Raw genomic sequence first — 229,076 nt, 5'->3', positions numbered from 1 at the left:
GTGCGCGACACCGACGACGCCGGTGTCGGGGAGCGGTCCGAAATATCGGCCGTCGAGACTGTCGGGCGCGGGGTTGAGGAGGAACAGTTCGCCGACGCGCAGGCGGTAGCATCCGAACCAGCGCGGCAGCGGCCGGCCAAGGCGGTCGGCGTCCCGCGCGCGCGCTGCCGGCGCGCCGTCGATCGTCACGAAGGTGCCGCTGCGGCAGACGAGCGCGCCTTCGCCGGCAGCGACATGCTTCAGGAGCGGCACGCCGCGCGGCACATAGCCGCGCACGGCGAGACGCGCCGCGACCGCCTCGGGCGGGTGGAAGAGGATGAGGTCGCCGACCGCGGGCTTGGCGCCGACATCGACGCGGTAGAAGCCGATCGGGACGCTCGGGCTCGCGTTCCAGATGAGGCGCGGTTGCGGCGCGAGCGCAGTCGCGGCGACGAACAGCGCCGCGAAGAGCGTAGCGCTCGCCGCGGTCGCGCGGAGCCAGCGGCGGTTCATGGCGCGATCGCCTGGCGCTGGAGCCAGGCCCGGTGCCGCTCCGGACCATAGGGCCGGAACGGCAGGCCGGCGGCGATGTGGCTGCCGATGTGGCGCCAATGATCCGGCGCCGTCTCGCACGGATCGAGCCCGGCGGCCTCGATCGCATCGATCGCCGAGAGCACCTGCTGGACCCTCGGCCAACCGTCGACTCGGAGCAGGATGTCGCCGCCGGGGCGCACGTATGGATGCGTCGCGAAGGGCGCGCGCGGCGCGGGCGCGGCGATGACCGAGATGCTCGAGAAGATGGTGCCGAAGTCGTTCGCGCCCCAGCGGACGAAACCGAAGACGGCCTCGGGCCGGAAGGAGACGATGCGCGTCCGGCGGCTGACGATGCGCTCGGCGGCGACGCGGCCGAAGCGCAGCCAATGCTCGAGCCGCTGCTCGATCCAGGTCAGCTCGAGGTCGGTGAGACCGCTCGCGGTCGCCTCGACCGGCTGTACGCCGGCAGCGGGCGGGATGTTCTGGGCCGGGCGCATCAGCGGCGGACCGGGCGCGCGGGATGGACGACGCCCTTGCCGGGATCGGACGTCGACCTCTTGCGGCCGATCTCGGCCCAAGCGTCGAGATCAGCGATCGCGTAGACGATCCGCCCGCCGAGTTTGCGGTATTCGGGACCCGTTCCGAAGCAGCGATGCTTTTCGAGCGTCCGGCTCGACAGGCCGAGGTGCAGCGCAGCGTCGGGCGTCTTGAGGTAGCGCGGCGAAATGGGGGTATGCATGTCGCTCAAAAGGGGCCTCCGTTCGCAGCGCCGGGTCCCGTGGCGGGCTCCGGCGGAGAGGCGGCGACATTCGGAAATCGGGATGCGATTTAGGAACGGACAAAGTGACGACGCGCGGAATGTCCCGATCAGGCGGCGCCGAGCAGCTCCTGATAGCCGCCGTCACGCATCGCGACTGCGGCGCGGTGCCAGCGCGCGATGCGGCGGCGCTCGCTCGATCCGTCCCAGTCGGCGGCGGAGAAATCCTGGGCATCGTCAAGGATGAGGGCGGCCGCGATGTCGCGCGCCGAACGCCCCTCGGCGGAGGCGTCGAGTAGCCGCAGCCACTGGATGAGACGCCAGCGCTCGGATGGTCCGGGGGCGCCTCCCCGCAGGAAGCGGTGCGTCGTGACGCCCGCCGAGAGACGGCGCTGTACGGCGAGGCTCACGGCCATCCGCAGCTCGCTGTGCGGATCGGCCGGGTTTACATAGGCGAGCCGTTCATCGGCGAGGAAGCGGCGAAGCCAGAGGCGGAAGCGCCGTCCGTCGGCCACGAACACGAGATGCCACTCCCCCGGCAGGATGATCTCGGAGGCGATATCTGCGGAGGCGATGAGCTCGGCGAGCCGCGGCGCGGCAAAGCCGTCGGGTGCCGGTTCGGCGATGGCGACATGCGCGCAGGCCTCGGGCTGCCAGAGCGCGGGGGATTCGGTGACGGATCGGTCAGGGTCCAGGGCGAAAGACCAACCCCCATTGTCGCGCCAGCCCAGCGAGGCGCGCGGTGCGCCGCCGCGTCGGCGCCAACGCGGCCGAACGATAGGCGCGGCGATAGGCCGGGCTTCGGCGCAGGAACTCCTGCGCGAAATCGGCGCGATCATATGTTTCGAATATTCTCGGAAAATATGGCGATTGCCAATCGACGACCTGATCCATTCGCACCTCCGGCTGATCTTCAGGAATGAAAGCAAAGCCTATCAGCAGCTTGCCCGCATCGGCTGGAACATGGTTAGCGGCATGCAAGGGATCATCGTAACGCATTGCGGCGGAGAATCCCCGCGCGAAAAGCCTCAAAATGAGAGTATCGCCGCCCGGCTTGCGGCCGGGCGGCGTGCTCGATCAGTCCCGCCGCTGGGGACGGGTCCAGACGAGGTCATAATCACCGTCGCTTCCTTCGAAGAGCTGCGCGAAGAAGGGCGCGGTGAAGCTCGGGTCGTCGAACTTGGTCGAAAGATAGGTGCGGTCGTCCTGGCTGGTCTTTTCCCAGGCTGCGCCCACCTCGACGTCGCCGACATAGATGCGGTGGGTCGGAGCGCTGGGTTTGGGATTGTCCTCGGGGACGATGCGAACCGCGTCGACCGAGAGGGCGAGGCTCGCGATTACGCCCCGATATTCGCCCTTCGCTTTCTTGAAGGTTCCGATCTTGGCCATGTTGAAGTCCTTTCCTTGCTTTCGAGCCGCAGGATCGCGGTCTCGATGCGCATCGGTGGCCGGAAAGGAGGCCGCGCCGCAGCCGCAGGCCTGGAGCGAAGCGGAGGACGGCAGCGCAGCGATTTTCTTGGTCCGCGAGGAACGGCGGCACGCCGGGGGAAGAAAATCGGGGAGCGCCGTTGCGGCCAGCGGGCTCAGCGCAGCGGCTTGCCGGCAGATCGCGCAGGGAAGAGACCGTGTTCCTGCGGCGGGAGCGAGGGACTCAGAGGCGGTCGGAAGCGGGCGAAGCGGACGCCGGGATCGCGGGGGCGCGATCGTCGCATTCCCGGTCGCCGACGCCAATTGCATCCACCGAAGACCCGTCAAGTCCCCGGACCGCCGCCACGGCGGCGACGACGGCAGCGAGCAGAGGCAGCATCGTTACCAGCATGCCCTCCGTAGCAAAGAGCCGCACGATCCCGGTCATGCCATAATAGCCTGCGACCCCCGCCGGGAGGAGGAAGAGCATAGCGACACAGGCTCGCAGCAATGTCGATCCGCCGTGCGCGTAGAGGTGCCGTCCAGCAAGATGGAGCAGGAGCCCCGCCAGAAATGCCATCGCAAGGGCAGCGCCAATGCCATAGCCGCGGTCCTGAAGTTCGAAGGCGAGAGCAATGCCGGTGCCAAGCGGCAGAGCGAGGGCCGCCAGCCGGAACAGAAGCCAGATGAGATAGAGGCCTGCGGCAGCGCCGAGGATAAGCATGAAAGTCACGAGCGTCCTCCTTGGGGACGCGCTCTCCACCACCACCACAGCGCGGTCTGCACCGTCAATTTAGCAGACGGCCGCCCGCGACGGAACCGGAACTGGAACCATCGCGGGGCAAGTTTTGCCGGCTCAGCGGTTGAACGGGTCATATTCGCACACGATGTGTTCGGGGTCGCCGTCGAACTCGTCGATGGGCATCACCGCATAGCCTTTTGTCGTTTCGATAAGGACGATGATCGTCATCATCGTGCGGGCGAGGCTCCAGCCGAGCGATTGAGCGGTGGAAAGCGGCATGGGTTTGGCTCCTGTCCTTTCGGAGCGGGACCGTTCCCGCTCGACAGTCGCCCCGCCGGCCGGGGGCGGGCCGCAATCACCGCAGCAAGGCTGCGGCCGCACGCGAAGCGTAGCGGACCCTTTACGGGTTGATTGAAGGAGGCCCGGCTCCGAGCCCAGGGACCAGCGGCTATCGAGAGCGGGTACGGTTTCGCGGGGGGAGAGGCCCTCATGCCTTCCTCCCGGACCATAATCTGCGTGCGCCGTCGTCCCGGCGTGCGCGAAGAACAGGGAGAATGACGCAATGGCGGGTCAGCGCAGTGAGTTCGGATATTATCCGCGGCCGCTCGATATCACGGTCGGACCGGTGTCCATCGCGACCCTTGCCGGTCTCCCGGAGACGGTGGCGGATATCGAGGCCGATCCTGGCCGCGAGGGGAAATGGATCTACGCCCCGCTACAGCCGGTTGCCCATCTCGGTGGCGGCACCAGCGTTCGGCCCTATCCCGCGCGCATCTTCGGCCTGCCGAAGACGCACGCCATCGTCCATGCGACGGCGTCGGAGATTGATCAGGTCGACTTCCATGTCTGGAGCCTGTCCTTTTTCAGCGGCATGCGCTTCACGATCACCGAGGCCGGCTTCCTCGATTCGACACCGATCGAGCCCGGGGTTCTCGTCGACTTCGTGCTGATGGGCGGCAGCCTGCCGAAGTCGATCGAACTCGCCGAAGCCTTCTGGATCGATAATCGCGCAGTTCCGGAGCGAGCGCGCATCTGGGTGGCCGCAGTACACGCCCTCTTCATGAGCCAGAATCCGCAACATCTTCAGTTTGAGCGGTTCACGCTGCTCTACACGGCGCTCGATGCCTGCTTTGCCCTCGCAAAGTCCATAAACCCGCCTCCCAAAAGCCTCACGCATTCCCAGCGCATCGCGTGGATGTGCGACTGGCTGGGAATGCCGGTTCCCGCATGGGCCGATCCCGCGGGCGGTGGCGGTGCGCAAGTCGCCGGTACGCGCAATCCGGCGGTGCATGAAGCGCTCTATATGGGCGAACCGCTCGGCTTTGCGCTGCACGGCGTCGGCGGGGGACCAAACCTCACGCTCGAGATGTCCGGCCTCGTGTCGCGTCTGCTCGTCGCCCTCCTCGGCGCACGAAACAATCGTTACATAAGCTCATCCACAGGCACACGCCAAAGACAGGGACTCGATCTTGGCTGAACGCAGACCGCAGAATTTCGCTATCCGGCCACGCTCGGCGATGTGGGGAAGACGATCGTGACGGAGCCGCAAGGCGTCGCGGGTAGCGACGACAAGGCGGCGGTGCCGAGCGCCAAGGCTGCTCCGGCGGTGCCTGAACGCCAGCATCCATCCATCTTCCACTATCCGATCGACGCCTGCGACGTCAGCGACAAGGCCTCGCTCGAGGCGTTTCGCGATAAACTCCAGCATTGGTCCGAGCTGTTCGAGCGCGATCCCGACGCATCGCTCGCCGGGCAGTTCGCCGACATGATGTGGTTCGACATAGCCTGGCGCACGGCGAACGAGGCGCGGCAATTCGCTGATGACGACGGCACCCGCGGCTCGACCGCGCCACTGATCGCCATGATGCTCGACCGCGGCTATCTTGCCGGACAGGTCATCGCCATCACCCGGCTGCTCGAGAAACCGCCGGCGAACCAGCCGAAGAAGGCCGTGATCTCACTCCCACGGATCGTCGACGAGATGCGCGCGGCGCGCGAGCTCATCACGCGCGAGAATTTCGTGTGCCGCGACGCGCTGCCTTATGATTATGAAGCGTTGCAGGCGGCGGAGCGGGAGCGGCTTGCCGCCGAAATGGCCGCCAATCCAAACAAGGCGCGGCGCGTAAACCTCAGCCTGTCGGGGCCCGAAGGGTTCGACCAGGCGCGTATGGAGCATGAGCTGTTTGACCAGTTATCGGGTGTCGCCCCCGAAGACCGGGCGCGCGGCGACCTGATTGGCGAGGCCTTTTTCGACCGGCTCGACGAGCTGCTGGCAAGCACGCCACTTCCCGAGATCAAGGCGCTGCGCAACAAGAGCATAGCCCATGCGGCCGATGCCTTTTCGCGCGCGCAAGCGGCCGGGCTTCGGTCGGGTCTCACCATCCACGATCTCGACCGAGCCCATTTTCTGCTGTTCGCAGTGTTCCAGACGCTTTCCGTTGTGCTGTTTGGCCTATCGCGCGCGTCGCCGGTCCCGATACCGCAGCATAATATTTTCGAGCATCTCACCGAGCCCTTTCTTGCCGAGAAGAGGCTCGAGGCGATGCGCGGTTTCTGGGACAAGCACATCGGCGAGCGCGAAGGCTGGATGAACGACGGTTTCCACGAGGTCTTGCCCGATAAGAAAGCGGCGAAAAAGGCCCCGCCCGAAGGCGGGGCCTGATCGATCCGTCAGCTCGGCGGGTTCCAGATAAGCACCTTCTTCATCGGGTCGTCGCCGGGCGCGTTCGCGATATTCGCGTAGATCGTGCCGAATTCGGGGGCCGAGAGGGTGACCGAGACATATTCGGTGCCGTTCGACTGCGACGTGCGGGTCCAGCCGGCGCCGACCTCGTAGCCGTTCTTGCGCGCGATCACGCGGAAGTCGGGCTCATTGTCCTTCACCTTGCGGCCGTTCGGGACGATCGCGATCGGCGCGGTGACCAGAAGGGTCGTCAGCGTGCCTTCGAAGCTGCCGTCGGCCTTGACGGTGAGATTTGCGATGGTGGCCATGTCGTGTCTCCTTGGGTTGCTCGGGACCATCCCCGATGGCGCCAACCGAAGGGCCCGCGAGCCGCCGTCACCGAGCGGCACGCGAGGGCGAACCCCCGCAGGGGGTTGACGGCATGAGGCGAGCCGAGGCCCGCAGTCAGGCAGCCAAGGAGGGAGTGGTCCTGCAACCGGAGCATTTGGCCACCATCAGTGAAAGTCATGGCTCCGGACGCGCAGCGCAGGCTCACGGCTATCGGGCCCGCCCCCGTTCCGCGCCCCGTCCCCGCGTCCCGGCGCAATGGGAAGATTGCTCCGCCCGACCTGCCGCAGCATCGCGTCATGATCGGTTATCCGGTCGCAGATGATATGGATGATCTCGCCTTCCTTCTGAACGCGGCCGCGCATCGCGATCATCGACGCCGCCATGACCTGGCGCCGATAGATGTCGAAGCGATCGGGCCAGAGGATGCCGTTGGCGATGCCGGTTTCATCCTCGATCGTGATGAACAGCACGCCCTTCGCCGAGCCGGGGCGTTGCCGGACGAGGATCACGCCGGCGACCTCGATATTTCGGCCATCGCGGATCGAGCCAAGATCCGCGCAGCGGACGATCCCCATCGCGTCCAGCTCCTCGCGCAGGAAACTTAAGGGATGCGCGCGCAAACTCAGTTGAAGCGTGCGATAATCCTCCACCACCTCGCGCCCTTCGGTCATCGGCCGAAGCGCGGTCGGCGGTTCGAGCCCTTCGGGCGAGAAGTTCGCCTCGCGCGCGTCGGCGGCCGCGAACAGCGGCAGCGGCGCCTCGCCGAGGCCGCGGACCTTCCACAGCCCCTGCCGCCGGTCCTCGGACAGACAGGCAAATCCATCCGCTTCGGCGATCCGTTCGATCGCGGCGCGCGGCACGCCGGCGCGCCGCCATACATCCTCGACGCAGTCGTAGGGCACATCGCCGCGCGCGCCGACGATCGCCGCGCCATGGATGTTCGCGAGCGAGCGCACCTGGCGGAAACCGAGGCGCACCGCGAGATAGCGCCCGTCGCTCCTTTCCAGTGTACAGTCCCAATGGCTGTCGTTGATCGAGACCGGACGCACCTCGACGCCATGCTTTTGCGCGTCGCGCACGATCTGCGCGGGCGCGTAGAAGCCCATCGGCTGGGCGTTCAGCAAGGCCGCGCAAAAGACGTCGGGATGATGATGCTTCATCCAGCAGGACGCATAGGCGATTTTCGCGAAGCTCGCGGCGTGGCTCTCGGGAAAGCCATAGCTCCCGAAGCCCTCGATCTGCTTGAAGGTGCGCTCGGCGAAATCCTTGGGATAGCCCCGCTCGACCATGCCGCCGACAAGCTTGTCGTAGAAATGCGATACGCCCCCGGTGAGCTTGAAGGTCGCCATCGCGCGGCGCAGCTGGTCGGCCTCGACTGGCGTGAAGCCGGCGCCGACGATCGCGACCTTCATCGCCTGCTCCTGAAAGAGCGGCACGCCGAGCGTCTTCTCGAGCACGGCGCGAAGCTCGGGCTTGGGGTATTCGGGCTTTTCCTTGCCTTCGCGGCGGCGAAGATAGGGATGGACCATGTCGCCCTGGATCGGACCGGGGCGCACGATCGCGACCTCGATCACGAGGTCGTAGAAGCATTTGGGCTTGATCCGCGGCAACATCGACATCTGCGCGCGGCTCTCGATCTGGAAGACGCCGAGCGTGTCGGCCTTCTGGATCATGCCATAGACCGCCGGGTCGTCGTCCTGCAGGTCGGCCATACCCACATCCACCGCCTTATGCTCGCGGAGCAGGTTGAACGCCCGGTTCATGCAGCCGAGCATCCCCAAGCCCAGCACGTCGACCTTCATGAATTTGAGGAGGTCGATATCGTCCTTGTCCCATTCGATGATCTGGCGGTCCTCCATCCGCGCCGGCTCGATCGGCACGAGATCGTCGAGCCGCTCTTCGGTCAGCACGAAGCCGCCGGGATGCTGGGAGAGATGCCGCGGCGTCCCGATCAGCTGCCGCGCGAGATCGAGGGTAAGGCGGAGCCGATAATCTCCGGCGTTGAGGTTGAGCTCGGCAATGCGCTCCTCGGGGATGCCGTCGACCGACCAGCCCCAGACGAGGCCGGTCAGCATCTTGGTGAGGTCGCGCGGCAGGCCGAGCGCCTTGCCGACCTCGGCGACCGCGCCGCGCGTCCGGTAGCGCGTCACGACCGCGGTCAGCGCGCTGCGGTGACGGCCGTAGGTGTCGTAGATCCACTGGATGATTTCTTCGCGCCGCTCATGTTCGAAGTCGACGTCGATATCGGGCGGCTCCTTGCGTTCGCCCGACACGAAGCGCTCGAAGAGCAGCTCGTGCTTGATCGGGTCGATCGAGGTCACGCCGAGCAGGAAGCAGACGCAGCTGTTCGCGGCCGACCCGCGGCCCTGGCACAATATGCCGCGGCGCCGGCTCTCGGCGACGATCGAATTGACGGTCAGGAAATAGGGCGCGTAACCGAGCTCGCCGATCAGGCGCAGCTCATGCGCGATCTGTTTCCGAAAGGCAGGCGGCACGCCGCCCGGAAACATCCGGTTCGCACCTTCCTCGGTCAACGCCGCCAACGCTTCCTGCGCGGTGCGGCCCTCCATCACCTGCTCATAGGGATATTGGTAGCGGATCTCGGCAAGGTCGAAGCGACAGGCTGCCGCGATGTCGGCGGTCGCCGCGATCGCGTCGGGGAACAGCGCGAAGCGCCTTTCCATCTCGGCCGGGCTCTTCAAGGCCCGGTCCATGAAGCGTTCGCGCTTGAACCCGAGCGCATCGACCGTCGTCTTCTCGCGGATCGCGGTCAGCACGTCCTGCAGCGGGCGCCGTTCGGGCGCATGGTAGAGGATGTCGCCGAGCGCGACGCTCCGCACCGCCACTTCCTGCGCCAGCGCATCGAGCGCGCGAAGCCGCGCGAAATCGCCGGGCCGGCGGCGCAGCGCGAGCGCGAGAAAGGCGCGCGGGCCGAAGGCGCCGCTGAGCTCGGCGAGATCGAGCCGCGCCCGTTCGTCGGCTTCACCGGGCAGGAGGATCGCGACGAGGCCCTCGGCCGAGGCCGCGACGTCGGGCCAGTCGAGCCAGCAATTGCCCTTGCCGCCGCGCCCCTTGCCCAAGGAGAGCAGCCGGGTCAGCCGCGACCAGGCCGCGCGGTCCGTCGGATAGAGGAGGATCGAGCGACCGTCGCGAAGGTCGACGCGCGTCCCCGCGATCAGCCGGACGCCGGTTGCTTCCTGTCCCGACAGACCGCGCACCATGCCGGCGACGCTGCCCCGGTCGCAAAGCCCGAGGGCCGAATGGCCGAGGGCAGCGGCGGCCGCGAACAATTCCTCGGGCGAAGAGGCCCCCCGCAGAAAGGAAAAATGGCTCGTGGCGTAGAGTTCGACATAGGTCGTAACGGGGTCCGTCATCCGAACACGCCGTGCATGTACCAGCTGAGGTCACCCGTCTTGTCGGTGATCGCGTCGCCGCGGCGGAAGAGCCAGAAGCGCTCGCCGCTTGTCGCCTCGACCCGGAAATAGTCGCGAACCGCCCACATCTCGCCCGGGCGGCGCCACCATTCGCCATGGATGCGCTCGGGGCCATCGCCTGCGACCACCGCATAGCTCCGCCCGCGCCACGCGAAGCGGCGCGGCGGATGGTCGGGAAGCAAGGCGACGACGCCCGACAGCGCCTCGGGCCGCGCGAGCATCCGGATCGGCCGCGGCCAGACGGGCCAGCCGGCAGGCTGGGCCAAAGGCCCGGCGCGCACGATCGCGCGCTCGGGGACATCGCTTTCGATCGCGGACAGGCGGAACAGCGCGGCATCGCCGGCGCGGCCGGCCAGCGCATCGACGAGCGGAGCGAGGTCGGGCGCCTGGCGTGCCGTGTTGAGCACGGCGGCGATCGCCTCGGGCGCCAGCGCTTCGACCTGCGGCGCCGCGAGAACCATCGTCTCGATCCCGAGCCCCGGCTCGATCCGGTCGATCCGGAGCCTGAACAGGCGCAGCAGATGTTTCGCATCGCGCGTCGCGCGCGCCGTGCCGACGGTGACGAACTGCGCGCCCATGTCGAGCCGGTCGCAGCGCAAGACGAGGCTCCGCACGCCGAGACTGCGCTCGCGCAGCGCGAGCACGAGATCGCCGAGCAGGTCGGCGATGACCTGCTCGATCGCCTCGGCGGTCCCGATCGGCTCGAGCAAGGAACGGCGCGCCTCGGGCATGTCGAACGGGACGACGGGCACGATCGGCTCGGGTACGAACCCTCGCGCCTGGTCGAGCCGCTCGACCGCGCCGCGCCCGAGCCGCCGGGCCAATGGCCCGCGCGGCATCGGATAAAGATCGGCGATCCGCTCGATCCCGAAGCGCGCCGCCGCGGCGAGCGCCTCCGGCGCCAGCCGGAGCGCCGCCAGCGGCAAAGGCGCCAGCGCCTCGCTCTCGCCTCCTTCCGGCAAGATCCGCACGCCCGCGCCGCCATCGCGTGCGAGCGCGTGAGCGGCGCCGGGCGTGCCGGCGATCGCGACACGCGCGGTGAAGCCGAGGCGCCGTAGAAAACCGAGCAGACGCGCCGCGAAACGCTCTTCGCCGCCGAAGAGATGCGTCGTGCCCGACAGGTCGAGCCACAGCCCGTCGATGCCCGACACTGCCGCCGTCGGCGTCCAGCAGCGGGCGGCGTGGAGCGCAAGGCGATCGAGCCACGCGCGATCGGCGTCGGGTGCGGCATCGAGTATGTCGAGATCGGAGACCAGCGCGCGGGCATGGGCGGCCGCCATGCCGGGCACGAGGCCGAGATCGAGCGCCGCCGGACAGGCGGCGGTCACGACGTCGCGCTGGCCGGTTCGCGCGACGACGATCGTCGGACGGAGGCCCCAGAGCGGCGGCAGCGGCGCAGCGATCCCGCCCGACGTCCCGTCGTCCGAGCGCAACGCCCGGAACACCGGTGCGGCAGCTTCGCTCCGCCGTCCGAGCTCGCGCATCGTCGGTCGCTGGTGCGCCGGGAGGGCGTCGAGCGACGGCTCGCCGGAGTGCGTGCCTTGCGCCCAGCGCGCGCCCGGACGCCAGCCGCCGCCGCGCGGCACCGAACAGGTGCCGGGATTGTCGTCGACAGGCTCGGGGAAGCGCGGACCCGCCCGCGCCCGATCAGGCGGCGTGCCCGAATGCGACGGTGTCCGTTCTGCCCGGCGCAACCGCTCGATCGGCAGTTGCGGCAGGAAGAGCGAGGCGACCCTGGTCATCGCACGCCTCCAGTTCGAGGGAAAAAGGCGGCCCGCCGCGCTGCCGGACCAGCTCGACATTCCAGCGCCCGCGCCCGACGCCGGGCGAGGCGAGGCGGCCCGACGACAAGGTGCCGATGCGCCAGCGGGTCATTGCGAGCGACGGATCGGCGAGCGGGCATTGGCCATAACGCCGGTACCGGCGATAGAGGATCATCGGCGTGTTGCCCTCGGATGCTGCCAGTTGCAGCCGGCGCGTCGCGGTCTGATCGGCCGCTTTCACTTCGGCAACGACGCAGGCGAGCGAACCGTCGCGCAGCGCGTCCTCGCACAGCGCCAGCAGTTCCTTGTCGGTCCTGCCTTGAGCATAGAGCACGCGGTCCGGACCGAGCCCCGCCTGTTCGAGACCGGGGGCATAGAGATCGAACCGCGTCAGCGCCCAGAGCGCCGACACGTCGGGCGCCGCCGCGAAGCGCGACGCGATTCCAGCCGCGAAGAGCGTTGCCGCAGCGTCATCGCTCCAGCTTGCCGAGGCGCCCGTGACCTCGTGCAGGCCTGCGCCATCGAGCCCGCCGCCAGCGAGAAGATGATCGACCGGCCCGACGCCGAACGGCAAGACCGGCCCGCGCGAGGCGGCTACACGCGCCACCGCCGCGCGAAGCACGTCGATATCTCTGGCACTTGGCCGAGGTGCAGATTGGGGCGTCGTGCTCATGGGAAATATCGACTCAAATGTTCCCTTTATGTTCCACCGAGTCAAAGGGCGCGTCAAGCGGGCCGCGACGAACCGCCGGGAATCGGTGCGCGCCTTCCGCCCGGCCTCTGTAAAAGCGAAACAAATTGGGCTCATGATCGTGACGGCTGCGTCCTGCTGACGGAACGAGGATCGCCGCCAAAGCATTGGAAGACCGGTGACGGACCTATTGCGAGGCGAATCATGCGTGAGAATCACAGCCGCTATTCCACCGTCTCGATCGTCCTGCACTGGACGATCGCCATCCTGATCATCGCCAATGCCACCTTTGGCGGCTGGATGGAGGACGCCTCGGACAGCGAGAAACTTGGCTATTATCATCTGCACAAATCGGTCGGGATCACGATCCTCGCGCTCAGCATTATCCGGCTCGGTTGGCGCTTCGGCCATCCCTGGCCGGCCTTCCCCGGCGGCATGCCGTCATGGGAACGGATGCTCGCGCGCACGACCCATGTCCTCTTCTATGTGCTGATGATCGGCGCCCCGCTTCTCGGCTGGGCCGCAGCGTCGGCGGGCGGGGCGCCTGAAGTGCCGCTTTACGGCGCCGTGCCCGCGCCCAATCTTCCGCTACCGCTGAACGAGGATCTCGCCGAAGAGCTCGGCGACATACACAAGCTGATGGTGAAGGCCATTTACGTCGTGCTCGCGCTGCATGTTCTCGGCGCGCTCAAGCATCATTTTTTCGACAAGGACGAAGTGCTCCACCGGATGCTGCCGCTGTTTCGCAATCCGCGCGGCTGACACGCGTCGGCGTCACGGCATGCTGTCGTCGCGGCTGAGCAGGCCGAGGGTGCGCTCATCGCGCTCGCCGCCGAACCAGCGGATGAGCGCGGCGGAGAAGAGCGGCCGCCGGCTCACGGCCTCGAACAATGTCAGCGATGAACGCAGCTTGACGGCGTCGACCTCGCCGAAGACCGCCACCGGGTCGCTTGCCGGCAGGTCCTGGATCGCTTCGACGCATTCGGCATAGCGCGCGCCGAGAAGCGGATGGGCCAGATAGGCCCGCGCCTCATCGGCTCCCGCGAGACCGTAGAGCTTCGACGTCGCGCTTCGGCCAAGGCCTGCCAGCTGCGGGAATATGAACCACATCCAGTGCGAGCACTTCTTGCCGCGGCGAATCTCGCCGAGCGCGCGCGGGTAGATTTGCTCTTGCGCGGTCACGAACAGATCGAGTCCCTCTTCGTTCGTCATAAGGCAAGAGCGCCTTGTGCAGGCGGCTTACCATATACCTGCGTCACCTCGAGGCTGCCTTCGGGAAGCCATTTCAATATGTCCTCGGCCGGAACGCGCGGATCGAGCCAAGCGGCCCATTGATCGCGTGGCAGCGGAATGATCTGGCGATGGTGATAGGGTGCGATGTCGGGACCTGCGTCCATGGTCAGGAGGCTGAAGGCTTCGCCGACATGGCTGTCGCGCCAGACGCCGGCCATGCAGAACCAGCGATGGTCCTTCAGCGTGAACAGCCACTTGTCGAGCCGCTTCTGCGCAGGGTCGGTGGGATCGGTGAACTCATAGAAACCGTCGCAGAGGACGAGGCATCGCTGCATGCCGAGATCGCGGCGCTCCGAGCGCACATTATAGACCGGTTTGCCGCCCTGTCCGGGCCAGCTCCAGCGCCGGTTGACGAGCGATCCGGCGGCGGCGCCGTCGCTGCTCTTCACGATCGGCGCTGTATCGGTGATGCGGACATCCTCGCGCGCCGGCACGTTCGGTGCGCCCTCGGGCATGTCGATCTTGATCTGGAGGTTGTCGAAGTCCTCGGCGATCGACGCGATGTCAATTTCGAGCCGATAATCATTGCACATGCGCGTCGGCCCCCTCGCCCTTGCGACTCAACATCGTTCCCATTATGTTCCACATATGGGTATCGCGCCAACCCCTTTCGATCCCGACGCCCCGAGCGGAGGCGTGCAAGCGCTCGTCCGGCGCAATCCCGACAATATGACCGAGATCGAAATGGTCAAAGCGGTTTGGGGTTCCGACCCGCGGTTTAGCGACGGGATCAATTATCGTTTCGTGCGCGCCGAGGGCCGCGCCTTCCCGGCGCGCCGCTGCCTGATCCCGGCGTCCGAGTTTCGCATGGGAACCGGCGATCACCGCTACCGGGTGACGCTCGACAGCGGCAATTTCTTCTATCTCGCCGCAGTGTGGGACCCGCCACTCGCCGACTGGCCGCTGTCCTACCGCATCCTCACCATCCCGGCGGGCGCCGATGTCATTCCCTATCAGTCGCGCCACGGCGTGATCATCCAGCGGCGCGACGCGAACCATTGGCTCGACGGCAGCCTGCCGAACGAGCTGCTGTTCGAGGAACCGCCGCGTCGCACGCTGTTCGTTGAGCCTTTGCGCAAACAGGCGGAACTTCCGCTCTAGGTCATGATGTCGCCGGCCCGCAGGGCCCGAACAACCGCACTCTTGGCGAGCCCGCAGCGGGGCGGCGTGCGATGCGCTCCCGTGCCTAGCCGCCGCCCCGCAAGGATAGCGAGCCGAGTGTGCCGCGCGGCCAAAACAAAAGTGCGACCCCTGGCCGAGCCTGCGAGGCCAGAGCGCGCTCATCAGATGCCGCGCCCGACATGCCGCCGCGCGGCCGTCCCGCCGGGCACGCCGGCGGGACGTACCGGCTCAGCCGTTCAGACGATCCTTGACGGCCTTCGCGGCGCCGAAGGTCAGCTTCTTCGAAGCCGCAATCTGGATGGTTTCGCCAGTCGAGGGATTGCGGCCTTCACGCGCGGCCGATTCCTTGACCTTGAACTTGCCGAAGCCGTTCACCGAGACTTCGTCGCCCTTGGCGGCGGCGTCGGTGATCGCAGCGAAAACGGCATCGACAGCCTTCTTCGCATCGGCCTTGCTCAGACCAAGTGCGGTTGCGACGCTGTCCGACAGTTCGGCGTGGTTCATAAAATCATCTCCTTGAGCGGCCGGAAGGATCCCGGCCGGGCGGGCGCTATAGCGCCGCGGACGGATCGGCGCCATCTGCGCCGCGCCAAGGCGCGGCACGGCGAGTTGCACTCGGTGGCGGCGTGCGGCAGTAGCGGCGGATGCTTCCCCACCGCCTCATCGCATCCGCCCTGCTCCTGCTGGCTGCCGCCTGCTCGCCCGCGACCTCCGCACCCGCGAACCCGTCTGCTCCATCGAAACCGCTCAAGCTTGCGAGCTGGAACCTGGAATTTCTCGCCGCGAGGAACGGCGAAGGCTGCAACCCCAGGGATGACAGCGATTATGCCGCGATGCGCCGCATCGTCGACGACCTCGACGCCGATGTGATCGCCTTTCAGGAGGCCGAGAATGAGACCGCCGCGGCGCGGGTCTTCGACCCCGCCAAATATGTCGTGATCATGGAAGCGCGGAAGGGCGCGCCGGGCGGCACCTGCGGCGGCAAGTTCCCGTCGCAGACGGTGATCCGCCAAGCGGTCGGTTTTGCGATCCGCAAGGATATGGCCTTCGATCGCCATGCCGATGTGACGTCGCTGATGCGCGGCAACGAACAGCTTCGCTCGGGCGTCGACATCACGCTCCGCCCCGAGGGCCGCACACCGATCCGCCTTCTCGGCATCCACCTCAAGTCAGGCTGCTTCTCCGGGAACGAGGCGAAGGCCTGCCCCATATTCCAGGACCAGACTCCGGCGCTCGAAGCCTGGATCGACGCGGCCGCCGCCGGGCCCGAGCGCTTCGCGGTGCTGGGCGACTGGAACCGGCGGCTCGCGCTTCCCGGCGACGCGATCTGGACTAAAATCGACGATGGCGATCCGGCCAACGCCGATTTGATGCTCGCCGACGCGGGCCAGCCGCCGGCCTGCGATCCGCGTTACGACAGTTTCATCGATCATATCGTGCTCGACCGGCGCGCCGCCGCCGACCGGACGGGGTTCAGCGAAACGCTCTATGCGCCCGGCGAGAAGCATTATTCGGACCACTGCCCGATCGCGGTCACGCTGCGGCGATAGAAAAATTCCGGGCCTCGAAGTAGCCCACGGAACCATCGCGCGCCCGGCACGTTTCACTTACCTGTCCAGACGAAAGAATGGCAGAATTTGATCGCATCTTCGGATGCAATCTAGGGAAGCCCCGCTGCAGCGATGTAGCGGGGCTTACCATTTCCGCTCCGCAGATATGCGGGCGCCATGCCGCAGGCGAGAAGCCAAGCGGCCCGACGATCATTCTGCGTCAGGCACGTCCTCGACACTTTCCCGACCGTCGTCATCAGGAAGGGGAACCTGCTCCGGAACTTGCTCGGGGCCGGTCGGGGGAGAATCGGGATGCGGGTCGGGCGGTGCGCTTGCCATGACAGCTCCTATGGACGTTGCCACTGGGAAACGGCCGGCAAGTCCTGCGGTTCCGGCGAGCCCGAGCCGCCCTGCGATCAGGCCGCAGGCCCCGGCACAAAATAGATCCAAAATGGTTTGATCTGGCGGCGGCACTTCCGTTTCCCCCCTGTTGACGATAGCGTGCCGCGCCATGACCGTGGGGGAAGAGGAATCGATCGGACCGGGATCGTTGTGGCTGCGATGGGATCCGCACGTCCACGCCCCGGGCACGATCTTCAACGACCAGTTCAAGGGCGATTGGGAAGCCTATCTTGCCGCGATCGAGGGTGCGACGCCGGCGATCCGTGCGCTCGGTATTACCGACTATTACGGGCTTGAACTCTACAAGGAGGTTCGCGCGCGCAAGGAGCAAGGTCGCCTCAAGGACTGCGACCTGATCTTTCCGAATATCGAGCTTCGGTTCAGCGTGGGAACCGCGCGGTCGTGGATCAACGCCCATCTGCTCGTCTGCCCCGACGATCCCGATCATATCGAGCAGCTCACGCGCTTCCTTCAGCGCCTGACCTTCAAGACCACGACCGACACCTTCGCCTGTAATCCTTCGGAGCTGATCCGCCTGGGACGTTCGCTCAATTCCGAGCTGACCGATGATCGTTCAGCGCTTCGCCACGGCTCCGAACAATTCAAGGTAAGCTTCGATCAGCTCCGTGAAGAATATAAGGGGATGAGCTGGGCGCAGGAGAATATCCTGATCGCGGTCGCCGGCGCGAAGGGCGATGGGACATCGGGACTTCAAGATGGCGCAGACCAAGCTTTGCGCCAGCAGATTGAACATTTTGCTCACATCATGTTCGCGTCGAGCCCGGCGCAACGTGAATTTTGGCTCGGCCGAAAAACCAGTCGCGAGCATATCTGCGAGACCTACGGCGGGCTCAAGCCCTGCATGCACGGCAGCGACGGGCATTCTGTGGAACGAACGGGCGCGCCCGATGGCGACCGCTATACCTGGATCAAAGGTGCGGCGACATTCGACGGACTGAAGCAGGCCTGCATCGATCCCGAGGGCCGCGCTTACGTCGGGACCGAGGCGCCGCCCGCAGCTGCGCCGTCTGAGACGATCCACCGTGTGACCCTGACGAATGCGCCGTGGGCCCCCAATTCGGTGATCGATCTCAACCCGGGCCTCGTCGCGATCATTGGTGCGCGCGGGTCCGGCAAGACCGCGCTGGCCGACATGATCGCAGCGGGCTGCGATGCCCATGCCGACCAGCTCCCTATGCAGTCTTTCCTGGTTCGGGCGAGCGAATATCTCGACGATGCGACGGTGAAGCTCGATTGGGGCAATGGCGTTGTCACCGAACGCGGCCTCGATAATGCCGCGGCGGCATGGGACGGCTACGCCCGCGCTCGATACCTGACACAGCAGTTCGTGGAATCGCTCTGCTCACCGGAGGGAATGACCGATGGCCTGCTGTCGGAAGTCGAGCGCGTGGTCTTTGACGCCCACAGCCCGACCGAGCGAGAGGGCGCGGTCGATTTTGCGGACCTTCGCGACCTCAAGGCAGCCCGGTTCCGCGAGGCGCGACGCCGCGAAGAACAGAAGCTCGAGGAATTGTCCGACCGGATCAACATCGAGCTCGAGAAGCAATCTCAGATCGTGGCCATTCGGAAGCAGGTCGACGAGAAGAAGCTCAAGATCACCCAGCTCACCGAGGACCGCGGCAAGCTTGTCCGCAAAGGCAGCGAGGACCGGATCAAGCGCCTCGAGGCCCTGACCGAGGCGGCAAACGAAGTGCGCGCACGGGTTAGGCGCCTGACCAATCGCGAGCAGAAGTTGCTACTCGTCCAGGACGAGGTTTCGGACTTCCGGACCCATCAGGCGCCCGAAAATCTGCGCGATGCGCAAGAGCGCCACAAGGATGCCGGCATAGCCGGAGAGGCGTGGGACCCGTTTCTGACGCAGTACAGCGGCAATGTGGACGGCATCATCAACGACAACCTGTCCTCCACCCGGAAGAACCGTGACGGGTGGCGCGGGATCGATATCGCAATCACCGATCCAGCGACCCCGCTCATCGCCGACGATGCCGATCTGACGAGACTTCCCCTTGGCCGGCTCGATGCGGAAATCCGGCGGCTCGGCGATATCATAAACGTCGACAAGGAAACACGCGAACGGTTCAATTCCCTGTCGACGAAAATCACGACCGAGACCGAATTGCTCTCGGTCCTGCAGGACAAGCTGAAGGACTATGAGGGCGCAGAGGAGCGCGCCAAGGGCCTGCCTACGGAAAGGCAGTCAAGCTACCGGCGGATCTTCGAAGCGGTGTTTTCGGAACAGCAGGTCCTCAACGACCTTTACGCACCCATCCGGGCGCGAATGGACGAGACGGGCGGGACGCTCGGGAAGCTTGCATTCACCGTCACCCGCCGAGCAGACATGGCGGAGTGGGCAAAGCGCGGCGAGGATCTGCTGGACCTTCGCCGACAGGGCCCGTTCCGCGGCGAGGGCAAATTGCTCGAGGCCGCGAATGACGAGCTTCGCGGCGTTTGGGAGAGTGGGACCGCCGAAGAAGTGACCGAGGCGCTCAAAGACTTTCGCCAAAAATATCAGAAGAGCTTCTTCGAACATGCTCTCGCACAGCGCAGCGATGCCGCCGCATTCCGCGGCTGGCTCAAGCTGTTCGCGCGCTGGCTCTATGGCACCGATCATATCGAAGTCCGGTACAGCGTCGATTATGATGGGGTCGACATCCGCAAACTTTCGCCGGGCACGCGCGGCATCGTACTCCTGCTGCTGTACCTCGCGCTCGACAACGCAGATGAGCGGCCGCTGATCATCGATCAGCCCGAGGAAAATCTCGATCCCAAGTCGATCTATGATGAACTCGTCGGCCTGTTCCTCAAGGCCAAGGCGAAGCGCCAGGTCATCATCGTCACGCATAACGCCAATCTGGTGATCAACACCGACGCCGATCAGGTCATCGTTGCATCGGCCGGCCCGCATCCGGGGGATGGCTTGCCCGAGATCGCCTATGCGAGCGGCGGCCTCGAAGATGCACCGATCCGCAAGATGGTCTGCGACATTCTCGAGGGCGGGGAACATGCGTTTCGCGAGCGCGCACGGCGCCTGCGCGTTCGCCTGGAGCGTTAGTCTCGATATTTTGCACGGGCTCAAGGGGGAGCAAAACCAATGAGGAAAATCATTCTGGCTGCGGCGCTGATCTGCGCGCCGGGACTGGCGCAGGCGCAATCGGGCTGTGCAGCCTATACGGGCACCATGGTGCAGCCCCAGACCTTCGACCAGGCTATCGCGTCCATCAAGCCCGTCGCGCCGAAGGACGAATTCGAGACCAGCGATGCATACCGCGCCCGGCTCGCAGCAGCGGGCGGCTCCGGCCCCCTCATCATCTCGAAGAAGATCGAAGGCGCGGAATATCTGGCCTATAATGCCGATCTCGGAGCCTTCGAGGTGAAGTCCTACCTGTTCGACAATACGAACTTCAGCGCTTGGGACACCTTCTATTATGCAAAAGTCGAAAGTCCGAAGGCCAGCACCCTCAGCAACCTCGACGTGACGATTTCGAGCAGCGAGGTCACGACCGGCACCTATTCCGCGCAGAATGGCTTCGGGGCGAAGGCCACCATCAGCAAGATTACCCGGACCGAGAACGCGATCTTCGAGGGTGAACCGGCGCGCTATGGCGAAGAGCTTTTCATCGCCAACAAGGGTGGGGTCATCGGGACCATCCCCATGAGCGTCGCCGAAGCGCAAGCCTTCAAACCCCAAGCCAAGATTGCCTTTGTTGTCGTGCCGAAGCTCCCGAATGTCGTTCGCGCCACCTACCCCTATGGCAAGACGACGATCAGCAATCCGACCGATATCACGGTGAATTCGACGGTCCTGGTCGCCGACATTCAGTGCGGCCTGCTCATGGACGGGACGAACAAGGTCGTCGCAGCCTTCACGACGCGATGACCGCGTCAGAAGATCCCGGAGACAATTCCGGTCATAATGCGGCCGATCACCGCGCGGAGGATGAGGCAGAACGCCCACAGCCGCCGGTCGACGAACTCCTCGTTCTCGACGAGCGCCAACTCATCCGGATCGAGGCCGTACACAGGGGTTTCCTCTACCAGCATCTTTTCGCGGCAGCGTGCCTTCTCCTCGCGGGAAAGGCGGGAGCCGAACATATCATCGTCGAGCGGGACGAGGACATTGAAGTCCAGCTTCCGGACGCCCGTATCTATGCGCAGGTCAAAACGCGGCAGGACGTCCTCAATCCCAGTGATATTTCAGGAGCACTAGAGCGTTTCGAGGACATACGTGCGGATCATCAGAACGGCCTGCGAGCTGGCGACGCGAGATTCGTGATCGCGACGAATGCGCCTCCGTCGCCAGCCCTGCTCAAGAAGATTGCCGCGGATGACTGGCCTGACGATGTCGAGCTGCATTGGCCAGGCGGTCCTGAGCCCTCCGACAATTGCCTGCCTCGACCTGCCGACAATGTTGCCGGTATGGCTGCATATTGCTCGGATCTCGCGGCGCAGCTGCCATTCGGGTTGCTCAGGCCGGAGACGCTGACCTGGAAGCTGGCCGCCATGGTCATGCTCGCATCCGCTGGCACGCCTCCGCGCGAGGATCACAGTTTTTCCCGCGAGGAATTGCCGGACCTGTTCGAGCAGCTCGTGGTCCAGATGCAGCAGCTTCCGGCGCCGCCCCCGGTGTACCGCGCCCAGGTCGACGAACCCGCCCTGCTAAGTGACCAGCCCGTCCGCATCATAGCGGGACTTTCGGGCTCGGGGAAAACCGCCTGGATGGCCGAGGCCGCGGTCCATGCTGCGCTCCCGGTCACCTATCTCGACGTTGGGGACACGCCGGGACCCGCGCTCGCGTCAGCGGTAGCGCGCGAAGTGGCGGCGAAGATGTTCGGTCGCTCCAACGACAAGCTCGGCGAAATTCTTCTGCCGGGCGCGAGCGGATTGGACATGGTGAGCGCGCTGAGCATCAAGCTCGGCGAAGACGGCCTTCACGCGGCTGTCGTCATCGATAACAGCCACCGCATTCCCGCGGCCGATATAGAGGCGCTGGTAGCACGGGGCCCCAATCTCCGATTTGTCCTGCTGAGCCAACCGGGTCGGCACATCGCCGAACTCGAAGCAGGACTAGATATTCAAGCCGAGACTCTGAACGGCTGGGACGAAGACACTATCGCGGCGGCAGTTCAAGATGCTGGTTGCCGTGCCGATTTCGGCGATTGCGAGCGGCTATCCAGAATTACCGGAGGCCTGCCATTTTATGTACTCAATGCGGCGACGATCGCGGCGCGCGAATATGGCGGCGACATTAGGGCCTTTTGTACGGATATCGAGCAGCAGACCAATATCGTCGAGACGGCTCAAGAGATTATCCTGAGGCGCGCGTTCGAAGGCTTGCCGCCGGTCGACAGAGAAACGATCGCGGTCCTGAGCCTCGCCGATGTCGCGCTCTCACGGGACGAAGCCAGTGCCTTGCTTCAAGCCGCATGCGACATCGACGCGAAGGCGGCCACGGCCCGGTTGCGCGCGCTTCCCGCAACGGGTGCGCTGGAATTATTCGGGAATAGCGGCCTAAAAATTCACGACGCGGTGAGGATACTCGGCAAAGCGGACGTCTCGGCAAAGGGTCAGGACTTCGAGCAGAAAGCCTTGGGCTCGCTGCAGCGGGTCATCGTAAGCTCGATCCGGACCAACTGGAGCCTCGCGAAGTTAGGACTGCTCATCCGTCTGTTCGGGCTTCTCGGTCAGGCGAGAATATTGGTGCAGTTTGCCACAGACGAATTGTTCCACGAACTCGGGGTCTGGCCGGAAATCGAACCCTATCTGCTGACGATCGCGGCCGATCCGAACGGAGATGCCGAGACAAGGCTGTGGGCGCTCGACGGCCTGGTCTTCAATGATCTGCGCGAGGGAGATTATGAGGCCGGCCGGGAGCGGGTCGACGAGATGGAATCGCTGCTGAGGGCGAACGAGCTCGGCGACGAGGAGTGGATGGCCTGGGGCATGAAGCGGATGTTGCTCTTGTCCGAGCTTGGCGACATTGATGGCGTCCGGGCCATGCTTGACGAAGTTTCGGATCGACTTCCCGACCAGCCCGAACATCTGCGCGTGTTTCGCTACAATCGCGCCCTCGCCCTCTTCAAGCTCGGCGACAACGATACAGCGGTAAGTGAGGCACTCGCCCTCATCGGCGAATATTATCGGGAGCTCGGGATCAGGCCCGACGATGTGATAGGACGGAACGCCCCCGAACTTCGGGAGCTTCTTCCCAAAGACGAAGATCTCACCGATCGGCTGAAACATCTGGCAGACAGTCACGATCTTTTCGCGCAGGCCTTGGGCCGGAAGAGCCAGCGATCTACTCTCGCACGCATCCATGCGATGAAATTCTACGAACTGTCGCAATCCTACCAGTCATTCGTCCGGGTTGGTCTCGATCTTGTCGAAGAACTGGTCTGGGTGAACGACTTCATAAGCGCCCGCGAGGCCTTCGAACGGAACATCTTCCCCATCTTGCAAGGCGCGGGCCTCGCGGGGCCCGTTCTCGAAGCTCGCGCTCTATATGCGGTGGTTCTTGCGTACTGCGGCGACCATGATGCGGCGGCGAACGAGGTCGAGCGGCTGCTGCCGTTCGAGGATGCGATGGATCCGAACCATCGCGCGGCATTCCAGGAGCAGAAGGCCATCATTCGCGAGGTTCGGCGCAAAGGCGGTCCCCCGCAGCGACAGGTTGTGATTCCTGCCCCTTTGCAGGCGCTGTTCGATCAGCGTCGCGGTGCCCCCAGGGAGGTTGAGCCGAGGAAAAAGGTCGGCCGCAACGAAAAATGTCCCTGCGGTTCTGGCAAGAAATACAAAATCTGCCACGGGCGATGATCGCGAGCGGCTAGAGTCGGTCGTAGATGGCGTTCGGCAGAAGTTTCATCAGGCCAGCGACGAGCCACCAGCGTTTGGTGACATAGGCATGAGACTTACGGGCGCGGATGGCGCCGTAGATCTGCTTCGCCGCCTTTTCAGGCGAAGCAACCCAGAAGAGTCCGTCACCCTTCGCCATCGCGGTGTCGACGAAGCCGGGCCGCACGTCGGTCGTTGCAATCGGCAGGCCCCGGCGCGCCATGTTCTGGCGTAGCGCCTCCATATAGTTGGAGACGAAGGCCTTGGACGCATTGTAGGCAGGCGCGTCGCCGCTTCCCCGCAATCCCGCGATCGACGAAATGGCCACCAGATGCCCCGTGCCTTGGGCGATGAAGTGCTGCATGCCGATATTGGCCGCGGCCGCGAAACCTTCGACATTCACCGCGATGGTCTCGCGTTCCGCCTCCCAGACAAGATCGGCATTTATGTGGCCGACCCCGGCACTGATCACCAGCAAGTCGAGCCCGCCAAGCCGCTCGATCAGGGCGGCGAGTCCGCGTTGCATCGCGGTCGTGTCGGCCACGTCGAACGCCTCGTAGATTATCGAACCGGAAGAATTGCCAGCGAGATTGGCGAGCAGGTCGCGGCGCCGACTGGTGACGCCAACCGAATAGCCATGATGCGAGAGCAGCATCGCCAGCTCTCGGCCGATCCCTGAACTCGCGCCGACTATGATCGCTTTGTTCACGGGCAAGCTCTTGGAATGCGCCGGAACGAAACTGCGATCACAGCCTTCGTCATCAGATTTCGAATGCCTTGAGGAAGTCGGCCATAATTTCCGCGGCATGTCGCTGCCGCAAGATCCGGGCGTTCAGCAGATCGGGGTCGGCCGAGACATCGGCTTCGTCGTCTTCGAAACTTGCCACGGCGACGGGCCCGTCGCGCAAATAGCTCTCGTCGGGATTGGGATCGCGGAAGCGAGCCGCCATGCGAGTAAGAGCCTCGCGTATCGCCTCGGCATGCGGACCGGTCAGTGCAGCCGCGAATGCGGATTGCGCCGCGCCGACGCCACCTTCCAGATTCTCGATGCAGTAGATCAGGTCGTGCGCATCCTTGCGCTCGAACCTCTGATCGAAAGCAAAGGCCTTGAGACAGGTGAAGGTGACGATATCAGCGTAGCGCACGACCTCGGTGGCACGGCCCTTACCGTTCAGCAGGTCCGCCGTGATTTCGACGGTCCCGTGATGGTCGAACACCATGGAAGCGTGGGGGATGTTCAACGCCGAGACATTTCCGTCCGAAGGAAGTTCCTTTACCTTGCCGCCTCCAAGTTCCGGCGAGTCCGCCAGAAACTCGAGGATCATCGTCGTGCCGTCCTCGATCTCGGCGCGCCACCGCCAGGATTGCTTCGCACCCTTTTCATTCTCGGCGCGCTCGAAGTTCATCGCCTTTAGATTTTCTTCTAGCGTACTGTAGGCTTCGGTCGTCGTGAGGATTCCGACGTCGACGACGATATCGACGTCACCCGTGCCCGCATGTTTCGGGACTTTCGGCGGCCTGGCGGTCACGAGATAGCGCGGCGCGAGTCCGCCGACGAGAAAGACCGAATCCTTCCATGGTCCAAGCCCGCGCAGGAGCGTGACCAGTACGCGCTCGCACGCGTCGGTGACCATGTCCTCATAGCCGCTGATCGTCTGTGGTTTGGGCATTATTTATCCAGACATTCGCTACGGAGGTGCATCGCCAATTCACGGGAACGGCCGGACGCCTGGAGCAGGTCGAGATAGACCTGCAGCGGCGGCGCATAGCAGACGCCATCGATCCGTTGGCCGACCGCGACATCGCGCCGGCTCTTCGCCTCGATGATACCGAGATTCCACCCCTCCGCCACGGGCCGGGCGTCGAGATTGAGCAGCGCCTCGATCAGCTTCTGCCCGGGCTCGATCCGGCAACGAAGCTGCGAGATGGAAGAAAGATAGGGGGCATAGATTTGAGCGGCTACCTCGCCGGTGACCGCATAGGCGGCTTTCGCCTCGTCGCACGCCTGATCAAGGCGCAGCGCCAGCGCCAGTGCGTCACTCCCTTTCGGGACATAGTAACGCCGCACTGTCGGCGCCTTCTGATCGCTCGCATAGCTGGTCCAAGCTTCGAGAAGGGGCCGTGCGGCGCGCAATCGACGCTGTTTCGACGGACCCGCCCCCTGCACATCCACCCACTCGCGCCGTTCGAGTTCCGTGAGGGTCTCGGAAGCCGTAGCGGGCGATACGCCGCTCGCATCGGCGAGATCCTTCACGCCCAGCCAGTCCTGCCGCCTCTCATAAATTTCATGGAGTGCGCGCGCCTTTTGCCCCTGAAAAATGGAATCGAATTTCTTCGTCCCTTTTTTCGGAGCCGGTTTATCGAGAAATATGAATGCCTTTTTCCCCGGAATATAAAGCGAGCCTCCGAGGTCGTAATATCCGACGCGCTCTTCCCGAAAAATCTCTCGAGCGCCCGGCGAGATCGCACGGGCGACAAAAAAAGGAATGATTTCCCGGTCGTCACCGGAATTGCTGAGATGGGCCTGATTATTCCGAAGCTGCCAGATTGCTTCGCGCACATCGCGCGGAAAAAGCTGCGCCTTGATTTCGACAAGCAATAAGAGCGGCTGGCGGCCGATATATGCGCCGATCAGGGCGTCGGCGCGGCCGCGAGGCCCGATTTCGACCTCATATCGCTCGATTTGCGCGTGCGACTGCGGCAGCGCCAAAAGCGCCTCCAAAAGCGCATCGAGCAATTCGCGCTGAGAATTTTCAAATTCGGCCATATTTTGTGCCCAGCAAAAATCACCCTAAAAGTGAATATTCGGAAAAACCTTGATATTTGCTGCGCAGAAAATTTGCATTAAAAAAATGGAAAAAATTTCATCTGAAATCTGGAAAGCGTCGAAACTGGCAACGCTCCGGTGGCGTCAACGAAGGATTTTGGCGTCACCGCGCCTCGAGGGTGATTTCACGCCTGCTGAACTGAGATGGCAATTTGATCTCGATATCGCCCGATGTGATAGCCCAATCGGTCGTCACCAAGGCTGGCTCTTCGCCACTATCGTCCTCGGACACCAGCACCTCAACATAAATAGCCGCGCTGGAAGTTGGACGAGCATGGTAAGTCCGAATATCCAAATCAGGCTCTCCCCGCCGCGAGATGACATACTCATGACCCGTCTCACGAACGTCGGCTTCGACCTCAGCCAAGACTTCGACCTCAAGGACAAAATCCTGTCCCTCCTCGGATTCGTCGACGAGAAACACGCTCGAAATCTCAAGATCGAAGAACTCGACATCTTCAACCTCGATATCGACACGGCGCGGACGATAGGAGTTAAGGCGTGCCCTCAGCCTTTCGAGCAGGGACGCGTCTCCACGGACATGCGCTTCAAGACGCTTCACCAACTGGGCTGACGCCAGAGCCAGCGAGAGAAGCTGGGCAACGGAGTCCAATTGGATCAGATCGTCCCGTCCCTCGCAGAATTTCACCAGGTCCGGATCCTTGCCAACCACATATATTCTGGGTCGACCGGGCCGGATCCAGGCGAGGAGGCTCGACAGCACAAAGGCGTCCGGAAACTCGCTCTTTTTTTTGCCCTCCCCAAAGGGCGCAGCACCAGCAAAATAATCGTCAAAAATCGCTTTGTGATCGGCAACAACGGGGATTTCGGTAAATTTTGCTGTCGCTAGGAATTCTCGAAAGCGCGCGTGAAGCAGTGCCTTCCGATCGGCTGGATCGGTATCACCAAAGGGACCGCTTTCTCCAAGCTGGCCAAAAATCGCGCCGTGCTTCTTCGCTGCTGCTTCCGCCTCCGCCAGCGCTTCCGAAAGTCTCGCTTCAACCTCCCGCGTGGTGATGGAAGTCGTGATCGGCTCGAGCGTGCTCTTCGACGCTAGATCGATCAGGCTGGACCAAGTTCGCGATTGCCAGTCGAGACCCGCCGCACGAAAAGCCTCGGTATCGATGAAAGCATATGGTGTGACGAGGCGCTGTCCGCGCGGTGCTGGTGGTTCGCTCATCGTTGCAAACTAGCTTTTGCGACGGATTTCCTCAATCGTTCCCTTGAGCCTCGCCGCCCAATGCGACGCTTGAGAGAGAGCTAAGAATGGCGCAAAACTGGCTCACATAGGCCGATGGACGGAGAACTAGCCTCAATTTGGTTCTAAATCTCAAATCGCCACTGCATGGACCGGGTCGCCGACGCTAGAGTTGATCGTCGGAGGTGACGATGATCATTTTCAAGATGCTGGCGATCGCCAGCCTGACGATCCTGACAGCATGTGCTCCGCCGGAGCCACGCAGCGTTCAATATTTCGAGGCCAATCTCGATGAGGCACGCGACGTCGTCCAAAGCTGCACGGCGGGCGACAAGCGCGGCGATGAATGCAGCAATGCCAATGTCGCGGTCGAGACTGCCGAGGGAAAGGCCAAATTCGAGCGGTTCCGCGGGAAAAAGTAGCGGGTCTCAACCTGCCTGACGCGCTGTTGTCTCAAGCTCAGCGATGCGGTCACGGCAAATAGTCTCGACGATACCGGCGAGATGCTGAACCCGCGCGCCGAGCCATTCCAGTTCGTCGGCGGTGATCGCGTAATGCTTCGAATAGCGCGCCTTGATGTACGCTTCCTTCAACTTTTCGAACCGCGACCGGTCGGCCTTAACTTCTCGCGGCCATGCCTCGATCAATCGATCATCGATCCGCTCGGCTTGGGTGCGCAGGAAAACAAGATTATGGATGTGCGGCGTGTGGAAAGTGCATACCAATAAGATGCAGTGGTAATATCGTTCCGTCGCCTGATGAAGCTGAAAGGCCGCATTGTTCAACCAACCTGCAGCGACAGCGCTTCGATAGTGATGAAGAAACTGCGCTCCGCTAGGATACCACTCATCAAAATACTCGCGCGCCATCTCGAGCGCCGCATGCGGCGTCATCGGCTTGGGTTCTGCGAGCTCCTTCCCGTCGGCCTCGTACAGCGCGATCCCGTCACGAGCGACGTCGATGAAGAAATAGCGACCCTGCGTCAGTCCGGCATTCACCTCGTCGAGACTGTGAACGATGAAATTCACCGGCGTGCGGAGCCGCTTCGTTACCGACAGCTCACGAATGAGCCGGTCGTCGAGCTTCGACCAATAGTCCGCCCGATCGGTCAGCCGCTTGTCGTTGACGATGATCAGCAGGTCATAGTCCGACTGATAGCCCTTCGCCGTGTGCGGCTCGTCGACCCACCCACCCCGTGCATAGCTGCCGTAGAGGATGATCTTGGAAATCCGGCCCTTGCGCTTCCAGTCCTGCGTCGCGAGCGCCAGCGCATCCTCGAATTCCTCGAAGATGATCTCGACGACGCGCTCGATCTCGCGTTGCTTGTGCGGGGGAAGATGTTCGAGGCTGCTCTGCATTGGGGTCACCCTAACAAGGTGGCGGCACCCTTGCACCCGGAAGATTGTTCCGATGCGCAAGGATGCCGCAAGATGGCCGCCGCTCAGTCGGCGGGTGTCCAGATGATCGCGAAAACATCGTCGCGATCCTGCCCCGCGGCCCGCCCGAGATTGGCGTAGATGCGCCGCGGCCCGAACTCGGGGGTCGCGAGCGAGAGCGAGACATAGGGACGCCCCGATTGCTCGGCGACGCGAATCCAGCCGGCTCCGATCTCGACGCCATCGGACCAAACGCGATAGTCGGGCTGCACATCGCTCGCCTTGCCGCGGTTGGGGCGTATCTCGATCGGTGCCTTGATCGACAGCGTGATGAGCTGGCCCACAAAGCCCTTCTCGATGCTGCCGCTGACGATGCCGATGCTCGCCATGTCGATACTCCTGCTGATTTGCCCGGGACCATCCCGGGCGTGCAGCCGGGCGGGTCGGCGGCTTGAGGCGCTTGCGCACCCGAAGGGCCGAAGCGCAGCGGAGGAGTGAGGCTACGCCTCGCTTGCGCGGGCGCCGCCGCCGACCAGATTGGCGGAGCGCTCTTGGGTGGGACCGGTCGAACTTCGAAAATGGAAGAGCGATCAGGGCGAGCGATCGCGCCAAGGATATGACGAAGCCGAAAAGGGAGCTGCATCGATACGGATGCTTCCCGGCCTCGTCGCGGCGATATATAGGCCTGCTCTATCGGGCGTGGTTCTTCTGAAGGCACGCGCTCGACGGTCGTAACTCTGCTGAACAGGATCGTGTCGATGCCGTGGCCCAAAGGTACGCGCGCCCTCGTGCTGCACAATGCAAAGGCGCGGCAGGGCGAGCAGGCGCTCGTTCCCGTTCGCGAGCGCCTCGCTGCCGGCGGCCTTCTGGTGACGGTCGAGCCGTTCGAGAGCTTGCCCGAAATTGCACGCGACGTGACACGCTTGCATCAGACCGCCGATATCATTGTCGTGTGCGGCGGCGACGGTTCGATCTCATCCGCCGCGCCCGCGGTGATCGAGAGCGGCCTGCCGCTGGGAATCATTCCCGCCGGAACCGCGAATGACTTGGCGCGCACCCTGTCGATCCCGCTCGACTTCGCGGCGGCGGCCGACGTCATTGTCGAGAGTCACAGCCGACGGATCGATGTCGGCATGGTCAATGGCCATGCCTTCTTCAATGTCGCGAGCATCGGGATCAGCAGCGAACTTGCGCAGAAGCTCGACCCGGCGATCAAGAAAAGGTTCGGCCGCCTCGGCTATGCCGTCGCCGCGCTGCGGGTCATCCTGGCTGCCCAGCGGTTCCGGGCGAGGATCAGGGAGAAGGGCGAGTCGAGGACCGTCAGCACCTATCAGGTCGCGATCGGCAACGGGCGTCTCTACGGGGGAGGTAATGTCGTAGAAGAGAATGCCGCGATCGACGACGGCACGCTCGATCTTTATAGTCTCGAGGTCAAAAACCTCTGGAAGCTCGCCCTCATGCTTCGCGCCTTCCGGTCCGGCACGCATGGCGCGTGGAAGGAAGTGCGCACCGCCAAATGCGTCGAGTTCGATATCGAGACGCGGCGGCCGATGCCGGTGAACACCGACGGTGAGATCGTCACCGCGACGCCTGCGCATTTCCGCGTCTTGCCTCGAGCGATATCGGTGCTCGCCCCGTGCGAATGCCCGACCACCGCACGGCAATTCCCGCTCTACCATCACTGACCGAGCGAAGGCCCAGCGCAGTTGCGGCTGCAGCGTGCGGCGACGATTTTCAGTCGTTCGAAATGGCTCTGTGACATCGCGCCGCGCGGACGTCCAAAAATCGTCTCGTTAAGTATTTGAAAAATTTGAGTTCATATCGAAGGTTGAAAAACGAGGAGGCACAGGGTAGTTAAATTAATAAATTAAGCAGTGTGACATCGACCATGACCACCATCGCGCAATATCTTTCAGAGCATGGCCCATCGCGCTCGTCGCTGATTGTCGAGGCGCTCGTCGCTGCCGGAGCGAGCCCAGAGGCAGCGCGCCAGCGCGTCGCTCGGGTCGCAAAACCGATACGCCGCTTTCCAGTCCCGATGCTGCCCAAGCGCGAAGCCTTTCTCTATCTCGACAAGGATCGGAACAGCGAACGCTTCTGGCAGAATTTCATTCGCGACATGCGCGCGACCAATTCGGTCTTCGCTGCATCGGTCGATGGCATGATCGCACGCGGCGGCCTCATCCGTGCCGACCAATTCGCGTCGATCAGCGGCGCGACGGTCATCCCGCAGCGCGGACAGCTGCCGGTCGAGACGGTCGCGCAACGCCTGATCGCCGCAGGGTTCATCAAGGAAATACATAATATCGACCACGGCCGATGTTTCGAGCTCGCGCCGTCGCTGGCTTTCGGCACGCCTGCCGGACTAAGGGCCCGCGACCTCACAGAGGGGATTCTGCTCGACGGAATGCGCGAATGGGCGAGGAAGATCGGATTTGCGAGCTACAATCTGATCCGCATCCGCGGCGACGAAGAACTCCAGCCCATCGGCCCCTTCGCCTTCGATTTCGCCGGCCCGAGCTACCTGCTTCCGCTCCAGGGTCCCGGCGGCAAGCCCGGCTTCATTGTCGCCGACGTGTTCGCTGAGGGGCGGCTTACCGCCGACGAAATCCAGTTCTTCATCCGCAAGGCGAGGATGCTCAAGGCGACCCTCAAGAATATCGGGGTGTTGTCGATCATTGTCGCGGAAGAATTTACCGGCGAAGCAATGAAGGCTGGCCATGCCGCGGGCGTGATGCTCGCCACGCCGAAAGATCTGTTCGGCAAACGGGTTGGGGTGGCGATTGCGTCACTATGCGAAGTCCTAAAAAATGCCGCCAAATATGCATCGTCCAGTCCTGAGCGGCTCACATACCTCCTCGACAATTTGCTCGACATCGAGGGACGCAGCCTCAACCTGCGCGGCATCCTATTCGAGTTAGTGGTCGGCTACCTCGCCCGGCGAAGCGCTATCTCTATCGATATGGGGGTTACCGCGCGAAATCCTGCGACCGGCCAGACCGCGGACATAGACGTTCAGGCCATCACCCAGCAGTCGAGCGCGGTGACAGCGATCGAATGTAAAGGCAAAGAGCCCGGCGGATCACTGTCGCGCGCTGAGGTCGAAATCTGGCTCAAAAAGATTCCGATCTTTCGTGCGCACTATGCGAACCATGCCGCCCTACGAGAAGCCGAACATCGCTTCGAGATATGGACGAGCGGAACGATCGATGCCGACGCTCTCTATCTTCTCAAGGAAGAAAAGGCCAAGCGGTCCAAGGCGCCGATCGACTGGAAGGACGGGGATGCGGTTCTTGCGTTGGCGCGTGCCGGAAAGGAAAAGGGTATCGCCGACGCGCTCAACCAACATTTTTTCAAACACCCGTTCGCCGAGGTCGGCAAGACGCTCGCGGCCGAAAATCCTCCAGAGTTCAATTTCCCGTCGTTCATGATGCCTGCTTTCAAGCCAGACACGGGACCCGGCCCCTCGGGGCTGCCCGCCCTTCCCGACCTTTCGGGGATGGTCACCGAATGCTCACTCGACGACGAACTAAAGGGCGCGAAATAGCCTCGCGGTCCGCAGGAATTTGACTCGATCTGGACCTATCTCCGCACAGCCGGCTTGCAAGCGACAGGGGCAAAGCTATGCTTTGAGGTGCATCGGGCAAGGCGCACGGTGCCAGGCGTGAGAACCTGCTTAGCTTAGTTTTCCTATTCCATCCTGCCGGGTGGCCGCTGCGCATGTCCAAGCCCTCGGGCTAAAGGCGGCGGCGCTTGTTCGCTAAGCAAGTTCTCAACGCCCGGCTTGCCGCCTTCGTCCCGAACGGGAAGGCGGCAGGTATGGACTTCGAGGACAAGGACAGCGAGCGACCGGGTATTGCCGGCGGCGACCCCTTGCCGCCAGAGGATTGGGAGCGCTTCGGCCGATCGGCGCGCATCGAGGCGATCTACTCCGAACACCGCCCCCAAATAACCCGCTTCTTCAAGAGCCGCGCGCCGACCCAAGATGTCGGCGACCTTGTGCAGGAAGTCTTCAGCCGCTTTGCGAGCGCGCGCGGCGGCCTCGCTGCGCTGGTCGAAGGCCCCGGAGCCTATCTCGTGAAGAGCGCCCGGATGCTCCTCGCCGAATATGGTCGCGCCGACGGGCGCCGTCACCGGTCGCAGCACGACAGTTTCAGTGACGAGCATGAGGGAGCGAGCGACCCGCACGCCGCGCTCGAAGCGCGCGACGTCCTTCGCCGGGCAGAAAGAGCCATTTCGAGGCTATCTCCGCTCACGCGCGAGATTTTCCTGATGCATCGCTTCGAAGGACTACGCTATCCCGAGATCGCTCGAATCAAGGGAATCAGCGTGAAGACGGTCGAAAGCCACATGACCAAAGCCCTTGCCGCCATCAAGCGCGCGCGGGGTAAGCAGTGAGCCGCGCCGAAAGCGAAGCCACCGCCTGGCTCGACAAGATGATGGGCCCCGATGCCGACCAGCACCGGGCGGCGTTCGACGAATGGCTGGCCAAGCCGGACAACGCCAAGGCCTATGACGAAGCGCGCGACAATTGGAACTGGTCTGCGGCGATGTCGCCGTCCCGGATCGAGGCCGATGTTCGGGCCGATGCCCGGGAGCGTGAACCCGGCGGGCGGCGATGGGCTTTTGCCACAATTCTCGCTGCGGTGATCGCGGTCGGGTTCGCCTGGTATCTGGTCGGCCGCGACAGCGATCAGCCGATCATCGCCACCAATTCGGCGCAAGGCGAGAGCCAGCTCGCCGACGGGACGCGCGTGACGCTGATGGACGGCGCCCGCATCGAGACGCGCTTCTCGGACGGCGAACGCCGCGTCATTCTGTATGACGGCCGAGCCAGGTTCGAGGTCGCACACGACGCGTCGCGTCCCTTTCTCGTCGAGGCCGGAGATTCGGTCACGCGCGCGCTCGGCACCATCTTCGAGGTCGATCTCCGCGCGGATGTTCCGCGCATCGCGCTGGTCGAAGGCTCGGTCGAAGTGCGGCGCCTCGAAGGCGGAAAGGCACTTCGCCTCCGCCCCGGCGAACGCGCCGAGGTCAGGTCGACCGGCCCCCAGACGATCAAGAGCGAGGAGGCGAACGCCCCGGCCAAATCACTGTGGGCCGACAATCTCCCGCTTGGCGCGATCCTCGACCGCGCTGGCCGCGAGAATGGCGTCAAGATCAGCTTGGCCGATCCGGCGCTGGCATCGCTGCAGGTGACGGGACGCTTCGACATGACCGATGCCCGGAAACTTGCGCTGAAGCTCGGCGCCGCGCTCGATCTCAAGGTCGAGTTCGGTGCGAACGGACCGATTCTCGGCGCGAAATCCGAGTAGGACACCCAAGAAAAACCCATAGGGTGTTCGGAGCCCCCGTCATTTTTTCCCTTCAGACGGCCAAAATCGGCCGCACGGGAGGGATGAATGACGATGAAATTTTTCGCGGCCGTTCTGGCTTCGGGCGTCTCGGCGACCGCACTCTATGCACCCAGCGCGTGTGCGCAGACGGGCGAGCAGACCTACAATATCGAGGGTCAGCGCCTTAGCGACGCACTTCGCAAATATTCGGACATTTCCGGCCGCGAGGTCATCGCGGCTTCGAGCCTGCTCGAAGGCCGACGCAGCAACCGTGTCCGCGGGCGACTCTCTCCCGACGCCGCCCTTTCCCGACTCCTCACCGGCACGGGCCTGACGATCGAACTCGTCGAAGGCGCATGGGTCCTTCGCTCGGGAAACGTCGATGCCGGGGAGACTGGATCGACTGAGACGAACGGCGAAGCGATCATCGTTACAGGCTCGCGCATTCGCGGTGCAGGACCGACCGGTTCTCCGGTCGTCACCATCGACCGCGAAGCCATCGAAAAGAGCGGCTATGGCACTGTTCAGCAGATGCTCCAATCACTGCCACAGGCATTTGGCGGCGGCCCCAACGAGGCAGTCTCGACGACCACGACCCGGAACGGCGGGGGTTCGGATTCGACTTTCGGCTCGAGCATCAACCTGCGCGGCCTCGGGACCTCGTCGACCCTCGTCCTCATCGACAATGCGCGCCCAGCGCTTGGCGGGATCGGCGGCGTCTTCGCCGACATCTCGCTCATCCCGGTAGGCGCGGTCGAACGGATCGAAGTGCTGATCGACGGCGCATCGGCGATCTACGGCGCCGACGCGGTCGCCGGGGTGGTGAACGTGCGGATGCGGAGTCGCTTCGAGGGAGCCGAGACAATGCTGCGCGCGGGCACCGCCGATGGCGATACGACCGAGTTGCAGTTCGGCCAAATCTTTGGTCGTGACTTCGGCGGCGCACGGCTGGTGCTTGCTTACCAATACTCGCAGCGCGGTGCGCTCGCGGGCGCCTCCCGCGATTTCGCGCGCGAGGATCTGCGGGCCTTCGGAGGCCCCGACTATCGGACCAACTTCGCGGTGCCCGGGACGATTACGGCCGCGAATGGACAGCGGTTTGGCATCCCGGCCGGACAAGACGGCCGCGCATTGACTGCCGCTCAGCTGATTCCAGGTGTCCAGAACCGCTACGACGGTCGCGTGAACAGCGACATTTTGCCGAGAACGCGCATTCACAGCCTTTATGCCGCTGCCGAATTCGACCTTACCGACACGTTGACCTTTCGCGCAAGCGCGCTCGCGGCGCAGCGCCGCTACAGCCGCGTCAGTACCGGAGACTTCATCCAGGCCGCGCGGGTGCCGGTTACCAATCCTTTCTACGTTGATCCGATCGGCACGAACCAGCCGGTCAGCGTCGCCTATCGCTTCGTGAACGACTTGGGACCGCAGATCGACAGCGGCCGGGCGCGCGGCCTCACCGCCTCAGCGGGCTTCGACCAGGAAATTGGCCGCTGGCGCGTGCAGGTCGGCGGCGCCTATGGCCATCAGCGCGGCATCGCGAACAAGGCCAATCTCGTCAATCGCCCGCGCCTTGCTGCGGCGCTTGCCGACACCAACCGAGCAACCGCATTCAACGTCTTCGGAAACGGCACCGCAAACAATCCGGTCACCATCGACAGCATTCGCGGCACATTCCAGTCGGTCAATGATTTCGAAAGCTGGTCGGCGGCGCTCCGCGGTGACGGCCCGCTCTTCCGCCTGCCCGGCGGCGAGGTCCGGCTCGCGATCGGCGCGGAGTATCGCCGCGAGAATTTCGACTATTACACCGTCAACGGATTCAGCCTCGCGACGCCCTTCACCGACCCATTCGACATCATTCCGAGCGTGCGGAAGGTTCGCGCAGCCTATGCTGAACTGCTCGTGCCGGTCTTCGGGCCGGATAACGGGATGCCGGGTTTCCGCAGGCTCGACATTTCGTTGGCCGGGCGCGCCGAGAAATACAGCGACGTCGGCCGAAGCGAAAATCCCAAGGTCGGCGTCCGATGGGAACCGTTCCAGGGCATTGCGCTGCGCGGGTCCTACGGAAAATCCTTCCGCGCGCCCGCCTTCGACGAGCTCATCGGCGAGGCGATTTCGCTGTTTCAGACCGAAGCGGTCCCCGACCCCGCTTCGCCGACGGGCACGACCAACATACTCGGCCTGTTCGGCTATGCACCGGACGTAGGTCCCGAAAGAGCGACGACCTGGACCGCGGGCATCGACGTCGCCCCCTCGTCGCTTGCCGGTTTCAAGGCGTCGGTCACCTATTATGACGTCGACTATCGCGACCGCATCGGGACGGCGAGCGAGGATTACACCCGCTTTCTTGTCGACCGGGCGCGCTTCGGCGGGCTGATCACCGACAATCCGTCGCTGGCACTGGTAGAGGGATATTTCGCACGTCCCAGCTTCGTGAACGCAGCAAACATCGCGCCGGGCCAGGTCGCCGCGATCCTGGACGGTCGCATCCGCAACCTCGCCGCCGAACGCCAGCGCGGGATCGATTTCGATGTCGGCTATTCCCCCGCATTCGCGGGCGGAACGCTCGACCTCGGCATCGCGGGCACGCATATCTTCTCGATAAAACAGCAACTGACTCCGGGCGGGCCGCAGGTCGATGTCGTCGGCACCTATGCCAAGCCGGTCAAATGGCGCCTTCGCGGTCGCTTCGGTTGGGCGACGGGCGGCTTCTCGGCCAATGCCTTCGTCAACTACATCGACGGCTATCTCAACCAGGTCGTGACGCCGATGGAGCGGGTCGGTTCTTGGACCACGTTCGACCTCAGCATCTCGCAGCGCATCGGGGGCGGCGATGGCGTGGAAGGGCGGGGCCTGCGGCTCAGCCTTGGAATCACCAACCTGTTCGACAAGGATCCGCCCTATGTGAACAACCGCAGCGTGTCGTCCGCGCTCGGCTACGACCCCGAGAAGGCGAGCCCGCTCGGCCGCATGATGTCGCTCCAGGCCACCATCCGATGGTGAGCAAAGCCGCGATCCTCGGCTGTCTCCTGGCCGCGGCATCGCCCGCGGCCAGCCAGACGACCCCGCGCGAAATCGCCGAGATTGCCGACCTGTCGGGGCTCGCGGTCTCTCCTGACGGAAATTGGATCGCCTATCGGGTCGAGCGCCCATCCACCGTCACCAACCGGATCGATATCGACTGGTATCTAGCGCCCACGGACGCCACCGCCCCTCCCCGCGCGCTCGGACGACTCGGCACCGCGATGTGGAACGACGCCGGGAGCGTCCTGCCCGGCGAAGCCACATGGATGCCCGACGGCAAGGCAGTCGTTGTCCGTGCCCTTGTCGACGGACGAATCGGCCTGTGGGTGAGTCCCATCGACGGGTCGGGATTCCACGAGATCGGGCCAAGCGAAGGCGAAATCGAGGCCTTTGCCATCGCCGCTGACGGTACCGTCATCTCGCGCGAAGGACCTCCGCGCGATGCGATCGCGCGGGCAGAGGAGGCCGAGCGCGACACCGGTATCTTGTTCGACGCGCGCGTCGATCTTGCCCAACCCCTCTATCGCGGCGCCTCAATCAATGGACGTCCTTCGACGCAGCGCTTCTCTGGTGACTGGTTCGACCGCGTGCCGCTGCTCGAAGATACACCGCGCGCTGTCGTTGCCCGAGACGCATCCGGCACCAGCGAGCGCCCGGCGAACGACGCTGAACGCGCCCTGCTCAAGCCGGCGCCCGGGCCGGACATCCCCGAAAGCCTCCGCGGCATTCTTCGGCAGCGCGGCGTCTGCGTCGCGGCGAGCGGCTGCCCGAACGATGCGGAGCGTATCGCATGGCGGAGCGGGCTTGCCGACGGCCGCGTCCTGATCGCACTCCGCGCCCAATCGGGCCAAACGACCCTGCATGTGTGGACGCCCGCGTCGGCGAAGTTCAAGATGATCGCGGTCTCGGCAGGACAGCTCTCGAGTGGGCGGAGCGACAGCAAGCCCTGCGCTGCAGGCGAAAAAGCAATCTTTTGCGTCGAGGCGGCCGCGTCGGTCTCACCCCGCCTCGTCCGGATCGAGGCCTCTGGCCGCAAGAAGATCATCGATTCCCCAAATTCATTTCCTGGCCGCGACGGGCTCCTTGTCGAAACGATCGCGTGGCAGGTGAGCGGCAGCCGTGCGTCGGGCATACTCATCCGCCCGAAGATCCCCGGGCGGCTGCCGCTCTTCGTCACCTACTATCGCTGCAATGGATATCTGCGCGGCGGAACAGGCGACGAATGGCCTCTGCGCGCGCTTGCCGCGGGCGGCATCGCATCGCTCTGCATCGACGTCCTCCCAGGCGGCGAGATCGCGCAGGATCGCTACCAGATCGGCATGGAAGCCGTGCGGGCCGCGATCGACACCCTCGACCGGCGCGGAACGATAGATCGCAGCCGCGTCGGCATGGGCGGTCTCAGCTTCGGAAGCGAGGTTGCGGTATGGACTGCCATGCACAGCGATCTTCTCAAGGCGGTTTCGATCGCCTCGGTCCAGATCGAACCCACGTATTACTGGTACAATGCTCGCCCGGGCCGCGAGACATTCGCCCGCAATATCCGGCAGAACTGGAAGCTCGGCCCGCCGGATACCGAACCTGCCGAGTGGCAGGCGCTTTCGGCCGCGCTCAATATTGATATGATCACGGCGCCGATGCTGCTGCAACTTCCCGAGAGCGAAGCGCGCCAGTCGGCCGAACTGATGAGCAAGCTTGCTACCAACGGTCTCGGCGAGACCCACCTCTTCCCCCTCGCCCCGCATCTGAAGGTCGAACCCCGCCAGAAGCTCGCGGCCTATGAGCGCAATCTCGACTGGTTCCGCTTCTGGCTCAAAGGCGAGATCGACCCCGATCCAGCGAAGGCCGATCAGTATCGTCGCTGGCGGCTGCTCGGCCCCATCAAGGGCGAGGCTTCTACCGACCGCACCCAACGTTCGACATCGGCGATTTCGAGCAGCCGGAAATAGGCGAAGTCGCCCTCGACGAGATCGTGCGCGAGGTAGGTCTCGATCGCAGGCTTGTCCAGCAGCCCGCGTTCCGCCAGCCGCCCGCCGAGCAGGAGGTCGGCGAGCGCACCGCGCTGGCGAAGATAGCTTGCGGTACAGAGGGAATCGAGCCGCCCTTTGCCGCGCCTCCAAACGACCTCCGGCGGAAGTCGCGACGCGAATGCGGCGCGGGCAACCGCGCGGTCGCGACCGCCCCTCACCCACGCCCAGCTCGGAACAGTAAGGCAAAATTCTACCACCGGCTGTGAAAGCAGCGGCGCTACGACATCGCGGTCCCGCCAGCGGCGCGGCCGGTCGACGAAGTCGAGGATGCGCCGAAGCGCGCGCACATGGTTGCGCTTGCCGCGCGGCGCATCCTCCTCGCCCGCATCCCAGGGATGAGCCGGCGGCGAGGCCGGCACCTGGTCCGCGACGCAGAAGCCGGTCTCACGGCGCCAGCCGCTCGGGCCGTCCCGCACCGCCCGATACGCCAAGCGAGCGGCCTGCCAGACCGTTGCATCGCCCGCGCGCGCGACGTCGCGCATCGTCTCGAATGCAGGGCGCCGCGGCCCGAAATGACGAAAGGCGTCGAGGATCGGCGCGACGCTCGTGTCGAAATCGAAGATATTGTCCCCACCGATGCCCCCGAAGATCGCGGCATCGGAAACGGGGAACGCCGATTCGAAGGCATCGTCGATCCCGCCGAGCACGCCATAGGCGGAGGGCCGCGCGTGAAGGACAGGCGGTAGCGATACCAGATCGATGCCGGTATCCGCGTGGGGCATTTCGAGAAGCTCAGCACCGCAATGCGCCGCGACGGCGCGCGCGTAGGGACGCTCGTCGCCGTCGGCACCGGACGAAACGAAAGTGACGGCAGAGAAATTGGCTTGCGCCGATGACAGGCCTGCCGCGACGATCGAAGAGTCGAGTCCGCCCGACAGCTCGAGCAGGATGTCGCTCCGATTCCCACACCAGCCTCGCAAGCACCCAAGGAACCGACGTTCGAGGTCTAGCGCAAGTTCAGCGACTGGTCGAAGATCGGGCTGCGAGACAGCCTTCCAAGGCGTCCACAAAGTCTGGACAGCTGACTCCTCGGCCAAAAACTTGGCACAGCTGCCGGGCAATAGCTCGCTCACACCTTCAAGCCCGGTCCGTTCGGTCCGCAGATTGGCGTACGCCAAAGTCCCGGCGATGAACTGCCAATCGAATGACCCGATGCCAAGCATTGGCGCGACCAGCTCGAGATCGTTCCAAAGCAGAAAGCCGTCTTCAAACCGGGTCCAGTAGATCGGCATGCCGATGAGCGCGGCGCGCGCGATCTCGACCGATGCATCGTCGACGGTGAAGGCCAGATAGCTTCCCCAGCCGTCGCCGGGCGCGTGGCAGGTAGCGCCCGAAAGCGAATAAATGTCCCCGAGCAATAGGGCACCGCTTTCCATCACTTGGTCAGCAATGCCGGCGCCTGCATAGACGGTCAGTGCGCCCGCATTCTGAACGCATCGCAATGCGTGGCGCTCGGCAGCTGCCGCAAGCGCCAGCCCCCCGGACGTGGTTCCCACAAGTGCGAGAATGCCGCGTTTCATCCGATCGCCAATATTGGTGTGAAGTTGCGGGCCTCGGCCGAGGTTCCGGTCAACACCGCGCCGGGACTCTGTAACCAGCAATGTGCGGCAAAGGGGCTGAGACGCACCCCAAAAACCAGCCGCGCGCCTAGGCCGTGCGACAGGAGGATGTGGTCGAGCGCTAGCGCGTCGATCAAACATCGTGGCGGGGTCCGCGCCATCCAGCGCGATGCTGCATAGGATGAAGCGATGCCCCGAACCGCCGCTTCGGCGCCCGGCACGCCGAGCCGAAGCTTTGCGTTCCGCATGGCTTCCACCGTTGACGCGATCCGGTTTGGCCGCATCGAACGTCTTGCCCAGCGCAGCGCGCGGGACGCTGCGAAACCCATGCGGAGCGATGTCGGTCCGTCGGCGACCGCCGACAAATCGTTGGCCGGAATGTGAGGCGAGGCCGGATCGAGCTTCGTCGGCTCGCTCGACCGTGCGAGGAATCCTGTCGCCACAAGACGCCCCATCGCCTCGCTGTCGTTCGGCTCGCCTGCCCGAAGCCGCTCGAAGGCCGCGCGGTCTTGCCCGCGCAGCGCGAAATATTTGTCCCGGACAAGGTCGAGGAAGACGAGATCTCCGTCGACTTCGCAATAGCCCGTTCCGGTTGCCAGTTTCCAGCCGGTCGTCATGGCGCCGCGCGAGACCCGGGAGCCGCTCGATGCTGGACGGCTCCCGGATACACCAGTCAGTCCTGGACGAGACCGGGCGTCGGCATACGGCCGCCGGCTTCGACATACAGGCCCCAGTCGCCGGCGGTGTCACCGGAGACCGAGCCGAGTTCGACGAGCGTGTCGTTATCGCGTTCCATGTTGCTTCCCTTCTCAGACACAAGGAAACGACCGGGGGCCGGCCTCGGGCCGGTCCCCGGAGCGCTGGTCAGTCCTGGCTGAGTCCGAGCGGCTTGAACTTGCCGTTCGTTTCGATGCCGACGTCTTCGCTGCCCGCGGTGTCGCCGGTAACGCTGCCGAGTTCGATCAACTCATTGAGTTCGCGGTCCATGATCGCTTCCTTCCATGATTGCCGCGGAATTGCGGCCCTCTCGAAGCTAGGGAGGCCGCGCCGTATAGGAATTTAATACGACTCATATTCTCCGAATATTATCCAGCGGCTCGGACCGGCGCCGGATTTCGGCCGCGACGCGGCCGGCATATGACGCGCGGCGGCGATGGAAGCGCGTGATTTTACTGCGTAAAGCGCTCCATCGACCGAACCGGTAATCGTCCGCCATCGCCGTGAGCGCGTCGCCCACAGACCCATCGACACGAACCTCCAATGTGCGGATTGTCATGCTTCGCTCGACACAATTGATGATGGTAGCGCGAAGTTCGCCGTTGCTGCTGCCGATTGCGATGGTCCGGAAGAGGCCATTGAGCCCCTCAGGATAGGCCTGGTGATTCGCGAGCGAGATCAGTCCGCCTGGCAAATCGGGCCTCGGCGTCCTCCCCTTCAACGCCAGCGAGAGAAGGGCGCCGGTCCACCAATAGAGTTCGACCAAATCCGCCTCATTAAGAAGGGGCTGCCGAAACCCCTCCTGATGCCAGCTCTCGATGATCCGCTCGCCCGACAGGCGATACAGGGCATCGCGAACGGGGGTAGCGCTGGCCGCCAGCGACTTTGCGAGCTGCGCCGCCTCGAGGCGCGTACCGGGCGGATAGGTGCCCGACAGGATACGCGCCTTGAGGTCCAGATAGACCCGCTCCATCGTGGTGCCCGGGCTCATGCCGCGAGCGTCCCGTCTCCGCCCGCCGATCTTTGGTCGCCGATATAGTCGGCAAGAAGCGCCTGCTGGTCGGGCCGGAGCGCATCAACGGCTGCGATCGGGTCGGGGGGATAGCCGCGGAACAGGATCGAGGGACACTGGCCCTCGAAGTTGCCGAGGTTTGGGCGATGCTGTACATAGCCGGTCAAGGCCGCCAGCTCCGGCGGAAAGTCCTTCGCGACGTCGGGTGGATAGGCGAGCCACTGGTTCTCATATGGTTTCAGCCAGCCAAGGCAGTAGCTGATGATGATCCCGCGCCGCACCGACGCGCTGCAATTGCCGCCGGCTCCGTGGAGCGTCGAACCCAGGAAGACGATGGCATCGCCCGGCATGGTCTCGGCAATGATCGGCTCCTCCGCCGGTTCCTCGATGAGCGCCTCGAGCCCATGGCTTTTCGGCCAGATGATCGTGGCGCCATTCTCGGTGGTGAAGGGCGTCAGCGGCCACATCACATTCACGAGATATTCGACCTCACCGAGTGTGCCCTGCCACATATCTTGATCGCGGTGCGGGAATTGCGGAAGCGCTCCCGGATGCAGCTCAATCGCTTGGGCGAGATTGAGCTGGATGCGCTCACACCAGTCGCCGAGCGCGGCCTCGGCGAGGGCGAGGATCGCCGGGTTCATGACCAATGCGCCAACATGCGGCGAGCGGATGAGCAGGCGGCCGAAGCGCTTGGTGCGTGTCCCATAGAAGCCGCCCTCGCAAAAGGGCGTCGCGGCGTATCGCGGATCGAGGTCGCGATCGATCGCCGCGATCAGCTCGGCGGGAACGGCTTCGCGAACGATCGCGTAGCCGTTTTCCTTGAGCGCCCGCATCGAAGCAGAGGGCGGCTGGTGGCTATCGACTGGAGCGATATCGGTAATCATGGTCCCGCTCCTTTCACGCTGCATTGGCCGCGACCGGCGTCGCAGCGCTGCCCGAAACAATCCCCGCCGACTTGAGCCTTGCGGGGGTGTCGGCGTCGATCTCGATCCGCAGCGAGGTCAGCGCGCGGCCGTCGTAAATGCCGGCTTCGCCGAGCGCCTTGCAGTCCCAGCCAAAGGTCCGGATCTGAGCGAACCAGTCGAGCTCTGCGACGCCGGTGTAGGAGCGGATGCCGTTGGCGAGCGCATAGTCTACCAGCCCGACAAGAAGCGTGTCGCGCGCGGTGCGGCGCTGGCGCGCACCGATCCCCGGCGACAGGCAGAAGCGCGTGATCTCGAAGATGTCGGGGCCGGACGGCGGGATGCCGTCGACGAGGCCGGGGAAGAGACCATCGAGAAGAGCCGGGCGCGTGGTGGGAAGGAGGCGCGCCGAGGCGAGATGCCCGCCCTCCTGATCGCCGACGATCAGATAGGTCGCATGGGGATCGTCGAAATGATCGATCTCGAACCGGTCGGCGAGCACCGGCAGGTCCCATTTCAGAAGATCGATGAAGACGCGCTTACGCGCCTCGAACATCGCGCGGAGCAATTGATGCTCGTGCGCGCGGTTGGAATGGTCGATTACCGAAAGCATGGATGTGTCTCCTTTTCGAAAGAGACCATCCAATTGAACGGCTTTTTGCCACTCCACCATAGCACGATCGGGGGGTGTCGGCGAAAAAAGTTCAGCGCTTGGCGATATCCTCGTAGCTGAGGTCGCCGGCATAAAGCGCGCGCACCGTCAGCGTGATCCCACCATTCGCGTCGTAACGCTGCCGCGCGTTGCGAAGATGCTCGCGAACCGTGTCGGGACTGAGATCGAGGATGCGTCCAACCTTCGGGGCACTGTTGCCTTTGGCGGACAAGATCAGACATTCGCGCTGGCGGTCCGTCAGCCGCGGCCCGACCTGCGCGAGTTCGGGATTGGCGAGCAGCCGCGCGGCTTCGAAGGCTGGCCCACCGATCATTCGGGCAAAGAGGAGCGCCATATCATTCGCGGCGATCCCCGGCGTCCAGGCGAAGGACACCGAACCATGCGCCTCGCCAGGAATATGCGCCGGTATGGTAAGCCCGTCTCCTATTCCGTGCCGCTGCGCCTCACTGAGAACCAGTTCGTCCTCGGGGCGTTCGCCCGAAAGCGGCTTCATGTTGCGCCAGAAGAAACCCTCGAGACTGCGGTGACTGGCGCGATGCACCGGATCGGTAAGCCCTAGGCCGCGCTCGTCAAACCAGCGGGCCCAATCCTCGGGATAGTTGTGGACGCGAACACCCCTGTCGGGAGCCGCGAGGAAATCGACATGGTGGCTCAGCGCGAACCAGGAACAGCCCATGCGCGCGCAGGCCTCCGCCAGCAGATCGGCCAGACCCGCCGCATCCTTCACCCGCGTGACGTCGAGCGCAAAAGCATGCGCAGCGTCCATCGTCGGCATTGCGACCCATGGCAGCGGACGGCAGTCGTCGCCAAGTCGGCCGACCGTCCCTGCTCCTCGTCATGGCCTGCGAGCGGTGCCCTCTCAATGGGCCGTCCCGCCGGCGACGGGTGATCGCCGCTGGTCATAGCGATCTACAATGATGTAAATTTGCGGATGTTACGAATATATTTCAATTATATTCGGGAGATAGAACCAGATTGGGGCCATTTTGCCGAAAGCGTCCGAATGCCCGACGGCTGTCATCGGCCCCGCTTGCGAAAATCCCAGACCGGAAGGCCGATCTTCGCAGCCTTGTCGGCGAGATTGTCCTGGATGCCGGTGCCGGGGAAGATGATGACCCCGACCGGCAGTGCTTCGAGCATCCGGTCGTTGCGCTTGAACGGCGCGGACTTGCCATGCCGGCTCCAGTCGGGACGGAAGGCCACCTGCGTCACCTTGCGGGTTTCGGCCCAGCAGGCGGCGATGCGTTCGGCCCCCGTCGGCGTTGCCCCATGGAGCAGGATCATATCGGGATGGCGGTCGCGTGCGCGATCGAGAGCATCCCAGATCGCCCTATGATCGTCGACATCAGCGCCGCCGGTGAACAGGATGCGCGTGCCCTCGGGAAGAAGTGCAGCCGCTTTCTGGCGCAACCGCGCGTCGAGAAAGTCACGGCTGTCGATCATCGCCGCGGTCATCGACCGGTGATGCGCGCGCGATCCGGTGCGCGGTGACCAGGCCTTGCGGCAGTGGGTCCGAAATTGTTCGGCGGCGCTTTCGCGGAAGAATTCCATCGCATCGCGCCGTTCGATCAGGCTGATCCCCTGCTGCACGAGGCGTTCGAGCTCGACCGACCGGATCTCGCTCCCGTCCTGTTCGCGCTGGGCTCGGCGTTGCGCCTGTTCATTGTCGTCGAGGCTGCGTTCGACCCGCTCCCCCGCGCGGTGGAAGAGGTTGACGACGTTCCAGAGGAGCTCTTCGAGATCGGGCTCGATCCGCGTATCGTCGAGACAGCCGACAAGGGCATCGAATATGTCGGCGACAGCGCCGGCCGCCAGGCGGGCATCGGGCAGCGGGCGCGGGTCGGGTTCGTCTTCGAAGGGGCGATGTCCGAAGAGTTGCATCTCCTGAAGGAGGAGATGGGTGGCGCCGGCTTCGGCAGGATCGTCGGCGGGTTCGGTGGGGCTCAACATGATCGTCTCCAGTCGGGTTTTGCCGCGCTCGCGCGGCCTTCGCGGCGACCCCTCGCGGCGCGCCGTACCGAACTGCACCGCGGCCCCGGCCGCGGCCGAAGCCGAAGGCGGAGGATGGCGGGCGAAGGCTATTTTGTTTCGCGATGCAAAGGGGCGCCGCGCGCCCCGGCGGAAAATAGCCGCCCGCCCGCCATTGCGGGCCCGGTACGGTTCGCCGCAGTCGCCCTCTTGCGAAGGCCGGAGCGCGGCCACCCCGTGGTGCTGCATCAGCACCGGTCCATCCCTCGCCCGCCCTCCTTCCGGCCGATGCTGAGGCGTCAGAGCAGGAGTGAACGATCCGCAGTCCGGAGCTGGGATCGAAGCGAGCCGATCATTCGCTGTCGGCCGAGTGTCATGAGATCGGCATTGAAGTCGCCGCGATCCGCTTCGAGCGCGATGACCTCGATGCCGAGCGGCCGGGCTCGGTCGCAAAGCGTCCCGAAGGCGGCCGCACCCGCCGGGTCGTCGTCACGCGCGACATACAGTCGCTGCAGTCCGCGCGGGAAGGTCAACGCTCCCAGATGGGCCGCCGAAAGGGCGGCGATCATCGGCAGGGCTGGTGTGATCTGACGCAAAGACAGGATGGTTTCGATGCCTTCGCCCGCCGCCATGACCGCAGCCGACGTGCCGAACCGAACGCCATGACCGAGCAATTGGCCCATGGCGCGCCGCGGATAGGCAACCGGCGCCTTGTCGCAGGCGGCCGAGTCGAGCCAGGTGCGATGGACTCCGGTGACATTGCCCGCCTCGTCAGTGATCGCCGCGATCAGGGCGGGCCATGCCCGGCGGACATCGGGGGCGTCGTCCTCGGATGGATGATAGAAGCAATGGGGATGGAAACGAAGCCATTCGGCATCGCGAAGGTCGCCGATCGCGCGGGCAGACAGATAGGCGCGGGCAAGGGTGCCGCTGAGCGGCTTCGATCCGGCCCATAGCCTGCGGGCGGCCTCGGGGGTGCCGCGCGGTGCTTTACGCGGAGCCGGATTTCGGTCGCCGGGCATGACGGCAGGCAGGCTCAGAAAGCGGCGCGCCTCGTCGAGCGTGTCGCGGAAGGATGTATGGCCGCAGCTCGCGGCGATGACATCGAGAAGATCGCCATGATCGCCGCTGGCGGCATCGGTCCATTTGCCAGCGGACCGAAGACCGTCGGCGGTGCCAGAAAGGCGAACGTAAAGGCTGCGGCCCGGCGAATTACGGACGTCACCGACCATCCAATAATGTCCCTCGCGGCGTCCATGGGAGAGATATCGGCGGCAAACCGCCTCGGCATCGTCGGCGAGGCGTCGCGCGACCTCGGCTGCAGGACTCGACATGGGGGCCTCCTTCACAAGACAGGCTGCGCGCGATCCCGCCCGGTGGAGCGGGTCAGGAAGGCATGCGGCGGTCTGGCAGCCCCTGCCGGACACCTCCGATGTTCGCGCGGAGCGTCCTGATTTCAAGGGCCAGCGAAAAAATGGGGAGCCCGGCACAGCGCCGAACTCCCCGAATGATAGTCGGTGGCGTTATTCGGCGGCAATCGCTTCGATGTCGTCGTCGCCCAGCTCGTCATGGCCCGCTTCGATTGCAGGGCCATCGTCATTGGCCGCAGCCAGCTCCCCATCACCGTCGGGCTCGTCGATGACGGGCGTGCGCAGCGGATGTGCAAGCCAGCCGGTGCCTTTGAGCAGGTCCTCGGCGGCGCTCGCCATCTCGGGCTTCTTCAGTCCCGCAATCCGCGCCGCCGCTTCGGCCCCGCAAGCCTCTTCGACGGCATCGAGGATCCCCGGCTTGGTCACCCGTCCGAGGTAATTGGCCGTGGTAGCAACCCAGCCCGCCTGGACCATGTCGAGGCCCGACGCCCGCGCGAGGATGTGCGAATGGTCGATCCGGCTCGCCACCGCGCGGGCCGACACCCGGCCTTCATTATAGCGGGTCGCCGGCTCCCACACCGCATTGACGCCGAAGGAGACGCAGTGCGCGAACAGTGCTGCCTGGTCATCAGCGTCGAGACCGGCAAGCACGTCCCACAGATCGGCGGTCGCATCGGGCAGCCGCTCGGACCAGCCTTCGTGCCGTTCGCGAATGGCCCGCGCGGACGGCGTATCGTTGAGCCCCGCATCATAGCCGACCATCGAATGATTGCGCAGCGCGATGCCGACGCAACTCGCCGAGGAGGCATAGGTGTAGAAGCATTCGAGAACGATGGCGTGGAGCATCGCCGCAAACGCCACCAGCGGGCTTGCGGCCAGCGCGTCGCGCAGCGCAAGGGTGCGGTGCGCGGTGAGGTCGGTCACGAGCTTGTCCGGAAGCGGGCGGACGAGATCATCCGGATCTTCGCCCTCGCCGGTGCCGCCTTCTTCCGGAGATGTCACGCCGACCGCATCTTCCTGCATTTCGTCGCCGATCACGCCGCCGGCCGCTTCCTCGCCGCCCGCAGCTTCCTCGTCAACGGGCTCTTGCGGCTCGTCCTCGGGACGAACGAAGCCGCGTTCGATATGCAGCGACCCGTCGACATCGATGCTCACGAAGGTGCCGGCGATCGCCACTTCCTCCGGGTCGTAGATCAGCGGCTTCGAGACGAGCGGCGCGATCTCCTCGTCGATCGCATCGATCCGGGCACTGATTTCATCGGGGATGTCCTCGGCGCCCGCCCATTCGTCTTCGAGCCGGTCGGCTTCCTCGCGCAGCGCTTCGATCCGCGCCTCATCGTCGGCGCTCGTCTCGGCCGCCACGCCATCGAGCGGGCGGTGGCCGAAGGTGTGGCCATAGGGGAAGTCGACCGCCGTCTCGATCCACTTCCAGCCTTCCGCCGCGACACGCGCAACCTCGGCTTCGAACTTCTCGGCCTGCAGCCGGTCGAGCAGCGCGACGTCCTCGAGCCAGCCGCCGTCATCGCTTTCGAAGAGATCGCGAAGAATATGTCCGCCTGCCTCGCGATAGGCGTCGAGGGTGACGAACTGGACGCGCTTGTCCGATGCCCGAACCTTGTCCTCGGTCAGCCGCGCGCGGATATACCAGGGCTGCTGGGTGTGGCTCGAGGCGAGCATATCCCAGACCTGTTCCTGCCGCGCGTGATCGCTCGACACCGAAAAGGACATCAGCTGTTCGAGCGTCATGCCGTCATCGGCGTAGATGTCGTGGAGCTTGGGCGAGACCTCGGCGAGCTTGAGGCGCTGTTTCACGACCGCGGGCGTGACCATGAAGGTCGCCGCGATCGTTTCGATGTCGGTGCCCTGTTCGACGAGCTTCTGCATCGACCGGAACTGGTCGAGCGGATGCAGCGGTTCGCGATGGACATTTTCGGCGAGCGAATCCTCTTCGGCCGACACGGCATCATCCTCGCGGACGATGCAGGGCACGGGCTCGGTCTTCGCCAGGCGCCGCTGTTTCACCAGCATCTGGAGCGCGCGGAAGCGGCGACCGCCGGCCGGGACTTCGAAGCGACCGGTTTCCTGGCCCGCCTCGTCGCGCTGGGCGCGAACAGTCAGGCTCTGGAGGAGGCCGCGCCGCGCGATGTCCGCGGCAAGGCTGTCGATCGACACCCCGGCCTTCACGCGCCGCACATTGGCCTGGCTCAGCACGAGCGCGCTGAAGGGAATTTCCCGCGCGCCGCTGAGGGTGATTTTTGCCTGTTTCGTCATGATGCTTCTCCATGACAGGCCGCCGCGAGACTCTCTCCCGGCTCTCAGCCCGTCATGGCTCCGGCGCAGCCCTCTCCCTCTGAAGGGAAAGGACCACGCCGCCGGCGAACGCGAGATTTGCTCAGTGGACCGAGGCCAGAAGCTTGGCACCCTTGGCTTCCAGCTCGAGCCGTCCATCCTGATGCGGACGCTCGCGGGCCAGCGCGGTGATCCCCTGCACGAAGTCGAAGATCGATGCGGGCGGGTGCCCCTCTTCCTGCAGCACGCTGCGGATGATCCGCTCGCTCTCGCCCTTCGAGAAGCCGCGTTTGCGCAGGAAGGTCTGCCGATCGTCATCGTCGCGCGCGACGATCGCGGCCCGAGCGGCCTTGATGCCGTTCATAAAGGAGACCGGCGAGGAAGAGGCGAAGCGTTCGAGCGCGGGCGCCGCTTCCTGCGCGAAGCGACCGGCCGCGAACTTGCTGTGCCGGATGCTGATCTCTTCGAAGCCCTCGGCGCCCCAGATGTTCCGGTTCATGCAGACGGCGCGAAGATAGAAGGTCGCCATGCCGAGGGCTTTCGACCCGACCTCGCTGTTCCAGCAGTAGAAGCCGCGGAAGAAGAGGTCGGGATCGCCGTTGGGCAGACGACCGGCCTCGATCGGATTGGCGTCGTCGACAAGGAAGAGGAAGACGTCGCGGTCGCTGGCGTAGAGCGTCGTCGTATCTTTCATGACCTCGACGAAGGGATTGTGGCGCATCGTCGACCAGTCGAGGAGCCCCGGCACCTTCCACCGCGTGTCGCCAGTGCCATTGCCCGCGATCTTCATGACCGCGGCGACAAGCTCATGATCCCAGATGCGGCCATAATCGGGGCCGGTCACGGCACGCAGCTCGGTGCGCCCGTCGCCGGTCTCGAGCGTCTTCACCAATTCCCCGCGATGCGCGAGCAGACCGTGCTGCATGTTGATGCCCGCCAATGCGGCGGGAAGCTGGCGCAGATAGGCCGACGGCGCCCCGACGAGACTGCACATTTGCCCGAAAGACCAGTGCGTGGGTGCAACCGGCGCTTCGCGGTCGGGAAGGAGCAGGCTCAGTCGCTCGGGTTCGTCGGGCGCGGCGATGACGCGAATGGCGCGGGTTTCGACAGTCCGCGCAGTCGCGGTCTCGGCCCGCGCGCGCACTGCATCATAAAGGTCGGAGAGCGACAGGTAGCGCTCGTCGTCGGGCCGGGAGAACCATTCGGACGAGACGCGGCCGATGCGCCGGCCTCGCGAGATATCGACCTTGTAGCCCGGGGACGAATCGCGGGCGAGGGTGCTGGGTAGAAGTGTCATGGCGTGTCTCCGCGACGGGTCCGGAAGACTCTCTCCCGGTTTCAACCCGTCACCTGGCCCCTCTCTCCTCTCCCTCTGCGGCCGCCGAAGGGGGCCGCGCTTCGCGGCGGGACATCGCACCACCGACGCAGGTGCCGGCCGAGACCGCTTGCTGCTATCGCAATCGGGTGCGCGCCAGGTCCGGCTGGATGGGCCTGCTTCGGCGGTTATCCGTCGGTCAGATCGTAGAGGCTGCGATCATCCTGTGGGTGCGGCTCGAACTTCGGCAATAAAGTCGAGAAGAGCGGGCGCGATGAACCGACCGAAATCGCGGCTTGTTTTCACGTTCGATGACAGCGAAGCCGCCGCCAATCGGCCACGGGGAATGATGCTCGCAAGCTCTTCGGCCAGCGACTGCGGGTGTCTCGCGTCGTCACCCGCGAACAAGATGACCGGAACGGAAATGACGGCAAGCTCTTCGGGATCTTTAAAGGATCGGTCGCGACCGATCGCCGCAGCCGCGGCAATGCTCTCCGCATCGGAACGCGGGATCGCCTCGCAAACCATCGCGCCGATGATCGGAGATAGATGCGGCAAGAGGGGCTCCCATCCGGCCAGAATGCCGTCACGCTGTACTCGCAAGGCGAACGCCTCCATCATCCGGATTTCAGCCTCCTTTGCCTTATCGTCCTCGATATCCTCGATCCCGATCGCGATGACAGCCAGAACATAGGTCGGAAGATCCACCGCGAAGCGGAGTGCTATCGTCGATCCAAGTCCGGCGCCTCCGATGATGGCGCGCGAGAAACCAAGGGCGTCAAGCAACGCGACTGCATCGGATACATATTGGGCCCAAGTGTGGCGCGCCGTGTCGCGACATCGCGATCGGCCATAGCCGCGCACATCGGGAAGTATTACCGCATATTCGTCCGGGATTGTCTCGATCAGGGGCAGGAACATTGCGTGATCGGGTCCGCCACCGTGGCATAGCAGGATCGGCGTTGGATTCTCGATCCCTGGAGCCGCCGCCGACACCCAGGCAGACAACTCACATCGATCATCGCCCAGAAACCGGATCTCGGCCAGAGCCGCTTGCCTCGACATGATCGCCTCTCCTTCATTCTCGGGCCTAGGCGGTGTCTGCAGCTTCGCCGTCGCGAAGAAAGCGAGCGACGATGCAGCCATCATCGCTTATTCCGTCGCGGCGGGCATCGTCTAGAATGCCCTCCAGTTCCAGCCTCCCGATCGGGTCGTCGTCATTTTCCAGGAGACCGCGGGCCGATCGTTCGACTTCGGCGACGTCGAGCGGCGAAAGGATAAGGCGGCAAAAATAGTCGATCGAAAATTCTTCGGCTGCAAACATAGAGATTAGTTCGATCGCCGTGGGGCAGGCGTTGTGCACATATCCGCTCTTGCGGTCGCGCCTCTTCAGCCAGTTGTCATAGCGTCGTGCGACGCGCTGGGAAGCAAGGGTGTCGTCGAACCAGCAATCCAGGATGAGCACGGCGCAGCGCGCGACGCGCGACGCCTCGCGCAATGCTCTCGGCAAATTCTCCGTATGATGTGCGACATAATCGAGCGTCACGACGTCGAAACTGCGGTCTTCGAATGGCAGCGCTTCGGCACGACATGAAATGACGTCCAAACCCCGGGATCGCGCGCGGACGCAAGCTTGGGTTTCCGGCTCGATCCCGACAGTGCGGGCGATGCCCGCTTCGCGCGCTGCGACGAGAAGATCGCCCGTGCCGCATCCGACGTCGAGTAAGGTTGCCGGCTTGAGAGCGACAATTTCGTCGAGCAATTGGCGCTTATATTCCCCATGGGGACGGGCGGCGGACGAACGCTTCGTGGACTGGATCATCATGGGTAGGCGCATAAGGTCTCCGTCGATTGCGAAGACGATGCTGAGCGTTGGAGACTATGTCCGATAGATGATATCAGGACATAATGAATTCACTATCCGACAAGAATGCTCCTTCGGTCTCGATCGAGGTGGAACGAGCCACATTCCATGCACGAAGCATCGGGGAGTGGCACCGGCACCCAGTAGTCCAACTGATATACCCGAGCAGGGGGGTCATGATATTGCACACCCGTGAGGGACAATGGGTCGTTCCGCCCCAGCAGGGCGTTTGGCTGCCCGCGGACCATGAGCATCGCGTCGAGACCTCGGGCGGTTTCGAGATGTACAGCATATATTGTTTCGGCAGCATTCTACGGAGGCTGCCGAAAGAAGCCGGGCTAACTTCCGTGAGCCCCTTGATGCGCGAGATCATTTTTGCGGCCGCAGGCACGGGCGCAGGGGCGCGTCAGCGGCATCTGGCCTTCCTCTTCGCCGACGAGATGGCGTTGAAAATATCGCCTGCCCTGACGATCCCGTCGGTCACAGCGCCCCGTATCGCGCAAATCGCCGCGGCACTCGATCGCAATCCCGGCGACCGGAGGAGCCTCGAAGCCTGGTCGGAGCAACTCCATATCTCGAGCCGAAGCCTTGCGCGGCTGTTCCAACGCGATACCGGAACAGGCTTTACCGCGTTTCGGAACCAGATTCGGCTCAAGGCCGCGCTCTTGCGGCTGGCGCAGGGCGAGGCGGTCACATCGATCGCGCTCGAACTCGGTTTTGGGACGGCGAGTAACTTTATCCGCTCGTTTCGCGAACTGACCGGTGTAACGCCGGCACGCTACTTTCCCGATCGCAAGCGGAATCGAGACAATTAGTCTCCCGCTCTCACCGAGAGTGGCTTGGCGCGCAAGTTTTTGCGCAATCGGCGCGTGACATTCTGTTTTACCTAGCTGGGAGTCGGCGAAGTTGTATAGACGACTTATGAACCCTTCGCTCACTCGAAAATCCCCCGCTTCAGAATCTCGGCCCCGCGAGGCAACCCGGCCGCCCGAAGAGACGGGAGGCGAGGTGATGCCCCGGTACGTCGCCATCAAGCAAAGCATTTGCGATGCAGTGCGGGACGGCCGCCTCAACCCAGGAGACCGGGTGCCGTCGGAAGCGGAGCTGGTTCAGCAGTTCGACGTTTCGCGGATGACCGCGAACCGCGCTCTACGCGAGTTGCAGGCGGCGGGCGTCGTCGTGCGGCGCGCCGGCAGCGGATCGTTCATCGCAGAGCCAAAGCCGATCGGCCAGATGATTGAAATCCGCAACATCGCCGAGGAAATCCGGGAGCGCGGTCATGCGTACCGCGCCCGCGTGATCCAGAACCGCGAAGAGCGCGCCAATGTAGAGACGGCGCCGCTGCTCGAGGTGTCCGTGGGCACGAAATTGTTCCATTCGATCATCGTCCATCACGAAGCCGAATTTCCGATACAGATAGAAGAGAGGTTCGTTCTCGCGTCGATCGCCCCCGACTATGGCACGCTCGACTTCACGCGGATGACACCAAATGAATATCTGACGCGCATTGCACCGCTCGAACGGGTCGAGCATCGCGTTTGCTCGACGATGCCCGACGAGCGGATGCGCGGCATGCTGGGATTGTCCGACGGCGAACCGGTGCTCCAGATGACGCGCCGGACTTGGAGCCGCTCGCGCCTTGTGTCGCATGCCTGGCTGACACACCCCGGAACACGCTTCGAGCTGTCAGCCGCCTTTTCGATCGACGATTGAGGCCGGTCAGCCGGTGCGGGTGACCACGACCGGCTTGCGGCGCCGGCGCAGCCAACGGAAGTCGGCTTTGCTGAAGCTTTTGAACAGCAGGTAGAAGCCGGTTCCCGACAGCCATAGTACACCGAAGGCGACGAAGATGATCAGCGGGTGGTTGAAGCTCGACCGGTTGATATAGTCCATATTGTGGAGCATCCAGAAGAAGTCCCATGTGCGCCAGGTATCGCCGCGCATCACGAGAAAGCGGGCGGTATCGAGCGAGACATAGGCGCTGCTGTTCTCGTCGTCCGCGAAATCGACGCGCCACATCGCCCCCTCATGATCGCGCGATTCGAGGTTCGGCTTGGCGATTACGCTCACCTCTCGGATCGGCGCCTCGTTCATCATGGAGGCGACTTCGCGCGCCATGGCCTCGTCGACCCGGATGTGCTCGCCGCTTGTCGCGTCGACGAGACGGACGCCTTTTGCGGAGCGCACTTCATAGACCGGCCGGGTTCCGAGATCGCGAAGGATCACGCCCGTGACAGGTTCGCCGCGCGGCAGGGCCGCCACGTCGAAATATTCCCCCGGTGGCAGTGGATGCGCATGCGACATCCCGCCGCCGTGCCCGCCGACCTTATCCTTGTCGAGCAGCGCCATCACCGATCCGCTGAGCGCCCAGAGCAGGAACTGGAGACCCAGGATCAGCCCGACCCATTTGTGGATGCGCCGGAAGAAGAGCGGCGTCAGTCGGATGCGTTTCATGCCTGCTTCCTCTTGCGGCGTTTGAAGGACCAGATCAGCAACCACGCCCCGCTGATCGCCATCGCGAAGACGCTCCAGGTCGCGACGCGGAGCAACGGGTTGTTGACGTCGGTCCGCTCATCATAGTCCATGATGTGGAGCATCCACGCGAAGTCGAACACGCGCCACAATGCGTGCCGGCGCGAGATAAGCTCACCGGTCGTCGGCGACAGATAGAGCGTCGGGCGGTTCCAGCCCTCGAACTCGACCTGCCAATAGGGCGGCTTGCGCGACTGCATTTCCTGTGGCGCTTCGGTCAACAGCCGCACCGACACGATCTTGCCGTCGCCGGTGTAGATGCGCCGCGCCTGCTCGCGGACCTGGGACTCGGTAAGCGCAGGCAGCGGCGCACCCGAGCGGGCATCGAACAGCCGCGCCCCTTCGGGAGTTTCAGCGCGCCAGACGGGGCGATCGAAGAACCGCTGCAAGCGAACCTCGGACGCACCGGGCGCGGCCGCAACGATCCGCGACGGCGGCGCGAGGCCCGCGAGGTCGAAGGGCTGAACCATCGGCGCGCGCACGAGATGGTCGCCATGGATGGTGTCGATATGCACGACCACCATGTAGAAGCCGGTCAGCGTCCAGAGCAGCGCCTGGACGCCGACCACCAAGGCCAGCCATTTATGCGTTCGCCGGACGAGCAGCGGCCAACGGATCGCCATATCGATTACCCTCAGAACGCGGTGCGGAAGCCGACGTAGAAACGCCGTCCGAGCAGGTCATAGGTCATCGTGTCGGTGTTCGCATCGGTGAAGCTCTGGATATAGGGCGCCTTGCGATCGAAAAGATTGTCGACACCGACCTGGAACCGGGTCTTCTCGTCGATTTCGAAAGCGACCTGGAGATTGTGGTAGAAGACATTCGGCGTGCTGTAGCCGATGTCGCCGGGGGCCGCATTGAAGTCGGTCGCCTTGCCGATCCACTGGGTCGACCAGGTCGCGCTGACCCCGTCCTTTTCAGCGGTCAGCACGCCATAGCCGCGCCATTTCGGATAGCCGCCATTGCCGCCGCCGATAAAGCCGTCGAAGTCGATCGGCGCGCCGCCGGGGAAAGGCAGGACCACATATTTGTTGAGATAGGTCACGTTGACGTCGAGCGAGACGTTCACGCTGCCGATGTCATTGTTGTAAACGAGACCCAGATCGAGGCCGTTCATTTCTTCGCGGCCCGTGTTGATCGGTTGCGCGGAGAGGAAGGTAACCTCGCCGGTCAACGGGCTGCGGGTAAAATCTTCGCAGAAGGGATGCGAAAGATTCTGGCTCGCATAACAAATGCTGAGCTTTGTCGAGCCCGGAATAGCACGGATCGCATCCTTGATCTTGATGTCGAACCAGTCGGCAGTGAGCGAGAGTCCCGGAACCAGTCCCTTCGGTGAAATCACCGTCCCGACGGTCCAGGTCGTCGAGCTTTCGGGTTTCAGATTCTCGTTGCCGCCGACCGTTGTCAGGATCGTTGTACCGAGCTGAACATAATTGGCCGGCACGCCCGACGCCTGACAATTGGCGATCAGTGTCGCATTGCCGCTGGTCGAATAGCGCGAGCAGGGGTCGGTGGTCGTCAGATTGCCCTCGGAGACGCCGCCGAACAATTCGGGGACGTTCGGAATGCGAAAGCCGGTGCCGTAGGTGCCGCGCAGGCGGAAGCTGTCATTGATGACCCAGTCGACGCTCCCCTTGTAGTTCCAGTCGCTGCCGAACAGGTCGTAGTTCGAGTAGCGAACCGCGCCGTCGAGGGTAAGCGACTGGAAGAAGGGTGTGTCGGCCAGAACGGGCACCGACAGTTCGAGATAGGCTTCCTTCGCCGTGCTCGTTCCGGAGATCGGATCCTGCTGGTTGGTGTTGGCAATACCGAGCACCGTCAGCGGATCGGGATCGCGCCAACCCTTTTCCTTGCGATAGACGACACCCGCCGCGAAGGAGACGGGGCCTGCGGGCAGCTTGAAGAGATCGCCGTTGATATCGGCGGTGACCGTCGCAAGCTCGTTGCCGCCGCGGTCGCGCGACGTGAACAGGATATAGTCGAGAACCTCCGGGGTCAGGTCGCCGAACCCGAGATAGTCGGCGCAGGGGATCGTGGCACCGGCAGCAAGACTGCACTTGGTCGTATCGAGGGAATTCGCCACTCGCTCGAGATTGGCGATGTTGGTCGAACCATCGACCGCGGTGTTGCGGCCGAAGGCGCCCGCGATTTCCCATCCCCAATCGTTAGAGAGCTTGCCGCGGAGGCCAAACGTACCCTGCCAGGTATCGGTTTCCTGGAAGAATTGGCGCGGGCCGGGCTCGGCGAGGCGGCGCTGGATGAGGACGATATTCTGCCCCGTCGGATTGGTGGGATTGCTCGCCGCGATCGAGAGGTTGCGCAGCGTTCCGGGCGTCGCGATCTGATTCGACTTGCGGAAGGTGTAAAGGAATTCGCCGAACGCCTCGATATTGTCAGTGATGTCATAGTCGGCGAAAAACGCCGTGCTCACGCGCTCGACCGGGCTCACCGCGTTGAGGAACGGGTTCGAGTTGAAGTTGTGCTTGGCAGCGCTGTACGGCTCGAAGAAGTTGCCGTTACCGCCCAGCACCTGATTGAAGTTGATCTGCTGGCCGTTCGGCAGCACCGCGCGGCCGCCGATCGTCGAGGCGCTGTTCACGCAGCTCAGCATGCCGGGCGTGGTTTCGGCAAGCGAGCAAGGCGCGCGCGTTGCCATATTGACCGCGCTCGTCTTCTGATAGGTGACCGCCGCCATGAAACCGCCGCGATCGTTGCGGACGCCCCACAGGAGGTCGGCGGTGAAGTCCGAGCCATCGCCCTTTTCGGTGATGCCTTGGCGCACGCTGAGGCCGAGGCCTTCATAGTCAGTGCGGGTCACGAGGTTGACCACGCCCGCCATCGCGTCGGCGCCATAGATCGCCGAGGCGCCGTCCTTGAGCACATCGGTGCGCGCGAGCGCCGCGACCGGGATCATGTTAAGATCGGGCGAGGAGTTCGCGCCGGTGCCGCCCGCGACGAGGCGGCGGCCGTTGAGCAGAACAAGCGTGCGCTTGATGCCGAGACCGCGCAGGTTCACCTGCGCCGTGCCATATCCATTGTTCGCCCAATAGGCGGAGGTCTGGTTGCCTGCGAAGCCGGCGTTGGCGGGAAGGCGCTGCAGCACCGTCTCGATATTGACGACGCCGGTGTTCTCGATCTGCTCGGCCGACACGACGGTCGCGGGGCCGACGCCCGCGAGATCCTGGCGACGAATGCGCGAGCCGGTCACGACGATGTCCGATCCGTTCGGAGCATCCTCCGCGGCGGGTGACTGCGTCGCAGCATCGCTCTGCGCGAGCGCTGGCGTTGCAAAGGTCGCGACCGCTGCGGCGCTGGCGAGCAAAATTGTCCTGGTCATCATAGCGAAACCCCCTGATGGTTGGCTGATTCCCCTCAGAGAGCATCAAATGTATATACAGGTCAATAGGAATTTATTGAATCATATCAATTGGTTATGAAGTAAATTCCGGGCGCACGATACCTACTAGATACGCACCCCAAAGCTCTACCCCTCATCAATTTTGAAATTTTTTCCGGCCTGAGCCTTTTCGCGCAAGGAGCCGGCGGGCCCCTCCCTCGGCTTGCTTATGAAATGACATGATTAAGTGGGTCGGCACAGCTTGGGGGCGCGACCGACTTGAGCCGCTCAATGCGAAAGTATCTGTTCGAGAAAGGTCCGTGCGCGTTCGCTTTTCGGCGCGGCGAAAAAATCTGCCGGCCTTGCGTCTTCGATGATCTGGCCCTGATCCATGAAAAGCATGCGATCGGCCGCCTCGCGCGCGAATCCCATTTCGTGCGTCACGCACACCATCGTCCGTCCTTCGCCGGCAAGGGACGTCATCACATCGAGTACCTCCTTGATCATCTCGGGATCGAGCGCCGATGTCGGCTCGTCGAAGAGAAGAATCCGGGGCTCCATCGCCAGAGCGCGGGCTATCGCGGCCCGCTGTTGCTGCCCTCCCGAGAGCTGCCCCGGATATTTGCCCGCCTGGTCGCCAATCCTCACCTTGTCCAAATAGGATATGGCGCGCGCCTCCGCCTCCGGAAGAGACAAGCCGCCGAGCAGGACGGGCGCGAGGGTGCAATTCTCCAGCACCGTCTTGTGCGGGAACAGATTGAACTGCTGAAAAACCATGCCAATGGCGCGGAGCGCCGCAACGGCCTCTCGCGACGCGTCGGTTATCCTGGTTCCCTCGATCAGGACGGCACCGGAGTCGGGCACCTCGAGCCTGTTCATGCAGCGAATGAGCGTCGATTTGCCGGAGCCTGAAGGGCCGCAAATCACGATCCGCTCGCGCGGGGCGATTTCGAGGTCGATCGAGCGGAGGGCATGATAGGCGCCATAATATTTGTCGACCTGCCGCAAGCTGACGGCCGCGTGGCCCGAGGCATCGGTCATGACGCCTGCCCCCGGCCGCGTATCGCCCGTACCCGCGCGAAGGCTGCGGCGAGGTCGGCGATCAGATCCTGCGGCGCTTCGAGGCCGGCGTGAATACGGATCAGCGCCCCATCTGCCTCGCCATTGGGAAAATCGCGGATCGGAGCGGGCCACGCCGGAACCGCGAGGCTTTCGAAGCCGCCCCAACTCGAACCGAGCTGGAACAGCGAGAATTCGTTGAAAAAGGCGCTGGTTTCCGGAGGGGTAAGACCATCGAGCTGAACACCGAACAATCCGGACGCTCCGGTGAAATCCCGCTTCCAGATCGCATGGCCGGGATCGGAAGGATGGGCCGGATAGCGGACCGCGACCACTTCGGGTTGCTGGGCGAACCATTCGATCAGCGTCGCCGCGGTACGCTGGTGGCGTTCAAGGCGGGCATCGAGCGTCCTGATGCCCCGGTGGACGAGATAGCAATTGTCGGGACTCGCGCAGTTGCCCCAGCGCGCCGCCGCATCCTTGAGCTGGCGGTAGACGGCATCGCTGGCGGCGGTCATCGTGCCGAGCAGACAGTCGGAGTGCCCCGAGAGATATTTGGTTGCCGAAGCAAGCGAGATGTCGACCCCATGGGCCAACGGTTTGAAGAAAAGCGGCGTCGCCCAGGTGTTGTCGAGAGCGGTCAATATGCCCCGGCTGCGTGCAACCGCCGTGATCGCGGGGACGTCGATCATATCGAATGTCTGCGAGCCCGGGGTCTCCATGTAGATGAGCCGGGTGTTGCTGCGGCACAGCCCGGCAATCTCCGCTCCGATATCGGGCCGGAAATATTCCACCTCGACCCCGAAGCGCGCGAGAACGTCGGTCAGAAACTTGCGGGTCGGCCCATAGACGCAATCCGCAACGAGCAGATGATCGCCCCCGGCCACGAAAGCCGTGAGGGCTAGCGCGATCGCGCTGGTTCCAGACGAGGTGATGACGGTGGCGCAGCCGCCTTCGAGTTCGCTGACGGCCTCGGCGAGCGCAAAGGTCGTTCGCGTTCCGTACAGGCCATAGATGACCTCATCGTAGAGACCCTGGTGCCGGTCCATATAGGCCTCGACGCTGCCGTAGATAATGGTGGAGGCTCGATCGACGGGCGGATTGATGAGGCCCCGCTGATCGCGCGGGCGGGGACCGCCGTGAACGGCACGCGTCGGGTCCTGCCAGGCGTGCCCTTTCGGGCTTGCCGGCTCCCCGGGCCATTTTCTGTCGTGATTATCCTGCATAGTTTAGTTTCCGTTCGATCTTCATGCTGAGCCGGGACAGGGAGAAACAGAGGAGGAAAAAGATTGTCCCGGTAAAAAGATAGGCTTCGGCGAAATAGGGTCGCCATTGCGCCTCGACGTAGGAGAGGCGGGTCGTCTGCAACAAATCGAAGACGCCGACGATGAGGACGAGCGTCGTGTTCTTGACCTCGCTGATCGAAGTGTTGACCAGCCCCGGCACGCTGACTTTCAGCGCCTGCGGCAACAGGATATGGCGCCGCGCCTGCCATTTGGTGAGGCCAAGAGCATGCGCGGCCTCGGCTTGCCCGACGGGAACCGCCAGCAGGCCGCCCCGGATGACCTCGGCCATATAGGCGGCAGTGAAGAATATGAGCGCGAGCTGGACGCGCGGCAGGCTGTCGATCGAGAGATAGGAGGGCACGAACAGCGGGAACAGGACCGCAGCGAGGAAGAGCACTCCGATCAGCGGCGTTCCGCGAACCAGCTCGATGAAGGCGACGCTCGGCCAGCGAATGCCGCGCCGCGCCGACCTGCGGCCGAACGCGAGGAGTATAGCCAATGGAAAAGCGCCGACCACCGCAAGGCTCGCGAGCAGCAATGTGACCGGCAGGCCGCTCCACTTCTCCATCGGGACATAGGAAAGGCCCGCGAATCCTCCTCGTAGCAGAAGTACCGCCACGGCGATTGCGCCGAGCCAGACAAGCCCGAGGCGGCTGCGCCAGAATCGCGGGACGAAGGAGAAGGCAAGGCATGAAAGCAGCGCGGCCGCCGCTGCTGCGGACCGCCACTGCTCGGCTTCGGGATAGGTGCCAAACAATATCAGCCGCGCATTTTCGCGGAGGAATGGCCAGCAAGCACCGCTGGCCAAACGGCAATCGGCCGCGCCCCCGGCGAAGGTCGCGTCGAACAGCAGCCACGAGAGCCCCTTGCCGGCGAAAGCCGCGGTCATGGCGAGGATCGCGATGGTGAGTATCGACTGGCGTCCTCCTCTGAACAGATTGCGCCGTATCCACGACGGCCAGGCGGTCGCCGAGCGCAGCGGAAAGGGTTCGAGGGGCGCCGACTGGATGCTCCGGCCGGGCTGCCCGGCGACGCTCCAGCCCAACTGGCGGGCATAGAGGCCGGTGACGAACGACAAGGATAGCGAAAGCAGCAGGAAGGTCGCGACGATCAGGCCGACGCCCTCGATCGCCTGCCCTGTCTGACTGATGACGGTATCGACCACCGAGACAAATTCGGGATATCCGATCGCGACCCCCAGGGAGCTGTTCTTGATCGTGTTGAGATGCCAGCTCGTCATCGGCGGTATGGCGATGCGCAGCGCTTGCGGCATCACGATCCGTCCCATTGTTTGCGCGGGCGACAGGCCGAGCGCTTTGGCGGCCTCGCTCTGCCCTGCGGGAACGGCGAGGATCGCGCCGCGGAATATCTCGGCCAGATAGGCCGAGGCATAGACCGAAAGGCTGGCGACCAGCGTCAGAAACTCCGTGGAGAGCGACAATCCGCCGACGGTTCCGAAGCGCCCCGCCCGCGGCAGATCGATCCCGCCCCACAGCAAGAGCGGCACCAGGGAGATGCCGGCGAAGGCCAGCGCAGTGCGCGTGCGAACGGCTCCTCGCCGCACGGCACCCAGCAGGATCGCACAGGCGACGATCGCGATGAGAAAGACCGGCCGTCCCGGATCGGCCAAGGAGAGCGCGGGGAGGTGCAATCCCCGATTATCGAGGTCGAACGGTCCGACGGCGCCCGGGCCGGGTCCGGGCAGACCGAACAGCAGCGCGGCGTACCAGACGAACATCTGGAGCAGCAGCGGAATATTGCGAACCAGCTCGATATAAAGGCCGGAGAGCCTCGCAAGCAGCCAGTTGGACGACAGGCGCGCCATGCAGACCGCGAGGCCGAGCAAGGTCGAGAAGATGATGCCGAGCGCCGATATCAGGAGCGTGTTGAGAAGACCCACCGCCAGCGCCGCGGCATAGGAATCGCCCGGCGCGTAAGCAATCAGCGTTTCGCCAATCGCGAAACCCGCCCGGTCGAACAGGAAACCGAACCCCGTCCGGATGTTTCGGTCCGCGAGATTGTCCGCCAATGTCGCAAACAGGCCGTAGGCGACCACAAGCCCGCCCGCGATCAGCAGCCAGGGTAACGCAGCGATGGCAAGCCGCCTGTGTTTATGAGTCATCGCATCGGCAACGGGTAGATCAGCCCGCCGTCCCGATAGAGCTTATTCTGTCCGCGTTCGACGCCGAGCGGCGTAATGTGCCGGTCGAAGATTTCGCCATAATTGCCGGTCGCCTCGATTGCCCGGTACGCCCAGTCATCGTCAAGGCCGAGCGACTTGCCGAATCCGGGCAAGCCGCCGAGCATCTTGCGCACTTCAGGGTCGCGCGAGGCCATCCGCATGCGCGCGGCATTCGCGCGGGTGACCCCCATTTCCTCGGCAGCGAAGAGCGCGTTCAGCACCCATTTGTTGATCTCGTACCATTGCTCGTCGTCGCTGCGCACGACTGGGCCGACCGGTTCTTTGGTGAGCCGCTCGGGCAGCACCACATAATCGTCGGGATGCGCGGTGTCGGCCAGGCGGATCACCGTCAGCGTGAAGGCATCGGTGGTCATTGCGTCGCACCGCCCGGCAAAGAAGGCGAGCTTGGCTTCCTCGGGATTCTCGAACACGACGGACTGGAAACGCAGCCCCTTGCGCTCGAAATATTCGGCGGTGTTGAGTTCGGAGGTCGTCCCCTTGGTGATGCAGATCGATGCGCCATCGAGATCCGTCGGAAGCCGCACACCCGATCGCCGGGGCACCAGGAAGCTCTGCCCGTCATAATACATGGTGCCGACGAAATTCACCCCGAGGTCGGTGTCGCGCGTCAGCGTCCATGTCGTCGTCCGCGACAGGACGTCGGCCTCGCCCGTCTGCACGATCGTGAAGCGCTTGTTCGAGGCGACCGGCATGAACCGGACCTTGCGGGCATCGCCGAGGACCGCAGCGGCGAGCGCCCGGCAGTAATCGACGAAGAAGCCCTGCCAGCGTCCGCGTTTGTCGAGATAGGACATGCCGAGCTGCCCCGTATGAATTGCGCAATTGAGCGTTCCGCGCGCGCGAATCCGCGCAAGCGTCGATCCCTTCGCCGCGGCGATTTCATGCCCACCGGTGCCGGCGGGCTCGCGGCCGCAGCCGCCGAGTAACAGGGCGCCTGCGGCGAGCAGCGCCGGTAACCAGCGGCGCGATGCGTGCGACCTATTCATAAACGAGGCTTTCAATGCTAGCGCCATAAGAAATAGCTATAGGGAGCGATGTCCGATGAACCTGCGTCACCTCGAAGCCTTCAGGGCCGTGATGCTCTCGGGATCGGTCACCCAGGCCGCGCAGTCGCTCAACCTGTCGCAACCCGCGGTGAGCAAGATGCTTGCCGAGCTCGAGCATCAGCTGGGCTTTCAGCTCTTCCTGCGTTCGCGCGGCAGCGCGCTCACCGTGACGCCCGAAGCCGACGCCTTTTTCTACGAAGTCGAGCGGAGCTTCTCGGGCATTGCGGCCCTGAAGCGGGTAGCGGAAGACATCCGCAACATGGCGACCGGCACGCTCCGGATCGCCGCCCTTCCGGCGCTCGCGGTCAGTTTCCTGCCGCGTGTGATCGCGGCCTTTCGCGAGACACATCCCGGCGTCACCGTTCAGCTCCAGACCCGCAGTTCCTCGACGGTGCGGCAATGGATGGCGAACCAGCAGTTCGACATCGGGCTCGCGACGCCGGCGCGCGAATTGCCCGGCATAAGGATGGAGCGCTTCCTGCGCTGCCCCGGCGCCTGCGTTCTCCCTGCCGGCCACCGCTTGGCCGTCAAGGACGTCATCCGGCCGGCCGATCTCGAGGGCGAGCCCTTCATTTCGCTCGCGCTCGAGGACGGCGTGCGTCACCGCATCGACCGCATTTTCGAGGACGCGGGCGTCCACCGCGAGATGGTCATCGAAACCCAATATGCGATGACCATCTGCGCGCTTGTCATGCAGGGGGTCGGATGTTCGATTCTCAACCCCGTGACCGCAGCGGATTATGCCGAGCGGGGCCTTACGGTCCGTGATTTCGCGCCGGAGGTCCATTTCGAATATATGCTCTTCACGCCGAAGTTGAGGCCGATGTCCCAAGTCGCTGCGGCCTTTATCGCGGTGCTCGAATCCCACCGCGACGCGATGTTCGGCTCCGACGCCAGCTGAAGACACAAGACGCCGCACGGCCCTCACGGCCACCGATCAGAAGGAGGCGGTCGCGCGGACGTACCAGAAGCCCCCGTTGAACCCCGTCGGCGCGAAGCGGAGATATCGGATCCCGTTGTTGATCTGGGATTGCCGCGCCTCGACGTCGGGGTAATTGTCGAAGATATTCTCGCCGCCGACCGCGAGCTTGAGCATGTCGCTAACCTTGTAGGACAGCTCGAGATCGACCAGCAGTTCGGCGCCGCCCGTCTGGTCGGCAGCCGGTGCGGCGCCATAGTCGGTCCATTTGCCATAATAGTTCGCGCGCGCGACGAAGCCGAAGCGCTCGCCCGCATAAGTGAAGGACGCATTGCCCTTCCACTTCGGAACGAAGCCCTCGAGTTCGAGCAGCCGCTCGCGGTCCGCAGTGATCACCGGCGAGGCCTTGATGACATCGGTTTTGGTATAGTTGCCGTTGAGGCCGAGCGTGGCCTTGCCGTCGCCGAGGTCGAAGCCCACGGTGAGCACCGCATCGACGCCCTGGGTGCGGCTGTCGAAGGAATTGGTGAAGAAGCTCACCTGCTGGAAGGAATCCCCACCGGGAATGCCAAGCGCCGCGAGCTGCGCACGCTGCGCCGGGGTGAGATTGAAATTGCCCGATACGGCGATCCGGTCTTCGACCTTGATGTTGAAATAGTCGAGCGTGAAGGTGATGCGATTGGAGGGCTTCACCACGATGCCGCCGGCGACGTTGAACGAATTCTCGGGCCGAAGCGGCGTCGCGCCGAAGAATTGCGCCACCGGATTGTTGGGCGCGATAATGCCTGCGGTCAGCGGCGCCCCGGTTATCGAGTCGATGTTGGTCTGGACCTGCGAGGCGTTCGACTGGCCCGGCGTCGGCGCCCGAAAGCCGGTGTTGACCGATCCGCGCACCGCGAAGACGTCCGAGAAATCATATCGCCCGTTGATCTTCCAGGTGAATTTCGAGCCGAAGTCCGAGTAATTCTCGTAGCGGCCGGCAAGGCCGAACTGGAGCGCGTCGGTGAGATTGCCTTCGAGCGACGTATAGGCGGCCCAGTTGCTGCGCGCGAACTCGCCCGCCTGGATGGGACTGAAGCCCGGGAAGCCGTTCGAGCCGACCGGCAGTCCGACGCGGTTTCCGGTATCGGGATCGATGACCGACGCGAAAGGACCAACCTGCCATGATGCGATGTCGCCGGCCGTGATCTCATATGTCTCGCGCCGATACTCGAGACCGCCTGCAAGCGTCAGCGGATCGGAGGTGCCGATCGCGATGGGGTAAGTGAGATCGAGATTGAAAGCGAGTTCGCGCTGCTCGAGCTGCCCCGGCTTGAAGGAGGTCGGCGACGCGAGGCCAAGCGACGGATTGACCGTATTTTCGATCCGGTAGGAAGCATGGTTCTGACCATAGGAAGCGCTGAGGTCATAGGTCAGGCCCGAGGAGAATTCGCCCTTGAGGCCGGCCGCCAGCGCCGCATCGGTCACCGTGGCACCGAAATCCGGGGTGAAACCGCCGGGAAAGAGCTGGCGGAAGCTGAACCGCTGTCCTCCGGGCGTATTGGTGAGCGGAATCGAGGTGGAAATGAAGCTGGCATCGGGGTTGCGGTAAAAGAAGGCCGTCGTGCCGCGGCTCCAGCTATAGTTGCCGAAGGTGTAGAATTCCATCTCGTCCGACAGTTCGATGCCGGCATTGACGAAGATGCGCGCCGCCTCGGATTCGGGATTTCCCCAGCGCTGCGCCGGGACCGGGACATCCTGAACGCCGGCATCGATGAGCGCCTGCGCGTCGGGACGCTGAATGCCGCGCGACGTCGTGCTGGCGTTCACATATTCGCCGCTGATGTTGACGAAACCGGCGTCGGTGAAGGGAAGCCCGACATTGCCCTGGACGAGGAAATCCTCGCCGTCGCCCTTATAGAATTGGCCATAGCGGGCGATCAGCAATCCGCCTTCGCGGTCGCGGCGCAGACCGAAATTGAGGACGCCGGCGATCGCATCCGATCCATAGAGCGCCGACGCGCCGTCACGCAGAACCTCGAGCTGGCCGATCGCGATCGACGGGATCGCCGAAAGATCGGGTCCCTGCGATCCCCGGATATAGGGAACATTGGTGAACTGGACCGTCGCGCCGCGATGGCGCCGCTTGCCATTCACGAGCACCAGCGTCTGGTCCGGCGGCAGGCCGCGCAGCGAGAAAGGCCGGGTAAAAACGGCGCCGTCGTTGCTGACGAGGCGCTGGACATTGAGCGACGGGACCTCGGTGCGCAGGAGATCATTCATGTCGGCCGTGCCCTTTTCGAGCAGTTCGGCACCGGTGATGATGTCGATCGGCTGAGCGGAATCGGCCGCCTTGAGATCGTTCCGCCGCGTACCCGTCACGACGATTTCGCCCTGCGACGCGCCTGGCCCCGGCGCCTCTTTGGCGTTATCCTGCGCGAAGGCGGCGGCGGCCGACATGCCTGCCAGGACGGCGATAATCGAGCCACTCGTGCGAAGCAATTTTCTCATGGTCCCCTCCCATTTGCGAAAGCTCTCGGCTTCGCCACCGAGCTATCTTCGCGGCCTTGGCATGACCAGAAATAATCACCACTCATCGCTATAAACGAGATGGTTATTCCATATGGTTATATCTCTCGCTGCGGCATCGAGCAGCGCCCGACCGCGCGGCATGCCGGGCGCGGCGATGCCGGACACTTCGCGCAGCTTGTCCTCGACCGCCCGGGCGACATGCCGCGTCGGCACATGCTCCTTATTTTTTGTCCATATCGTGCCCGGCATGAGGATCGGGTTCGGGTTCGACAGGTTTCGGCGCTTCCGGCGCGGCCTTTGCCCGCGGCGGCACAGCGGCCTTCGCGGCGGGTTCTTGCTTGGGGCGGGATTTCTCCGGAGGCATCGCTTCTTCGGTCGGCGCCGCCGGGGCAGACGCGGCGGGCGGCTCGTCCGCTACGGGCATGGTCTCGACCATTGCGGGCGGCTCACCGGCAGTGACCTCACTCTGTTCCGGTGTGACGTCGCTCTGCTGCGCGGGCTCAGTGCCGCATCCTGCCAGAGCAAATATCAGCGCGGCGGCGCTCGCTAGGGGAATGAATCTCGTCATATCTGTCTCCTCTTCGTGTCGGCAGGTCATGCGCGGAATTCAGAAACCTTGCCGTCGCTGCCGAATGCCATCACTTCGAATGCGTCCGCGCTTCCGTCCGGCATTTCCATTCCCGGAGAACCGCGCGGCATGCCGGGCACGGCGATTCCGCGAATGTCGCGTGGCTTGTCGTGGAGGAGTCTCGCAACATGCCGCATCGGCACATGACCCTCGATCGCATAGCCGCCGATCACGGCCGTGTGGCACGACGCCAGCTGGCCAGGCACACCATATCGCGTCTTTACGGCGGCCATGTCAGCGCGGTTCTCGACAGTCACATCATAACCGGCCTTGCGTGCGATATCCGCCCAAGCTTCGCAGCAGCCGCATTCGGGATCGCGATAAACGAGCATTCGCTTGGGGCTGGACGTCTCGGCGCCCGGCGCGGGCGCCGCGCCATTCTTATCGCTGGTCGCCGCCGGGCCCGAGGCAGAATTGCATGCCGCAAGCGCCATCCCCGATCCGACCGCAATCAGGCCGAAAAGATGACGGCGCGTCATCAGATTTTTCATGTCATTTCCTCGCGAGAATGGATTTCATCTGTTCGATTTCGGCCGCCTGCCCCGCGATGATGCCGCGGCAGAGTTCGCGTATCTCGGCATCTTTGAGAGAAGCCTGTTCACACATGAGGATCGCGCCCGAGTGATGCGGGATCATCGAACGCAAGAAGGCCGTGTCGCCGATCGTCGTCTGTGTCCGGATGAGCCCGAAGCTCCCGAAGAAGGCAACTGCCGATCCCAGCAGCAGGAACGTATTGAGACGTTTCGACGGGAACATGCCCGGCATTGCGACGATCATCAGCACGACCATCGGCGAGACCATCATCAGCGTCATGTAGAGCATGTTGAGATTATTGTAGAAGCTCGAGAGGCGGTCGATCATGACGAACATCACCAGATACATGATGACGCCGCTGACGATCGTCTGCAGCGCGAGGCTGCGATAGGCTGGTTTCACGGCATTTCTCCTCGACGTGTCGCCACCCCGCGAAACTTCTAGAACCAGGCCCGCACCCCCATCACGAAGCTGACGCCGCTCGCATCCTCGCCCGCGGCGCGGGCAAAACGCGCGGTATCGCCGACCTTGCGCGCCCATTCGACGCCGACATAAGGCGCGAATTCCTTCACGACCTCGTAACGCAGGCGAAGCCCGAGCTCGAAATCCGAAAGCCCCGAACCAACGCCGGTCTCGGGGACATCCTGGAGCGCAAAATTGACCTCCGCCATCGGCTGGAGGATCAGTTTCTGGGTGATGCGCTGGTCGTAATAGCCTTCGAGCCGGGCGAGCAGATCACCCTTGTTCGAAAGAAACAGCGCGCCCTCGACTTCGAACCAATAGGGGGCGAGCCCCTCGAAGCCGATCGTCGCATAGGTGCGGTCGGGGCCGGGCCCAAGATCCTGCCTGATACCCGCCTGCGCGTTGAAATAGGGTCCGATCGCCCGGCTGTAGAGCGCCTGTACCTCGGCGCTCTCGATGCCTTCGCCGAACACGCCCTCGCCTTCGCTCTTGATCGTCAGCCGGTTAATGTCGCCGCCGTACCAAGCCTCACCGTCCCAGCGGAACCCGTCGCGGCCCTTGCGCGCCTGATATTCGGCAAGGTTGAAGCTGATGAAAGCGATGGTCTGCGCACCATTCTCTTTCATCATGTCGTGGCGCGAATGCTCCATTTCGGCTTGGGGATAAATGCGATCGGCATACCAGTCGCCGGGAGGCGCAGGCGCGGTAGCATCGCCCGGCGGCAAATCGGTGCCGCTAGCGCTGCTCGTGGTCGCCATGCCTTCCATTCCCGCCATCGCGTCCGCAGATCCGCCCTTCGGGGTGCAATGGCCCATTTTGGCATGTTCGGGCGGGCAATCGGGATCGGACGGCTGCGGTGCGCCATGATCCATCGCACCCATGTCCGAAGCGCCCTTGCCTGGAGCTTCCGCCTCAGGCGTACAATGACCCATCGCCGCATGTTCGGGCGGGCAGCTTGAAGCCTCGGGTTCCATGTCCATGCCCTGCATGTTCCCATGGTCCATCTGCTCCATCGACCCTTCGGCGGGCGCTTCGGGCGCGGACTGCGCTACGGGTGCTGGCGTTGGCGAGGGAGCGGGTGTCGGCGCGGGCGCCGCACCATGCATCGAATGATCCATCGACTGCGCCGCGGCGGGCACAGCAAAGGCCAGCGGGGCGATACCCGCGAGGAGAAGCGCGACCCGGGTCATTCGCCGTCTCCCTTCGGACGGACGCTGACGACGCGCATCATCCCCGCGTGCATGTGATAGAGAAGGTGGCAATGGAACGCCCAGTCGCCGAGCGCGTCGGCGGTGAAATCGAAGCTCGCGATGCCGCCCGGCTGGACAAGCACCGTATGCTTGCGCGGCGACCGGTCGCCCTTGCCCGTCACCAGTTCGAAAAAATGGCCGTGGAGGTGGATGGGGTGGCTCATCATCGAATCGTTGATGAGGTTGATCCGCACGCGCTCTCCCTCGATGAAGGGGATGGGCTCGTGATAGTCGGACATCTTGATGCCGTCGAACGACCACATGAAGCGTTCCATATTGCCGGTCAGATGGATGTCGAGCGAGCGCGAGGCGGCGCGGGTATCGGGGTTGCGCTCGAGCGCGACAAGGTCATGGTAGGTCAGCACCTTGTGCCCGACATTCTCCAGTCCCTGCCCCGGCTCGCCCATGCGATCCATCGGCATCGGCGAGATCGTCTGAACGCTGGGATCGCGCTTGACCTGCGGCGCGACACTGAAGTCGCGCATGCTGTGCTGCATGCCTCCGCCAGATCCATGATCCATGCCCGCCATCGCGCCGCTTTCCCCCGCTGGCGTACAATGGCCCATCTTGGCATGTTCGGGAGGACAAGAAGGGTCGCTCGCCGGCATGGGCATGGCGCCCATATCGCCGCCCGAATGGTCCATACCCGCCATCGCGCCGCCCGACATGTCGCCCATGCCCATGTCCTTCATGGTCGCGAGCGGCCGTTCGCGGAGCGGCGGCACCTCGGCGACCATGCCAGCGCGCGGTGCGAGCGTCGCGCGTCCCATGCCCGAGCGGTCATTGGCCTCGGCAACGAGCGTATAAGCACGGTCCTCGACCGGGGTCACGATGACGTCATAGGTTTCGGCGACCGCGATCTGGAACTCGTCGATTTCGGTCGGCACGACATTGAGCCCATCAGCCTGGACGACGGTCATCCTGAGGCCCGGGATACGGACGTTGAAGATCGTCATCGCCGACGCATTGACGATGCGCAGGCGTACCCGCTCGCCGGGGCTGAAGAGCGCGGTCCAGTTGTCGCGCGGACCATGGCCGTTGACGAGGAAGGTGTAGGTCGAACCATTGACGTCGGCGACGTCGGTCGGGTCCATCCGCATCTTGCCCCAATCGATCCGCTCCTTGAGCGGTTGATCCTTGCCGGCAAGCAGGCCCGCCAGCGTCTGGCGCTGCATGTTGAAATGGCCGGGATTGACCTTGAGCTTGCGGAAGATCGCCTCGGGCGACAATTGACTGTGGTCGGACAGGACGACGACATGCTCGCGGTCGTAGCCGATCGGGTCGGCGCCCGCGGGATCGATGACGATCGGGCCATAATGGCCGAGCTGTTCCTGAAGCCCCGAATGGCTGTGATACCAATAGGTCCCCGATTGAACGACCGGGAATTCATAGACAAACTTCGAGCGCGGCTTGATCCCGGGGAAGCTGACGCCGGGCACGCCGTCCATCTGGAACGGCAGGATCAGGCCGTGCCAGTGAATCGAGCTGTCCTCGTCGAGATCGTTGACGACGGTGAGGCGCGCGTTTTGTCCCTCCTTCAGCCGGACGAGCGGCGCGGGCACGGTGCCGTTGATCCCGATCGCGCGACTGACCTTGCCGTCGATGCGCATCGTCTGGCGCGCGATGCGCAGCGTTATGTCATTGCCGGATACGGTCGGAAGCGGCGCGGTGATGCCGGACGACACCGGCTGGGCCCAGGCCGGGAACCATGCGGCCATCGCCGCAGCAGCCCCTCCACCCAAAGCTCCACTGACGAACCGACGCCTTTCCATCTGCATATTCTTTCCGACCGTTACTGACTGTTCCTAAAGCTATACGCAGGCGGCACGCCTGCCCCTCAATAAAAATGCCGGACGATGAGGAGATGCCGCCTGAACGAGCGGTCGAACCCTCAACCCTCGGCGCTCGCAGATGTTCCCGCGAGCAATTCCCGGAGCCTGGTCCGCGCTCGATAGAGGCGCGTTTCGACTGTTTTCTCGCTGACCCGCAAAATGACCGCTGTTTCGGCCTGGCTGACCTCGTCGACACCGCGGAGGAGCAACACTTCGCGCAAATTCTGCGGCAGCTGATCGATCGCCCCGCGAACCCTGGCGAGCTCTCGCCTGTCGGTCGCCGCGGAATCGGGCCCAGGACCATCGCTTGCTACGTGATGCGCATTTTCGAGCGGGAGCGCGCGGGAGAAAAAGGCGCGCACCTTTCGCCGTCGTGCCCAGTCGCGACATTTGTTGAGCGCGATACGGGCGATCCATGTGCGGAAGGGGCGTTCGCCATCATAGCGATCGAGCGCCGAAAAGCCGGAGACGAACGTCTCCTGCGTCAAATCCATCGCCTCGTCGGCATCGCCGATCTGCTTTACGATGAGCCGGTAGACGCCCGTTTTGTAACGGCGCAGCAACTCGCGATAGGCGTCTTCGCGGTGCGCGCGCGCAAAGGCCGCCAGATCCTGGTCGCTACATTGCGATAGGTCGGCGCTCACCGCGCATCGGCGGTCAGCGCCTTGACCACGCTTTTGTCGAACATTTCCGCTTGATCGGGGTTGAGAACCCCGCGCATCGCGAAGAGATGCTGGAGCGTTTCCTTCTGCAATGTCCCCATCACCTCATGCGTCTCGTCGATCGCCTCGGTGACGCGCGGTCCATAGCCATGCTCGGCTTCGATCGCCTGCGCGAGCCGGACATTGGCGGCGCGCATCTCGAGTTCGAGCGCCTGGCGGCGACCGGCGAAGTCGGCTTCGATCCGCTCGAGTTTCTTTTCCTGCTCCGGGGTCAGGTCGAGTTGGCCGTGGAGAAGCGCATGAAGTTCGGTTTCGCTGGCTTTGGGCGCATCGGCTACCAGACGGCCGATGAACACGCCGGCAATCGCCGCGGCGAAGGCAATGAGCCCCAAGAGAAGAAGACGGCGCGACGGCATCGCTACTGTACATCCAGCAAGGTGGAAGGCACCAATGCGCTAGGCGGGCCGAATGGGGTCAGGGGGCTTGCCGCGACCGCCGGCTGGGAAATCGCACTCCCCGCAAAGACACCGCCGCCGAGCGAGACAAAGGCCGCGAGCGCCATCAGGCGGCGCATCGCTACCGCTTCGCGCCGGCGGATCGCCAATGCGCCCATGATGCGATCATCGAGCGCATCGAGCGCTGCGGGCAGATCGATCCTGTTCAAAATGCGAAGCTCCTTATCCATCGATCGTCTCTTCAAACCTTTCCATCATTGTACATACGCGCCGAAGCGCCTCACCCCTCACACCAGAATATTATTCCGGAATATTTGAGGGCCATGCCGATATCCTGCGTATTAGCAGGACAGACACGCATTTGGAGGTGTTCATGTTCAAGTCTCTTCTCCCCTCTGCAGCGGCGGCTTTCGCTCTGCTTCTCATGCCGGCCACGGCAAGCGCGCACACCAAGCTCGTCAGCTCGACGCCCGCCGCCAATTCGACCGTTTCGAAGGTCACGTCGGTCAATCTTCAGTTCAACGAAAAGATCGTCGCCTCGACCCTCAAGACCGAGCTGGTCATGACCGGCATGCCCGGCATGGCCAATCATGCCCCGATGAAGGTGCCTTACTCGTCGATGATGGGCAAAGAGGGCAAGTCGGCGATGCTGATGCTCAAGCGGCCGCTGACAGCCGGAACCTACAAGGTCACATGGTCGGCGGCGGGCGCTGATACCCACCGCATGGGCAGCGAATTCAGCTTCACCGTAAAGTAAAAGACGGTGGGGGACCCCGTTCTGATCGGCATCAGGTTCGCACTTTATGCGGACCTGATGCTCATCGCCGGCCTTGCTGCGTTCCCGCTTTTTGCGCTGACACGGAGCGAACGCCTTGCGCCGCAGTCGATGATGGCCTCGATCTGGCGCGCAGAGCGATGGCTCTGCGCCGCCGGACTGCTTCTCTCCATCTTGGGGATGGGCGTGCTCGCGGCTTCGATGCAGGGTGTGGGGCTCCTCTCCCTGGAACTCCAGCCTTTTTGGGACCTTGTTCGCGAGACCGAGGTCGGCACAGCCTGGGTCTACCGGAGCGCAGCGCTGCTGCTCGCGCTGGGAGTCGCGATCTGGATGGTCCGCTGGCCGACAACTTCGGCCGCCGTACTCGCGGCCGCGGGCTCGGTGGCCGTCGCGAGTCTGGTCTGGTCCGGCCACGCCGGCGCGACCGAAGGCGCCGCAGGCACCGTGCACCGGATCAGCGACATCTTGCACCTGATTGCAGCGGCGGTCTGGATCGGCGCGATCGGCGCCTTCCTGATCCTGATCTCACCACGTCGTGTCCGCGAATGGCCGGGCGGACTCCAAATTGCGGCGCGGAGCCTCGATCAATTCTCGCGCGTCGGTACGATCTGCGTCCTCGTCATCGCCGCCACCGGCCTCGTCAACAGCCAGATGATCGTCGGCGCCGAGAATCTCGGCCGTTCCCTCGGCTCGCCCTATGGACAATTGCTTCTCGCCAAGCTTGCGCTGTTCGGACTGATGCTGGCGCTCGCGGCGGCGAACCGCTGGCGGCTGACCCCGGCGCTCGCGGCCGCCGTCCCGGGGACCGATACCGACAATGTCGACGCCGACCCCGACCTCGCGATTGCAGCCATGCGCAGAAGCCTCATCATCGAAGCGTCGGCCGCGCTCGCCATACTCGCGCTGGTTGCCTGGTTCGGTACGCTCGAACCCTTCGTCACCGCCGATCCGGTTTGACCCCAAGCACCGCCTCTTGGTCGGGTTCGATCATGCTCGGGACCGGCTGGGCGCTCATTGACGCGCGCATCGGGAGCAGCCGTCCCCATAACCATGTGGCGCACCAGATCAGCCTCGCCATCGAACGCGACCTCGAAATTTCCGGTGATGCCGACCTGATAGTTCCCGCCGGACACGCCATTGCGATAGCGTCGCATGTCCGGCACCGCCTCGGGCCGCCGGGCGCCCTCGTGCGGTCATTTTATCTCGACCCGCTTTTTCGTGCCGGCACCCGGCTGTCCGCCGGATCGGCGCCTGTCCTGTTGACGCCGATAGAGACAGCCGGACTAGGTGACATCGCAAGCGGCGCGGACGCGAAGCGCTGGGCGTCCGACTATCTCGACCGCTCGCAGGCGCGTCCGGTGGATGCCCGCCTGTCCGAAGTGCTCGCGGCCCCTGACGATTTGTCGACCGCGCGCGCCTTGGCCGACGTCGCCTGCCTTTCGCCCTCGCGCCTCCGCGAAATCGTCAGCCGCGACTTCGGCGTGCCTCCGGCCAAATTGCTGCAATGGCTCCAGCTTCAACGCGCCGTGCGGACGCTGGTCGGCGGCGGAGGTCTTGCCGACGCCGCGGCGGCGGGAGGCTTCGCCGATCAGTCGCACTTCACGCGCCGCTGCGCTCAATGGCTAGGCGTGACGCCTTCGGCCGGCCTTAGTGCCTTCGCGTTCGAAATCGTGCCCTGAGCCGGATGCGCCTCGCACCGCGTCGCCCCGGCGAAACATTCAAGACTGCCGCGCCTGTTTGCCCTTAAGCGTCTCGTCGAGACCGGCGATTGCGGCCGCAATCCGGCGGCAAGCCAAAGCGTCGAAAGGAGACGGCCATGCCCGACCCGAAACCCGTAGCAAGATCCTACACGCCAGCGGCAGGATATCACTTCCTGACGCCCTTTTATGATTTCGGCGTCGCGGTGACAACGCGCGAGCGCGTGTGGCGCGACCGTCTCGTTCGCCATATGGCGCTCGGCGAGGGTGACGTCATTCTCGATATCGGCTCGGGTACGGGAAATCTTGCGCTGGCGATCGCTCGCCATAGCCGGGACGTCCGCTATCTTGGTTTCGACCCCGACGAGGCAGCGACGCGAATTGCCCGAACGAAGACCGCGCAGATTGTTCCACCGCCGGAGTTTCGAGTTGGCTTTTTCGCGGCTTCGGCGATCGATGACTGGCCCCCGCCTGCCAAGATTGCGATCTGCCTCGTCCTTCATCAGGTCGGGCTTGAGGAAAAGGCACGTCTGCTACGCGAGGCCCGGCAGGTGCTCGCGCCGGGCGGCAAACTCTATGTTGCCGACTATGGGGAACAGCGCAGCCGCCTCATGCGGTTGTTGTTCCGCCTCACGATCCAGCAGCTCGACGGCGTCCAGGACACCCAGCCCAACGCCGATGGATTGCTCCCGGTGCTGATGAGAGAGGCAGGCTTTTGCGATGTTCGCGAGCTTGAGACGTTCCGCACGCCAACCGGTGCGATCGGGATCATCGAGGCCCGAAAGCCCGGGACCTGACGGCACGGGGCAAAGAAAATCCAAGGGATAACCGCTCTTCTTGCGTATCGATAGAAGCGGCTCCATTCTGGAACCGCCAGGAACGACGCCAACGGCGAACTCGACCGGTGGCGTTTGGACCGCCCCGCCGCGAGGCGGGCATCCGACACATACGGGAGCGGCGGCGATGCACGATCATCAGGGCGCAGAAAAAGGCAGCGGGAGCACGACTGATCCGGTCTGCGGCATGATGGTCGATCCGGCCACCACACCTCATATCGCGACGCATAGCGGCAAGCATCACTATTTCTGCAGCGCAGGCTGCCTCGCCAAATTCGAGGCCGATCCCGATCTTTATGCCGCAAAACGCGAGCCGGCCGCAGCCGATGCACCCGAAGGCGCCATCTGGACCTGCCCGATGCATCCCGAGATCCAGCGCGCCGGCCCCGGAAGCTGCCCGATCTGCGGCATGGCACTCGAGCCCGTCATGCCGACAGCATCGGGCGGCCCCAGCGAAGAATATCGCGATATGCGGCGGCGCTTCTGGATCGGGCTCCTTCTCGCACTCCCGGTGGTTGCGCTCGAAATGGGCGGCCATCTGACAGGCCTCCACCAATATGTCGGCCGCCAGACGAACAACTGGGTCCAGATGCTGCTCGCGACCCCCGTCGTTCTATGGGCGGGCTGGCCCTTCTTCGAGCGCGCCTGGCTCTCGATCCGCAACAAGAGCCTCAACATGTTCACCCTCATTGCGATGGGGACGGGCGTTGCCTGGGGCTACAGCATGATCGCGGCGATTCTCCCGCAAATCTTCCCGGCAGCCTTCCGCGCCGCCGATGGCTCGGTCGCGGTCTATTTCGAGGCCGCCGCGGTCATCACGGTGCTGGTGCTACTCGGGCAGGTGCTCGAACTCAGGGCCCGCGAGACGACGAGCGGCGCGATCCGCGCGCTCCTTGACCTGACACCGAAGCTCGCCCGGCGCGTCCGCAGCGATGGAAGCGACGAGGAGGTAGCGCTCGAGGAAGTCGCGGTCGGCGACATGCTGCGCATCCGTCCGGGCGAAAAAGTCCCCGTCGATGGCATCGTCGTAGAAGGCCGCGGCACGGTCGACGAATCGATGGTCACGGGCGAATCGATGCCGGTGACCAAGGCGGCCGGCGCGGCGCTGATCGGCGGAACGATCAACCAGACGGGCGGCCTGCTCATGCGCAGCGAGAAGGTCGGGCGCGACACGATGCTCGCGCGGATCGTACAAATGGTCGCCGACGCGCAGCGCAGCCGGGCGCCGATCCAGCGTCTCGCCGATACCGTTTCGGGCTGGTTCGTGCCCGGCGTCATCGTCGTCGCCATTGTCGCTTTCGTTGTTTGGTCGCTTCTGGGGCCCGCGCCCGCCATGGCCTATGGCCTTATCGCCGCCGTCTCGGTGCTCATCATCGCCTGTCCCTGCGCGCTCGGCCTCGCGACGCCAATGTCAATCATGGTCGGCGTGGGGCGCGGCGCCGAAGCCGGCGTGCTGATCAAAAATGCCGAGGCGCTTGAGCGGATGGAGAAGGTCGACACGCTCGTCGTCGATAAGACCGGGACGCTGACCGAAGGCAGACCCTCGGTCGTCGCCATCGAAGTCGCCGGCGGCTTCGAGGAGCAGGATCTGCTCCGGATTGCCGCGAGCCTCGAGCGCAGCAGCGAACATCCATTGGCGGCCGCGATCGTCAAGGCCGCCGAGGACCGGGGCCTCGCGCTGGTCGAGCCATCGGGGGTCGACCAGCCGGTCGGCAAGGGTATCGTCGGGGTCGTCGACGACAAGGCGATAGTCCTCGGCAATGCGAGCTTTCTTGAAGAATATGACGTCGATCTGGGCGCGCTCACCGAGGCAGCCGACCGCCTTCGCACAGACGGCGCGACGGCGATTTACATCGCGGTCAATGGCAAGGCGGCCGGGGTCATCGCCATCGCCGACCCCGTCAAGGAAACGACGGGCGACGCGCTCGCTGCGCTGCGCGAAGCCGGAATCAAGGTCATCATGCTCACCGGCGACAATCGCGTCACCGCCGAGGCGATCGCGCGGCGCCTCGGCATCGACGACGTCGAGGCCGATGTCCTCCCCGACCAGAAGAGCGCGGTCGTGCAGCGGCTGCGCGAAGAGGGCCGGATCGTCGCCATGGCCGGCGACGGGGTCAACGACGCCCCCGCGCTCGCCGCCGCCGACGTCGGCATCGCGATGGGCTCGGGAACCGATGTCGCCATCGAAAGCGCGGGTGTGACGCTACTGCGCGGCGACCTTCTGGGCATCGTGCGGGCGCGGCATCTCAGCCATGCGACGATGGCGAACATCCGTCAGAATCTCTTCTTCGCTTTCGCCTATAATGTCGCCGGGATTCCCGTCGCTGCGGGCGTGCTCTATCCGATTTTCGGACTATTGCTCTCGCCGGTCATTGCCGCCGCTGCAATGGCACTCTCGTCCGTCAGCGTCATTGCCAATTCTTTGCGGCTGCGCTTTGCCAGAATCTGATCGAAACCACGGGAGGCACTCGTGAAGTGTCGGCACAACAAGGGGAAATGATATGAGACGACTGACGATTACAGCAATCGCATTGGCCATGCTGGTGGCCGTCCCGGCTCAGGCGACCGAGCCTGCGGATTTTCAGGGCGCGGCGGCAGCGCTCGCGCAGTATAAATCGGCGATGGAGAAACTGGACCTGACCGGCGTCGAGGCCCTCTTTTCGCCAGACGCCCAGATATTCGAATCCGGCGGCGTTGAAGGGAATTTCGCCCACTATCGCGACCATCACCTGGGTCCCGAACTCAAGGAATTCAAATCCTTCACCTTCCGCAATTACAAGATTTCGGTTCGCGGCGAAGGAAATATCGCGATCGCAACCGAGACCTACAGCTTCTCGATTGTGCTCGCGAGCGGCGAGACCATCGAACGGGATGGCGTCGCTACGAGTGTCCTCAAACAGGACAACGGAAAGTGGCAGATCTTCAATCTCCACAGCTCCTCACGCAAGCCGAAGGTGCGACCGGCGGGTGGCAGCTGAGCGGGCAAAAAAGGGGCTAGTCCTCACGATCTCTCCGAACCCACACCTAGCAGGACGCATGAGCCCGAGCGGGTGTGGGCACCCTGAAATGGCTCGTCGCGGCAAGTACGGAAACGCCTGCCTCGTCTGTGACAAGGGCAAAGCTGTTGGGGTGCGTATCATCTGTTGAACAGCCGCCGCATTGCGTTCGGCTGCAAAGCTCAAGGCCTGTTATGCGGGAGATAGATAATGGAGCGATTTCGAACTTTCGATTTCCGAAAGCATATGCCGAGCGTGACGTTCACGCTGCTGGCGGTGGCCCTGATAGCGGGCGCGGGTGCGATCACCGTCTATCTCGGCCTATATAATATAGCGGCCGATGCCCCCCATAACCGGCTGACTTACAGCGTCATCGAAACATTCAGGGAGAAGTCCATCGCAGCGCGATCCGGATCGATCGCGGTGCCGGCAGATTTGGCGGCTCCGGCGCGGATCGCGTCGGGCGCAGGTCTCTATACCGAGATGTGCAGCGGCTGCCATCTCGCGCCCGGGATGGAAAAGACCGAAATGAGTCAAGGGCTGTATCCGCAAGCGCCCGTCTTGTTCAAAGGTTCGGAACGTTCGGCTGCGGAGCAATTCTGGATCATCAAGCATGGCATCAAGATGACCGCCATGCCGGCCTGGGGGAAAACGCATGATGATCGTCTCATCTGGGATATGGTCGCGTTTGTCCGAAAACTCCCTGGCCTGTCGCCGGCACAATATCAGGCTATTACGCAGAATGCGCCAATGGACCATGACGCGATGATGAAGGGCATGACAGAGGCGGAAGGCGCGAGTCAGAAACCAAGCGGAGCGGGCGAACACGCAGGGCACTGAGGTCGTCGACAATTATGCAGCGCCGGGCGTGAACGGGCTCGTTTCGACCTTCCATTCCCGCCCACCTTGCCGGTGGGACGGAAGGTTTCGCCTTTCGCTAAGGGCCGAATCGAGCGAACTGTCTTGGCCGGCAAGCCGCAGGTGGAAAACAGCAATTCGGAATGGATCAAGCGGGGGCTATAAACATGAAGCGCGACCTTGTTCGCGAACTGATCGAGCGCTGGCGCGGCGATTCCGGCTCGACCTATCAAAGCTGGTTCCTGTGGGAGGAGCGACTGAAGAATTTTCGGTCGATCAGAAGAGGCATCTCGCAGGTCGTCGCCGAAATTGAGGCCGGCACCTTCGGAGCGGCATATCGGGGCTCGTCATTGGAGATCATTGTTCATTCAATCGCCGAGCAACGACAGATTTTCAAAGGTGCGGATCATGCTTTCTTGTGGAAGCCCAAACTCCGAATCCCGGACATCTACGAGAACGCCGACAATCAACGAGCTTTTGGCAGACTTCTTCACCATTGCTCCTGTTGCGATACCGCCGAGGAGGTCGTCGCCGGGATCCTCGCAATCGATAGACAGAAGATCAAGGGGTTGGGTCCTGCGGTGGCCAACATTCTCTATTTTCTGCATCCCACTCTTGTGCCTCCGTTCAATACGGCAATCGTAAAGGGCTACAACGCGCTAACGGGTGCGAATGTGAAGCTTGGCAGTTGGGAGCATTTTCTCGCGATGCGCGCGGGCATTCTGGATCTCAACGATCGCTACCGGGATCTTCTTTCCAACGATTTGGGGGCGATAGGAGGGCTGCTGTTCGATATCGGATCGGGACGGTTTCCAGCCCCACCGCTCAGCGGTTCGAGCGAAAATGCGCGCGATTGGATGGCCTTGCTGAATGAAACGCGCTCACAGTCCGACAAGTTCGATAAGGGGCTTGCAAATCAGAAAGAGACCGACCGGACGCATAGCGAAGTCCAATCCTGGCTTCGGGACCTCGGGCTTGCACTTGGATATGACGTCTGGGTAGCGGCAAATGACCGGGGGCGCCTTCATGAGGGTGTGCCGCTCGGGTCTCGATGCCTCGATAGCTTGCCGCATGCCATCGCAACCGCTCAAGGAAGCGATGCCATAAGACTGATCGACATCTTATGGCTCGAGCAATCGACGGCTACGGTCGCGGCGGCATTCGAAGTGGAGCATTCGACATCCATTTATTCCGGAATTGTCCGCATGCTTGATCTCGCGCTGAGCAGCGAGAATCTTCATTTGTCGACGCCACTTTTCCTGGTTGCACCCGATGCGCGAGAAGCCGATGTCCGCGCTCAGCTCCGACGCCCGGCTTTCAGCCGGATCGGTGATCTCGACATTTCCTACCTGCCCTACGCCGAGCTCGAACAGAACAGGGTCGCCATTGCCCGCTTCGGTACGGGCCTGAAGGCGATCAAGGCGATCTCCCATCCATTGCCGTGAGGCAGCCGACGACGCGTAGGCCTCCGAAAGCAGTTGGTCTTTGCATCCTCGCGGCGTCACAGGGAAAGCCGGGCATCGAAATCGCGCGCGCTACCGACGTTCAGGATGGGACTAGCCCGTATCTGTTCGTGCCATCTTACTGCCCGGCTCATCGTGCCATCAGCAGGGCCGTTCAAGTAACGGCGCCGGTGAGAACAGGGACATATCATGTCCTGCGTTCAGAGGAAGTATTCCCCCCGGGCGCAAGCGCCCAGGGGGACCGACGACCGTAGGGGAGTCGCCGGGGGACCTCGCAGGACGAGGAACCTCAGAAAAAGTAGCGCAGCTGCAGTCCATACTGGCGCGGCTCGCCGTAGATGTAGAGCGGAAGAGTAGGGTTCGAGACACCCGTCGCGTCCGTCCCGATCGTACTATAGCTCACATAGCGCTCGTTGGTGAGATTTCGGCCATAAAGCGCAATTTCCCACGCTTCGCTCGCCGGCTGCCATGTGACACGCCCATTTATAAGGGTCGTGGCGTTTCCGGAAAAAAGCGGATTGTTGCTGGGCTTGAAAAAGACGCTGTCGCGCCAGGAGATATCGGTCCGTAATGTCAGCATTCCGCCGCCCAGGGAGGCCTTATATTCTCCGCCGAAAGTGATGTTCCACTTCGGCGCGTTCGGCAGCCGCTTGCCCTTGAGGCTTGCGCCGACGTCGTCAAAATAGACATCGTAGCGCGCATCGAGATAAGCGATCGTGGATGTAAGCGTCAGGCGATCGAACGGCCGTGCCATCAGTTCCGCTTCAACGCCCTTGATCGTCGCCTTGCCGGCGTTGGTGGTACTGGCAACGCCATTATTATACTCGACCACCTGAAGATTGGTGTAATCATAATAGAAGGCGGAAAAATTAGCTCGAAGCCGGCGATCGAGGAGCGTCGACTTCAGGCCGACTTCGTAGCTCCAGACATACTCCGGGAGGAAAGGCCGCCCGTCTCCCAGCTGGAATCCACCCGATTTGAACCCGCGGGTTGCCGACGCATAAGCCATGACGTCATCGGCAAGGTCGTAATCGATCCCAATTTTCGGAGTCCAGGCGGTCCAGGATGATTTGGGCTGACCGGCATCGACCTGATTTCCGTTCAGCAGGACACGATATCCGAAATCCTTTTTTTCGTATGAGTATCGAAGCCCTCCGGTCAATCGCAGGCGGTCGATGAGTTCGTAGCTTGCTTGTCCGAAGAGCGCGAATGCATTCGTCGTATTGTTTTCCGGGATCGCGAGCCGACGACCCGGTTCGATGATCCGTATTTCGTCGTTGCCCTTTTCATTCAGATAGAATGCTCCGACGATCCAGCGCAGCTTGTCCGCATCGTTGTTGAGAAGTTGGAACTCTTGCGTGAAACTGCGGGAACGTTCGTAAAATTCGATATCGCGGAGGAAGAGGTCAGTCGAGTCAACGTCGAGCGCCTGGACGACCTTGCTCTTGCGCAGCGCCGTAATCGAGCGGAGCGTGACCGGGCCGCCGTCCCAGTTCATGGTCGAGGACACGCCCCAGGCATCGACATCGTAACGCGGCAGGCGGTCGAGTGCGGCCTCTTTGTCATTGGCCGGGATCGTCGCCCCCGCATCGACGAAGCCTTGCGGATAAAAGGGCCGAACAGACCGCGCGCCGGTCTCGCGATCACGGCTGGCATCCGCCCGCAACACGATCTCAAGACGGTCGCTCGCGTCAATCGCAAGCGTCAGTCGTCCAGCGAGATTATCTTCGTTTTGGTATCGCCGTCCCGAGACGACGTCGCGGTAGATGCCGTCGCGCTGGTTGGCAAGCAAGGTGAGGCGGCCTCGGACGCCCGCTCCAAGCGGTCCAGAAATCGTGCCGCTCAGCGAGCGCTTCTCGTAATTTCCGACGGTGAGCCCCAGCGCGCCAGTCAAATCCTCCGTAGGCATTTTGGAAATGATGTTGAGTGTGCCGCCGGCGGAGTTGCGACCGAAGAGAACGCCTTGCGGTCCGCGCAGCACCTCGATGCGTTCGACGTCGAACAAATCCTGATAGCTTGTGGTCGGGCGCGAGATGTAGACGCCGTCATAATGGACTGTCGTGCTGGGGTCGGTCGCAACGCCGAACGCCGAGGTGCCAATTCCACGAATATTGATGATCGCCATGGAATCGTTGGTGATCGACACGCCCGGCACAAAAAATTGGAGGTCTTCGACGTTTGATATGCCCGTTGCCGTAAGCGCCTCGCCGGTCATCGCTGTCACCGAGACGGGAACGGACTGCAGATTTTCCTCGCGCTTCTCCGCCGTTACGATGATCTCGGCGAGGCCGTCCGACTGGGCTTCCTGAGCCTGCGCGGGAAACGCGACCGCCACCGCAATCGCCGCCATCGAGCTTCGCTGCATTGCGCGCTTCGTCGACGAATAACAGTATAATTTGTTCATTATGCTTCCCCTGTTTCGAAGAACTGCCCTTTCGCGCAGCCCAAATGAGTTTCGGGGAAGTCGAGGACAAAAACATGCATGCCCGGAAACCGCTGCTTACGGCTTCCGAGTTCAAGCACCCAACATCCCCTACTGACATTGATTACGCACCAGAACGACTCATCCCTCAAAAATGGTTCGGGCGACGTAAAACCATTGGAATTGGGCTCCCCGATTTGTTCAGATCGCCAGGATGAAGTTGATCCGGAACGCCCAAAGGCTCCTACCTTCATCCAGAAGCGGCGCTTTTCGCTTCTGCCCCTCGTCGGAGCCTTGGTCGGCGCCGTGCACGTGACGCAATCGCTCGCTTGACCCTATGGTCAGGTCTTCCCCGTGGAAGCCTATTTGTTCGCTCTGATGCCGGTCCTAGCCGCGGAGATTCGATGGCGCCTGACCCAGGCACTTCGGACGGCCGTCGCAACTCCGGACGCGGCAGCGGCGAGACCTGCGGCTGCGATCCGCGCTAGCCTTCTGCTCGATGTCGCAGCCGGAATTACCATCCCATCGCTTGTAGCCGGGATGCTGGAACCATTTGCGACCGATTGACACCAGTTGGGAGGTGAGACCGGCCGTCAGCACCATCCGCCGCCAAGGCCAGTCGGGCTAGACCTGCTCGAACGCCGCTATGATCGGGCAGTGGAGCGTGTCGGCGGCAGCGCATTGGCGCGACAGGCCCATGAGCGCGCGCCGCGCCGCATCGAGTTCGGCGATCGTCTTTTCGATCGCCGCGATGCGCGCATCGGCCAGTTCGCGCGCTCGCGCGCGATCGCTCGACGCGTCGAGTTCGAGCAGTTCGGCGATCTCGGTGAGCGTAAATCCCGCTGCTTGTGCCGATTTGATGAAGCGCAGACGGCGCAGAACCGCCTCGTCGTAACGCCGGACTCGGCCTTCCGACGGGGCGCTGGCCGACTGAGGCGGAACGGGCAACAGGCCGCGGCGTTGGTAATAGCGGATCGTCTCGACATTGACGCCGCCCTGCCGGGCAAGCTGGCCGATGGTCATGTCACGCAAGGCCTTGACTCCGTACTATGGTACGGAGCCTATATAGCGGGAAGCGATCGGGAATCAAGAAAGGCGAATCGATGAATATGCAGGTTCAGCGCGCGAACGAAAGCGCGCCAGCGCACACTGGTGCGGCGGTTTCGGGCAAGCCGCGGGCGACCATCTATCGCATGGTGATGGAGCAGCATATCTGCCCCTATGGCCTGAAGGCGCTGCATCTGTTGCGCAGCCGCGGCTATGACGTCGAGGATGTCTGGCTGACGACCCGCGAGGAAACCGACGCATTCAAGGCGAAACATGGCGTCGCGACGACGCCGCAGACCTTCATCGAAGGCGAGCGGATCGGCGGTCTTGACGATCTGAGGCGCCATCTCGGTCTGAAAGTCCGCGATCCTAAGGCGCTTACCTATAAGCCCGTCATCGCGCTCTTCTCTATCACCGCGCTGATGGCGCTGGCCGCCAGCCAAGCGGTGTCGGGCACGCCCTTCACAATCCGTGCCGCCGAATGGTTTATCGGGTTCAGCATGGCGTTGCTTGCCTTCCTCAAGCTCCGCGACATCGAGAGCTTCTCGAGCATGTTCCTGAACTATGACTTGCTCGCCAAACGCTGGGTACCCTATGCTACCATCTATCCCTTTGCGGAGGGTCTTGCCGGCATCCTGATGATTTCTGGCGCGCTGAACTGGATATCGATTCCGGTGGCGCTGTTCATCGGGATCATCGGCGCCGTGTCGGTGTTCAAGGCGGTGTATATCGACAAGCGCGAACTCAAATGCGCCTGCGTCGGCGGCGACAGCAATGTGCCGCTGGGTTTCATCTCACTGACCGAAAATCTGATGATGATCGCCATGGCGCTGTGGATGCTGGTCGCGCCCGCCGCCATGACAATGGGCCATTCTTAACGGGTCCGGCGTAACCACGACGGGACAGTCGGCGAACAAGTGAGCGGGATCTCCACCCCGGTTTAGATTGACGCCAAGTTTGACAAGGATCATGCTTCGACCGTGAAACGCTGGCTCACCTTTCTACTTCTTGTCGGAGCCTTACTCGGCCTTCTGGCGCAGGAGACCGCATTCGCCTCGGCGCCCGCGCTCCCGTCGGCCGAGACGGCGTTCGCGGCGGCGATGAGCGACGAATGCGCGGAGATGATGGGGATTAAAAAATCCCAGAAGAGCGCTCCGTGCAAGGGCCTCACGCTCGACTGCATCGCCAAGATGGGCTGCGCGCTACCGCCCGCCGTCGTCTCTCCGGCTACCCCCCTTGCCGAAAAGACATTTGTCGCCGGCTCTTTCGATCCGCTTCCTGTCCGGCGCCTCGCCGGAAGAACATTCGGCCCCGAACCCGACCCGCCCCTATTTCTTGCCTGAATTGCCGACGCGCACCGGCTCGTCCCGGCGCGCGGTTTCACGCTTTTCAATCAAGGAATTCAACATGAAACCGTTTTTTGCCGTTGCCGCGCTCGCGGCAGCAACGCTTGCCGCTCCCGTCCTCGCCCAAGAACCGTCCGGCGGCCATCATGAATGGCAGACCCGCCAGGTGCCAGGGCCGAACAAGTCCAATACCACCTCGCGAGTCCGCGTCTGGGTCAAGGACAAGCCGGGACAGATGGCGCATTGCGACTGCGACATGATGAAGGTGAGTCCGGCGGACTGCATGAAGAATATGTCCGGCGACCAAAGGATGCCCCCGCAAGGGTAACGGTCTTTCTTCCCCGGCGTACAGACGCCGGGGAGGCTTTCGCCCAGTCCACAGCAGGGGGACATCATGCGCCCATATTTTACGGCAGCCTTGCTTGCGCTGCCCTCGGCTCTTCACGCCGAGCCGATGACGCTCGATTCGGCGCTCAGCCGAGCAGCATCGGAGGCACCCGAACTGCAAAGCCGCGAAGCGGGCGTCGACGCCGCCCAATCGGCGGCGATCGCCGCCGACCGGCTGCCCGACCCGAAACTCAATATCGTCCTCCAGGATTTCCCGGTGACCGGACCCGACGCGGGCCGGTTCAATCGCGACGATTTCACGATGCAGGTCATCGGCGTCAGCCAGGATTTTCCGAACCCCGCCAAACGCCGCGCGCGCGCGACCCGCGCGCAGGCCGACATTGGAATCGCCCGCGCCGACGAAGCGGTCACCGCGCAGGACATCAGGCTCGCGACCGCGCTCGCCTGGGTCGATCTCTATTATGCCAAGAAGGAGCTGAAGGAACTCGACCTGCTCGATAGCGGCCTCGAGGACCTTCAATCGACCGTGACGGCGCGGCTTGCCAGCGGTGCGGCGCGCCCGGCGCAGGCGCTCGAACCCGATCAGCTTCGCGCCGCGATCAACGATCGCCGCAGCGCGCTCGCCGCCGAGATCGCCCGCGCCCGCGCGCAGCTCGCCCGCTTCACCGGCGACCCCGCCGCCGACACGCTCGGCGACTTGCCGCCGCAGTCGATCGACGAACAAGGATTGCGCGCCGGCATCGACGCCCTGCCAAAGCTCAGAGCACTCGATGCCCGCGCCCTCGCCGCCGACGCCGAGACCGGTCTCGCACGCGCCGACAAGCGACCCGACTGGAGCGTCAACGCGGCCTATGGGCGCCGCGAGCCCAATTACGGTGATCTCGTCACGGTCGGGGTCACCGTCGACCTGCCCTTCTTCTCGAAAAAGCGGCAGGACCCCAAGATCGCCGCGCGCGCCAGCGAGGCGATGCGCGCCCGGCTCGACCGCGAGGCTGCCAAGCGCGACATCGCGGCAGCGCTCGACGCCGATCTCGCCGATCACCGCATGCATCATGAGCAGCTCGCCAATGCACGTACGCGGCTCGTGCCGCTCGCGAAGAAGCGCGCCGAGCTCGATCTTGCAAGCTACGCCGCCGGAAAGCTCGACCTCGGGACCGCGCTCCTGTCGACTCTCGCGCTTGCCGAGGCCGAAGTCGATGCGCTGGCGCGCGAAGCCGAGGTCGCGCGCGACGCGATCCGGATCAATTATATTTATGGGGAGGCAGGTCGATGACCGATGCAACATCAGCGGCGCGCTGGCGCGTCGCAATCCTGGCCACGGTGCTGATCGCGGGCGGCGGCGGTTATTGGTTGGGACAGAGCGGCAAGAGCGATGCACCAACCGAGACGGCAAGCGGCGGGCGCAAGATCCTCTACTATTATGATCCGATGTTCCCGAACCAGAAGTTCGACAAGCCCGGCAAGTCGCCCTTCATGGACATGCAGCTCGAGCCCAAATATGCCGACGAGGGTGGCGGCGCGGCGCCCGGCGTGTCGATTGACCCGTCGGCGCGTCAGAGCCTCGGCATAAGAGTGGTCGCGGCCGAAATGGGGAGCCTTGCCGCAACCTTCGACGTCAACGGCAGTATCGATTTCAACCAGCGCGATGTCGCGATCGTCCAGGCGCGCTCGGGCGGCTTCGTCGAACGCGTCTATCGCCTCGCGCCTGGCGATGTCATCGGCGCCGGTGCGCCGATCGCCGAATTGCAATTGCCTGAATGGGGCAGCGCCCAGACCGAATATCTGAGCGTCAAGAAGCTCGGCAAACCTGAACTCACGGCGGCCGCGCGGCAGCGGCTGCGGCTGATGGGCATGCCCGAAGGCGTGATCGCCGAGGTCGACCGGAGCGGACGGACCGGCGGCAGACTGACGGTGCGCGCGCCGATCGGCGGCGTGGTCCAGACGCTCAATGCCCGTGCAGGCGTGACTCTCGCCTCGGGGCAGACACTTGCCGAAATCTCGGGACTTGGAACGGTGTGGCTCAATGCCGCGCTCCCCGAAGCGCAGGCCGGACTGGTGAAGATCGGCCAACCTGCCACCGCGAACCTCACCGCCTTTCCCGGCGAGGCTTTTACCGGGCGGGTCGTCGCGATCCTGCCGACCGCAGCGGCGGACAGCCGGACGCTGACAGTGCGCATCGAGCTCGCCAACCGCGGCGGTCGCCTACGCCCCGGCATGTTCGCCGTCGTCGCGCTCGGCGGGGACGCCAAGCCAACGCTGCTGGTGCCAAGCGAAGCGGTGATCCGCACCGGCACGCGCAGCATCGTGATGCTCGAGAAGGGCGACGGACGCTACCATCCCGCCGAAGTGGTCGCCGGACGCGAAGGCGGCGGCAAGACCGAGATATTGCGAGGGCTCGCCCCCGGCGAGAAGGTCGTCGCGTCGGGCCAGTTCCTGCTCGATTCCGAGGCGAGCCTGACCGGTCTCACGGTTCGTCCGCTGGAGCCAGCGCAATGATCGCACGCATTATTCGCGCCTCGGTCGCGGCGCGCGGGCTTGTCGTCGCTTCGGCGCTGATCCTGACCTTGCTCGGGATCGCCGCGGTGCGCACGACTCCGGTCGACGCCCTGCCCGACCTGTCGGACGTCCAGGTCATCGTCCGCACCAGCTATGCGGGACAGGCACCGCGGATCGTCGAGGACCAGGTCACCTATCCGATCACGACGACGATGCTCTCGGTGCCGGGCGCGCGCGTGGTGCGCGGCTACAGCTTCGTCGGCGACAGCTTCGTCTATGTCCTGTTCGACGACGGCACCGATCCCTATTGGGCGCGCAGCCGCGTGCTCGAATATCTGAGCCAGGTGCAAAGCCGTCTCCCCGAGGGCGCGCGCGCGAGCATCGGTCCCGACGCGACCGGGGTTGGCTGGATCTATGAATATGCGCTCGTCGACAAAAGCGGCCGCCACGATCTTGCCGAACTCCGCAGTCTTCAGGACTGGTTCCTCCGCTTCGAGCTTAAATCGGTTCCCGGCGTCGCCGAGGTCGCGAGCATCGGCGGCATGGTGCGCCAGTATCAGATCATCGTCGATCCGCAGAAGCTCGCCGCGTTCGGGGTGACTGCAACCGACGTCGCCGACGCCCTCAAGCGCGCCAACCAGGAAAGCGGCGGCGGCTCCCTAGAACTCGCTGAGGCTGAATATATCGTCCGCGCGAGCGGCTATCTGGAGTCGCTCGACGACTTCCGCGCCGTCCCGATCCGCACCGCCGCGGGCGGACTCCCGGTAACGGTCGGCGATGTCGCGACGGTGCAGATCGGTCCCGACACAAGGCGGGGCATCGCCGAACTCAACGGCGAGGGCGAAGTCGCGGGCGGCGTGATCGTCATGCGCGAGGGCAAGAATGCCCGCGAAGTCATCGACGGCGTGCGCACCAAGCTCGCCGAGCTCAAGCGCAGCCTGCCGCCCGGGGTCGAGATCATCACCACTTATGACCGCTCGGGGTTGATCGACCGCGCGGTCGACAATCTTACCTCGAAGCTCGTCGAAGAGTTCATCATCGTCGGGCTCGTCTGCGCGCTCTTCCTCTGGCACGCGCGCTCGGCACTGGTCGCGATCCTGACGCTGCCGCTCGGCATCCTCATCGCCTTCATCGTGATGCGGCTGCAGGGACTCAACGCCAATATATTGTCGCTCGGCGGCATCGCCATCGCGGTCGGTGCGATGGTCGACGCTGCGGTGGTGATGATCGAAAATGCCCATAAGCATCTCGAACATTGGGAGCGCGATCATCCGGGCGAGGAACTGAAAGGCGCCGAACGCTGGCGCGTCATCACCGACGCCGCCGCCGAGGTTGGGCCCGCCCTCTTCCTCAGCCTCCTCATCATCACCTTCTCCTTCCTCCCCATCTTCACGCTCGAAGGCCAGGAGGGACGGCTCTTCTCGCCGCTCGCCTTCACCAAAACCTATGCGATGGCGGCCGCCGCGATCCTCTCGATCACGCTCATCCCGGTGCTGATGGGCTGGCTGATCCGCGGTAAGATACCCGCCGAACAGAGTAATCCGGTCAACCGCTGGCTGACCCGCATCTATCGCCCGGCACTCGACTGGGTGCTCGAACGGCCGAAAAAAGCGCTCGTGATCGCCGGCCTCGTCTTCGCCACCAGCCTGTGGCCGATGACCCAGATCGGCGGCGAGTTCATGCCGCAGATGCACGAAGGCGACCTCCTTTACATGCCCTCGGCGCTACCCGGCATCTCGGCCGCAAGGGCATCGAGCCTGCTCCAGCAGACGGACCGACTGATCAAGACCGTGCCCGAGGTCGAGAGCGTGTTCGGCAAGGCGGGGCGGGCCGACAGCGCGACCGACCCCGCGCCGCTCGAGATGTTCGAGACGACGATCCGCTTCAAGCCGAAGGACCGTTGGCGCCCCGGCATGACCGAGGAGAAATTGATCGAGGAGCTCGACGCGCGGGTCCGGGTTCCGGGGCTCGCCAATTTCTGGATTCCCCCGATCCGCAATCGCATCGACATGCTTGCGACCGGGATCAAGAGCCCGGTCGGCATCAAGGTCGCGGGCTCGGATCTTGCCGGGATCGATCGCACCGCCAAGCGCATCGAAGCGGTCGTCAAGACCGTACCCGGCGTAGCGTCGGCGCTGGCCGAGCGGCTGACTGGTGGGCGCTATATCGATGTCGACATCGATCGCGCCGCCGCAGCACGCTACGGCCTCAATGTCGCCGACGTGCAAGCGATCGTCTCGGGCGCGATCGGCGGCGAGACGATCGGCCAGACGGTCGAGGGGCTCGCCCGCTATCCGATCAGCGTCCGCTACCCGCGCGAGCTGCGCGACAGTATCGGCGAGCTCGCGAGCCTTCCGGTCCTGACGCCGTCGCGCCAGCAGATCACGCTCGGCACGGTGGCCAGAGTCAAGGTCAGCGACGGGCCGCCGATGCTGCGCAGCGAGAATGGCCGCCCGGTGACCTGGATCTACGTCGACAGCCGCGGCCGCGATTTGCAGGGCCTCGTGCAGGACATCCAGCGGGCGATCGCGCGCGATGTCGATCTGCCGCCCGGCGTCAGCGTTTCCTACACCGGGCAGTTCGAGTTCCTCGTTCGTGCGACCGAGCGGATGAAGGTCGTCGTGCCGGTCACGCTCGCGATCATCTTCCTGCTGCTCTACCTGACCTTCCGCCGCTGGGACGAGGCGCTGCTCATCATGGCGACCCTGCCCTTTGCGCTCACCGGCGGGCTCTGGCTCCTCTATCTGCTTGGCTATAACCAGTCGGTCGCGAGCGCGGTCGGGTTCATCGCGCTTGCGGGCGTTGCCGCCGAGTTCGGGGTCGTCATGCTCATCTATCTCAAGCATGCGCTCGCCGATCGCAGCGACGGCCACATATTGGCCGCGGTTCGCGAAGGCGCGCTGCTCCGCGTCCGCCCGAAGGCGATGACCGTTGCGGTTATCCTCGCGGGCCTGTTCCCGATCCTCGTCGGGACCGGCACCGGCTCCGAAGTGATGAGCCGCATCGCCGCGCCGATGATCGGCGGCATGCTCACCGCGCCGCTGCTGTCGATGCTTATCATTCCCGCCGCCTATCTGCTGATGCGAAGGCGTGCGGCTCATCCCGTCCAACCCGAAGGAGAAACGACATGAATAAACTCACTGCGATTACGCTCAGCCTTGCGCTCGGCGCTGGACTTGTCGCCTGCGGCAAGCAAGGCGAAGCACCGAAGACGGAAGAAAAGGCCGCGATGGCCGATGACACAGGGACCATGGCGGCCCCGGCCGAAACGAAGCATGGCAAGGGCACGGCGACCGTGACCGCGATCGATACGGCAAAAGGCCAGGTCACGCTCGATCATGGCGCGATCGCCGAACTCGAATGGCCGCCGATGACGATGGGTTTTGCGGCGAAACCCGAGCTGCTGAAGGACATCAAGGTCGGCGACAAGGTCGCGTTCGAGCTCAATTGGGACGGCAAGGCCGGGACGATCACCAAGCTCGACAAGGCGCCGTAACGCGCCGCCATTGCGCGCGGTGGCCCTAGTTGCCGCGCGCAATGGCTGCTTTGGGGCGCTGGCGGAAGACGGCTGTACTCGAACCTAGTCGGACAGCGCCTCCAGAAGCGGGCAGCCCCCGGCATCGCCGGCGCCGCACGCCTCGACAAGATCGCCCAAGACAGCGGCCATCCGGTCGAGGTCGGCGCGCTTGGCGAGGACGTCGGCAAGCTGGCTCTCGGCCATATGGCGCGCCTGATCGCAGCTATGGCCGCCGCCTTCGGCAAGAAGGAGCAAAGTCCGGACCGTATCGAGGGGAAACCCCAGTTCGCGCGCGCGGCGCACAAATGCAAGGCGCCGCACACCAGCTGAATCATAACGGCGAAATCGCCCGTACCGGACCGGCGCGGGCAGAATGCCGATGCGCTCATAATAGCGGATCGTCTCGATATTGCAGCCGGTAAGCCGAGAAAGCTCGCCGATGGGGATGGTGCTTGAGGGGGCCATTGCGATTCCGCTTGCATCTGTAGTCACTACAGATGGTAGACTTGCCGCTACCGCGAAACAAGGAGTTTGAATTTGGCTGGAGATGCAAGGCGTCCAAAAGGATTTGGGGCCATTTCGCTGGCGCTTGGCGGGATCGCATCGGGCTTTCTCGCAGCCACCTGCTGCGCCCTCCCCATGCTGCTGGCCTCGGCGGGGCTCGGGTCCGCCTGGCTCGTCGGCATAGCGGTCCCGGCCGCGCCCTACCGGCTCTGGTTCGTCGCATTCGGCGCAATTTCGCTCGTCGCCGGTGGCGTCCTGCTGGCGCGCCAGCAGATGCGCGCGGCGCGCTGCGGCGCCGATGGCCTGTGCGTGCCCGCGTCGCTGCGCTTTGTGACCCTGATCGGACTGCTCCTCGCCGCCGTCCTCCTCTGGCTCGGCTATCGCTATGCTTGATCCCTCGCCGGTCCTGCAATCGACGCTGACGTGTCCGCTCTGCGGTCAAATCGCCGACGAAATCATGCCCACCGATGCGTGTCAGTATTTCTACGACTGCAAGGGATGCGGCGCGCTGCTCAAGCCGCTGCCAGGAGACTGCTGTGTCTTCTGTTCCTATGGCACGGTACCCTGCCCGCCAATACAGGTTGACGGCGGCAAGGGCAGTTGCTGCGGCTGAGCCGCAAGCCGCCGACAGTCCCGATAGCGCGGCGGCTAGGCATTTCCGGCGGCGATGGCCTCGATGACCCGGCAATCCGACACCGGCCCGCCATCGCAGAGCTGGACGATACGGGCAAGTTCAGCACGGAGCCGCGCCATCCGTTCCAGCTTTTCATCGACATCGAGCAGGTGACGCGCCGCAACTGCGCGGATTTCGGCGCAGTCCTGCCCCGGCCCCAAGGCCAGCGCCGTCAACGACCGGATTTCATCGATCGAAAAGCCGAGGCCGCGGGCATTGCGGATGAATGCGAGGCGCCCGACATCCTCATCCCCGTAGGTGCGCCGGCCAGAGGCTGTGCGCGCTGCGCAAGGCAGCAATCCGATATCCTCATAGAAGCGGATCGTGTTTACCTTGGTGCCGGTGCGTTTCGCCAGGCCGCCGATCGGCAGCCGCGTGTCGCGCGCCATCTCCCTTCCTCTCAGTCTCGTTTCGATTTCAGCTTGCTTCTACAGTTACTGTAGAATGTAGAACAGGGGAATGAGCAACGACAGCAATTGCGGCTGCACGGGCGACACCGTCAGGGCCGAACGCGATCCCGCCTATCGAAGGGCCTTGTGGATCGTCGTAATTCTCAATCTCGGCTTCGGCGCGATCGAGATCGTCGGCGGGTTCATCGCCAACAGCCAGGCGCTGAAAGCCGACTCGCTCGACTTTATCGGCGACGGCACGATCACGTTGGCCGGCCTCGTCGCGATAGGCTGGACTGCGCTCGCCCGCACGCGTATCGCCTTAACCCAAGGCCTGTTCCTGCTGTCGCTTGGCATAGGGGTCATCGGCGTCGCGCTGTGGCGTGCCCTGACCGCGGTTCCGCCCGAAGCCGAGCTGATGGGCGGCATCGGCGCCGCCGCCCTCCTCGTCAACCTCACCTCGGCCGCGGTCCTCTCGCGGTTCCGCGAAGGCGACGCCAATGTCCGGGCGGTGTGGCTGTTCAGCCGCAACGACGCGATCGCCAATGTGGCGGTGATCATCGCCGCCGGCCTCGTCGCATGGACCGGGCAAGCCTGGCCCGACCTTGCAGTCGCCGCCATCATTGCCACGCTTTTCCTGCATTCGGCCTATGAGATTCTACGCAGCGCGCGGACCGAATTGCGCGAACTGTCGACTGTGCCCGGACAATAGGGCCAATGCCCCCCGCCCGCCGCTTTCTCTCTCTGCTGATCGCGCTCGCTGCAATCTGCGGCCTCGTCGTGCCGACGGCACAGGCCCGCACTGATGCCGGCGAAGTCCAGACCATCTGGCGCCTGCTGGACTATGTTGCGGTCGACTATGGTGGAGCGGTCTCGAATGGCGCGGTGACGAGCACGGTCGAATATGCCGAGATGACCGAGTTTTCCGCCACCGTTCGCAAGGGGATCGAAGCGCTTCCGGTATCCCCGGCGCGGGCTCGCCTTGTCAGTGAAGCGGGACAACTCCAGACGGCGATCGCATCGAAGGCGGACCCCGGCAAGGTGGCTGGCCAGGCGCGCGGACTCGCGGCGGACCTCCTCGCCGCCTACCCTGTGCCCCTCGCGCCGCGCAACGCTCCAGATCCCCGGCGCGGAGCCCAAGTCTATCTGGAAAATTGCGCCAGCTGTCACGGCGCGCGCGGCGATGGCAATGGACCTCAGGCCAAGGGGCTCGACCCGGCACCTATCGATTTCACCGACGCCGGACGCGCTCGCAAGCGCAGTCTGTTCGCGCTCTATCAGGTGATAGGACAGGGGCTCGAAGGCACGTCCATGCCCAGTTTTGCCCATTTGCCCTCCGACGACCGCTGGGCGGTAGCAGCCTATGCCGGTGGATTTGCCTTTCGCGACGTCGCAGCCGGCCGGCGTGTCTGGAACCAGACCCCTGCGGCGCGCGAACTGGTCCCCGACCTGCAAGCCTTCACGAGTCTCAGCCCGGAAGTGCTTGGTCGTGGGCTGGGATCGGAGCAGGCCGACGCGCTTACCGCCTATTTGCGCTCAGATCCCCAAGCATTGACAACCGCTTCGCCCGCGACGCTTGCGGTTGCCCGTGACAAATTGGCGCAAAGCCTTGCCGCGTACCGCAAGGGAAATCGGAGCGAGGCAGAGCGTCTCGCGCTGTCCGCCTATCTCGACGGTTTCGAACCGATTGAGCCGATCCTGACGACGCGCGATTCCGCCCTTATGGCGCAAATCGAATCCGCGATGTCCGATTATCGCGTGTCCATCGCGCGAGGTGTGCCGGTCGATGCGGTCGCGGGTAAAGCCGCCGCAGTCGAAACCCTTTTCGCCGATGCCGAAGCTGCACTGTCTCCCGATGCAGCCAGCGACGCATCGACCTTTGTCGGGGCGCTTACCATCTTGCTGCGCGAGGGTCTCGAAGCGCTTCTGATCATCGTGGCGATGATCGCTTTCTTACGAAAGGCCGAACGGCCTGAGGTCCTACCCTATGTCCATGGCGGCTGGATCGCAGCCCTGGCAGCCGGCGGCGCAACCTGGGCAGTCGCGACCTATGCAATCTCGATCAGCGGAGCGAACCGCGAGTTGACAGAGGGATTTGGCTCGCTTTTCGCCGCAGTCGTTCTCGTCTGGGTCGGCATCTGGATGCACGGAAAGTCACATGCGGAGAGCTGGCAGCGCTATATTCGCGAAGCGATGGGCAAAGCGCTTTCACGTCGCTCGGCCTGGTTCCTGTTCGGGCTCGCTTTCCTCGTGGTCTATCGGGAAGTCTTTGAGACCATCCTGTTTTTCGCAGCTCTCGCCGCGCAAGGAAGCCGCAGCGCGATCGCCGCCGGAGCCGGAACCGCAGTGGTGATCCTGGCAGCAATCGCATGGGTCATGCTTCGTTACAGCCGGGTCCTGCCGATCGGAAGATTTTTCGCTTACAGCTCTTCGCTCATCGCTATCCTCGCGGTTGTCCTGGCCGGCAAGGGCGCGGGCGCGCTACAGGAAGCCGGCCTCCTCGGCATCACCCCGCTAGCTCATTTTCCCCGCTTCCCGGCGATGGGGATATTTCCTTCGCTCGAACCGTTGTTGCTCCAGCTTCTCGCGCTTGCAATCCTCTGGATCGGCTATCGTTACAACAGTCGGCAACATCGCCGCATCGAGACAGCGCCCGGTCGATGAGGGGAATCATCACGGGGTCGGCGCACTCCTCCTTGGCCGTAAGACGGCTTCCGAAAAGAGCCTCCGAGCCAGAGTGCTTACCCGGCGCCCGTTACGCACACGAGTTAGGCCTGCTATTGCGACCCGATGCCCGAAACGTCCAACTGGAACGGCCGACTTAGCCTCGGCGACTATCATGCTCTCTGGTCGGGTTCGGTTGGCGATGCCGCCGCGCACCGCCATTTTGCGGCGCAGGCAGTGTTTTGTGCCGAGCCGCTTACCGTGGTCGATGCTGATGGCGCGCGCCTGTCGGGGCGTTGCTTGCTCATCGAACCCGATACCGTGCACCGGCTGCTCCCCGCGCCCACGGCTGAATTATGGTTCGTCGAGCCGACAGTGGTCTTCGGTCCGCCGGTAGATCTGAAAGACCGGCTGATCTGCTCCGATCCGATTCATGTCGCGCTGCCGGGACAGCGGTCCTTCTGGAAAAACTGGCTCACGCGAGGCGCCCGACCCCCGCTCGATCCGCGCATCACCCGCGCCGCCGCCTCGATTGACCGCCTGATCCCCATGGGCTCTGTCCGTCTCGCGGCTGTGGCGGAGGAGAGCCGCCTTTCGCTCGGCCGCTTCCGGCATCTCTTTGCCGCCGAGATCGGCATGCCCTTCCAGCGCTTTGTGCTCTGGCGAAGGTTGATTATCGCCTTCGACGAATTGGGAATGCGCCGCAGCGCGACCGAGGCCGCACACATGGCAGGGTTCAGCGACAGCGCGCATTTCGCCCGCACGATCAAGGCGATGTTCGGTATCCGGGCAAGCGACCTTTTCATCGAATCATAGCCTCTCCGTTCAAGCCGGTGCGTGATCGCGCCTGGTAGAGGCGCATCATGTCAGACGCACACAGAGACTTCGTCCCGGCACTCGGCAAGAGCGGATCGCTCGACCGCTACGATGCCGCCATAGCCCTCATGACCAGAGAGAAAAGATGGCGAAGCGACTTGCTGCGCTTCGCCGAACCGCGGCCGGGCGAGCGGATCGTCGATATCGGGTGCGGCACGGGAACCTTTGCGATCGCCCTCAAGCAGGCGGCGCCGGAGAGCATCGTTCTGGCGGTCGATCCCGACCCCGCCGTGCTGGAAATCGCGCGCGCCAAGGCTGAGGTTGCCGATGCCGAGATTCGATGGTTCGAGGCTATGGGCGACGAGCTGGACGGCATCGACGCACTCCGGCAATGCGACAAGATCGTATCGAGCCTGGTCCTTCACCAGTGCCCGATGGCCGTTAAGGAAGCGATTGCCGCGCAGATGTTCAGGCTCCTGAGGCCGGGCGGGACCCTTTTCATAGCCGACTATGGCGAGCAGCGCTCGCTGCTGATGCGCATGCTTTTTCGACAGATCCAGCTGCTCGACGGGTTCGAATATACCGAACCCAACGCTAAGGGCTGCGTCCCGGTGATCCTTAAAGCCGCGGGTTTCGAGGCGGTCGAAGAGATGAGAGTCATCCCGACGCCGACCGGCTCGATTTCAATCTATGGGGCGAAGCGGTAGTTTCTCGCCCGGCCCGCGCGGTCGCGGCTAGCCGCGCCAGTGACGCCCGCGGTGATGGTGGTGCATCCGGCGCTTCTGATAGCGCCGCTCGTAGCGGTCCCGCCGTTCATAGCGGCGATCATGGCCGCGGTAGTAGGGATCGTAGCCACGATAGCCACGATCATAGCCATAATTGGGCACGCCGTGGCGTGAGGAACGATAGTCGCGGTCATGACCACGTGGCGCGTCATGTCCGCGGCTATATCCCCCGCGATCGCCATGGTGCTGGGCAAGCGCTGTTCCGGGGAGCGCGAAGGCGAGCATCGCGGCCGCGATCGTCATCAGTTTTCGCATGTCAGTCTCTCCTTTTCGTGGCGTTCAAAATCCCCCTTCATGTTTGAATGCGCTGTGAATATTGGCTCCGATGCTGCCGATCGGACGGTGACCCGGCGTCTCCATGCGACAGGCCGATGGCGGGAGAGACAGTATCGCGCCGCATGGTGGGCACCCGTCCCGCGTGGACGAAGCGGGACGGGTGCGGGCCCTCATTTGCCCTTTGCCGCTACCGCGGCCTGGACTCGGGCCTCGACCTGTTCGGGGCTCGGCTGGACGAGCATCTCGCCATTGACGAAGAAGGTCGGCGTGCCCCGGACGCCGACCGCACGCGCGTCGGCGATGTCCTGCTCCATCCAGGCCATCGCATCGGTTGTCGGCATCGCGCGCGCCTTCGCGACATTGAGGCCGGCCTTCTCGGCGGCCGCCCAGGCACCGTCCATCTTGCCGTCGTGCCATTCGGGCTGCGCTTCGAGCAGGGCGGCCGTCACCGGCTCGAGCTTGCCCTGGACGCGGGCGGCTTCGAGGATCACGATCGCCTCGGCCGAGCCGGGGTGCAGCGGCAGGTAGCGCATAACGAGACGCACATCCTTGGGATATTTGGCAACGATGCCCTTCACCGTGGGATAGAAGGCGCGGCAGGCCTCGCACGACGGGTCGAAAAATTCGACGATGGTGACCGGGGCATTTTTCGGTCCGATGATCGGCGAATGCGGGCGAATGAGGCTGTCGACGGGCCCCGCCACGACCTTCTTCGTGGGTTCGCCCTCGGCGGTTCCGCTGTAGAGCATCGCGCCGCCGGTGAAAGCGAGTGCGGAAACGACAAGCGTGGCCACCACTCCGATGCGTTTGTTCATGATTTCAGTCTCCTTTGGAAGTTGAGCAAGAGGGTGAGGATGAGCGCGAACGCGGTCAGCGACGGGAGGGGCAGCGGCACGCCTCCGATTGCCATGCTCTCTCCCGAGCATGATGGACCGCCGGTGCAGGGGACGATCGGGGCCGGAATGACGCCGACGTAGAGCAGGCTATGATAGAAAGCGACGAGACCACCGCCCGCAGCCAGCGCCAGCCCATAAGGAACGATGGCGCGGTCCGACCTGAACGCCGCGATGCCGAGAATGATCGCAAGCGGGAACATGAAGCTACGCTGGAACCAGCAGAGGTCGCACGGCGCCTGGCCCATGACCTCGCCGACGAAGAGGACGGCCAGGCTCGACAGGAGGGCGATTGCCCAGGCCGCGCCGAGCGGACGCCATTTGTGCGGCGCGAGCAGCGGAAAGCTCGTCATCGCCGGCCACCTTTGAACTTGGACTTGGGCCGTCGCGGCGGCGGTGGCGGCTTGCTGTATTTGGACTTGAGGTAGCTGAGCAGGATGCCGTCGATCGACGCGATCATTCGCTGGAAGCTGGTCTTGATGCCGGGAAGCCGGAGCCAGGCAAAGGGCCCGCGGCAACGATAGCGGTGAACGAACTTCGTCCCGCTCGCCGTCGGCGTCAGGATATAACTCTCCTCGAACTGGAGGATGAAGCTCGGCTTGACGTCGAGTATCAGCTCCTCGCCCGGGCGCGCGGAGAGCACCGCCGCGGAGACTTCGAGAAACTTGGGCTTGTGCGGATCCATGCGCATCGAATAGCGGATCGCGATCGGGTCCTCGGCAAGCTGCTCGATCCGGACATAGGGATTCCAGATCCGGTGGTTCTCGAAATCGCCGAGGACCGCCCATATCTGCTCCGGACTATAGGGGAGGTCATGCTCCCGCTCGAACTCCATCAGCTTAACTCCTCTATCGATCGGCCGCCGGGCTTTGCCCCGCGCCGATGTCGGTGACGCCCGCAGGCGATGGGTCGGCGTGCGCGCCGCCCGTCGTGAACCAGCGGCGCAAGCGCGGGACCATCCGGCGTTCGAAGCCCGCCGCGAGGCTGAAGGACGCCGGCACGATCAGCAGTGTCAGCATCGTCGACAGGATGAGCCCGCCGATCACCGTGACCGCCATCGGCGCGCGCCATGCGCCGTCGCCGGTGAGCGACAGCGCGGTCGGGATCATGCCCGCGACCATCGCGACCGTGGTCATCAGGATCGGCTGCGCGCGCTTGTGTCCGGCGTCGACAATCGCCTCGTCGCGCGGCACCCCCGACGCCATTTCCTCGATCGCGAAGTCGACGAGAAGGATGCTGTTCTTGCCGACGATACCGAGCAGCATCAGCACGCCGATGAACACGGGAAGCGAGAGCGGATAGCCCGTCAGCAGCAACGCGACCGCCCCGCCGAGCGGGGCGAGCAGAAGCGAGCCCATGTTGACGAAGGGCGGGATGATCTTGCGATAGAGTAGGATCAGCACAGCGAGCACGAGAAAAATCCCCGATACGACCGCGATCGCGAAGTTGCGCAGCATCTCGGCCTGCCACTTGGCGCTCCCGAGTACCAGCCGCGTGACCCCGGCGGGCAGCGCCTTGAGCGCCGGCAGCGCCTCGACCTTGTCCATCGCCTGACCGGTCACGAGACCCGGAGCCAGGTCGGCCCCGATGGTGAGCTGGCGCACCTGGTTGGTCCGATTGATCTGGGTCGGGCCGGCGCCGAAGCCGATCTCGGCCACAACCGAGAGCGGCACCGTTCCCCCGTTCCGGGTCGGAACAGGCATATTGCGCAGCGTATCGAGCCGCTCGCGCGCGGTTTCCGCAAGCGCGACGCGAACGGGGATTTGCCGGTCGGACAGCGAGAATTTCGCGCTATTCTGGTCGATCTCGCCCAATGTCGCGACGCGGATCGACTGGCTGAGCGCCTGCGTCGTCACGCCGAGCTGCGCCGCGAGCGCGAAGCGCGGGCGAATGACGATCTCGGGGCGCTGAAGATTGCCCTCGACACGCGGCGACCGGATTTCCTTCACGCGGGCCATCTCGGCAAGCAGCCGGTTGCCGACATCTTCGAGCTTCTTCGGGTCGTCGCTGCCGAGCGTGATCGAGATGTCGCGGCTGCTGCCGCCGCCGCCGCCATGCTGCGACTGGAAGTTGATTCGGGCATCGGGAACCTGCGCTAGCCGCGGCGCGCGGTCCTTTTCGAACTCGGTCGAGGTCAGCTCGCGGTCCTTGCGCAATTTCAGATAGACCGTCGCCGTGCCGACATCGATCCGCGACAGGGCGGATTCGACGAGCGGGTCGCGCTTCATGAGATCGGTCACCTCGTCGGCCACTGCCTCGGTCTGTTCGAGCGTTGCGCCCGGGGCGAGCTGGATGGCCACGCGGCTCGTGTCGGAATCGATCGACGGCTGGAAGGTCATCGGGAGCAGCGAGAAGCTGAAAATGGTCGCAAAGAGCGCCAGCACACCGATGCCGACCACCCAGACGCGATGGTCCTTGATGTAACCGAGCCATTTCCAGCGCCCGCCGCGCGCACGCGCGGCAGCGGCCCCGCTGGTGTCGAGGCTCCAGCGCAAGATGCGCATATAGGTGTCGATCAGCGGGCCCTCGCCATGCTTTTGCGGACCCTGCGCAGAGAGAAAATAGGCGGCGAGCATGGGTGTGATCATGCGCGCGACCGCGAGGCTCATCAGCACCGCGGCCACGACCGTCAGTCCGAAATTCTTGAAATATTGCCCGGCGACGCCCGGCATCAGCCCGACCGGCAGGAACACCGCGACGATCGTCATGGTTGTCGCGAGCACCGCGAGGCCGATCTCGTCGGCCGCATCGATCGAGGCCTGATAGGCCGATTTGCCCATCCGCATGTGGCGCACGATATTCTCGATCTCGACGATCGCATCGTCGACCAGCACGCCGGCAACGAGGCTGAGCGCGAGCAAGGTCATCATGTTGAGCGAGAAGCCCATGAGGTCCATGAACAGGAAGGTCGGGACCGCCGACAGCGGGATGGCGAGCGCCGAGATCAACGTCGCCCGCCAGTCGCGCAAGAAAAGGAAGACGACGACGACCGCGAGGATCGCGCCCTCGACCATCGCATTGATCGCCGAATGATATTGGCCTTTGGTATATTCGATATCGCTGAACAGCTCGGTGAATTTGACCTTGGGGTTTTCCTTCTCGAGTTTTCGCAGCTCCTCGACCGCAGCGTCATAGACGGTCACATCCGAGGCGCCCTTGGCGCGCTCGAAGCCGAAGGTCAGCACCTGCCGCCCGTCCTGCTTCGAGACCGAGCGCTGCTCGGCGTAGAGATCCTTGACCTCGGCGATATCGGCGAGGCGCACGGTCCGGTTCGTCCCGACCGAGATTAGCGTCTCGCCGAGCGCGTTGGCGCTGCTCGCGTTCCCGAGGATACGCACCGCCTGCTCGGAGCCCGCGACCTCCATCCGGCCGCCGGCCGCATTGACATTGAGCTGGACGAGCTGGGTGTTCACCGCGGCGGCGGTAAGGCCGTAGGCGCGCATGCGTTCGGGGTTGAGGATGACGCGGATTTCGCGGCTGACGCCGCCCCGGCGATAGGCGTCGCCCATGCCGGGGACCGCGATCAGCCGCTTCGCGACGACATTGTCGACATACCAGCTCAATTCCTCGAGCGTCATATCGGTGGCCGAAGCCGACCAATAGGCAAGCGTGTTGCCCGAGGTAGAGAGGCGGATAACCTGCGGTTCGAGGATGCCGTTCGGCAGGTTGCTGCGGATCTGGGTGATCTTGTCGCGAATGTCAGTCACCGCCCGGTCGATCGGCGTGCCGATCGCGAACTGGACGAAGGTCTGCGACTGGCCTTCGGTAACCGTCGAATTGAGCTCGTCGATCCCCTCGATCGTCCGCACCGCCGCCTCGACACGCTGCGTGACCTGCGTTTCGAGTTCGGTGGGCGCGGCGCCCGGCTGGGCGATGATGACGATGGCGCCCGGAAAATCGATGTCGGGATCGCTCTGGACCCCCATCATGAGGAAGGAGACGATGCCCGCCACCGTCAGACCGAAGAACATGACGAGCGGCGGGATCGGGTTCCGGATGGACCAGGCCGAGATATTCTTGAAGTTCATCCTCTCTCCCCCTTCCGGTTCGATCCCACCGCGACTGTGCGCCCTCAGCCCATGCTGCGATCGCGATAGGCGAGCAGGCGAAGCGCGTTGGCGACGACGACGAGGGTCGAGCCTTCGTGCGCCGCGACCGCCGCACCGATTCCGAGTCCGAAGATCGTCGCCGGCACGAGGACCACGACGACGCCGAGGCTGACCACCAGATTCTGGCGGATGATGCGGCGCGTCTGGCGGCTAAGTCCGATCGCGAACGGCAGATGAGCGAGGTCATCGGCCATCAGCGCGACGTCGGCGGTTTCGAGGGCAACATCGGACCCCGCGGCGCCCATCGCGATCCCGACGGTGGCGCTCGCCATCGCCGGTGCGTCATTGACGCCGTCACCGACCATGGCGACCGGCTGCTGCGCCTTGAGGTCGCGAATGGCGTCGACCTTCTGATCGGGCATCAGGTCGCCCCAGGCCTCGTCGATCCCGACCTCGGCGGCAATCGATTCCGCGACCTTCTGGTGATCGCCCGAAATCATGATCATCCGGCCGATGCCGAGCTCGCGCAGTTTGGCGATCGCGGTGCGCGCCGCTTCGCGCGGCGTGTCCATCAGACCGATCGCGCCAAGATCGCGGTCGCCCATACGAACGACCATCGTCGTGCGGCCCTGCTCGCGGAGGCCGGCGATCGCAGCCGCCACTTCGCCGCCGATCGGCGCGATGCCGTCGGCACCGAACATTTCGGCCTTGCCGATCAGGACGGTTTCGCCCTCGACCTTTGCCGTGACGCCGCGACCCGTCAGGCTGTTAAGGTCGTCCGCCACCGGTACGCGCGTCGACGTCAGCATGGCCTCGCCATCGCGCGCGATGGCAGCGGCAAGCGGATGATCGCTCAGCCGCTCGACCGCCACCGCGATCCGCAGCAGTTCCTCCTTCGGCACGCCGCTGGCCGGCAGGACGTCGGTGATGCGCGGCTTTCCTTCGGTGAGCGTTCCCGTCTTGTCGAACGCCAGCGCGGTCAGCGAGCCGAGATTTTCGAGCGGGCCACCGCCTTTGACCAGCACGCCGCCGCGCGCCGCACGCGCAACGCCCGACAGGACGGCACTCGGCGTCGCGATCGCGAGCGCGCACGGGCTTGCCGCGACAAGGACCGCCATGGCGCGATAGAAGCTGTCGCGGAACGGCTCGTCGACAACGACCCAGGCGAAGAGCAGGACGAACACAAGCGCGAGCACGCTCGGCACGAAGATGCGCTCGAACTTGTCGGTGAAGCGCTGGGTCGGCGATTTCTGCGTTTCCGCCTCGCTCACCATCTTCACGACCTTAGCGAGCGTGGTATCGGCCGCAAGACGGGTTACCGCGATCTCGATCGCGCCATAGCCGTTGATGGTGCCCGCGAAGACGCGATATTTTGCGTCGAGTGCATCGGGCTTTGCCGCGGCCTGCGCACGATCGGCCACCGGTTCCTTGTCGACGGGGACGCTCTCGCCGGTCACCGGAGCCTGATCTATCGCCGTGCGGCCAACGACGACGAAGCCGTCGGCGGCAAGACGCTCGTTGGGCTTGACGATGACGGTGTCGCCAATCGCCAGCTGCTCGACCGGGACTTCGCGAGCCGTCCCGTCGGCATCCTTCACCGTCGCGGTCTGCGGCGCCAGCTCCGCAAGCGCCTCGATTGCGCGCTTGGCGCGGCCCATGGCATAATGTTCGAGCGCATGGCCGAGGCTGAAGAGGAAGAGGAGCAGCGCGCCTTCGGCCCACGCACCAAGCGCGGCAGCGCCGGCCGCGGCGACGAGCATCAGCGTGTCGATCTCGAAGCGCTTGAGCTTCAGATTCTCGATGGCCTCGCGGACAGTGAACCAGCCACCGAAGCCATAAGCGGCAATATAGAATGCGAGCGGCACCCACTCCGGCGCCGCGGCGAGCTTCTCGATCGCAAAGCCGATGCCGAGGACGAGACCGCACAGCAGCGCGAAGATCAGCTCGGTCCGCTCGCCGAAGATGCCGCCATGATCATGGCCATGGTCGTGGCTATCCTCGCCCGTATGGCCATGTTTGTGATCTGGCCCATGCGCGTGATCCGGACCATGGTCATGGCCATCATCGCCATGTTGGTGGGCGGCTTGTGCCGGGGCAGCCGCGGCGACGGCAGTCGATTTCTGAGTGACGCCCATATCCGAGAGTGTCTTTCTGATCATTTCGATGGAGGTCTCCGAGCGCTGGAACTCGGCGCGTAGCGTACCGGCGGCGCCGACTTCGGCCTCGATCACGCCCGGCATTTCGCGAAGCTTCAGTCCGATCGTCCGCGCGCGACGGGCGTGGCCGACGCCTTCGAGGTCATCCCAGAAGAGATGCTGATACTGGCCGGTGAGCTCGGCACCGGCGCTGCGCGCGAGCTGCCGCACGCGTTCGAGCGGGAGAATATCCGGACGGTAATGGATGCAGAGCTGTGGCGGCGAACCGTCGCTTGAGCGGACAACATGGACCTTGTCGACGCCTTCGCGTCCTTCGAGTTCGCTCGTCAGGCGCGCGACGCAGCGGTCGGCGGTATCGGCGACTTCGGGGAGGAGAAGCGGAATATCGAGCCGCAACTGGTCACTCATGATGCCATCCTTTTCTGTTGGCGGTCGGCAATGCGATCCGGGCGCATGTTAAACGCGCGGCAGGATGAGGTGCGGGAGCCATTGCGGGATGCGACCCGGCTCCCGCACCTCCCTGACAGCCGGAAATCCCTGCCCGTGGTGAGGGGGGCGATTGAGAGGGGCCTCCGACGGCCAGGTTTCGAATTCAAGATCATGCGCGGCGCCCGCTTGGCCGCGCGTAGCGGGACTGAACTGTCGTGCGACGGAGTTGCTGTTCGAGCGCCATGTTCGAGCGCTTGAGAAAAACGCTGCAAACCCGCCGCAGAATGGGATAGCCGAGCCATGAGAAGAGACCCGCGCATTCCAGGCGATGGGTAACCTCCACCCCTTGGCCGAGCTTTTCGAGCCGGTAGCTCTCCTCGATGACGAGCAGCCCGCGCGTGCCTGTCCGCCAGGAGAAGCCCGTCAGCCAGTCGAGGCCGGTTATCCGCCCCTCGGATGCAAATTCCGGACCCCGCTTCCCGCGCGGAGAATAGACATAGCCTACGCGCTCATCATCTCCCGGACGATCGGTGAAACGGAGCGTCGGATGCCAGTCGTCGTACCGCTCGATATCGACGAGCAGTCGCCAGACCCGCCCGATCGGGACCGGCAAGCGGAGCGAGGTGCCTACCGAGAACATCGGAGACCTCCTCGCTCGCACGAGCTGGTCCGCGACGCAGGCCGGGGACCTGCGCCGCGGTGTAGACCGGCAAGATGCCGGTCAGCTCTGAACATCGGGGGGCTCCGCGGCGGATTTCCCGCCGAGGATTTCGACCGCTTCGAGCGTGATGAGCCCGATGTCCGGTATTTCGGTCAGCTGCGCCGCAAAGTCGCGGAGCCGCTGCTCCTCGTCGATGATCTCGATCACGACCGCCCGGTCATTCTCCAGCGCATGCTTGCGGTGGAGATGCGCCGAGCGACCGAAACCGAGAACCGCTTCGAGCACCGTAACGCCTGCCAGCTTTTGCTGGCGAGCGAGTTCGGAAATGAACTCGAAGACCCGCTGATCACCGAAGAAGGCGGATTCATCGGTGTAGATGCGCAAGAGCTTGGATGCTTTTGTCATGACAGTCTCTCCCTATTCCGTGACCGGCTGGACCGCCGACTCCGCTTTTCGCTTGAGGAACTTCGGCTGCCAGTTCGCCCCGAGGACGACTTTTGCGATCGCGGGGAGAACGAGCAGCGTCAGGATGGTCGCCGCGATGAGACCGCCGATGACGGTCGTCGCGAGAGGCTTCTGCACCTCGGCACCCGTGCCGGTCGCGATCGCCATCGGCACGAAGCCGATCGCGGGCACGAAGCCGGTCATGATCACCGCACGCATCTTCTCGGTCATGCCCTCGCGGATTGCCTCCGTGAGCGGGACATCATTCTCGAGCCGTTCGCGGATCGCCGTCATGACGACGAGACCGTTGAGCACCGCGACGCCGGCAAGGCAGATGAAGCCCACCGCCGCCGACACCGAGAAGTTGATGCCCGTAAGCGCGAGAGTGAACACCCCGCCCGCGAGCCCAAGCGGCACGGCGAGGAACACGGCGGTCGCGCGCCCGAACGTGCCGAGCGCCATGTAAAGCAGGATGAAGATGCCCGCGAAGCAGAGCGGCACCACGATCGAGAGCCGCTGCGATGCGGCCTGCAGACTTTCGAACTGCCCGCCCCATTCGAGGTAATAGCCCGCCGGAAGCTTCACATTGGCGATCTTCGCCTGCGCTTCGGCCACGAAGGATCCCGCATCGCGGCCTTCGAGGTTCACCTGCACGACGACGCGCCGCTTGCCATTTTCGCGGCTGATCTGGTTGAGCCCTTCGGTCAGCCGGATCTGCGCCACCTGGGCGAGCGGTATCTGTCCGCGATTGCCGCCCTCGGAGGGCAGCAACACGGGCAGCGCGCGGATGTCGTCGAGATTGACCCGGGTCGCGTCGGGGACGCGAACCGTGATGTCGAAGCGCCTGTCGCCCTCATAGAGCAGGCCGGATTCCCGCCCGCCGAGCGCCGCCGACACCGTATCGGCAACCTCCTGTACCGAGAGACCGTAGCGCGCGATCGCATTGCGATCGAGCTTCACGTCGAGCGTCGGAGCGCCGCCCACTTGGTCGGCCTTGACGCTGCCCGCACCCGGTATGCCCTGGAGCACGCGCACCATCTCGTTCGCCGCGAGCGACATCTTGTCGAGGTCGTCCCCGTAGAGCTTGATGGCCACGTCGCCGCGAACGCCCGCGATCAGTTCGTTGAAACGAAGCTGGATCGGCTGGCTGACTTCATAAAGCTGGCCGAGCTGGCCGCCAGCGGCTTTCTCGATACGCTCGACGACATCGGCCTTCGAATCGACACCTGCCGGCCACTGATCCTGGGGTTTCAGGATCACGAAACCGTCGGAGATGTTCGGCGGCATCGGGTCGGTCGCCACCTCGGCCGTACCCGTCTTCGAAAACATCAGCTCGACTTCGGGCAGGCTCGAGATCGCCGTCTCGACGTTGCGCTGCATGACCAGAGACTGTTCGAGGCTCACCGAAGGCACGCGCGTCGAGGCAAGCGCCATATTCTTCTCGTCGAGCTGCGGAATGAATTCCGAGCCGAGCAGTCCGAACGCCGGGATCGCAAGGACGAAGAAGGCAAAGCCGCCGGCGATGAAAGCCCACGGCTTGGCGAGCGCCTTGTCGAGCAAGGGCAGGTAGCGCTCCTTCGACTTGCGGATCGCCCAGACTTCCTTCTCGGCAACCTTGCCGCGAATCATCAGCGCGACAAGCGCCGGAACCAGGGTGATCGCGAGAATGAAGGCCGCAACGAGCGCGAGCATGATGGTGATGGCCATCGGCGAGAAGGTCTTCCCCTCGACGCCCGTAAACATCAGCAACGGCGCGAAGGCCAGTAGGATGATCGCCTGGCCGAAGACGGTCGGTTTGATCATCTCCTGGCTCGCGCGCATCGTCTCCTCGAGACGTTCGCGAAGGTTGAGCAATCTCCCTTCATGCTCCTGCCGGTGCGCCAGTCTGGCGAGGCAGTTTTCGATGATGATCACCGCCCCGTCGACGATCAGACCGAAGTCGAGCGCGCCGAGGCTCATCAGGTTACCGGGGACCCGGAAGGCGTTCATGCCCATCGCCATCATCAGGAAGGAGAAGGGAATGACGAGCACCGCGATGATCGCGGCGCGCCAGTTGCCGAGCAGGAAGAAGAGCGCGGCCGCTACGAGCAGCGCGCCTTCGGTGAGGTTCTTTTCAACCGTGCCGACGGTTGCGTTCACGAGCTTGGCGCGGTCGAGTACCACCTTCACTTCGACGCCGGGCGGCAGGGTCTTCGACACCTGCGCGATCTTCGCCGAAACATCCTCCGCAACAGTGCGGCTATTCTGCCCGATCAGCATGAGCACGGTCCCGATGACCGCCTCCTTGCCGTTCATGCTGCCCGCACCGGTTCTGAGGTCGCCGCCGATCTTCACATTGGCGAGCTGTCCAACCGTCACGGGCACGCCGCCGCGCGTCGCGACGACGGCGTTGCGGATTTCGTCGACCGAGCGGACGCGTGCATCGACGCGCACGAGATAGGCCTCGCCTGCCCGGTTATAGTAGTTGGCACCGACCGCGAGGTTGGCGCGTTCAAGGGCTTCGCCCAGTTCGCTATAGGAAATGCCGTAGCTGGTGAGGCGGGTCGGATCGGGTTCGACCACGAAGGTCTTGGCATAGCCGCCGATCGAGTCGACGCCGGCGACGCCGCCGACCGACTTCAATTGCGGGCTGACGATCCAGTCCTGGACCGTGCGAAGATAGCCCGATTTGGCGATCTCGTCGGTGAGGATATCGCCCTCGGGGGTCAGATAGCTGCCGTCGGGTTGCCAACCTGGTTGGCCCGCGACCTTCTTGGCGCCCTTCCCGTCGGGATTTTTGTAGCCGACGGTGTACATGACGACCTCGCCGAGACCCGTCGTGACGGGACCGATCTGCGGCTGGGCCCCGTCGGGAAGATTCTCGCCCGCCTGGAGAAGCCGTTCGCCCACCTGCTGGCGCGCGAAATAGAGGTCGGTTTCATCGGTGAAGATTGCCGTCACCTGGCTGAAGCCGTTGCGCGAGATCGAGCGTGTCGTCTCGAGCCCCGGAATGCCGGCGAGCGAGATTTCGATCGGATAGGTTACGAGCTTCTCGATTTCGACCGGCGAGAGACGCGGATCGATCGTGTTGATTTGCACCTGCTTGTTGGTGATGTCGGGAACCGCGTCGATCGGCAGCTTGGTGAGCTGCCATACGCCGAGTCCCGCGATCACGAGGAAGAGAAAGAGTACCGCCCAGCGCGCGCGGACGGATAGCGCCATCAGTTTCGCGATCACGGTTTATTCCTCCTCGCCCGCGCCCTTGCCGAGTTCGGCCTTGAGCAGGAATGCGTTCTTGGTCGCGACGATCTGGCCCGGCTTCAGCCCGGCGAGGATTTCGACACGGCCCGCGCTGCGCTGGCCGACGGTCACCTGCTGCGCGCGGAAGCCGTCCTTCGTGCGGACGAACACCACGTCGCGGCCTTCGAGCGTCTGGAGGGCTTCGTCCGCGATCACGATACGGGCCGGCCCACCGGTTTCGGCGCCGCGGCTCGGAAGCAGCCGCACCCGGACCGCCAAGCCCGGCTGGAGCGCCCCGGGTACGTCGAGCACGGCGGTTGCCGAGCGCGTGTCGCCCGACAGGCCGGGCGTGACGGCGCGCACGCGGGCATCGATCGTCCGTCCGTCGGGAAGTTCGATGATCGCACGGTCTCCGGGCGAGAGCCGCTGGGCATCGGCCGGACCGACGGCGGCCTCGATCTGCACCTTGCTGGGATCGGCAACGCGGAACAATTCGGTTTCGGGCTGAACGAAGGCGCCAAGGCTGGCGTTCTCGGCCGTGATCCGTCCCGAGATCGGGCTTGCCACGATGACGCTGCTGCCATCGCGCGTGACCTGCGCGGCGCTCGCTGCGGCACGCGCGCGCTGCGCTTCGGCCGCGGCGGCCGCGGCTTCGGCTTGCGCCTGCTCATAGTCGACGCGCGCCGACACCTTCTGGTCGAACAGGGTCTTCTCGCGGTGGAGATTTTTCTGCGCGAGCGTCGAGCGCGCATCGGCGGCAATCCGTTCGGCCGCAATCTGGGCGGCGTCGCGGCTTTGCACGATCGCGATCGTCTCACCGGCGCTGACCGGATCGCCGAGCCGCTTGAAGAGACGGGTGACCGCGCCGCCCGCGCGGGCGGTGACGATCGCCTCGCCGCTCGGCGCGGCGGTAACGGTCGCTTGCGAGATGATTTCCGAACCGAGTCCGCCGGCGCCGATCGTCTCGACGCCGATCTCGGCGGCCTTGATCGCTTCGGGCGTGATGGCGAGGCTGCTCGGAAGGGCTTCGCTCGCCGCTTCCTTTTCGCCTTCGGCAGCCGGCGCGGCGGCCGGGTCGGCGGTGCAGCGTGCAACGCCGAAGCCCGTGACGGCAGCGAGTATCATGGCGCCCGCGACAGTGCCGAGGAGACGCTTGTCCTTGGTGATCATATTCTATCTCCGCTGTTGATGCGGTTCGCGCGCCGACCGGCGGCGCACCCCTGTTGACTTGGAAGGACGATGGCGAAGGCGCCTCCGTCCACTGGAAGGCTCGGCGCGCTCATGGCTGATGATCCGCATCGCCGTCGGCGGCTGCCTGGCGCGATAGGATGGCGCGGGCTTCGGCCCGGGCCTGGCGCGCCGCGATCAGTTCGGCCTGCGTTGCCGCATAGGCCTGCTGCGCGTCGATATATTCGACGAGCGAGGACTTGCCGGCGCGGTAGCTGAGTTCGGCGAGCCGGACACCTTCGCGCGCCTGCTCGATGCCGCTACCCTCAAGCGCCGCGAGGCGGGCCTCTGCGGCTTCGAGTTCGGCCTGCGCATTGGCGATCTCCGCCTGAGCATTGACCACTGCATTCTCGCGCCGCGCAATGGCGGCGGCGACATCGGATTTGGCTGCCGAGATGTTGCCGCGGTTGCGGTCGAAGACGGGGAGCGGCACGGAAACATTGGCGATCAATGCGCGATCGCCGGTGTCGCGAAGCTGACGCACCCCGAAGCCGACCGACGGATCGAGCCGGCCATCGGCGCGCTGCCCCTGGAGCCGCGCTTCAGCAATCAGCTTCTCGGTTTCTGCCAAGCGAACGTCGAGCGTCGCGAGCGAGTCCACCGTCTCCGGTGCCACCCACATATCGCCTTCCATCAACTCGGCAGGCGGGACCGAGCTTCCAAGGAGCGCCGCGAGCGAACGCCGGGCGGTCCTTTCTTCGGCCTCGGCCGTGCGTAGCTCGGCGGTGGCCTGAACGAGAGCCGCATTGGCGCGGAACGCACGGAGCGGCGGCTCGTTGCCGGTATCGACCATGGCCTGTGCCACGCGGACGAGTTCGCGGGCACGCGCTTCATTTTCGCGTGCGAGCGCGAGGCTATCGCGGGCCGCGAGAGCGGTCGCGAACTGGTTGCGGACATCGAGCGCAAGATCTGCGCGTGCAATCTCCAACTTGTACTTCGCGGCCAGAAACTCGGCGTCGGCGAGCGTCATGCGCGACCGGCGCCGGCCCCCGATATCGAGACGCTGATTGACCGACACGGTCGTTTCGAGACCGTTCAGGCCCGAGTAGGGGCCGGTGCCTGCGAAATTCTCGACATCGACATTGAGCGTCGGATTGTAGCGATAGCCCGCCTGACGCTGGCGACCGCGAGCGGCCTCCACTTCGGCTTCGGCGGCAACCACGCGCGGCGAGCGCGCGTCGGCTTCCTCCATCGCCTGCGCGAGGGACAATCGAGCGGGAAGCGGGCCGGTACGCACGGCCTCGCCTGCGGAAGAAGGCGGTCCCACCAGCTCCGTCGCTGCCGACTGGGCAGCGGCGGGCGCGGAATTTGAGCCTGCAACGAGCGCCACGAGACTCGCGGCGACAACTATGGATTTCATGAAAAGGAGACTCCTGACGTTTCCAGGGAGAAGCGCACGCGAAGGGCACGCGCAGACCTAGAGCGTCAGGCGATTGGAGGGCGGAACGTCCCGATATAGGCGACGGGCGGCAAGGCGGCCGTCAGGATGCGCGTATGCGCTTCAGGGGCAGGCGTTTCGGTCGCTGCCGACAGCGATTCCGCCGGGACGCCCGAATGGTGACCGTGGCAGCCATGAGCGGCGGCAGGCACCTGCTGCTTTTCGCCGGGAGAGGATTTTTTCTTGTCGACTTCGGCGCCTTCGATCGCCGGTGCGGGAACGCAGCCGGCTTCGATCACAGCAACGAAAAGGCTCGCCTCGGCCCGATCCTCGGTCGCATGTGCGAGCGACCCCGCAACCGTTCCGGATGCAAGGAGAAGGGTCAGGAGGAAGAGGATCACCCGTCGCATTGAAACCGGCCCCTAGCATCGAAACGGCGCGGTGAAAAGTAGAAGATTTTCAATCAACTTCGGCGGCACTCTTCGAACCCCCGAACCGGCTCCGTAATTTTATCTCATGGAGGTAAGAGAGCAGTGCACCTTGCCCCTCTATAGTTGCAGATGCGCCTCAAGAAACAGGATATCGGCCGAACAATCACGCGTTAAGCACAATAATTCTACAATTGTCTTTCACTCTTATTTCTATCGCTTCGCTATTGGCTCCCGCCTCCTTTGTTCGGGACGACATTCGAGCGATATGCTTCCCGTGAGACGAGGGGGTAAATCGGACGCAGAGCGGCACAGCGTCCTGCCGGAACATCAGGGCTTGACCCTGTATCTACTACAGGGTGCAAGAGCCTGCCCTGCACAAAAAAGGGGGAAAGAGGATGGTGCCGCCGACAGTAAATCCCGTGAGCATGGCCGTCATCGAGCCGCTGCTGCGCGAGCAATATCGCCTGTTTTGCGAATCACGCCGAATCGGAGATGAAGCCGCTGCGTGGCAGGCGCTGGAATGGGAACATATATTGAGCCAGCCCTATATGGGCGCGCATCTCGCCTCCCACTGGCACATGTTTCGCTATGCGATCGAGCTCGGCGATGCCCGTGAAGCTACCGGTCAGGCAATGCGGTTCCTGCTCGTCCCGCTCGGTTCGCTGACCGGCCGCCTCCCCGCAGGGAATAATGGTCGCGCGCGGGTGAGCGCCTTCGAGCCGATGCCGATGCCGCAGGCCCTCGAAGCGCTGATCGAAACGGCCCGGTCGACGGAGAGCCGCGCTGCGCGAACCGATTGATCCGGTTTTGGACTTCCGGAACGGGTCATTCGCTGTTAGGGGCGCGACCATGTCCGGCGCTACCCTTCGCCTGTTGCTTGTGTTCATCCTGCTGCTCAGCGGGCTCCACAATGCTGCGCCGGCGATGGCGGGCATGACGCACCATGCGACGGATTCGCATCTTTCGCACCATGTCGAGCCGGGCCATGCGTCGGACAAGGACACGCAAAAAGGTCAGCAGGACGCCGACCTCCACGGCAGTCACCATAATTGCCCGGTCGCATCCGATCAGGCCCTTTCGGGTCATGACGATCTGTCCTGTTTTTCCGGCGGCCTGCACTTTGCGTTGCCCGCGACGCGCCTCGCTTCGCGCGCGCTCGCACCGCCCCTGAACCCTCCCCTCGCCTGAACGCCGCCTGCCGCGCGGCCCCTTTTCGGCCTGCGCTCAGTCGAATCGTTCAGGAGTGATCATTCATGCATATCCATATGCGCGCCGCCCTGTTGGCCGGGGCTGCGCTGCTGGCGGGGTCCGTTTGGGCCCAGCCGCTAACGCTCGACCAGGCGGTCGAGCGGGCCATCGCTGCATCGCCCGAGCTTAGAGCGGGCGAAGCGGGGGTCGACGCCGCGCGCGCCGACCAGCTGCAAGCCCGCGTCCGTCCCAATCCGACCGTGTCGGTCGACATGGACAATGGCGTCGGGACGGGCGGCTATGGCCTGTTCCGGCAATCGGAACTCACCGTCACCTATTCGCAGCCGCTCGAACGCGGGGGCAAGCGCGAGGCGCGAATGGCGCTTGCCGAGCGCGGTGTCGTTCTCGCCGAGGCGCAGTGGCGGCTCGTCCGGCTCGACATCGCCCAGGAAGTGCAGCGCGCCTATATCGACGTCCAGATCGCCGAGCAGATGGTCTGGATCGCAGAGGATCGCGTCAAACTTGAAAAGGAGATGCGGACCGAAGCGATCAGGCGCGTGCGCGGCTACAAGGATCCGCTCTTCGTCGAGACGCGCGCCGATGCCCGCATTCTCGAAGCCGAACTGGCCCTGAAGGAAGCCCAGGCGAAGCGGCAGTCCGCACGCGCATTGCTCACCTCCTTCTGGGGCGGCACGCCTGACAGCCTCGTTATCGCCGAGGGGATCGAGAAACCCGATCCGCGCGATCCGCCGCTCGCCGAAGCCGACGCGGCGGTCTTCGACGCCGCCGTCGACCGGGCCCGCGCGCAGGTCGTCGTCGAGCAGAGCCGTGCGCACCAAGACTATACGGTCTCGGGCGGCACGCGCTTTCTTCGCGAGACCAATGATGTCGCCGTTCTTGGCGGCATCTCGATCCCGCTCGGACGGTTCGACCGCAACCAGGGCAATATCGCCCGGGCGCAGGCCGAACGGCGGCAGCTCGAGTTCCAATCCGAAGCGAGCCGGCTCGAGCGGCTGCGGCGCCTCGCGTCGCTGCGCGCCGATGCCGACGCCGCACGCGTCCGGGCCGAGGGCATCATGAACGACGTCTATCCCAAGGCGGTGAAGACGCTCGGCCAGGTGCGCGAAGGCTATGCCCGCGGCGGGTTCCTGTTCGCCGACGTACAGGATGCCGCCGACGTCATCATCCAGATCCAGGGTCAGTGGGCCGAGGCCATGACACGCTACCGCGATTTGCTCGCGGAGATCGATCGCCTGACCGGCCGCTTCGATGCGGCTCCCCTTGCGGAGAATATTCCATGAAGAAGTTTCCATTTCCCGCCGCGGCTGCGGCGCTGTTCCTTGCTGTGCCTCTCGCTGCCTGCGGTGGCGGAGCCGAGGGCGAAGACAAGCATGAAGAAGGCGAAAGCCACGCTGAGGGCGAAGGCGAGGAAGATGCCAAAGGCCCGAACGGTGGCAAATTGCTCAAGAATGGCGATTTCGCGGTCGAGGTCATAATCTTCGAGAATGGCACCGAGCCGCAATTCCGCGTTTTCGCAACGCGGGACGGCAAACCGGTCGACCCGAAGGATGTCCAGCTCGCCATCACCCTCACGCGGCTTGGCGGCGACGTCGATCGCTTCACCTTCCGCCCGCAGGGCAAATTCCTCGCAGGGCAAGGTGTCGTCACCGAACCGCACAGCTTCGACGTCGAGGTTGTCGCGGTGACGGGCGGCAAGCGGCACGTTTGGAAATATGCGAACCCCGAAGGGCGCACGCGGATCGGGGCTGACGCCGCCAAGGCCGGAGGCATCGAAACCGCGGTCGTCGGACCGGCGACGGTGGGCGAAATGCGCGAACTCTACGGCACCGTCCAACTGTCGCCGACCGCCCGCTCCGAAATTCGCGGCCAGTTCCCCGGCCGCGTCGTCTCGGTGACCAAGGCGGTGGGCGACAGCGTCCGCCGTGGGGAACTGCTCGCGCGCATCGAGTCGAGCGAGAGCCTCCAGGTCTATCCGGTATATGCGACGGTCGGCGGCGTGATCGCCGAGCGCAACGCCAACCCCGGCGACGTCACCGACGGGCGCGCACTCTATGTGGTCACCGACCCGGCGCAGACCACGGTCGTCTTCAACATCTTCCCCCGCGACCTCGCGATCATACGTCCGGGCATGCGGGTGACGGTGGAGACGCAGGACGGCGCCGAAATCGCGACCGCGCCGCTCGGGCAGTTCCTGCCCGACGGCAATGTCGAGGCGGGCACTGCGCTCATCCGCGCGACCATCCCGAACCGCTCGGGAACGCTCCGCCCTGGCATGGCCTTGCGCGGCCGCGTGATGGTCAACCCCGTCACCGTGCCGCTTGCCGTGCGCACCGAGGCGATCCAGCCCTTCCGCGACTTCAAGGTGGTCTATGCCAATTTCGGGCAGGACTATGAGGTCCGGATGCTGAAGCTCGGCCGTTCGTCGCCCGAATGGACCGAGGTCCTGTCGGGCATCAAGCCCGGCACCGCCTATGTCACCAAGGGCAGTTTCCTCGTTCGCGCCGACATCGAAAAGTCCGGCGCGGGCCACGACCATTGATCGGGGAGCAGGATAACATGCTAGCCAGAACCATAGGCTTTTCGATCCGGCAACGATGGCTCGTCCTCGCGGTGGTCGCGCTCCTCTGCGCGATCGGCGCGTGGAGCGCGACCAAATTGCCCATCGACGCCGTTCCCGACATCACCAACGTCCAGGTCCAGATCAACACCAAGGCGGAAGGCTATTCGCCGCTCGAGTCCGAGCAGCGCATCACCTATCCGATCGAGACCGCGATCGCGGGCATCCCGAACCTCAACTATACCAGGTCGATCTCGCGCTATGGCCTGAGCCAGGTCACTGTCGTCTTCGAGGACGGGACCGACATCTATTTCGCGCGCCAGCAGGTCAACGAGCGGCTCCAGGCCGCGCGCGGCCAGCTTCCGCCCGGGATGGAGCCCGAAATGGGCCCGATCTCGACGGGCCTCGGCGAAATCTTCATGTTCTCGATCGAGGCCGAACCGGGCGCGCGAAAACCCGACGGCACGCCTTATACGGCGGAAGACCTCCGGACGATGTCCGATTGGGTCATCCGGCCGCAGATGCGCACGATTCCGGGGGTCGCCGAGATCAACACGATCGGCGGCTATGCCCGCCAATATCATGTGACACCCAACCCGGCCTCGCTCGCCTCGCTCAATCTCTCGCTCAACGATGTCGTCACCGCACTCGAGGCCAATAATGCCAACCGCGGGGCCGGTTATGTCGAGCGCAGCGGCGAACAGATTCTGATCCGCGTGCCGGGTCAGGCCAATAATGAGCGTGACCTGTCGCAGATCATCGTCACCACCCGCGGCGGGGTTCCGATCCGGATCGCCGACGTCGCCGATGTCGCGATCGGCTCGGGGCTCCGCACAGGCGCCGCAACCGAAAATGGCAAGGAAGTCGTCCTCGCGACGGTCTCGATGCTGATCGGCGAGAATCCGCGCGTGGTGGCGCAGGCCTCGGCCGAACGCCTCGTCGAAGCCTCGCGTGCGTTGCCGAAGGGTGTCGTTGCCAAGCCGCTCTACGATCGCACCGCGCTCGTCGAGCGGACGATTTCGACGGTGCAGAAGAATCTCGCCGAGGGCGCGCTGCTCGTCATCGTGATCCTGTTCCTGCTGCTCGGCAATTTCCGGGCCGCGCTGATCACGGCGGCGGTCATTCCGGTCGCGATGCTGATGACGCTGACGGGCATGCTCCAGACGCGGACATCGGCAAACCTCATGAGCCTCGGGGCGCTCGACTTCGGCCTCATCGTCGACGGGGCCGTCATCATCGTCGAGAACTGCCTCCGCCGGCTCGGCGAGGCTCAGCACAGGCTCGGACGCCTGCTCGACCGCGACGAGCGCTTCGGCCTAGTCGCTTCCGCAAGCGCAGAAGTGATCAAGCCGAGCATCTTCGGCATTATTATCATCACCGCAGTCTATCTGCCGATCTTCGCGCTCGAGGGCGTCGAGGGCAAAACCTTCCATCCGATGGCGATCACCGTCGTCCTCGCGCTTACCGCCGCTCTGCTGCTGTCGCTCACCCTGGTTCCGGCCGCGGTGGCGCTGTTCGTGACCGGCAAGGTCGAAGAAAAGGAAAATTGGCTGATGCGCGGGCTCGGCAAGGGCTACCGCCCGATGCTCGACCGCGTCCTCAATTGGCCGAAGGCTGCGCTGGCTGGTGCTTTGGCGCTTGTCGCGCTGAGCGGCGTGGCGGCGACCAGTCTCGGGTCCGAGTTCATCCCGGACCTCGACGAAGGCGATATCGCGATGCACGCGATGCGCATTCCGGGGACGAGCCTCACCCAGTCGATCGCGATGCAGGAGGCGCTGGAGAAGAGGATCAGGCAGTTCCCCGAAGTCGAGCGGGTGTTCGCGAAGATCGGCACTCCCGAGGTAGCGACCGATCCGATGCCCCCGTCGGTCGCCGATAATTTCATCATGCTCAAGGACCGGAAGGAATGGCCCAATCCGAGAAAGACGCGCGACCAGCTCGTTGCCGAACTCAACAAGGCGGCGAACGAGGTGCCAGGGAACAATTATGAGTTCACCCAGCCGGTGAAGATGCGCATGAACGAGCTGATCGCCGGCGTTCGCGCCGACGTGGCGATCAAGTTGTTCGGCGACGACCTCGATCAATTGCTCGAATCGGGGCAGGCGATCGAGGAAGTCGCGGGCGGGATTGCGGGCGCGCAGGACGTGAAGCTCGAACAGGTCACCGGCCTGCCGATGCTCTCGGTCACGCCCGATCGCGACAAGCTCGCGCGCTACGGTGTCAGCATGGAAACGGTGCAGGATGCGGTTTCGACAGCGACCGGCGGCCGTCAGGCCGGCGAGCTTTTCGAGGGTGACCGCCGCTTCGACGTCATCGTCCGGCTTCCCGAGGCCATTCGCACCGATCTCGCGTCGCTCGGCAATCTCCCCGTTGCACTTCCGGCCGGCGGCTTCGTGCCGCTTTCGGAGCTGGCGGAGATATCGCTCGCGGCGGGGCCGAACCAGATCAGCCGCGAAAATGGCAAGCGCCGCGCGGTGATCACGGCGAATGTTCGTGGGCGCGATCTGGGCTCGTTCATCGACGAGCTCACGCAAAAGGTCGAAGCTGAGGTCGTGCTGCCCGATGGTTACTACATCGAATATGGCGGCACATTCGAGCAGCTTCAGTCCGCGACCGAGCGCCTCCAGATCGTCGTGCCGCTGGTGCTGCTGCTGATCTTCGGGCTGCTGTTCATGCTGTTCGGCACGGTGCGCGATGCTGCGATCGTCTTCTCGGGCGTGCCTCTGGCGCTGACGGGCGGGGTCGCGGCGCTGGCGCTGCGCGACATTCCGTTATCGATCTCGGCGGGCGTCGGCTTCATCGCTTTGTCCGGGGTCGCGGTGCTGAACGGCGTGGTGATGCTATCCTTCATCAAGGATCTGCGCGAACGCGGAAAAGCGCTCGTCGAGGCGATCCGCGAAGGCGCGCTGACCCGCCTCAGACCGGTGATGATGACGGCGCTGGTGGCGTCGCTCGGGTTCGTACCGATGGCGCTCAATGTCGGGGCTGGGTCCGAGGTGCAGCGGCCGCTGGCAACTGTCGTCATCGGCGGGATCATCTCGTCGACGATCCTGACTTTGCTCGTGCTGCCGGCCCTGTACCTCCTGGTCCATCGACGGACCGCGAAGGCCGAAGAGGAAGAGCTGGCGCGCCCGAGCAGCGTCCCCAGCCCCGAAGGCTGAGACACTCCCGGATGGCCGCCATTCCCCCCTGTCGGCGGCAACCGAGAGTGCTGACTGGGGCGGAACCCAAGCGGGTTCCGCCTCCTTTTAGGGATGGTGAGGATTGAGGAGCTTGCAATGAATGAAAAAGCATCCGGGAGCGAACGCGAAAAGCGAACGCTCCAGATCGTTCTCGTCCTGAACTCGGCTATCGCGATCGCCTTCCTCGTAACCGGCGGGCTCGGCGATTCGAGCGCGCTCATCGCCAATGGGCTCGACAATCTGTCCGACGCCGCGGTCTATGCCTTGAGCCTCGTTGCGCTCAGCCACGGCCTGAAATGGAAAACCCGTGCTGCCACGGCATCGGGTGTCATGCTGCTGGTCTTCGCGGCCGGCGTCCTGTTCGATGTAGGACGGCGCTATTTCGAAGGCAGCGAACCGATCGGTCCGACAATGATGATCATGTCGGCCGTCGCTGCGGTGGTGAACTATGCTTGTCTGAAGCTCTTGCAGCGCATTCAGGATCCGGACGTCAACCTCAGAGCCGCGACAACCTTCAGCTACAACGACTTCATCTCGAACGGCGGCATCCTGATCGCGGGTGTCCTCGTCTGGTGGCTCGGTACGAACTGGCCGGACCTTCTGGTTGGATTTGCGACTGCGCTGATCGCGATCAAGGGCGGCATCGAAATCCTTCGCGACGCCCGCCAAGAGGCCAAACAGCAGAAAGATTAGAGCATGTGAGGCGTGTCGGATCGGCGGAAGAATGTTCGGACCTCTGCGAACAACGTCGCCGATCCTGCCCTAGAGGCACCCGACAGCTCGCTCCCATCATATTACGTCCTTATTACGCGAGGCAAAAATCGAGCCCACGTAACGACGCGTATTACGCCGCCATTCGGCGTAAGTGTCTGAAATTGTTAGGAAAACTGGAGCGGGCGAAGGGATTCGAACCCTCGACCCCAACCTTGGCAAGGTAAAGCCTATTAGGATTGGGTAGTCTCTCTACATATCTCGAAGCGTGACCTATCCCCGTAAAAACCTAGCTTTCTGAGGCATTTGGAGCTATCGGTAGCCTCGGTTGGGTTCGGTTAGGGTCGCGACGTAACTCTCGCGACGGTAACCCTAGTCGTAACCCCGGGAGCTAGCAGGAGACTTTGCATGGCATCGGTGGAGAACCTTGACAGGGTGCAGCACCAATCGAGAAATACGCGTTTGAGCGCGCAGACGGTCGAGGCCTTTCGAGCGCCGCCGAAGGGGACCCGGCTAGAGGTCTCTGACTCGGGCTGTCCGGGTCTCCGTCTCCGTGTCAGCCCTCATGGCGACAAGGCGTGGTCAGTTGTTTATCGGGTCCGTGGCGAGGCACCCGATGGGCGAGGGCGGGGCAACCCTCGTCGCGCCTCTCTCGGCAGTTTCCCGCACATCGACCTTGCCGCCGCCCGCGATCTGGCACGCGCCGCACTGGACGAGGCTGATCGCGGTGTCGACTACGCGAAGCGGCTGGCCGCGGAAGCCGAGCGACAGCGAGCGCTGGCGACGACCGGGGGGAAGAGCCCGAGCTGCGTAGAGGTGGTTGTAGACAGCTATATCGAGACCCACCTCAAAGATGCTTGGTCGAGCTGGCAGAACGCCGACCGCTGGCTGCGTAACGTCGTCGCCGTGGAGTGGGCCGGGCGCGAGATTACCAGCATCCGGCGGCGCGACGTCGTCGACCTCCTCGACAAGGTCTCGAGGGAACGCACGGCGGCGGCCGTGATCGAGGTTCGGAAGCATTTGAACGGGCTGATCAATTGGGCAATCGCCAGCGACAAGTACGACCTCGGTGCCAGTCCGATGTTCGGCATCAAGCGCAAGGAGAAGTACGTCCCGCGCGACAACACCCTCACCCGGCCCGAACTCCGCAGGGTGTGGGACGCGGCGGGGGAAATGGGTTACCCGTTTCGGGAGATGTTCCGCCTGCTCATCCTGACCGGTCAGCGCCGATCCGAAGTTGCCGAGCTTCAGGCCAGTTGGCTGTTCACCCGAGAAGACGGCGCCGGGAGCGGTGTGCGCGTTCCGGCCGCGGCCTACAAAACCGGAAAGATGCACGAGTACCCGTTGTCGAAACCAGCGGTCGCCATCGTGGATACCCTGCCCAAAAGGGAGGACGTCGAGCGGCCCTATCTCCTCAGCGGGACACACACAAAGTCGCCGGTGGGGAAGGCGCCGGTGAGCGGCTTCTCGAAGGCCAAGGCGCGGTTGGACCGCATCATATCAGAACAGACCGAGAAGGCGCGGAAGAAGGGCATCGACCTTCCGCCAATGCCCGCGTTCACCGTCCACGACATACGGCGTTCGGTCGCCACCGGCATGGCTGAACTCGGGGTGTCCGTCGAGCACATCGAACGCGTTCTTGGGCACGAACTCGGTGGCGTGGCCAGCATCTACAACCGCCACGACTACTTCGCGGAGAAGTTGGCAGCGCTGGAACTGTGGGGTGAGCAATGGAAATGACACATGCCGAGCGGGCCGACCTGCTTGCTATAGTGAACAGGCACGTTGGCGAGGTTTACGCCCGAGAGTCCCGGGCCGCCGGAGACACTGGTGATGCAGCGAAAGCAGCCCGCAGGCAAAAACGTGAACAATTGAAAGCGTTGCGCAGGGCCTGGGACAACTTGGACGCGGAGTTGCAGCAAGATGTAATCGGGCATGTGCTCAGGATGTGGGAAGAGTATGATCACGAAAGCCAACTCCCCGATGTGGGTCGCATTGCGGACGATCTCGCAGCAGCGATGAAACGCGCGCCTCACCGCGAAGAGACATATCCGGGGTTCAAAGAAGCGACCCTTTTTCTCTGGCGGGCGTTTTACTCGACGTGGGGCGGGCCGGCAGTGTTTGATGAGGACGCCCGGACTGCGATTGGCGGGGAGCTGGCGGAGTTGTTCGGCTTACCGCAAAAAGAAGCTGAGCGCCGCGCCAAGGACGATATTGACGAGGCACGAAAGAAGGGCTTGATCGGCGGGTAAGGCGCGCGATCTAGGTTCCTTCCCCCTACCCAGTTCCTCTAGACCTCATCCGATACGAAAACGCTCCCGAGCCCCCGCGATCCATCGGGGAGGAAGGAGCAAGTATCGTGCCTGAGCCCAGCCAATCGGTCGAGTTCATCCCCATCCGCGAGGTCGTCCGCATGACGTCGCTGAGCAAGCCCGTCGTCTACCGCATGATCAGCCGCAATGAGTTTCCCCGGCAGGTGACGCTTTCGCCGCGCCGTGTGGCGTGGGTGCGCTCGGACGTCGAGCGTTGGCAGCGGCAGCGGATGGGGGGCGAGGCGCCCCGCGAAGCCGCCTGAAGAGTCCCGCCCCCGGAGAAAAGGGGCGGGACAGGTCAATCAGGCGCTTGGACAGGAAACGCCGGGGACAGATATAGCTGTCCCCGTTCGAGGAGCAGAGCTCCTTCCGTTGATCGTTTCGCCCGGCATTTGATCCGTCCCGCTCCGGCATGATTGCTGAGAGTGAGGAATATTATGGCCGAAGATGCCATGCCGAAGACGAATGCCGAGGAGGCAGTCCGCTTTCTCGAATGGCTGCGCCCGGGCGGCCCTTGGCCCATCACGACAATTGCACCGGACACCGGCCGGACGCCGACGACTTGGCTGCGCACGGCCGCCGACATTCGCGCCTTCGTTGCGGCAAAGTCAGGCCAAACGAACGTGTATTATACTGTCGGTGTCGTTCGCGAGGGCGTCACAAAGAAGCCTTCAAAGGCTGAAATCGTCTCCACGCGCCATCTCCATGCGGATGTTGACCCGCCGAAGGACCTACCGCTTCCCGAGACAGAAAAGTGGATTGCCGATGCGCTCGCGCGGATTGAGGGTTGCCGGTCAGTGCCACCGGCGAGCTACGTCGGTCGATCAGGCAACGGGCTGCACCTCCTTTGGAAGCTCGATGAAGAATTTCACGTCGGAGGAGCCGCCGCGCAAATTGATGCCATAGAGACCTTCACGAGGGGGGTCATGCTCGCGCTGGATGCCGACAAGTCGACGATAAACGTCGACCGGCTTCTCCGCCTCCCCGGTACCATCAACCTTCCCGACAAGAAAAAGCGCGAGCGCGGGCGGCAACCGCGGCTGGCCACAATTGTTGAACTCACCGACCGGGTCTACGCGCTGGCTGAGTTCCCGTCGGCTGACGCGAAGGATGCGAGCAGCCCACCGCGCGCCGGATCGCCGCGCACAAAGCAGGACCGGGATCGCGCGGTGCCCCTCGACAAGCCCGCCGACCTCGACAAGTGGGAGGTGCCGGTTTGGATCCATGCCGTGATCGTCACCGGCGCGGACCCGGCTAACCCCGAACGATGGGGTGGCGATCGCTCGGCGGCGGTCTGGGCAGTTACGTGCGAACTCGCCCGGCGGCGCGTCCCACCCGGGCTGATCGCGGGCATTTTGACAGATAGCAAATGGAGAATCTCGGCGCACGTTTTCGATCAAAGGCGCCCGGCGGATTATGCATGGCGCCAAGTCGAGAAGGCATATGCTGCGGCGGAAGCAGAGGGCGAGCCCTTCCAGACCGACAAGGACGGCAAGCCATACGCCAACCAGCACAACATCCGGCTGGCTCTGTCGAAGATGGGTGTTGCCGTGCGGCACGACAAATTCGCTGACCGGATGCTGGTCGAGGGACTGGACGGATGCGGACCCCACCTCGACGATGCGGCACTGGATCGGATTTACCTCGATATAGATGATCGGTTTCGATTTCGCCCGGCGTGGGAGTTCTTCGTCAAGGTCGTGGCCGTCACCGCGCGACGGTCGCCCTTCCACCCGGTCTGCGACTATCTCGACGCGTTGCAATGGGACAGGACGCCGAGGCTGGACAGCTGGCTCCCTACCTATGGCGGAGCCCCCGACACTCCCTATTCGCGCGCCGTCGGCGCCCTTATGCTTGTCGCGGCCGTCCGCCGCGTCAGACGGCCCGGGGTCAAGTTTGACGAAATGCTGGTGCTGGAGAGTAAGCAGGGGACGAACAAATCGTCAGCGTTGCGCGTGCTGGCGACGCGTGATGAATGGTTCATCGACGACCTCCCCCTGAATGCCGAGAGCAAGGTCGTGATTGAGCGGCTCGCCGGGCGATGGATAGCCGAGGCGGCCGAGCTCAAGGGAATGCGAAAGGGCGAGGTCGAACATCTCAAGGGCTTCCTGTCCCGCCAGCAAGATACCGCGCGCATGTCGTATGCCCGGCTTCCCGCCATCGTGCCGCGTCAGTGCGTCATATTCGGGACGACCAACAGCGAACGCTATCTGCGTGACCTCACCGGCAACCGTCGCTTCTGGCCGGTGAAGGTGGAGGGCTTCGACCTCGACCGACTACGCGCCGACGTCGACCAGCTATGGGCGGAGGCGGCAGCGCGGGAAGCCAGCGGCGAGAGCATCCGGCTCGACCCGGCGCTTTGGGCGGCGGCCGAAGAGGAACAGGACGCGCGGCGGATTGAAGACCCGTTCGTTTCCTCATTGTCAGCGGCCATCGGTGAACAATCAGGCAAGATCAGTTCGGAGGCGGTCTGGCAAATATTGCGCATCGTCGCCGGTCGTCGGACGCAGGACGATCATGCCCGGCTCGGCGACGCGATGCGCGAGCTCGGGTTCGAGCGAAAGCGCCTCCGTTTCGGTGGCGCGCCAGAATATGGCTATGTACGCGGCACCGAGGAGGAACAGCGCCAACCTATCATCATCGACGACGGCCGCGAGGGCGAGGGCCATGGCGATCCATATTGAGGCGTTCCTCCCCTCGCTGGAGAGGGAACGGCAGAGGGGGAACGGCGCGCGTCCAAGGATTGCTGGCGTTTCCGCTCGGCGTTCCCCCCCGTCCCCCCCGTTCCCCCCAGCCGCATAGACCCTGCACCTCCTGCGCCCAGAGCGGAGCCCTTCCCAACCGCTCTCTTACCCCTCTTACGAAAAAAGGGGGGAACGGGGGGGAACGGTAGACGGGGCTGGCGTTTTCCTGGGCGATTGCCGTCCCCCCTCGGGGGAACGGAGAGGGGGAACGGGGAGGAACGCTCCGTCGGGCAAATGGCGCCAATCCGGCCGTTCCGGCTGTTCCTCCGCGCGCGGGACGCGACATCCCCGGGCGACCCTAACCTTCGGGAGGCGGACGTCGTCAGCCGATAGGGCCATGAAATGTTGGACTCGCTGCCCCATGCCCCGCCTCGGGGTTACGGCGAGGGTCGCTGGAAGGGTAAAGAATGGAGCCCCCTTCCACCATGGCCATCCCCCGAGGTCGGTCGATCTGCCACCGCCTTCGTGCTGACCGACTGGCGGCGAGAAGGAGTATCGAAATGGACTTTAACAAGATCGCGGCCGAGTGGGGCACTTACGAAAGCTGGAACCTCACGCGCCCCCTCGCCATCTACTTGATGGAGGAACTTGCTCGGGCGCACCGGGATGACGAGGGCGAACGTCTGGGAGGTTTCGAGGTCGCAGCCTGTGGCTTGCAAATCGGGGTGATCAGTGACGAAGGTCGGTCGGACACCGAACTGATCGCGGGCGTACTGCGCTCCGTCGGGCAGCTCGCGGTTCTTCTGGCCTCGAAAGCCACCACCGAAGAGCAAGGCGAGGCGCTGGGCGCCATCCTGCGGGCTACGAAGGCAAGGGAGGACGGAGCTTAGCCCTTCGGTCGACGCCGACGCACCCAACCTGCCTTAGCCCGGGCGGCGTGACCGATGCTTCGGCTAATCGCGATCCGCCGCCCGGGAATGAACCCCTGATCCTTGGCCTCCATGTGGAAGTGGGACGCGAACGCCGGGTCGATACCCTTCAACGTGTATTTGGCGACGCCACCGGCTCGCTCGACGTCCATAAAGTGAATCGCACGACCGAGGCAGTCCAGCGCCGTGAGCTTTTGGAGGCGATTGCGGACAATACGCTCCAGCGCGTCGCGGCCACCCTCAGGCGCGCGAACGAAGACGTGGACGTTGCGAGACCCGCCCTCGGGATGCTCGTGCACAACATAATAGTCGAACGGCCCGAACGGGCGGTCCTTCTTCCGCTGGTTCAGCCACCAGCGACCGACGCGCGACCATAGGTTCTGAAAGAACGCTGTGGCGCCGTCTGGTTCGATGCCGAGGATGTCGAAATTGATACTGATCAGAAGGTTGAGCGGTCGGCCATTGTCGTTGGCGAACCTGACCGCGTGGAAGGCTCTCGCCGCCTGCTTCGGGCCTATCGCCCGCGTCCCCTGTTTTGTAGCCATTGCACCCACCTTATACTGGTGAGGCAAGGTTGGCATCATGTATTCTCTTTGTTCGCCCTATGTCTGGCACGCCCTGCCGCGCGGACTGGATTGACAATCGCCTGTTGTAGGCGAACACTGGTCCTGCCGCACTGATTGCCAGATAAGGATGTGTGTTATGGCTGTATATGGGTTTGGGGCCGCTTATGGCGGCTCCGATGATATGACTGATACCTTCATCAAGCGCGGCGGAGCTTTCGTCGGGTGGAAAAGCGCAGAAGCGCCCTTTGCCCATGCGATGCTGCGCCAAATCGAGGTTGGTGACCTCGTTTTCTTAAAATCGTTCCCCCCTTCAATGGGTTTGATCATCAAGGCGGCCGGTATCGTAACCGAGACCGCCGACCCAATGATGGACTATGATCTCGGCCTCGGCGTCGCGGTCAATTGGACCTTCTACGGCCCGAAGAAGAATGGCCACCGTTTGATCGGCAAGATTGGTGACAAGGCCGATTTCATGCGCGGGGGTACATTATACCGCGAATACAATCCTGACCTGCAGCGGAAGATTATCCAGCTGATATTGGGCGAGTAGCAACGTTCCCGCCGGGCGCATTTCGCGGCGCGCGCGTTGGCGGGGATAGCTCAACCCTTAACCGTCCGCTTTCGGCCGGTCGCCAGCTATCGTCGGCGGCATGTCGAACGGTATTCCCCTGACCCCGGATCGCAAGGCCGCCTTCATTGTCGAGCTCGGCCGCCACGGTATCGCAGCGCGTGCCGCGCGCGCCGCGTCCCCGCAGAGCAGCAACGGCGCGTTGTCGACCTTCAAGGATGAGCGGCAGCGCGATCCCACGTTCGCGGCTGCGTGGGAGGAGGCGCTGGAAAACGCACGGGCTGAGATCGAGCACGAAATCTACCGCCGGTCGACCGAGGGCGTCGAAGAGCCTGTGTATGGCGGCAAATACAAGGAGACAGTCGTCGGCACTGTCCGGCGGTATAGCGACCGCCTCCTCGAACTCCGTGCGCGGGCGATGCTGCCGGCCTATCGCGATGCCGCCTCGCTCAACGTCAACAAGCGCGTGACCCATGACGTCGACGTCGGCCTGCTAGGCGATGCGGTGACCTCGGTGGCGCTTCGTCTCGCCAACACATTCCGCCCGCCCATGAAGGTGATCGAGGGAGGCGTGAGCGATGACGCCTGACGCTGCGCTCGATCAGCTCGCGTTCTTCGTTGGGCTCCGCCTGATGGGCCCCGACGCGCGGCGACGTCTGCGCATCACCCTGTTGCGACACAAGGACGTCGCCGTCACCGCGCACGGCCCTGTCGAGCGCTTAGAGCGGCTCGACGCGCTGCTCGACGGTCGGCAGTCACCCGAGACCCTGCAAGACCACCTCGACGTTGCCCTAGCCCAGCGGGAGCGCTCCGCTGAGCCTTTCGACGCCTGCTTCTGGACCGCGCGTTCGGCGGAGCTGGTGAATGCCGGTTTCTCGACTCCGCAGGCCGCGCAAATTGTCGACCAAGTTCGCGCCCGGATCGCCCCCGGGGGCGACCCGATACCCACACAGACCGAAATGGAGGAGGAATCACATGCTGGTTAGCTTGAAACGGAAGCGCATTATGCGCGGCCGGGAAGAGGCCGTCGTCGAGCGTCATCAAGCGGCGCGCGACTTCGTCGCCGCGATCCGCGAAGCGGAGGGTGCCCTCGAAGCGATCAAGGCCGCCAACGACAAGCTTTACCGGTCGGACTTCATCGCCGAGCAGTCGGCGCTGAGCCAGCTTCGCTCGGGCCGCGAGCGCACCTTCGCGTTCCACGTGTCAAAGGAAGTCGACGAGATTGCCCCGCTGCTCGCCCGCGCGTTGGGCCTCCGCGTTGCCCGGGTGCAGGCCCCGTCCTTCGCCGACTTCATCGCCGCAACGTCGGCCGCCGACTTCGATGCGATCGTCAACAACTGAGGAGCCGTCATGACCATCCCCCAAAAGCGCTTTCGCATCACCAACCTCAAGCTCAAGGAGATTAGCACCGTGGATAATCCCGCACAGGTCGGCGCCGTCGCCGTGCTCATGAAGCGCGCCGAGACCGAAATCACCGCCATCTACAAGAGCGCCGTCGCGGTCGCGTCGGGCGAGAAGCCGACGTTCAGCGTCACCGACTATGAAGACGGCATGTTCGCGCGGGCCGCCGAGCTCGCCCGCGACATGCAATGCACGCCGGAACAGGCGCTGGCAAAATGCCTGACGACCGATCCGGCGCTGCGCTACTTCGCCTATGCTTCCGAAGTCGCCCGGGCGAACGCCTATGGCGCCGAGGTCCGCAAGCGTCACGCGGCGGCGTGATGCTGACCGCGGAGAATGCCGCGGCCGGTTACGCAGCGCTGTTCGACCCGCTGACCCGGGCGGCGCACCGGGCTTGCCTCGAACACGCCGCGGTGACCCAGCCTGACGGCTGGCCGACCCTACGTGACTGCCTCGCCTTCGCGCAGTTCTATGGCGTGGAGGCGGCGCCGTTTGCTGCATTCTTCGGCTATTTGGGCTGGGCCTTGGGCAAGCAGACGAAGTGGGTCGACGCCGTACACGGCGACGCATCGACTTGGGAGGCGCAGCAACTGGCGACAGAGGATCAGGCCCGGGCGTTCGGCTTCCTCCTCGCGTTCGCCGACATCGTCGCCGGAAAGGCGCCGGGGTGACGATCCGGGCCATAGGTCCCTATGGACGGATCGCCCGCGACCTCGACGGCGATCAGGCGACAACGCGACAGCGTCCGTGCCTTCGGTGCCGCAAGCCGTTCGATAGCTTTGGCCCAGGCAATCGCCTCTGCACGGCGTGTCGGGCGAACGCGTCGGCTCTCAGTCCTTACGCCGTGTGATTTCTTTTGCCACATATAGACGGATACAGATTGACTCATTGACGTGAATTTGTGAGTCGTGCGTACGAAGGGGGATGAAACTGCATGCATCGGCGCGTGGGCCTGTATCATGTTGGCGTTTCACCCCTGTCGCTAACGGACTCATTTATGACTCAATCTTGCGCTACGCGACGCGTTGGCGCACCCGTTTGTTCTCCGTTCGTTCAGGGAACATTAACGGGCAATATACGTTTTTGAGGCATGGTGTAAACGGACGAGGAGATGAACATGGCCATCGAAATTCCGTCTGACGATCAAGTCGTCGAAGCCCTTCGCTTGCTGGGGGGCGGGGTCTCCGCACGCTCGCTATGCGTCGCGCTTATCAATGCCGGGCACCCATTGCGACAGAGTCAGGTTGCAATTCAGCGTGCTGCTGAAAGAGGCAAGATTACGGTGCACGATGATTGGACTCTAAGCTTACCAGAAGCGGCTCTTGCGGCTTAGACGCATTGACGTGGGGGAAGGCCGACCGATCAGAGCGGCGGTACAAAAAATCAAGCAAAGACCAGCGTTCAGAATTTGAACGTGACCGGGATAGGGTGTTGTACTCGTCGGCCTTTCACAGGTTGGCGGGTATAACCCAAATCGTGCGAGCGGGCGAAGCCGACGTATTTCATACGAGGCAACAGCATACGATCAAAGTGGCGCAGGTAGGTCGTCGCGTAGCCCAAATGCTACTTGCGGAGCAGAAAGACGCGGCCGAGGCGCGTGGCCTCGACCCCGAGGTTGTCGAGGCGGCTTGCCTTGCGCACGATCTTGGGCATCCACCGTTTGGTCACATCGGTGAGCACACCTTGGATGAGTTGGTCCGAGAACATGATGACGAAGGATTCGAGGGTAATGCCCAGTCATTTCGGATCATCACAAAGCTGTCTGTTCGTTTCCCCGACTCTCCCGGCATAAACCTTACCCGAGCGACGCTAGCGGCATGTTTGAAATATCCTTGGACTCGCGCCAAAAAGGGCAAGAAGGCCAAAAAATGGTCTGCGTATTCCTCTGAGAAGGAAGATTTCGATTTCGCTCGCGAATTTCATTCGCACGATGAGAAGACGCTTGAGGCCGAGCTTATGGATTGGGCTGATGACGTCGCCTATTCCGTCCACGATCTTGAAGATTTTCACCGATGCAACGCGTTGCCTTGGCAACGCGTGTTCGATGAAAAAGAACGAATAATTGAAGGTGCCGCTGGCTCGCACCCGACCAAAGACGAAAAGATCAAGCTCACCGCGGCGTATGACCGCCTAAGAGGCTTTTTCGATGGATTTTACAGCGGCCTGCTTAGCGATCCCTACGATGGAACGCGCCTTCAACGCGAGCAGTTGCGCCGAATGACCTCAACCTTGATTGGTCAGTACATCGGCGGGATCAAGATCAATGAGCAAATCTCTTCGGACAAGGCGGTCACGTTCAAGGAAGAATGGCAGAACGAAATTCGCATTTTGAAGCAGATTACCCGCGACTATATCATCGGTAGCCCTACACTCGCGGCGCAGCAGCATGGACAAAAACGGATCATCACTGATCTGTTCGAAGCTTTGTGGAAGGGGTACGATTCAGAGCTGGGCTACCCGCCGTTCCTTCCTATCCGACTTCAATACCTCGCCACCGTAGAAGGAACGACCAAGCCGCGGTTCGTCGCCGATTGCATCGCAAGCCTATCCGAATCGGAAGCAGTGCGGCTGCATGCCCGGCTATGCGGAACGGCAACCGGCTCCGTGCTCGACCCCATCGTCCGCTAAGAAGCGCGTAGGGACCCGCAGGGTCCGCGTAACCCTACGCGTAACCCTAACAACAAACAGAAGATTAGAAACTGGAGCGGGCGAAGGGATTCGAACCCTCGACCCCAACCTTGGCAAGGTTGTGCTCTACCCCTGAGCTACGCCCGCTCTGGCGGCTGAAACCGGTCGGTTCCAGCGGGTGAGGCGGGCGCTTAGCATCGGCTTTTGGAGTCGGCAACCCCCTTCATGCTTTTCCTGCACGATTGGCCCCGAAGGGTTGGCATATCGGGCACAAATCCCACATAAGAACGACAGGCATTCAACAGGAGCAATAACCCCGTGGCCACTTTGGGTCTGAACCCGCAAGAAAAGGACGCCGTTGAAGCGTTCCGCCGCGACGTCGTCGAGCCGTCGATGTCGAACCTCGTCATCCTCGATTTCTGGGCCGAATGGTGCGGGCCGTGCAAGCAGCTGACCCCGATCCTCGAAAAGGTCGCCGCCGACTATGCGGACAAGGGCGTTTTGCTCGCCAAGATCGATGTCGATGCGAATCGATTCATCGCCGGCCAGTTCCAGGTCCAGTCGATCCCGACCGTCTATGCGATCTTCCAGGGCCAACCGGTCGCCAACCTGACCAACGCCCGCACCGAAAGCCAGATCAAGGCGATGCTCGACCAGTTGCTCGCGCAATTGCCGATCGAAAGCGCCGCAAGCGCCCGCGCCGTCGAGATCGCCCCGCTGATCGAAATGGGCGAGGGCGTGCTTGCCGAGGGCGACTGCGAACGCGCCGCCTCGATCTTCGGCCAGATCCTCGAGATGGCACCCGACAATGCGGCGGCGCATGGCGGGCTGATTCGCGCGCTGGTCCTCGCGGGCGACCTGACGAGTGCGCAGGGCTTGCTTGACATGATCCCCGCCGAGATCGCCGACGATCCCGCGATCGCGCAGGCGAAGAGTGCCTATGCGCTCGCCGCCGATGCCCCCGACGCTGGCGAACTGGCGGCGCTCGAAGCCGCGGTCGCGGCCGATCCGGGCAACCATCAGGCGCGATTCGACCTTGCCGCCGCGCAGATCGGCGCCGGCCGCCGCGACGCCGCCGCCGACAATCTGCTCCACATCGTCGCGGCGGATCGCGAATGGCAGGAAGATGCCGCGCGCGCGAAATTGCTGTCGCTGTTCGAAGCCGTCGGGCTTGAAGATCCGTGGGTCGCGGCGCAGCGTCGCCGGCTGTCGCTGATCCTGTTCGGCTGATGGGCGATACCGCGCCCCTGACCATCCAGCGGATCGCGATCTTTCCGCTGCCCGGCGCGGTGCTGTTTCCCGGGCTGCACCTGCCGCTGCACATCTTCGAGCCGCGCTATCGCGCGATGGTGCAGGAGGTGCTGGTGCGCGACCGGCGGATCGGGATGATCCAGCCGCGCGTGCTGCCCGGCGAGGAGGATCGCGAGCCCCCCGCACTCTACGACGTCGGCTGCGTCGGCAAGATCATCGACGTCGAGGCGCTCGACGACGGGCGCTTTAACCTGGTGCTCGAGGGCGTGGCGCGGTTCCGCGTCCGCCGCGAACTCGACGTCACGACACCGTTCCGGCAGGTCGAGGCCGAAATCGAGAGCGAGGTCGAGGAGGATGCGGTGCTCGCGAGCATCGAGCGTGCCAGCCTCGAACGCGAGGCGAAGCGGTTTGCCGAACGCCAGGGCTATGTCGTCGACTGGAACGCGGTCGGCCAGCTCGACGATGCGACGCTCGTCAACGGCATCGCGCAGGTCGCGCCCTTCGATGCCGCGGCGAAGCAGGCGCTGCTCGAAACGACCTCGATCGATGAACGCGCCGAATTAGTCGTCCAGCTGATGCAATTCTTCGGCCGCTTCGACGGCGAAGACGGGCGTTCGACGCTGCAGTAAAATCAGGCGCGACCCGCCGGCACGAGATGCTGCGCCATATCGGTGAAGGCGGCGCGGACGATATGACGATGGCTTTCGGACAGGCGACTCGCAGGTTGGACTGCGGTCAGATGCCGACGCACGAGGGTGTGGTGCGCCGCGAGCTTTGTCTTTCCTCTTTGCCATTCGGCGTCGCGGCGCCGCGCCCAGTCGTCGGTGAGGCAATCGGCAAGCCGGCCCGCGAGATAGTCGGCGGCCCGTCCTTCCGCGGCGGCTTCGGCACCGGGATCGACGAGCAGCTCGCAGATGCCGGGATCGTCCAGCGGCAGCGTTGCGGCGGCAAACCGGTGCGGCGCGCGGCGTTGGTCGCCGTGGAGGCGGTGTCGCAGCGCCTGTAGTTCGGCGCGGATCTGCCAGTTCATATGGGTGGCAAAGGCCGCGCGGCGCGGGTCGTAGCTTTGCGCGGCGCGGTGGAGCGCGATCGCACACGCCTGTTCGGCATCGTCGGCGACCGATGACAGTCCGTAGCGGCGGATGAAATAGCGGACGCGTGGAGAAGCTGCGGCGGCGAGGCGCGCGAAGGCGCGGTCGGCCTGGACGCGGCGGCGCGGCGAGGGCTCGGCATCGAGGGCAGCGCGCGCGGCGATCCAATCCGTCACCGCCGCTTCGAGGGCGTGGCTGCTCACCGACATGGTCCCGGCTCCTGCTGCGCGGCGGGTCGTTACCGCATGGGACAGGCTATGGGATCATGGTTAGCGGGGGTGTGCCCGGGACGTAGGTGGAAATACGTAAGGATGGGCAAGATGCCCGTTTGCATCGCGCGACGTCGAGATGCCCATCGGTTGCACACGCCATCGAGGTGCCTCGACGTCGCGCGACACGAACGGAAAAATGGGGTGGGCTTAAACCTTCGCCCCCGCGAGCAGGCGGGGCAGGTCACCGGCTTCGCCGCGCGCCTCGTCCATGAAGAAGCGTTTGAACATCGGCAATCGCTGCACCGCACCGAGGCCGGCGCGCCGGACCGCCGCGGCGGTGCGGCCGGGAATGCCGAAGAGACGCGTGAGGCCATCGGTCGCGAGGCTGACCATCAGGCTGTCGAGCCCGCGCCAGCGCTGGTACCGCGCGAGCAAAGCCGCGTCGCCGAGGTCGAGGCCGAGCCGCGCGCCCTCGACGAGGACTTCGGTGAGCGCCGCGACGTCGCGCAGGCCGAGGTTGAGTCCCTGCCCGGCGATCGGATGGATGCCATGCGCGGCGTCGCCGACGAGCACGACCCGGTCGGCGACGATCGTCGCGCTATGGTGGAAGCCGAGCGGATAGGTCATGCGCGGCGCGACCAGTTCCATTTTGCCGAGCAGGTCGCCCGCGCGCTTTTCGAGTTCGGCGACAAAGCCCCTCTCGCCCAATTTGGCGAAGCCCGGCCCGTCCTTTTCGGCGACGGTCCACACGAAGGCCGAACGGTGGCGGCCCTGTGCGTCGTCGACAAGCGGCAGCAGCGCGAAGGGCCCTGAAGGAAAGAAGATTTCGTGCGCGACGCGATTGTGCGGTTTGCTGTGCACGACCGCGCCGATCATCGCATGATGGTGGTACGACCAGTTGGCGATGCTGAACCCCGCGGCGTCGCGCGTCGGCGAGCGGCGGCCCTCGGCGACGATCAGCAGCGGCGCCTGCAGTCTCGCGCCGTCGGCAAGGGTCAGGGTGACGCCGTGTGGGCCGATCTCGCGGTCGACCACCAGCGCGGGCATGATGAGGCGTGCGAGCGGGGCTTCGGCGAGCGCGTCGCGGAGCGCAAGACGAAGCTGGCGGTTTTCGACCATCGTGCCGAGCGCGGGATCGTCGGCCCCGGTTTCGAAATCCAGTTCGCCCGAACGCCCGTTTTCTTTTGGCACGCCGTCGCTGACCTTGATCGCGCGGATCGGGCAGCCATGACCGGCGAGCCGATCGGCGAGGCCGAGCACTTCGAACATCTGCCAAGTCGCGCTGGCGATCGCCGAGGCGCGGCCGTCGAAACCGGGCGCGATCGTTGCCAGTGGATCGGCGGGATCGACGACCTGGCTTGAGAGGCCATGATGTGCGAGCGCGAGGGCCAGGGCCTGGCCGACAAGGCCGCCGCCGGAGATGATCACGTCGCTGCGCTGTACGTCGCCCATGCCCTCGCCCTAGACCGCAATGATGCGCTTGAAAAGTGGCGTGGCGCGGAACGCAAAGCTGGCTCCATTTGTTTAGCGCAAAGACACAAAGACTCGAAGATGTCGTGCCAGCCGCGAAGCAGCGCGCCATCCGAACGCCGCGACCACTGCACGTCTATGGGATGAGGGGCCTGTCGGCCCGAACCTGCTTCTTCGTGCCTTTGCGTCTTTGCACGAAACTCCTTCATAACCCACAGCTCGGTTGGGGGCCGCGCTTGACGCCGAGTCCGGCGCATGTGCATATCGCCGTGGTTAATTCCAGTGGGGACCGATTTCAGCATGGCCAGCCGCAAGCCCGTCGCCGCAAAGGCCGATTGGCGCACCGTTTTCCGGGCGAGTATCGCGCGATCTTTGGTGATCGGCGCGGCGTTGGCGCTTGGCGCTTTCACGCTGTTCCTGACGCTGGCGCTGATCACCCATGACGGCACCGATGCTGCGATCCACACCGCGGCGGGGGGCAATCCGTCGAACTGGATGGGCAGCGCGGGGGCGTGGTTCGCCGACTTGCTGCTGTTCGTCGGCGGGGTCGCGATCACCCTGCTGCTGCCCTTGCTCGGCGTGATCGCCTGGCGGCTGTGGATCGGCGAGGCGCAGCCCTATTGGAAACGCCAGCTCGCTTTCGTCTTCATCGCGATCTTGCTCGTCGGCCTCGGCGCACAGCTGTGGACCCCCGACAGCAATGCCCCGCTGCCCGCGGGCTGGGGGGGGATCATCGCGTTGATCGTCGGCGGCGCGGTCGATCCGTGGTTCGACCGCATCGGCGAACCCGGCGCGGCGCTGGTCCGCTTCGCCGCGATCCTGCTGTTGATCGGCGTCGGCCTGTGGCTCGCGTGGCGCGCGCTGCGGCTCGAACCCGGCTGGTGGACGCGGCTTCGGCTGCCCGCCGTCGAGGGTGGTCGCGTCGTCGCGCCGGCCCCCGCGCTTGCCGCCGATACGAAAGCGCCGTCGCTGATGGGCCGCGTGATCCGCCCGCGCGCCCGCGCCGAGCCGAGCGAGCGGGCACCGCCCGAGATTGCCGACCCGGCGCAGCGCACCCAGCCGTCGAAGCCGCGCGCCAAGCCGCAGACCGAGCTGTTCACCAATTACCAGATGCCGTCGCTCGACCTGCTCGCCGAGCCGCCGCCGGCGCCCACCGGGCAGATCGACAAGGCGGGGCTCGAACGCAACGCGCGGCTGCTCGAATCGGTGCTCGAGGATTTCCAGGTCAAGGGCGTGATCACCGCGGTGCGCCCCGGTCCCGTCGTCACCATGTACGAACTCGAACCCGCGCCCGGCACCAAGGCGAGCCGGGTGTCTAACCTCGCCGACGATATCGCGCGCAATATGTCGGCGCTGTCGGCGCGCATCGCGCCGATCCCCGGGCGCACGGTTATCGGCATCGAGCTGCCCAACGCCGTCCGCGAATCGGTGGTGCTGTCCGAAATGATCGGCAGTGCGCTGTTCCAGGAACAGACCGGAGCGCTCCCGATCATCCTCGGCAAGAATATCAGCGGCGACCCGGTCATCGCCGACCTCGCGCCGATGCCGCACCTGCTGATCGCGGGCACCACCGGGTCGGGCAAGTCGGTCGGTTTGAACGCGATGATCCTGTCGCTGCTCTACCGGCTCGGCCCCGATCAGGTGAAGCTGATCATGATCGACCCCAAGATGCTCGAACTCAGCGTCTATGACGGCATCCCGCACCTGCTCGCTCCGGTGGTGACCGAACCCAAGAAGGCGATCCGCGCGCTCAAATGGGCGGTCGAGCAAATGGAAGACCGCTACCGGATGATGTCGTCGCTGTCGGTGCGCAATCTCGCGAGCTACAACGACAAGGTCCGCACCGCGCTGTCGAAGGGCAAGTCACTCGGGCGGCGGGTCCAGGTCGGTTACGATCCCGAAACCGGCCAGCCGCTCTACGAGGAAGAGACGCTCGATTACGCGCCGCTGCCGCAGATCGTGGTGGTGGTCGACGAGCTGGCCGATCTGATGATGACCGCGGGCAAGGAGGTCGAATTCCTGATCCAGCGGCTCGCGCAGAAAGCGCGCGCCGCGGGCATCCACCTGATCCTCGCGACCCAGCGCCCGTCGGTCGACGTCATCACCGGCGTCATCAAGGCGAATTTGCCGACACGCATCAGCTTCAACGTCACGTCGAAAATCGACAGCCGCACGATTTTGGGCGAGGCGGGCGCCGAGCAGCTGCTCGGCAAGGGCGATATGCTCTATGTCCCCGGTGGCAAGCAGATCACCCGCATCCACGGCCCGTTCGTGTCGGACGACGAGGTGCGGGCGGTCGCCGACCATTGGCGCGGCCAGGGCCAGCCCGACTATGTCGAGAGCGTCACCGAGGATCCCGAGGACGGCGGCTTCGCGATGGAGGGCGCCCCTGCGGGCGGCGACAGCGCCGAGGATCGTATGTATGCCAAGGCGTGCCAGATCGTCGTCGAGAGCCAGAAGGCCTCGACGAGCTGGCTGCAACGCCAGCTGCGCATCGGGTATAACAGTGCGGCGCGGATGATCGAGCGCATGGAGGAGGAGGGCCTCGTCAGTCCCCCCAACCATGTCGGCCGGCGCGACGTGCTGACCGATCAATATGGACAACAACGCTAGGCGGCAGGGGAACCAAAGCCGATGCTCGCGACTTGAACAGCCTCCAACGCCGGGTTCACGGCGGGTTCAACGCCGGATCGGCATATCCCGGCCGTCCTTATGGCAGAATGAGAACATCATGACCCTGAATTTTCCCCGCCTGACCCTGACACGCGCCGCCGCGCTGGCGCTCGTTCCCGCCGCCGCCACGGCGCTGGCGTTCGGCGCGCCGGCGATCGCGCAGTCGGCAAATACGCTGACCTCGGTCCAGTCGCACCTGCGCGCGACGAGTTCGATGACCGCCGATTTCGTCCAGACCGACCGCAACGGCCAGCGGCTGAATGGACAATTGACCTTGAAACGCCCCGGCAAGATCCGGTTCCAGTATCAGAAGGGCGTGCCCCTGTTGATCGTCGGCGACGGCAGTTCGCTGACGATGATCGATTATGAGGTGAAGCAGGTCCAGCGCTGGCCGGTGAAGAATTCGCCGCTCGGCGCGCTGCTCGATCCCGACCGCGACCTCACCAAATATGCCAAGGTCCTGCCGACAAGCAGCGACGATGTCGTGAGTGTCGAGGTCAAGGATCCCAAGCGCCCCGAATATGGCACGATCACCATGGTGTTCGTGCGCGACGGCGCCGCGCCCGCCGGATTGCGCCTGCGCGGCTGGGTCGCGCTCGATTCGCAAAACAACCGCACGCGCATCGACCTGACGAACCAGAAGTTCAACGTTGCGGTCGCCGATTCGGCGTTCAAATGGACCGACCCCCGCCCGCGCTCGCGCGGTCGCGGAAGCTGACGCGAACTTATCCACAGCCGAATATGAACGGCGCCGAATCCCACGAAGCGGATTCGGCGCCGTTTTTTCGGACCAACCGCCGCCCACCATCGACGAACTGCAAAACCGCCCATATCCGCCAGATTTTCGTTCAGCTTGGCGACAGGGAAGGGGCAGTATTCCAGCTCTTGAAGGCGCCAACACGGCCCCCGGTTCTGGGTTTCCCCCTGTTGCCCCAACCGAGTGCCAGGCACCTTCATTCAAGAGCGTGACGAACGCTGACCTTGAACCCCCGTTCCACCGCCCCTGGAACGGGGGTTTAATTTTGGGTTTGGCGCCGGTCGCCGCCCTGCCCGCAATCGCATTGCACCGCGCGCGCCGCGCCGATAGAGCCACGCCATGACAACCAGCATCGCTTCGTGGAACATCAACAGCGTCCGCGCCCGCATCGGCATCGTCGAGAAATTCCTGCGCGAGGAAGCGCCCGACGTCCTGTGCCTGCAGGAAACCAAGGTCGAATGCGTGTCCTTCCCGCCCGACATGTTTCGCAGCCTCGGCTACACCCATATCGTCACCCACGGCCAGCGCATGCACCATGGCGTCGCGATCGTCAGCAAAGTCCCGCTGGCCGACGTCCGCAAATATGACTGGCAGGCCAATGGCGAGGCGCGCCACGTCGGGGTCACGCTGCCCGGCGGCGTGCGGCTCGACAATGTCTATATCCCAGCCGGGGGCGACGTCGCCGACCGCGAGATCAATCCGAAATTCGGGCAGAAGCTCGATTTCTACGCGCGGATGACCGAATGGTCGGGGGCGCTCGACCAGCCCACGGTCCTGACCGGCGATTTCAACGTCGCGCCACTCGAAAGCGACGTATGGAATCATAAGGCGTTGCTGGACGTCGTGAGCCACACGCCGATCGAGGTCGAGACGCTGGCGAAGCTGCAGGCGGCGTCGCAATGGGTCGACCTTGGCCGTCATTTCATCGCGGCGCCGACACCGCTCTTCACCTGGTGGAGCTACCGCGCCAAGGATTGGGAATTGTCCAATCGCGGCCGCCGGCTCGACCATATGTGGGTGACTCCCGACTTGCTGGCAAAGGCGGTGTCGCACCGCATCGTCCGGCCGGCGCGCAGCTGGGAACGGCCGTCGGACCATATCCCGTTGATTACCGAGTTCGATTTTTGAGTGACGCCGCGCGCATGGATGGCGGTGCCCGCCGGGCGGCGCGCGCGGTCGATGCGCTGCGCCGCGGCTGGCCGGTGCGCGTGACCGGCGACGACGGCGTTCTGGATTTGCTGGCGATCGAGAGCGCGAGCGACGCCGCGCTGGCGGATTTTAGCGATGGTGTCGCCGACGTGCTGCTGTCGGGCGAGCGCGCGGTGACGCTGAAGCTCACCAACCAGCGTGCCGCCGCCGCGCCGGGACCGGTGCGGCTGACCGGTGCCGCGACCAGCGTCGCGGCGGGACTGGCGATCGCCGACCCGGCACTCGACCTTGCCAATCCGCTCAAAGGCCCGTTCCGTACCCAGGCGACCGGCGGCGAGGCCGCCGCGATGGCCGCGATGCTGATGGCACGCCACGCCGGCCTGCTCCCCGCCTTTTTCGTGCGCGAAGCGGCGGGCGGCGCCGAAACCGCCTGCAACGCCGCCGATGTCGACGCGTTGCTCGACCCCACGCGCCTCCATATCGCCGCCCGCGCCCGCCTCCCGGTCGAGGCCAGCGAAGGCGCCGAGATCGTCGCCTTTCGGACTCCCGAAGAGGCGTCGGACCATGTCGCGCTCGTTATCGGCAAGCGCGACGCGAGCCCGCCGGTGGTGCGGCTGCACAGCGAATGCCTGACCGGCGACGTGCTCGGCAGCCTGAAATGCGACTGCGGACCGCAGCTTCACGCGGCGCTGCACGCGATGGCCGATGCGCCTTGGGGGGTGCTGCTTTACCTGCGGCAGGAAGGGCGCGGGATCGGGCTGGTCAACAAGCTGCGCGCCTATGCGTTGCAGGATCAGGGCTATGACACCGTCGATGCGAACCTGCGGCTGGGCTTCCCGGTCGAGGCGCGCGATTTCGCGATCGCGGGGCGGATGCTCGAGTTGCTCAACATTCCGCGCATCCGGTTGATGACCAACAATCCGGAAAAGGTCGCGCGGCTGGAGCGCGAGGGCGTCGAGGTGGTCGAGCGCATTCCGCTCGCGCTGCCGACGAACAAATATAATGAGCAATATCTGGCGACGAAGCGCGACCGGACCGGGCATCAGCTCTAAAAACACGTCGCCCCCGCGAAGGCGGGGGCCGCTATCGGCGTTGCGCTAGGCTGTCTGCGGCCCCCGCCTTCGCGGGGGCGACGATAATCAGTGTACGAACCGCGCCACCACGTCGCGATAGCTGCGGCTGACCTTCACCTGCGCGCCGGAGCCGAGGACCAGGAAGCATTCGCCGTTGGTGTGCGGCTTGACCTGCTTGACCTGGCTGAGGTTGACGATCGTCGAGCGATGCACGCGCTGGAAGTTGCGCGGGTCGAGCCGCTTTTCGAGGTCCTTCATCGTCTCGCGCAGGATCAGGCTGTTGTCGGCGGTGTAGATGCACATATAGTCGCCCGCAGCATCGATGCGTTCGATGCTGTCGACGTCGACGCGGAAGATCTGGCCGCGATCCTTGATATTGATCATCTTTTCATAGCGGTCGGCGGCATGCGCATCGGGGGCGATTTCGGCGTCATAATCGTCGGCCGCGTCGGGCGCGACCTCGGCGAGCACGGTCTTGAGGCGTTCGACCTCGGCCGCGCCGCGCTTTTCGGTCAGGCGCTGGCGCACGCGGTCAAGCGCGTCGGCGAGGCGTTCGGGTTCGACCGGCTTGACCAGATAATCGACCGCCTGCGCCTCGAAGGCGCGGATCGCATGGTCCGAATAAGCGGTGACGAACACCACCAGCGGCGGTTCGACTTCCATCAGCCCCTGGATCACCGAAAAGCCGTCGAAGCCCGGCATCTGGATGTCGAGGAAGACGAGGTCGGGCTTGTGGGTCTTGATCTTGCGGATGGCCTCGCGGCCATTTTGGGCGGTGTCGACGATTTCGACGTCGCTGTGCGGTTCGAGCCGCAATTGCAGGCCCTGGGTGGCCAGTTTTTCGTCATCCACCAGGATGGTTCTGATCGTCATGTTCTCTCGGTTCCAATCGTCATTTGCCCGTCGGGCTGAAACGGAAACTCGACAACCACCGTGAATCCGCCGTCAGCGCCCGATTGGGCATCGAACCGGTGCTGATCGCCGAAAGCCTGCGCCAGCCGGTCTCTGATATTGGCTAAACCCACACCGGTTGATTCCGTTGCAATGACGCCAGTGGTGGGGTCCGCGCCATCGGCTGACAATCCCGACCCGGTGTCCGACACGGTAATCCGAACATTTTGACCGGCAAGCTGAGCCGAAATCGTGATGTCGGCGCCATCCTCCTGCGGGGTGACCGCATATTTTATCGCATTTTCGATCAGCGGCTGGAGCAACAGCGAGGGCAGACGGGCGCGCGAAACGGCGGGATCGATCGCGAAATGCGGGCGCAGCCGTTCCTCGAAGCGCATTTTTTCGATGTCGAGATACAGCTTCAGCGTCTCGATCTCCTGCGCCAGCGTCACCTGCGCGGTCGGTTCGTTGGCAAGCGTGTAGCGCAGGAACGCCGACAGCCGCGACAGCATCGCATTGGCGGGTTCGGATTGCTTGAGCAGCACCAGCGTCGAGATGCTGTTGAGCGTGTTGAACAGGAAATGCGGGTTGAGCTGGTAGCGCAGCATTGCTAGCTGCGCCGAGGCCGCCTGCGCCTCGAGCCGCAGCACACGGTCATTCTGTTCCTCGAGCTGGAGGAAATAGTTGATCGCGAAATAGAGCGCCGACCAGGCGGCGAGCGAGGTCGCGTCGATATAGACCGCGCCGAGCAGCAGGCTGGTGAAGCCGGCGTCGCTGTTCGGGTTCTGGATCTGAGCGACCCAAGCGTCGATGAACGCCCAGAGCGCGGTGGCGATACCCGCCAAGCCGAAGCTGACCCCCCACATCAATAGCGGGCGGCGGCTGATCAGGGTGCGATAGCAGACCGACAGGATCAGCGAGAGCGAGAAGCCGGTGATCGCCGACACTGTCTGTGGAATCAGGAAGGCGAGCGCCTGCCCGTTGGCGAGGCCCGACACGCCGCGCAGCCCGAGCCAGGCGAACCAGCCGAGGATCTGGAGATTCCAGAAGGCGCGCACCTTATTGCCGAAAAAAGGTCCCGGCGAGGATAGTCCGAACAGCGGCATCGGATGTTGGGTTGCGGTCAGCGGCAGGCGGGGCGGCTGGACGGTCCCGCGTCCGTCACTCGGCGGCAACCGGCGCCATCCGCTCATCTGCGCGCGTCCGGGCCTGGCCCAGCGGCTGCAGTTCCGACCGATGTTTCCACACCAGTTCCTTATAGCCGAGCGAGCGTCCGTCGTGCGCGGTCATGGTGACGGGGCCGATCGGCTGTTCGTCGCGAACATCGACCAGCACCGGGGTCGAGGGCACGCCGGCCCCCCATTTTTCGCCCCATTGGCGCAGCGCGATCATTGCGGGCAGCAGCTCGAGGCCCTTTTCGGTGAGTTCGTAGCGTACCTTGCGGCGATCCTCGGCCATCACTTCGCGCGCCATGATGCCATGGTCGACGAGCCGCGACAGCCGGTTCGACAGGATGTTGCGCGCGATACTGAGTTCCTGCTGAAACTCCTCGAAATGATGGACGCCGTTGAAGGCCGCGCGCAGGATCATGAACGACCAGCGCTCGCCCATCGCCTCGAGCGCGAGCGGCAATGCACAATTGTCACCGTAGAGGATGTTCAGCGGTTCGCGTAATTTTCCCATAGGCCCAGCCCTAACGTAAAATCGGCCCCCGCACAAAAAAATATGTAGGCTTGGTTGCATTTTGCAACCCACGTACTAAATTTCCTTTTGCAACCTAAATAGGTGCTCAAAAAGGAAGGGCCTCCCCATGTTCAAATTCTCTTTCGCGGCGCCTGTCGTGCCGATGTTCGCCGTCGCGTTGGCCGGCGGTGCTGCCGCCCTGCCCGTGACCGCCCAGGCCGCGGGCGGCGCCTATTACCGCGCCGAACTGGCGAGCCCGGCCCCGAAGGGCAAGTTCGTCGCGCGCGGTATCGTCTGGTCGTGCGAAGGCACCAATTGCGTCGGCGCGCGCGGCACCAGCCGCCCGCAGATGATGTGCGCCGGGCTCGCCAAGGAAGCCGGCGAAGTGAAGGGCTTCATTGCCGACGGCAAGGCGCTCGAAGCCGAAGATCTGGCGCGCTGCAACGGCGCCGCCTGATCGGCCGGCCGGACGGCGCTCCCCTCCCGCTCCGCCGTTCGACCCTGGCCGCATAGAGAGCCGCCGCGACCTCCCATAGCCCCGGGGAGGCACGGCGGCTTTTTCTATGCCCGGATGATCAGGCCGTAAGGCGATTGCGCGCGACGACGAGCGTCCAGCGCGCGAGCGCGGGTAGCCGCGCGAGGACCGTCGGGGGATGCGCGCGCAAGGCGCGGCTCACGAGGTCGAAGCGCCAGCGGCGCTGGCTCTTGAGCGCGAGGCCGAGCAGGATTTCGCCGCGGCTGCGCGCCGGCAACTGGTCGGGCATCGCGCGTTCGACGATGACAGCGGTCAACGCGTAGATCTGATCGGCACGCTGACTGGTCAGGCTGCCGCCATGCTTGCGGTAGACATAGAGATCTTCGTGCAGTTCGACGAAGGTGAACCGCTGCGCCGCGCGCAACCAGAAATCATAATCCTCGACCCCGAACAATCCGACGTCATAGCCGCCGAGCGCGTCGGTCACGCCGCGGCGATACAGGAAGGCGGCGCCGATGTTGTTGCCGTGGAGCAAGCGTTCGACCGGTCCGACCCGCGAACGGCCGAGATCGTTTCCGGCATCGTCGATCAGCGAGAAATCGGCATAGGCGACCCCCGCATCGGGATGCGCGTCGAGTGTCGCGACAAGGCGGTCGAGCATCTGCGGGCGGAGGAGGTTGTCGTCCGACGTCCAGCTGTGCAATTCGCCCCGCGCCTGCGCAAAGCCGTGGTTGAGCGCCGCGGGCAGGCCGACATTGGTGTCGAGGCGAAAATGACGGACGCGCGGGTCGCGCGCCGCTGCGGCGGCCATGATCGCGGGGCTTTCGTCACGCGAAGCATCGTCGACGAGGATCAGTTCGAAGTCGAGGAAGCCTTGCGCGAGGACCGAATCGATCGCCTCGTCGAGCCAGCGCGCACCATTGTGCACGGGCATCACCACCGACACGCGCGGGCTTGCCGTGGTCGAATCGAAAGCTTCGGTCCCTGTCATTGCCTCCCGCCATAGCCCGCACGCACGATGCTTCCAAAGCCGTTTACCAAAATTGCGAGTTCCCGGCGGCGGTGCGCAGCAAAGTTTCGCATTGCATTTGGGCGCGCATGAACGACATTGGGACAGGATGCTGCGTCAATATGAACTTGTCGAGCGCGTGCGCGCTTATGATCCCGACGTCGACGAGGCGTTGCTCAACCGCGCCTATGTCTTCACCGTCCAGAAACACGGCAGCCAGAAACGCGCGTCGGGCGACCCCTATTTCAGCCATCCGGTCGAGGTTGCGGGCATTTTGACCGAGTTGCATCTCGACAGCGAAACGATCGTCACCGCGCTGCTCCACGACACGCTCGAGGACACGCTGACCACCCCTGAAGAAATCGAACGGTTGTTCGGGGCAGATGTCGGGCGGCTGGTCGATGGGGTGACCAAGCTTTCGAAGATCGAGGCGCAGACCGAGAATGAGCGCGCGGCGGAAAACCTGCGCAAATTCCTGCTCGCCATGTCCGACGACATCCGGGTGCTGCTGGTCAAGCTCGCCGACCGGCTGCACAATATGCGCACGCTGCATTTCATCCAGAATCCCGACAAGCGGCGTCGCATCGCCAAGGAGACGATGGACATCTATGCCCCGCTCGCCGAGCGGATCGGCATGTATGAATATATGCGCGAGATGCAGCTGCTCGCGTTCCGCGAACTTGAGCCCGAGGCCTATGCGACGATCACCGGGCGGCTGGCGAAGTTGGCCGCCGGCGGCAAGGACAAGGTCGCGAAGATCACGTCGGATTTCAAGGAGCTGCTGGCGAAGAACGGCATCGAGGCCGATGTGTCGGGGCGCGAGAAGCATCCCTATTCGATCTGGCGCAAGATGCAGGAGCGACACGTCAGCTTCGAACAGGTGACCGACATCATCGCCTTCCGCATCATCACCCCGACCGATGCCGATTGTTACGCCGCGCTCGGGCTGCTCCATCGCAAGTGGAAAATGGTGCCGGGGCGCTTCAAGGACTATATCTCGACGCCGAAGCGCAACGGCTACAAGTCGCTGCACACGACGATCATGCACCAGCAGAATATGCGAATCGAGATCCAGCTCCGCAGCGTCGGCATGCACCAGCAGTCCGAATTCGGCTTCGCCGCGCATTGGGCATACAAGCAGGGCGGGACCGCCCCCGACGGGCAGGCGGGGTGGATTCGCGACCTGCTCGAAATCCTCGAACAGACGCACGATCCCGAAGAGTTCCTCGAAAACACGCGCATCGCGATGTATCAGGACCGCATCTTCGCCTTCACCCCCAAAGGCAGCCTGCACCAGTTGCCCAAGGGCGCGACCCCAGTCGATTTCGCCTATGCCGTCCACACCGGGCTCGGCGACCGGACGGTCGGCGCCAAGGTCAACGGCCGGCTGGTGCCGCTGCGCACCCAGCTCGCCAATGGCGATACGGTCGAGATATTGTCGTCGGACAAACAGACGCCGCAGCCCGCCTGGCTCGGCTTCGCGGTCACCGGCAAAGCGCGCGCCGCGATCCGCCGCCATGTCCGTTCGAAGGAAAAGGTCGAACTCGCATCGCTTGGCCGCAAGCTGTACGACGAGATCGTCGCGCGGCTGCCCGGCCGGGTCGGCGACAAGGCGCGCGCCGCGGCGCTGACCCGGCTCAAGCTCGAAGACGACACCGCGCTCTATGTCGCGATCGGCAAGCGGCGCCTGTCCGACAATGCGGTGCTCGAGGCACTCGTCCCCGGCATCACCGCCGAGATGAAATCGAAACCCGGCAAGCTGGCGCAGGGCTCCGCGGTGTCGATCGAGGGACTCACCCCCGGGGTCGCCTATCAGCTCGCCGATTGCTGCCACCCGGTACCCGGCGACCGCATTGTCGGGCTGGCGCGTCCGGGTGAGGGCATCGAGGTGCATGTCATCGACTGCCCGAGCCTCGCCGACGGGGTCGATGCCGACTGGATCGACCTGCGCTGGCAGGAAGACAGCGAGGGCGGCAATGCGCGGCTGTGCATCGTCATCCTCAACGAGCCTGGCACGCTCGCCGAAATGTCGGGCATCCTTGCCGCCAATATGGCGAACATCACCAATTTGCGGCTGTCGAACCGCGAGGGCGGGTTCCACACCTATGACGTCGTCGTCGAGGTGCGCGACGTCCATCATCTGATGCGGATATTGTCGGCGCTGCGCGCGTCCGACACGGTGGTGCAGGCCGAACGGCTCTAGCCGCCGGGTTTTACCGATCCGTCCGCAAAGTCAGCGAGGCTGCATTCACCGATCGGCGTCGCCGGATTGCCGCCGACAATGATATTGCGATCGACATCCTTGACCACCACCGCGCGCGCCGCCGCCACGGCGCCGTCGGCGAGGGTCACGCCCGGGCCGACAAAGGCGTCGGCGGCGACCCACGCATTGCGGCGGATCGCGATCGGCGCCGCGGTGAGCGCGAAGCCGGGGGCGTGGATGTCGTGGCTGGCGGTGCAGAGATAAGCGCGCTGACTGACCACCGACCAGGGGCCGAGCGTGACGCGTGCCACCGAATAAATCTCGCTGCGCGGGCCGAGCGTGCTGCCCTCCCCCATTTCGAAATTCCACGGCGCCCAGATTCGCGCGCTGGGATAGGGCCGCGTTTGCGACCCGATTTTTGCACCGAACGCGCGGAGCAGGAGGCGGCGCCAACCGTGGAGTGGGATCGGGCTGGTGCGATAGAGGATGAGCCAGACGGCGTTCCACAGCGCACGGCGCACTTTGTCGCCAAAACTGGGATGGGGGATCACGACCGGGCGCATCGGCTAACGTCTCATAACAGAAAGGCGGCGGGACGGTCCGCCGGTGCGGGGCTGTCGCACAGGCGGACGCGATTGACTAGCCGCCGAACTTGTCGGGGCCGCGCCACGCCGCCGCCTGCTCGGCGTCCTTCGGATCGGAATCGCGGACCTTGTAGACATTGCCCCGGCTGTTCAGGAACAATTTCTCCATCTCGGGCCGGGTGAAGGGGCGCGAGCCGAGGCGGCCGAACACCGCCATCTGGCCGCCGGTCTCATCGACCGCGCGGTCGCGGTCGAGCCCCTTCGACAGCGCGAGCGCCGGCGCCGGGGTCCTAGCCCAAGCGATCAGTTCGGGGGTGGGTTTGGGCGAAAAGCCGTAGAGGCCAGCGTTGTCGGGGCTGGTCAGCTGTATCACCTTGATGCCCGCGCGCCCGTCGGCGACATAGGCGAAGAGCGAAGCGTTGGTCGACGCGACGATCACATCCTCGGCATCGACGAGCGCGCCGCCGAAGGTCCGCCCCGGCCAGACCAGCGGCGCCGCGGGCTTGGTGACGTCGACGATGACGAGGCCGTCCGCCTTGGCCGCGACATACATATAGGTGCGCGCGACATAGATTTTACGCGCATTGGTCAGGCGCACCGTGCCCGAGGGCACCGGCACCGGCTGCGCCAGATTGGTGACGTCGAACAGCTTCACCCCCTCGGCATCGGTGATCCAGAGGTAGCGGAACTGAACCGCGCTGGCGCGCGCATCGGTCAGCGGCAGTTGTGCCGTCACCTTGGGTGCGAGCGGGTTAGTCAGGTCGAGCACGACGAGGCCCGCGTCGGTGGTAACATAGGCGATACTCCCCGCGAGCGTGACGTGCCGCGCTCCGGCGAGGACATTGCCCTCGTTCCAAGTCAGCGCCCGGGTCAGCTTGTTGTTGCGGAACTCGCCGTCGGCCATCGTGTCGATGTCGACCAGGATCAGCCCTTCGACGCTGTCGGTGATCACCGCATAGCGATAGATGGGGTGCATCGCCTGTTCGTGGTTCTGCGGGAAATCCTTCACGATATGGTCGTTGCGCGACACGCTGACCGGCTGGGTCGTCGCGATCGCCATGCAGGTGGCGTTCTTCGTCTTCACATGGGTGTCGTGACCCAGCGACGAGAAGGGTGCGCGAATGATGCGTTCGGAGAAGCCCTTGTTGCCGATCGACGCGACGTCATAGACGCGGAAACCGCCCTTGCCCTCTGCGACGAACATATATTCGCCACGCTGTTGCAGGCAGTTCACGCGGCCGCTGGTGCCCTGGACGATATTGGCGAATTCCTCGAGCGCGTATTTTTCGCCCGACACCTTCTTGTCGAAGGTCTTGCCGCGCACCCAGTTCTTGAGCTCGCGCCCGTTCTGCTCGACGTGCAGCTTCCAATAATCGGGATAGGCATATTTCTGGAGGTAGCTGCCGATCACGGCCTGCGGCTCGTCCCATTCGGTGACGCGCGTCGCCTGGAAGCCGTCTTCCATGCCCGACCAGACGTTGAGGCCGACGAAGTTGACGAAGTTGGTCCCCAGCAGGTTGAGCTGCGCCATGATCGCGTTGTTGTCGTCATTTTCGGACAGGTGGCAGTCCGAGCATTGCTTGGTTTCCTGGCGGCGCACCGTGTGCGGGAAATGCGGTGCGAAGGCCTGGCTCGAATAGCCCGCCGACGAGATCGGCGGCTGTTGCACATAGATGCGCTCGCGGTTGATGTTGGTCGAGGAGAGCACGAGCGCCGAGGTCGATCGGACCGGCGTGATGATCCCCCGGACCTCGCCGTTCGGGCCGGGTTCGCCGGGCTTGGTGAGCTGGTGCCGGCCGAGCTGGAACATCTCGTCGCGCGCGACCTGCGGGTTGTAAGTCGCGAAGTTGCGCGTCTCCTCGCCCTCGAAATGGTGCATGCTGGTTTTCCAGTTCGCCTCGATCGGCAAATGGCAGCCGCCGCAACTCGTCGTCCACGACAGGTGGCAGGTGAAACAGGTCATCTTGTCTTCGCCGTGCGCGCGATCTTCCTTCGCGACCTCGGGTCCCCAGGCGAAGCTGCCGTCGTCGGCGCCGCTGCGTGCCATCAGCTTGGCGCGCGCCGCCTTGGCATTGAAATGCGGCCCCGGGGTCACCGCCTGCTTGACCAGGCTGACCTGCCATTCGAGTTTTGGATCGACGATCGAGCGCTGGATCAGCCCGGTGACGTCGCCATTGTCATTATACTGGAATTCGAAGCGGCGGCGCCCGTCGGGGTTGCGCAGCAGCGCGAGATTGGTGCCCTGCGGCCGCGCCGCGACGTTCGAGGTGAGCAAATTGGGCAGCGCGTCGGCGGTGCCGTGGCAATCCTTGCATCCGATCTCGACCGCGTTGGCGACTTCACCCTGGATATAGCCGTTGCCATGGCTGTCCTGCGCGAAGTGGCAGTCGGCGCATTGCATGCCCTTTTCGGCGTGGATGTCCATCATATGGACCGCCTTGCCGGGGTTGATGCCGGGCGGCACAAACTTGCCCTCGACACCCGGGCGGCCGGGATCGGCGCTCGACAGGCAGAGGTCGCGTTCTTTGACGTCGGTGTAATGGCTGCAGCTCTTGCGCCATTTCTCCGGGTCCTTGGGGTCGATGATGTTCGGATCGGTGCCGTAGGTCGCCATGTTCCCGTCGGCTGTCAGCAGATTGCCGTTGCGGTCGCGCTTGAAGATGCCGCGGAAGTTCCAGCCATGGCCGTGATAGTCGGCGAACTGGGTGTCCTTGTTGGTGTCGTTGACGTCATAGACGTCGCGCAGGAATTCGACGTCGGACCACAGCCCGCGCGTCGCCGCGGCCTCGGGGTTGCGTTCGAGGGTCTTATGCACCTCGGCCGCGGTCGGATAATGCTGCCGCTTGTATTTCTTCTGATAGTCCGCGTCGCTCATCCCCGGCGGGCGCGGTGCGGTGTTGTTCGGACCCGGCCACATTTGCGGCGCGTCGGATTCATAGTCCCACATCGTATAGCCGAGATAGGAATTCAGGAAGATGTTCGGCTGGTGCATGTGGCAGGACATGCACTGCGAGGTCGGGATCGAGCGGGTGAACGTGTGCTTGATCGGGTGCCCCGCTTCGAGACGCTCCTTTTTCGCGAACACCTGCGGACCGGCTGCGGCGTCGGCGGGGTTGATCAGCCCGCCGTGCTGGTCGGGATCGGGCGCGTGCTTGGCGGGATCGCCATGCTCGGTGCCCCCGGCGCCGTGACTGTCGCCGTGGCCGTCGTCGGCCTTGTATTTGCGGTCGCGGATCGTCGGGTCGATCGTCGCAGTCTCACCGTCGCGGCCGAACTGCGAATAGGTCAGGCTGTGGCGTGGTTCGCGGTCGTTGGCATAGATGACGTGACAGCCCGAACAGCCTGAGTGGCGATAATCGCCTGGCTGGTCGTTGGTACCCATGAACCACATCAAAGGATCGTTGAGGCGGGTCTTGTGGATGTTGAGCACGGGGATCGACACGCGCAGCCCGGTGCCGGGGCCGCGGTTCGATTGCTTGAGGTCGGGGCGCCCCGGCTCCTCGAGCCGCTGGATGCTGCCGGTCGGGTTGGGCAGGCCGATTTCGGGGAATTGCGTGTTGATGTTGCGCCCGCCGCGTTCGAACACGCGGAAGACGTCGCCCGGCGGGAGCACGCTCCAGCGCGGCAGCGGATACATTTTGGCGAGCGCGCCGCGCGCGCGTTCCTTGTCGGTCAGGATCTTGTCGAACGCGACCTTGGGGTCGCAGGCGTTCTTATATTCCTCGGGCGTCATCGAGGTGGTCGGCGACAATATGCAGGCGGCCTCGCCCTTGCGGGTATAGGCCTCGCCGAAGACGTAGTTCTTATAGGGTACGATGCCGTTGTTATAGGCCGCACCGCCCCACAGCATCGCCCCCGTCGACATCATCGAGCGTTCGGTCGCCTCGATCACCTCGAGGTGGCACGCCCCGCAGGCCTCGCGTGCGACGCGATAGTCGCTGGGATTGATGAAGCGGATGAACTCGGGCGCTTCCTTGTTGAGCAAGGTGTAGCTGCGTTTCGGGTTCGCCGGGCTGTGACCCCAGCTGTTCGGCAGCGTCGGCTGCGGATGCGCGACCTTCATTGCCGCGAGATTGTACGGATTGTCGTAACCGAGCTTGGCGTTGCCGAAGGCCGCAGGCGATTCGGCGTCACCGCCGTGGCAGTCGACGCAGCCGAGTTGCACCGCGGGTGTCGCGTGCATCGACGGCGCATCGGTCTGGGTGTGGCAGCTGTAGCAGCCTTTCGATTTTGCGAGCACCGCAGCCTCGCGCTCGGCGAAGGTCGCCCCGGGCTGTTCCTTGGGCGCCGGAGGGCTGAAGCGATATTCGACCTTCACCGGCTTTTCGCCCTCGGCCGCGCGCACCATCGAGACGGCGAGGCTCGCGCCCATCAGGACGAAGGCAAGGAGGGCGAGGAGCTTGCGGGCCATGATCTAGAAACTCACAATCACATTGGCGAGGATCGAGAGATAGGCGTCGTCACCCTCTTTGTTGTCGAACAGGTCTTTGAACCCCTTGCCTGGCAACAGCACCGCGGCGCTGAGGCGTCCGACGATATTCTGCGTCGCCTTGGGTCGCCAGATCCCAGCGACCGAGAGGTCGAAGCCGATATCCTTGGGGATCGTTCCCTCGCTGCGCAGCACTTGCAGGCTGGAGGTGTCGGCGAACCAGAGGTGGTTGAAATTGGTGCTGACGCGCACTTCGGGCGACAGGTCGAAATCGCCGCCGACACCGACGAAGACGGTGCCGGGGTTGTTGAAGTTCGACTGCCCCTCTTCCTTCGACGAGCGCAGCGAATTCAGGATGCCGTTGCGGCCCGAGATCGCGATGACGCGACCGCCGCCGGCGAAGGGGATTGTCTGGCGGATCCAGTAGCTGGTGTCGGCGCCGCCGAAGATCGGATTTTCGAAGATCGCGTCGAAGCCGCCTTCGGTGTTGTTATACGGGTCGCGGTCGCCGGTGGCGTAGAGGCCCGACAGACGGAAGCGCATCCAGTCGTGATCGTAGCTGAGTTCGACCGCACCAAAGCCTGCGCGGATCTTGGCGGGCTTGCTGGTGAAGAAGCTGTTCCGGTCCTCACCCAGCGCGGCGTAGAAGCTCGCGGTCAGGTTGATCCGCCCGATGCGGCCATCGGCGCTGTACCCCAGATAGACGACATCATATTCACGCCCGCGCAGGTCGCCGAGCAGCGCCGGGCGCACCGGGAAACCATTATGGTCGATCTGAACGTCGTTCTTTTCGCGGTTCATATTATAGGTCACGCTGACCTGGCTGGTCAGCCCGACGAACGGGAAATCCTGGCGATAGAGATTGCCGGTGAAGACGAAATCGTCGCGCGGGGTCTGGGTGATGTCGTTGAGGCCGCTGTTGGTGTCCTTCTCCAGCCGCCAGAAGGCCGCGAGATTATATTGGAAGCGGTTGTTGTCGCGGTTGCCGAAAAAGCGGACGCCGAGCTGCGAATCCTGGAACAGGAAGCCGCGAAAATCGCTCTGGAACGGCTGGATACCGACGCGGATCGAGTGGAAGTCAAAGCGGTCGCTGTCGTTGCCGAGATGCTTGTCGACGAACAATTCCTGCACGCCGATGAAATGGTCGAAACGGTGGCTTTTCTTCGATGGGCGCACGTCGAGCACGCGCCGTTCGGGCACGTCGACATAGTTCGCCTGATAGGCCAGCGTGACGCGATATTCGATGTCGGGCGGCTTGAACGCGGTCGACCCCTTGATCAACGCCGCGCCGACAATGAAGGTCTGCGCCGCGACGAAGCTGCGGTTCTTGCCGAACACGTCGAGGCTGCCGGGGCGCGACGTGGTCTGGACGCCGACCGGGATCGGAAAGGTGCGCGGTTCGAACACCGTGTCCGAAATGGCGTTGACGACGAAAAACCAGTCGTCGCCCTTCAGTCCCAGGAATTTTGGCGTCTTGCAGCGCACTTCGCCGGCCCGCGCGCGCAGTTCCTGCTCCTCTTCGGTCGGGATGCAGATCGGCCGGTCGCCCTTGTAGGTGTTCTGGTGATAGGGATCGAACCAGCGTTCCTTGACGACGCCAAGGCTCTCGATCAGTCGCCAGCGATCGGGGACCGGCAGCTGGTTTTCCATGCCCGGAAAAGCCTCGGGCGGTGGCGGGCGCAGCGCCCCGATATTGTCTTGGGTAAGCTGGTCGGGCAAGTCGGGGCGGTATCCCGGACGGCGACGACCGTCGATGATCTGGGTCATCAGATCGTCGCTCATCATCTGCTGCCAGTCGACCGGCGGTGGCGGCGGGGTGAGGTCGTCGAGCGACGGTTCTGCGGTCGGGCTTTCGGTCGTTACGACCGGGGGATCGGCGGGCACCGGTTCGGCCACGTCGCCCGGGGCGCTTTGCGCCGCCAGGCTGGCGATGATCGGCCAAAGGCTGCTTCCCGCGAGGCTCATATCCTATAGCCCATCGCAGACATTTTGCTGCGCCGTGTCGAGGAAGGGCGCGAACGGACAGCCGATATAGCGCAGCCGCACCGAGGCGCCGCCGGCGAGATTGACGATGATGCGGTCCGAGCGGATCGCGGGCGGCGCATTGCCGATGCCGCCGACACGCGCGCCGCCATTATGCGCGCCAAGGAAGCTGATCATGTCATCCTGATCGATGCCGTCGCCCGACACGCCGATGCCGCCGACGAGCTGGTTGCCACGATAGATGGGAACCGAGCCGGGGAAGATCTGGATGCCGTTCTGCAGCCGGTTGGTGCCCGACGGTGTGTCGGGCAGCGTCGTGCAGCGCTGCGGCGTGTCGGTCGCGCTGGCGCCGGTGACGAATCCCAGATGCTGCCCGATATTGCCGATGATCAGCGCCGATTGCAGCCCGGTCGAGAAGGGATTGAACTGCGCGATCGGGCGCGACAGCGGGCCGTTCGGGCGCCCGACCTCGCCATCGGGGAAATAGGGGCGCGACAGATTGCCGTTCGCGCGATCGGAGAAGGCATGGGTGCCGGTCAGCGCCGCCGGATCGTTCAGAAAGCTGCGCGTTGCGGTGACGAACTGGCGCACGTCGGCGCTGGCATTGGCGCTCAAGTCGGCGCCGGCGATAGCGTTCGAGAAAAAGGTCGCGGTGCGCGCCTTCTGCAACGAAACGTCGGTGCCGAAAATCGGCGCGTCGGGCGAGCGAACGATGCCGAGCACCGCGCCATGCGTATCGACGACGCTGACCGACACCTGCGCGCGGCTGTCGAGCGGGCGGCGGATCTGGCCGCGCGCGCGGCTAATGATCGTGAAAGCCTCTTCCATTACCGCGCGCACTTCGGCCTGGGTCAGTGGCGCGCTGTTGCTGGCGGCGTCGGTGGCGGCGCGGACCGGATAGCGGTTGGTGCCGCTGCCGTCGGTGAGCACATAGGCGTCACGGTTGCTGAACTCGGCGGCGGTCGAGGGGCGCATGCCCGATGCCTCGGTGCCATAGACGGTACCCGCGATGATCGCGGCATTGGCATAGCCGATCACCGCGACCAGATTGCCCGCAACGCCGTTGAAGCTCGCGAAACTCGCGCCGGTCGATGATTTCAGGCCGCCATAGGTGGCGTCGGAAAAGCGCAGGGTGGTGCCGTCGACGGTGATCTTGTCGGCGGTGATGCTCGTCGGCGCCTCGAAGCCGCGCGTTCCGGCGAGTGCGATGAACTCCTCGGCATCATTGTCGATGTCGAGCGTGTTGGCGTCGCTGCCGTAAACGCCGTCGCCCATCACCCCGATGCCGCCGACCAGCTTGCCATTCTTGTAGAGCGGCAGGCCGCCGGGGTCGGCCGACAGGCCGAGCGGCGAGCGTTTGGGTCCGATCAGCGCCGCGCCGCCGGGCGCGCCGAAGCGCGCGCTGAGGTCGCTGCACGGCAGCTGGCTGAACTGCACGCCGAACAAAGGCCCGCTTTCGAGACCGACGGTGGTCGGCGCGGGCGGGAAATGTTGCTGGACGATCTGGCTCGCGGTGCGTGACGAAAAGGCGTTGCCCGCGCTCGACAGATAGGCGCCGGTCACCGCCTTTGCGATCGCGCCGGCTTCGGCCGGGACGGTGACATTCTGCGCGTCCATGTTGACGCCATTGGGCGCCGCACCGGTCGTCGCGTTGGCGCGCGCGCCGTTCATGCGGAAAATGCCGAGGACGTTGCCGACGCGGTCGGTCACCGCGATCACCGACGGCAGGCCCTGCGCCTGCGCCTCGGCGATGGCGCCAGCCATCACCGCCTGAACGTCGGCGACGCTCAGCGATTCGCTGCCCGGCTGGGTGAAGACGCTGCCGGTCGGGGTCGGGGTTGGCGTGGGGGTCGGTGTCGGGGTGGGCGTGGGGGTGCCACCACCACCGCCCCCCCCGCACGAGGACAGGAGCAGGGTGGCCATCGCGGCCAAGGCGGTCGAGCGGAAAAGGCGACTATGGTTCGGCATGACGATCAGCGCAGCGCCCGGATGGCGCGCACCGCGCTGCCGAGCGAGGCCTGGAATTCGGCGGGTTTATAGGCATTGGGGTCCTTCACCGCGGCATAGGCGCGATCGATGTCTCCGCGGATTCCCGCTGCGGCACCGACGGTGATCCGCCCCGACGAGACCATCGAATTGAGCAGCGTATCGACCCCCATTACCGCCTGTTGCGATCCCGAATAATCGGTGAGGCGATCATTGATCGCCTTGGCCGAAATCGCGTCGACGAGCGCGAAGGCGTCGGCGCCCGAGAAATTGCGCGAGGCGAAGGCCGATTTGAGCGCCGCGACGGTCTGGCCGAGCTGCGCCGCCGCCGCCTTGGCGCTGTCGCGGTCGATCGTCATCGCGCGGTGGAAGGCGGCGGTGCGCGCCGTAAGCTGGTCGGCGAGGGCGGGGGCGGCGATACGCGCGGCGGCGGCGAGCATGATCAGATTCTCGTCATTATAGGGCGGCATGCCCTCGGGGATGTTGCGGCCGGCATTGTCCATGCTGGTCTTCACCGGCTTGGCCTGGTCATAGATGCGGCGGTGGCAGCTGTGGCAGTCGAGGAAGTAGAATTCGGGGAACATGCCTTCGGTCCCGCGCTTCGACTGGAACAGCTGAAGGCTGCGTTCGAGAGCCGTCGCCTGTCCGATCGCCCACATCTGGACATGGTCGGTGCGCGCGTTCGCGGCGCCGAATTTGCGCCAGCCATAATCGGCGTCTTCCTGGTGATGCGCCTGGAGCGAGGAGAAGAGGTCGAGTTCGAAGCTGATTCGCGGGTGACCGGCCGCCATGATCCGGTGGGTAACGAACTGCCCCTCGCCCGCCGAACCGAAATGGCAGTCGACGCACACGCCCGCGCGCACCACCGGATCCTCGAGCTTTTTCAGGCCCGCCGACAGGTTGGCGAGATGTTTTTCGCGGCTCTCGCGGTCGGGGTCGGCGTTGGTACCGATCCCGGCATAGTGGCTGGCGATCCAGCCGCCGGCGGGGCCGTGGCACGATTCGCAGCCGACGCCGTCTTCGAGCGGCACGGTGCCGCGCTGCGCGCCGCCGGCCGCGTCGATCGCGCCCTTGCTGCTGTGACAGCCGAGGCACATCGGCGCGGTCGCGGCATCCTTCAGCCCCAGATTGCGCGCGATGAACTGGCTGCGGCTGTTGCTCAGCACCGCCCAGGCGCGGCTGTGCGCGCCGCCGGAGGTCGAGGGTTCCTGCCATTTCATCAGCTCGTCCTGGCGGACGACGGCGCCGTCACCCTCCATCCGTCCGTGACAGGTCGACCCGGCGCACGAGGCGACCCCGGTATAGCGCCCGCCGGCCTCGCCCTGCGAGCGGGCGGGCGGGGCGGCGATGACGGCCGCGACGGCGAGCGCCGTCAGCAACAGCACGAGCGCGGCAAAGGCCGCGAGTCCGGGCCGGACGACGGCGAACGCCGCCGAAGGCCGATCGCGGCGCTCCTTTCCAGCGTGCGTCGTCATCGCAGAACCCCTTGTTACCCGAACCGGACGTTTGCGTCCTGGCCCGAAACTCAAACCACCCCGAACGCCAGCATCGCATCGGCGACTTTCTTGAAGCCGGCGATATTGGCACCCTTCACATAATCGATATAGCCGTCGCCCTGGTCGCCATGGGTCAGGCAGCTTTTGTGGATGCCGTCCATGATGTCCTTGAGCATCTGCTGCAGTTCACCCTCGCTCCAGCTGCGACGACCGCTGTTCTGGCTCATTTCGAGACCCGACACCGCGACGCCGCCGGCATTGGCCGCCTTGCCCGGCGCGAACATGATTTTAGCATGTTTGAACGCATGCACGCCTTCGAGGTTGGTCGGCATGTTAGCGCCTTCGCTGACCGCGATGCAGCCATTCTTCACCAGCTCCTTGGCATCGTCGCCGAGCAGCTCGTTCTGCGTCGCGCAGGGCAGCGCGACATCGCACTTGACACCCCACGGCGTCTTGCCCGCGGTGAAGCTCGCGCCCTTGAACTCGGTGCAATAATCCTCGATCCGGCCGCGACGGTGCGTCTTGTGCGCTTTCACCCAGTCGATCTTTTCCTGCGTGATGCCGTCGGGATCGTGGATGAAGCCGCCCGAATCGGACAGCGTCAGTACCTTGCCGCCCAGCTGGACGATCTTTTCGGCGGCGTGGGTCGCGACATTGCCCGATCCCGAGATCACCGCCGTCTTGCCGACAAGGTCTTGCCCCTTGGCCGCGAGCATGTTGGCGAGGAAATAGACCGCGCCATAACCCGTCGCTTCGGTGCGGATCAGCGAGCCGCCCCATTCGAGGCCCTTGCCGGTGAGCACCCCGGTGAATTCGTTGGTGATGCGCTTATACTGGCCGAACATGAAGCCGATCTCGCGCCCGCCAACGCCGATGTCGCCCGCAGGCACGTCGATGTCGGCGCCGATGTGACGGTACAGCTCGGTCATGAAGCTCTGGCAGAAGCGCATGATCTCACGCACGCTCTTGCCCTTGGGGTTGAAGTTCGACCCGCCCTTGCCACCGCCCATCGGCAGCCCGGTCAGTGCGTTCTTGAACGTCTGTTCGAAGGCGAGGAATTTGAGCACCGATTCGGTGACCGAGGGGTGGAAACGGATGCCGCCCTTGTACGGACCGATGGCGTTGTTGTTCTGGACCCGCCAGCCACGCTGGACGCGGATATTGCCGTTATCGTCTTCCCAGCAGACGCGGAAGGACACGACCCGGTCGGGTTCGGCAATGCGCCGCAATATCTGCTGCGCGTGATATTCTTCCTTGTCCTTGATGAAGTCGAAGATGTCCTCGGCGACTTCCTGAACCGCCTGGACGAACTCCAGCTGGCCCGGGTTGCGCTTCGACACACCCTCCATGAACGTCTTGAAATCGACGTGATCTGTAACTGCCATGCACCCCTCCCCTGTTGGCTGGGAAAATCGGTGCGACCCCTTTACGATTTTGTCGTTGACCGACCTCGCCCTTCAAAGGCTACACCATCGTCCGGCAAAGGCAAGTCGCGAGCGCGCATCGCGCCGATTTTTTCGCACGCGCACAAGAGGGGCAAAAATGAGCGAGAGCAAGAAGATGGCGGGTGGTATGACGCGGGCTAACGGCGCAATCCTGATCGCGGCCGTCCTGCTGCTGGCGGGGGCGATCGGCTACGCGATCTGGCGCGATTCGGCGCCCGGAAGCGACGGTGCGGCGGCACAGCCGACCGCGGCGCCGTCGGACCTGCTCGCCGCACTCGAGGCGCGAACGCGCAGCGAACCGAACAGCGCCGACGCGTGGATGCAACTCGGCGCGGCGCGATTCGACCTCGGCAATTTCGGCGGCGCGGCAACAGCTTATGAAAAGGCGGTAGGGCTTTCGCCCGAATCGGCGGGGCTGTGGTCGGCGCTCGGCGAGGCGCGGGTGATGGCGAGCCAGAGCGACCCTATGCCTCCGGCGGCTTTGCGGGCGTTCGACAAGGCGATCGCGCTCGACCCCAGGGACCCGCGCGCGCGCTATTTCCGCGCGGTGAAAAAGGACGTAGGCGGCGATCACCAAGGCGCGATCGCCGACTGGTTCGCGCTGCTCGAGGACACGCCGCAGGGCGCGCCGTGGGAAGCCGACCTGCGCCGAACGATCGAACAGGTCGGCGCGATCCACAAGATCGAGGTCGCCGGCCGGCTCGCGAAAACGCAGGCGCGGCCGTTGACCCCCAATGAAATTCCGGTTGCGGCGCGCGCCATTCCGGGGCCAAGTCGGTCCGACATGGAGGCGGCGTCACAGCTGCCCAAGGGCCAGCAGGACGCGATGATCCAGGGCATGGTCGACGGGCTGGAGACGAAGTTGAAGGCCAATCCCGCCGACGTCGACCGCTGGATCATGCTGATGCGCAGCCGTATGACGCTGGGCGAGACGGCGAAAGCGGCGCAGGCCTTGAAGGATGGTATCGCAGCCAATCCGGGCGCGGCGGGACGATTGAAGGCGCAGGCGCAGATGCTTGGCGTGCCAGGGGCTTGAGGGGGATGGGGCCGATGATGAAATGGGCTTTGGTGGCGGGTACGATGATGGTGCCGGGTGCCGCAGAGGCGGCCGACGTGACCTTCACGGTCCATGACGTCACGCTGACCGCGACGATTCCGGCGGGCTATTGCGTGCCGGTGAACAAGGACAAGTTGATCGCCGATACACTGGCGACGGGCGACAAGGAAAATATCACGCTTGCGACGCTGATCCGCTGCGACAAGGCCGGGCGTGCTGAGGGACCGGGCAATGACTATATGCTGATCAAGACGCCCCAGAACGCGCTGGCGACGCGCATTCCGCGCGCCGAGCTGCTCACCGCGCTCGGCGCCGAATTCGGCAAGGCCGAATGGCAATCGGGCGCGACGGGCAAGGCGGCGACCGCCGACGCCGCCAAGGGTCTTTCGGACGCGTTCAGCACGCCGGTCGATATCCAGGGCGATATCGCACCGCGCGGCACCGACGGCGATTGCGCCTATCTGGGCGGCACGTTGAACGTCAACGGCGGCGGGGTCAGCTATCCGATCATCCTTGGCGGCTGCATCACCAGCGCCGCGAATAAGGTCGTCGCGGTCTATACCTATGACGATCCCGGCAAGGGCGGCGGCGTCGCGGGCAAGATGCGCGCCGCGCGCAACGTCGCGATGTCGATCAAGGCGGCGCCCTAGCCTGCCATCAGCGCCGCATTGCCGCCCGCGGCGGTGATGTCGGTCGAGATCGATTTTTCCTCGGCGAAGCGGAACAGATAGTGGGGGCCGCCGGCCTTGGGGCCCGTGCCCGACAGGCCGCGGCCGCCGAACGGTTGCGAGCCGACGATCGCGCCTATCTGGTTGCGGTTCACATAGACATTGCCCACCGCCGCGCGCGCCGCGACGTGCGCCGCGACGCCGTCGATGCGGGTATGGATGCCCAAGGTCAAACCATAGCCCGAGGCGTTGATCGCATCGATCAGCGCGTCGAGCTCGCCGCCCTTCCATGTCGCGACATGCAGCACGGGGCCGAAGATTTCGCGCTTCAGGTCGGTGACATGGTCGAGGCGGATCAACGCGGGGCGGACGAAATGGCCGCCGGGGGGCAGGTCACCGCCCGCCTCGGCGATCACGCGGCCCTCAGTTCGCGCCTCGGCCACATAAGTCGCGATATTGGCCTGCGCTTCCTCGTCGATGATCGGGCCGGTGTCGGTCGCGAGCAGCGCGGGATCGCCGACGTCGAGTTCGGCCATCGCGCCTGCGACCATCTCGATCATCGTATCGGCGACATCCTCCTGCACGCAGAGCAGGCGCAGCGCCGAACAGCGCTGGCCCGCCGACTGGAAGGCCGACGCGACGGCGTCGCGCGTGACCTGTTCGGGGAGCGCGGTCGAATCGACGATCATCGCGTTGGCGCCGCCGGTCTCGGCGATCAGCGTCGCGATCGGGCCGTCGCGCATCGCAAGGCTGCGGTTGATCAGGCGCGCGACCTCGGTCGAGCCGGTGAAGGCGACCCCAATGACGTCGTCATGTCCCGTCACCGCCGCGCCGACGGTCTCGCCGCGGCCGGGGAGAAAATGGAGAATTTCGGCGGGAATGCCCGCTTCGTGGAGCAGTTCGACCGCGGCGTGCGCGATCAGCGGGGTCTGTTCGGCGGGCTTCGCGAGGACGGCATTGCCCGCGGCGAGCGCCGCCGACACCTGGCCGAGGAAGATCGCGAGCGGGAAATTCCACGGGCTGATGCACGCGAAAATGCCCTTGCCCTCGAGCATCAGCTCGTTGCGTTCGCCGGTCGGGCCGGGGAGCGGCAGCGGGTGGGTGAAATGCGCGCGCGTCTGGCCCGCATAATAGCGCAGGAAATCGACCGCCTCGCGGACCTCGGCGACCGCGTCGACGAGCGTCTTGCCGGCTTCGTCGATCGCGAGGCCGAGGAACAGCGCGTCGCGCTCCTCGAGCAGGTCGGCGGCGCGTTCGAGCCGCTCGGCGCGGAAGGCGCCGCCGGCGAGACTCCAATGCTCCTGCACCTGACGCGATGCGGCGACGGCGGTATCGACCGCCGCGGCGTCGGCCTCGACCACCGAGCCGATGACGACGCCGGTCGCGGGGTTGTGGACGGGCTCGGACTTGCCGTCGAGGCTGCGGCCCGCGACGATCGGGGCGGCAACCGGGTTCGCGCGGCGCGCCTGGGCGATCGCCGCCATCAGCGCTTCGGGCACGCCGGGCTCGCCGAGGTCGTAGCCGCGCGAATTGCGGCGCTCGGGGTCGAGCAGGGTGCGGCCGGTCGCGATCGTCGAGGGCTTGCTCGCGATGCTGCGCGGATCGACCGCAAGCTGTTCGGCGGTCACGTCGGGGTCCGAGAATTGGTGGACGAAGCTGGAGTTCGCGCCATTTTCGAGCAGGCGGCGGACGAGATAGGCGAGCAGGTCGCGGTGGGTGCCGACGGGGGCATAGACGCGCACCGGGCGCGGCGGCGGGAAGAGGCCGACGATGGCGTCATGCGCGCCCTCGCCCATGCCGTGGAGCCGCTGCAGTTCGTAATCGGCGCCTGTGAACAGCTCGGCAACGAAGGCGAGCGTCATTGCATTATGGCTGGCAAAGGCGGGGAAGATCGCGTCCTGCGCCTCGCGCAATATCTGCGCGCAATGCATGTAATTGAGGTCGGTGTGATTTTTCGCGGTGAAGACGGGGAAGTCGGCGAGGCCCATCGTCTGTGCGCGCTTGATCTCGGTATCCCAATAGGCGCCTTTCACCAGCCGCATCGACAGTTTAACCCCGCGCGTACGCGCCTTTGCCGCGACCCAGCGGATCACCTCGGGCGCGCGCTTCTGATAGGCCTGGATCACGATGCCGAGTCCGGTCCAGTCATCGGCCAATCCCGCGTCGATCAGCGCGCCAAACACATCCATATGCGGTTCGAGCCGGTCGCTTTCCTCGGCATCGATCATCAGCGGAATATTCACCGCGCGCGCGGCGCGGACGAGGGTGATGACGCGCGGAATGAGTTCCTCGCGGACGCGCGCGCCTTGCAGATATTCATAGCGCGGGTGGAGCGCCGAAAGCTTGATCGAAATACCATGATTGGCGTGCGGGTCGCCCGCCTTGGCATTCTTGCCGATGCGCGTGATGGCATTCGCATAGCTGTCGTAATAGCGTTGCGCATCCTCGGCGGTGCGGGCGGCCTCGCCGAGCATGTCGAAGCTGGCTAGCTCCGATTTCTCCTTGTCGGCGCGCTTGACCGCGGCGTCGATCGTCTCGCCCATCACGAACTGCTGGCCGAGCATCTTCATCGCCGCGAGCGACGCCTGGCGGATCACCGGCTCGCCCGAGCGTCGGATCATCGATTTGAGTAGCGCGAGCGGGTTCGCCTTGCTGCCCATCGCGCCGAGCATCAGCGTCGCCGAACCGAGCGAAAGCCCGCGCGCCGACAGCGCGACGATCAGCGGGCTGTCTTCGTTGTCCCCCTCGTTCCAGTGCCGGCCGGCGATCTTGTCGCGGATCAACGCGTTGGCGGTCGCGCTGTCGGGCACGCGCAGCAACGCCTCGGCAAGACACATCAGCACGACGCCTTCCTCGGTCGACAGGCGATAGCGGTTCATCAGCTGGGCGACGAGCGTCTCGCGCTCGCCCTCGGCCTTCGCCTTGCGGATCAGCGCCAGCCCGCGCGCGGTGGTCGCCTCGACGGTGGCGGGCGATCGGGCGAGGTCGGCGCGCAGGTCGGCGACGATATCGGTTTCGGGGCGGCGGGCGAGGGCGCGGATGGCGGCGCGGTCGGTGGGCTGGGTCATGGCGACTTCATAGCAGATTGGATGAAGTCGATTCGACTTCATTTAGCTCACATTATATATGTTTTGACCAAATATTGGTATCAGCGTAGTCTGATTACATGAAAAATACCGCATCCTTGGTCGATCTGGACGAGTTCGACCGCAAGATTCTGGCCATTCTCGGCCGCGACGGGCGGATCACCTACACCGACCTCGCGGCGCAGGTGGGGCTGTCGAAGACGCCCTGCCAGGCGCGCGTCAAGCGGCTGGTCGACAGCGGGCTGATCACCGGCTTTCGCGCGATAGTCGATCCCGCCAAGGTCGGTCTCGACCATGTCGCCTTTACCGAGGTCAAATTGTCCGACACGCGCGAGGATGCGCTGCGCCGGTTCAATACGGCGGTGCGGCAAATCCCCGAGGTCGAGGAATGCCACATGATCGCGAGCAGCTTCGACTATCTGCTCAAGGTCCGCACCCCCGACATCCGCCGCTATCGCATCGTGCTGGGCGAGAAGATTTCGAGCCTGCCGCATGTCGCGAGCACCTCGACCTTCGTCGCGATGGAGACGATCCTCGAATCGGCGCGCTAGGCGAAAGCCTCGCGCACATAGTCGACCGACCGGCCGGCATCGCCCAGCCGCGCGGCGCCGAGCAGGCGGTTCCAATAGGTCTCCGACCCGTCGGCGAGGCGCCATTCGTGGAGGCGGCGGGTGAAGAGCTGGAGGTCGTGCTCCTCGCTGATCCCGATCGCGCCATGTACCGCATGCGCGGTGGCAGCGACGCGCGCGGCGGCGCGGCTCGCGACCGACTTGGCGGTGGCGGCGGCCACGAGCGGCGGCGGGAAGGTGCCCGCGCAGCCGAGCTGCGACGCGACGCGCGCGGCGACCATTTCCTCGGCCATCACCGCCATCTGCTGCTGCAACGCTTGCTGGCGGCCGATCGGCTTGCCGAACTGGACGCGCTCATTGGCATAGGTAGCGGTCATCGCGGTGAGCCGCTCGGCGGCGCCGGCGATCAGCGCCGCGCGTAGGATCGCAGCGAGGCCACGAAGGCCGCCTTCGGGCGCGGGCACGACCGGCGCGGGCAGCGCGCCGAGATCGAACCGCGCGGCGAGGCTCGCGGGTACGCCGGTTGCTTCGCCCTTCGCTTCGATCAGATGGAGACCATCACCGGTTTCGACCAGAAGATGCGCCGCGACCAGTCCGCATGGCACGACGACGGCCGCACCTTCGGCGACCGCCAGCGCGACCGGAGCTTCGGGCGCATCGGCGAGCAGCGCCCGCGCGATCATCGTTTCGCCGACCGGCAATGGTACCGCATGGCGGCCGAGCGCCATCCACAGCGGCTGCACCTCGGAAAGTGGCAGGCCTGAGCCGCCGCGCTCCTCGGGCACCAGCGCATCGAGGAAGCCTGACTCGGCGAAGGCTCTCCACATCGCGTCGATGCTGCTGCCCTGTTCGATCGCGCGCACCGCGGCGGGGTGCGCGATATCCTCGAGCATCCGCTCGAACGGTTCGAGAAATTCGCTCATCAGCGTAGCCCCATTCCGCGCGCGATGATCCCGCGCAACACCTCGCGCGTGCCGCCGCGCAGCGAGAAGCTGGGCGCCACGTGCGTGACAAACATCAAAGTACGATAGAGTTCGGCATCGACCGCTTCCTCGGGATGCGCGGCGAGATCGTCGCCGATCGCCACCGGCAGTTCCTGTTCGAACGCGGTGCCGAGGTCCTTGACCAAAGACGCCTCGGTCACCGGGCTTTCGCCCAGCGCCAGCCGCGCGGTGCAGGCGATCGACATCGCGCGCAAGGTTGCGAGGCGCGCGGTGAAGTCGCCGACGAGCGACAGCGTCGCCGCATCGTCACGCCTCATGCCGCGCAGATGCGCGATCCATGCGTCGAGTAGCACGACGCTCGAATAGATGCGCTCGGGCCCGCTGCGCTCGAACGCGAGTTCGGCGGTGACCTGCTTCCATCCCTCACCCTCATGGCCGATCAACGCATCGGCGGGCAGATCGACATTGTCGAAGAAGACTTCGGCGAAATGGGCATCGCCCGCGAGGTCGGTGATCGGGCGGACGGTGACGCCCGGCGCCTTCAGGTCGATGATCAGCTGCGACAGGCCGCCGTGGCGATCCTCGCTGGTGCCCGAGGTGCGGAGCAGTGCGATCATATAATCGCCGTGCATCGCATTGGTGGTCCAGATCTTCTGCCCGTTGACGCGCCAGCCGCTTTTGGTGCGGTCGGCGCGGGTGCGGACGCTCGCAAGGTCGGACCCCGACCCCGGCTCGCTCATCCCGATGCAGAAAACGAGTTCGCCGCGGCAGATGCGCGGGATGTAGAAGCTGCGCTGCGCCTCGCTGCCATAGTTGAGGATCAGCGGCGCGCTCTGGCGGTCGGCGATCCAATGCGCCGCGACGGGGGCGCCCGCCGACAACAGCTCCTCGACGACGACGAAGCGCGCGAAGGGGCCGCGCTCCTGCCCGCCATAGGCCTTGGGCAGGGTCAGGCCGAGGAAGCCCGCCGCGCCGAGGCGGCGGCTGAAAGCGGGGTCGAAGCCCGACCAAGAGCGCGCACGGACATCGGCGGAGGCCTGCGCCGCCGCCTCATCGGCGAGCGCGCGGATCGCCGGGCGCAACGCCTCGTCCGCGGCGGGCAGGCTGGCGAGGGTGAGCGTATCGAACACCGGCATCCTTCCATTTCTTGTCGTTGGAATGCCGCCTATTGCCCGCGCCGCGATGCCACAACCCGTTTTTCCGTCAGCGCCGTCCTTGCATCCGATATTGACCGGCGGCGCGGATGGCGGCAAAGGCCGCACATCGGCACGCGTCGACGGCGCGCGGGTGTAGCTCAATGGTAGAGCTTTTGCTTCCCAAGCAAGTGACGAGGGTTCGATTCCCTTCACCCGCTCCATTCCTTGAAATACAAAAAGTTGCGGCGGGTGGCCCTGAGGTCCGTCGGAACAGGCCTGCCGGGAGCGATCGGTGATCGGCCGTGCCGCGGGGCCTAGAAACCCGCGACGGCAAAACTCGCCTCGGCGCGAAGCCCGATGACGAGCGCATCGGCAATCGTGCGATCGGCGGACGGTCTGCGGATGTAGTGGAGGCTGGGCTGGAGCGTGAGCCAGGGCGCGATCGGCGCGCGATAGCTCACCTCGATCGCCATCTCCGACGCGGTCGCACCGGTTGCCGCGCGATGGCTGTCGGATGTGAAGGCGGCCGCGAAAGCGATGCCGAACTCGTCCTTGTCGCGTCCCGGCACCCAGCCGCTGAATTTCAATCCGCCGCTGACAAAAGCATCGAACATGTTGAAACGGCCGGCCGCCTTGCCGAGCCGGAAAAAGGCATCGAGCTTTCGGTCGGCCTTTTCGATCAGCGGAAACTCACCGCGGACATAGGTCCCGGCATTGCCTTTGCCGGTTCCGCCGCCGTCGTTCAGGTCGAAGCGCGCCGTATAGTGCCAGTGCCCGAGGAGAAGCTTCCCGCCCCCGAGCGGCGCCTGGACCTCGCCGACGAGCAGCGTGCCGTCGCCCTGTCCCAGCCGGATCGCGGTGCGGCCCGGATGATCGGGATTGCCGGGCACGCCGTCGAGGACTGCGGCACGGATCGCCCAGCCGTCGGCGGGCTCCCAATGCAACCGCGCCGCCAGCGAAGTCGAGGGAAAGATCGAGGGACCGTTGCGGCCGCTCTGCGCAAAATCGGTGCCGATGCCGTGCGGGCTGCTGACGAAGAGCCCCGCCGTGTGGAGCGCGTCGAACTCTGAATTGAGGTCGTAGAGACCGGCCTTGAGCGACAGCGTTTCTCCAAATTTCTGGTCGATCCAGGCTTCATAGAGCTGCAGCGCACGCGTGCCGGCCTCGATATTGCTCACCGCCTGCGTGTCGCCGACCAGGTCGCTGATCGACCGACCATTGTTGTACAGGCCATAGATGTGAACCTGCGCGCCGGTCCAGCCGGCGAGCTTTTCCATATCGGCCTCGAACACGATGTCGAGATTGTCGAGATAGCGGGTGCCGCGCCGCAGCCCGCCCGAAGCATTGCCCATGACCTCGCCGGTATAGGTGACCTGCAGCAAGATCGGGCCATGCTCTTCGTCGATCTCGGCCGGGGCATGGGTGTGGCTGTGCGGCAGGTGGTCATGGTGGGTCGGGTGTGGTGCGGTCTCGACCGCGGACCCCGCCGAGGCGACAAGCGCGATCGCGGACACCAGCATCAGAAGCTGACCATGAAGGCGAGGCGGATGCGATCGAGCCAGTCGCTTGACGACAGGCCGCCCGCATAAGCCGGATCGAGCGGGCGATAATGATACCAGAGCAGATCGAGCTGCAGATGCGGCGCCGGGACATAGCCGATGCCGACCCCGTGGAGCTTATAGTTGGTCGACAGGTCGATATTGTCGTGGCTGAAGGCCGCGAGCACCGAATCGACCTGAACTTCCGAATAATTATAGGCGATGCGCCAGTCGCCGGGCTGCGCGGTACGCCCCGCGGCAAGTTCGAGGTTGAAGGCGGTGTCTCCCGACACCGCCGCGCCCAGATTGTGGACATAGTCGGCGGTGAAGCTCAGCGGCCAACGCGGCGACGGCCCGGCCCAGCCTAGCGTGCCGATGCCTTCGAGCAGGTGAAAGTCGGACAGATAGCGCCCGCCCGAGATCAGATTGCCGCGAAAATCGCCGGCATCGGCCCCCGCGACCGAACCGAGGCGATAATGATAATAGCTGCCGGTCAACCCCGCCTTGAAATCGCTGGCGAGCGGCGCCGAAAGCGCCAGCTGGCCGCCGAGCATGTCGCTGTCGCGGGCGACCGAGGCCTCGTCGATGACGAACCACAGCCCGCGCGCATCGACGCGCGCCGTGCCGATATTCCCGCCATAGGCCGCGGCGACGCCCTGCGGCGAAACGTCGCCGTCCCACAGCATGTCGGTCCGCTGGAACTGCTGCGGGAATTTGCCGGCATAGGTCGTGAAGCCGCCGTTCGCATAGCGGATCCACGCCTGATCGAGCGACACCTGGAAATCATCGACGAAATTGCCGAGCGTCAGGTCGGTCGAATTGGGGTCGTCGGGATCGCCGGTTGCGATCTGCGTCCCCACCGAAAAATGGTCCGACACGGCATAGGATGCGCGCACCCGCGCACGCACCGCGGTTCGCGACCGGTCGCGGCCGTCGACGAAATTCCATTCCTGACGGACGCGCATGTCGCCGGCGACGTCGAGGCCGGGAATGCGGAACAGGCCGTCGGGCGCCGCGTTTGCGGTGGCGGGTGCCGCAAGGACCGGAGCAGGTGCGGGGGGCGAGGCGACCGGAGCCGGTGCGCTTGTCCGCTGCAGCAGATCCGCTTGCCGGGTGACCAGCGCCTCAAGGTCCGCGATCCGCCGGTCCTGTTCGGCGATACGGCGTTCGAGCGCATCGAGACGGCTGTCCTGCGCCTGCGCGGGCATGGCAAGGCTGAGCGCCGTTGCGGCAAGAAAAAGGGGGCGCAGTTGCATATTGGGTTCTCCCGGAATTGACGGAGCCGCGTCGCGGCGGCGTGCGTTCGCGATGTCGGCGTCTGTCACTGACGCGAGGCTGACGCCCGACCCCGCGGCTTTCGGCGTTTCAGCCACAGCAACAGCCCGGCGACGATCATCGTAATGAGCCACAGGCCGACGGCGATCGACAGGACGCGGCCGATGATCCCGCCGGCTTCGCCCGTATGGATCGGGAACAGCGCGCTCATGAAGGCGCGCGCCGGTTCGGCCTCGGCGATCGGGAAGACCCCGCGCACCGCGCCGGTGTTGGCGTCGATCAGCACCCGCGTGTCGCCATAGGCGCGACGGATTTCGCCCGGGGCGTTGACGCGGACATAGTAGGTCGCGTCGCCGTCCCTGGGCCAGGCGACCTGCGTCAGGCTGCTGCCGGGCACCGCGTCGATCGCCGCTTGCGCCGCTTGCGCAAATCCGATCGAGGGTCCCGTGGTGGGCACGGCCGGCAACGCGACGCTCTTCGCGCCGATCAGATCGCCGACGCCATCCTCGAATTTCATCAGCGTGCCCGTTGCCGCGATGACGAGCGCGGGAAGCGCGACCCATAGCCCGAGCGCGCGGTGCCAGCCGTACAGGCGCGCCGCGGGCGGCCCCTTTTGCGCGGGCGTCAGCGCCCGCCGCCAGGTTCCGCGCTTCGGCCAGGCGGCGACCAGGCCGAGAAGGAGGTTCGAGCAGAGGAGGAGGCCGCTGATCGCGACGATCCAGCTTCCCCAGCTGCCGAGCAGATCGTGATGAAAATCGACCAGGAACCCCATCAGCCGGGTTTCCTCAGCGCGCGGGCGGTCGATGACCGTCCCGTCGCCGAGGATACGGACCGATGTGCTTTCGCCATCCTTGTCCTGCAGATAGATGTTGAACCGGTCGGTGCCGCTGCCGGTCGTCCACACGGTCATGGCGCGAGAGCCGGCGTCCTCGGCGACCAGCGCGTCGATGCGGCGTTCGATGGCGACAAGGTCGGTCGCGCGGTGCGCGCTCGAAAGCTGTGCGTCGGTGATTTCCCAATGGAAGACGATCGCGATGCCGGTCAGCGCCTGCAGCAGCCAGAAGATCGCGGCGCCGATGCTCAGCCAGCGATGGATGGTCAGGATCGACCGGCGGAAGGGCTTGCGCCCGCTGGAAACAGCCTCGCTCATCCTGCCCTTCTGGCCTCGGGATTGGGTCCCCTAAACATCCACTTTGGGATAATGGATGGGGCCAAGGGCGATTTTCGGATCGAGCATTGCGCAGGAAAAAGGCCCGGCTGTTGCCAGCCGGGCCGTGAGAGCGTCTGGATTTGGATCGCCGATCAGAATTCGACGGTCACCGAGGTCTTGAACGTCCGCGGCTGGCCCTGGACCAGATAGCCGCCGAGCGACGAGGACCAATAGGCATTGTTCGCCACGTTATCGACGTTGAAGCGGAAGGTGATCGGGGTCTCGCCCGCCGCGACGACATAGCGCGCGCCGAGGTCGAAGCGGGTCCACTCGCCCAGTTCCATCGTGTTGGTCAGGTTGAACGCCTGCTTGCCCGTCTGGATGACGCGGCCGGTCAGCGTGACACCGGGCAGGAAGCCAAGGTCCCATTCGACGTTCGCGTTCGCGGTGTATTTGGGCACGCCGATCGCGTCGCGGCCGTCGGTCGCGCCGCCCGTCGTCTTCTTCTGCGTCGCGTCGGTGATCGACACGCCGGCGATGATGCGCAGGCCCTTGGTCGGCTCGCCGTCGAAGCTCAGCTCGAAGCCCTGGTTGCGCTGCAAGCCGTCGACCGTGAAGACCGGCAGCAGCGGACCCGCGCCGTCGGGGTCGGGACTGACGAACGACTGCGGCCGATCGGTCGTAAACAGCGCCGCCGACGCGTTCCAGTTGCCGAACGACACCTTGCCACCGATTTCATATTGCACGCTCTTGAAGGGCGGGAAAATCTCGCCGACGTTCGAGGTGCCGGCAGGCGCCGCCGGACCCTGCGCCAGACCCTCGATGCGGTTGCCATAGATCGAGAAATTCTCGCTCGGTTTGACGACGATCCCGACGACCGGGGTGGTCGCGCTTTCTTTATAGCCGCCGGTCTTTGCGCCATTGGCATAGGAATAGCTGCTGGTCTCGATCTTCTGGCGGCGCAGGCCGACGGTCACGAGCAGCTTGTCGTCGAAGGCGCCGATCGTGTCCGACGCGAAGAAGCTGGTCAGGCGAGTACGGCTGATCGGGAAGGGATCGGCGATATTGCCGCCTAAGAAGAAATTGAACGCCGGCTGCGCCACATCGACGGGGTCATAAAGGTTGGTGCCGTTGGTGGGCCCGCGCGAAAAGATCCCGAACTGATAGGCGTTGCGATTGACGTAGCGGCTATGCGAGCCGCCGACGTTGATCTGGTGCGTGATCGGCCCGGTCGCGAAATGGCCGCGCAGCCCGACCTGTCCGGCCTCGTTATTATCGTTGCGCGGAATGTTCGAACCGGTGGCGTAACCGTCGCCGGGGTTGACCAGATTGTCGATCGTCAGGCTCTGGTAGCGGCCCCGCTCGGCGGCGTCACGTGCGCCGACGGCAGCGTAGAAGGTGAAGTTGTCGGCGATATCATATTCGAGCTTTGCGATGCCGAAGATGTCGCGGAGCGTCGTATAATTCCACTCTTGGCCATAGTTGCCGCTCGCGCTCGGCACGTCGGGAATGGTCGTGACGCCGAAGGCGAGCTGAACCATCGGGCGCATATGTTGGACCTTGGCGCGCTGATAGGCGAGGTCGAGCGACACGCGCAGCGGCCCCGAACGATAATCGAATGCCGCGCCGAGCACAGTCGAGCTGCGATATTCGTCGTCGATGGCGATATCGCCCCAGCGGCCCGCGCCGTTGATCCGGACGCCGAATTCGCCTTCACCGCCAAAGCGGCGACCGAAGTCGAAAGCGCCGCCAAAATGCGCATCGGACAGGTAATTGGCGGTGACGCGGTTGGTGTCCTTGTCCTTCGCGCGCTTAGGCGAGAGGTTGACGGTGCCGCCGAGCGCGGTGCCGCCCGGCGCGGCGCCGAACAGGAAGGAACTGGCGCCGTTCAGAATCTGGACCTGGTCATAGAGTTCGGGCGAAACGAGCTGGCGCGGCGTGACGCCGTACAGACCGTCGATCGCGATATCCTCGCCGAACAGCGGAAAACCACGGATCACGAACTGTTCGGACGCGTTGGCGAAACCGAGTGAGGTGCGGACCGAAGGATCGTTTTCCAGCACCGCGCCGAGCGACAGCGACTGCTGGTTGAGGATCAGCGTTTCGTTATAGGACTTGACCGCAAAGGGGGCGTCCATGGCGTCGATGTTGCCCAGCGCGCCGAGCGATCCCTCGCGGGAAACCTGCGTCTGGTTGTTGCGCTGTGCGGTGACGACGATGCTCTCGCTGTCTTCGGCGCTGTCCTGTGCAAAGGCCGGCGCGGTCGAAAGGAGCGCCACGCCCAGAACGGTAAGCGCGCTTCCCCGATAGATGTTGCGATAGGCAACCATGTTCATTCCCCCCTGTTGGTGTCCAGTATCCCTCCCGAGTGGGCAGAGCACGGGGCCAAGCCTCTTATCGGTATTGCGACCTTAGATCGTCGATTGGGCCATTAAACATCCAGTTCGTTGCGCCGACTGGGGACCAACTTTGCATTTATGTTACAAACGGCTGAAGTTTTCAGCCGTAACGCTGCATTCCTCCGACGATCGTCTGGAGCACTTTTGCTTCTACAAGCAAATGCGAGTCGATAGCAAATAGATCGCGGTCCCACACCACAAAGTCGGCAAGCAAGCCTGGCACGATCGCGCCCATCTTCTTCTCGTTGAAGCCGGCATAGGCGCCTTCCTGGGTGTAGCTGTGCATCGCTTGGGCCAGCGTGACGCGCTGTTCGGGAAACCAGCCGTTCGGGTTCAGCCCGTCGAGCGTTTCGCGGTCGACCGCGGCTTCGAGTCCGGTCAGCGGGTCGATCGGCGCGACCGGCCAGTCGGACCCCATGCAGACATGCGCGCCCGAGCGGACGAGCGAGCCGAAGGCGAAGCTGGTCTTGAGCCGCTCCTCGCCGATCCGGCGCACCGCCCAGCGGCCGTCGTCGATCGCATGATAGGGCTGGACCGAGGCGATGACGCCCTGTTTCTTGAATCGCGCGATCGCGTGCGGCTTCATATGCTGGACATGCTCGACGCGGAAACGCCGGTCGCGCGGACCATTGGCCTTGGCGACCGCGGCGAGGGTGTCGAGCACGATGTCGTTCGCCTCGTCGCCGATCGCGTGGGTGGTCACCTGCAGCCCGGCCTTGTCGGCGCCGGTGATCCAGGCCTTGAGGTCGGCCGGGTCGGTGACGACGATGCCGCGCGTCGCCGGATCGTCGGCATAGGGTTCGTAAAAGCGCGCGGTGCGTGACCCGAGCGAGCCGTCGAACACGACCTTGCACGCCCCCCACTGCACCCAGTCGTCGCCGCGCCCCTCGCGCTTGATCAGTTCGACCTGCGCTTCCCAATCCTTGAGCGGCAGATAGTGGCGGAAACGCAGCCCGGTTTCGCCCTTCGCGCGCAGGCGGCGGGTGGAATCGAAGCTGCTCGTTTCGAGTTCGGTCGGGTGGACCTGCGTCACGCCCTTGCTCAGCGCGATCGCGATGCCGCGCTCGACCGTCGCGTCGATCTGCGCCGGCGTTGGCGTGCCGATCGCGCGGTTCACCAATTCTTTCGCCGCATCCTTGATGATGCCGGTCGGTTCGCCTTTCGCATCGCGTTCGATCACCCCGCCGGGCACGTCGGGGGTGTTGCGGTCGATGCCTGCCAGCTTGAGCGCCAGCGAGTTGAGGAACAACATGTGGAGGTCGTAACGGATGACCGCGACCGGCGTGTCGGGGGTGACCGCGTCGATCCAGTCCTTGTGCGGCATCTCGCCGCCCCAGCGGTCCTGGTCCCAATTGCCGCCCTGCAGCCATTCGCCCCTGGGCAGCGCTTTCGCCGCCGCGGCGATGCGGTCGACGAATGCTTTGGGGTTTTCGGCGTCGCGCAGCGACGGCTGCGACAGCATCGTCGATGCGATTACGAAATGGACGTGCGGGTCGATGAAGCCCGGGGTGACGAAGGCGCCCTTCAGGTCGATGACCTGCGTGGCCTTGCCGGTGCGCGAGCGAACCGCGTCGGCGCCGATCGCGGCGATGCGGTCGCCCTTGACGCCGATCGCGTCGCTGAAGGTCGCCGGGCCGGCTCCGGTCCAGATGCGGCCGTTGATATAGGCCGTGTCGAGCGTGTCGCCGCCCTTGGCAAAGGCGGCGCGGGAGACGGCCGCCGCAGCGGTTCCGCCGGCGACGGCGAGGAGCGTGCGGCGGCCGATCATCACTTGGTCGCCACCGATTTGCGCGGCGGGTTCTCGGCACGCCATGTGTCGAGGCGTCCGAGCCATGTCGCCGCCGAGAGCGGGCCATAGGTCTTGGAATCGGTATGTTCGGCGACCAGTTCGCGGATGTTGACGAAATAGGCGGGGCCGCTCGGCAGACCGAGCTCCTTGCGCTTCTTGTCCATCGCCGCTTCCTGCGCGGGGGTCGGCTCGATACCGGTCACCGGCTTGAACAGGATGACGTCGAAATCGGCGCCATTTTCATGGAAGAACAGCTGGGTCGGCGGAAAACCGCCGGCGGCAGCGACCTCGTCGGCCTGCGCGATGCGGCGGATGAACTCTTCCTGCTTGCCGGGGGCGAGCTTGAAGATTTCGAACCAGGCCTCGGGCCAGGCCGCTTTTTCGGCGGCCGGAGCGGGCGCCGGGGCCTGCTGGGCCGCTGCGGGCGTGAACGGCAGCAAGGCTGCGGCGAAAACCAACGCGACATTATGTTTCATGAATTTCCCTCCTGGATCGTTGCAGATTTCCCCATCGCCGTGGATCGTAAAACCTCCAACAATGGTGCCATCGATGGGACCAAGGCGTCAGCCTGCGGCCGCCTTGCGCAGCGCGGCGAGCGCGGTGCGCGCTTCATAGCTGTTCAGGCTGGCAAAACCGATCCGCAGCCCGCGCGGGGCATCGGGATGCGTCATGAACGAGCGCGACGAGGCGAAGCGCAGGCCCATCGCCGACGCCCGCGCCTCCATCTGGTCGAGGTCGATATCCCCGAACCGCAGCCAGAAGGCGAGCCCGCCATCGGGCATCTTGTACCGGACGATATCGCCGAGCGTCTTGTCGAGTTCGGCGGCGAAATTCTCGCGCCGTTCGGAATAGACCTGCCACACTTTGCGCGCGTGGCGGCGCAACTCGCCATTCTCGATCAGCTCCGCCGCGGCATCCTCGGTTAGCGCATTGCCCATGCCGTCGGTCAGCGAGACGCGGTGCGCGATCGCATCGACGATGGCGGGGGGCGCCGCGACATAGCCGATGCGCAGCGCCGGCAGCAGCAGCTTCGACATCGATCCGACATAGATGACCTGACCTGGACCATAGCTCGCGAGCGGCAGCAGCGGCTGCGAATGGAAATGAAACTCGTGATCATAGTCATCCTCGATGATCGCGAAGCCGAACTGGCGCGCGAGTTCGAGCAGGCGGAGCCGCCGTTCGGGGCGCAGCGAGACCGTCGTCGGAAACTGGTGGTGCGGGGTAACGAAAACCGCGCGGACCGCGTTGCGGCGGCACGCATGCTCCACCGCGTCGATGTCGATCCCGTCCTCGTCGAGCCCGACCGGCACGATATTGGCGCCGAAAGCGCGAAACGCCGCGACCGCCGGCTCATAGGTCAGCGCTTCGACGACCACCGAATCGCCGGGGCGAAGGAGCACCTGCGAGGCGAGGAATATCCCGTTCTGGCTGCCGCGCGTGATGCAGATATTTTCGGCGGTCACCGAAAGCCCGCGCTGGCCGCGCAGCATCGACGCGATGCCCTCGCGCAGTGCGGGGGACCCGCGCGGGTCGCCATATTGGAAGCCGTTGATCTCGGCCGCCCGGTTCGTCGCGCCGCGATAGGCGCGCGCCAACAATTCGGTGGGAAAAAGCCGCCCGTCGGGGGCGCCTTCGTCGATCTTCAGCCCCGATCCGCCGGGCAGCGCGATCGGCCGCGCCGGCGGCTCGGAATAGCGATAGTCGACCCGCACGCTGCTCATCGTCAGTTCGACATCGCCCTGCTGACGCTTGACCGGGTCGGGCAGCGCTGCCGCGACCATCGTGCCGCGCGTGCCGGCGGAATCGAGCCAGCCCTGCGCGATGAGATCCTCATAGGCGAAAACGACGGTCTTGCGGTTGACCCCCAATATCTTCGCCATTTCGCGGCTGCTGGGCAGATAGGTCCCCGATGTCAGCTTGCCGCGCTCGATGTCGCGAATCAGCGCCTGGATGATCTGCATATAGATGGGGGTCTCGCGCGACGGATCGATCCGTTCGCTGAGGCTCACCTGCCAGGGTCGGAGCATTGGACCAGTCCTTTCCGAAGAAATCCTTCGAGTCGGGAGCCAAGGGTAACGAGGGCAGGGCGGCGCGGCAAGTGCCCGCTGGTCCCCCCAGCTTTCTTTTTTTGGTGCTTGTCGGAGAGCCAAGGCTGCTCGACAAGAACGGTACGACGGGGTGCGTGCCGGGCCGGCGATGAGTCGCGGGGCGGAGCACGAAAGGCTTTTCTCAGGGGGCGGCGTGACGCTTTTCGAACGATTTGACGGGGCCGATGTACGCAAGCTGGTGGAGGATTATCCGCTCGCCTGGGTTTGCGGCGGCGGCGCGGCCGACATCGAGGCGAGCCTGTTGCCGCTGATCGGCCGCTTCGACGCGCAAGGGGATCTGGTCGAACTGATCGGCCACCTCATGCGGACCAACCCGCTTCATGCCGCACTCCTGTCCGATCCGCGCGCGACGATCCTCTTTCAGGGTCCGGACAGCTATGTCAGTCCCGAACATGCGGGGCTTCGCGACTGGGCGCCGACCTGGAACTATGCGCAGATCAAGGTCCGCGCCGAGGTCCGCTTCGACGAGGCCTTGACCGAACCCTCGCTCGACCTGCTCATCGACGCGATGGAAAAGGGGCGGCTCCAGCCCTGGTCGAAGGAAGAGCTTGGCGAGCGCTACCATGGCATGCTCGGCCGCATCATCGGATTTCGTGCGACGGTCACCGGGCTGACGGGTAAGTTCAAGCTCGGGCAGGACGAAAGCAAGGAGGCGCTGGCATCGATCCTCGGGACGCTTCCCGACGCGGCGATGACGGACTGGATGCGGCGGTTCAACGGGGGGCGATCATGAGCATGAAGCGGATCGGACTGCTTGCCGCGATCGGCGCGATCCTGTGCACGGCCGGCCCGGCGGGGGCGCAGCGCCAGGCGTCATGGCCGTGGCAGCAGGACCCTTTCCCGAGCCGCTATCACGCGCCGCCGGCGGACGACATGCTGCTGCGCGGTGCCACCATCCTCGATGGCGCCGGCGGGCGGATCGACGGCGGCGACATCCTCCTTCGCGGCGGCAAGATCGTCGCGCTGGGCCGGAATCTCGCAAACCCCGGCGTCCGCGAGGTCGATGCGCGCGGGCGCTGGATCACCCCCGGGGTGATCGACGTCCACACGCACAACGGCACCTTCGTACTGCCGCTCACCGCGATCGACCGCGAAGCCTCCGACGTGTCGGAGGTCAGCACCCCCAATGCGGCCGACACCTGGATTGAAACCGCGGTCAACGCGCAGGATATGGCGTTCGACCGGGCGCTCGCGAACGGCGTGACCACGACCCAGATATTGCCCGGCTCGACCCCGATCTTCGCCGGCCGCTCGGTGGTGGTGAAACCGGTTCGCGGCGCGACTGTGTGGGACATGAAGGTGACCGGAGGGGTGCAGGGCTTCAAGATGGCGTGCGGCGAAAATCCCAAGAGCTGGGGCGCCGACGACGACAATGAAGGGCCGACGAGCCGGCAGGGTGTGATCAGCTATATGCGGCAGGAGTTCCTCGACGCGCAGCGCTACAAGCGCGCGGTTGAACAGGCGCGCGCCGGGGCCGGCACCATGCCGCCGCGCGACCTGAAGCTGGAAGCGGTCGCCGGCATCCTCGCGGGTGATGTCCGCGTCAATCTCCACTGCTACCGCGCGGGCGATATCGCGGCGGTGCTGTCGGTCGCGAAGGAGTTCGGTTTCCGCATCGGCGCGGTCCATCACGCGACCGAGGCGTACAAGATCCCCGGCCTGCTGCGCGAGGCGGGGACCTGCGCCGCGGTGTGGGCCGATTGGTGGGGCTTCAAGGTCGAGGCGCAGGACGCGATCCGCGCCGAGGCGCCGTTGCTCGAACGCGCCGGGGTCTGCGTGATGATGCATTCGGATTCGGCGAACGACGGCCAGCGGCTCAATATCGCGGCGGCGAAGGCGGCGGCGGCGGGACGGCGCATCGGCATCGACACGCCGCCCGAGACAATGATCAAATGGACGACGAGCAACCCGGCGAAGCTGCTCGGGCTCGAAAAACGCATCGGCACGCTCGCCCCGGGTTTCGAGGCGGACATCGTCCTCTGGTCGGGCGATCCGTTCAGCATCTACAGCCGCGCCGACCTTGTCCTCATCGGCGGCGCGATCGCCTGGGACCGTTCCAAACCGCGCACGGAGCCGGTATCCGACTTTGAACTCGGGCGCGGGGGGATTGGCCAGTGAGAGCGCTCGTCAGCCTGCTCGCGCTTGCGCTCGCCGCCCCCGCCGCGGCGCAGACGATCGCGGTGATCCACGCCGACGCCTGGACGCTGGACGCCGATACGCCGGTCCGCGACGCGACGATCGTCATCGCGAACGGGCGCATCGTCTCGGTCGCCGCGGGCGGCGGCGTGCCCGAAGGCGCCAGCGTCATCGACGCGCGCGGTAAACCCGTGACGCCGGGCCTCGTCAACGGCGCGACCCAGATCGGCCTCGTCGAAATATCGGGATCGCCCGACACCAGCGACACCGGCTCGGCCGACGAACGCAATCCGGGCAATGACGTCAGCCGGGCGCTCAACGGCAACTCGACGCTCGTCAGCCTTGCGCGCGCCGACGGGATCACGCGCGCGCTCATCTTTCCGTCGCCCTCGCGACACGCCCCTTTCAGCGGCGAGCCGGCGCTGGCGCGGCTGCGCGACGGGGTCGACATCCTCGATAAACCCAATGTCGGCGTCTACGCCGTCATCGGCGGCGGTGCGTGGGACCGGCTCGGATCGCGCGGCGTGCAATGGGCGGCGCTGCGCAAGGCGCTCGACGAAGGCAAGCGCAGCCTCGCACCGCCGCCTCCGGTCGATAAAAAGAAGGACCGCAAGGGCGACGCCCCGGCGGGCGGCCCGCCCGGTGGGCGGCCGGGCGAGGAATTGATCCGCGGCGTGCTGCAAGGCAATGTGCCGCTGGCGATCCAGACCAACCGCGAATCCGATATCCGGCAGGCGGCGGTGCTGGCATCGGATTTCGGGATCAGGGTGATCATCGTTGGCGGGGCTGAAGCGTGGCGCGCAGCCGACCTTCTTGCCGCGGCGAAGGTCGACGTGATCCTCGATCCGGTCGCGAACCTGCCGTTCAGTTTCGACCAGCTCGGCGCGCGGCAGGACAATGCCGCGATCCTGACCAAAGCCGGCGTGCGCGTCGCGGTCGGACAGGCGGGCGGCGCAATCCATGCGACCTATAATGCGGGCATGGGGCTGCGCGAAGGCGCCGGGCTCGCGGTCGCGAACGGCCTGCCCTATGTCGATGCGCTGCGCGCGGTGACGATCAATCCGCTGGCGATCTGGGGCCGCGGCGGCGGGACGCTGGTGCCCGGCGCCGATGCCGACCTCGTCGTCTGGGACGGCGATCCGCTCGAACCCTCCTCTATCGCGCTGCATGTCATCGTCGAAGGCCGCGAGACCGAGAGCCGCTCGCGGCAGGACAGGCTGGCCGAACGCTACAGGGACGCGCGCTGATGCCTGTGCTCCTCGTCGGTTGCGGACGCATGGGCGGCGCGATGGCGCGCGGCTGGGCGGGCAGCGAAGCGATATTCGTCCACGATCCGCTCGCCGAAGCGCTCCCCGATGGCGTCACGCGCGTCGACCGGCTCGACACGATCGCGCCCGCCGATCTCGTGGTCGTGCTCGCGGTCAAGCCGCAGGTCTTCGCATCGCTGGCGCCGTCGCTCGGGCCGCTTGCCGCCGGCGGCGCGCTGTTCGTCTCGATCATGGCGGGGATCACGCTGGCAGGACTGAGCGGCGCGCTTTCGGGTTCGCGGCGGATCGTTCGCGCGATGCCCAACACCCCCGCCGCGATCGGCCGCGGTATCACCGCCGCCGCTGCGGGCGAAGCGATCGACGCCACAGACCGCGCCCGCGTCGAAACCCTGCTCGCCCCGACCGGCGCGCTGCTCTGGCTCGACGACGAGGCGCAGATGGACGCGGTGACCGCGGTGTCGGGGAGCGGCCCGGCCTATTTTTTTCGCTTCACCGAGGCGCTGGCGCTGGCGGGCGAAAAAGCGGGCCTGCCGCCGCCGCTCGCGATGCAACTCGCTCGCACGACCTTTACCGGCGCCGCCGCGCTGGCCGAACAGGACGCCGCTGAACTGGCAGAGCTTCGGCGCCAGGTGACGAGCCCCGGCGGCACCACGGCGGCGGGGCTTGGCGAGATGGACCGCGACGATGCGATCGACCGGCTCGCCGCGGCGGTGGTCGGGGCCGCGGCGGCGCGTTCGCGCGCGCTTGCCGATTGACCCGAACGGACCGGCGCCGATGCCGGCAGGGAGACGATGATGTCCGATAGGTCCGGCCTGGCCGGCGTAACGGCCGATCCCGACGCCGCGCCCGCCCCGCGCCCGGCGGCGCCGGACGCGCTCGATCGCCGGACGCGCGCGCGCGCGGCGGTGGCCGGGTCGGCGGGCAATCTGATCGAATGGTATGATTTTTACGCCTATGCCTACACTGCGCTCTATTTCGCCTCTGCTTTCTTTCCCGAAGGCGACCGCACCGCGCAGTTGATCAATGTCGCCGCCATCTATGCGGCGGGGTTCCTGATCCGTCCGCTCGGGGGCTGGTATTTCGGGCGCTATGCCGACCGCCACGGGCGCCGCGCCGCGATGATCGCCTCGGTGCTGCTGATGGGCGCGGGCTCGCTGCTCGTCGCGATCCTGCCGACCTATGCGACGATCGGCGCCGCGGCGCCCGCGCTGCTGCTGGTGGCGCGATTGATGCAGGGCTTTTCGACCGGCGGCCAATATGGCGCGGCGGCGACCTATCTCAGCGAGATCGCCGAGCCGGGCAAGCGCGGCTTTTACGCCTCGTTCCAGTTCGTGACGCTGATCGGCGGACAATTGTTCGCGCTGCTGACGGTCTTCCTGCTGCAGACGGCGATGAGCGACGCGGCGATCCGCGAATGGGGCTGGCGCATCCCCTTTTTCCTCGGGGCGGTGCTGGCCGGGGTGTTCATCCTGTTCCGCGATGCGATGCACGAGACGGCGGAACCAGCGGGCAAGGGCGAGGAGGCGGGATCGCTGCGGACGCTGATGCGGCATCCGCGCGCGATGCTGACGGTGGTGGCGCTCAGCGCGGCGGGGGCGGTGACGCTCTACACCTTCACCACCTATATGCAGAAATATCTGGTCAACACCGCGGGCATGGACGTGACGACCGCCAGCCGGACGATGCTGATCGTCACCTTCGCCTTTCTGCTGCTCCAGCCGGTGCTCGGCATCTTGTCGGACCGGATCGGGCGGCGAACCAACCTCCTGATCTTCAGCGGCGGGATGACGCTGTTCGCGGTGCCGCTGCTCGGTGCGATCGGCAAGGCGCAGACGATGGGCAGCGCGCTGCTGCTGATATTCGCGGCGCTCGCGATCATGAGCTTCTACACCTCGGTCTCGGGGCTGTTCAAAGCCGAGCTGTTCCCCGCCAATGTTCGCGCCCTCGGCGTCGGGCTCGGCCATGCGATCGCGTCGGCGATTTTCGGCGGCACCGCCGAATATGCCGCGCTGACGCTCAAGCAGATGGGGCATGAACAGGTCTTCGCCTGGTATGTCTCGGCGGTCTGCGCGGTCGCGTTCGTCGTCGCGCTGCGCATGCGCGAACCGCGCGCGCACGGCCATCTTCATTGACCCATTCCTCGAAACCGGAGTTCTCCCGATGAAACCGATCTCGCTTCTCTGGGCCGCCGCGCTGTTGTGCGGCGCCCCGGCCCTCGCGCAGGAGGCGGCGCCCGATCTGCCTTATGCGATGACGAACAGCGTGACCCTGCCGAGCGGCGATACCGGCTGGGATTATGTGAAGTTCGAACCCGGCACCTCGCGGCTGTTCATGGCGCGGCTGCACGACGGGCTGACCGTCTATGACGTCGATCGCGGGCAAGCCGTCGCGACGATCGAAAATTCGGTCGGTGCCAACGGCCCGATCCTGCTTCCCCGATATAATCGCGGCTATGTCGCGATGGCCGACGGTTCGCTGCTGAGCTTCGATCTCAAGACGCTGAAAGTCATCGCTCGGACGCCGCTCGCCAGCGATGGCGGGCTCAACAGCGGCTCGCTCGATCCCGCGACGGGGCAGCTTCATATCATCACCGGCACCCGGCCCAGCGAGGCGACCTGGTTCAGCCTCGACGCCGCGACGGGCAAGCTACTGCGGACGACGCGCTTTCCCTTTCGCAAGATGGACGATCCCGCCGCCGACGGCAAAGGCCATCTCTATGCGCCGGCCCGGCTCGACGGCCTCGTCCTCCGGCTCGATTCGGCGACGCTCAAGGAGCAGGCGCGCTGGGACGTCGGCTGCAATGTGTCGAAGATGAAATATCTCGCCGCGACCGACCGCCTGCTCGGCGCGTGCGGCGGCGACAAACCCTCGGTGTTCCTGATGGACCCGGCAAGCGGCGCCATCCTGTCGCGCGTGACGATCGGCAAGGGGCTCGACGCGCTCGCCTATGACGAAGAGCGCGAGCGGATCGTCAGCAGCAATTACGAAGGGTCGATGACGGTCATCCAGCGCGACGGGCCCGACAGCCTGCGTGTCGTCGCCACGATCCGCACCGCGTTCGGCGCCCGCATGATGGACATCGATCATCGCACCGGCCGTCTCTATCTGGTCAATGCGGACTCGACCGATTTTCCCGGCAAGGATGGCGGCGAAGAAGTGACGCGCTACCATCCCGACAGCTTCCGGGTCGAGACATGGCAACCATATTGAAGGGGGCAGCGATATGAAACGCGCGATATGGGGACTGGTGTCGGCATGGGCGCTGGCGATGCCGGTGGCGACCTTCGCCGCCGACGAAACCGCGCTGCCGATGAAGCCCGCAAGAACGCTCGACTATCAGGTGTCGAGCGGCACCTTCATGTCGCTGGCGATCTCGCCCGACGGCAAGACGATCCTCTTCGACATGCTCGGCGAAATCTATGCGTTGCCCGCTGCCGGCGGCAAGGCGGTGCCGATCGCGACGGGCATGGCGTTCGAGGTGCAGCCGACCTTTTCGCCCGACGGGCAATGGATCGCCTATGTCAGCGATCGCTCGGGCGGCGACAATGTCTGGATCGCGCGCACCGATGGCAGCGGCGCGCGGCGGATCAGCGACGAAGACGAGGGCGCGGTGCGCACCTCGCCCGAATGGAGTGCCGACGGAAAGTCGATCTATGTCAGCCGCTACCGTATCCGCATCGATCGCTATGAATTGTGGCGCCATCCGGTCGATGGCGGGCCGGGCGAACTGGTTGCGCCGGCCAAGCCGTCCGCCGATGCACCGCGCGATGCCTGGCAAAGCACGCTTGGCGCCGCGGCGTCGCGCGACGGCAAATATCTCTATTTCGCTCGCCGCGTCGGTGACAATGATTTTGCCGAACCGGTGGCATGGACGATCGTCCGCCGCGATCTGGCCACCGGCGCCGAACAGACCGTCGTCGGCAATTCGGGCGGGCGCGAGGCGGGGAAGGAGACTTTTTTCCGACCGGCGATTTCGCCCGACGGCAGCAAACTCGCCTATGCGACGCGGCGGTTAGCGGAGACGCGGCTGCGGTTGCGCGACCTCGCGACCGGCGACGACCGCGATCTGGGCCCCGCGCCCGCCGACCTGATGAACGGCGCGGCCTCGCTCGACCTGATCCCGCGCTATGCCTTCACGCCTGATGGGCAGGCGATCCTGATCGCCTGGCAGGGGCGGATCGAGCGGCGGCCGATCGACGGGGCGGCGGCGACGTCGGTGCCCTTCACCGCGCGGCTGAAGCTGGCGGTCGGCCCGAGCACCCGGATCGGTTTTCGCGAAGACACCGGCCCGGTGCGCGCCAAATTGTTGCAGGGGACGTCGCCGTCGCCCGACGGCCAGCGCGTCGCCTATGCCGCGCTCGGCAGCGTCTATGTCCAGCCGGTCGATGGCGGCAACGCGCTGCGCCTGCCGATCAGCGGCGAACCCGCCTCGCTGCCGGGCTGGAGTCCGGACGGGTCGCGCATCGCCTATGTCACCTGGAGCGAGCGCGCGGGCGGTGCGGTGTGGAGCATCGCCGCCGACGGGTCGGGGGCGCCGGTGAAGGTCAGCGATGTTTCGGCCTTTTACACCCACCCGGCTTACACGCCCGATGGTGCGAATATCCTCGCGGTCCGCTCGCCGGCGGCGGCGCGGCAACAGACCAGCTTCGAATTCGGCACGGTGCGCCCCGCCGACCTCGTGGCATTGCCTGCGGCGGGTGGGCCGGCGCGGGTCGTTACCAGCGGCGCGCTCGGCCAGCGGCCGCATTTCGTACGCGGCGAACCGGGTACGACCTATCTGCTCGGCAGCGACGGGCTGGTCGCCGTCGATCTGGCACGCGGTACGCAGCGTGTCGTCGCGTCGGTGAAGGCGCAGGATTATTATTTTACCGAGCGGCTCGCCGACGCCGACGACTTGCGGATCAGTCCCGACGGCCAATGGATCGCGGCGCAGACGAGCGAACAGCTGTATGTGCTGCCCATGCCCGCCGATCCCAAGGCGATGGTCGACCTGACTGCCGCCGACACGACGGGGCGGAAGGTCACGCGCATGGGTGCCGACTTCTTCGACTGGCGCGCCGACGGCAGCCTGATCTGGACGGTTGGCAACTATTTGCAGGTCCTGCCTGACGCCAAGGCGGCCCCGCCCGCGAAACATGTCGAACTCGTCGCCGAAATGCCGCGCGCCCGGCCGAAGGGCAGCCTGTTGCTGCGCGGTGGGCGGGCGCTGACGATGGCGGGCGGCGACAAGATCGTCGAGGATGCCGACATCTTGATCACCGGCGACCGGATCGTGGCGATCGGGCCGCGCGGCAGCTTTGCGGTGCCGAGCGGCACGCCCGAGCGTGAACTGGGCGGCAAGACCGTCGTCCCGGGCTTCATCGACGATCATGACCATATCGGCGGGGTGCGCCGCAACGTCATCGGTTACGACGAATGGGACCTGCCGGCGCGGCTTGCCTTCGGCGTGACGACCTCCTTCGACCCCTCGACGCTGGGCATCGACCAGATCGCCTATCAGGACCTGATCGATGCGGGGCTGGTGATCGGGCCGCGGCTCCGCTCGACCGGCCCGGCGCTCTTCTCCAAGGAACGCTTCACCTCGCTCGACCAGGTGCGCGACGTGCTGCGCCGTTATCGCGACGCCTGGGGGCTGCGCAACATCAAGCAATATCGCGGAGAGAGCCGAACCGTGCGGCAATGGATCGCGATGGCGGCGCGCGAACAGGGCATCGTCCCGACGACCGAGGGCAGCCATAATCCCAAGCTGATGCTGACCCAGATCATCGACGGCTATGCCGGCAACGAACATGCGTTGCCGATCACGCCGTTCGGCGAGGATGTCGTCGGCCTCTATCAGCGCATGCGCACCAGCTATGTTGCGACGCTGCTCATCAACACCAGCGGTCCGTCGGGGCGGCATTATTATGTGTCGATGCACGATCCCGCGCTTGATCCCAAGGTGCGACATTTCTGGTCGCCGTCGGCGATCGCGCACAAGCTCGGTTTCCGGCCCTGGGGTTCGCTCGCGGCGTCGCGCATGCCCGCGCTGGCCGCCGATGCGGCCAAGCTCGCCGAAAGCGGCGCGCTGGTCGGCATGGGATCGCACGGCGACGAGCCGGGGATCGGCTTTCACTACGAAATGGAGGGCCATGCGCTCGGCGGGATGAAGCCGATGGCGGTGCTGCACGCGGCGACCGCGGGGGCGGCGGAGACGATCGGGCGCCTTGCCGACATGGGCACCATCGAACCGGGCAAATATGCCGACCTCGTGGTGTTCGACGAAGACCCGCTGACCGACATCCGCAAGACGATGTCGGTCAAACTGGTGATGCGCGGCGGGCAATTGTTCGACGCCGCGACGCTCGACGAATTGTGGCCGACCGCGCGCAAGATGCCCGCGTCGCCCTACATCGACGCTGAGAGGGACGCGCAATGGCTGCCGGTAAAATGATGATCGACCCCGAAATCGCGGAATTTCTGGCGATCATGAAGCAGCGCTGGGCGGCGCATCCGCCGTTCGACACGCTGGACTTCCCCGAACAGCGCGCGGTGTCGGAGGCGGTGCGCGCGCACTGGACGGCGGGCGGTCCGGTCATGGCGGAGACGTTCGAACGCCGCTTCGACGCCGGTGCGGGGGAATTGCGCGTCCGCGTCTACCGGCCCGAAGGGGTGGCGGTGCCCGCGCCGGCGCTCGTCTATCTCCACGGCGGCGGCTTCACCCTGTTCTCGATCGACACGCACGACCGGCTGATGCGCGAATATGCCGCGGCGGGCGGCTTCGTGGTGATCGGCGTCGATTATCCGCTGTCGCCCGAACATAAATATCCTGTCGCGCTCGACCGGATCGAGGCGCTGATGCTGGGGCTCGTGGCGCATGGCGCGACGCTGGGGATCGATCCGGCGCGGATCGCGATGGGCGGCGATTCGGCGGGCGCCAATCTCTGCTTCGCGACCGCGCTGCGGCTGCGCGCGCGAGGCGAGGGCGGCCTCGTCCGTGCGATCCTTTCCAACTATGGCTATTTCACGCCCGCGGTCTCCGACCGTGCCGAGGCACTTTTCGGCGGGCCGGGGTCGATCATGGACCGCGCTGAGGCGCAGGGCTATTATGCCAATTATCTCGTCGACAGCGCGGCGGGCGCGCAAGATCCCTTCGCCTGTCCGATCCACGCCGAACTCGCCGGCCTGCCGCCCGTGCTGCTGGTGATCCCCGAATGCGACCTGCTGACCGAGCAGTCGATCGCGATGGAAGCGCGGCTCGAAGCCGCGGGGGTCGATACCGAGGCGCGCATCTATGCCGGGGCGACGCACAGCTTTCTGGAGGCGATGTCGATCGCCGAGGTCGCGCGCCGTGCGATCCGCGACGGTGCCGCCTTCATCCGCCGCCGTATCGGCTGATCAGGCCGCGCCGACGACGCCGCTGTCGATGAGCGTGTCGATCTCGCCTTCGTCGAGCCCCGCCTCGCGCAGGATCGCACGGCTGTCGGCGCCCAGCGCGCGCGGCGCGACGTCGGGAAGCGGCGCGACGCCGTCGAACAGCACTGGCTGCGGCAGCGTGCGCCTGATGCCGTCGGGATAGTCCGCCGGCACGTCGAAAAAGCCGATCTCGGCCAGATGCGGGTCGTCGAGCAGGCCGGGCAGGTCGGGGACACGCGAGCAGGGAATGTCGCGCGCCGAAAGCGCGTCGAGCCATGCGGCGGTCGTCCGCGCCGGCAGGCTCTCGGCGACGATCGCATAGAGGGTGTCGATATGCGCGGGACGTTGGCGCGGGTCGGCGAACCACGGCTGCGCGATGACTTCGTCGCGGCCGACCTCGGTCAGGAAGGACCGCCACTGCCGGTCGGTATAGGGCAGCACCGCGATCCAGCCGTCCGCCGTGCGGAACGGCCGGCGATTGGGCGACAGGATGCGCGGATAGCCGGGTTCGCCGTCGGTCGCGAAGGTCGCGCCCGCGAGATGCTCGTTGAGCAGGAAGGCGGCGAGCGCCTCGAACATCGGAACCTCGACCTTGATCGCGCCGCTCCGCCCGTTCGCGCGCGCGACCAGCGCCGCCATGATGCCATAGACGGCATGCAGCGCCGCGACCTTGTCGGCGAGCACCGTCGGCACGAAGCGCGGATCGGCGCCGGTCGCCGCTTCGAGTCCCGCCAGCCCGCTTGCCGCCTGGATGATGTCGTCGAACGCCGGGCGGTCGCGATAGAGCCCGCGCTGCCCGAAACCGATCGCGGCGCAATGGATGATGCCGGGGTTGATCGCCGCGACCGCATCGAAACCCAGTCCCAGCCGCTCGGCGGCATCGACACGCATATTGTGGAAGAGAACATCGGCGGTGCCGATCAGCCGGTCGAGAGCGGCTTTGCCTTCGGGTTTCTTGAGGTCGATCGCGAGCATCCGTTTGTTGCGGTTGTTGTTGAGGAACAGGGCGCCGCCGCCGGGACCGGCGGGATGGGCGTGGCGCGCGATGTCGCCCTCGAGAGCTTCGACCTTGATCACCTCGGCGCCAAGGTCGGCGAGGATCTGGCCGGCATAGGGGCCGAGCACGACCGCGCCGACCTCGATGATCCGGACCCCTTGCAACAGCGGCAGCATGTCTCTCTCCCTTGGTGATTTTGTTCCCATATAGAGACTAGAATTATCACAAATAGAGATAAAATCTTGCCTTCTGGCAATATGTGCTACCCGGTTCCGGGGGCGTTCGGGTCGCGATGACCGCCGCATTATCCGCAGTTAGCCGCGGGTAAGCGCGTATCGGGAAGCAAAATCCACCCATCAAAGTCGGCTTTTACCCGAATCCGGACAACCACAGAATTTCAGGCGATCTACACTGGCGTGACAAATTCAAGACGACCGGGGAATTTTTGGCTTAGACCGACAGAAAGAAAAGGGGGCGTAAGATGCGCGTTTGTCTAGATCGTATGGCTGTGATGCGGGGATCGTTCGGGGTGTCATTGCTGGCGCTGGCCTGCGCGCAGCCGGCCTATGCCCAGTCCGAACCGACCGATGAATCCGATATCGTGGTGACCGCGACCGCGTCCACGGCGACCAAGACCGACACCCCCATATTGCGCATTCCGCAGGCGATCGAGGTCGTGACGGTCGAGGAGATGCAGGACCGCGGTGCGCAGAACATTCGCGAAGCGCTGAAGTACACGGCGGGCGTCTACAACGGCGGCGACGATTCGCGCGGCGATTTCAACATCGTCCGCGGCTTTGAATCGGTGCTCTATGTCGACGGGCTGAAGCGCAACTATGGCTTCGTCTATATGCCGCGCCCCGAAATCGCGACGCTCGAACGCGTCGAGGTCCTCGTCGGCCCGGCCTCGGTGCTCTACGGCGCGGGCAGCTCGGGCGGCCTCACCAACATGCAGAGCAAGCGTCCGCAGTTCGACTTCGGCGGCAGCGCCAGCGTCAGCTATGGCACCTTCGATCGCAAGGAAGCGACCGTCGACGTCACCGGGCCGCTGAGCGATACGCTCGCCGCGCGCTTCGTCGGCGTGGTGCGCGATTCGGACTCGCGCATGGACTTCACGCGCAACGACCGCATCGTCGCGCAGGGCGCGCTGACCTGGCGGCCGGGCGACCGCACCGACATCACCGCGATCGGCATCTATCAGGAAGATCACAACCCGCCGAACTATAATGTCATGCCGATCGTCGGATCGCTTTTCGCGCTTCCGGGACAGCGCATCCGGAACTCGAGTTTCTTCGGCGAGCCGGGAATCAACCGCGGTGACAAGGAATATACCGCGGTCTCGCTGCTCGCGACCCACGAATTTTCGGATGCGTTCAGCTTCCGCAGCTCGAGCCGCTATACCTGGGCCAATACCAAGCAGGCCGAATATTATCTGGCCACCTATCTCAGCCCGGGTGGCCCATTGGACCCCTTCCTTCCCGGCACCACGATGGTTCCGCGCAACCTGTTCGCGATCAACATCAAATATCGGACGTTCAACACCGACAATGGCGTGGCGTTCAAGTTCGACACCGGTCCGGTCTCTCACCAGCTGCTCGCCGGCGTCGACTATTCATACTTCAAGCAGGTATCGGGACAGGCGTTCATCGAGAACGCCGGCGCGATCGACGTCTATAATCCGGTTTATGGCAACGCCCCCACGCCGGTCTTCAACTTCTTCAACACCCAGATTCTGAAGCAGACCGGCTTCTATCTGCAGGACCAGGTGGATTTCGGTGAAGTGGCGTCGCTCGTCCTCGGCATCCGGCGCGACCGCTACTCGAAGGTGGATGTTGGTCAGCCGGTGGAAATCACCAAAAAGACGACCAAGCGTGCCGGCTTGACCATCAATGCCACGTCGACGCTGGCGCCCTATATCAGCTATTCGGAATCCTTCCTGCCGATCTCGGGCCTCAACCAGTTCGGTAGCACCTACCAGCCGCTGTCGGGTAAGCAGAAGGAAATCGGGATCAAGTGGCAGCCGCTCCGCACAACGATGCTGCGCGTGTCGCTATACGATCTGAAGGAAAACAATGCGCTCCGCACCGATCCGGCCAATCCGCTGAATCAGATCCAGACCGGCTCGGTCAAGTCGAAGGGCGTTGAGTTTCAGGCCAACCACAATGTCGCCGACGACTTTTCGCTCACCGCGGCCTTCTCCTATGGCAAGGTCCGGCTTTCGGGTGAGGGGCGTCAACGCGACGATACCCCGAAATATCTCGCCAGCATCTTCGGCACCAAGACGGTCGAACTCACCGGCGACATCGACATGCGCCTTGGTGGCGGTGTGCGCTATCAGGGCAAGCAGACGTCGGACCCCTTCGGTGGCGCCTTCGTCGTCGAAACGCCCAGCTACACGCTGGTCGATGCGCTGGTCGCCTTCGACTACAAGGCTTGGACGCTGCAGTTCAACGCGATCAACCTGTTCGACGACGTCTATTATCCGAGCTGCTCGGCCTTCGGGTCGTGCGCCAATGGCGAACCGCGCACGGTGCAGGGGACGCTGAGCTTCCGGTTCTGAACCGAGCATAGCCAAGGTCTTCATGGGGCGGCGGCCGGGGCATCCCCGGCCGCCGTTTTTCTTGGGGCGGACGTGACGCCGAGGAGAGGCAAGACGATGAGCGGACAAAGGTCGGACGAATTGCTGGGCATGGGCAGCCGCATCACGCGGCGCGATTTCTTCAACGGCGCGATGGTGGCGAGCGGCGCGGCGCTGGTTGCGGGTTGCGGTGGCGGACAGGGCGCCGCCGCCGACGGCCCATGGGCGCCCTCGGGTTCGTCCTGGACCGGCTATGGCGGGGTCGGCGACTATGCCTGGTCGAACGGCAATACGCAGGCAGTGGTCGATGCCGCGCACGGCATCCGCGATCGCCTTTACCCCGATCCCGCGACGAAGCCGATCGACGAGGATTTCGATCTGGTGATCGTCGGCGGCGGCTTCTCCGGCATGACCGCAGCCTATGAATTTTCAAAGCGCGCCGGCGAGGGCGCGACCTGCCTGCTCCTCGACAATCATCCGGTGGTCGGCGGCGAGGCGAAGCAGAATGAATTCGACGTCGATGGCCACCGCCTGGTCGCGCCGCAGGGATCGAACGGCGCGATCGTTCCGCACGACAATTATGTGCGCGGCAGCTTTGGCGAAGGCACTTATGACATCTTCACCGACTATTATCGCGAGTTCGGCCTGCCGACGAAATATGACCTCGAACCGCTCGGCGGCGGCGCCGAGAAATATGAACTGACCGACTATCATTTCGGTCCGATGGCCCCGGCGTGGGAAAAGGCTTACGCCACCGGCTATCATTTCCCGGGCACCGGCTGGGTCGCCAATCCGACGACCGATGGCTTTGCAAAGACGCCCTGGCCGGGATCGGCGCAGAAGCAGCTCGACGATTTCGTCGCCGACCGCCGCGATGTCCTGTCAGGGGTGGCGAATCCGGAAGCCTGGCTCGATACGCTCACCTATTACCAGCTGCTCGACAAGCTCGGCTATGGCACCGAGGTCCGCAATTATATCGATCCCGGCATCGCGGTCGGCAATTACGGCGTCTGCGGCAGCGGCATTTCGGCCTTCGCGGCGCACCGGTTGCGGCTGCCCGGCACGACGATCAAGGACAAGGTGATTTCCTCGTCCGACATCGGCCTCGTCTCCTTTCCGGGCGGCAACACCGCCTTCATGCGGATCATGCTGCAACGGATGATTCCCGGTGCGATCCGGACGCAGGAACAAGGGCCGCTGGCCCCGGTCGGCGGCACGATCGACCCCGCGAAGCTCGACCGCGCGGGCAACAAGATCCGCATCCGCTCGGGCTCGACCGCGATCGACGTGCGCCATCCGGGCGATCCGGCCAAGGCCGATCATGCGATCGTCAGCTATGTGCGCGATGGCAAGGTTCGCCGCGTTCGTGCCAGGGCGGTCGTCATGGCGTCGGGCGGCTGGGTGAACCGCAATATCGTTTCCGACATGCCGAACGATCACCGCAAGGCCTATGGCGAATTCCAATATGGGCCGGTGATGGTCGCCAATGTCGCGCTCCGCAACTGGCGCTTTTTCGACAAGCTCGGCTTCACCAACACGCGCTGGTTCGATGCGCTCGGTTGGCAGACATCGATCCGGCGCAATGTCGATATGGGCGGGGCGCAGGCCTTCACCCCCGACAGCCCGACGGTGCTGACCTTCTACATCCCCTTCCTGCATCCCGATCTGCCCGGTCCGCAGCAGGGGCCGGCGGCGCGCGCGCGGCTGTTCGCGACCAGCTATGCCGATTTCGAACGCCAGCTGCGCGAGCAATTGACCGCCGGTTTCGCCGCCGCGGGTTTCGACGCGAAGCGCGACATCGCCGGGATCATCCTCAACCGCTGGGGCCACGCCTATGTCGCGCCGCAGCCGGGGTTCTACTTCGGCCGCGACGGCGCGCCGCCGCCTTCGGACGTGATCCGCAAACCGCACGGGCGCATCGTCTTCGCGCACTCCGAACTGCTCGGCGAAATGGCGATGGCGCACGCGATGCACGAGGCGCATCGCGCGGCGGGGCAGGTCATGGCGATGCTGTAGGGATCAGGTTTCGGCCCACATCCGCCACAGGTCGCTGGTGTTGCGCGTCAGCGTATCGAACGCCGCGCTCTTGCCGCTCTCGGCGAACATCGTCGCGCGCAGATTTTCCAGCTCGAACAATATGCGGCGCTTGTCGGCCTCGCGCACCAGGCTCTGGATCCAGCCGACCGCGACGTCGCGCTGGCCTGAGACGACTTTGGCGACCTGGTGCACCGAATTGGCGGGATAGAGGATCGCGGCCCCGGCGGGCAGCTTGAACGATCGCGTACCGGCGGGCTCGTCGATCTCCAGCTCGCCACCCTCGTAACTGTTGGGATCGGAGAGGAAGAGCGTATAGGCGAGATCGATGCGCGTCTGCGGCGCTTCGCCCATCAGGGCGTTGTCGACGTGCGGGCCGTAACCCATGCCCTCGGTATAGCGGCTGAACAGCACCGGCCGCATCGTGCGCGGCATCGCCGCCATCGCGAAAAAGCGATTGGCCGCCAGCGCTTCGGTGACCGCCGCCTGCATTGCGGCATAGTCCTTCGAATCGCCCGCGACCTGCTTGTTTTCCTTCACCCCCGACGCAGCCCAGCCGGCGGTTTCGCGTCCGTCGATGAAGCGCTGCCTGTCCATCATGGCGACCAGCTTGTTCAGCTGGTCGCCAGTCAGGATATCGGGGATGCAAATCAGCAAGATGCCGTTCCCTACATGTCGGGCGCGGCGCCTTTCTTCAGCGCGTGCGCCTTGCCCGAAACGGTGCCGTCGGGCTTCACCATCGCGACGCTATCCATCACGAAGAACATTGTATAGCAGCCCGTGATCTGGGTCTTGCCGGCCCAGGCGATATCGACGCACAGCTTGTTGTCCTCGGCCTTCCAACTGCCGGTTACCGGCTCGTTGACCTGTGCACTGCACACGCCCTCGTACAGGAGCAGGCCGTCGCCGGGGATTTCCGTCTTGGGGCATTTCTTCACATCGACCGCATCGTAACGGATGTTGTAGCCGCCCACCTTGCCGTTGGCGCTGTACTGGTGCGCATAATGATAGGGGATGGCGAGGGTGTTGCCGGTCAGCGCCTTGCCGATCTGCTCGGTGGTCAGCGCCGGAAAGGACAAAGTCGGCCAGACGCGGTGCGAGCCGATGCCATTCTCGCCGCCTTCGCCGGCCAGCATCAGCGACAGCGCCTTGTCGAAACCGGTCGGATAGACCAGCTCGCTCGGCTGCGGTGCCTGCGGCGCGTTGGGATCGGCCGCCGTCGCCGGCACCGCCATCGTCGTCGCGGCCGCGGCGCCCGCCGCCACCGTCCATAGCTTCATCGTGAACTTCTGCATGTCAAAGACCTCCCTATCGACGACCCAGCCGGCGCCCGATGCGCCGAATCCGCCCTTTGCGAACTCAGCACATCGGGACGGGGTGGTCAGCAGGGTCTTTGGGTAAGCGGGGGGTTCGAAGGGTAATGGGTCAGCCGCGCGCGCGCCGGCGCCACCAGAGCAGCACGCCGAGGACGATGGTGACCGCCAGCCACAGCCCGGTCGCGAGCGACAGGATACGGCCGGCGAGGCCGAGGCCTTCTCCGGTGTGGAGTGGATAGAAGGAAGCGACGACGATCTGGCTCATGCTCGCGTCGGTGATCGGCCAGGCGCCGCGGATGCTGCCGTCATTCGCGTCGACGATGACCAGGCTGCCGCCATAGCCGCCGCGATACAGCTCGCCCGGCGCCCGCACCCAGGCATGATAGCTGGCGTCCCCGGCTGAGGGCATGGTGGTGCCGACGAAGCGGCTGCCCGGGATCGCGGCGACCGCTGCGCGCGACGCGGCGGCGAAACCGACCGGCTGGCCGGTGGCGCGATTGGGGGGCAGGCTGACCTCCTCGGCACCGACGAGGTCGCGCACCTGTTCCTCGAACATCACCAGCGTGCCGGACGCTATGATGATCAGGGCGGGGATACCGGCCCACAGGCCCAGCGCCTTGTGCCAGCTATAATAGCCGGCGGTCGAACCCCGCCGCCCGCGCGGGCGCAGCGCCTGGCGCCATTGGCCGCGTTTCGGCCAGGCGACGATCAGGCCGAAGATCAGGTTGGTCAGCAGCAACACCCCGCTGACCGCGAGAATCCAATGACCGGCGGTCCCGGCGACGAGCGTCAGATGGACCTCGCGCATCAGCCCGAGGAAGCTGTAATCGTCGGCGGGGGCGTTGCGGAGCATCGTTCCGGCGCCGTCGATATAGGCCTTGCGGCTGACGCCCGCCGAATCATCGTGCAGGATGATATAGCGATCGGACAGCCCGGCGGTGGTCCAGATCCAGTCGACCCTCGCCTTGCCGCCCGCCTCCGCCAGCGTCTCGATCCGCCGCTCGATCGCCGCCGGATCGGTGGGCACGTGCCGCGTCGACAGCATCGCGTCCTCGGCCTCGAAGTGAAAGGTCAGCAGGATTCCCGTCACCGCCTGGACAAGCCAGATCGCAGCGGCGGCAAGCCCCAGCCAGCGGTGCAATTTCACTAGGGTCCGGCGTGTCGTTCCGCTGGCCGGCAAAATATCGGTCATCCCTGGTCTTTCTTTTGAGGCTCTAAAGAAGCGCCGGGCGCAGCGGACGCAAGCCGGAAAGCTGCCCGGTCTCGTCGAGGCTTGCGAAAGCGATAGCCGACCCCGCAGGTGCCCGCATCGGGCGGTGGCGTCGTCGCCGATACCCGGGGCAGCCCCGCTGCAACCGCCGTGCCGCTGGTGCCGAGGCTCGCAAGCCAACCCTGCGCAATCAGATATGCATAGGCCGACACCACCGTTTTCCGGTTGAGGCCCAGGGTCTCCGCCAAATAGCGGCTGCTCGGCAGCCAGGCGCCCGGCATCAGCCGTCCGGCCTCGATGTCGTGGATGATCGCGCTCGCGATCTGGCAATGGAGCGCCTCGCGACGCCTGCGGTCGATGCGGTCGCGCAGGCCGACGTGCCAGTTTTGCAGCATTGCTTCCTCCGCCCGCTGTGCCGAGCGGCCACTATCCGGTGCGCGGCGGGACCGCGAAAGCGACGCGACGGGTAAGGCCGGTCAATATTGGGGAAGGGGCGCCGCGGGGGCGGCAAAGGCTTACCCGTCTTCGCCCGCGACTACCCCGGATTTGGATTCGATCCGCAGACGGCTTGCTGGTCATATCGTCGAAGCGCCGCGCCGCTTCGCACGCGCAAATTGATGTCCATCGAAAGCCGGACCTGCAACAAGGTCCATCCAGCGTCCTCGGGAGTGAACATGTCGAAACCTGCCGTCTCCGCCGCTCTCGCCCTCGCGCTGGCCCTGTCCGCCGGCACCGCCGCCGCCCGCGACAAGGCGCCGGCCGACCTGATCCTGACCAATGCACGGGTCTACACGGTCGAGGACAAGCAGCCCTGGGCGGAGGCCGTGGCGATCCGGGACGGCAAGATCGTTGCGGTCGGCAGCATCGCCGCGGTCGGCAAGCTGCGCGGCGCGGCGACGCGCACCGTCGACCTTGGCGGCAAGCTGGTCCTGCCCGCCTTCGGCGACGCGCATGTCCATCCGCTGTTCGGCGCGCTCAGCCGCTCGCGCTGTCCGCTCCAGGACGGCAAGACGATCGCCGATTATCAGGCGCTGATCGCCAAATGCGTCGCGGCGGTGCCGGGCGACGGGGCGATCTATGGCATCGGCTGGAGCGACGCGCTGTTTCCACCGAGCGGCATTCCGAACAAGGCCCTGCTCGACGCGGTGTCGACGACACGCCCGCTGATCTTCGAATCGACGGGCGGCCATACCTATTGGCTCAATTCGAAAGCGCTCGCGGTCGCCGGGATCACCCGCGATACCAAGGATCCGGCAAACGGGACGATCGACCGCGACCCCGCCACCGGCGAACCCGTCGGCAGCCTCCAGGAAGCGGCGATGGATCTGGTCAAACATATGATCCCGCCGCCGTCGGCGGCCGAAATCCAGAATTCGATCCTTTATGTCGCCGACCATTTCAACAGCCTCGGCATCGTCAGCTGGAACGACGCCGGGGTCGAATATGATGCCGATGGCGGCAGCGCGATGGTCGACGCCTATAAGGCGGTGCTCGACGCGGGGAAACTGACCAGCCATGTCGCGGTGTCGCTCAAGTGGAAGAATGAACAGGGCATGGAACAATTGCCCGGCCTGCTGCGCGCCGCCGAGCGCGCGAACCGCCTCGGCATTTCAACGCATACGGTCAAATTCTACGTCGACGGCGTGATCCCGCAAAAGACCGCCTTCATGCTCGCGCCCTATGAGAATAGCGGCGACGAGCGCGGCACGCCGCAGATCGCGCCCGACCTCCTGAAACAGGCGGTCACCGCCGTCGATGGCAAGGGCATGCACGCCTTCCTCCACGCGATCGGCGACGGCGGGGTGCATATCTCGCTCGACGCGATCGAGGCGGCGCGCAAGGCGAACGGCGCCAGGCCGACGCACCATATGATCACCCATATGAATGTCGTCGATCCCGCCGACCAGCCGCGCTTCGGCAAGCTGTCGACCTTCGCGCAGTTCCAGCCGACCTGGGCGTCCTGGTACGACTATATGGAGCTGACCGTGGCCGCGATCGGGCCGAAGCGCGCGACCTATATCTACCCCGCCGGCAGCATCGTCCGCGCCGGCGGCAAGCTCGCTTATGGGGCCGACTGGCCGGTCGGCGGCGCCAACCCGCTCGAAGGCATCGAGGTCGCGATGACCCGCCGCACCGCGGGCGACCCGAACGCCAAACCGCTTCTGCCTGACGAAGGCGTCAGCCTGAAGGAAGCCATCGCCAGCCACACGATCAACGTCGCTTATGTCAACGGCTTCGACGCCGTCACGGGTTCGATCAAGACCGGCAAGAGCGCCGACCTCGTCGTGCTCGACAAGGACATCTTCAACCTGCCGACCTATGAAATCTCGAAGACGAAGGTGCTGGTCACCCTTTTCGAAGGCAAGCCGGTGTTCGGCGACTGGAACGACGCGGCAAGTCCCGCCGCCCGCTAGGGCGGGACCGCGCGGTCAGGGCCAGCGCATCGCCGCGCGCATCACCGCGGTGATCGACCGGTGCGGCACGCTGATGTGCGTTTCGCCATCGAGCATCAGCAGTTCGCTGCGCAATCCCACCCCCGATAACGGTGCCAGGCGTGCCGCCAGCGCGGCGGTGTCCGGCGCGATCGAGGCGTCGCTTTCGAGCGCCCCGGCGATGAGCAACAGACGCGTGCGCCGCGCCCATGCGCCATCCTTGCCCACCCGCGCTCGCCAGGCAGCTTCTTCGGTGAGGATCGCCTGATCGTCCCACCAGATCGACGGGCTCGCGGCGACGATTGTGTCGAAGGCGCCGGGGTGGGTGTAGAAGAGGTGGAGCGCGAACAGCCCGCCCAGCGAATGGCCGAACAGCGCCTGGCGCCCGGGATGGACGGCAAAGCGCCGTTCGATCGCGGGTTTGAGTTCGCCGAGCAGGAAGGCGCGAAACGCGTCGCGACCGCCCGATGGATAGGCCGCGTACAGCTGCTTCAGCGCCGGGGTTGCGATCGGCGCGGTGAAGTCCTGCATCCGGCGCGGATCGTAAATCTGGTCGCCGGGATGGCCCACCCCGACGACGATCATCTTGTCGAGTCCGCGGCCCCCGAAGCCCTGAACGCGCCGCGTCTCGGCGAAGCCCGCGAACATCGCATTGCCGTCGAGGACATAGAGGACCGGATAGCCGCCCTCGGGCGCCGGGCCCGCCGGACGCGAGACGAAGATGCGGTAGGTCCGGCCGGTGGCCGAGACCATGTCCCATGTCTCGGTTTCGGGCATCGCATAGGACGCGGCCGGCGGCAGCGCGGCGGTGACGGATGCGGAGGAAAGCGCGAGCGCGAGACCGGCGGCGATGGCTTTCATGTCTGTCCTCCTTCGGGCCGCCGGGCGTTCAGCGGCGCAGGCGCAGCACCGCGAGATAGGCCCCTGCGGCGAGGATGGTGGCGTCGAGCGCGGGAACCGTCGTCAGCGACCAGCCGAAATGCATCGCGGGAAGGGTGACGACGAGACTGCCGAGCCATACGCCGATCGCCTCCCAGCGCACTGTTACCGACGCGACGTCGTCGCGGTCGCGAAAGGTCAGGAAGGCATCGATGACATAGATCGCCGCGATCGGCGGGATGATCAGGCCGAGCGCGATCAGGAAGGGAATGAAGCTGTTGATGATGCCGAGGAGCGCAAAAAGACATCCGATCGCGCCGCCGATGACGATGATCGTGCCTTGCCTGAGCCGCGGAAAGGTCGCCGCCATCGACAGTCCGGCCGAATAGAGGTTGAGCGCGTTGATCGTCCACACCGACAGCACGAGCATCGCGAGCGCCGGGATGCCGAAGCCCATCGCGACGACGAGCTGCATGATGTCGGTCTGCCCGGTGGCGAGGGCGATCAGCGCCGAGACGAGCATGATCACCGGCGCGCAGAAGGGGAAGGAGAGCAGCATCCCCGTCACCGCGCCGCGCTCGGTGCGGATGAAGCGCGACAGGTCGGGCATCGCCGCGACGGTCAGCAGGTTGCCGCCGACGAGCGACGAAAGCGCGATGCCGAAACTCATCGGAACCGGCGGCCGTGCGACGGGGCCGAGATCGGGAGCCGAATTGCTGCCGAGCGCCGAGACGCAGACCGCGATCAGGATCACCCCGACAAAGGGCACCGCGATCATCGCCAGCCGGTCGAGGGTGCGAAAGCCCCAGATCGTCGACAGGGTGATGATGATGCTCCCGGCGACGACGAAGAGGTTGAAATTGCCGGGGATACCGTATCCCTGCCGCACGGCTGCGACCATCGCGTCGCCGAAGAACGACACATTGACCCCGAACCAGCAGAAATGGACGATCGCGATGACGATATTGACGAGCGCGGCGCCCCAGATGCCGAACGAGCGCTGGACGAGCACATAGGTGGTGAGGCGGGTGCGCACGCTGACCACCGAGGTCAGGCACGCGCCGGCGCACAGGATCAGCCCGGCGAGCAGCGAAGCCAGCACCGCCTGGTGCAGTCCGAGCGCCATGCCGGCCTGGGCGTTGTTGAGGAATCCCGGCAACGAAAAGGTGAAGCTCGCAATGATCAGCGCGACGCGCCAGCCAGGGACCGTCAGCTCTTCGGGCAGGCGCCCGCTCGCATAGTTCCCGCCTGCCTCTGCGCTCATGCCGTCTCCGTCTCGTTCAACTGTTCCACCGGGGCAAAGTCATGGCCCATACCGAAGGCGCGCGGCCCTACAAAGGACAGCGCATGGTCGTCGCGCAAAATGTCTGGCGCAGCTGCGGCGATCACCTTGACCCGCTGTCCATATTTGAGCTTCTCGGTGGTGATCGTGTCGGCCGTGTCGCGGTCCATCACCGTAATGATGTCGGGGACCATCGCCAGAATTTTTCCGCCGCTTGTCGCGACGAGATTCTCGTTCTGGAACGTGATTTCCATCCGCCCGCTCGCCGCGAAGCCGTCGATCGTCACCTTGCCGACCGAAAAGCCGCCGCGCGTCTCGCGCTCGACATCGACGATCTTGCCGTCGAACAGCGTCAGGCAATGCGGGTAGAGCCCGGTCGCCTCCAGCGCCCCTGCCAGCGCATCGAAGGGATCGGCGCCGGCCGCCCGCGCCTCGCGGATCGCGCGACCGATGGCGATCGCCGCGCTGATGCTGCCGGGTATCGCATGCGCCTTGGCTTCGGCGCCGCTGAGCGGATATTCGACCATATGCGCGATCCCGCCGAGCGATACCGCCAGCGCGCGCGCGATGCGTTCGTGGGTGACATTGTCCCCGGTCTCGATGACGCTCAGCGAACCGTCGGCGGCGGTCAACACCGACGGGCAGGCGGACAGGCCGCGGATGTTGAAGATCGCCATCTGCGATTCGGGAAAGGCGCGCCCCATGCCGTCGCAATCGACCACCGGAATGCCGAGTTCGGCCGCCGCGATGAAGGGCGCGAGGCCGTTGCCCCCCCCGATCTCGATCGGCAGCACGGCATCGATACGCCGCCCCATGATCTCTTCGAGCCGGCGCAGTCCGGCCACCGCTTCGCCGCCGTTGGGCAGCTTTTCGACCGATACGGTCGGCGCGCCGATCCATCCGCAGGGCGCGAGCAGCGCGTCGTCGGCAACCTCGGCGAGCGGCACGAGGTCGAAGCCGCCGCAACGGGCCAGCGCCGCCTCGGCAAGCAACAGGCTGTAATAGGGGTCGCCGCCGCCGCCCGAACCCAGAAAGGCGGCGCCGCCGGCCAGATCGACGAGTTGTGCCGCGCGTTCAATGCGCATGACGCGCCTCCGCGACCGGCAGGGCGACGGCGCCCGCTTCGTCGGCGAGGCTGCCGACCGCCTTCATCCGCAGCTGCGCCGAACGGCCGGGCAGGTAAGACAGAAACACCTCGTCCATATCGACAATCTCTACGCTTTCGGGGGTGGCGCCGGCGGCGGTGACGCGCGCGAGCAGGTCCGCGCGCATCGCCTCGATCGCGGCGGCGCGGGGTTCGGCGTCATAATCGACGATGCGCTCGGCCTGCGCGCCGACCTGCGCGATCGCGGCGCCGACGGCATTGGCGACCGCGGCATGGTCGGGACGGACGACGCGCGCTGCGCCCTTGAGGTCGTCGTCGATCAGGAAATGGCCGCCGCCGACCGCGATGATCGTCGCGTCGCCGGGCTGGGTCTTCATCCGGTCGATCCCGTCGGCCAGCATCGCCGCCATCTTGTCGAGGATTGCCCTATGGAGCGCGGGGGTGAGCGCGGGAATCCGGCTCGCGTTGCCGAAACTCGCCTTGCCGGCCGCGACGGCGATGTCGCTGGTGGTCAGCGTCGCCCCCCCGAACAGCCAGGCATCCTCGGTCAGACGGAAGCCGACCGAGTCCGGGCCGATGGTGACATCGTCCGTCGCTGCTCCCGCTGCGGGCAGATGAATCCGCGTGCCGCCGCCCAGTCCGATCGCGAGGATGTCGGGCATGCGGAAATTGGTGCGGACCCCGCCGATGTCGACCGCGATCGAGGATTCGCGCGGATAGCCGCCCGCGAGCACCCCGATGTCGCAGGTCGTGCCGCCGACATCCATCACGATGCCATTGTCGACGCCGGTTAAGAAGGCGGCGCCGCGCATGCTGTTCGTCGGGCCCGACCCGATGGTCAGCACCGGGTAGCGTGCGGCATCGGCGGCTGAAATCAGCGTCCCGTCGTTCTGCGAAATATAGAGCGGTGCGGCGATGCCGAGGTCCGCGAGCGCACGTTCGAGCGAGGCTACGACATGCCGGGCGAGGCTGGCAAGCGCGGCGTTCAGGATCGTCCCGTTTTCGCGCTCGATCAGGCCCAGCCGGCCGATATTGTGCGACAGGCTGATATTCGCGTCGGGACAGGTGTCGGCGACGATCGCCCCCGCGCGGTCTTCCATCGCGGCATTGATCGGCGCGAAGGCGCAGCTGATCGCGATGCTGTCGATGCCCCGGTCGCGGCAGTCGCGTGCGGCGGCGCGGACGGCGGCTTCGTCGAGCGGCGCGATTTCGCGTCCGTCGACCTCGTAACCGCCGGGAAGCAGGAAGATGCTCCCGCCGAGCTGGCCCGCAAGCGCCTCGGGCCAGCCGGTGAGCGGCGGCAGCGCTTCGCCCGACGGGCTGGCGAGCCGGATGATGCCGACGCGGTCGAGGCGCTCGCGTTCGACCAGCGCGTTGGTGAAATGGGTGGTGCCGACCATCACCGCGCTCACATCGGCGGCGGGAACGCCCGCGTCGGCGAGGATGGCGCGGATCGCGGCGGTCACGCCCGAACTGACATCGGCGCTGGTCGGCTGCTTGGTCGATGCGACCACGCGGCGGCCCGCGATCAGGACCGCGTCGGTGTTGGTTCCCCCGACATCGACACCAATTCGCACTGACGCATCCTCCCGCAACCTCTTGCGGGGCCGATTACACTGGAGGGCATGGGGGCGCGCAACGCGTAAAACGGGTGCTTCGGGGCCGCGAACGGGTAAGCGCTTCGGCGAAGACGGGTAAGGCTTTACGGGCGGTTGTCAGGCCTGTCATCGATCCGTAACCTGCCGGTCCGGAAACCGACGACGATGCGTGCGAGGTTATACCGAATGCAGGACTTGATAGCCGCCAAGTTCGACCCGCCGATGTGGATGGGCGACCAGATCCGCCGGGACGCGCTCCTCGGCAGGCTGCAGGGCGTCCTGCGTCACCGCCTGACCCTCGTTCATGCCCCCGCCGGTTATGGCAAGACCAGCCTGCTGTCGCAGTGGCGCGACAGCATCGACGCGGGGACGGCGCATGTCGCCTGGCTCACGCTCGATCGCGACGACCGCGACCTCAAGCGTTTCGTCAAATATCTGCTTCTCGCGCTTCGGCAGGATCGCGGCGACGGCGAGGCCAGGGGCGCGCCGAGCGACATCCCGCCGCGCGCGGCGCTGTCGGCGATCGTCAATGAACTCGGCGATGCGGCGGTCCCGGTGGTGTTGATCCTCGACGACCTGCACCATGCTTTCAGCGAACCCGTCGGCCAGTTCCTCGAATCGCTGGTCCGCCTCGCGCCGCCCGATTGCCATTTCCTCTTCTCCTCGCGCGACTATCCCTGGGTCGGCCAATCGATCCTTGCTGCCGAGGAACAGTTGCTCGAAATCGGTCCGGCCGACCTGCGTTTTTCGGCGCAGGAAACCGAATGCCTGCTGACGCGGACCGACCGGCCGCTCGAAACGCTCGACATCGACACGCTGCTCGACCGGACCGAGGGGTGGCCGATCGCGGTCCAGCTCGCCTCGCTGTCGATCAAGCGCGGGATGGGCGCCGAGCGCGTCATCGACGAATATTGCGGCACCAGCAGCGACCTTGCGCGCTACCTGTCCGAACAGGTGCTGATGACGCTGCCGCAGGAAACGCGCGATATTGTGGCGCGCACCGCGCTGGTCGACCGGCTGACCGGCGAAATGGTTGACCTGCTGTGCGACCGGCAGGATGGTTGGATGGTGCTCGAACGGCTGGAGCAGCAGGGCGTGTTCCTGTCGCCGGTGAGCTGGGAACGGCGCGAATATCGCTATCACCAGCTGTTCGCCGAATATCTGCGCGATCGCTTCGAGCGTTCGGACCGCGCGCAATTCGCCGCGCTCCAGCGGCGGATCGCGAGCTGGCTCGCCGAGCGCGGACAGGTCGCCGAGGCGATCGACCATGCCATATTGTCGGGCGACGACCTGCTCATGGCCGCGATCCTCGAGAACGCCGGCGGCTGGCGCCTGATCCCGCAGGGGTTGCAGGGCGTCGTCGTGCGCGGCCTCGCCAAGCTGCCGGTCGCGCTGATCCGGGCGCGGCCGCGGCTCGCGCTCGCGCAGGTCTATCTGCAGATCAAGCTCGGCGAACTCGGCTCCGCCCGCGCCGAATTCGACCGCTTTCTGACGCAGGTCGAGGGCGCCGATCTGTCGGTCGACCTCCGGACCGAGGTTCGCGTCGTCGGCGACACGCTTACCGATTACGAAAACCAGCCGGTGACCTTCGACGACCTGCTCGCGCGCGAAGCGCTGCTGCGCAAGCTTCCCGCGAACGACCATCTGGTGCTCGCCAACATCAGCGAGACGCTGGGCGCCAAATATTTCGAGGGCGGCTGGCTCGAGCGCGCGCTGCAGCCGACGCTCGCGGCGCGCGATCATTATCTGGCGATCGGGTCGCTCTACAGCGATCTCTTCACCCGCTTCCTCGAAGCGCGCATCAAGCGCGCGCAGGGGCGTTCGCGCGAGGCGGAGGCGATCCTGCAATCGGCCTGCGCCGACATCACCGCCAATTATGGCGACCGGTCCGACCTCGCCGCCAATTGCGCGGCCTTCAAGGCCGAACTGCTGTTCGAACAGGATCTGGTCGCCGAGGCGCGCGAGCTGCTGGTCTGGGCGCTGCCGCACATGGAACAGTCGGACGGCTGGGTCGATGTCTATGCCGCCGCCTATCTGACCGAGGCGCGGGCGCTCGCCGGCGAAGGCGCGTTCGAGGAAGCGTGCGACATCATCGCCCGCGCGCGGCGCGTCGCGGCGCGGCGGCGGCTGCGCCAGCTCGAAATGCTCGCCGACATTTGCAGCATCGAACTGCAGATCTCGCAGGGCGCGCCGACGCATGCCGTGCTCGCCGCGGCGGCGGTCGTCGGGCTCGATCCGATGGCCGACATGATGCACGAACAATCGCCGCCCTATCGGCCGGTCGCGATAGCCGCCAGCCTGTGCCGGACCCGGCTGCGGCTGTTGATCGGCGAGGTCGAGCCGGCACTCGAGGAGCTTCGCAAACTTCGCGAATGGGCCGAACAGCATGGCGCGGGGCGCCTGCTGGTCGACGTCAACATCCTCGCCGCCGCCGGCCTCCGCATGCGGGGCGATACCGCATCGTCGCGCGCCTGTTTCGACGAGGCGGTCGGGATCGCGATGTTCCAGAACATCGTCCGTCCCTTTGTCGAGGCGCGGCAGTTCGTCCAGGCCTGCCTCGACGACGCGCTCGAAACCGACGGACAGGTCGACAGGTTCCGGGCGCAGTTCATGAAGTCGCTCGCGAAGTCGCTGGCCGTCTATCGCAACAATGTCACGGTGCTCGGCGTGTTCAGCGAAGCCGAGGCCGAGGTGCTGCTTTATCTGAGCCAGGGCCATTCGAACAAGGAAATCGCCCGGCTGATCGGCATGTCGCCCGACACGGTGAAATACCGGCTGAAGTCGGTGTTCCGCAAGATCGGCGTCAGCAAGCGCCGTGATGCGGTGCGCATTTCCGCCGAGCGAGGCCTCATCCCCGCCGGGATGTAACAGCGAGCCGCCCTTTTGTTCCTGGTCAAGCCGCGGCGCGTCGCCGCGGCGCCTTACCCGTTTCGCCTTGTTGACATTTATCTCTATATAGGGACAAATATGTCCAGTATAAGAAATATGATGGAAGAGGGTGATGGGCGAATTCCGATTTGATCGTTTGTTCATCGGCGGCGCGTGGGTCGCGCCGATTGATGGCGGGGTGCGTCCCAGCATCGATCCTTCGACGGGCGAACCATGGGGCGACGTCGCCTATGGCGGACGCGCCGACATCGACCGTGCGGTGGCGGCGGCGAAGGCGGCGTTCGAAGGGCCGTGGCGCAAGATGCCGCCGTGGGAACGCGCCGCGCTGCTGCGCAGATTCGCCGATCTCTACGCGACGCAGGTCGATGCGCTCGCCGAAATCGAGACACGCGACAATGGCCGCGCGGTGCGCGAATCGCGCGGCGACATCGGGCTGCATGCGCAATATTATCACTGGTTCTCCTCGCTCGCCGACAAGCTCGGCGGGCGGACGATCCCGATGGACGACAGCGTCCATGCCTTTACCACCCGCCATCCGGTCGGCGTCGTCGGCGCGATCACGCCGTGGAACGTGCCGATGATGGCGGCGGCGTGGAAGCTCGGCGCGGCACTCGCGGCGGGCTGCACCGTGGTCCTGAAACCCGCCGAACAGACCCCGGCCTCGTCGCTGGCGCTCGCGAAACTGTTCGAGGACGCGGGCTTTCCGCCGGGCGTGGTCAATGTCGTGCCCGGCGACGGTCCGGTCGCCGGCGCGCGGCTGGTCGAACATCCCGACGTCGCCAAGATCAGCTTCACCGGCGAAGGCACGACCGCCAAGACGATATTGAAGGCGGGTGCCGACACGCTGACCCGCTGTACCTTCGAACTCGGCGGCAAGGCGCCGCACATCATCTTCGCCGACGCCGACATCGACAATGCGCTCAACGCCGCGACGGGGTCGGCATGGGCGCTGTGCGGGCAGAGTTGCGCGCTCGGCAGCCGCGTGCTGGTCGAGCGGCCGGTCTATGACCGCGTCGTCGAGGCGTTTCGTGATCGCGCGGCGCGGGTGCGGGTTGGCATGCCGCTCGACCCCGCGACCCACATGGGACCGCAGGCGCACCGCGAGCAGCTCGACAAGACCCTGTCCTATGTCGCGATCGGACAGGCCGAGGGCGCCGAGCTCGTGGCCGGCGGCGCGCGGATCGAGCGTGACGGCCTCGCCAAGGGTTTTTTCGTCGAGCCGACCGTCTTCGCCGGGGTCGCCGCCGACATGCGGATCGCGCAGGAAGAGATTTTCGGGCCGGTCGCGGCGCTCATCCCCTTCGACGGCGAAGAGGAGGCGATCGGAATCGCCAATTCGACGCCCTATGGTCTCGCCGCCGGCCTGTGGTCGGGCGATACCGGCCGCGCCCACCGCGTCGCGGCGCGGATCGAGGCGGGCATGGTGTGGGTCAACACCTATCGCTACATCCGCTGGTCGACCCCCTATGGCGGGGTCAAGGCCAGCGGCTGGGGCCGCGAAAACGGCATCGAGGGGCTCGATCCCTTCCTCGAAACCAAGACCACGATCATTTCTACCACCGGCAAATTCGCCGATCCCTTCGCCGCGTAAGGAAGACATCATGCGCCTCAAAGGCAAACTCGCCATCGTCACCGCCGCCGCATCGGGCATGGGCCGCGCCGGGGTCGAGCGTTTCGTGCGCGAAGGCGCGCGCGTCGCCGCGATCGACATCAGCCCCGACGCGCTCGATGCGCTCGTCGCCGATTTCGGCGCCGACAGGGTGACCGGCATCGTCGCCGACCTGTCGACGCCCGCGGGCGCGACGGGCAGCATCGACGAAGCGGTCGCGGCGCTCGGCGGCGCTGACATATTGTGGGCGCACGCCGGCATGCCCGGACCGGCATCGGTCGAAAATCTCGACATGGCCGCCTATGACAAGGCGATCGCGCTCAACGTCACCGCGGCGGCGCTCGGCGCCGGACAGGTCGCGCCGCATATGCGCCAGCGCGGCGGCGGCGCGATCGTCTTCACCGCATCGGTGTCGGGGCTCGTCGGCTCGATGATGAGCCCGATCTATTCGGCCGCCAAATGGGGCGTCGTCGGGCTGACCAAAAGCCTCGCGCTCGCGCTGGCTGGCGACAAGATCCGCGTCAACGTCGTCTGCCCCGGCCTCGCCGATACGCCGATGAAGATCGGCTTCACCGGGCGCAGCGGCGACCCGGCGGAGGCGGCGGCGAACGAGGCGAAGCTGATGGCCAATGTGCCGATGGGGCGGCTCGTTCAGGCGGGCGAGGTCGCCGATGCGGTGCTGTGGATGGTGTCGGACGAGGCGAGTTTCGTCACCGGCGTCGCGCTGCCCGTCGACGGCGGCTTCACGGCGCGTTGACGATGGGCGCGCACCCGGAAATGCTGACGGCTTTTCGGGGCGCCGCACTTCGGCCATATGGGATGTCACGACCCTTTTCAGGCGAATATCATCATGATCGTGCGGCAGGCCGCGAATGTGCTCGAAATCCTCGAATATTTCGCGAAACGGCTGCGGCCCGCGACCGCCGCCGAAATGGCGGAGGACCTCGGCTGGCCGCGGTCGAGCACCTTCAAGCTCGTCGCGACGCTGGCATCGAAGGGCTATCTCTACGAACCGCGCGGGCGCGGCGGCTATTACCCCAGCCCGCGCTGGCTGGTGCTGGCCGAGGCGGTGACGCAGGCCGAACCGCTGCCCGATCGGGTCCAGCGGCTGGCGCGCGACCTGATGCAGGCGACGGGCGAGACGGTCGCCATCGCCGCGCCGGCAGGAACCTTCGCGACCTTCGTCGACGTCGCCGAATCGCCGCAGCCGGTGCGCTATTTTGCTCAGGTCGGCGATCGGGTGCCGATCCACGCGACCTCGGTGGGGCGTGCGCTGCTGGCGCAGATGTCCCGCGACGAGCGCGAGCGGCTCTACCGCAAGATCGATTTCGTCCGCTATTCGCCGACCACCCCCGTGAGTGCGGCGGCGGTAGAGGCGCGGCTCGACGAGGCCGTGGCGCTCGGCTGGCATCAGAGCAACACCGAATATACCCCCGATCTCGCCGGCATCGCGCTGCCGCTGCCCGGCGGCGATCGGCTGTTGTCGGTGGTCGTGGTCGGACCGGTGTCGCGCTGTCTCGAGCGGCGGCCCGAGATGGCGGCGATCGCCGCCAAACATCTCGCCCGGCTGAAATAACGCACAATCCGGAACAACGAAGGACCGGCGCGGCCGCTCGGCACGCGACCGGCGGGAGAGTCACGCCATGAATCAGGACCCCAGGGCGACGATCGCCGCGGCGCCGATGCGCACGCTCCAGATCGTCGTCGTCGCACTGTGTATCGCGCTCAACGCGCTCGACGGCTTCGATGTGCTCGCGATCAGCTTCGCCGCACCGGGGATCGCGGACGAATGGGGGGTCGACAAAGCCACCCTCGGCATCGTGTTGTCGATGGAATTGCTTGGCATGGCGGCGGGATCGGTGCTGATCGGCAATGTCGCCGACCGCGTCGGGCGGCGTCCGACGATCCTCTGCTGCCTCGTCGTCATGGCGCTCGGCATGTATGCCGCGATGCATGCGCAAGGGGTGACGAGCCTGTCGGCCGTGCGCTTCCTAACCGGCATCGGCATCGGCGGCATGCTGTCGTCGACCAGTGCGATGGTCGCGGAATTCTCGAACGATACGCGGCGTGGACTCAATGTCGCGCTCAACATCGCGGGCTATTCGACCGGGGCGATCCTCGGCGGGCTGCTGGCGTCGCGCCTGCTAGCGGAAACGGGCGACTGGCGATCGGTCTTCATGCTCGGCGCGATCGCGTCGGCGGCGATGATCCCGCTCGCCTATTTCTTCCTGCCCGAATCGATCGAATCGCTGATCGCAAGGCGTCCGGCGGGGGCGATCGACGGCGTGAACCGTACGCTGGTCCGTATCGGCCATGCCCCGGTAGAGGCACTGCCGCCGCCGCCCGCCCAGGCGCTCAAACCCTCGATCGCGACGCTGTTCGGATCGGGATTCGCGCGGATCACCATCCTGCTGACGGTTGCCTATTTCGCCCAGATTCTCTTCTTCTATTATATCCAGAAATGGGTGCCCAAGATCGTCGTCGACATGGGCTTCGATGCCGCTCAGGCGGGCGGCGTGCTGGTCGCTGCGAATGTCGGCAATCTGGCCGGGGCCGTCCTGATCGGACTCGCCAGCCAGCGTTTCGCGCTCCGTCCGCTGGTGGCGGGGGCGATGCTCGCAGGGTTCGTGGCGATCGGCCTGTTCGGCGTGGCGGGCGCCGACCTGACGCGGCTGTCGATCACCGTCGCGATCGCCGCCTTCTTCATCAACGCGGGTGTCGTCGGCATGTACCCGCTGCTCGCACAGGCCTATCCCGCCGCCTTGCGCGCGAGCGGGACGGGTTTCGTGATCGGCATTGGTCGCGGCGGGTCGGCGCTGGGACCGGTCGTCGCGGGCGCGCTCTTCGCCAGCGGAGGCAGCCTGCTCCTCGTTTCGCTGGTGATGGGGCTGGGTGGTCTGGTCGCCGCGACGATGATCCTGTTGCTGCCGCGCGAAACTTCGGCAAACATCGGTTAGCGGGTGACTTTGGGGGGGCAGAATGGCGGAGCTAGGCAAGAGCGGCACATGGCGCGGCATCATCGTCGGGCTGATCCTGCTCGCGCTGTGGACGCTGCGCCCCTTTGGCGTCGATGCGCCCTCCTCGGTGTCGACGCCCTTCGACGCCGACCGCGCGGTCGCGCGCCTGACCACGATCCTCGGCGACGAGCGCGCGCATCCGACCGACAGCGACGCCAATGACGCGGTCGAGGCGCGGCTGCTCGCCGAAATCCGCAAGGAAGGATTCTCCCCGCAGATCGACGAGCGCTTCCACTGCAACGACATTCGCGAGGGCGCGGCGATCTGCGCCCGCCCGCGCAACATCGCCTTCTGGGTGACGCCGCCCGGCGACGACGCGGTGATGATCGCCGCCCATTATGACTCGGTCCCCGCCGGGCCGGGCGCCGCCGACGACGGTATCGGCGTCGCGGTCGCGCTGGAGATTGCCCACCAACTCAAGAGGCGGACGCTGACACGGCCCGTGCTCGTCGTGCTGACCGATGCCGAGGAAGCGGGCCTCGTCGGCGCCGCCGCCTTTGCCGCGCATGATCCGCTGGCGAAGCGCGTCGGCGCGGTGGTCAATATGGAGGCGCGGGGCACGACCGGCGGCGTCAACATGTTCCAGACGAGCGGCCCGAACGCGCGCGACGCTGCGGCGTTCGGCGGCAGTCCGCTCCCCTCGGCCAATTCGCTCGCGACCGATTTCTACGAACTGCTGCCCAACGATACCGACCTCACGATGCTGCTGCCGCTCGGCGTCGATGCCGGCAATTATTCGATCATCGGTGGCGGCAAGCGTTACCACACCCCGCTCGACAATCTCGCGCATCTCGACCGCAATTCGGTACGCCATATGGGCGCGACGACGCTGTCGGCGGTCGAGCGTTTTGCGTCCGAGCGCGGGGAGGGCGCCGAGGGCCAACGTGTGTACACCGACGTTGCGCGGGAATTTTTGCTCGAACTGCCGCAGATCGTCGCGGTGGTCGTCGTGGGGCTGGGGCTGATCGCGGCGATTGTCCTTTACCGGCGCGGCGGCCCATCGCGCCGCGTCCGCAGCGCCTTCATCCCGTTGCTGGCGCTCGTCGCCGGAACGGCTCTCGCGATCGGTGTCGCGATGCTCGTCGCGGCGCTGCGCCCCGAAGCCGCCTTCGGCACCGCCCATCCGATCGTGTTCCGCTTGCTCTATGCTTCGGCGGCGCTGGCGGGCGCCTCCGCCGTGCTGGCCCTGTCGCGCGAGGAGAATCCGGTGCGCGGCACGGCGGCCGCCTGGGGCTGGCTCGCCATCCTCATCCTCGCCGCCTTCGCCTTTGTCCCCGGCCTGACGATCCTCGCCGCCTGGTCGATGCCGTTCGTGATCGCGGCGGCGGCTGCGGCATTCGTCCCGGCGGCGCGGCGCGCGGTGCCGTGGTTGCTCGTCGGCGCGGCGATCGTCTATCTGCTTATCGCGCTGCCGCTCGGCGGCGGGCTGGAGGAAGGGCTGTTCGTCGAACATGCCGCTCCCGCGACGCTGCTGCTGGTCTTCCTGTTCCTCTTTTTTCTCCCCGGTGCGGGCCGGGCGGCGCGCCCGGCACCAGCGATCTTTGCGGCCATCATGCTGGGCGCGTTCGTCGCCGCCCTCATGGTCCCGGCCTATACGCGCGAGGCGCCGCGCCACCTGACGATCGTCCACGAGGATGATGCCGGAAAGGCGGCCTTCCTGATCGACGACAATGGACCGGTCCCGGCGGCCATCGCCGCGCGGGCGAAGTTCGCGGCGAAACCCGACGACAAGGGCTATTGGCGCGCCCCCGCGCCCGCGATCGCCGACGATGGCAGCATCGAAATCCTTTCCTATACCGTCGCCGGCAACCGCCGCACCATCCGCCTCGCCCTGGTCGCACCCTCGGCCGACCGGCAGGAACTGCTGATCGAGGATGGCGATGCGATGCGGAACATCCGCGTCAACGGCGCACGCCCGGCGATCCGGGGCAAACCGGTCTATATCGGTTGCACCGGGCGCACCTGCCGCCGGCTCGAAGTCACATTCGAGCTGGCGGCCAAGGCGAAGCTGCCCGAGATCAGCTGGCGGCGAACGCGCTATGGGCTGGACGCGGCCGGTCGGACGCTGGCGGCGAAGCGCCCGGCGACCGCGCAGCCGGTGCATGTCGGCGACCGCCAGGTCTGGATCCGTCCACTGCGGCTGCCCGCAGTTCTGGCGAACTAGGCCGACCGGTCGATATAGGTCAGGAAGACCTTGAGATTGTTCTTCGCGTCGCTGTTGGCGATGCCGCGCCAGCTGTCGAGCGGCGCGAAGACATGGTCGCCCGCCGTGACCGGAAAGGCTTCGCCGTCGACGGTCATCGTCCCCCGCCCCGATACGATATAGTAATATTCCTCATAGGGCCCGAGCGCCGGATCGCTGAGATTGTGCAAATGCACCCCCTCGCTGGCGCCGGGTGGAATGTCATAGATCATGAAGTGCGCGGGCGCCGATGCCCCGCCGAAATCAAACAGGCGAACGCCGAGTTCGCCCAGCCCTTCGTGCACCGCCTTGAATTTGTTGAAGCCCTCCGATGCGCGTTCGAGCCTGAATCGGGATGAGCCGGCGGCGGCAGCGGCCGGTGCGACCACCGCGCCCATGGCGGCAACGGCGAGAAGCGCGCGGCGGCTGATATCGTCCATTGTCTTTGCCTTTCCGCCAAGGTTCGCAACCGGGGGTCCCGCGACAATCTAAAGGGGCCGGATTGGACGCGGAACGGCGGCAAACGGGTAATCGCTTCCGATAAGGGTAAGATCGAAGATCGGCCTTACCCGTTTGTCGAATGCGCCACCCGCCTCGGGCCTTGCCGCCGCGCCGGGTGCGAGGCAGGCTGGCGCATCACAAATGGAGGGACCCGATGCTGCGTAGCCTGACTTTTGCCCTGTTCGCGCTCAGCCTCGCCGCGCCGGTCGCGGCGAAGGAAAAGGCCGCCGATCCCGCAGCGGTCGAAATGACCGCGCCGGTGTTCGAGATGTTCCGCCTCGTGCCCGGCAAGACCGAGGAGTTCATCCGCGACATGGCGAAATGGGATCAGGTCAGCATCGCCGGTGGCCAGCTGCCGACCCAGCTGTTCCTCCACGCCGGCGGCGAAGGCTGGGACGTCCTCCTCTACAAACCCGCGCGCCCGAAACCGACGCCCGAACAAGAGGCGGCGATGGCGGCGAAGGCGAAGCAAATGGGCCTGCCGACCGGCGCGCTCTATTATGTCGATGTGCGTGAGAAGATGGCCGACCATGTCCATTTCGAAGGCACCGGGCCGCTGACCGCCGAGCAGTGGGTGGCGCAGATCGACCGCGAACGTGCCGACCGGAAACGCGGCAAATAGCTGGTCCCCCCGGGCTGCACGATCTGGCCGTTGCGGCGGGGTCGCCCGCACAGCACGATGCGCCGATGGCGGAGGACCGATGACTTTTCACCCGACACGCCGCGCCGTGCTCGCCGGCCTGGGGCTCGCCCCGCTCGCGGCCGCCTCGGCGGCTGATGCGCCGCCCGCGACGATCCTGATCCGCAACGTCCAGCTGTTCGACGGCACCGGCAGCGGCCGCCAGCCGCGCAACATACGGATCACCGGCAATCGCATCGACGCGGTGTCGGCGGGCGATATTCCCGTCCCGCCCGGCGCGACGCTGATCGACGGCGCCGGGCAGACGCTGATGCCGGGGCTGACCGACGCGCATTGGCACATGGCGGCGGTCCGCGGCGTCCCGTGGATGGGGTCGGACGACGCCACCCACATCGCGATGATCTTCAAGGATGCCGAATTCCAGCTGATGCGCGGCTTCACCACGGTGCGCGACACCGCGGGCGCGATCTTCGGGATTAAGAACGCGATCGACCGCGGTATCATGCCCGGGCCGCGCTGCTATCCCAGCGGCGCCGCGATCTCGCAGACCTCGGGGCATGGCGATCCCGAACCGGTCGGCGAGCTTCCGACCGCGCTCGGCGGCCAGCCGTCGCCGCGCCAGCAAAAGGGCATGACCGCGGTCGCCAACGGCGTCCCCGAGGTGCTCGCCGCGACGCGCGAACAGCTCAAGCGCGGCGCTTCGCAGATCAAGATCATGGCGGGTGGCGGCGTGACGTCGGATCATGACCCGATCGACACGGTGCAATATACGCTCGAGGAGATGCGCGCGATCGTGCAGGCGGCGACCGACTGGGACACCTATGGCTGCGCCCATGCCTATACCCCGGCGGGGGTGCGCCGCTGCCTCGATGCCGGTGTGATCTCGATCGAGCACGGCCATGCCATCGACGACCCGACCGCGGCGCTGATCGCCGAAAAAGGAGCGTGGCTCTCGATCCAGCCGTTCGAGAATGGCGACAATATCCTCACCGACGAACAACAGGCGAAGGCGGCCGAATCGCTTGGCGGCGCAGGCTGGCAGGCGGGGGTCCGGCTGGCGAAGAAACATGGGGTGAAGGTCGCGTTCGGCACCGACCTCTTTTCACGCACCCGCACCTCGCGCACCGAAAACGCCATGCTCCCGCGCTTCGGGGCGATCTATTCGAATGCCGAGGTGCTGCGCATCGCGACCTCGGGAAATTGCGAGCTCTTCGCGCGCAGCGGCCGCCGCAACCCCTATCGGCAGGCGCCGCTCGGGGTGATCCGCGAGGGCGCCTGGGCCGACATGCTGCTGGTGCGCGGCAATCCGCTCGACGACCTGCGCCTGCTCGAGGATTATGCGCGCAACCTGCTGCTGATCGTCAAGGACGGGGTCATCCACAAGAATCTGATGCCGGCCTGACCGGCCCCCGGTTCAACGCATGGCAAAGGCGAACCGCAGCACGTCGGTCACCGCGCGCGCGGGCACCGTCATATGCCCTTCCTCCTCATAGCGCTTGAACCGCACGCGCAGGCCATGGCCCGACAGGCGATCGAACCGGTCGGCCATCGCGCGCGCCGGTTCGGGATCGTCGTCGATATCGCGTCCGCCGACGATGACCATCACCCGGCTCGTCTTGCCGACCTTGCCCGCCTCCAGTCGGTCGACGAAATCGCGCTCGTCGCGCAGCACCCCCGCGTCGAGTTCGAGCGAAGGGCTGGCGACGACGATCGAATGAAACGCCTGCGGCTTGCTATAGAGCGTATGGAGCGCGAACAGGCCGCCGAACGAATGGCCGAACAGCGCCTGGCGATCGGGATCGATCTTGAACCGGCTGCCGATCTCGGTGCGCAGCTTGCCGGTCAGGAAATCGAGAAACTCGTCGCGGCCGCTTTTGCCCTTGCTGCGGCCCAGCCGCTTTCCGGGCGGCGGGTCGTCCATGACGATGAAATCCTCGTTGCGCTCCTCGGCATAGGGCATGTCGGTCTGATAGCCGACGCCGACGACGATCACCTTGCCGATCGCGTCATATTCCTGGATCCGCCGCGCCTCGGCAAAGCTGGCGAAGCTCGCATTGCCGTCGAGGACATAGAGCACCGGATAGCCGCCTGCTGGCGGTTCGCCCTGACCGGGGTAGGAGACGAAGATACGGTATTTGCGGCCGACGTCCGACGTCATGTCCCACATCTGCGTCGACGGCATCGCGTAAGGCGTCGCGATAGGCTCGGCGGCGGGCTGTGCCGAAACACCCCCCGATCCCGCGACGAGCAACAGCGCCGCGACGCTCGATGCAAAGGCCTTGCCGGTTCTGCTCATCCCTGTCCCCCTCGCTTCAACCATGGACCTTGTGCGCTGCCAGCGCGAAATCGGGTTCCGCCCTGCCGGTGCCGAGCACCAGATCGGCGACATGGCGGCCCACCATCGGTCCGTGCTTGAACCCATGCCCGCTGCCCCCGCCGACGATCCAGCAATTCGCCCATTGCGGATGCCGGTCGATCAGCAAATGGCCGTTGTCGCTATTCTCATACTGGCAAACCCGCTCTTCGGCGAGCGGCCGCTGCGCGAGGGCGGGAAAGCGCCGCGCCAGATAGGCGCGGACATCGGCGAGTGCCGCGTCCGATATCCGGCGGTCGCCGGTGTCGGGATCATATTTTGGGCCATGGCCATCGAGCGCGATCTTGAACCCGCGCGATTCGATGTCGGGAAAGCCATAGTGCAGGTCCTTGCTGCTGACATCGACCCAGGCGGGGAAATGCGGCGCCTCGAAACGGGTGTCGCCCGCGCCGGGTGCGAAGAAAAAGACATCCTGCCGCGTCGGGACGATGCGGCCGCCGACGACCTCGGGGAACAGCTTGGGAAGCCAGGGGCCGCAGGCGAAGACGAAGCGGTCGGCGCTCAATGTCTCCCCGCCGCCGCCGCCAATCGACGCCAGCGTCGATGCGTCCGATCGCGGCGGATCGACCGCGAGTTTGCGATAGGTCCCTCCCGCCGCGATAAATTCCGCGACCAGGTTCTGGACGCTCCGGCGCGCCATCAGCGCCCCCATCGTTGGCTGCATGACGCCCACCGCGATGCCGTCGAAATCGATCTGCGGCCACCGCTGGTCCAACTGGACGCGCGTCAGCTTGTCGATCGGGATGCCGAGGCCGCGTTGCAGCGCGATGCTTTCGTCGATCTTCGCGCCGTCCTCGGGATAGATGTAGAGCGCGCCGGTCGGGTGGAATATCGGCGTTTCATGCCGGCGCGACAGCGCCTGCCATTCGGCGAGCGACGCCCAGGCCCAGCGCGTGTAAAGTTCGTTGCCGGCATATTCGGTCCGGATCAGCCGCGTCTCGCCGCCCGACGAGGCCCGGTTGTGCGCGGCGCCCCACGCATCGAGCAACAGCACTCGGTTGCCGCGGCGTTGCAGGTTCCACGCGGTCCAGGCGCCGAACACCCCGGCACCAACTACGATGAAATCCGCGCGGGCGCCTTGCGCGGCGATCGCGGGCGCGGCGCTGGCGAGGCCGCTTGCCACGCCCGCCACCGCCAGCGAACCCAGGACGCTGCGCCGGCGCAGCAACATGGGGGAGGCTGTCGACCGGCCCGCTTCTTTCTCATCCGCCACGCGCCGCCTCCCTGTCGTCCTCGCTCTGTCGGTGACCAGAACATCCCGGTGGTGGTATCGCCAGACCGGCGGCAGGTAAGCGGCGGTGCATTTCGGGTAACGCCTATGGTCCGGGGGCTCAGCCCTCGCAGGCGCCGCCGCCATATCGCTCCTGATATGCGGCGACGATCTCGGCGACGAGCGACAGCGCCAGCGTCGCCGGGTCGCGAGTCGCGGGAATCAGACCGGCGGGCTCCTCGAACCGGCCTATGATGGCGTCGTCGAAACCCGCGCGGCGCAGCATGTCGCGGCGGTTGGCCCGGCTTTGCCATCCGCCGATCGCGCCGACGAACAGATACGGGCCACGAAGCGCCCATGGCAGCAGCGCATCTTCCCACTCATGATCGTGGAACAGAAAGGCGAACGCCGTCCATGGATCGGTGGCCAGCGCCGGGGGACTGGTCCGCGTTTCGAGCAGCGCCACCGTGATCCCGTCCCCCGATGCCGCCGTGACATCGTCCGCCAGCGGAGAAAAGGCGAAGGTTTCGGCGCCAAAAAAACGGGCCAGCCGCGCGGTCGCGACCAGCGCCTCGCCATGGCCGATCGCGGCGATGCGCAGGCGCGGAACATAGCGCACGCAAAAGGCGTCGTCCGACCACCCCGCCGGCACCGTTCCGGGTTCCGCGATGGCGATGCCGTCGCCCTTTATCCACAAGCCCGCCGGTTCGCGGGCGTCGAGCCGCGCCAGAATATCATCGACTATGTGCGGGTCGGGGCGCGGTGTGAACAACAGGTCGATGCCGCCGCCGCACGGCAGGCGAATGTCGATATAGGGCGACCCCGCGCCGAAGCGGACAAGGCGGCTTTTGCCCGCCGCGAGGACCGACAGCGCCTCGCCGACGATCGCCGCCTCGATGCAGCCGCCGGAGAATGAACCGCGATAGCCGCCGTCGGACGCCACCGCCATCTGCGCGCCGATCGCGCGCGGCGACGATCCGGCGATTCCGGTCAGGGTCACCAGCACGACGCCCCGCGCGCTGTGGTCGTGCGCGAAGCGGAGAATGTCGGCGGGGGTGATTGCCAGCGGGGTCATTATGCGGGACAGGATGTCCGGCGCGCGGCGGGAGGCGAGACGATGATCGATCGGGATGCGGTGGCCGCGATCTTCCTCGCCGCGGGGCGCTCGACCCGCTTCGGAGCCGACGACAAATTGCTGGCGCCGCTGGACGGCATGTCGCTGCTGCTCCACGCCGCGCAGGCGATCGTCGACCTCGCGCCCGCGCGCCGGATCGCGGTCTGCCCTGACCGGAACGGCCCGGTCGCGGCGCTGCTCGCGGACCGGGGGTTCGACATCGTCGCCAATCCCTGTCCCGAGCGCGGGCTGTCGCAATCGCTGCGGCTGGGCATCGGCGCGGTATCGCCGGGGGTGGAGCGCGCCGCGCTGCTGTGCCTTGCCGACATGCCCTTCGTGCGCGCCGGCCATCTCGCGGCGCTGCTCGCCCGCTTCGACCCCGACGCCGCGCCGGTCGTCGCGTCGGGCCGCGACGGCGTGCCGATGCCGCCCGCGCTGTTCGCGCGGTCGCGGTTCGCGGCGCTTGAGGAGGCAAGCGGCGACCAGGGGGGGCGCTCCATGCTGGCCTCGGCTGCGCTCGTCGCCGCACCCGCCGGACAGCTGAACGATATCGACCGACCGGCCGACCTGCCGCGCGCCTGAACCCCGCCTTCCGGCGTCATGCGATCTCCGGCAACCGGCCGATGAGCTTGTCGAGCGTGACCGGATAGTCGCGCACGCGGATGCCCGTCGCATGATAGACGGCGTTGGCGACCGCCGCCGCGACGCCGCAGATGCCGAGTTCACCGACGCCCTTCGCCTTCATCGGCGACGTCGTCGGGTCGACCTCGTCGAGGAAGATCACCTCCTGATGCGGGATGTCGGCGTGGACCGGCACCTCATAGCCCGCGAGGTCGTGATTGACGAAAAATCCGAACCTCTTGTCGACCGCCAGTTCCTCCATCAGCGCCGCGCCCGCGCCCATCGTCATCGCGCCGATGACCTGGCTGCGTGCCGCCTTGGGGTTGAGAATGCGGCCCGCGGCGCACACCGCGAGCATGCGCCGGATGCGGATTTCGCCGGTATAGCTGTCGACCGCCGCCTCGACGAAATGCGCGCCGAAGGTCGATTGCTGCATCTTCTCGGCGAGGTCGCCGAATTCGATCATGTCCTCGGCGACCAGATCGCCATCGACGCTGGCCTTGGTGAGCGCGACGCTCTTGCCGCCCGCGCGGACCTCGCCCTTCTCGAAGACGGCATCGGCGGGGGCGAGGCCCAGCTTCTCCGCGATCGCGGTGCGCAGCTTGACGCAGGCCGCATAGACCCCCGCCGTCGAGCTGTTAGCGCCCCACTGCCCGCCCGACCCCGCCGAGACGGGGAAGCGCGAATCGCCCAGCCGCACCTCGACCTGGTCGAGCGGCACGCCCATCATTTCGGCGGCGGTCTGCGCGATGATCGTATAGCTGCCGGTGCCGATGTCGGTCATGTCGGTTTCGACGACGATCTTGCCCGACCGCTCGAGCCGCACCCGCGCCGCCGAATTGCCGTTGAGATTGTTGCGGAACGCCGCAGCGACCCCGGTGCCGACCAGCCAGCGCTCGTCGCGGGTCTGCCCCGGCTTGGGATTGCGGTCCTTCCACCCGAATTTATCGGCGCCCAGCGTCAGGCATTCGTTGAGCCGGCGCTGCGAAAAACGCCGTTCGGGCTTTTCGGGGTCGACCTGCGTGTCGTTGAGGATGCGCAGCGCCACCGGGTCGATGCCCAGTTTCTCGGCCATCTCGTCGATCGCGATTTCCAGTGCCATCAGCCCGGGGGCCTCACCCGGCGCGCGCATCGCATTGCCTTCGGGCAGGTCGAGCACCGACAGCCGCATCGCGGTCATCCGGTGCGGCGCCGCATAGAGCAGGCGCGTCTGTCCGACCGCGGTTTCGGGGCCGCCGCCCTTGAGGTCGCCCGACCAGCTTTCGTGCCCGATCGCGGTCAGCTTGCCGTCGGTCGTCGCGCCCAGCCGGATGCGCTGGATCGTCGCGGGGCGGTGGGTGGTGTTGTTGATGATCAGCGGCCGCTGCAGCGCGACCTTGACCGGCCGCCCCGCCGCCTTGGCGCCGAGCGCGGCGAGGATCGCATCGGCGCGGACGAACAATTTGCCGCCGAACCCGCCGCCGATATAGGGCGAGACGAGCCGGACCTTCTCCTTCGCGATGCCCAAGGTCTTCGCGACGTCGCCGACCGACCAGTCGATCATCTGGTTTGACGTCCACAGCGTCAGCCTGTCGCCGTCCCAGTTCGCGATCGACGCGTGCGGCTCCATCATCGCATGGCTGTGGTCGGGCGTGGTGTAGCGCGCGTCGAGCTTGACCGGCGCGCTCGCAAAGGCCGCATCGAAATCGCCGAAGCGGCTGTCGGCTTCGGTGCCGAACGAGGCGGGCGGCTTGACCGCGCCGTCCAGCGATTTGGCGAGGTCGAATTGGCCCTTGCTGCGCACATAATCGACGCGGACGAGCGCCGCGGCGGCGCGCGCCTGTTCGAAACTCTCCGCGACGACGAGCGCGATCGCCTGGTGATAATGCTCGATCTCGGGCCCGCCGAGCAGCTTCGCGGTGTTGAAATCGCCCTTGGCGAGCATCCCGGCGCTCGCGGCGGTGACGACCGTCAGCACCCCCGGCGCCGCCTTCGCGGCCGCGATGTCCATCGACGATATCCGCCCCTTGGCGATCGCGGCGCCGACGATATAGCCATAGGCCTGGTTCGCCGCCGCGTCGTGGCGTTCATAGGCATAGGCCGCGGTGCCGCTGGTCTTTAGCGGTCCCTCGATCCGGTCGGTCGGCTTGCCGACGACCTTCAGCCGGTCGATCGGATTGTCGGTGGCGGGCGTGTCGAACTTCATGGCTCAACCCTTCGCTTGCGCCAGCACCGCGGCGAGCGTGCGCTCGACCAGCGGCAGCTTATACGCGTTTTCGTGGCTCGTCTTCGCGCCCGTCAGCAGCGCCGCGGCCACCGCCTTGGCGCCGCGCGGCATCTCGGCATCGGCGGCCTTCACCCGCCAGGGCTTGTACCCCACCCCGCCGAGCGCGACCCGGCCGCTGCCGTCCTTCTGCACCACGACCCCGACCGAGATCAGCGCAAAGGCATAGGACGCCCGGTCGCGGACCTTGTGATAGATATGCGTGCCGCCGACGGGCCTGGGCAGGGTTACCGCGGTGATCAATTCGCCCGGCGCCAGCATTGTTTCGAGATGCGGCGTGTCGAGCGGTGCGCGATAGAAATCGGCGAGCGGAACCGCGCGGGCCTTGCCCGCCGCGTCGACCGTCTCGACGACGGCATCCAATGCCTGCATCGCGACCGCCATGTCGCTCGGATGGGTGGCGATGCACGCGTCGCTCGCCCCGACCACCGCGTGCAGCCGGCTGAAACCGCCGATCGCGGCGCAACCGCTGCCGGGCCTCCGCTTGTTGCACGGCTGGTTGATGTCGTAAAAATAGGGACAGCGCGTGCGCTGGAGCAGATTGCCCGCGGTCGTCGCCTTGTTGCGCAATTGCCCCGACGCGCCCGCGACCAGCGCGCGCGATACCAGCCCATAGTCGCGCCGCACCCGCGCGTCGGCGGCCAGGTCGGTGTTGCGCACCATCGCCCCGATCCGCAGCCCGCCTTCCGCCGTCGGCGCGATCGTGTCGAGCGACAGCCGGCTGACGTCGATCAGATGCGCCGGGGTCTCGATCTCCAGCTTCATCAGGTCGAGCAAATTGGTGCCCCCCGCGATGAAGCGCGCGCCCTTGGTCTTCGCAAAGGCGGCGGTGGCGGCGGCGGGGCTTGCGGCCCGCTCATAGGTGAAGCTCTTCATGCCTTCACCCCCGCGACATCGGCGATCGCGTCGACGATGTTCGAATAAGCGCCGCAGCGGCAGATATTGCCGCTCATCCGCTCGCGCAGTTCGCGCGGCGTGACCTGCGGCGCGTCCGTCAGGTCAGGGGTGACATGGCTCGGGATGCCCGCTTCGATCTCGCCCAGCACCGCGACCGCCGAACAGATCTGGCCCGGGGTGCAATAACCGCATTGATACCCGTCATGGGCGATGAAGGCCTCCTGCATCTTGTGCAGCGTGCCGGGCAGGCCCAGTCCTTCGATCGTCGTGATCTTGTCGCCATCGTGCTGGACGGCGAGCGACAGGCAGCTGTTGATCCGCCGCCCGTCGACGATGACGGTGCAGGCCCCGCATTGCCCGTGGTCGCAGCCCTTCTTGGTTCCCGTCAGGCGCAGATGCTCGCGCAGCGCGTCGAGCAGGGTGGTGCGCGTGTCGAGTTCCAGGTCGTGCGGCTTGCCGTTGACCTCGAACGCGACGCGCGCCGTCGGCGGCGGGGCGGCGGCATTGCCGGCTGTCGCTTCGGCTGCAAGGGGCGGCGGCACGGTGACCGCGGCGACCGAGGCGGCACCACCGGCGATCAGCCCGCGCCGCGAAATGGGAAACTCTTGCGGTGTAACCATGCCATGTCCCCGATGATTTCTATCGCTCGCGGACATGCAGTCCCCGCGGAGCCTCGACGATATTATGCCGGACGGGGCGATGCGTTGCCGCCCTTCACGATTTTGGGTTGTGGCGACACGCTATCATGACGCGGCGGACCGGGGCAAGCGCGCTCGGCTTTGCCCGCCACGATGCGGGGTCTTCTTCGTCGGAACGGCCCGGGGCGTCAGAACAGCCCGGGCATCTCGCGCTGCGCGGCGCTCGGCGTTTCGCTTTCCAGCATTTCGAGCGCGGGCACGGCGCTTGGCGTCAGGCTCTTCGATGCGACCCGGCTGTCGGCGCTCGTGATCCGCGCCCCGCAACTCCGCCCGGCCAGGAAATCGATCGCCGACCGCAGCGACGCCTCGTTGGGATCGCCGAGCTGGACCGACAGATTGTCCGCCGCCGCGCAGCTGTTGGCGATCTTGGGCGCAAGACCGGCAAAATAGTCGCTCGCCCCCGACGCGTTGCCGGTGGCGAAGGCGATGACGCGCATCCGGTCGTCGCATTCGGCCTTGTCGAGCGCGATCTGGCCGACAGGCTTGCCAAAGGTGTTGCTGCCGACCAGCGTCATGCTGGTACCCAGATAGGGCAGCATGCCGTTGATCACCAGTTCGCTCGCCGATGCGGTCGATCCGGTGCCGATGAAGGCGATCCGTGTCGGCGCGATCGATTCGGGCTGGCTGGTGAAGAAATGCCGGTCGTTCTCGGCCGCTTTCGACGGGCGGAAATCGGTGCGCGAAAACAGCTCGCTGGCATTGCGGTTGCGGCCCAGCAGGTCGCCCATCAACTCGGCCGTGCTCACCAGCCCGCCGCCATTGTAGCGGAAGTCGATGACGATGTCGGTCACCCCCTGGTTGCGGAAATTCAGAAAGGCCGCGCGCAACTGCGGGTTCGCCGAACTGATGAAGGTGCGCAGGTTGATATAGCCGTAATTCTTCCCGCCCTCGCTGATGATCTTGGCGCCATAGCGGTCCGAAATCGGGTCGATCTCGAAATCGGCCTTGGTCACGGTCACGTCGCGCTGGTTGCCGCCACCCGCATCGAGGATCCGCAGCACCCGCGTGGTGCCCACGGTGCTCGGGCCCAGGGCGTCGGTAATGCCCCCCGTGCCGCTCGCGGCGACGATGTCGCCGATGCTGCGCAGATTCGCCGCGCTGGTCCCGATCGCGGTGATCTGCGTGCCGCGGTCGATCCCCGCGGCGAACGCCGGCGCGCTTTCATAGGCTTCGGCGATGACGACGCGCTGGGTCGACGGATTATAGGTCAGCCGGACGCCGAAACCCGCGCTGGCGCCGCTCGAGAAAAAGGCATTCTCCTCGGCGATCGAGGTGATGTAGGTGAAAAAGCGGTCCTTGTTCGCCGCGCGCGCCGGCGCGACGAGCGCGTCGATATAGGATTGGACGCTGCTGTGGCTCGCCTTGTTGACCCCGGCCGCGACGTCGCTGGGAAACAGATACCATTCGTCGATCACCGCCTTGGCGAAATCCTGCCGCGCCGACAGGCCGCAGCTCGCGGTGGGCGTCGGGGTAGGGGTCGGCGTCGGTGTGACCGTCACCGGCGGCGCCCCGCCTCCACCACCGCCCCCGCAACTCGCGAGGACAAAGGCCGACATCGTCAGCAAGGCGATGGATTTTCCAGCGATTCGGCGCATTGTCATTCCCCGATTGATCGTGGCGCAGACGCGGCGAGCGATAGCATGGCTGCGACCATGGCTGTGTATAGGTGTTGGAATCGCTCGGCAATGATATGGATCATAGGGTGCGATGAAATGAATGACGGTTTTGGGGTGGATACGAGACGGGCGGTTTGGCAGCAGCGCTCCTCGAATAGCAGACATCCCCGATGCGCGTCAGTTGACGCGAATGGGTTCGACGCGGCCATTGGCTAATCGCCATATTATGTCCTGTGGAACGGGCAGGCAGAGGGCATCATCTTTGGCCAGACTTAGATAGGCTCCCCGAATGAGGCGCCCTGTCAAACCATGCGACACGGCAAGTACGACGCCTTGCAAGCTATCCAGCCATTGAGTTACTCGCGACATGGCAGCATCGTAGCTTTCACCGTCAGGTGATCGGAAAAACCAGTCGAATGGGGTCGTTTCGTCCAACCTGCCGGGCCACTGCGCGTCTATGTCCGTATGGGTAAGACCGTCCCACGAGCCAACCGAAACTTCCGCAATTCGAGGTTCCCACTGTGGCTCCGGAAATTTTCCAAAAGTTTTGATAATGGCTGTGGTTTTGCGCACTCGGCCCAACGGACTTGCGACCAACGCATCTATCCCGGCCGCGATTGCGGCTAGGTGCCTTCCGCATGCTTCCGCCTGTGCCACCCCTTTTTCCGTCAGGTGAGAGTCTAGCTTTCCTTGGAAACGGCCAGATGCATTCCATTCGGTTTCACCATGCCGAACCAGATAGATTTCTTTTTGCGACGACATAGCTACTGAGCACCTGCAACCTCTGGTTCCGCTACTCTTACAAAGGCTACCCTTCGGCCGCCACCGCCATCCCCCTGCAAGCGTCCGCTCATAGGACGTCAACGTCTTGACGAGAATGGCTGATTTCGGTCGCTAGCCGCCGCCGGCCTGATCTTCCACGTTCGCCTTGCGCCCCTTGAACCCCTGCGCCACCACGAACATCTCGGGCGACCCCTTGCGGCTCGACGGCGGCTTGGCGTGCTTCACCGTGGCGAAATTCTGCTTGAGCAGCGTCAGCAGGCTATGATCGGCACCGCCCGCGAACACCTTGGTGACAAAGCTGCCGCCGGGCTGCAGCGTGCGGACCGCGAAATCGGCGGCGGTTTCGGCGAGCCCGATCGTACGCAGATGGTCGGTCTGCGGATGGCCAACGGTGTTCGCCGCCATGTCCGACAGGACCAGGTCGGGGGCGGAGCCCAGCGCCTCGATCAGCGCGTCGGGTGCGGCATCGTCCATGAAATCCATCTGCAGGATCTCGACCCCTTCGATCGGTTCGCATTCGAGCAGGTCGATGCCGGCGATCTTCGCGCGCGGGTTGGTCTTGCGCACCACCTGTGACCAGCCGCCCGGCGCGATCCCCAGGTCGACGACGGCGCGCGCTTTTTTGACGAAGCTGAATTTCTCGTCGAGTTCGATCAGCTTGTACGCGGCGCGCGAGCGATAGCCTTCGGCCTGCGCGCGGCGCACATAGGGGTCGTTCAATTGCCGCGACAGCCAGCGCGTCGACGATGTGCTGCGCTTCTTCGCGGTCTTGACGCGGACATGCAGTCCGCCCCGTCCACCCTTAGCGCCGCCGCCCTTGCCCTGACTCATTTGCGATACTCGCGGCGGGTGACCGGCACGTCGCGGCCCTGCATTGCCAGCGTGCGCAATATGCCTTCGCGGATGCCGCGGTCGGCGACCCCGACGCGCGCGGCGGGCCACAGGTCGATGATGCTCTCCAGGATCGCGCAGCCCGCGACGACCAGATCGGCGCGTTCGCGCCCGATGCAGCCGATTTCGGCGCGGTCGGCGATGCTCGCCTCGGCGAGTCGGCGGCTGATGTCGCGCATCGCATCACAGGGCACGACCAGCCCGTCGACGGCACGCCGGTCGTAACGCGGCAGGTCGAGGAAGACGCTGGCGAGCGTCGTCACCGTGCCGCTGGTGCCGAGCAGGCGCAGCGGTTGGCCCGAATAGCGTTCGGCGCGCGCGGCGAAGGCGGCAAAGGCGTCACGGGTGACTTGGCGCATCTGCGCATAGCCGGCCTGACGGTCGGCCATCGTCGCACCCTCGGCGGACGCATGTTCGGTCAGCGACACGACGCCCCACGGCACGCTGACCCAGTCGCGAATCGCGACGTCATGGCCGTCGCCCTCGACGTGCATCAACTCGGTCGATCCGCCGCCGATGTCGAAGATCAGCGCCGGGCCGTCGCCGGGTTCCATCAGATTGTGGCAACCGAGCACCGCCAGCCGCGCCTCCTCGGCGGGGGCGATGATGTCGAGCACGATGCCGGTTTCGCGCTTCACCCGGTCTGCCAGTTCCTGTCCGTTGCTCGCGCGGCGGCACGCCTCGGTCGCGACCGCGCGCGACAGG

198 protein-coding genes and 2 tRNA genes (2 of these 200 cut by a window edge) are annotated in these 229,076 nt (G+C 65.1%); 89 read left to right on the top strand and 111 right to left on the bottom strand.

All coding sequences use genetic code 11. The features are described 5' to 3' along the window. The 8 genes from AC07U1_RS04775 to AC07U1_RS04740 all read right to left on the bottom strand — a co-directional run. On the bottom strand, positions 1-492 hold the 5' portion of the coding sequence (locus tag AC07U1_RS04775; RefSeq protein WP_495177306.1) for a S26 family signal peptidase. It extends 99 nt beyond the left edge of the window; 492 of the gene's 591 nt are visible here — the first part of the coding sequence; its start codon is at positions 490-492; the stop codon falls past the left edge of the window. Further along, on the bottom strand, positions 489-1,010 hold the full coding sequence (locus tag AC07U1_RS04770; RefSeq protein ID WP_495177307.1) for a DUF2840 domain-containing protein: 522 nt from the start codon (positions 1,008-1,010) through the stop codon (positions 489-491). The genes AC07U1_RS04775 and AC07U1_RS04770 overlap by 4 nt, the downstream gene beginning before the upstream one ends. After that, positions 1,010-1,252, bottom strand: a complete 243-nt coding sequence (locus AC07U1_RS04765; RefSeq protein ID WP_288987393.1) for a helix-turn-helix transcriptional regulator — start codon at positions 1,250-1,252, stop codon at positions 1,010-1,012. Before AC07U1_RS04765 ends, AC07U1_RS04770 begins: the two co-directional genes overlap by 1 nt. A gap of 128 nt (positions 1,253-1,380) precedes the next feature. Next, positions 1,381-1,785, bottom strand: a complete 405-nt coding sequence (locus AC07U1_RS04760; protein ID WP_495197730.1) for a DUF2285 domain-containing protein — start codon at positions 1,783-1,785, stop codon at positions 1,381-1,383. Between the two features lie 169 nt (positions 1,786-1,954). Further along, a complete protein-coding gene (locus tag AC07U1_RS04755) occupies positions 1,955-2,164 on the bottom strand; it encodes a transcriptional regulator domain-containing protein (RefSeq protein WP_495197729.1) in 210 nt (69 codons plus the stop codon). A 183-nt stretch (positions 2,165-2,347) separates the two neighbouring features. After that, complete coding sequence (locus AC07U1_RS04750; protein WP_495177310.1) at positions 2,348-2,659, bottom strand: DUF736 domain-containing protein; 312 nt, start codon at positions 2,657-2,659, stop codon at positions 2,348-2,350. Between the two features lie 262 nt (positions 2,660-2,921). Further along, a complete protein-coding gene (locus AC07U1_RS04745; protein ID WP_495177311.1) occupies positions 2,922-3,410 on the bottom strand; it encodes a hypothetical protein in 489 nt (162 codons plus the stop codon). A gap of 123 nt (positions 3,411-3,533) precedes the next feature. After that, complete coding sequence (locus tag AC07U1_RS04740) at positions 3,534-3,698, bottom strand: hypothetical protein (protein ID WP_495177312.1); 165 nt, start codon at positions 3,696-3,698, stop codon at positions 3,534-3,536. Between the two features lie 283 nt (positions 3,699-3,981). Here AC07U1_RS04740 and AC07U1_RS04735 point away from each other — a divergent pair, with 283 nt between their 5' ends. Beyond that, on the top strand, positions 3,982-4,896 hold the full coding sequence (locus AC07U1_RS04735) for a hypothetical protein (protein WP_495177313.1): 915 nt from the start codon (positions 3,982-3,984) through the stop codon (positions 4,894-4,896). 57 nt (positions 4,897-4,953) lie between these two features. Further along, complete coding sequence (locus tag AC07U1_RS04730; RefSeq protein ID WP_495177314.1) at positions 4,954-6,081, top strand: hypothetical protein; 1,128 nt, start codon at positions 4,954-4,956, stop codon at positions 6,079-6,081. Positions 6,082-6,089: 8 nt separating this feature from the next. On the opposite strand, the gene AC07U1_RS04725 is transcribed toward AC07U1_RS04730, so the two are convergent. The 4 genes from AC07U1_RS04725 to AC07U1_RS04710 form a co-directional block, all read right to left on the bottom strand. Beyond that, positions 6,090-6,410 (bottom strand): DUF736 domain-containing protein, encoded by a 321-nt coding sequence (locus AC07U1_RS04725; RefSeq protein WP_037553339.1) that lies wholly within the window; start codon positions 6,408-6,410, stop codon positions 6,090-6,092. A 186-nt stretch (positions 6,411-6,596) separates the two neighbouring features. Beyond that, positions 6,597-9,806: an error-prone DNA polymerase gene (locus tag AC07U1_RS04720; protein WP_495177315.1), complete on the bottom strand. Its 3,210-nt coding sequence runs from the start codon at positions 9,804-9,806 to the stop codon at positions 6,597-6,599. Beyond that, entirely contained in the window at positions 9,803-11,608 is a 1,806-nt protein-coding gene (locus AC07U1_RS04715) for a DUF6504 family protein (protein WP_081932951.1), read from the bottom strand. The genes AC07U1_RS04720 and AC07U1_RS04715 overlap by 4 nt, the downstream gene beginning before the upstream one ends. Continuing rightward, a complete protein-coding gene (locus AC07U1_RS04710; protein ID WP_228383753.1) occupies positions 11,514-12,302 on the bottom strand; it encodes an ImuA family protein in 789 nt (262 codons plus the stop codon). Before AC07U1_RS04710 ends, AC07U1_RS04715 begins: the two co-directional genes overlap by 95 nt. A gap of 222 nt (positions 12,303-12,524) precedes the next feature. Here AC07U1_RS04710 and AC07U1_RS04705 point away from each other — a divergent pair, with 222 nt between their 5' ends. Continuing rightward, positions 12,525-13,082 carry a cytochrome b gene (locus AC07U1_RS04705; RefSeq protein ID WP_037553336.1) on the top strand — a complete coding sequence of 186 codons (558 nt, stop codon included), beginning with the start codon at positions 12,525-12,527 and terminating at the stop codon, positions 13,080-13,082. A 12-nt stretch (positions 13,083-13,094) separates the two neighbouring features. On the opposite strand, the gene AC07U1_RS04700 is transcribed toward AC07U1_RS04705, so the two are convergent. After that, positions 13,095-13,532 (bottom strand): DUF1810 domain-containing protein, encoded by a 438-nt coding sequence (locus AC07U1_RS04700; protein ID WP_037553335.1) that lies wholly within the window; start codon positions 13,530-13,532, stop codon positions 13,095-13,097. After that, positions 13,529-14,146 (bottom strand): SOS response-associated peptidase family protein, encoded by a 618-nt coding sequence (locus AC07U1_RS04695; protein ID WP_037553333.1) that lies wholly within the window; start codon positions 14,144-14,146, stop codon positions 13,529-13,531. The genes AC07U1_RS04700 and AC07U1_RS04695 overlap by 4 nt, the downstream gene beginning before the upstream one ends. 55 nt (positions 14,147-14,201) lie before the next feature. On the opposite strand from AC07U1_RS04695, the gene AC07U1_RS04690 reads away from it, so the two are divergent. Continuing rightward, positions 14,202-14,714, top strand: coding sequence for an SOS response-associated peptidase family protein (locus tag AC07U1_RS04690; RefSeq protein WP_037553332.1), 513 nt, complete (start codon positions 14,202-14,204; stop codon positions 14,712-14,714). A 249-nt stretch (positions 14,715-14,963) separates the two neighbouring features. Here the strand turns inward: AC07U1_RS04690 and AC07U1_RS04685 are convergent, their stop codons facing one another. Next, positions 14,964-15,239, bottom strand: a complete 276-nt coding sequence (locus AC07U1_RS04685; RefSeq protein ID WP_037553418.1) for an HU family DNA-binding protein — start codon at positions 15,237-15,239, stop codon at positions 14,964-14,966. A gap of 140 nt (positions 15,240-15,379) precedes the next feature. On the opposite strand from AC07U1_RS04685, the gene AC07U1_RS04680 reads away from it, so the two are divergent. From AC07U1_RS04680 to AC07U1_RS04665, 4 genes are all read left to right on the top strand, one after another. After that, on the top strand, positions 15,380-16,285 hold the full coding sequence (locus AC07U1_RS04680; RefSeq protein WP_495177316.1) for an endonuclease/exonuclease/phosphatase family protein: 906 nt from the start codon (positions 15,380-15,382) through the stop codon (positions 16,283-16,285). Positions 16,286-16,796: 511 nt separating this feature from the next. Beyond that, entirely contained in the window at positions 16,797-19,760 is a 2,964-nt protein-coding gene (locus tag AC07U1_RS04675) for a TrlF family AAA-like ATPase (protein WP_037553330.1), read from the top strand. 39 nt (positions 19,761-19,799) lie between these two features. Next, on the top strand, positions 19,800-20,585 hold the full coding sequence (locus AC07U1_RS04670) for a hypothetical protein (protein WP_037553329.1): 786 nt from the start codon (positions 19,800-19,802) through the stop codon (positions 20,583-20,585). Continuing rightward, positions 20,582-23,518, top strand: coding sequence for a YecA/YgfB family protein (locus AC07U1_RS04665; protein ID WP_197411522.1), 2,937 nt, complete (start codon positions 20,582-20,584; stop codon positions 23,516-23,518). The genes AC07U1_RS04670 and AC07U1_RS04665 overlap by 4 nt, the downstream gene beginning before the upstream one ends. Positions 23,519-23,528: 10 nt before the next feature. Here AC07U1_RS04665 and AC07U1_RS04660 read toward each other — a convergent pair whose 3' ends face one another. From AC07U1_RS04660 to AC07U1_RS04645, 4 genes are all read right to left on the bottom strand, one after another. Further along, positions 23,529-24,245, bottom strand: coding sequence for an SDR family NAD(P)-dependent oxidoreductase (locus AC07U1_RS04660; RefSeq protein ID WP_037553328.1), 717 nt, complete (start codon positions 24,243-24,245; stop codon positions 23,529-23,531). Positions 24,246-24,297: 52 nt separating this feature from the next. Next, positions 24,298-25,206: a hypothetical protein gene (locus AC07U1_RS04655; protein WP_037553327.1), complete on the bottom strand. Its 909-nt coding sequence runs from the start codon at positions 25,204-25,206 to the stop codon at positions 24,298-24,300. After that, positions 25,206-26,303, bottom strand: coding sequence for a MarR family transcriptional regulator (locus tag AC07U1_RS04650; RefSeq protein WP_037553325.1), 1,098 nt, complete (start codon positions 26,301-26,303; stop codon positions 25,206-25,208). Before AC07U1_RS04650 ends, AC07U1_RS04655 begins: the two co-directional genes overlap by 1 nt. A 163-nt stretch (positions 26,304-26,466) precedes the next feature. Next, the gene (locus AC07U1_RS04645) at positions 26,467-27,543 is read right to left on the bottom strand and encodes a PIN domain-containing protein (protein WP_037553323.1); all 1,077 of its coding nucleotides are present in this window, start codon (positions 27,541-27,543) and stop codon (positions 26,467-26,469) included. 224 nt (positions 27,544-27,767) lie between these two features. Between AC07U1_RS04645 and AC07U1_RS04640 the strand changes: the two genes are divergently transcribed. Next, the gene (locus tag AC07U1_RS04640; RefSeq protein ID WP_448688977.1) at positions 27,768-27,983 is read left to right on the top strand and encodes an EexN family lipoprotein; all 216 of its coding nucleotides are present in this window, start codon (positions 27,768-27,770) and stop codon (positions 27,981-27,983) included. A 6-nt stretch (positions 27,984-27,989) separates the two neighbouring features. Here the strand turns inward: AC07U1_RS04640 and AC07U1_RS04635 are convergent, their stop codons facing one another. Both AC07U1_RS04635 and AC07U1_RS04630 read right to left on the bottom strand, forming a co-directional pair. Beyond that, the gene (locus tag AC07U1_RS04635) at positions 27,990-28,919 is read right to left on the bottom strand and encodes a HEPN domain-containing protein (protein WP_037553319.1); all 930 of its coding nucleotides are present in this window, start codon (positions 28,917-28,919) and stop codon (positions 27,990-27,992) included. 83 nt (positions 28,920-29,002) lie between these two features. Then, positions 29,003-29,326 carry a DUF736 domain-containing protein gene (locus AC07U1_RS04630; protein WP_037553318.1) on the bottom strand — a complete coding sequence of 108 codons (324 nt, stop codon included), beginning with the start codon at positions 29,324-29,326 and terminating at the stop codon, positions 29,003-29,005. A 369-nt stretch (positions 29,327-29,695) separates the two neighbouring features. Here AC07U1_RS04630 and AC07U1_RS04625 point away from each other — a divergent pair, with 369 nt between their 5' ends. The 6 genes from AC07U1_RS04625 (at position 29,696) to AC07U1_RS04600 (ending at position 39,243) form a co-directional block, all read left to right on the top strand. Further along, entirely contained in the window at positions 29,696-30,622 is a 927-nt protein-coding gene (locus tag AC07U1_RS04625; RefSeq protein ID WP_052181962.1) for a lipid kinase, read from the top strand. 203 nt (positions 30,623-30,825) lie between these two features. Then, positions 30,826-32,484, top strand: a complete 1,659-nt coding sequence (locus tag AC07U1_RS04620) for a hypothetical protein (protein ID WP_037553316.1) — start codon at positions 30,826-30,828, stop codon at positions 32,482-32,484. Between the two features lie 272 nt (positions 32,485-32,756). Next, positions 32,757-33,335, top strand: a complete 579-nt coding sequence (locus AC07U1_RS04615) for an RNA polymerase sigma factor (protein ID WP_052181961.1) — start codon at positions 32,757-32,759, stop codon at positions 33,333-33,335. Beyond that, the gene (locus AC07U1_RS04610) at positions 33,332-34,252 is read left to right on the top strand and encodes a FecR family protein (protein ID WP_052181960.1); all 921 of its coding nucleotides are present in this window, start codon (positions 33,332-33,334) and stop codon (positions 34,250-34,252) included. Before AC07U1_RS04615 ends, AC07U1_RS04610 begins: the two co-directional genes overlap by 4 nt. A gap of 87 nt (positions 34,253-34,339) precedes the next feature. Continuing rightward, positions 34,340-37,276: a TonB-dependent receptor gene (locus AC07U1_RS04605; RefSeq protein WP_052181959.1), complete on the top strand. Its 2,937-nt coding sequence runs from the start codon at positions 34,340-34,342 to the stop codon at positions 37,274-37,276. Beyond that, positions 37,270-39,243, top strand: a complete 1,974-nt coding sequence (locus tag AC07U1_RS04600) for an Atxe2 family lasso peptide isopeptidase (RefSeq protein WP_037553315.1) — start codon at positions 37,270-37,272, stop codon at positions 39,241-39,243. The genes AC07U1_RS04605 and AC07U1_RS04600 overlap by 7 nt, the downstream gene beginning before the upstream one ends. On the opposite strand, the gene AC07U1_RS04595 is transcribed toward AC07U1_RS04600, so the two are convergent. The 14 genes from AC07U1_RS04595 to AC07U1_RS04530 all read right to left on the bottom strand — a co-directional run bounded on the left by AC07U1_RS04595 (position 39,144) and on the right by AC07U1_RS04530 (position 52,957). Further along, positions 39,144-40,844: an asparagine synthase-related protein gene (locus AC07U1_RS04595; protein ID WP_495177317.1), complete on the bottom strand. Its 1,701-nt coding sequence runs from the start codon at positions 40,842-40,844 to the stop codon at positions 39,144-39,146. The genes AC07U1_RS04600 and AC07U1_RS04595 overlap by 100 nt on opposite strands. Further along, entirely contained in the window at positions 40,841-41,500 is a 660-nt protein-coding gene (locus tag AC07U1_RS04590; RefSeq protein ID WP_037553313.1) for a lasso peptide biosynthesis B2 protein, read from the bottom strand. The genes AC07U1_RS04595 and AC07U1_RS04590 overlap by 4 nt, the downstream gene beginning before the upstream one ends. Before the next feature lie 56 nt (positions 41,501-41,556). Continuing rightward, the gene (locus AC07U1_RS04585) at positions 41,557-41,679 is read right to left on the bottom strand and encodes a hypothetical protein (RefSeq protein WP_255265931.1); all 123 of its coding nucleotides are present in this window, start codon (positions 41,677-41,679) and stop codon (positions 41,557-41,559) included. A 68-nt stretch (positions 41,680-41,747) separates the two neighbouring features. Next, positions 41,748-41,870, bottom strand: coding sequence for a hypothetical protein (locus tag AC07U1_RS04580; protein WP_255265930.1), 123 nt, complete (start codon positions 41,868-41,870; stop codon positions 41,748-41,750). 82 nt (positions 41,871-41,952) lie between these two features. Beyond that, the gene (locus AC07U1_RS04575) at positions 41,953-42,591 is read right to left on the bottom strand and encodes a GntR family transcriptional regulator (RefSeq protein ID WP_052181958.1); all 639 of its coding nucleotides are present in this window, start codon (positions 42,589-42,591) and stop codon (positions 41,953-41,955) included. Further along, positions 42,588-43,499 (bottom strand): phytanoyl-CoA dioxygenase family protein, encoded by a 912-nt coding sequence (locus tag AC07U1_RS04570; RefSeq protein WP_037553312.1) that lies wholly within the window; start codon positions 43,497-43,499, stop codon positions 42,588-42,590. Before AC07U1_RS04570 ends, AC07U1_RS04575 begins: the two co-directional genes overlap by 4 nt. 13 nt (positions 43,500-43,512) lie before the next feature. Then, positions 43,513-44,130 carry an acyl-homoserine-lactone synthase gene (locus tag AC07U1_RS04565; protein ID WP_052181957.1) on the bottom strand — a complete coding sequence of 206 codons (618 nt, stop codon included), beginning with the start codon at positions 44,128-44,130 and terminating at the stop codon, positions 43,513-43,515. 91 nt (positions 44,131-44,221) lie between these two features. Beyond that, on the bottom strand, positions 44,222-44,956 hold the full coding sequence (locus AC07U1_RS04560) for a helix-turn-helix transcriptional regulator (RefSeq protein WP_052181956.1): 735 nt from the start codon (positions 44,954-44,956) through the stop codon (positions 44,222-44,224). A 251-nt stretch (positions 44,957-45,207) separates the two neighbouring features. Then, a complete protein-coding gene (locus tag AC07U1_RS04555; RefSeq protein WP_037553311.1) occupies positions 45,208-46,140 on the bottom strand; it encodes a DUF2493 domain-containing protein in 933 nt (310 codons plus the stop codon). A 317-nt stretch (positions 46,141-46,457) separates the two neighbouring features. Beyond that, positions 46,458-47,492 (bottom strand): DUF7146 domain-containing protein, encoded by a 1,035-nt coding sequence (locus AC07U1_RS04550; RefSeq protein WP_037553310.1) that lies wholly within the window; start codon positions 47,490-47,492, stop codon positions 46,458-46,460. A gap of 189 nt (positions 47,493-47,681) precedes the next feature. After that, the gene (locus tag AC07U1_RS04545; RefSeq protein ID WP_495177319.1) at positions 47,682-49,799 is read right to left on the bottom strand and encodes a ParB/RepB/Spo0J family partition protein; all 2,118 of its coding nucleotides are present in this window, start codon (positions 49,797-49,799) and stop codon (positions 47,682-47,684) included. Positions 49,800-49,920: 121 nt separating this feature from the next. After that, on the bottom strand, positions 49,921-51,114 hold the full coding sequence (locus AC07U1_RS04540; protein WP_037553308.1) for a hypothetical protein: 1,194 nt from the start codon (positions 51,112-51,114) through the stop codon (positions 49,921-49,923). A gap of 237 nt (positions 51,115-51,351) precedes the next feature. Further along, positions 51,352-52,281, bottom strand: a complete 930-nt coding sequence (locus AC07U1_RS04535) for an alpha/beta fold hydrolase (RefSeq protein WP_197411521.1) — start codon at positions 52,279-52,281, stop codon at positions 51,352-51,354. Then, positions 52,223-52,957, bottom strand: a complete 735-nt coding sequence (locus AC07U1_RS04530) for a class I SAM-dependent methyltransferase (RefSeq protein WP_052181955.1) — start codon at positions 52,955-52,957, stop codon at positions 52,223-52,225. The genes AC07U1_RS04535 and AC07U1_RS04530 overlap by 59 nt, the downstream gene beginning before the upstream one ends. Positions 52,958-53,040: 83 nt before the next feature. Between AC07U1_RS04530 and AC07U1_RS04525 the strand changes: the two genes are divergently transcribed. Together AC07U1_RS04525 and hutC are read left to right on the top strand one after the other, a co-directional pair. Continuing rightward, positions 53,041-53,811, top strand: coding sequence for an AraC family transcriptional regulator (locus tag AC07U1_RS04525; protein ID WP_081932949.1), 771 nt, complete (start codon positions 53,041-53,043; stop codon positions 53,809-53,811). A gap of 106 nt (positions 53,812-53,917) precedes the next feature. Next, positions 53,918-54,709 carry a histidine utilization transcriptional repressor HutC gene (gene hutC, locus AC07U1_RS04520; protein ID WP_037553307.1) on the top strand — a complete coding sequence of 264 codons (792 nt, stop codon included), beginning with the start codon at positions 53,918-53,920 and terminating at the stop codon, positions 54,707-54,709. A 6-nt stretch (positions 54,710-54,715) separates the two neighbouring features. Here hutC and AC07U1_RS04515 read toward each other — a convergent pair whose 3' ends face one another. From AC07U1_RS04515 to AC07U1_RS04485, 7 genes are all read right to left on the bottom strand, one after another. Then, entirely contained in the window at positions 54,716-55,450 is a 735-nt protein-coding gene (locus AC07U1_RS04515) for a PepSY domain-containing protein (RefSeq protein WP_037553306.1), read from the bottom strand. Beyond that, on the bottom strand, positions 55,447-56,151 hold the full coding sequence (locus tag AC07U1_RS04510) for a PepSY domain-containing protein (protein WP_011542692.1): 705 nt from the start codon (positions 56,149-56,151) through the stop codon (positions 55,447-55,449). The genes AC07U1_RS04515 and AC07U1_RS04510 overlap by 4 nt, the downstream gene beginning before the upstream one ends. Before the next feature lie 11 nt (positions 56,152-56,162). Further along, a complete protein-coding gene (locus AC07U1_RS04505; protein WP_037553305.1) occupies positions 56,163-58,868 on the bottom strand; it encodes a TonB-dependent receptor domain-containing protein in 2,706 nt (901 codons plus the stop codon). Positions 58,869-59,153: 285 nt separating this feature from the next. After that, on the bottom strand, positions 59,154-59,906 hold the full coding sequence (locus tag AC07U1_RS04500; RefSeq protein WP_037553304.1) for an amino acid ABC transporter ATP-binding protein: 753 nt from the start codon (positions 59,904-59,906) through the stop codon (positions 59,154-59,156). Beyond that, on the bottom strand, positions 59,903-61,150 hold the full coding sequence (gene metC / locus AC07U1_RS04495; protein WP_037553302.1) for a cystathionine beta-lyase: 1,248 nt from the start codon (positions 61,148-61,150) through the stop codon (positions 59,903-59,905). The genes AC07U1_RS04500 and metC overlap by 4 nt, the downstream gene beginning before the upstream one ends. After that, entirely contained in the window at positions 61,140-63,332 is a 2,193-nt protein-coding gene (locus AC07U1_RS04490) for an ABC transporter permease subunit (RefSeq protein ID WP_223181174.1), read from the bottom strand. Before AC07U1_RS04490 ends, metC begins: the two co-directional genes overlap by 11 nt. Then, positions 63,329-64,399: an amino acid ABC transporter substrate-binding protein gene (locus AC07U1_RS04485; protein WP_003046368.1), complete on the bottom strand. Its 1,071-nt coding sequence runs from the start codon at positions 64,397-64,399 to the stop codon at positions 63,329-63,331. The genes AC07U1_RS04490 and AC07U1_RS04485 overlap by 4 nt, the downstream gene beginning before the upstream one ends. Before the next feature lie 55 nt (positions 64,400-64,454). On the opposite strand from AC07U1_RS04485, the gene AC07U1_RS04480 reads away from it, so the two are divergent. Beyond that, the gene (locus AC07U1_RS04480; RefSeq protein WP_003046376.1) at positions 64,455-65,360 is read left to right on the top strand and encodes a LysR substrate-binding domain-containing protein; all 906 of its coding nucleotides are present in this window, start codon (positions 64,455-64,457) and stop codon (positions 65,358-65,360) included. Positions 65,361-65,396: 36 nt separating this feature from the next. On the opposite strand, the gene AC07U1_RS04475 is transcribed toward AC07U1_RS04480, so the two are convergent. The 9 genes from AC07U1_RS04475 to AC07U1_RS04435 all read right to left on the bottom strand — a co-directional run bounded on the left by AC07U1_RS04475 (position 65,397) and on the right by AC07U1_RS04435 (position 73,942). Beyond that, positions 65,397-67,868 (bottom strand): TonB-dependent receptor plug domain-containing protein, encoded by a 2,472-nt coding sequence (locus AC07U1_RS04475; protein ID WP_003046379.1) that lies wholly within the window; start codon positions 67,866-67,868, stop codon positions 65,397-65,399. A 241-nt stretch (positions 67,869-68,109) separates the two neighbouring features. Further along, entirely contained in the window at positions 68,110-68,457 is a 348-nt protein-coding gene (locus AC07U1_RS04470) for a hypothetical protein (RefSeq protein WP_003046382.1), read from the bottom strand. A 26-nt stretch (positions 68,458-68,483) separates the two neighbouring features. Then, positions 68,484-69,008 (bottom strand): DUF411 domain-containing protein, encoded by a 525-nt coding sequence (locus tag AC07U1_RS04465; RefSeq protein WP_003046385.1) that lies wholly within the window; start codon positions 69,006-69,008, stop codon positions 68,484-68,486. 1 nt (position 69,009) lies between these two features. Beyond that, positions 69,010-69,399: a DUF305 domain-containing protein gene (locus AC07U1_RS04460; RefSeq protein ID WP_223181178.1), complete on the bottom strand. Its 390-nt coding sequence runs from the start codon at positions 69,397-69,399 to the stop codon at positions 69,010-69,012. Positions 69,400-69,491: 92 nt separating this feature from the next. After that, entirely contained in the window at positions 69,492-70,703 is a 1,212-nt protein-coding gene (locus AC07U1_RS04455; RefSeq protein WP_003046391.1) for a copper resistance protein B, read from the bottom strand. Beyond that, positions 70,700-72,535 (bottom strand): copper resistance system multicopper oxidase, encoded by a 1,836-nt coding sequence (locus AC07U1_RS04450; protein WP_374046507.1) that lies wholly within the window; start codon positions 72,533-72,535, stop codon positions 70,700-70,702. Before AC07U1_RS04450 ends, AC07U1_RS04455 begins: the two co-directional genes overlap by 4 nt. Positions 72,536-72,654: 119 nt before the next feature. After that, positions 72,655-73,239: an RNA polymerase sigma factor gene (locus AC07U1_RS04445; protein WP_003046398.1), complete on the bottom strand. Its 585-nt coding sequence runs from the start codon at positions 73,237-73,239 to the stop codon at positions 72,655-72,657. Continuing rightward, the gene (locus tag AC07U1_RS04440; protein ID WP_003046401.1) at positions 73,236-73,673 is read right to left on the bottom strand and encodes a periplasmic heavy metal sensor; all 438 of its coding nucleotides are present in this window, start codon (positions 73,671-73,673) and stop codon (positions 73,236-73,238) included. Before AC07U1_RS04440 ends, AC07U1_RS04445 begins: the two co-directional genes overlap by 4 nt. Before the next feature lie 2 nt (positions 73,674-73,675). After that, complete coding sequence (locus AC07U1_RS04435; protein ID WP_003046403.1) at positions 73,676-73,942, bottom strand: hypothetical protein; 267 nt, start codon at positions 73,940-73,942, stop codon at positions 73,676-73,678. Between the two features lie 194 nt (positions 73,943-74,136). Here AC07U1_RS04435 and copC point away from each other — a divergent pair, with 194 nt between their 5' ends. The 8 genes from copC (at position 74,137) to AC07U1_RS04395 (ending at position 82,319) form a co-directional block, all read left to right on the top strand. Continuing rightward, a complete protein-coding gene (copC, locus tag AC07U1_RS04430; protein ID WP_231732871.1) occupies positions 74,137-74,469 on the top strand; it encodes a copper homeostasis periplasmic binding protein CopC in 333 nt (110 codons plus the stop codon). Between the two features lie 6 nt (positions 74,470-74,475). Next, positions 74,476-75,444 (top strand): copper homeostasis membrane protein CopD, encoded by a 969-nt coding sequence (gene copD / locus AC07U1_RS04425; protein ID WP_003046408.1) that lies wholly within the window; start codon positions 74,476-74,478, stop codon positions 75,442-75,444. A gap of 32 nt (positions 75,445-75,476) precedes the next feature. After that, positions 75,477-76,166, top strand: a complete 690-nt coding sequence (locus AC07U1_RS04420; protein ID WP_003046411.1) for a helix-turn-helix domain-containing protein — start codon at positions 75,477-75,479, stop codon at positions 76,164-76,166. A gap of 137 nt (positions 76,167-76,303) precedes the next feature. Continuing rightward, entirely contained in the window at positions 76,304-76,981 is a 678-nt protein-coding gene (locus tag AC07U1_RS04415; protein WP_003046415.1) for a class I SAM-dependent methyltransferase, read from the top strand. 166 nt (positions 76,982-77,147) lie between these two features. Beyond that, on the top strand, positions 77,148-79,469 hold the full coding sequence (locus tag AC07U1_RS04410) for a heavy metal translocating P-type ATPase (RefSeq protein WP_037553293.1): 2,322 nt from the start codon (positions 77,148-77,150) through the stop codon (positions 79,467-79,469). Positions 79,470-79,521: 52 nt separating this feature from the next. Continuing rightward, positions 79,522-79,998, top strand: coding sequence for a YybH family protein (locus AC07U1_RS04405; protein ID WP_037553291.1), 477 nt, complete (start codon positions 79,522-79,524; stop codon positions 79,996-79,998). Positions 79,999-80,262: 264 nt separating this feature from the next. After that, complete coding sequence (locus tag AC07U1_RS04400) at positions 80,263-80,856, top strand: c-type cytochrome (protein ID WP_223181176.1); 594 nt, start codon at positions 80,263-80,265, stop codon at positions 80,854-80,856. A gap of 185 nt (positions 80,857-81,041) precedes the next feature. Beyond that, positions 81,042-82,319: a type II restriction enzyme NmeDI-related protein gene (locus tag AC07U1_RS04395; protein WP_037553287.1), complete on the top strand. Its 1,278-nt coding sequence runs from the start codon at positions 81,042-81,044 to the stop codon at positions 82,317-82,319. Between the two features lie 307 nt (positions 82,320-82,626). Here the strand turns inward: AC07U1_RS04395 and AC07U1_RS04390 are convergent, their stop codons facing one another. After that, positions 82,627-84,741, bottom strand: coding sequence for a TonB-dependent receptor (locus AC07U1_RS04390; RefSeq protein WP_052181951.1), 2,115 nt, complete (start codon positions 84,739-84,741; stop codon positions 82,627-82,629). Positions 84,742-85,383: 642 nt separating this feature from the next. Further along, the gene (locus tag AC07U1_RS04385) at positions 85,384-85,782 is read right to left on the bottom strand and encodes a MerR family transcriptional regulator (protein WP_003046425.1); all 399 of its coding nucleotides are present in this window, start codon (positions 85,780-85,782) and stop codon (positions 85,384-85,386) included. An 80-nt stretch (positions 85,783-85,862) separates the two neighbouring features. On the opposite strand from AC07U1_RS04385, the gene AC07U1_RS04380 reads away from it, so the two are divergent. The 7 genes from AC07U1_RS04380 to AC07U1_RS04350 all read left to right on the top strand — a co-directional run bounded on the left by AC07U1_RS04380 (position 85,863) and on the right by AC07U1_RS04350 (position 93,492). After that, positions 85,863-86,684 (top strand): MauE/DoxX family redox-associated membrane protein, encoded by an 822-nt coding sequence (locus AC07U1_RS04380; protein ID WP_003046430.1) that lies wholly within the window; start codon positions 85,863-85,865, stop codon positions 86,682-86,684. A gap of 102 nt (positions 86,685-86,786) precedes the next feature. Then, complete coding sequence (locus tag AC07U1_RS04375; protein WP_003046437.1) at positions 86,787-87,149, top strand: hypothetical protein; 363 nt, start codon at positions 86,787-86,789, stop codon at positions 87,147-87,149. Between the two features lies 1 nt (position 87,150). Then, positions 87,151-87,480: a hypothetical protein gene (locus tag AC07U1_RS04370; RefSeq protein WP_231732868.1), complete on the top strand. Its 330-nt coding sequence runs from the start codon at positions 87,151-87,153 to the stop codon at positions 87,478-87,480. 66 nt (positions 87,481-87,546) lie between these two features. Further along, complete coding sequence (locus AC07U1_RS04365; protein ID WP_003046442.1) at positions 87,547-88,773, top strand: TolC family protein; 1,227 nt, start codon at positions 87,547-87,549, stop codon at positions 88,771-88,773. Further along, positions 88,770-89,996, top strand: a complete 1,227-nt coding sequence (locus AC07U1_RS04360; protein WP_003046445.1) for an efflux RND transporter periplasmic adaptor subunit — start codon at positions 88,770-88,772, stop codon at positions 89,994-89,996. Before AC07U1_RS04365 ends, AC07U1_RS04360 begins: the two co-directional genes overlap by 4 nt. Next, complete coding sequence (locus AC07U1_RS04355; RefSeq protein ID WP_037553279.1) at positions 89,993-93,127, top strand: efflux RND transporter permease subunit; 3,135 nt, start codon at positions 89,993-89,995, stop codon at positions 93,125-93,127. The genes AC07U1_RS04360 and AC07U1_RS04355 overlap by 4 nt, the downstream gene beginning before the upstream one ends. After that, positions 93,124-93,492, top strand: coding sequence for a copper-binding protein (locus AC07U1_RS04350; protein ID WP_003046451.1), 369 nt, complete (start codon positions 93,124-93,126; stop codon positions 93,490-93,492). The genes AC07U1_RS04355 and AC07U1_RS04350 overlap by 4 nt, the downstream gene beginning before the upstream one ends. 84 nt (positions 93,493-93,576) lie before the next feature. On the opposite strand, the gene AC07U1_RS04345 is transcribed toward AC07U1_RS04350, so the two are convergent. Then, positions 93,577-93,978 carry a MerR family transcriptional regulator gene (locus AC07U1_RS04345; protein WP_003046453.1) on the bottom strand — a complete coding sequence of 134 codons (402 nt, stop codon included), beginning with the start codon at positions 93,976-93,978 and terminating at the stop codon, positions 93,577-93,579. A 174-nt stretch (positions 93,979-94,152) separates the two neighbouring features. On the opposite strand from AC07U1_RS04345, the gene AC07U1_RS04340 reads away from it, so the two are divergent. Together AC07U1_RS04340 and AC07U1_RS04335 are read left to right on the top strand one after the other, a co-directional pair. Continuing rightward, entirely contained in the window at positions 94,153-94,410 is a 258-nt protein-coding gene (locus AC07U1_RS04340) for a hypothetical protein (protein ID WP_003046455.1), read from the top strand. Next, a complete protein-coding gene (locus AC07U1_RS04335) occupies positions 94,403-94,630 on the top strand; it encodes a GDCCVxC domain-containing (seleno)protein (RefSeq protein WP_081611194.1) in 228 nt (75 codons plus the stop codon). Before AC07U1_RS04340 ends, AC07U1_RS04335 begins: the two co-directional genes overlap by 8 nt. Before the next feature lie 35 nt (positions 94,631-94,665). Here the strand turns inward: AC07U1_RS04335 and AC07U1_RS04330 are convergent, their stop codons facing one another. Next, on the bottom strand, positions 94,666-95,079 hold the full coding sequence (locus AC07U1_RS04330) for a MerR family transcriptional regulator (protein ID WP_003046458.1): 414 nt from the start codon (positions 95,077-95,079) through the stop codon (positions 94,666-94,668). Between the two features lie 70 nt (positions 95,080-95,149). On the opposite strand from AC07U1_RS04330, the gene AC07U1_RS04325 reads away from it, so the two are divergent. The 4 genes from AC07U1_RS04325 to AC07U1_RS04310 all read left to right on the top strand — a co-directional run bounded on the left by AC07U1_RS04325 (position 95,150) and on the right by AC07U1_RS04310 (position 99,266). Continuing rightward, entirely contained in the window at positions 95,150-95,791 is a 642-nt protein-coding gene (locus tag AC07U1_RS04325) for a cation efflux transmembrane domain-containing protein (RefSeq protein ID WP_003046460.1), read from the top strand. 5 nt (positions 95,792-95,796) lie between these two features. Then, entirely contained in the window at positions 95,797-97,743 is a 1,947-nt protein-coding gene (locus AC07U1_RS04320) for a cytochrome c/FTR1 family iron permease (protein WP_003046463.1), read from the top strand. 126 nt (positions 97,744-97,869) lie between these two features. Then, the gene (locus AC07U1_RS04315) at positions 97,870-98,559 is read left to right on the top strand and encodes a helix-turn-helix transcriptional regulator (protein WP_003046466.1); all 690 of its coding nucleotides are present in this window, start codon (positions 97,870-97,872) and stop codon (positions 98,557-98,559) included. Between the two features lie 47 nt (positions 98,560-98,606). After that, on the top strand, positions 98,607-99,266 hold the full coding sequence (locus AC07U1_RS04310; RefSeq protein ID WP_037553277.1) for a class I SAM-dependent methyltransferase: 660 nt from the start codon (positions 98,607-98,609) through the stop codon (positions 99,264-99,266). A gap of 27 nt (positions 99,267-99,293) precedes the next feature. On the opposite strand, the gene AC07U1_RS04305 is transcribed toward AC07U1_RS04310, so the two are convergent. The 12 genes from AC07U1_RS04305 to AC07U1_RS04250 all read right to left on the bottom strand — a co-directional run bounded on the left by AC07U1_RS04305 (position 99,294) and on the right by AC07U1_RS04250 (position 114,375). Beyond that, positions 99,294-99,599 carry a hypothetical protein gene (locus AC07U1_RS04305; RefSeq protein ID WP_003046472.1) on the bottom strand — a complete coding sequence of 102 codons (306 nt, stop codon included), beginning with the start codon at positions 99,597-99,599 and terminating at the stop codon, positions 99,294-99,296. 191 nt (positions 99,600-99,790) lie between these two features. Next, entirely contained in the window at positions 99,791-100,435 is a 645-nt protein-coding gene (locus AC07U1_RS04300; protein ID WP_003046475.1) for a DsbA family protein, read from the bottom strand. Continuing rightward, positions 100,432-100,866 (bottom strand): disulfide bond formation protein B, encoded by a 435-nt coding sequence (locus tag AC07U1_RS04295; RefSeq protein ID WP_003046478.1) that lies wholly within the window; start codon positions 100,864-100,866, stop codon positions 100,432-100,434. The genes AC07U1_RS04300 and AC07U1_RS04295 overlap by 4 nt, the downstream gene beginning before the upstream one ends. Further along, positions 100,863-101,348 (bottom strand): SRPBCC family protein, encoded by a 486-nt coding sequence (locus AC07U1_RS04290; RefSeq protein ID WP_003046480.1) that lies wholly within the window; start codon positions 101,346-101,348, stop codon positions 100,863-100,865. The genes AC07U1_RS04295 and AC07U1_RS04290 overlap by 4 nt, the downstream gene beginning before the upstream one ends. A gap of 13 nt (positions 101,349-101,361) precedes the next feature. Next, a complete protein-coding gene (locus tag AC07U1_RS04285; protein ID WP_003046483.1) occupies positions 101,362-104,541 on the bottom strand; it encodes an efflux RND transporter permease subunit in 3,180 nt (1,059 codons plus the stop codon). Between the two features lie 44 nt (positions 104,542-104,585). Beyond that, positions 104,586-107,126 (bottom strand): heavy metal translocating P-type ATPase, encoded by a 2,541-nt coding sequence (locus AC07U1_RS04280; protein WP_003046486.1) that lies wholly within the window; start codon positions 107,124-107,126, stop codon positions 104,586-104,588. A 190-nt stretch (positions 107,127-107,316) separates the two neighbouring features. Then, positions 107,317-107,787 (bottom strand): SRPBCC family protein, encoded by a 471-nt coding sequence (locus tag AC07U1_RS04275; protein ID WP_003046490.1) that lies wholly within the window; start codon positions 107,785-107,787, stop codon positions 107,317-107,319. An 81-nt stretch (positions 107,788-107,868) separates the two neighbouring features. Then, the gene (locus tag AC07U1_RS04270; protein WP_003046493.1) at positions 107,869-108,213 is read right to left on the bottom strand and encodes a DUF190 domain-containing protein; all 345 of its coding nucleotides are present in this window, start codon (positions 108,211-108,213) and stop codon (positions 107,869-107,871) included. Positions 108,214-108,225: 12 nt separating this feature from the next. Next, positions 108,226-111,468, bottom strand: a complete 3,243-nt coding sequence (locus AC07U1_RS04265) for an efflux RND transporter permease subunit (protein WP_003046495.1) — start codon at positions 111,466-111,468, stop codon at positions 108,226-108,228. Positions 111,469-111,471: 3 nt separating this feature from the next. After that, the gene (locus AC07U1_RS04260; RefSeq protein ID WP_003046498.1) at positions 111,472-112,641 is read right to left on the bottom strand and encodes an efflux RND transporter periplasmic adaptor subunit; all 1,170 of its coding nucleotides are present in this window, start codon (positions 112,639-112,641) and stop codon (positions 111,472-111,474) included. A 109-nt stretch (positions 112,642-112,750) separates the two neighbouring features. Further along, the gene (locus tag AC07U1_RS04255) at positions 112,751-114,058 is read right to left on the bottom strand and encodes a TolC family protein (RefSeq protein ID WP_037553274.1); all 1,308 of its coding nucleotides are present in this window, start codon (positions 114,056-114,058) and stop codon (positions 112,751-112,753) included. 65 nt (positions 114,059-114,123) lie between these two features. Beyond that, entirely contained in the window at positions 114,124-114,375 is a 252-nt protein-coding gene (locus tag AC07U1_RS04250; RefSeq protein WP_058818405.1) for a hypothetical protein, read from the bottom strand. 557 nt (positions 114,376-114,932) lie between these two features. Here AC07U1_RS04250 and AC07U1_RS04245 point away from each other — a divergent pair. The 11 genes from AC07U1_RS04245 (at position 114,933) to AC07U1_RS04195 (ending at position 128,052) form a co-directional block, all read left to right on the top strand. Continuing rightward, on the top strand, positions 114,933-115,307 hold the full coding sequence (locus AC07U1_RS04245; protein ID WP_037553271.1) for a DUF3703 domain-containing protein: 375 nt from the start codon (positions 114,933-114,935) through the stop codon (positions 115,305-115,307). A 49-nt stretch (positions 115,308-115,356) separates the two neighbouring features. Continuing rightward, positions 115,357-115,695: a hypothetical protein gene (locus AC07U1_RS04240; protein WP_003046510.1), complete on the top strand. Its 339-nt coding sequence runs from the start codon at positions 115,357-115,359 to the stop codon at positions 115,693-115,695. 65 nt (positions 115,696-115,760) lie between these two features. Next, a complete protein-coding gene (locus tag AC07U1_RS04235; protein WP_003046513.1) occupies positions 115,761-116,996 on the top strand; it encodes a TolC family protein in 1,236 nt (411 codons plus the stop codon). Next, positions 116,993-118,255, top strand: a complete 1,263-nt coding sequence (locus AC07U1_RS04230; protein ID WP_003046516.1) for an efflux RND transporter periplasmic adaptor subunit — start codon at positions 116,993-116,995, stop codon at positions 118,253-118,255. Before AC07U1_RS04235 ends, AC07U1_RS04230 begins: the two co-directional genes overlap by 4 nt. Before the next feature lie 17 nt (positions 118,256-118,272). Continuing rightward, on the top strand, positions 118,273-121,434 hold the full coding sequence (locus AC07U1_RS04225; RefSeq protein ID WP_037553392.1) for an efflux RND transporter permease subunit: 3,162 nt from the start codon (positions 118,273-118,275) through the stop codon (positions 121,432-121,434). A 117-nt stretch (positions 121,435-121,551) separates the two neighbouring features. Next, positions 121,552-122,148 carry a cation efflux transmembrane domain-containing protein gene (locus AC07U1_RS04220; RefSeq protein WP_003046522.1) on the top strand — a complete coding sequence of 199 codons (597 nt, stop codon included), beginning with the start codon at positions 121,552-121,554 and terminating at the stop codon, positions 122,146-122,148. Between the two features lie 426 nt (positions 122,149-122,574). Beyond that, on the top strand, positions 122,575-123,906 hold the full coding sequence (locus AC07U1_RS04215; RefSeq protein ID WP_495177320.1) for a tyrosine-type recombinase/integrase: 1,332 nt from the start codon (positions 122,575-122,577) through the stop codon (positions 123,904-123,906). Beyond that, a complete protein-coding gene (locus AC07U1_RS04210) occupies positions 123,897-124,418 on the top strand; it encodes a hypothetical protein (RefSeq protein WP_495177321.1) in 522 nt (173 codons plus the stop codon). The genes AC07U1_RS04215 and AC07U1_RS04210 overlap by 10 nt, the downstream gene beginning before the upstream one ends. A gap of 107 nt (positions 124,419-124,525) precedes the next feature. Continuing rightward, positions 124,526-124,741, top strand: coding sequence for a helix-turn-helix transcriptional regulator (locus AC07U1_RS04205; RefSeq protein WP_495177322.1), 216 nt, complete (start codon positions 124,526-124,528; stop codon positions 124,739-124,741). A 174-nt stretch (positions 124,742-124,915) separates the two neighbouring features. Beyond that, the gene (locus AC07U1_RS04200; RefSeq protein WP_495177323.1) at positions 124,916-127,162 is read left to right on the top strand and encodes a virulence-associated E family protein; all 2,247 of its coding nucleotides are present in this window, start codon (positions 124,916-124,918) and stop codon (positions 127,160-127,162) included. A gap of 560 nt (positions 127,163-127,722) precedes the next feature. Then, complete coding sequence (locus AC07U1_RS04195) at positions 127,723-128,052, top strand: hypothetical protein (protein WP_495177324.1); 330 nt, start codon at positions 127,723-127,725, stop codon at positions 128,050-128,052. On the opposite strand, the gene AC07U1_RS04190 is transcribed toward AC07U1_RS04195, so the two are convergent. After that, positions 128,049-128,636: a hypothetical protein gene (locus AC07U1_RS04190; protein ID WP_495197654.1), complete on the bottom strand. Its 588-nt coding sequence runs from the start codon at positions 128,634-128,636 to the stop codon at positions 128,049-128,051. The two genes, AC07U1_RS04195 and AC07U1_RS04190, sit on opposite strands and share 4 nt — an antisense overlap. 202 nt (positions 128,637-128,838) lie before the next feature. Between AC07U1_RS04190 and AC07U1_RS04185 the strand changes: the two genes are divergently transcribed. From AC07U1_RS04185 to AC07U1_RS04155, 7 genes are all read left to right on the top strand, one after another. Beyond that, positions 128,839-129,207, top strand: coding sequence for a hypothetical protein (locus AC07U1_RS04185; RefSeq protein ID WP_495197653.1), 369 nt, complete (start codon positions 128,839-128,841; stop codon positions 129,205-129,207). Between the two features lie 100 nt (positions 129,208-129,307). Next, positions 129,308-129,814, top strand: coding sequence for a hypothetical protein (locus AC07U1_RS04180; RefSeq protein WP_495177327.1), 507 nt, complete (start codon positions 129,308-129,310; stop codon positions 129,812-129,814). Continuing rightward, positions 129,804-130,211: a hypothetical protein gene (locus AC07U1_RS04175; protein WP_495177328.1), complete on the top strand. Its 408-nt coding sequence runs from the start codon at positions 129,804-129,806 to the stop codon at positions 130,209-130,211. The genes AC07U1_RS04180 and AC07U1_RS04175 overlap by 11 nt, the downstream gene beginning before the upstream one ends. A 19-nt stretch (positions 130,212-130,230) precedes the next feature. Further along, positions 130,231-130,566, top strand: coding sequence for a hypothetical protein (locus tag AC07U1_RS04170; protein WP_495177329.1), 336 nt, complete (start codon positions 130,231-130,233; stop codon positions 130,564-130,566). Positions 130,567-130,575: 9 nt separating this feature from the next. After that, positions 130,576-130,947 (top strand): hypothetical protein, encoded by a 372-nt coding sequence (locus AC07U1_RS04165; protein ID WP_495177330.1) that lies wholly within the window; start codon positions 130,576-130,578, stop codon positions 130,945-130,947. Then, positions 130,947-131,297: a hypothetical protein gene (locus AC07U1_RS04160; RefSeq protein ID WP_495197652.1), complete on the top strand. Its 351-nt coding sequence runs from the start codon at positions 130,947-130,949 to the stop codon at positions 131,295-131,297. Before AC07U1_RS04165 ends, AC07U1_RS04160 begins: the two co-directional genes overlap by 1 nt. Positions 131,298-131,919: 622 nt before the next feature. Beyond that, positions 131,920-133,254: a deoxyguanosinetriphosphate triphosphohydrolase family protein gene (locus AC07U1_RS04155; protein ID WP_495197651.1), complete on the top strand. Its 1,335-nt coding sequence runs from the start codon at positions 131,920-131,922 to the stop codon at positions 133,252-133,254. A 72-nt stretch (positions 133,255-133,326) separates the two neighbouring features. Here the strand turns inward: AC07U1_RS04155 and AC07U1_RS04150 are convergent. Then, positions 133,327-133,401, bottom strand: a tRNA-Gly gene (locus AC07U1_RS04150). A 171-nt stretch (positions 133,402-133,572) separates the two neighbouring features. Here AC07U1_RS04150 and AC07U1_RS04145 point away from each other — a divergent pair. Further along, entirely contained in the window at positions 133,573-134,484 is a 912-nt protein-coding gene (locus tag AC07U1_RS04145) for a tetratricopeptide repeat protein (RefSeq protein ID WP_495177333.1), read from the top strand. After that, positions 134,484-135,134 (top strand): LON peptidase substrate-binding domain-containing protein, encoded by a 651-nt coding sequence (locus AC07U1_RS04140; protein WP_056345121.1) that lies wholly within the window; start codon positions 134,484-134,486, stop codon positions 135,132-135,134. The genes AC07U1_RS04145 and AC07U1_RS04140 overlap by 1 nt, the downstream gene beginning before the upstream one ends. A gap of 2 nt (positions 135,135-135,136) precedes the next feature. Here the strand turns inward: AC07U1_RS04140 and AC07U1_RS04135 are convergent, their stop codons facing one another. Both AC07U1_RS04135 and AC07U1_RS04130 read right to left on the bottom strand, forming a co-directional pair. Then, entirely contained in the window at positions 135,137-135,805 is a 669-nt protein-coding gene (locus tag AC07U1_RS04135) for a sigma factor (RefSeq protein WP_495177334.1), read from the bottom strand. 210 nt (positions 135,806-136,015) lie between these two features. Next, a complete protein-coding gene (locus AC07U1_RS04130; RefSeq protein ID WP_495177335.1) occupies positions 136,016-137,260 on the bottom strand; it encodes an FAD-dependent monooxygenase in 1,245 nt (414 codons plus the stop codon). A 318-nt stretch (positions 137,261-137,578) separates the two neighbouring features. On the opposite strand from AC07U1_RS04130, the gene AC07U1_RS04125 reads away from it, so the two are divergent. From AC07U1_RS04125 to ribA, 4 genes are all read left to right on the top strand, one after another. After that, positions 137,579-139,891 carry a DNA translocase FtsK gene (locus AC07U1_RS04125; protein ID WP_495177336.1) on the top strand — a complete coding sequence of 771 codons (2,313 nt, stop codon included), beginning with the start codon at positions 137,579-137,581 and terminating at the stop codon, positions 139,889-139,891. Between the two features lie 118 nt (positions 139,892-140,009). Continuing rightward, complete coding sequence (locus tag AC07U1_RS04120; RefSeq protein ID WP_056345105.1) at positions 140,010-140,669, top strand: LolA family protein; 660 nt, start codon at positions 140,010-140,012, stop codon at positions 140,667-140,669. Positions 140,670-141,047: 378 nt separating this feature from the next. After that, the gene (locus AC07U1_RS04115) at positions 141,048-141,836 is read left to right on the top strand and encodes an exodeoxyribonuclease III (RefSeq protein WP_495177337.1); all 789 of its coding nucleotides are present in this window, start codon (positions 141,048-141,050) and stop codon (positions 141,834-141,836) included. Between the two features lie 14 nt (positions 141,837-141,850). Continuing rightward, positions 141,851-142,909, top strand: coding sequence for a GTP cyclohydrolase II (gene ribA / locus AC07U1_RS04110; protein ID WP_492736596.1), 1,059 nt, complete (start codon positions 141,851-141,853; stop codon positions 142,907-142,909). Positions 142,910-142,996: 87 nt separating this feature from the next. Here ribA and AC07U1_RS04105 read toward each other — a convergent pair whose 3' ends face one another. The 3 genes from AC07U1_RS04105 to AC07U1_RS04095 are packed head-to-tail and all read right to left on the bottom strand — an operon-like array spanning position 142,997 to position 145,504. Beyond that, positions 142,997-143,803, bottom strand: a complete 807-nt coding sequence (locus AC07U1_RS04105; protein ID WP_492735274.1) for a LytR/AlgR family response regulator transcription factor — start codon at positions 143,801-143,803, stop codon at positions 142,997-142,999. Then, complete coding sequence (locus tag AC07U1_RS04100; RefSeq protein ID WP_056347115.1) at positions 143,800-144,927, bottom strand: sensor histidine kinase; 1,128 nt, start codon at positions 144,925-144,927, stop codon at positions 143,800-143,802. Before AC07U1_RS04100 ends, AC07U1_RS04105 begins: the two co-directional genes overlap by 4 nt. A 55-nt stretch (positions 144,928-144,982) precedes the next feature. Next, the gene (locus AC07U1_RS04095) at positions 144,983-145,504 is read right to left on the bottom strand and encodes a winged helix-turn-helix transcriptional regulator (RefSeq protein WP_056345093.1); all 522 of its coding nucleotides are present in this window, start codon (positions 145,502-145,504) and stop codon (positions 144,983-144,985) included. A 127-nt stretch (positions 145,505-145,631) separates the two neighbouring features. On the opposite strand from AC07U1_RS04095, the gene AC07U1_RS04090 reads away from it, so the two are divergent. After that, positions 145,632-145,961 carry a CC_3452 family protein gene (locus tag AC07U1_RS04090; RefSeq protein WP_056345090.1) on the top strand — a complete coding sequence of 110 codons (330 nt, stop codon included), beginning with the start codon at positions 145,632-145,634 and terminating at the stop codon, positions 145,959-145,961. A gap of 118 nt (positions 145,962-146,079) precedes the next feature. Here the strand turns inward: AC07U1_RS04090 and AC07U1_RS04085 are convergent, their stop codons facing one another. After that, positions 146,080-146,970 (bottom strand): glycosyltransferase family 2 protein, encoded by an 891-nt coding sequence (locus tag AC07U1_RS04085; protein ID WP_495177338.1) that lies wholly within the window; start codon positions 146,968-146,970, stop codon positions 146,080-146,082. 127 nt (positions 146,971-147,097) lie between these two features. Here AC07U1_RS04085 and AC07U1_RS04080 point away from each other — a divergent pair, with 127 nt between their 5' ends. Then, positions 147,098-149,191, top strand: coding sequence for a RelA/SpoT family protein (locus AC07U1_RS04080; RefSeq protein ID WP_495177339.1), 2,094 nt, complete (start codon positions 147,098-147,100; stop codon positions 149,189-149,191). Here the strand turns inward: AC07U1_RS04080 and AC07U1_RS04075 are convergent. The 6 genes from AC07U1_RS04075 to gdhA all read right to left on the bottom strand — a co-directional run bounded on the left by AC07U1_RS04075 (position 149,188) and on the right by gdhA (position 161,054). Further along, complete coding sequence (locus AC07U1_RS04075; RefSeq protein WP_495177340.1) at positions 149,188-149,742, bottom strand: LbetaH domain-containing protein; 555 nt, start codon at positions 149,740-149,742, stop codon at positions 149,188-149,190. The two genes, AC07U1_RS04080 and AC07U1_RS04075, sit on opposite strands and share 4 nt — an antisense overlap. A gap of 88 nt (positions 149,743-149,830) precedes the next feature. After that, complete coding sequence (locus AC07U1_RS04070; RefSeq protein WP_495177341.1) at positions 149,831-154,186, bottom strand: hypothetical protein; 4,356 nt, start codon at positions 154,184-154,186, stop codon at positions 149,831-149,833. A 3-nt stretch (positions 154,187-154,189) separates the two neighbouring features. Beyond that, positions 154,190-155,989: a hypothetical protein gene (locus AC07U1_RS04065; RefSeq protein WP_235535653.1), complete on the bottom strand. Its 1,800-nt coding sequence runs from the start codon at positions 155,987-155,989 to the stop codon at positions 154,190-154,192. A 183-nt stretch (positions 155,990-156,172) separates the two neighbouring features. After that, positions 156,173-158,110: a heme-binding protein gene (locus tag AC07U1_RS04060; protein WP_492742693.1), complete on the bottom strand. Its 1,938-nt coding sequence runs from the start codon at positions 158,108-158,110 to the stop codon at positions 156,173-156,175. 50 nt (positions 158,111-158,160) lie between these two features. Further along, on the bottom strand, positions 158,161-159,648 hold the full coding sequence (locus AC07U1_RS04055) for a multiheme c-type cytochrome (protein ID WP_495177342.1): 1,488 nt from the start codon (positions 159,646-159,648) through the stop codon (positions 158,161-158,163). A gap of 50 nt (positions 159,649-159,698) precedes the next feature. Beyond that, positions 159,699-161,054, bottom strand: a complete 1,356-nt coding sequence (gdhA, locus tag AC07U1_RS04050) for an NADP-specific glutamate dehydrogenase (protein ID WP_056345060.1) — start codon at positions 161,052-161,054, stop codon at positions 159,699-159,701. A 157-nt stretch (positions 161,055-161,211) separates the two neighbouring features. Between gdhA and AC07U1_RS04045 the strand changes: the two genes are divergently transcribed. Next, positions 161,212-162,150, top strand: a complete 939-nt coding sequence (locus AC07U1_RS04045) for a tetratricopeptide repeat protein (protein WP_495177343.1) — start codon at positions 161,212-161,214, stop codon at positions 162,148-162,150. A gap of 17 nt (positions 162,151-162,167) precedes the next feature. Further along, the gene (locus AC07U1_RS04040) at positions 162,168-162,821 is read left to right on the top strand and encodes a hypothetical protein (protein ID WP_495197650.1); all 654 of its coding nucleotides are present in this window, start codon (positions 162,168-162,170) and stop codon (positions 162,819-162,821) included. On the opposite strand, the gene putA is transcribed toward AC07U1_RS04040, so the two are convergent. Beyond that, positions 162,818-165,907 (bottom strand): bifunctional proline dehydrogenase/L-glutamate gamma-semialdehyde dehydrogenase PutA, encoded by a 3,090-nt coding sequence (gene putA, locus AC07U1_RS04035; RefSeq protein WP_492735294.1) that lies wholly within the window; start codon positions 165,905-165,907, stop codon positions 162,818-162,820. The genes AC07U1_RS04040 and putA overlap by 4 nt on opposite strands. 98 nt (positions 165,908-166,005) lie before the next feature. On the opposite strand from putA, the gene AC07U1_RS04030 reads away from it, so the two are divergent. Beyond that, a complete protein-coding gene (locus AC07U1_RS04030; protein WP_492735296.1) occupies positions 166,006-166,476 on the top strand; it encodes an Lrp/AsnC family transcriptional regulator in 471 nt (156 codons plus the stop codon). Here AC07U1_RS04030 and AC07U1_RS04025 read toward each other — a convergent pair. Next, positions 166,473-167,417, bottom strand: a complete 945-nt coding sequence (locus tag AC07U1_RS04025) for an acyl-CoA dehydrogenase family protein (protein ID WP_492735297.1) — start codon at positions 167,415-167,417, stop codon at positions 166,473-166,475. The genes AC07U1_RS04030 and AC07U1_RS04025 overlap by 4 nt on opposite strands. Continuing rightward, positions 167,417-168,574 (bottom strand): acyl-CoA dehydrogenase family protein, encoded by a 1,158-nt coding sequence (locus AC07U1_RS04020; RefSeq protein ID WP_495177345.1) that lies wholly within the window; start codon positions 168,572-168,574, stop codon positions 167,417-167,419. The genes AC07U1_RS04025 and AC07U1_RS04020 overlap by 1 nt, the downstream gene beginning before the upstream one ends. Before the next feature lie 147 nt (positions 168,575-168,721). On the opposite strand from AC07U1_RS04020, the gene AC07U1_RS04015 reads away from it, so the two are divergent. Next, positions 168,722-168,795: transfer RNA gene (locus tag AC07U1_RS04015), tRNA-Gly, on the top strand. Between the two features lie 93 nt (positions 168,796-168,888). On the opposite strand, the gene AC07U1_RS04010 is transcribed toward AC07U1_RS04015, so the two are convergent. The 7 genes from AC07U1_RS04010 to pdxR form a co-directional block, all read right to left on the bottom strand. Beyond that, positions 168,889-170,094, bottom strand: coding sequence for a carbohydrate porin (locus AC07U1_RS04010; RefSeq protein ID WP_495177346.1), 1,206 nt, complete (start codon positions 170,092-170,094; stop codon positions 168,889-168,891). Then, positions 170,094-171,368 (bottom strand): putative porin, encoded by a 1,275-nt coding sequence (locus tag AC07U1_RS04005; RefSeq protein WP_495177347.1) that lies wholly within the window; start codon positions 171,366-171,368, stop codon positions 170,094-170,096. Before AC07U1_RS04005 ends, AC07U1_RS04010 begins: the two co-directional genes overlap by 1 nt. Positions 171,369-171,433: 65 nt before the next feature. Next, positions 171,434-172,537 (bottom strand): PepSY-associated TM helix domain-containing protein, encoded by a 1,104-nt coding sequence (locus AC07U1_RS04000; RefSeq protein ID WP_495177348.1) that lies wholly within the window; start codon positions 172,535-172,537, stop codon positions 171,434-171,436. 152 nt (positions 172,538-172,689) lie between these two features. Next, positions 172,690-174,873, bottom strand: coding sequence for a TonB-dependent receptor (locus AC07U1_RS03995; RefSeq protein ID WP_495177349.1), 2,184 nt, complete (start codon positions 174,871-174,873; stop codon positions 172,690-172,692). Positions 174,874-175,036: 163 nt separating this feature from the next. Beyond that, positions 175,037-176,704, bottom strand: a complete 1,668-nt coding sequence (locus AC07U1_RS03990) for an amidohydrolase (protein ID WP_495177350.1) — start codon at positions 176,702-176,704, stop codon at positions 175,037-175,039. Beyond that, positions 176,704-177,201: a hypothetical protein gene (locus AC07U1_RS03985; protein ID WP_187139997.1), complete on the bottom strand. Its 498-nt coding sequence runs from the start codon at positions 177,199-177,201 to the stop codon at positions 176,704-176,706. The genes AC07U1_RS03990 and AC07U1_RS03985 overlap by 1 nt, the downstream gene beginning before the upstream one ends. A gap of 87 nt (positions 177,202-177,288) precedes the next feature. After that, a complete protein-coding gene (pdxR, locus tag AC07U1_RS03980) occupies positions 177,289-178,755 on the bottom strand; it encodes a MocR-like pyridoxine biosynthesis transcription factor PdxR (RefSeq protein WP_187139998.1) in 1,467 nt (488 codons plus the stop codon). 214 nt (positions 178,756-178,969) lie between these two features. On the opposite strand from pdxR, the gene AC07U1_RS03975 reads away from it, so the two are divergent. The 8 genes from AC07U1_RS03975 to AC07U1_RS03940 are packed head-to-tail and all read left to right on the top strand — an operon-like array spanning position 178,970 to position 189,617. Next, on the top strand, positions 178,970-179,569 hold the full coding sequence (locus tag AC07U1_RS03975; protein WP_235535591.1) for an FMN-binding negative transcriptional regulator: 600 nt from the start codon (positions 178,970-178,972) through the stop codon (positions 179,567-179,569). Beyond that, positions 179,566-180,954 carry an amidohydrolase family protein gene (locus AC07U1_RS03970; RefSeq protein WP_495177351.1) on the top strand — a complete coding sequence of 463 codons (1,389 nt, stop codon included), beginning with the start codon at positions 179,566-179,568 and terminating at the stop codon, positions 180,952-180,954. The genes AC07U1_RS03975 and AC07U1_RS03970 overlap by 4 nt, the downstream gene beginning before the upstream one ends. Further along, positions 180,951-182,219, top strand: a complete 1,269-nt coding sequence (locus AC07U1_RS03965; protein WP_495177352.1) for an amidohydrolase family protein — start codon at positions 180,951-180,953, stop codon at positions 182,217-182,219. Before AC07U1_RS03970 ends, AC07U1_RS03965 begins: the two co-directional genes overlap by 4 nt. After that, positions 182,219-182,995 carry a pyrroline-5-carboxylate reductase gene (gene proC, locus AC07U1_RS03960; RefSeq protein WP_495177353.1) on the top strand — a complete coding sequence of 259 codons (777 nt, stop codon included), beginning with the start codon at positions 182,219-182,221 and terminating at the stop codon, positions 182,993-182,995. Before AC07U1_RS03965 ends, proC begins: the two co-directional genes overlap by 1 nt. Positions 182,996-183,034: 39 nt before the next feature. Continuing rightward, a complete protein-coding gene (locus AC07U1_RS03955; protein ID WP_495177354.1) occupies positions 183,035-184,372 on the top strand; it encodes an MFS transporter in 1,338 nt (445 codons plus the stop codon). A gap of 28 nt (positions 184,373-184,400) precedes the next feature. After that, positions 184,401-185,450, top strand: coding sequence for a YncE family protein (locus tag AC07U1_RS03950; protein ID WP_495177355.1), 1,050 nt, complete (start codon positions 184,401-184,403; stop codon positions 185,448-185,450). A gap of 13 nt (positions 185,451-185,463) precedes the next feature. Beyond that, a complete protein-coding gene (locus AC07U1_RS03945) occupies positions 185,464-188,673 on the top strand; it encodes an amidohydrolase family protein (RefSeq protein ID WP_495177356.1) in 3,210 nt (1,069 codons plus the stop codon). Next, the gene (locus AC07U1_RS03940) at positions 188,655-189,617 is read left to right on the top strand and encodes an alpha/beta hydrolase fold domain-containing protein (protein WP_495177357.1); all 963 of its coding nucleotides are present in this window, start codon (positions 188,655-188,657) and stop codon (positions 189,615-189,617) included. Before AC07U1_RS03945 ends, AC07U1_RS03940 begins: the two co-directional genes overlap by 19 nt. Here the strand turns inward: AC07U1_RS03940 and AC07U1_RS03935 are convergent, their stop codons facing one another. After that, positions 189,618-190,808: a CaiB/BaiF CoA transferase family protein gene (locus AC07U1_RS03935; RefSeq protein WP_495177358.1), complete on the bottom strand. Its 1,191-nt coding sequence runs from the start codon at positions 190,806-190,808 to the stop codon at positions 189,618-189,620. It lies immediately after the preceding gene. Positions 190,809-191,134: 326 nt separating this feature from the next. On the opposite strand from AC07U1_RS03935, the gene AC07U1_RS03930 reads away from it, so the two are divergent. Next, positions 191,135-193,192 (top strand): TonB-dependent siderophore receptor, encoded by a 2,058-nt coding sequence (locus tag AC07U1_RS03930; protein ID WP_056344995.1) that lies wholly within the window; start codon positions 191,135-191,137, stop codon positions 193,190-193,192. Positions 193,193-193,288: 96 nt separating this feature from the next. After that, on the top strand, positions 193,289-195,226 hold the full coding sequence (locus AC07U1_RS03925) for an NAD(P)-binding protein (protein ID WP_495177359.1): 1,938 nt from the start codon (positions 193,289-193,291) through the stop codon (positions 195,224-195,226). 3 nt (positions 195,227-195,229) lie between these two features. On the opposite strand, the gene AC07U1_RS03920 is transcribed toward AC07U1_RS03925, so the two are convergent. The 4 genes from AC07U1_RS03920 to AC07U1_RS03905 all read right to left on the bottom strand — a co-directional run bounded on the left by AC07U1_RS03920 (position 195,230) and on the right by AC07U1_RS03905 (position 198,165). Further along, positions 195,230-195,901, bottom strand: a complete 672-nt coding sequence (locus AC07U1_RS03920) for a Fe2+-dependent dioxygenase (protein WP_495177360.1) — start codon at positions 195,899-195,901, stop codon at positions 195,230-195,232. An 11-nt stretch (positions 195,902-195,912) separates the two neighbouring features. After that, entirely contained in the window at positions 195,913-196,539 is a 627-nt protein-coding gene (locus AC07U1_RS03915) for a hypothetical protein (RefSeq protein WP_492735383.1), read from the bottom strand. Positions 196,540-196,669: 130 nt separating this feature from the next. Then, positions 196,670-197,752 carry a PepSY-associated TM helix domain-containing protein gene (locus tag AC07U1_RS03910; RefSeq protein ID WP_495177361.1) on the bottom strand — a complete coding sequence of 361 codons (1,083 nt, stop codon included), beginning with the start codon at positions 197,750-197,752 and terminating at the stop codon, positions 196,670-196,672. Continuing rightward, complete coding sequence (locus tag AC07U1_RS03905; RefSeq protein ID WP_492735387.1) at positions 197,749-198,165, bottom strand: GntR family transcriptional regulator; 417 nt, start codon at positions 198,163-198,165, stop codon at positions 197,749-197,751. Before AC07U1_RS03905 ends, AC07U1_RS03910 begins: the two co-directional genes overlap by 4 nt. A 279-nt stretch (positions 198,166-198,444) precedes the next feature. Between AC07U1_RS03905 and AC07U1_RS03900 the strand changes: the two genes are divergently transcribed. Continuing rightward, positions 198,445-200,184: an amidohydrolase gene (locus AC07U1_RS03900; protein ID WP_495177362.1), complete on the top strand. Its 1,740-nt coding sequence runs from the start codon at positions 198,445-198,447 to the stop codon at positions 200,182-200,184. A gap of 15 nt (positions 200,185-200,199) precedes the next feature. Here the strand turns inward: AC07U1_RS03900 and AC07U1_RS03895 are convergent, their stop codons facing one another. The 4 genes from AC07U1_RS03895 to AC07U1_RS03880 are packed head-to-tail and all read right to left on the bottom strand — an operon-like array spanning position 200,200 to position 205,045. Then, entirely contained in the window at positions 200,200-201,063 is an 864-nt protein-coding gene (locus AC07U1_RS03895) for an alpha/beta hydrolase (RefSeq protein WP_495177363.1), read from the bottom strand. A gap of 28 nt (positions 201,064-201,091) precedes the next feature. After that, positions 201,092-202,345 carry a purine-cytosine permease family protein gene (locus AC07U1_RS03890; protein ID WP_495177364.1) on the bottom strand — a complete coding sequence of 418 codons (1,254 nt, stop codon included), beginning with the start codon at positions 202,343-202,345 and terminating at the stop codon, positions 201,092-201,094. Continuing rightward, the gene (locus AC07U1_RS03885) at positions 202,342-203,448 is read right to left on the bottom strand and encodes an S-methyl thiohydantoin desulfurase family protein (RefSeq protein WP_495177365.1); all 1,107 of its coding nucleotides are present in this window, start codon (positions 203,446-203,448) and stop codon (positions 202,342-202,344) included. Before AC07U1_RS03885 ends, AC07U1_RS03890 begins: the two co-directional genes overlap by 4 nt. Then, positions 203,438-205,045, bottom strand: coding sequence for a hydantoinase/oxoprolinase N-terminal domain-containing protein (locus tag AC07U1_RS03880; RefSeq protein ID WP_495177366.1), 1,608 nt, complete (start codon positions 205,043-205,045; stop codon positions 203,438-203,440). Before AC07U1_RS03880 ends, AC07U1_RS03885 begins: the two co-directional genes overlap by 11 nt. A 207-nt stretch (positions 205,046-205,252) precedes the next feature. On the opposite strand from AC07U1_RS03880, the gene AC07U1_RS03875 reads away from it, so the two are divergent. From AC07U1_RS03875 to AC07U1_RS03850, 6 genes are all read left to right on the top strand, one after another. Then, entirely contained in the window at positions 205,253-207,934 is a 2,682-nt protein-coding gene (locus AC07U1_RS03875; protein WP_495177367.1) for a helix-turn-helix transcriptional regulator, read from the top strand. Between the two features lie 133 nt (positions 207,935-208,067). Beyond that, positions 208,068-209,546, top strand: coding sequence for an aldehyde dehydrogenase (locus AC07U1_RS03870; RefSeq protein WP_495177368.1), 1,479 nt, complete (start codon positions 208,068-208,070; stop codon positions 209,544-209,546). 10 nt (positions 209,547-209,556) lie between these two features. Further along, positions 209,557-210,321 (top strand): SDR family NAD(P)-dependent oxidoreductase, encoded by a 765-nt coding sequence (locus AC07U1_RS03865; protein WP_495177369.1) that lies wholly within the window; start codon positions 209,557-209,559, stop codon positions 210,319-210,321. A gap of 93 nt (positions 210,322-210,414) precedes the next feature. After that, on the top strand, positions 210,415-211,140 hold the full coding sequence (locus AC07U1_RS03860) for an IclR family transcriptional regulator (protein WP_495177370.1): 726 nt from the start codon (positions 210,415-210,417) through the stop codon (positions 211,138-211,140). Positions 211,141-211,207: 67 nt separating this feature from the next. Further along, complete coding sequence (locus tag AC07U1_RS03855) at positions 211,208-212,521, top strand: MFS transporter (RefSeq protein WP_495177371.1); 1,314 nt, start codon at positions 211,208-211,210, stop codon at positions 212,519-212,521. 22 nt (positions 212,522-212,543) lie between these two features. Next, a complete protein-coding gene (locus AC07U1_RS03850; RefSeq protein WP_495177372.1) occupies positions 212,544-214,745 on the top strand; it encodes a M20/M25/M40 family metallo-hydrolase in 2,202 nt (733 codons plus the stop codon). Here the strand turns inward: AC07U1_RS03850 and AC07U1_RS03845 are convergent. Then, the gene (locus tag AC07U1_RS03845; protein ID WP_495177373.1) at positions 214,742-215,203 is read right to left on the bottom strand and encodes a cupin domain-containing protein; all 462 of its coding nucleotides are present in this window, start codon (positions 215,201-215,203) and stop codon (positions 214,742-214,744) included. The two genes, AC07U1_RS03850 and AC07U1_RS03845, sit on opposite strands and share 4 nt — an antisense overlap. A 215-nt stretch (positions 215,204-215,418) precedes the next feature. Here AC07U1_RS03845 and AC07U1_RS03840 point away from each other — a divergent pair, with 215 nt between their 5' ends. Together AC07U1_RS03840 and AC07U1_RS03835 are read left to right on the top strand one after the other, a co-directional pair. Continuing rightward, complete coding sequence (locus AC07U1_RS03840) at positions 215,419-215,886, top strand: hypothetical protein (RefSeq protein ID WP_495177374.1); 468 nt, start codon at positions 215,419-215,421, stop codon at positions 215,884-215,886. A 79-nt stretch (positions 215,887-215,965) separates the two neighbouring features. Next, the gene (locus AC07U1_RS03835) at positions 215,966-217,306 is read left to right on the top strand and encodes a metal-dependent hydrolase family protein (RefSeq protein ID WP_495177375.1); all 1,341 of its coding nucleotides are present in this window, start codon (positions 215,966-215,968) and stop codon (positions 217,304-217,306) included. Positions 217,307-217,318: 12 nt separating this feature from the next. Here the strand turns inward: AC07U1_RS03835 and AC07U1_RS03830 are convergent, their stop codons facing one another. From AC07U1_RS03830 to AC07U1_RS03820, 3 genes are all read right to left on the bottom strand, one after another. Beyond that, positions 217,319-218,200: an alpha/beta hydrolase gene (locus AC07U1_RS03830; RefSeq protein WP_495177376.1), complete on the bottom strand. Its 882-nt coding sequence runs from the start codon at positions 218,198-218,200 to the stop codon at positions 217,319-217,321. Between the two features lie 16 nt (positions 218,201-218,216). Further along, positions 218,217-219,449, bottom strand: coding sequence for an FAD-dependent oxidoreductase (locus AC07U1_RS03825; protein WP_495197649.1), 1,233 nt, complete (start codon positions 219,447-219,449; stop codon positions 218,217-218,219). Between the two features lie 160 nt (positions 219,450-219,609). Beyond that, positions 219,610-220,563, bottom strand: a complete 954-nt coding sequence (locus AC07U1_RS03820) for an XdhC family protein (protein WP_495177378.1) — start codon at positions 220,561-220,563, stop codon at positions 219,610-219,612. Positions 220,564-220,605: 42 nt separating this feature from the next. Here AC07U1_RS03820 and AC07U1_RS03815 point away from each other — a divergent pair, with 42 nt between their 5' ends. Further along, entirely contained in the window at positions 220,606-221,184 is a 579-nt protein-coding gene (locus tag AC07U1_RS03815; protein ID WP_495177379.1) for a nucleotidyltransferase family protein, read from the top strand. A gap of 16 nt (positions 221,185-221,200) precedes the next feature. Here AC07U1_RS03815 and paoC read toward each other — a convergent pair whose 3' ends face one another. From paoC to AC07U1_RS03780, 7 genes are all read right to left on the bottom strand, one after another. Then, entirely contained in the window at positions 221,201-223,408 is a 2,208-nt protein-coding gene (gene paoC, locus AC07U1_RS03810) for an aldehyde oxidoreductase molybdenum-binding subunit PaoC (protein ID WP_495177380.1), read from the bottom strand. Between the two features lie 3 nt (positions 223,409-223,411). Next, positions 223,412-224,362, bottom strand: coding sequence for an FAD binding domain-containing protein (locus AC07U1_RS03805; protein WP_495177381.1), 951 nt, complete (start codon positions 224,360-224,362; stop codon positions 223,412-223,414). Further along, complete coding sequence (paoA, locus tag AC07U1_RS03800; RefSeq protein WP_495177382.1) at positions 224,359-225,003, bottom strand: aldehyde dehydrogenase iron-sulfur subunit PaoA; 645 nt, start codon at positions 225,001-225,003, stop codon at positions 224,359-224,361. Before paoA ends, AC07U1_RS03805 begins: the two co-directional genes overlap by 4 nt. 206 nt (positions 225,004-225,209) lie before the next feature. After that, positions 225,210-226,676, bottom strand: a complete 1,467-nt coding sequence (locus AC07U1_RS03795; RefSeq protein WP_495177383.1) for a S41 family peptidase — start codon at positions 226,674-226,676, stop codon at positions 225,210-225,212. A gap of 198 nt (positions 226,677-226,874) precedes the next feature. Next, entirely contained in the window at positions 226,875-227,459 is a 585-nt protein-coding gene (locus AC07U1_RS03790; RefSeq protein ID WP_495177384.1) for a histidine phosphatase family protein, read from the bottom strand. 132 nt (positions 227,460-227,591) lie between these two features. Next, positions 227,592-228,311, bottom strand: coding sequence for an RlmE family RNA methyltransferase (locus tag AC07U1_RS03785; protein ID WP_495177385.1), 720 nt, complete (start codon positions 228,309-228,311; stop codon positions 227,592-227,594). After that, on the bottom strand, positions 228,308-229,076 hold the 3' portion of the coding sequence (locus AC07U1_RS03780) for a Ppx/GppA phosphatase family protein (protein ID WP_495177386.1). 329 nt of this gene lie beyond the right edge of the window; the window shows 769 of its 1,098 coding nt (coding positions 330-1,098); its start codon lies beyond the right edge, outside the window; the stop codon is at positions 228,308-228,310. The genes AC07U1_RS03785 and AC07U1_RS03780 overlap by 4 nt, the downstream gene beginning before the upstream one ends.

The sequence above is a fragment of the Sphingopyxis sp. GW821-FHT02C12 genome (genome assembly GCF_059421785.1).
Note: the sequence above shows the minus strand (reverse complement) of the source record. Positions and strands in the feature narration are given on the sequence as shown.

What these genes read in the sequence shown, in the direction of transcription:
- AC07U1_RS04490 (WP_223181174.1), bottom strand. Translation starts at nt 63,332, where the DNA reads ATGACTCATAAACACAGGCGGCTTGCCATCGCTGCGTTACCCTGGCTG.
- AC07U1_RS04245 (WP_037553271.1), top strand. Translation starts at nt 114,933, where the DNA reads ATGGCCGTCATCGAGCCGCTGCTGCGCGAGCAATATCGCCTGTTTTGC.
- AC07U1_RS04750 (WP_495177310.1), bottom strand. Translation starts at nt 2,659, where the DNA reads ATGGCCAAGATCGGAACCTTCAAGAAAGCGAAGGGCGAATATCGGGGC.
- copC (WP_231732871.1), top strand. Translation starts at nt 74,137, where the DNA reads ATGCCGGCCACGGCAAGCGCGCACACCAAGCTCGTCAGCTCGACGCCC.
- AC07U1_RS03820 (WP_495177378.1), bottom strand. Translation starts at nt 220,563, where the DNA reads ATGACCCCGCTGGCAATCACCCCCGCCGACATTCTCCGCTTCGCGCAC.
- AC07U1_RS04195 (WP_495177324.1), top strand. Translation starts at nt 127,723, where the DNA reads ATGGACTTTAACAAGATCGCGGCCGAGTGGGGCACTTACGAAAGCTGG.
- AC07U1_RS04570 (WP_037553312.1), bottom strand. Translation starts at nt 43,499, where the DNA reads ATGATTACCGATATCGCTCCAGTCGATAGCCACCAGCCGCCCTCTGCT.
- AC07U1_RS04025 (WP_492735297.1), bottom strand. Translation starts at nt 167,417, where the DNA reads ATGAGCGAATTTCTCGAACCGTTCGAGCGGATGCTCGAGGATATCGCG.
- AC07U1_RS04060 (WP_492742693.1), bottom strand. Translation starts at nt 158,110, where the DNA reads ATGGCCACCCTGCTCCTGTCCTCGTGCGGGGGGGGCGGTGGTGGTGGC.
- AC07U1_RS04140 (WP_056345121.1), top strand. Translation starts at nt 134,484, where the DNA reads ATGGGCGATACCGCGCCCCTGACCATCCAGCGGATCGCGATCTTTCCG.
- AC07U1_RS03970 (WP_495177351.1), top strand. Translation starts at nt 179,566, where the DNA reads ATGAGCATGAAGCGGATCGGACTGCTTGCCGCGATCGGCGCGATCCTG.
- AC07U1_RS04710 (WP_228383753.1), bottom strand. Translation starts at nt 12,302, where the DNA reads ATGAGCACGACGCCCCAATCTGCACCTCGGCCAAGTGCCAGAGATATC.
- AC07U1_RS04165 (WP_495177330.1), top strand. Translation starts at nt 130,576, where the DNA reads ATGACCATCCCCCAAAAGCGCTTTCGCATCACCAACCTCAAGCTCAAG.
- AC07U1_RS04210 (WP_495177321.1), top strand. Translation starts at nt 123,897, where the DNA reads ATGGAAATGACACATGCCGAGCGGGCCGACCTGCTTGCTATAGTGAAC.
- AC07U1_RS03815 (WP_495177379.1), top strand. Translation starts at nt 220,606, where the DNA reads ATGATCGATCGGGATGCGGTGGCCGCGATCTTCCTCGCCGCGGGGCGC.
- AC07U1_RS04080 (WP_495177339.1), top strand. Translation starts at nt 147,098, where the DNA reads ATGCTGCGTCAATATGAACTTGTCGAGCGCGTGCGCGCTTATGATCCC.
- paoA (WP_495177382.1), bottom strand. Translation starts at nt 225,003, where the DNA reads ATGGTTACACCGCAAGAGTTTCCCATTTCGCGGCGCGGGCTGATCGCC.
- AC07U1_RS03890 (WP_495177364.1), bottom strand. Translation starts at nt 202,345, where the DNA reads ATGAGCGCAGAGGCAGGCGGGAACTATGCGAGCGGGCGCCTGCCCGAA.
- AC07U1_RS04615 (WP_052181961.1), top strand. Translation starts at nt 32,757, where the DNA reads ATGGACTTCGAGGACAAGGACAGCGAGCGACCGGGTATTGCCGGCGGC.
- AC07U1_RS04085 (WP_495177338.1), bottom strand. Translation starts at nt 146,970, where the DNA reads ATGACAGGGACCGAAGCTTTCGATTCGACCACGGCAAGCCCGCGCGTG.
- AC07U1_RS04515 (WP_037553306.1), bottom strand. Translation starts at nt 55,450, where the DNA reads ATGAAACGCATCCGACTGACGCCGCTCTTCTTCCGGCGCATCCACAAA.
- AC07U1_RS04220 (WP_003046522.1), top strand. Translation starts at nt 121,552, where the DNA reads ATGAATGAAAAAGCATCCGGGAGCGAACGCGAAAAGCGAACGCTCCAG.
- AC07U1_RS04395 (WP_037553287.1), top strand. Translation starts at nt 81,042, where the DNA reads ATGAAGCGCGACCTTGTTCGCGAACTGATCGAGCGCTGGCGCGGCGAT.
- AC07U1_RS04310 (WP_037553277.1), top strand. Translation starts at nt 98,607, where the DNA reads ATGTCAGACGCACACAGAGACTTCGTCCCGGCACTCGGCAAGAGCGGA.
- AC07U1_RS04765 (WP_288987393.1), bottom strand. Translation starts at nt 1,252, where the DNA reads ATGCATACCCCCATTTCGCCGCGCTACCTCAAGACGCCCGACGCTGCG.
- AC07U1_RS03825 (WP_495197649.1), bottom strand. Translation starts at nt 219,449, where the DNA reads ATGTTGCTGCGCCGGCGCAGCGTCCTGGGTTCGCTGGCGGTGGCGGGC.
- AC07U1_RS04175 (WP_495177328.1), top strand. Translation starts at nt 129,804, where the DNA reads ATGACGCCTGACGCTGCGCTCGATCAGCTCGCGTTCTTCGTTGGGCTC.
- AC07U1_RS04030 (WP_492735296.1), top strand. Translation starts at nt 166,006, where the DNA reads ATGAAAAATACCGCATCCTTGGTCGATCTGGACGAGTTCGACCGCAAG.
- AC07U1_RS04345 (WP_003046453.1), bottom strand. Translation starts at nt 93,978, where the DNA reads ATGGCCCCCTCAAGCACCATCCCCATCGGCGAGCTTTCTCGGCTTACC.
- AC07U1_RS03850 (WP_495177372.1), top strand. Translation starts at nt 212,544, where the DNA reads ATGGCGGAGCTAGGCAAGAGCGGCACATGGCGCGGCATCATCGTCGGG.
- AC07U1_RS03855 (WP_495177371.1), top strand. Translation starts at nt 211,208, where the DNA reads ATGAATCAGGACCCCAGGGCGACGATCGCCGCGGCGCCGATGCGCACG.
- AC07U1_RS04100 (WP_056347115.1), bottom strand. Translation starts at nt 144,927, where the DNA reads ATGCCGCTGTTCGGACTATCCTCGCCGGGACCTTTTTTCGGCAATAAG.
- AC07U1_RS03940 (WP_495177357.1), top strand. Translation starts at nt 188,655, where the DNA reads ATGGCTGCCGGTAAAATGATGATCGACCCCGAAATCGCGGAATTTCTG.
- AC07U1_RS03840 (WP_495177374.1), top strand. Translation starts at nt 215,419, where the DNA reads ATGCTGCGTAGCCTGACTTTTGCCCTGTTCGCGCTCAGCCTCGCCGCG.
- AC07U1_RS03805 (WP_495177381.1), bottom strand. Translation starts at nt 224,362, where the DNA reads ATGAAGAGCTTCACCTATGAGCGGGCCGCAAGCCCCGCCGCCGCCACC.
- AC07U1_RS04665 (WP_197411522.1), top strand. Translation starts at nt 20,582, where the DNA reads ATGACCGCGTCAGAAGATCCCGGAGACAATTCCGGTCATAATGCGGCC.
- AC07U1_RS04170 (WP_495177329.1), top strand. Translation starts at nt 130,231, where the DNA reads ATGCGCGGCCGGGAAGAGGCCGTCGTCGAGCGTCATCAAGCGGCGCGC.
- AC07U1_RS04065 (WP_235535653.1), bottom strand. Translation starts at nt 155,989, where the DNA reads ATGATGAGCGACGATCTGATGACCCAGATCATCGACGGTCGTCGCCGT.
- AC07U1_RS04340 (WP_003046455.1), top strand. Translation starts at nt 94,153, where the DNA reads ATGCTGCTGGCCTCGGCGGGGCTCGGGTCCGCCTGGCTCGTCGGCATA.
- AC07U1_RS04590 (WP_037553313.1), bottom strand. Translation starts at nt 41,500, where the DNA reads ATGACGACCGGCTGGAAACTGGCAACCGGAACGGGCTATTGCGAAGTC.
- AC07U1_RS04335 (WP_081611194.1), top strand. Translation starts at nt 94,403, where the DNA reads ATGCTTGATCCCTCGCCGGTCCTGCAATCGACGCTGACGTGTCCGCTC.
- AC07U1_RS04405 (WP_037553291.1), top strand. Translation starts at nt 79,522, where the DNA reads ATGAGACGACTGACGATTACAGCAATCGCATTGGCCATGCTGGTGGCC.
- AC07U1_RS04540 (WP_037553308.1), bottom strand. Translation starts at nt 51,114, where the DNA reads ATGACACTTCTACCCAGCACCCTCGCCCGCGATTCGTCCCCGGGCTAC.
- AC07U1_RS03925 (WP_495177359.1), top strand. Translation starts at nt 193,289, where the DNA reads ATGAGCGGACAAAGGTCGGACGAATTGCTGGGCATGGGCAGCCGCATC.
- AC07U1_RS03900 (WP_495177362.1), top strand. Translation starts at nt 198,445, where the DNA reads ATGTCGAAACCTGCCGTCTCCGCCGCTCTCGCCCTCGCGCTGGCCCTG.
- AC07U1_RS04055 (WP_495177342.1), bottom strand. Translation starts at nt 159,648, where the DNA reads ATGACGACGCACGCTGGAAAGGAGCGCCGCGATCGGCCTTCGGCGGCG.
- AC07U1_RS04215 (WP_495177320.1), top strand. Translation starts at nt 122,575, where the DNA reads ATGGCATCGGTGGAGAACCTTGACAGGGTGCAGCACCAATCGAGAAAT.
- AC07U1_RS03985 (WP_187139997.1), bottom strand. Translation starts at nt 177,201, where the DNA reads ATGAAACATAATGTCGCGTTGGTTTTCGCCGCAGCCTTGCTGCCGTTC.
- AC07U1_RS04635 (WP_037553319.1), bottom strand. Translation starts at nt 28,919, where the DNA reads ATGCAGAGCAGCCTCGAACATCTTCCCCCGCACAAGCAACGCGAGATC.
- AC07U1_RS04380 (WP_003046430.1), top strand. Translation starts at nt 85,863, where the DNA reads ATGAATATGCAGGTTCAGCGCGCGAACGAAAGCGCGCCAGCGCACACT.
- AC07U1_RS03790 (WP_495177384.1), bottom strand. Translation starts at nt 227,459, where the DNA reads ATGTCGTCGCAAAAAGAAATCTATCTGGTTCGGCATGGTGAAACCGAA.
- AC07U1_RS04010 (WP_495177346.1), bottom strand. Translation starts at nt 170,094, where the DNA reads ATGCTGGTGTCCGCGATCGCGCTTGTCGCCTCGGCGGGGTCCGCGGTC.
- AC07U1_RS03830 (WP_495177376.1), bottom strand. Translation starts at nt 218,200, where the DNA reads ATGAGCAGAACCGGCAAGGCCTTTGCATCGAGCGTCGCGGCGCTGTTG.
- AC07U1_RS04700 (WP_037553335.1), bottom strand. Translation starts at nt 13,532, where the DNA reads ATGACGAACGAAGAGGGACTCGATCTGTTCGTGACCGCGCAAGAGCAA.
- AC07U1_RS04020 (WP_495177345.1), bottom strand. Translation starts at nt 168,574, where the DNA reads ATGCCGGTGTTCGATACGCTCACCCTCGCCAGCCTGCCCGCCGCGGAC.
- AC07U1_RS04655 (WP_037553327.1), bottom strand. Translation starts at nt 25,206, where the DNA reads ATGCCCAAACCACAGACGATCAGCGGCTATGAGGACATGGTCACCGAC.
- AC07U1_RS04130 (WP_495177335.1), bottom strand. Translation starts at nt 137,260, where the DNA reads ATGGGCGACGTACAGCGCAGCGACGTGATCATCTCCGGCGGCGGCCTT.
- AC07U1_RS04280 (WP_003046486.1), bottom strand. Translation starts at nt 107,126, where the DNA reads ATGAGTGACCAGTTGCGGCTCGATATTCCGCTTCTCCTCCCCGAAGTC.
- AC07U1_RS04135 (WP_495177334.1), bottom strand. Translation starts at nt 135,805, where the DNA reads ATGTCGGTGAGCAGCCACGCCCTCGAAGCGGCGGTGACGGATTGGATC.
- AC07U1_RS04115 (WP_495177337.1), top strand. Translation starts at nt 141,048, where the DNA reads ATGACAACCAGCATCGCTTCGTGGAACATCAACAGCGTCCGCGCCCGC.
- AC07U1_RS04400 (WP_223181176.1), top strand. Translation starts at nt 80,263, where the DNA reads ATGCCGAGCGTGACGTTCACGCTGCTGGCGGTGGCCCTGATAGCGGGC.
- paoC (WP_495177380.1), bottom strand. Translation starts at nt 223,408, where the DNA reads ATGAAGTTCGACACGCCCGCCACCGACAATCCGATCGACCGGCTGAAG.
- AC07U1_RS03835 (WP_495177375.1), top strand. Translation starts at nt 215,966, where the DNA reads ATGACTTTTCACCCGACACGCCGCGCCGTGCTCGCCGGCCTGGGGCTC.
- AC07U1_RS03895 (WP_495177363.1), bottom strand. Translation starts at nt 201,063, where the DNA reads ATGAAAGCCATCGCCGCCGGTCTCGCGCTCGCGCTTTCCTCCGCATCC.
- AC07U1_RS04240 (WP_003046510.1), top strand. Translation starts at nt 115,357, where the DNA reads ATGTCCGGCGCTACCCTTCGCCTGTTGCTTGTGTTCATCCTGCTGCTC.
- AC07U1_RS04320 (WP_003046463.1), top strand. Translation starts at nt 95,797, where the DNA reads ATGCCCCCCGCCCGCCGCTTTCTCTCTCTGCTGATCGCGCTCGCTGCA.
- AC07U1_RS04485 (WP_003046368.1), bottom strand. Translation starts at nt 64,399, where the DNA reads ATGAATAGGTCGCACGCATCGCGCCGCTGGTTACCGGCGCTGCTCGCC.
- AC07U1_RS04550 (WP_037553310.1), bottom strand. Translation starts at nt 47,492, where the DNA reads ATGTCGAGTCCTGCAGCCGAGGTCGCGCGACGCCTCGCCGACGATGCC.
- AC07U1_RS04545 (WP_495177319.1), bottom strand. Translation starts at nt 49,799, where the DNA reads ATGACGAAACAGGCAAAAATCACCCTCAGCGGCGCGCGGGAAATTCCC.
- AC07U1_RS04505 (WP_037553305.1), bottom strand. Translation starts at nt 58,868, where the DNA reads ATGATGACCAGGACAATTTTGCTCGCCAGCGCCGCAGCGGTCGCGACC.
- AC07U1_RS04715 (WP_081932951.1), bottom strand. Translation starts at nt 11,608, where the DNA reads ATGACCAGGGTCGCCTCGCTCTTCCTGCCGCAACTGCCGATCGAGCGG.
- AC07U1_RS03905 (WP_492735387.1), bottom strand. Translation starts at nt 198,165, where the DNA reads ATGCTGCAAAACTGGCACGTCGGCCTGCGCGACCGCATCGACCGCAGG.
- AC07U1_RS03935 (WP_495177358.1), bottom strand. Translation starts at nt 190,808, where the DNA reads ATGCTGCCGCTGTTGCAAGGGGTCCGGATCATCGAGGTCGGCGCGGTC.
- AC07U1_RS04755 (WP_495197729.1), bottom strand. Translation starts at nt 2,164, where the DNA reads ATGGATCAGGTCGTCGATTGGCAATCGCCATATTTTCCGAGAATATTC.
- AC07U1_RS04290 (WP_003046480.1), bottom strand. Translation starts at nt 101,348, where the DNA reads ATGGAGTTCGAGCGGGAGCATGACCTCCCCTATAGTCCGGAGCAGATA.
- AC07U1_RS04415 (WP_003046415.1), top strand. Translation starts at nt 76,304, where the DNA reads ATGCCCGACCCGAAACCCGTAGCAAGATCCTACACGCCAGCGGCAGGA.
- AC07U1_RS03995 (WP_495177349.1), bottom strand. Translation starts at nt 174,873, where the DNA reads ATGAACATGGTTGCCTATCGCAACATCTATCGGGGAAGCGCGCTTACC.
- AC07U1_RS04095 (WP_056345093.1), bottom strand. Translation starts at nt 145,504, where the DNA reads ATGGGAAAATTACGCGAACCGCTGAACATCCTCTACGGTGACAATTGT.
- AC07U1_RS04180 (WP_495177327.1), top strand. Translation starts at nt 129,308, where the DNA reads ATGTCGAACGGTATTCCCCTGACCCCGGATCGCAAGGCCGCCTTCATT.
- AC07U1_RS04560 (WP_052181956.1), bottom strand. Translation starts at nt 44,956, where the DNA reads ATGGACGCTGCGCATGCTTTTGCGCTCGACGTCACGCGGGTGAAGGAT.
- metC (WP_037553302.1), bottom strand. Translation starts at nt 61,150, where the DNA reads ATGCAGGATAATCACGACAGAAAATGGCCCGGGGAGCCGGCAAGCCCG.
- AC07U1_RS04330 (WP_003046458.1), bottom strand. Translation starts at nt 95,079, where the DNA reads ATGGCGCGCGACACGCGGCTGCCGATCGGCGGCCTGGCGAAACGCACC.
- AC07U1_RS04185 (WP_495197653.1), top strand. Translation starts at nt 128,839, where the DNA reads ATGACTGATACCTTCATCAAGCGCGGCGGAGCTTTCGTCGGGTGGAAA.
- AC07U1_RS04255 (WP_037553274.1), bottom strand. Translation starts at nt 114,058, where the DNA reads ATGAAATCCATAGTTGTCGCCGCGAGTCTCGTGGCGCTCGTTGCAGGC.
- AC07U1_RS04285 (WP_003046483.1), bottom strand. Translation starts at nt 104,541, where the DNA reads ATGAACTTCAAGAATATCTCGGCCTGGTCCATCCGGAACCCGATCCCG.
- AC07U1_RS03795 (WP_495177383.1), bottom strand. Translation starts at nt 226,676, where the DNA reads ATGCGCCGAATCGCTGGAAAATCCATCGCCTTGCTGACGATGTCGGCC.
- AC07U1_RS03990 (WP_495177350.1), bottom strand. Translation starts at nt 176,704, where the DNA reads ATGATCGGCCGCCGCACGCTCCTCGCCGTCGCCGGCGGAACCGCTGCG.
- AC07U1_RS04235 (WP_003046513.1), top strand. Translation starts at nt 115,761, where the DNA reads ATGCATATCCATATGCGCGCCGCCCTGTTGGCCGGGGCTGCGCTGCTG.
- AC07U1_RS04230 (WP_003046516.1), top strand. Translation starts at nt 116,993, where the DNA reads ATGAAGAAGTTTCCATTTCCCGCCGCGGCTGCGGCGCTGTTCCTTGCT.
- AC07U1_RS04530 (WP_052181955.1), bottom strand. Translation starts at nt 52,957, where the DNA reads ATGATGATCCAGTCCACGAAGCGTTCGTCCGCCGCCCGTCCCCATGGG.
- AC07U1_RS04645 (WP_037553323.1), bottom strand. Translation starts at nt 27,543, where the DNA reads ATGAGCGAACCACCAGCACCGCGCGGACAGCGCCTCGTCACACCATAT.
- AC07U1_RS04295 (WP_003046478.1), bottom strand. Translation starts at nt 100,866, where the DNA reads ATGACGAGCTTTCCGCTGCTCGCGCCGCACAAATGGCGTCCGCTCGGC.
- AC07U1_RS04595 (WP_495177317.1), bottom strand. Translation starts at nt 40,844, where the DNA reads ATGAAACGCGGCATTCTCGCACTTGTGGGAACCACGTCCGGGGGGCTG.
- AC07U1_RS04350 (WP_003046451.1), top strand. Translation starts at nt 93,124, where the DNA reads ATGAATAAACTCACTGCGATTACGCTCAGCCTTGCGCTCGGCGCTGGA.
- AC07U1_RS04480 (WP_003046376.1), top strand. Translation starts at nt 64,455, where the DNA reads ATGAACCTGCGTCACCTCGAAGCCTTCAGGGCCGTGATGCTCTCGGGA.
- AC07U1_RS04770 (WP_495177307.1), bottom strand. Translation starts at nt 1,010, where the DNA reads ATGCGCCCGGCCCAGAACATCCCGCCCGCTGCCGGCGTACAGCCGGTC.
- AC07U1_RS03845 (WP_495177373.1), bottom strand. Translation starts at nt 215,203, where the DNA reads ATGGACGATATCAGCCGCCGCGCGCTTCTCGCCGTTGCCGCCATGGGC.
- AC07U1_RS04040 (WP_495197650.1), top strand. Translation starts at nt 162,168, where the DNA reads ATGAAATGGGCTTTGGTGGCGGGTACGATGATGGTGCCGGGTGCCGCA.
- AC07U1_RS04500 (WP_037553304.1), bottom strand. Translation starts at nt 59,906, where the DNA reads ATGACCGATGCCTCGGGCCACGCGGCCGTCAGCTTGCGGCAGGTCGAC.
- AC07U1_RS04720 (WP_495177315.1), bottom strand. Translation starts at nt 9,806, where the DNA reads ATGACGGACCCCGTTACGACCTATGTCGAACTCTACGCCACGAGCCAT.
- AC07U1_RS03870 (WP_495177368.1), top strand. Translation starts at nt 208,068, where the DNA reads ATGGGCGAATTCCGATTTGATCGTTTGTTCATCGGCGGCGCGTGGGTC.
- AC07U1_RS04260 (WP_003046498.1), bottom strand. Translation starts at nt 112,641, where the DNA reads ATGATCACCAAGGACAAGCGTCTCCTCGGCACTGTCGCGGGCGCCATG.
- AC07U1_RS04675 (WP_037553330.1), top strand. Translation starts at nt 16,797, where the DNA reads ATGACCGTGGGGGAAGAGGAATCGATCGGACCGGGATCGTTGTGGCTG.
- AC07U1_RS03930 (WP_056344995.1), top strand. Translation starts at nt 191,135, where the DNA reads ATGGCTGTGATGCGGGGATCGTTCGGGGTGTCATTGCTGGCGCTGGCC.
- AC07U1_RS04650 (WP_037553325.1), bottom strand. Translation starts at nt 26,303, where the DNA reads ATGGCCGAATTTGAAAATTCTCAGCGCGAATTGCTCGATGCGCTTTTG.
- AC07U1_RS04535 (WP_197411521.1), bottom strand. Translation starts at nt 52,281, where the DNA reads ATGATGGCTGCATCGTCGCTCGCTTTCTTCGCGACGGCGAAGCTGCAG.
- AC07U1_RS03885 (WP_495177365.1), bottom strand. Translation starts at nt 203,448, where the DNA reads ATGCGCATTGAACGCGCGGCACAACTCGTCGATCTGGCCGGCGGCGCC.
- AC07U1_RS04360 (WP_003046445.1), top strand. Translation starts at nt 88,770, where the DNA reads ATGACCGATGCAACATCAGCGGCGCGCTGGCGCGTCGCAATCCTGGCC.
- AC07U1_RS04435 (WP_003046403.1), bottom strand. Translation starts at nt 73,942, where the DNA reads ATGGATAAGGAGCTTCGCATTTTGAACAGGATCGATCTGCCCGCAGCG.
- AC07U1_RS03860 (WP_495177370.1), top strand. Translation starts at nt 210,415, where the DNA reads ATGATCGTGCGGCAGGCCGCGAATGTGCTCGAAATCCTCGAATATTTC.
- AC07U1_RS04045 (WP_495177343.1), top strand. Translation starts at nt 161,212, where the DNA reads ATGAGCGAGAGCAAGAAGATGGCGGGTGGTATGACGCGGGCTAACGGC.
- AC07U1_RS04640 (WP_448688977.1), top strand. Translation starts at nt 27,768, where the DNA reads ATGCTGGCGATCGCCAGCCTGACGATCCTGACAGCATGTGCTCCGCCG.
- putA (WP_492735294.1), bottom strand. Translation starts at nt 165,907, where the DNA reads ATGACCCAGCCCACCGACCGCGCCGCCATCCGCGCCCTCGCCCGCCGC.
- AC07U1_RS04070 (WP_495177341.1), bottom strand. Translation starts at nt 154,186, where the DNA reads ATGGCCCGCAAGCTCCTCGCCCTCCTTGCCTTCGTCCTGATGGGCGCG.
- ribA (WP_492736596.1), top strand. Translation starts at nt 141,851, where the DNA reads ATGGATGGCGGTGCCCGCCGGGCGGCGCGCGCGGTCGATGCGCTGCGC.
- AC07U1_RS04725 (WP_037553339.1), bottom strand. Translation starts at nt 6,410, where the DNA reads ATGGCCACCATCGCAAATCTCACCGTCAAGGCCGACGGCAGCTTCGAA.
- AC07U1_RS03865 (WP_495177369.1), top strand. Translation starts at nt 209,557, where the DNA reads ATGCGCCTCAAAGGCAAACTCGCCATCGTCACCGCCGCCGCATCGGGC.
- AC07U1_RS04680 (WP_495177316.1), top strand. Translation starts at nt 15,380, where the DNA reads ATGCTTCCCCACCGCCTCATCGCATCCGCCCTGCTCCTGCTGGCTGCC.
- AC07U1_RS04470 (WP_003046382.1), bottom strand. Translation starts at nt 68,457, where the DNA reads ATGACGAGATTCATTCCCCTAGCGAGCGCCGCCGCGCTGATATTTGCT.
- AC07U1_RS04555 (WP_037553311.1), bottom strand. Translation starts at nt 46,140, where the DNA reads ATGTTGAGCCCCACCGAACCCGCCGACGATCCTGCCGAAGCCGGCGCC.
- AC07U1_RS04325 (WP_003046460.1), top strand. Translation starts at nt 95,150, where the DNA reads ATGAGCAACGACAGCAATTGCGGCTGCACGGGCGACACCGTCAGGGCC.
- AC07U1_RS04440 (WP_003046401.1), bottom strand. Translation starts at nt 73,673, where the DNA reads ATGCCGTCGCGCCGTCTTCTTCTCTTGGGGCTCATTGCCTTCGCCGCG.
- AC07U1_RS04460 (WP_223181178.1), bottom strand. Translation starts at nt 69,399, where the DNA reads ATGTATCTGGTGATGTTCGTCATGATCGACCGCCTCTCGAGCTTCTAC.
- AC07U1_RS04525 (WP_081932949.1), top strand. Translation starts at nt 53,041, where the DNA reads ATGAATTCACTATCCGACAAGAATGCTCCTTCGGTCTCGATCGAGGTG.
- AC07U1_RS04200 (WP_495177323.1), top strand. Translation starts at nt 124,916, where the DNA reads ATGGCCGAAGATGCCATGCCGAAGACGAATGCCGAGGAGGCAGTCCGC.
- AC07U1_RS04270 (WP_003046493.1), bottom strand. Translation starts at nt 108,213, where the DNA reads ATGACAAAAGCATCCAAGCTCTTGCGCATCTACACCGATGAATCCGCC.
- AC07U1_RS04625 (WP_052181962.1), top strand. Translation starts at nt 29,696, where the DNA reads ATGCCGTGGCCCAAAGGTACGCGCGCCCTCGTGCTGCACAATGCAAAG.
- AC07U1_RS04365 (WP_003046442.1), top strand. Translation starts at nt 87,547, where the DNA reads ATGCGCCCATATTTTACGGCAGCCTTGCTTGCGCTGCCCTCGGCTCTT.
- AC07U1_RS04685 (WP_037553418.1), bottom strand. Translation starts at nt 15,239, where the DNA reads ATGAACCACGCCGAACTGTCGGACAGCGTCGCAACCGCACTTGGTCTG.
- AC07U1_RS04090 (WP_056345090.1), top strand. Translation starts at nt 145,632, where the DNA reads ATGTTCAAATTCTCTTTCGCGGCGCCTGTCGTGCCGATGTTCGCCGTC.
- AC07U1_RS04605 (WP_052181959.1), top strand. Translation starts at nt 34,340, where the DNA reads ATGACGATGAAATTTTTCGCGGCCGTTCTGGCTTCGGGCGTCTCGGCG.
- AC07U1_RS04120 (WP_056345105.1), top strand. Translation starts at nt 140,010, where the DNA reads ATGACCCTGAATTTTCCCCGCCTGACCCTGACACGCGCCGCCGCGCTG.
- AC07U1_RS04390 (WP_052181951.1), bottom strand. Translation starts at nt 84,741, where the DNA reads ATGAACAAATTATACTGTTATTCGTCGACGAAGCGCGCAATGCAGCGA.
- AC07U1_RS04510 (WP_011542692.1), bottom strand. Translation starts at nt 56,151, where the DNA reads ATGGCGATCCGTTGGCCGCTGCTCGTCCGGCGAACGCATAAATGGCTG.
- AC07U1_RS04315 (WP_003046466.1), top strand. Translation starts at nt 97,870, where the DNA reads ATGCCCGAAACGTCCAACTGGAACGGCCGACTTAGCCTCGGCGACTAT.
- AC07U1_RS04690 (WP_037553332.1), top strand. Translation starts at nt 14,202, where the DNA reads ATGGGTATCGCGCCAACCCCTTTCGATCCCGACGCCCCGAGCGGAGGC.
- AC07U1_RS04305 (WP_003046472.1), bottom strand. Translation starts at nt 99,599, where the DNA reads ATGCGAAAACTGATGACGATCGCGGCCGCGATGCTCGCCTTCGCGCTC.
- AC07U1_RS03785 (WP_495177385.1), bottom strand. Translation starts at nt 228,311, where the DNA reads ATGAGTCAGGGCAAGGGCGGCGGCGCTAAGGGTGGACGGGGCGGACTG.
- AC07U1_RS04630 (WP_037553318.1), bottom strand. Translation starts at nt 29,326, where the DNA reads ATGGCGAGCATCGGCATCGTCAGCGGCAGCATCGAGAAGGGCTTTGTG.
- AC07U1_RS04565 (WP_052181957.1), bottom strand. Translation starts at nt 44,130, where the DNA reads ATGCTTTCGGTAATCGACCATTCCAACCGCGCGCACGAGCATCAATTG.
- AC07U1_RS04225 (WP_037553392.1), top strand. Translation starts at nt 118,273, where the DNA reads ATGCTAGCCAGAACCATAGGCTTTTCGATCCGGCAACGATGGCTCGTC.
- AC07U1_RS04620 (WP_037553316.1), top strand. Translation starts at nt 30,826, where the DNA reads ATGACCACCATCGCGCAATATCTTTCAGAGCATGGCCCATCGCGCTCG.
- AC07U1_RS04455 (WP_003046391.1), bottom strand. Translation starts at nt 70,703, where the DNA reads ATGACCCGGGTCGCGCTTCTCCTCGCGGGTATCGCCCCGCTGGCCTTT.
- AC07U1_RS04410 (WP_037553293.1), top strand. Translation starts at nt 77,148, where the DNA reads ATGCACGATCATCAGGGCGCAGAAAAAGGCAGCGGGAGCACGACTGAT.
- AC07U1_RS04000 (WP_495177348.1), bottom strand. Translation starts at nt 172,537, where the DNA reads ATGAGCGAGGCTGTTTCCAGCGGGCGCAAGCCCTTCCGCCGGTCGATC.
- gdhA (WP_056345060.1), bottom strand. Translation starts at nt 161,054, where the DNA reads ATGGCAGTTACAGATCACGTCGATTTCAAGACGTTCATGGAGGGTGTG.
- AC07U1_RS04125 (WP_495177336.1), top strand. Translation starts at nt 137,579, where the DNA reads ATGGCCAGCCGCAAGCCCGTCGCCGCAAAGGCCGATTGGCGCACCGTT.
- hutC (WP_037553307.1), top strand. Translation starts at nt 53,918, where the DNA reads ATGAACCCTTCGCTCACTCGAAAATCCCCCGCTTCAGAATCTCGGCCC.
- AC07U1_RS04450 (WP_374046507.1), bottom strand. Translation starts at nt 72,535, where the DNA reads ATGGAAAGGCGTCGGTTCGTCAGTGGAGCTTTGGGTGGAGGGGCTGCT.
- AC07U1_RS04275 (WP_003046490.1), bottom strand. Translation starts at nt 107,787, where the DNA reads ATGTTCTCGGTAGGCACCTCGCTCCGCTTGCCGGTCCCGATCGGGCGG.
- AC07U1_RS03950 (WP_495177355.1), top strand. Translation starts at nt 184,401, where the DNA reads ATGAAACCGATCTCGCTTCTCTGGGCCGCCGCGCTGTTGTGCGGCGCC.
- AC07U1_RS04740 (WP_495177312.1), bottom strand. Translation starts at nt 3,698, where the DNA reads ATGCCGCTTTCCACCGCTCAATCGCTCGGCTGGAGCCTCGCCCGCACG.
- AC07U1_RS04670 (WP_037553329.1), top strand. Translation starts at nt 19,800, where the DNA reads ATGAGGAAAATCATTCTGGCTGCGGCGCTGATCTGCGCGCCGGGACTG.
- AC07U1_RS03875 (WP_495177367.1), top strand. Translation starts at nt 205,253, where the DNA reads ATGCAGGACTTGATAGCCGCCAAGTTCGACCCGCCGATGTGGATGGGC.
- AC07U1_RS04465 (WP_003046385.1), bottom strand. Translation starts at nt 69,008, where the DNA reads ATGAAAAATCTGATGACGCGCCGTCATCTTTTCGGCCTGATTGCGGTC.
- AC07U1_RS03955 (WP_495177354.1), top strand. Translation starts at nt 183,035, where the DNA reads ATGTCCGATAGGTCCGGCCTGGCCGGCGTAACGGCCGATCCCGACGCC.
- AC07U1_RS04005 (WP_495177347.1), bottom strand. Translation starts at nt 171,368, where the DNA reads ATGCAACTGCGCCCCCTTTTTCTTGCCGCAACGGCGCTCAGCCTTGCC.
- AC07U1_RS04385 (WP_003046425.1), bottom strand. Translation starts at nt 85,782, where the DNA reads ATGACCATCGGCCAGCTTGCCCGGCAGGGCGGCGTCAATGTCGAGACG.
- pdxR (WP_187139998.1), bottom strand. Translation starts at nt 178,755, where the DNA reads ATGCTCCGACCCTGGCAGGTGAGCCTCAGCGAACGGATCGATCCGTCG.
- AC07U1_RS04705 (WP_037553336.1), top strand. Translation starts at nt 12,525, where the DNA reads ATGCGTGAGAATCACAGCCGCTATTCCACCGTCTCGATCGTCCTGCAC.
- proC (WP_495177353.1), top strand. Translation starts at nt 182,219, where the DNA reads ATGCCTGTGCTCCTCGTCGGTTGCGGACGCATGGGCGGCGCGATGGCG.
- AC07U1_RS03915 (WP_492735383.1), bottom strand. Translation starts at nt 196,539, where the DNA reads ATGCAGAAGTTCACGATGAAGCTATGGACGGTGGCGGCGGGCGCCGCG.
- AC07U1_RS04735 (WP_495177313.1), top strand. Translation starts at nt 3,982, where the DNA reads ATGGCGGGTCAGCGCAGTGAGTTCGGATATTATCCGCGGCCGCTCGAT.
- AC07U1_RS03945 (WP_495177356.1), top strand. Translation starts at nt 185,464, where the DNA reads ATGAAACGCGCGATATGGGGACTGGTGTCGGCATGGGCGCTGGCGATG.
- AC07U1_RS04190 (WP_495197654.1), bottom strand. Translation starts at nt 128,636, where the DNA reads ATGGCTACAAAACAGGGGACGCGGGCGATAGGCCCGAAGCAGGCGGCG.
- AC07U1_RS04585 (WP_255265931.1), bottom strand. Translation starts at nt 41,679, where the DNA reads ATGGAACGCGATAACGACACGCTCGTCGAACTCGGCTCGGTCTCCGGT.
- AC07U1_RS04300 (WP_003046475.1), bottom strand. Translation starts at nt 100,435, where the DNA reads ATGAACAAACGCATCGGAGTGGTGGCCACGCTTGTCGTTTCCGCACTC.
- AC07U1_RS04160 (WP_495197652.1), top strand. Translation starts at nt 130,947, where the DNA reads ATGCTGACCGCGGAGAATGCCGCGGCCGGTTACGCAGCGCTGTTCGAC.
- AC07U1_RS04420 (WP_003046411.1), top strand. Translation starts at nt 75,477, where the DNA reads ATGCTCGGGACCGGCTGGGCGCTCATTGACGCGCGCATCGGGAGCAGC.
- AC07U1_RS04575 (WP_052181958.1), bottom strand. Translation starts at nt 42,591, where the DNA reads ATGAGCCCGGGCACCACGATGGAGCGGGTCTATCTGGACCTCAAGGCG.
- AC07U1_RS04355 (WP_037553279.1), top strand. Translation starts at nt 89,993, where the DNA reads ATGATCGCACGCATTATTCGCGCCTCGGTCGCGGCGCGCGGGCTTGTC.
- AC07U1_RS04580 (WP_255265930.1), bottom strand. Translation starts at nt 41,870, where the DNA reads ATGGACCGCGAACTCAATGAGTTGATCGAACTCGGCAGCGTTACCGGC.
- AC07U1_RS04475 (WP_003046379.1), bottom strand. Translation starts at nt 67,868, where the DNA reads ATGAGAAAATTGCTTCGCACGAGTGGCTCGATTATCGCCGTCCTGGCA.
- AC07U1_RS04105 (WP_492735274.1), bottom strand. Translation starts at nt 143,803, where the DNA reads ATGACGATCAGAACCATCCTGGTGGATGACGAAAAACTGGCCACCCAG.
- AC07U1_RS04695 (WP_037553333.1), bottom strand. Translation starts at nt 14,146, where the DNA reads ATGTGCAATGATTATCGGCTCGAAATTGACATCGCGTCGATCGCCGAG.
- AC07U1_RS04600 (WP_037553315.1), top strand. Translation starts at nt 37,270, where the DNA reads ATGGTGAGCAAAGCCGCGATCCTCGGCTGTCTCCTGGCCGCGGCATCG.
- AC07U1_RS03910 (WP_495177361.1), bottom strand. Translation starts at nt 197,752, where the DNA reads ATGACCGATATTTTGCCGGCCAGCGGAACGACACGCCGGACCCTAGTG.